The sequence below is a fragment of the Shewanella scandinavica genome, assembly GCF_031932065.1.
Taxonomy (GTDB): Bacteria; Pseudomonadota; Gammaproteobacteria; order Enterobacterales; family Shewanellaceae; genus Shewanella; species Shewanella baltica.
The window spans coordinates 1-230,686 of the sequence record NZ_JAUOES010000001.1 but is presented as its reverse complement, the minus strand read 5'-3'; the positions used below and the strand labels follow the sequence as shown (position 1 = coordinate 230,686).

The 230,686-nt window shown below is 44.9% G+C and carries 184 protein-coding genes, 1 tRNA gene, 1 other RNA gene and 2 pseudogenes (1 of these 188 cut by a window edge); 138 read left to right on the top strand and 50 right to left on the bottom strand.

Translation table 11 applies throughout. The features are described 5' to 3' along the window. Positions 1 to 14, bottom strand: partial view of a YebC/PmpR family DNA-binding transcriptional regulator gene (locus Q4Q50_RS00940; RefSeq protein WP_006085103.1) — the beginning only. Its footprint begins 709 nt before the window's first position; only the first 14 of its 723 coding nucleotides appear in the window; the start codon lies at positions 12 to 14; the stop codon falls past the left edge of the window. Positions 15 to 433: 419 nt separating this feature from the next. On the opposite strand from Q4Q50_RS00940, the gene Q4Q50_RS00935 reads away from it, so the two are divergent. After that, positions 434 to 2,002 (top strand): methyl-accepting chemotaxis protein, encoded by a 1,569-nt coding sequence (locus Q4Q50_RS00935; RefSeq protein WP_311897938.1) that lies wholly within the window; start codon positions 434 to 436, stop codon positions 2,000 to 2,002. 333 nt (positions 2,003 to 2,335) lie between these two features. Next, a complete protein-coding gene (locus Q4Q50_RS00930) occupies positions 2,336 to 2,560 on the top strand; it encodes a TIGR02922 family protein (protein ID WP_006080825.1) in 225 nt (74 codons plus the stop codon). A gap of 408 nt (positions 2,561 to 2,968) precedes the next feature. Here the strand turns inward: Q4Q50_RS00930 and Q4Q50_RS00925 are convergent, their stop codons facing one another. Next, a complete protein-coding gene (locus Q4Q50_RS00925) occupies positions 2,969 to 3,550 on the bottom strand; it encodes a TetR/AcrR family transcriptional regulator (RefSeq protein WP_311897937.1) in 582 nt (193 codons plus the stop codon). Between the two features lie 133 nt (positions 3,551 to 3,683). On the opposite strand from Q4Q50_RS00925, the gene Q4Q50_RS00920 reads away from it, so the two are divergent. Then, positions 3,684 to 4,751 carry an alkene reductase gene (locus Q4Q50_RS00920; RefSeq protein ID WP_311897936.1) on the top strand — a complete coding sequence of 356 codons (1,068 nt, stop codon included), beginning with the start codon at positions 3,684 to 3,686 and terminating at the stop codon, positions 4,749 to 4,751. A 76-nt stretch (positions 4,752 to 4,827) separates the two neighbouring features. On the opposite strand, the gene Q4Q50_RS00915 is transcribed toward Q4Q50_RS00920, so the two are convergent. Beyond that, on the bottom strand, positions 4,828 to 7,245 hold the full coding sequence (locus Q4Q50_RS00915) for a Lon protease family protein (RefSeq protein WP_311897934.1): 2,418 nt from the start codon (positions 7,243 to 7,245) through the stop codon (positions 4,828 to 4,830). 520 nt (positions 7,246 to 7,765) lie between these two features. On the opposite strand from Q4Q50_RS00915, the gene Q4Q50_RS00910 reads away from it, so the two are divergent. From Q4Q50_RS00910 to Q4Q50_RS00900, 3 genes are all read left to right on the top strand, one after another. Beyond that, positions 7,766 to 10,531, top strand: coding sequence for an EAL domain-containing protein (locus Q4Q50_RS00910; RefSeq protein ID WP_311897933.1), 2,766 nt, complete (start codon positions 7,766 to 7,768; stop codon positions 10,529 to 10,531). Between the two features lie 155 nt (positions 10,532 to 10,686). Next, entirely contained in the window at positions 10,687 to 11,922 is a 1,236-nt protein-coding gene (locus Q4Q50_RS00905) for a DEAD/DEAH box helicase (protein ID WP_311897931.1), read from the top strand. A gap of 112 nt (positions 11,923 to 12,034) precedes the next feature. After that, entirely contained in the window at positions 12,035 to 12,547 is a 513-nt protein-coding gene (locus Q4Q50_RS00900) for a hypothetical protein (RefSeq protein WP_261271868.1), read from the top strand. 248 nt (positions 12,548 to 12,795) lie between these two features. Here the strand turns inward: Q4Q50_RS00900 and ssrA are convergent. Continuing rightward, positions 12,796 to 13,151: a transfer-messenger RNA gene (ssrA, locus tag Q4Q50_RS00895) on the bottom strand. A 71-nt stretch (positions 13,152 to 13,222) separates the two neighbouring features. Then, positions 13,223 to 13,714, bottom strand: a complete 492-nt coding sequence (smpB, locus tag Q4Q50_RS00890) for an SsrA-binding protein SmpB (RefSeq protein WP_006080832.1) — start codon at positions 13,712 to 13,714, stop codon at positions 13,223 to 13,225. 278 nt (positions 13,715 to 13,992) lie between these two features. Here smpB and Q4Q50_RS00885 point away from each other — a divergent pair, with 278 nt between their 5' ends. Together Q4Q50_RS00885 and Q4Q50_RS00880 are read left to right on the top strand one after the other, a co-directional pair. Continuing rightward, positions 13,993 to 14,430 carry an SRPBCC family protein gene (locus Q4Q50_RS00885; RefSeq protein WP_006080833.1) on the top strand — a complete coding sequence of 146 codons (438 nt, stop codon included), beginning with the start codon at positions 13,993 to 13,995 and terminating at the stop codon, positions 14,428 to 14,430. Beyond that, a complete protein-coding gene (locus tag Q4Q50_RS00880; RefSeq protein WP_006080834.1) occupies positions 14,420 to 14,752 on the top strand; it encodes an RnfH family protein in 333 nt (110 codons plus the stop codon). Before Q4Q50_RS00885 ends, Q4Q50_RS00880 begins: the two co-directional genes overlap by 11 nt. 115 nt (positions 14,753 to 14,867) lie before the next feature. On the opposite strand, the gene Q4Q50_RS00875 is transcribed toward Q4Q50_RS00880, so the two are convergent. Next, positions 14,868 to 15,359, bottom strand: a complete 492-nt coding sequence (locus Q4Q50_RS00875; protein ID WP_006080835.1) for an outer membrane protein assembly factor BamE — start codon at positions 15,357 to 15,359, stop codon at positions 14,868 to 14,870. Positions 15,360 to 15,789: 430 nt separating this feature from the next. Here Q4Q50_RS00875 and Q4Q50_RS00870 point away from each other — a divergent pair, with 430 nt between their 5' ends. From Q4Q50_RS00870 to Q4Q50_RS00855, 4 genes and pseudogenes are all read left to right on the top strand, one after another. Next, entirely contained in the window at positions 15,790 to 16,581 is a 792-nt protein-coding gene (locus tag Q4Q50_RS00870) for an SAM-dependent methyltransferase (RefSeq protein ID WP_311897926.1), read from the top strand. A 58-nt stretch (positions 16,582 to 16,639) separates the two neighbouring features. Further along, positions 16,640 to 16,854, top strand: a pseudogene (locus Q4Q50_RS00865) (hypothetical protein). Positions 16,855 to 16,902: 48 nt separating this feature from the next. Then, a complete protein-coding gene (locus tag Q4Q50_RS00860) occupies positions 16,903 to 18,648 on the top strand; it encodes a GGDEF domain-containing protein (protein ID WP_311897925.1) in 1,746 nt (581 codons plus the stop codon). A gap of 341 nt (positions 18,649 to 18,989) precedes the next feature. After that, positions 18,990 to 20,759, top strand: coding sequence for a monovalent cation:proton antiporter-2 (CPA2) family protein (locus Q4Q50_RS00855; RefSeq protein ID WP_311890082.1), 1,770 nt, complete (start codon positions 18,990 to 18,992; stop codon positions 20,757 to 20,759). Positions 20,760 to 20,887: 128 nt separating this feature from the next. On the opposite strand, the gene Q4Q50_RS00850 is transcribed toward Q4Q50_RS00855, so the two are convergent. Then, positions 20,888 to 23,350 (bottom strand): TonB-dependent receptor, encoded by a 2,463-nt coding sequence (locus Q4Q50_RS00850; RefSeq protein WP_311890081.1) that lies wholly within the window; start codon positions 23,348 to 23,350, stop codon positions 20,888 to 20,890. Positions 23,351 to 24,209: 859 nt separating this feature from the next. Between Q4Q50_RS00850 and aceB the strand changes: the two genes are divergently transcribed. The 3 genes from aceB (at position 24,210) to Q4Q50_RS00835 (ending at position 28,230) form a co-directional block, all read left to right on the top strand. After that, a complete protein-coding gene (aceB, locus tag Q4Q50_RS00845) occupies positions 24,210 to 25,859 on the top strand; it encodes a malate synthase A (RefSeq protein ID WP_012588216.1) in 1,650 nt (549 codons plus the stop codon). A gap of 140 nt (positions 25,860 to 25,999) precedes the next feature. Then, positions 26,000 to 27,325, top strand: a complete 1,326-nt coding sequence (aceA, locus tag Q4Q50_RS00840; protein WP_012588215.1) for an isocitrate lyase — start codon at positions 26,000 to 26,002, stop codon at positions 27,323 to 27,325. Positions 27,326 to 27,861: 536 nt separating this feature from the next. Beyond that, positions 27,862 to 28,230, top strand: coding sequence for an acyl-CoA thioesterase (locus tag Q4Q50_RS00835; protein WP_006080843.1), 369 nt, complete (start codon positions 27,862 to 27,864; stop codon positions 28,228 to 28,230). An 80-nt stretch (positions 28,231 to 28,310) separates the two neighbouring features. On the opposite strand, the gene Q4Q50_RS00830 is transcribed toward Q4Q50_RS00835, so the two are convergent. The 3 genes from Q4Q50_RS00830 to yiaY form a co-directional block, all read right to left on the bottom strand. Beyond that, a complete protein-coding gene (locus tag Q4Q50_RS00830; RefSeq protein ID WP_006080844.1) occupies positions 28,311 to 28,517 on the bottom strand; it encodes a hypothetical protein in 207 nt (68 codons plus the stop codon). 288 nt (positions 28,518 to 28,805) lie between these two features. After that, positions 28,806 to 29,171: a hypothetical protein gene (locus tag Q4Q50_RS00825; RefSeq protein WP_006080845.1), complete on the bottom strand. Its 366-nt coding sequence runs from the start codon at positions 29,169 to 29,171 to the stop codon at positions 28,806 to 28,808. 860 nt (positions 29,172 to 30,031) lie between these two features. Continuing rightward, positions 30,032 to 31,180, bottom strand: a complete 1,149-nt coding sequence (gene yiaY, locus Q4Q50_RS00820) for an L-threonine dehydrogenase (protein ID WP_311897923.1) — start codon at positions 31,178 to 31,180, stop codon at positions 30,032 to 30,034. Positions 31,181 to 31,793: 613 nt separating this feature from the next. On the opposite strand from yiaY, the gene betI reads away from it, so the two are divergent. The 6 genes from betI to Q4Q50_RS00790 all read left to right on the top strand — a co-directional run bounded on the left by betI (position 31,794) and on the right by Q4Q50_RS00790 (position 38,430). Beyond that, the gene (gene betI, locus Q4Q50_RS00815; RefSeq protein ID WP_259510208.1) at positions 31,794 to 32,399 is read left to right on the top strand and encodes a transcriptional regulator BetI; all 606 of its coding nucleotides are present in this window, start codon (positions 31,794 to 31,796) and stop codon (positions 32,397 to 32,399) included. After that, the gene (betB, locus tag Q4Q50_RS00810; RefSeq protein WP_311897922.1) at positions 32,390 to 33,853 is read left to right on the top strand and encodes a betaine-aldehyde dehydrogenase; all 1,464 of its coding nucleotides are present in this window, start codon (positions 32,390 to 32,392) and stop codon (positions 33,851 to 33,853) included. Before betI ends, betB begins: the two co-directional genes overlap by 10 nt. Positions 33,854 to 33,862: 9 nt before the next feature. After that, complete coding sequence (betA, locus tag Q4Q50_RS00805; RefSeq protein WP_311897921.1) at positions 33,863 to 35,548, top strand: choline dehydrogenase; 1,686 nt, start codon at positions 33,863 to 33,865, stop codon at positions 35,546 to 35,548. A gap of 377 nt (positions 35,549 to 35,925) precedes the next feature. Beyond that, positions 35,926 to 37,143 (top strand): choline transporter, encoded by a 1,218-nt coding sequence (locus Q4Q50_RS00800; protein ID WP_006080850.1) that lies wholly within the window; start codon positions 35,926 to 35,928, stop codon positions 37,141 to 37,143. Positions 37,144 to 37,157: 14 nt separating this feature from the next. Further along, positions 37,158 to 37,862 (top strand): TorF family putative porin, encoded by a 705-nt coding sequence (locus Q4Q50_RS00795; protein ID WP_041411055.1) that lies wholly within the window; start codon positions 37,158 to 37,160, stop codon positions 37,860 to 37,862. A 91-nt stretch (positions 37,863 to 37,953) separates the two neighbouring features. After that, the gene (locus Q4Q50_RS00790; RefSeq protein WP_006080852.1) at positions 37,954 to 38,430 is read left to right on the top strand and encodes a MarR family winged helix-turn-helix transcriptional regulator; all 477 of its coding nucleotides are present in this window, start codon (positions 37,954 to 37,956) and stop codon (positions 38,428 to 38,430) included. 127 nt (positions 38,431 to 38,557) lie between these two features. Here Q4Q50_RS00790 and Q4Q50_RS00785 read toward each other — a convergent pair whose 3' ends face one another. Then, on the bottom strand, positions 38,558 to 39,187 hold the full coding sequence (locus Q4Q50_RS00785) for a peptidylprolyl isomerase (RefSeq protein WP_311897919.1): 630 nt from the start codon (positions 39,185 to 39,187) through the stop codon (positions 38,558 to 38,560). Between the two features lie 605 nt (positions 39,188 to 39,792). Here Q4Q50_RS00785 and malQ point away from each other — a divergent pair. The 9 genes from malQ to Q4Q50_RS00740 all read left to right on the top strand — a co-directional run bounded on the left by malQ (position 39,793) and on the right by Q4Q50_RS00740 (position 58,572). Further along, positions 39,793 to 42,219, top strand: a complete 2,427-nt coding sequence (gene malQ / locus Q4Q50_RS00780; protein WP_311897918.1) for a 4-alpha-glucanotransferase — start codon at positions 39,793 to 39,795, stop codon at positions 42,217 to 42,219. A 114-nt stretch (positions 42,220 to 42,333) separates the two neighbouring features. Continuing rightward, positions 42,334 to 44,565 carry a 1,4-alpha-glucan branching protein GlgB gene (gene glgB, locus Q4Q50_RS00775; RefSeq protein WP_311897917.1) on the top strand — a complete coding sequence of 744 codons (2,232 nt, stop codon included), beginning with the start codon at positions 42,334 to 42,336 and terminating at the stop codon, positions 44,563 to 44,565. A gap of 1 nt (position 44,566) precedes the next feature. Then, entirely contained in the window at positions 44,567 to 46,768 is a 2,202-nt protein-coding gene (gene glgX, locus Q4Q50_RS00770; protein WP_311897916.1) for a glycogen debranching protein GlgX, read from the top strand. An 11-nt stretch (positions 46,769 to 46,779) separates the two neighbouring features. Next, the gene (locus Q4Q50_RS00765; RefSeq protein WP_311897915.1) at positions 46,780 to 49,311 is read left to right on the top strand and encodes a glycogen/starch/alpha-glucan phosphorylase; all 2,532 of its coding nucleotides are present in this window, start codon (positions 46,780 to 46,782) and stop codon (positions 49,309 to 49,311) included. A 183-nt stretch (positions 49,312 to 49,494) separates the two neighbouring features. Further along, positions 49,495 to 50,757, top strand: coding sequence for a glucose-1-phosphate adenylyltransferase (gene glgC, locus Q4Q50_RS00760; RefSeq protein WP_006080859.1), 1,263 nt, complete (start codon positions 49,495 to 49,497; stop codon positions 50,755 to 50,757). Positions 50,758 to 50,942: 185 nt separating this feature from the next. Continuing rightward, positions 50,943 to 52,562 (top strand): glycogen synthase, encoded by a 1,620-nt coding sequence (locus Q4Q50_RS00755; RefSeq protein WP_311897914.1) that lies wholly within the window; start codon positions 50,943 to 50,945, stop codon positions 52,560 to 52,562. Between the two features lie 130 nt (positions 52,563 to 52,692). Further along, positions 52,693 to 55,740 carry an EAL domain-containing protein gene (locus Q4Q50_RS00750; RefSeq protein ID WP_311897913.1) on the top strand — a complete coding sequence of 1,016 codons (3,048 nt, stop codon included), beginning with the start codon at positions 52,693 to 52,695 and terminating at the stop codon, positions 55,738 to 55,740. Between the two features lie 129 nt (positions 55,741 to 55,869). Then, positions 55,870 to 57,288, top strand: a complete 1,419-nt coding sequence (locus Q4Q50_RS00745; RefSeq protein WP_011846268.1) for a DEAD/DEAH box helicase — start codon at positions 55,870 to 55,872, stop codon at positions 57,286 to 57,288. A 177-nt stretch (positions 57,289 to 57,465) separates the two neighbouring features. Then, entirely contained in the window at positions 57,466 to 58,572 is a 1,107-nt protein-coding gene (locus Q4Q50_RS00740) for a CobW family GTP-binding protein (RefSeq protein ID WP_261271850.1), read from the top strand. A 126-nt stretch (positions 58,573 to 58,698) separates the two neighbouring features. Here Q4Q50_RS00740 and Q4Q50_RS00735 read toward each other — a convergent pair whose 3' ends face one another. Beyond that, positions 58,699 to 59,460, bottom strand: a complete 762-nt coding sequence (locus tag Q4Q50_RS00735; protein WP_311897911.1) for a substrate-binding periplasmic protein — start codon at positions 59,458 to 59,460, stop codon at positions 58,699 to 58,701. 389 nt (positions 59,461 to 59,849) lie between these two features. On the opposite strand from Q4Q50_RS00735, the gene Q4Q50_RS00730 reads away from it, so the two are divergent. Beyond that, complete coding sequence (locus Q4Q50_RS00730; RefSeq protein ID WP_311897909.1) at positions 59,850 to 60,374, top strand: DUF3087 domain-containing protein; 525 nt, start codon at positions 59,850 to 59,852, stop codon at positions 60,372 to 60,374. Positions 60,375 to 60,474: 100 nt separating this feature from the next. Here the strand turns inward: Q4Q50_RS00730 and Q4Q50_RS00725 are convergent, their stop codons facing one another. Then, entirely contained in the window at positions 60,475 to 62,016 is a 1,542-nt protein-coding gene (locus Q4Q50_RS00725; protein WP_311897907.1) for an MFS transporter, read from the bottom strand. Between the two features lie 400 nt (positions 62,017 to 62,416). Between Q4Q50_RS00725 and Q4Q50_RS00720 the strand changes: the two genes are divergently transcribed. From Q4Q50_RS00720 to Q4Q50_RS00705, 4 genes are all read left to right on the top strand, one after another. Beyond that, a complete protein-coding gene (locus tag Q4Q50_RS00720) occupies positions 62,417 to 63,772 on the top strand; it encodes an MATE family efflux transporter (protein WP_012588199.1) in 1,356 nt (451 codons plus the stop codon). Between the two features lie 483 nt (positions 63,773 to 64,255). Next, a complete protein-coding gene (gene bdpA / locus Q4Q50_RS00715; protein WP_006085141.1) occupies positions 64,256 to 65,767 on the top strand; it encodes a BAR domain-like protein A BdpA in 1,512 nt (503 codons plus the stop codon). A gap of 210 nt (positions 65,768 to 65,977) precedes the next feature. After that, complete coding sequence (locus Q4Q50_RS00710) at positions 65,978 to 66,343, top strand: glyoxalase superfamily protein (RefSeq protein ID WP_006085142.1); 366 nt, start codon at positions 65,978 to 65,980, stop codon at positions 66,341 to 66,343. 87 nt (positions 66,344 to 66,430) lie between these two features. Next, entirely contained in the window at positions 66,431 to 66,940 is a 510-nt protein-coding gene (locus Q4Q50_RS00705; protein ID WP_071939135.1) for a hypothetical protein, read from the top strand. Positions 66,941 to 67,222: 282 nt separating this feature from the next. Here Q4Q50_RS00705 and Q4Q50_RS00700 read toward each other — a convergent pair whose 3' ends face one another. From Q4Q50_RS00700 to nadK, 7 genes are all read right to left on the bottom strand, one after another. Next, positions 67,223 to 68,401 (bottom strand): AAA family ATPase, encoded by a 1,179-nt coding sequence (locus tag Q4Q50_RS00700; RefSeq protein ID WP_311897904.1) that lies wholly within the window; start codon positions 68,399 to 68,401, stop codon positions 67,223 to 67,225. A gap of 348 nt (positions 68,402 to 68,749) precedes the next feature. Further along, entirely contained in the window at positions 68,750 to 69,319 is a 570-nt protein-coding gene (locus Q4Q50_RS00695; RefSeq protein ID WP_311897903.1) for a LutC/YkgG family protein, read from the bottom strand. 1 nt (position 69,320) lies between these two features. Beyond that, positions 69,321 to 70,718 carry a lactate utilization protein B gene (locus Q4Q50_RS00690; protein ID WP_006085147.1) on the bottom strand — a complete coding sequence of 466 codons (1,398 nt, stop codon included), beginning with the start codon at positions 70,716 to 70,718 and terminating at the stop codon, positions 69,321 to 69,323. A 10-nt stretch (positions 70,719 to 70,728) separates the two neighbouring features. Beyond that, positions 70,729 to 71,472, bottom strand: a complete 744-nt coding sequence (locus tag Q4Q50_RS00685) for a (Fe-S)-binding protein (protein WP_006085148.1) — start codon at positions 71,470 to 71,472, stop codon at positions 70,729 to 70,731. Positions 71,473 to 71,773: 301 nt separating this feature from the next. Further along, positions 71,774 to 74,578 carry an FAD-binding and (Fe-S)-binding domain-containing protein gene (locus tag Q4Q50_RS00680; RefSeq protein WP_311897901.1) on the bottom strand — a complete coding sequence of 935 codons (2,805 nt, stop codon included), beginning with the start codon at positions 74,576 to 74,578 and terminating at the stop codon, positions 71,774 to 71,776. Between the two features lie 76 nt (positions 74,579 to 74,654). Then, positions 74,655 to 76,298, bottom strand: a complete 1,644-nt coding sequence (locus Q4Q50_RS00675) for an L-lactate permease (protein ID WP_311897899.1) — start codon at positions 76,296 to 76,298, stop codon at positions 74,655 to 74,657. An 828-nt stretch (positions 76,299 to 77,126) separates the two neighbouring features. Then, complete coding sequence (nadK, locus tag Q4Q50_RS00670) at positions 77,127 to 78,005, bottom strand: NAD(+) kinase (RefSeq protein WP_106651138.1); 879 nt, start codon at positions 78,003 to 78,005, stop codon at positions 77,127 to 77,129. Between the two features lie 100 nt (positions 78,006 to 78,105). Between nadK and grpE the strand changes: the two genes are divergently transcribed. Continuing rightward, on the top strand, positions 78,106 to 78,726 hold the full coding sequence (grpE, locus tag Q4Q50_RS00665; protein ID WP_028760692.1) for a nucleotide exchange factor GrpE: 621 nt from the start codon (positions 78,106 to 78,108) through the stop codon (positions 78,724 to 78,726). A gap of 151 nt (positions 78,727 to 78,877) precedes the next feature. Here grpE and dxs read toward each other — a convergent pair whose 3' ends face one another. The 3 genes from dxs to xseB are packed head-to-tail and all read right to left on the bottom strand — an operon-like array spanning position 78,878 to position 81,891. Then, a complete protein-coding gene (dxs, locus tag Q4Q50_RS00660) occupies positions 78,878 to 80,746 on the bottom strand; it encodes a 1-deoxy-D-xylulose-5-phosphate synthase (protein ID WP_300477891.1) in 1,869 nt (622 codons plus the stop codon). A gap of 21 nt (positions 80,747 to 80,767) precedes the next feature. Beyond that, a complete protein-coding gene (gene ispA, locus Q4Q50_RS00655) occupies positions 80,768 to 81,649 on the bottom strand; it encodes a (2E,6E)-farnesyl diphosphate synthase (protein ID WP_106651136.1) in 882 nt (293 codons plus the stop codon). Positions 81,650 to 81,651: 2 nt separating this feature from the next. After that, on the bottom strand, positions 81,652 to 81,891 hold the full coding sequence (gene xseB, locus Q4Q50_RS00650; RefSeq protein WP_006080884.1) for an exodeoxyribonuclease VII small subunit: 240 nt from the start codon (positions 81,889 to 81,891) through the stop codon (positions 81,652 to 81,654). 314 nt (positions 81,892 to 82,205) lie between these two features. On the opposite strand from xseB, the gene pomA reads away from it, so the two are divergent. The 3 genes from pomA (at position 82,206) to thiI (ending at position 85,522) form a co-directional block, all read left to right on the top strand. Next, positions 82,206 to 82,973 (top strand): flagellar motor protein PomA, encoded by a 768-nt coding sequence (gene pomA / locus Q4Q50_RS00645; RefSeq protein ID WP_006085155.1) that lies wholly within the window; start codon positions 82,206 to 82,208, stop codon positions 82,971 to 82,973. A 3-nt stretch (positions 82,974 to 82,976) separates the two neighbouring features. Next, positions 82,977 to 83,909: a flagellar motor protein MotB gene (locus tag Q4Q50_RS00640; protein ID WP_106651134.1), complete on the top strand. Its 933-nt coding sequence runs from the start codon at positions 82,977 to 82,979 to the stop codon at positions 83,907 to 83,909. Positions 83,910 to 84,067: 158 nt separating this feature from the next. Beyond that, positions 84,068 to 85,522, top strand: a complete 1,455-nt coding sequence (gene thiI / locus Q4Q50_RS00635; protein ID WP_006080887.1) for a tRNA uracil 4-sulfurtransferase ThiI — start codon at positions 84,068 to 84,070, stop codon at positions 85,520 to 85,522. A gap of 131 nt (positions 85,523 to 85,653) precedes the next feature. Here the strand turns inward: thiI and Q4Q50_RS00630 are convergent, their stop codons facing one another. Continuing rightward, positions 85,654 to 85,896: a hypothetical protein gene (locus Q4Q50_RS00630; protein WP_006080888.1), complete on the bottom strand. Its 243-nt coding sequence runs from the start codon at positions 85,894 to 85,896 to the stop codon at positions 85,654 to 85,656. Between the two features lie 211 nt (positions 85,897 to 86,107). On the opposite strand from Q4Q50_RS00630, the gene Q4Q50_RS00625 reads away from it, so the two are divergent. The 4 genes from Q4Q50_RS00625 to rlmM all read left to right on the top strand — a co-directional run bounded on the left by Q4Q50_RS00625 (position 86,108) and on the right by rlmM (position 89,359). Next, on the top strand, positions 86,108 to 87,019 hold the full coding sequence (locus Q4Q50_RS00625; protein WP_006080889.1) for a transcriptional regulator GcvA: 912 nt from the start codon (positions 86,108 to 86,110) through the stop codon (positions 87,017 to 87,019). Beyond that, entirely contained in the window at positions 87,000 to 87,644 is a 645-nt protein-coding gene (locus Q4Q50_RS00620) for an alpha/beta family hydrolase (RefSeq protein ID WP_311897897.1), read from the top strand. Before Q4Q50_RS00625 ends, Q4Q50_RS00620 begins: the two co-directional genes overlap by 20 nt. A 58-nt stretch (positions 87,645 to 87,702) precedes the next feature. After that, positions 87,703 to 88,095 carry a DUF423 domain-containing protein gene (locus Q4Q50_RS00615; protein ID WP_006080891.1) on the top strand — a complete coding sequence of 131 codons (393 nt, stop codon included), beginning with the start codon at positions 87,703 to 87,705 and terminating at the stop codon, positions 88,093 to 88,095. Positions 88,096 to 88,273: 178 nt separating this feature from the next. Next, the gene (gene rlmM, locus Q4Q50_RS00610) at positions 88,274 to 89,359 is read left to right on the top strand and encodes a 23S rRNA (cytidine(2498)-2'-O)-methyltransferase RlmM (RefSeq protein WP_311897896.1); all 1,086 of its coding nucleotides are present in this window, start codon (positions 88,274 to 88,276) and stop codon (positions 89,357 to 89,359) included. A gap of 264 nt (positions 89,360 to 89,623) precedes the next feature. On the opposite strand, the gene Q4Q50_RS00605 is transcribed toward rlmM, so the two are convergent. Continuing rightward, positions 89,624 to 90,631 (bottom strand): isocitrate dehydrogenase, encoded by a 1,008-nt coding sequence (locus tag Q4Q50_RS00605; RefSeq protein WP_259577249.1) that lies wholly within the window; start codon positions 90,629 to 90,631, stop codon positions 89,624 to 89,626. A 254-nt stretch (positions 90,632 to 90,885) separates the two neighbouring features. On the opposite strand from Q4Q50_RS00605, the gene Q4Q50_RS00600 reads away from it, so the two are divergent. After that, positions 90,886 to 93,720 (top strand): S9 family peptidase, encoded by a 2,835-nt coding sequence (locus Q4Q50_RS00600; RefSeq protein ID WP_311897894.1) that lies wholly within the window; start codon positions 90,886 to 90,888, stop codon positions 93,718 to 93,720. Between the two features lie 131 nt (positions 93,721 to 93,851). Here Q4Q50_RS00600 and Q4Q50_RS00595 read toward each other — a convergent pair whose 3' ends face one another. The 5 genes from Q4Q50_RS00595 to Q4Q50_RS00575 all read right to left on the bottom strand — a co-directional run bounded on the left by Q4Q50_RS00595 (position 93,852) and on the right by Q4Q50_RS00575 (position 100,477). Next, the gene (locus Q4Q50_RS00595; RefSeq protein ID WP_006080896.1) at positions 93,852 to 94,274 is read right to left on the bottom strand and encodes a DUF3192 domain-containing protein; all 423 of its coding nucleotides are present in this window, start codon (positions 94,272 to 94,274) and stop codon (positions 93,852 to 93,854) included. 110 nt (positions 94,275 to 94,384) lie between these two features. Continuing rightward, on the bottom strand, positions 94,385 to 95,173 hold the full coding sequence (xni, locus tag Q4Q50_RS00590; protein WP_311897892.1) for a flap endonuclease Xni: 789 nt from the start codon (positions 95,171 to 95,173) through the stop codon (positions 94,385 to 94,387). A 21-nt stretch (positions 95,174 to 95,194) separates the two neighbouring features. Next, positions 95,195 to 96,550 (bottom strand): nucleotide 5'-monophosphate nucleosidase PpnN, encoded by a 1,356-nt coding sequence (gene ppnN / locus Q4Q50_RS00585; protein WP_012196804.1) that lies wholly within the window; start codon positions 96,548 to 96,550, stop codon positions 95,195 to 95,197. Positions 96,551 to 96,606: 56 nt separating this feature from the next. Further along, positions 96,607 to 98,163, bottom strand: coding sequence for a GGDEF domain-containing protein (locus tag Q4Q50_RS00580; RefSeq protein WP_259215347.1), 1,557 nt, complete (start codon positions 98,161 to 98,163; stop codon positions 96,607 to 96,609). Between the two features lie 151 nt (positions 98,164 to 98,314). Further along, positions 98,315 to 100,477 (bottom strand): tetratricopeptide repeat protein, encoded by a 2,163-nt coding sequence (locus Q4Q50_RS00575; RefSeq protein WP_311897890.1) that lies wholly within the window; start codon positions 100,475 to 100,477, stop codon positions 98,315 to 98,317. Between the two features lie 134 nt (positions 100,478 to 100,611). Between Q4Q50_RS00575 and Q4Q50_RS00570 the strand changes: the two genes are divergently transcribed. Continuing rightward, positions 100,612 to 102,429, top strand: coding sequence for a M61 family metallopeptidase (locus Q4Q50_RS00570; RefSeq protein WP_311897888.1), 1,818 nt, complete (start codon positions 100,612 to 100,614; stop codon positions 102,427 to 102,429). Between the two features lie 189 nt (positions 102,430 to 102,618). On the opposite strand, the gene rdgC is transcribed toward Q4Q50_RS00570, so the two are convergent. Further along, positions 102,619 to 103,533 (bottom strand): recombination-associated protein RdgC, encoded by a 915-nt coding sequence (rdgC, locus tag Q4Q50_RS00565; protein WP_006085165.1) that lies wholly within the window; start codon positions 103,531 to 103,533, stop codon positions 102,619 to 102,621. 291 nt (positions 103,534 to 103,824) lie between these two features. Here rdgC and Q4Q50_RS00560 point away from each other — a divergent pair, with 291 nt between their 5' ends. The 5 genes from Q4Q50_RS00560 to Q4Q50_RS00540 all read left to right on the top strand — a co-directional run bounded on the left by Q4Q50_RS00560 (position 103,825) and on the right by Q4Q50_RS00540 (position 110,832). Next, positions 103,825 to 104,769: a porin gene (locus Q4Q50_RS00560; RefSeq protein ID WP_012088673.1), complete on the top strand. Its 945-nt coding sequence runs from the start codon at positions 103,825 to 103,827 to the stop codon at positions 104,767 to 104,769. 186 nt (positions 104,770 to 104,955) lie between these two features. Further along, positions 104,956 to 105,645 carry a phosphate regulon transcriptional regulator PhoB gene (gene phoB / locus Q4Q50_RS00555; RefSeq protein ID WP_006080904.1) on the top strand — a complete coding sequence of 230 codons (690 nt, stop codon included), beginning with the start codon at positions 104,956 to 104,958 and terminating at the stop codon, positions 105,643 to 105,645. A gap of 80 nt (positions 105,646 to 105,725) precedes the next feature. After that, positions 105,726 to 107,024: a phosphate regulon sensor histidine kinase PhoR gene (gene phoR, locus Q4Q50_RS00550; protein WP_311897885.1), complete on the top strand. Its 1,299-nt coding sequence runs from the start codon at positions 105,726 to 105,728 to the stop codon at positions 107,022 to 107,024. Positions 107,025 to 107,251: 227 nt separating this feature from the next. After that, the gene (locus Q4Q50_RS00545; RefSeq protein ID WP_220590777.1) at positions 107,252 to 108,223 is read left to right on the top strand and encodes a PstS family phosphate ABC transporter substrate-binding protein; all 972 of its coding nucleotides are present in this window, start codon (positions 107,252 to 107,254) and stop codon (positions 108,221 to 108,223) included. Positions 108,224 to 108,960: 737 nt separating this feature from the next. Then, positions 108,961 to 110,832 (top strand): M1 family metallopeptidase, encoded by a 1,872-nt coding sequence (locus Q4Q50_RS00540; protein ID WP_311897883.1) that lies wholly within the window; start codon positions 108,961 to 108,963, stop codon positions 110,830 to 110,832. Between the two features lie 618 nt (positions 110,833 to 111,450). Here the strand turns inward: Q4Q50_RS00540 and Q4Q50_RS00535 are convergent. Next, positions 111,451 to 111,936: a glutathione peroxidase gene (locus Q4Q50_RS00535; protein WP_311897882.1), complete on the bottom strand. Its 486-nt coding sequence runs from the start codon at positions 111,934 to 111,936 to the stop codon at positions 111,451 to 111,453. 151 nt (positions 111,937 to 112,087) lie between these two features. Here Q4Q50_RS00535 and Q4Q50_RS00530 point away from each other — a divergent pair, with 151 nt between their 5' ends. The 3 genes from Q4Q50_RS00530 (at position 112,088) to Q4Q50_RS00520 (ending at position 114,822) form a co-directional block, all read left to right on the top strand. Next, positions 112,088 to 113,458, top strand: coding sequence for a magnesium transporter (locus Q4Q50_RS00530; RefSeq protein WP_011846297.1), 1,371 nt, complete (start codon positions 112,088 to 112,090; stop codon positions 113,456 to 113,458). 140 nt (positions 113,459 to 113,598) lie between these two features. Continuing rightward, a complete protein-coding gene (locus Q4Q50_RS00525; RefSeq protein WP_311897880.1) occupies positions 113,599 to 114,117 on the top strand; it encodes a GNAT family N-acetyltransferase in 519 nt (172 codons plus the stop codon). A gap of 165 nt (positions 114,118 to 114,282) precedes the next feature. Then, positions 114,283 to 114,822 (top strand): YfaZ family outer membrane protein, encoded by a 540-nt coding sequence (locus tag Q4Q50_RS00520; protein ID WP_006085173.1) that lies wholly within the window; start codon positions 114,283 to 114,285, stop codon positions 114,820 to 114,822. 60 nt (positions 114,823 to 114,882) lie between these two features. Here the strand turns inward: Q4Q50_RS00520 and Q4Q50_RS00515 are convergent, their stop codons facing one another. Continuing rightward, the gene (locus tag Q4Q50_RS00515) at positions 114,883 to 115,734 is read right to left on the bottom strand and encodes a DMT family transporter (protein WP_011846299.1); all 852 of its coding nucleotides are present in this window, start codon (positions 115,732 to 115,734) and stop codon (positions 114,883 to 114,885) included. 246 nt (positions 115,735 to 115,980) lie between these two features. On the opposite strand from Q4Q50_RS00515, the gene Q4Q50_RS00510 reads away from it, so the two are divergent. Further along, a complete protein-coding gene (locus tag Q4Q50_RS00510) occupies positions 115,981 to 117,654 on the top strand; it encodes a diguanylate cyclase (RefSeq protein WP_311897876.1) in 1,674 nt (557 codons plus the stop codon). Between the two features lie 153 nt (positions 117,655 to 117,807). On the opposite strand, the gene xseA is transcribed toward Q4Q50_RS00510, so the two are convergent. After that, positions 117,808 to 119,154, bottom strand: a complete 1,347-nt coding sequence (xseA, locus tag Q4Q50_RS00505; protein WP_259481807.1) for an exodeoxyribonuclease VII large subunit — start codon at positions 119,152 to 119,154, stop codon at positions 117,808 to 117,810. A gap of 120 nt (positions 119,155 to 119,274) precedes the next feature. Here xseA and guaB point away from each other — a divergent pair, with 120 nt between their 5' ends. From guaB to tadA, 4 genes are all read left to right on the top strand, one after another. After that, the gene (gene guaB / locus Q4Q50_RS00500; protein WP_006085677.1) at positions 119,275 to 120,741 is read left to right on the top strand and encodes an IMP dehydrogenase; all 1,467 of its coding nucleotides are present in this window, start codon (positions 119,275 to 119,277) and stop codon (positions 120,739 to 120,741) included. 120 nt (positions 120,742 to 120,861) lie between these two features. After that, positions 120,862 to 122,439 carry a glutamine-hydrolyzing GMP synthase gene (guaA, locus tag Q4Q50_RS00495; RefSeq protein ID WP_311897874.1) on the top strand — a complete coding sequence of 526 codons (1,578 nt, stop codon included), beginning with the start codon at positions 120,862 to 120,864 and terminating at the stop codon, positions 122,437 to 122,439. 370 nt (positions 122,440 to 122,809) lie between these two features. Beyond that, positions 122,810 to 126,637 carry a hypothetical protein gene (locus Q4Q50_RS00490; protein WP_311897872.1) on the top strand — a complete coding sequence of 1,276 codons (3,828 nt, stop codon included), beginning with the start codon at positions 122,810 to 122,812 and terminating at the stop codon, positions 126,635 to 126,637. 158 nt (positions 126,638 to 126,795) lie between these two features. Then, on the top strand, positions 126,796 to 127,320 hold the full coding sequence (tadA, locus tag Q4Q50_RS00485) for a tRNA adenosine(34) deaminase TadA (protein WP_371830292.1): 525 nt from the start codon (positions 126,796 to 126,798) through the stop codon (positions 127,318 to 127,320). Between the two features lie 446 nt (positions 127,321 to 127,766). Here the strand turns inward: tadA and mltF are convergent, their stop codons facing one another. Continuing rightward, positions 127,767 to 129,197 (bottom strand): membrane-bound lytic murein transglycosylase MltF, encoded by a 1,431-nt coding sequence (gene mltF / locus Q4Q50_RS00480; RefSeq protein WP_006082473.1) that lies wholly within the window; start codon positions 129,195 to 129,197, stop codon positions 127,767 to 127,769. Positions 129,198 to 129,477: 280 nt separating this feature from the next. Between mltF and purL the strand changes: the two genes are divergently transcribed. The 4 genes from purL (at position 129,478) to cydX (ending at position 137,478) form a co-directional block, all read left to right on the top strand. Then, positions 129,478 to 133,359, top strand: coding sequence for a phosphoribosylformylglycinamidine synthase (purL, locus tag Q4Q50_RS00475; protein WP_311898024.1), 3,882 nt, complete (start codon positions 129,478 to 129,480; stop codon positions 133,357 to 133,359). Positions 133,360 to 134,630: 1,271 nt separating this feature from the next. Next, a complete protein-coding gene (locus tag Q4Q50_RS00470; protein WP_311897868.1) occupies positions 134,631 to 136,187 on the top strand; it encodes a cytochrome ubiquinol oxidase subunit I in 1,557 nt (518 codons plus the stop codon). A gap of 15 nt (positions 136,188 to 136,202) precedes the next feature. Continuing rightward, a complete protein-coding gene (cydB, locus tag Q4Q50_RS00465) occupies positions 136,203 to 137,342 on the top strand; it encodes a cytochrome d ubiquinol oxidase subunit II (protein WP_300479907.1) in 1,140 nt (379 codons plus the stop codon). A gap of 19 nt (positions 137,343 to 137,361) precedes the next feature. Continuing rightward, positions 137,362 to 137,478 carry a cytochrome bd-I oxidase subunit CydX gene (cydX, locus tag Q4Q50_RS00460; RefSeq protein ID WP_006082469.1) on the top strand — a complete coding sequence of 39 codons (117 nt, stop codon included), beginning with the start codon at positions 137,362 to 137,364 and terminating at the stop codon, positions 137,476 to 137,478. 262 nt (positions 137,479 to 137,740) lie between these two features. Here cydX and Q4Q50_RS00455 read toward each other — a convergent pair whose 3' ends face one another. Further along, on the bottom strand, positions 137,741 to 139,744 hold the full coding sequence (locus tag Q4Q50_RS00455; protein WP_311897866.1) for a methyl-accepting chemotaxis protein: 2,004 nt from the start codon (positions 139,742 to 139,744) through the stop codon (positions 137,741 to 137,743). Between the two features lie 259 nt (positions 139,745 to 140,003). Here Q4Q50_RS00455 and Q4Q50_RS00450 point away from each other — a divergent pair, with 259 nt between their 5' ends. Next, positions 140,004 to 140,249, top strand: a complete 246-nt coding sequence (locus tag Q4Q50_RS00450; protein WP_006082467.1) for an HP1242/YdcH family protein — start codon at positions 140,004 to 140,006, stop codon at positions 140,247 to 140,249. On the opposite strand, the gene Q4Q50_RS00445 is transcribed toward Q4Q50_RS00450, so the two are convergent. Further along, the gene (locus Q4Q50_RS00445; protein WP_311897865.1) at positions 140,246 to 143,314 is read right to left on the bottom strand and encodes an efflux RND transporter permease subunit; all 3,069 of its coding nucleotides are present in this window, start codon (positions 143,312 to 143,314) and stop codon (positions 140,246 to 140,248) included. The genes Q4Q50_RS00450 and Q4Q50_RS00445 overlap by 4 nt on opposite strands. A 2-nt stretch (positions 143,315 to 143,316) precedes the next feature. After that, complete coding sequence (locus Q4Q50_RS00440; protein WP_311897864.1) at positions 143,317 to 144,423, bottom strand: efflux RND transporter periplasmic adaptor subunit; 1,107 nt, start codon at positions 144,421 to 144,423, stop codon at positions 143,317 to 143,319. A gap of 139 nt (positions 144,424 to 144,562) precedes the next feature. On the opposite strand from Q4Q50_RS00440, the gene Q4Q50_RS00435 reads away from it, so the two are divergent. Together Q4Q50_RS00435 and Q4Q50_RS00430 are read left to right on the top strand one after the other, a co-directional pair. Next, complete coding sequence (locus Q4Q50_RS00435; protein WP_311897862.1) at positions 144,563 to 145,189, top strand: TetR/AcrR family transcriptional regulator; 627 nt, start codon at positions 144,563 to 144,565, stop codon at positions 145,187 to 145,189. Positions 145,190 to 145,311: 122 nt separating this feature from the next. After that, the gene (locus Q4Q50_RS00430; protein WP_259565017.1) at positions 145,312 to 146,256 is read left to right on the top strand and encodes a DUF6268 family outer membrane beta-barrel protein; all 945 of its coding nucleotides are present in this window, start codon (positions 145,312 to 145,314) and stop codon (positions 146,254 to 146,256) included. A gap of 12 nt (positions 146,257 to 146,268) precedes the next feature. Here the strand turns inward: Q4Q50_RS00430 and Q4Q50_RS00425 are convergent, their stop codons facing one another. From Q4Q50_RS00425 to Q4Q50_RS00415, 3 genes are all read right to left on the bottom strand, one after another. After that, positions 146,269 to 146,829 (bottom strand): chalcone isomerase family protein, encoded by a 561-nt coding sequence (locus Q4Q50_RS00425; protein WP_259565016.1) that lies wholly within the window; start codon positions 146,827 to 146,829, stop codon positions 146,269 to 146,271. A gap of 293 nt (positions 146,830 to 147,122) precedes the next feature. Next, positions 147,123 to 147,602 (bottom strand): DUF2947 domain-containing protein, encoded by a 480-nt coding sequence (locus tag Q4Q50_RS00420; RefSeq protein WP_106651098.1) that lies wholly within the window; start codon positions 147,600 to 147,602, stop codon positions 147,123 to 147,125. Between the two features lie 90 nt (positions 147,603 to 147,692). After that, positions 147,693 to 150,194, bottom strand: a complete 2,502-nt coding sequence (locus tag Q4Q50_RS00415) for a 6-hydroxymethylpterin diphosphokinase MptE-like protein (protein WP_311897859.1) — start codon at positions 150,192 to 150,194, stop codon at positions 147,693 to 147,695. A 540-nt stretch (positions 150,195 to 150,734) separates the two neighbouring features. On the opposite strand from Q4Q50_RS00415, the gene pseB reads away from it, so the two are divergent. The 21 genes from pseB (at position 150,735) to Q4Q50_RS00310 (ending at position 173,592) form a co-directional block, all read left to right on the top strand. Continuing rightward, the gene (gene pseB, locus Q4Q50_RS00410; protein WP_311890040.1) at positions 150,735 to 151,730 is read left to right on the top strand and encodes a UDP-N-acetylglucosamine 4,6-dehydratase (inverting); all 996 of its coding nucleotides are present in this window, start codon (positions 150,735 to 150,737) and stop codon (positions 151,728 to 151,730) included. Beyond that, a complete protein-coding gene (gene pseC / locus Q4Q50_RS00405) occupies positions 151,730 to 152,875 on the top strand; it encodes a UDP-4-amino-4,6-dideoxy-N-acetyl-beta-L-altrosamine transaminase (protein ID WP_311897858.1) in 1,146 nt (381 codons plus the stop codon). The genes pseB and pseC overlap by 1 nt, the downstream gene beginning before the upstream one ends. After that, positions 152,875 to 153,573 carry a pseudaminic acid cytidylyltransferase gene (gene pseF, locus Q4Q50_RS00400; RefSeq protein WP_311897857.1) on the top strand — a complete coding sequence of 233 codons (699 nt, stop codon included), beginning with the start codon at positions 152,875 to 152,877 and terminating at the stop codon, positions 153,571 to 153,573. Before pseC ends, pseF begins: the two co-directional genes overlap by 1 nt. A 1-nt stretch (position 153,574) precedes the next feature. Next, entirely contained in the window at positions 153,575 to 155,209 is a 1,635-nt protein-coding gene (gene pseG / locus Q4Q50_RS00395; protein WP_311897856.1) for a UDP-2,4-diacetamido-2,4,6-trideoxy-beta-L-altropyranose hydrolase, read from the top strand. A gap of 5 nt (positions 155,210 to 155,214) precedes the next feature. Next, a complete protein-coding gene (locus Q4Q50_RS00390) occupies positions 155,215 to 156,336 on the top strand; it encodes a Gfo/Idh/MocA family protein (protein ID WP_311897854.1) in 1,122 nt (373 codons plus the stop codon). 13 nt (positions 156,337 to 156,349) lie between these two features. Continuing rightward, complete coding sequence (gene pseI / locus Q4Q50_RS00385; protein WP_311897852.1) at positions 156,350 to 157,399, top strand: pseudaminic acid synthase; 1,050 nt, start codon at positions 156,350 to 156,352, stop codon at positions 157,397 to 157,399. Between the two features lie 35 nt (positions 157,400 to 157,434). After that, complete coding sequence (locus Q4Q50_RS00380; protein WP_311890034.1) at positions 157,435 to 157,692, top strand: acyl carrier protein; 258 nt, start codon at positions 157,435 to 157,437, stop codon at positions 157,690 to 157,692. After that, on the top strand, positions 157,692 to 159,284 hold the full coding sequence (locus tag Q4Q50_RS00375; protein ID WP_311897850.1) for a class I adenylate-forming enzyme family protein: 1,593 nt from the start codon (positions 157,692 to 157,694) through the stop codon (positions 159,282 to 159,284). The genes Q4Q50_RS00380 and Q4Q50_RS00375 overlap by 1 nt, the downstream gene beginning before the upstream one ends. Continuing rightward, positions 159,284 to 160,387, top strand: a complete 1,104-nt coding sequence (locus Q4Q50_RS00370; protein ID WP_263196079.1) for an FkbM family methyltransferase — start codon at positions 159,284 to 159,286, stop codon at positions 160,385 to 160,387. The genes Q4Q50_RS00375 and Q4Q50_RS00370 overlap by 1 nt, the downstream gene beginning before the upstream one ends. Before the next feature lie 7 nt (positions 160,388 to 160,394). Then, positions 160,395 to 161,450, top strand: a complete 1,056-nt coding sequence (locus tag Q4Q50_RS00365; protein ID WP_311897847.1) for a putative sugar O-methyltransferase — start codon at positions 160,395 to 160,397, stop codon at positions 161,448 to 161,450. 49 nt (positions 161,451 to 161,499) lie between these two features. Beyond that, positions 161,500 to 162,270, top strand: a complete 771-nt coding sequence (gene rfbF / locus Q4Q50_RS00360; protein ID WP_263196077.1) for a glucose-1-phosphate cytidylyltransferase — start codon at positions 161,500 to 161,502, stop codon at positions 162,268 to 162,270. Further along, on the top strand, positions 162,264 to 163,343 hold the full coding sequence (gene rfbG / locus Q4Q50_RS00355) for a CDP-glucose 4,6-dehydratase (protein ID WP_311898023.1): 1,080 nt from the start codon (positions 162,264 to 162,266) through the stop codon (positions 163,341 to 163,343). The genes rfbF and rfbG overlap by 7 nt, the downstream gene beginning before the upstream one ends. A gap of 1 nt (position 163,344) precedes the next feature. Next, positions 163,345 to 164,730, top strand: coding sequence for a lipopolysaccharide biosynthesis protein RfbH (gene rfbH / locus Q4Q50_RS00350; RefSeq protein WP_263196076.1), 1,386 nt, complete (start codon positions 163,345 to 163,347; stop codon positions 164,728 to 164,730). A gap of 101 nt (positions 164,731 to 164,831) precedes the next feature. Continuing rightward, positions 164,832 to 165,617: an aldolase/citrate lyase family protein gene (locus Q4Q50_RS00345; protein ID WP_311897844.1), complete on the top strand. Its 786-nt coding sequence runs from the start codon at positions 164,832 to 164,834 to the stop codon at positions 165,615 to 165,617. Between the two features lie 4 nt (positions 165,618 to 165,621). After that, positions 165,622 to 166,287: an HAD family hydrolase gene (locus tag Q4Q50_RS00340; protein WP_263196074.1), complete on the top strand. Its 666-nt coding sequence runs from the start codon at positions 165,622 to 165,624 to the stop codon at positions 166,285 to 166,287. 9 nt (positions 166,288 to 166,296) lie between these two features. Next, positions 166,297 to 167,424 carry a radical SAM/SPASM domain-containing protein gene (locus tag Q4Q50_RS00335; RefSeq protein ID WP_311890028.1) on the top strand — a complete coding sequence of 376 codons (1,128 nt, stop codon included), beginning with the start codon at positions 166,297 to 166,299 and terminating at the stop codon, positions 167,422 to 167,424. A gap of 19 nt (positions 167,425 to 167,443) precedes the next feature. Then, a complete protein-coding gene (locus tag Q4Q50_RS00330) occupies positions 167,444 to 168,325 on the top strand; it encodes an NAD-dependent epimerase/dehydratase family protein (protein WP_311890027.1) in 882 nt (293 codons plus the stop codon). Next, entirely contained in the window at positions 168,322 to 169,602 is a 1,281-nt protein-coding gene (locus tag Q4Q50_RS00325) for a radical SAM protein (RefSeq protein ID WP_311897842.1), read from the top strand. Before Q4Q50_RS00330 ends, Q4Q50_RS00325 begins: the two co-directional genes overlap by 4 nt. A gap of 24 nt (positions 169,603 to 169,626) precedes the next feature. Next, positions 169,627 to 170,769: a class I SAM-dependent methyltransferase gene (locus Q4Q50_RS00320; RefSeq protein ID WP_311897841.1), complete on the top strand. Its 1,143-nt coding sequence runs from the start codon at positions 169,627 to 169,629 to the stop codon at positions 170,767 to 170,769. 13 nt (positions 170,770 to 170,782) lie between these two features. Beyond that, positions 170,783 to 172,585, top strand: a complete 1,803-nt coding sequence (locus Q4Q50_RS00315; RefSeq protein WP_311897839.1) for a thiamine pyrophosphate-binding protein — start codon at positions 170,783 to 170,785, stop codon at positions 172,583 to 172,585. Continuing rightward, complete coding sequence (locus tag Q4Q50_RS00310) at positions 172,585 to 173,592, top strand: glycosyltransferase (RefSeq protein WP_311897838.1); 1,008 nt, start codon at positions 172,585 to 172,587, stop codon at positions 173,590 to 173,592. Before Q4Q50_RS00315 ends, Q4Q50_RS00310 begins: the two co-directional genes overlap by 1 nt. A 13-nt stretch (positions 173,593 to 173,605) precedes the next feature. Here the strand turns inward: Q4Q50_RS00310 and Q4Q50_RS00305 are convergent, their stop codons facing one another. The 4 genes from Q4Q50_RS00305 to Q4Q50_RS00290 form a co-directional block, all read right to left on the bottom strand. Then, a complete protein-coding gene (locus Q4Q50_RS00305) occupies positions 173,606 to 173,860 on the bottom strand; it encodes a hypothetical protein (protein WP_263196067.1) in 255 nt (84 codons plus the stop codon). Then, positions 173,860 to 175,152, bottom strand: coding sequence for a motility associated factor glycosyltransferase family protein (locus Q4Q50_RS00300; RefSeq protein ID WP_311890022.1), 1,293 nt, complete (start codon positions 175,150 to 175,152; stop codon positions 173,860 to 173,862). The genes Q4Q50_RS00305 and Q4Q50_RS00300 overlap by 1 nt, the downstream gene beginning before the upstream one ends. A gap of 51 nt (positions 175,153 to 175,203) precedes the next feature. Next, positions 175,204 to 175,279, bottom strand: a tRNA-Arg gene (locus Q4Q50_RS00295). A gap of 55 nt (positions 175,280 to 175,334) precedes the next feature. Then, positions 175,335 to 176,501 carry a flagellar assembly protein FlgT gene (locus Q4Q50_RS00290; RefSeq protein ID WP_311890021.1) on the bottom strand — a complete coding sequence of 389 codons (1,167 nt, stop codon included), beginning with the start codon at positions 176,499 to 176,501 and terminating at the stop codon, positions 175,335 to 175,337. A gap of 279 nt (positions 176,502 to 176,780) precedes the next feature. Here Q4Q50_RS00290 and Q4Q50_RS00285 point away from each other — a divergent pair, with 279 nt between their 5' ends. Next, on the top strand, positions 176,781 to 177,413 hold the full coding sequence (locus tag Q4Q50_RS00285; RefSeq protein ID WP_311897837.1) for a FlgO family outer membrane protein: 633 nt from the start codon (positions 176,781 to 176,783) through the stop codon (positions 177,411 to 177,413). Continuing rightward, positions 177,410 to 177,859, top strand: a complete 450-nt coding sequence (locus Q4Q50_RS00280; protein ID WP_300477236.1) for an LPP20 family lipoprotein — start codon at positions 177,410 to 177,412, stop codon at positions 177,857 to 177,859. The genes Q4Q50_RS00285 and Q4Q50_RS00280 overlap by 4 nt, the downstream gene beginning before the upstream one ends. A gap of 142 nt (positions 177,860 to 178,001) precedes the next feature. On the opposite strand, the gene Q4Q50_RS00275 is transcribed toward Q4Q50_RS00280, so the two are convergent. The 3 genes from Q4Q50_RS00275 to flgA all read right to left on the bottom strand — a co-directional run bounded on the left by Q4Q50_RS00275 (position 178,002) and on the right by flgA (position 179,536). Further along, entirely contained in the window at positions 178,002 to 178,427 is a 426-nt protein-coding gene (locus Q4Q50_RS00275) for a flagella synthesis protein FlgN (protein WP_006082434.1), read from the bottom strand. Positions 178,428 to 178,429: 2 nt separating this feature from the next. Next, positions 178,430 to 178,753 carry a flagellar biosynthesis anti-sigma factor FlgM gene (gene flgM / locus Q4Q50_RS00270; protein ID WP_006082433.1) on the bottom strand — a complete coding sequence of 108 codons (324 nt, stop codon included), beginning with the start codon at positions 178,751 to 178,753 and terminating at the stop codon, positions 178,430 to 178,432. Between the two features lie 75 nt (positions 178,754 to 178,828). Beyond that, positions 178,829 to 179,536 (bottom strand): flagellar basal body P-ring formation chaperone FlgA, encoded by a 708-nt coding sequence (gene flgA / locus Q4Q50_RS00265; RefSeq protein WP_259503887.1) that lies wholly within the window; start codon positions 179,534 to 179,536, stop codon positions 178,829 to 178,831. Between the two features lie 205 nt (positions 179,537 to 179,741). Here flgA and Q4Q50_RS00260 point away from each other — a divergent pair, with 205 nt between their 5' ends. The 50 genes from Q4Q50_RS00260 to Q4Q50_RS00015 all read left to right on the top strand — a co-directional run bounded on the left by Q4Q50_RS00260 (position 179,742) and on the right by Q4Q50_RS00015 (position 229,003). Further along, a complete protein-coding gene (locus Q4Q50_RS00260; RefSeq protein ID WP_006082431.1) occupies positions 179,742 to 180,662 on the top strand; it encodes a chemotaxis protein CheV in 921 nt (306 codons plus the stop codon). 99 nt (positions 180,663 to 180,761) lie between these two features. After that, positions 180,762 to 181,601: a CheR family methyltransferase gene (locus Q4Q50_RS00255; protein ID WP_006082430.1), complete on the top strand. Its 840-nt coding sequence runs from the start codon at positions 180,762 to 180,764 to the stop codon at positions 181,599 to 181,601. Positions 181,602 to 181,744: 143 nt separating this feature from the next. Then, positions 181,745 to 182,149: a flagellar basal body rod protein FlgB gene (gene flgB, locus Q4Q50_RS00250; RefSeq protein ID WP_011847319.1), complete on the top strand. Its 405-nt coding sequence runs from the start codon at positions 181,745 to 181,747 to the stop codon at positions 182,147 to 182,149. A gap of 2 nt (positions 182,150 to 182,151) precedes the next feature. Beyond that, positions 182,152 to 182,568 (top strand): flagellar basal body rod protein FlgC, encoded by a 417-nt coding sequence (flgC, locus tag Q4Q50_RS00245; protein ID WP_006085646.1) that lies wholly within the window; start codon positions 182,152 to 182,154, stop codon positions 182,566 to 182,568. A gap of 24 nt (positions 182,569 to 182,592) precedes the next feature. Then, positions 182,593 to 183,363 (top strand): flagellar hook assembly protein FlgD, encoded by a 771-nt coding sequence (gene flgD, locus Q4Q50_RS00240; protein ID WP_259528076.1) that lies wholly within the window; start codon positions 182,593 to 182,595, stop codon positions 183,361 to 183,363. 81 nt (positions 183,364 to 183,444) lie between these two features. After that, positions 183,445 to 184,806: a flagellar hook protein FlgE gene (gene flgE / locus Q4Q50_RS00235; protein WP_311890017.1), complete on the top strand. Its 1,362-nt coding sequence runs from the start codon at positions 183,445 to 183,447 to the stop codon at positions 184,804 to 184,806. Positions 184,807 to 184,978: 172 nt separating this feature from the next. Continuing rightward, complete coding sequence (gene flgF, locus Q4Q50_RS00230; protein WP_126491503.1) at positions 184,979 to 185,722, top strand: flagellar basal-body rod protein FlgF; 744 nt, start codon at positions 184,979 to 184,981, stop codon at positions 185,720 to 185,722. 10 nt (positions 185,723 to 185,732) lie between these two features. Next, positions 185,733 to 186,521, top strand: a complete 789-nt coding sequence (gene flgG / locus Q4Q50_RS00225) for a flagellar basal-body rod protein FlgG (protein WP_006085642.1) — start codon at positions 185,733 to 185,735, stop codon at positions 186,519 to 186,521. A gap of 11 nt (positions 186,522 to 186,532) precedes the next feature. Beyond that, positions 186,533 to 187,207, top strand: coding sequence for a flagellar basal body L-ring protein FlgH (gene flgH / locus Q4Q50_RS00220; protein ID WP_006082421.1), 675 nt, complete (start codon positions 186,533 to 186,535; stop codon positions 187,205 to 187,207). 11 nt (positions 187,208 to 187,218) lie between these two features. Then, the gene (locus Q4Q50_RS00215) at positions 187,219 to 188,310 is read left to right on the top strand and encodes a flagellar basal body P-ring protein FlgI (RefSeq protein WP_006082420.1); all 1,092 of its coding nucleotides are present in this window, start codon (positions 187,219 to 187,221) and stop codon (positions 188,308 to 188,310) included. Positions 188,311 to 188,327: 17 nt separating this feature from the next. Beyond that, positions 188,328 to 189,470: a flagellar assembly peptidoglycan hydrolase FlgJ gene (gene flgJ / locus Q4Q50_RS00210; protein ID WP_311897834.1), complete on the top strand. Its 1,143-nt coding sequence runs from the start codon at positions 188,328 to 188,330 to the stop codon at positions 189,468 to 189,470. Between the two features lie 40 nt (positions 189,471 to 189,510). Further along, positions 189,511 to 191,436 (top strand): flagellar hook-associated protein FlgK, encoded by a 1,926-nt coding sequence (flgK, locus tag Q4Q50_RS00205; protein WP_311897833.1) that lies wholly within the window; start codon positions 189,511 to 189,513, stop codon positions 191,434 to 191,436. Between the two features lie 11 nt (positions 191,437 to 191,447). After that, positions 191,448 to 192,659, top strand: a complete 1,212-nt coding sequence (gene flgL, locus Q4Q50_RS00200; protein WP_311897832.1) for a flagellar hook-associated protein FlgL — start codon at positions 191,448 to 191,450, stop codon at positions 192,657 to 192,659. Positions 192,660 to 192,753: 94 nt separating this feature from the next. Then, a complete protein-coding gene (locus Q4Q50_RS00195) occupies positions 192,754 to 193,575 on the top strand; it encodes a flagellin N-terminal helical domain-containing protein (protein WP_311890010.1) in 822 nt (273 codons plus the stop codon). Between the two features lie 252 nt (positions 193,576 to 193,827). Then, complete coding sequence (locus Q4Q50_RS00190) at positions 193,828 to 194,646, top strand: flagellin N-terminal helical domain-containing protein (protein WP_311890008.1); 819 nt, start codon at positions 193,828 to 193,830, stop codon at positions 194,644 to 194,646. Between the two features lie 143 nt (positions 194,647 to 194,789). After that, positions 194,790 to 195,185: a flagellar protein FlaG gene (locus tag Q4Q50_RS00185; protein WP_311897831.1), complete on the top strand. Its 396-nt coding sequence runs from the start codon at positions 194,790 to 194,792 to the stop codon at positions 195,183 to 195,185. 43 nt (positions 195,186 to 195,228) lie between these two features. Continuing rightward, entirely contained in the window at positions 195,229 to 196,599 is a 1,371-nt protein-coding gene (fliD, locus tag Q4Q50_RS00180; RefSeq protein WP_311897830.1) for a flagellar filament capping protein FliD, read from the top strand. Positions 196,600 to 196,629: 30 nt separating this feature from the next. After that, positions 196,630 to 196,950, top strand: a complete 321-nt coding sequence (locus Q4Q50_RS00175) for a flagella biosynthesis chaperone for FliD, FliT (protein WP_311897828.1) — start codon at positions 196,630 to 196,632, stop codon at positions 196,948 to 196,950. A gap of 6 nt (positions 196,951 to 196,956) precedes the next feature. Continuing rightward, a complete protein-coding gene (fliS, locus tag Q4Q50_RS00170; RefSeq protein WP_006082411.1) occupies positions 196,957 to 197,367 on the top strand; it encodes a flagellar export chaperone FliS in 411 nt (136 codons plus the stop codon). Between the two features lie 286 nt (positions 197,368 to 197,653). After that, positions 197,654 to 199,087 carry a sigma-54 dependent transcriptional regulator gene (locus Q4Q50_RS00165; RefSeq protein WP_311897826.1) on the top strand — a complete coding sequence of 478 codons (1,434 nt, stop codon included), beginning with the start codon at positions 197,654 to 197,656 and terminating at the stop codon, positions 199,085 to 199,087. A gap of 109 nt (positions 199,088 to 199,196) precedes the next feature. Then, positions 199,197 to 200,279: a sensor histidine kinase gene (locus Q4Q50_RS00160; RefSeq protein ID WP_012089707.1), complete on the top strand. Its 1,083-nt coding sequence runs from the start codon at positions 199,197 to 199,199 to the stop codon at positions 200,277 to 200,279. Continuing rightward, on the top strand, positions 200,272 to 201,615 hold the full coding sequence (locus Q4Q50_RS00155; protein WP_259528083.1) for a sigma-54-dependent transcriptional regulator: 1,344 nt from the start codon (positions 200,272 to 200,274) through the stop codon (positions 201,613 to 201,615). The genes Q4Q50_RS00160 and Q4Q50_RS00155 overlap by 8 nt, the downstream gene beginning before the upstream one ends. Positions 201,616 to 201,845: 230 nt before the next feature. Further along, positions 201,846 to 202,181: a flagellar hook-basal body complex protein FliE gene (fliE, locus tag Q4Q50_RS00150; protein ID WP_311897824.1), complete on the top strand. Its 336-nt coding sequence runs from the start codon at positions 201,846 to 201,848 to the stop codon at positions 202,179 to 202,181. A gap of 45 nt (positions 202,182 to 202,226) precedes the next feature. Beyond that, positions 202,227 to 203,909, top strand: coding sequence for a flagellar basal-body MS-ring/collar protein FliF (gene fliF / locus Q4Q50_RS00145; protein WP_006082406.1), 1,683 nt, complete (start codon positions 202,227 to 202,229; stop codon positions 203,907 to 203,909). Continuing rightward, positions 203,902 to 204,954 carry a flagellar motor switch protein FliG gene (gene fliG, locus Q4Q50_RS00140; protein WP_006082405.1) on the top strand — a complete coding sequence of 351 codons (1,053 nt, stop codon included), beginning with the start codon at positions 203,902 to 203,904 and terminating at the stop codon, positions 204,952 to 204,954. Before fliF ends, fliG begins: the two co-directional genes overlap by 8 nt. Further along, complete coding sequence (fliH, locus tag Q4Q50_RS00135; RefSeq protein ID WP_311897822.1) at positions 204,941 to 205,957, top strand: flagellar assembly protein FliH; 1,017 nt, start codon at positions 204,941 to 204,943, stop codon at positions 205,955 to 205,957. The genes fliG and fliH overlap by 14 nt, the downstream gene beginning before the upstream one ends. Further along, a complete protein-coding gene (gene fliI, locus Q4Q50_RS00130) occupies positions 205,926 to 207,263 on the top strand; it encodes a flagellar protein export ATPase FliI (protein WP_311897820.1) in 1,338 nt (445 codons plus the stop codon). Before fliH ends, fliI begins: the two co-directional genes overlap by 32 nt. 29 nt (positions 207,264 to 207,292) lie before the next feature. Beyond that, on the top strand, positions 207,293 to 207,739 hold the full coding sequence (gene fliJ / locus Q4Q50_RS00125) for a flagellar export protein FliJ (protein WP_006082402.1): 447 nt from the start codon (positions 207,293 to 207,295) through the stop codon (positions 207,737 to 207,739). Positions 207,740 to 207,997: 258 nt separating this feature from the next. Next, positions 207,998 to 210,100 carry a flagellar hook-length control protein FliK gene (locus Q4Q50_RS00120; protein WP_311897818.1) on the top strand — a complete coding sequence of 701 codons (2,103 nt, stop codon included), beginning with the start codon at positions 207,998 to 208,000 and terminating at the stop codon, positions 210,098 to 210,100. Between the two features lie 88 nt (positions 210,101 to 210,188). Continuing rightward, positions 210,189 to 210,716 carry a flagellar basal body-associated protein FliL gene (gene fliL / locus Q4Q50_RS00115; RefSeq protein WP_063884841.1) on the top strand — a complete coding sequence of 176 codons (528 nt, stop codon included), beginning with the start codon at positions 210,189 to 210,191 and terminating at the stop codon, positions 210,714 to 210,716. Positions 210,717 to 210,764: 48 nt separating this feature from the next. After that, positions 210,765 to 211,796, top strand: a complete 1,032-nt coding sequence (gene fliM, locus Q4Q50_RS00110) for a flagellar motor switch protein FliM (RefSeq protein ID WP_063884842.1) — start codon at positions 210,765 to 210,767, stop codon at positions 211,794 to 211,796. A gap of 11 nt (positions 211,797 to 211,807) precedes the next feature. Beyond that, positions 211,808 to 212,188 carry a flagellar motor switch protein FliN gene (fliN, locus tag Q4Q50_RS00105; protein ID WP_028761182.1) on the top strand — a complete coding sequence of 127 codons (381 nt, stop codon included), beginning with the start codon at positions 211,808 to 211,810 and terminating at the stop codon, positions 212,186 to 212,188. Positions 212,189 to 212,217: 29 nt separating this feature from the next. Further along, positions 212,218 to 212,646, top strand: a complete 429-nt coding sequence (gene fliO, locus Q4Q50_RS00100) for a flagellar biosynthetic protein FliO (protein ID WP_063884843.1) — start codon at positions 212,218 to 212,220, stop codon at positions 212,644 to 212,646. Beyond that, positions 212,643 to 213,389, top strand: a complete 747-nt coding sequence (gene fliP / locus Q4Q50_RS00095; protein ID WP_063884844.1) for a flagellar type III secretion system pore protein FliP — start codon at positions 212,643 to 212,645, stop codon at positions 213,387 to 213,389. Before fliO ends, fliP begins: the two co-directional genes overlap by 4 nt. Positions 213,390 to 213,407: 18 nt before the next feature. Continuing rightward, positions 213,408 to 213,677 carry a flagellar biosynthesis protein FliQ gene (gene fliQ / locus Q4Q50_RS00090; RefSeq protein WP_006082394.1) on the top strand — a complete coding sequence of 90 codons (270 nt, stop codon included), beginning with the start codon at positions 213,408 to 213,410 and terminating at the stop codon, positions 213,675 to 213,677. A gap of 4 nt (positions 213,678 to 213,681) precedes the next feature. Next, positions 213,682 to 214,479 carry a flagellar biosynthetic protein FliR gene (gene fliR, locus Q4Q50_RS00085; RefSeq protein WP_220590726.1) on the top strand — a complete coding sequence of 266 codons (798 nt, stop codon included), beginning with the start codon at positions 213,682 to 213,684 and terminating at the stop codon, positions 214,477 to 214,479. 18 nt (positions 214,480 to 214,497) lie between these two features. After that, a complete protein-coding gene (flhB, locus tag Q4Q50_RS00080) occupies positions 214,498 to 215,628 on the top strand; it encodes a flagellar biosynthesis protein FlhB (RefSeq protein ID WP_220590725.1) in 1,131 nt (376 codons plus the stop codon). Positions 215,629 to 215,812: 184 nt separating this feature from the next. After that, positions 215,813 to 217,912, top strand: a complete 2,100-nt coding sequence (gene flhA / locus Q4Q50_RS00075; protein WP_311897815.1) for a flagellar biosynthesis protein FlhA — start codon at positions 215,813 to 215,815, stop codon at positions 217,910 to 217,912. Positions 217,913 to 217,923: 11 nt separating this feature from the next. Continuing rightward, the gene (flhF, locus tag Q4Q50_RS00070; RefSeq protein ID WP_300482864.1) at positions 217,924 to 219,306 is read left to right on the top strand and encodes a flagellar biosynthesis GTPase FlhF; all 1,383 of its coding nucleotides are present in this window, start codon (positions 217,924 to 217,926) and stop codon (positions 219,304 to 219,306) included. A gap of 4 nt (positions 219,307 to 219,310) precedes the next feature. Next, a complete protein-coding gene (locus Q4Q50_RS00065) occupies positions 219,311 to 220,192 on the top strand; it encodes a MinD/ParA family protein (protein ID WP_006082389.1) in 882 nt (293 codons plus the stop codon). Then, complete coding sequence (locus Q4Q50_RS00060) at positions 220,185 to 220,898, top strand: RNA polymerase sigma factor FliA (protein WP_028761175.1); 714 nt, start codon at positions 220,185 to 220,187, stop codon at positions 220,896 to 220,898. The genes Q4Q50_RS00065 and Q4Q50_RS00060 overlap by 8 nt, the downstream gene beginning before the upstream one ends. A gap of 47 nt (positions 220,899 to 220,945) precedes the next feature. After that, positions 220,946 to 221,329 (top strand): chemotaxis response regulator CheY, encoded by a 384-nt coding sequence (gene cheY / locus Q4Q50_RS00055; protein WP_007649667.1) that lies wholly within the window; start codon positions 220,946 to 220,948, stop codon positions 221,327 to 221,329. Positions 221,330 to 221,342: 13 nt separating this feature from the next. Next, positions 221,343 to 222,080 (top strand): protein phosphatase CheZ, encoded by a 738-nt coding sequence (locus Q4Q50_RS00050; RefSeq protein WP_106651064.1) that lies wholly within the window; start codon positions 221,343 to 221,345, stop codon positions 222,078 to 222,080. A 15-nt stretch (positions 222,081 to 222,095) separates the two neighbouring features. Further along, positions 222,096 to 224,324, top strand: coding sequence for a chemotaxis protein CheA (locus tag Q4Q50_RS00045; RefSeq protein ID WP_311897810.1), 2,229 nt, complete (start codon positions 222,096 to 222,098; stop codon positions 224,322 to 224,324). A 20-nt stretch (positions 224,325 to 224,344) separates the two neighbouring features. Next, positions 224,345 to 225,472: a protein-glutamate methylesterase/protein-glutamine glutaminase gene (locus tag Q4Q50_RS00040; RefSeq protein WP_311897808.1), complete on the top strand. Its 1,128-nt coding sequence runs from the start codon at positions 224,345 to 224,347 to the stop codon at positions 225,470 to 225,472. A 13-nt stretch (positions 225,473 to 225,485) separates the two neighbouring features. Continuing rightward, the gene (locus tag Q4Q50_RS00035; protein WP_311898021.1) at positions 225,486 to 226,025 is read left to right on the top strand and encodes a membrane anchored protein in chemotaxis locus; all 540 of its coding nucleotides are present in this window, start codon (positions 225,486 to 225,488) and stop codon (positions 226,023 to 226,025) included. A gap of 66 nt (positions 226,026 to 226,091) precedes the next feature. Continuing rightward, positions 226,092 to 226,883, top strand: a complete 792-nt coding sequence (locus Q4Q50_RS00030; RefSeq protein WP_106651060.1) for a ParA family protein — start codon at positions 226,092 to 226,094, stop codon at positions 226,881 to 226,883. Then, positions 226,867 to 227,874 (top strand): chemotaxis protein CheW, encoded by a 1,008-nt coding sequence (locus Q4Q50_RS00025; RefSeq protein ID WP_311897806.1) that lies wholly within the window; start codon positions 226,867 to 226,869, stop codon positions 227,872 to 227,874. Before Q4Q50_RS00030 ends, Q4Q50_RS00025 begins: the two co-directional genes overlap by 17 nt. 7 nt (positions 227,875 to 227,881) lie before the next feature. Continuing rightward, positions 227,882 to 228,376, top strand: coding sequence for a chemotaxis protein CheW (locus Q4Q50_RS00020; protein ID WP_006082380.1), 495 nt, complete (start codon positions 227,882 to 227,884; stop codon positions 228,374 to 228,376). Between the two features lie 228 nt (positions 228,377 to 228,604). Next, positions 228,605 to 229,003 (top strand): DUF2802 domain-containing protein, encoded by a 399-nt coding sequence (locus Q4Q50_RS00015; protein ID WP_006082379.1) that lies wholly within the window; start codon positions 228,605 to 228,607, stop codon positions 229,001 to 229,003. A 69-nt stretch (positions 229,004 to 229,072) separates the two neighbouring features. Here the strand turns inward: Q4Q50_RS00015 and Q4Q50_RS00010 are convergent, their stop codons facing one another. Together Q4Q50_RS00010 and Q4Q50_RS00005 are read right to left on the bottom strand one after the other, a co-directional pair. Next, positions 229,073 to 229,381: an EscU/YscU/HrcU family type III secretion system export apparatus switch protein gene (locus Q4Q50_RS00010; RefSeq protein ID WP_311897805.1), complete on the bottom strand. Its 309-nt coding sequence runs from the start codon at positions 229,379 to 229,381 to the stop codon at positions 229,073 to 229,075. A gap of 42 nt (positions 229,382 to 229,423) precedes the next feature. Beyond that, positions 229,424 to 230,686: pseudogene (locus Q4Q50_RS00005) on the bottom strand (flagellar hook-length control protein FliK); the annotation flags it as partial.

The following is a 230,686-nucleotide window of genomic DNA, read 5'->3' as shown; positions in this document are numbered from 1 at the left end:
TATGCTCTGCCCATCTTGATCTCGTTAGCTCAAAAAAATTGCGCCGATATTAGCAGTTTTCTTGGCATAAGTGCAGTCGTCCATGTGGGATTTATTACCTAGAAGGCGACGGGGCACGCATTTCAGGGCAAAGTTGGCTTTTTCATGCGAGGTTATCTTGAGAATGGACTAAGACTAAATCACGCGAAATTAATACTAATGTCTAATGCCATACACACGTGAGACTGTTGATGATAGTTGACTGCTACTTTGTTTATCTAGCGAGATAAATTATCTAGCTTATTCAGAGAAATAGACTAAAACTATAAATCTTGAGCGCTATCATAGTTAGCCCTTCTTAGTCAGCTGTAATTTATAGCTGCAGAACGAGGGCTAATGATTCGACTCTTAGCATTTCCCTTTCATTTTTACCTTGCGCAGTTACGGGAAGTATATGGAAATACAGCACAAAGTTTTAATTTTTATCAGTTTCACGCTGGTCACTCTGGGGAGTTTATTGCTTGCTGGGCTGCATCTTCCGAGCATTGTGCAGGCGCTGATCTTGGGCGCAATCACCTCTGGCTTAGTGGTGTGGGTGTGTTTGCGCGCAACTAAGGCCAAGCTCGACACCGATGAGGCAAATACTAAGGCATTAAAAGATCAAAGCCTTCCCGCCCATGATATCAGTGTGCAAACCAGTAAAATTGCTATCGGTTCGGCAGAAGTGTCGCATTTTATTGATTTACTGAATAAATCCATTGAATCAAATGGCGAGCATGCCAGCGCTATTGCCGTTGCCGCGGGGCAATTGAGTCATACCACGGCCCAACTTGGCGATAATGCCGCCGATATTTTAGGCCAGGCACAAGAGGCTGAGCGCGTTAGCGTGCAGGGGCGTAGCCAAGCCCAAAAAGGTGTGGCGGCTATTCGCTCACTGAGTACGGATATTGATACCGCCGCCGAGCAAGTACAGGCGCTTAAGTCGCGAGCCGAAGAAATCCAAAAAATCACCGAAGTGATTAACTCCGTTGCCGAACAAACGAATCTGTTGGCGTTAAATGCGGCCATCGAAGCGGCTCGTGCGGGAGAGCAGGGCCGAGGTTTTGCGGTTGTCGCAGACGAAGTTCGCAGCCTTGCGGGTAAAACCGCAGGTGCGACCCAAGATATCGGCAAGATGCTATTAGAAATCCGCAGCGAAACCGATAAAACCTCTGGGCTGATGGAAAGGGTCGTAACGCAAACCGCCGATGTGGTCGCGGCTATGGGCGAGTTAGACGCGCATTTCACTGAGATTTCGGCCTCTGTGACTCAATCGGCCCATGCGTTAGGTGATATGGAAGATTCGCTCAAGCAATATAACAACACCACTAACGACATTAGCCGCTCTGTGACTCAAATCCGTGATTCGTTAAATTCGACGGGTAAACAGAGTCATAGCGTATCTGAGCAGGCCTTTACTCTATCCTTGACCACCGAGGGCATTTTTAAAGCGCTGTCTAAATGGGATACACAAACCTTCGATCAGCAGGTTTTGCAATTGGCCAATGTGGCCGCTAAAGCGTGCGGTGACAAGTTGGCACAAGGTTTAGCTAGCGGCAGTTTTAGCGAGGCAGATTTGTTTAATCCTAAATATCAACCGATTGCTAATACTCAGCCGCAGAAATACAGCACAGCTTTCGATCGTTATACCGATCAGCATTTTCCAACGATTCAAGAACCCATTCTGGCAAAACACAGCGAAATCATTTATGCGGGAGCCGTTGATAAAAAAGGTTATTTCCCGACCCATAATAAACGCTTTAGCCAAGCGCTGACGGGCAAGGTCGAAGTCGATATGGTGCATAATCGAACCAAACGCTTGTTTAATGATCCGACGGGGATCCGCTGCGGCGCCCATACAGAACCTGTATTACTGCAAACCTACAAACGGGATACGGGCGAAGTGATGCATGACTTGTCTGTGCCCATTTTTGTGAATGGCAAACATTGGGGCGGATTTAGAGTGGGATTTAAGGCTAAGTAAATATTAGATAATCAAATTTAGGTTATTTACTCTAAAAAATGCATAAAAACGCATCTTGCTATGTGTTGTACTTGTGAACTGTAGTGGGTAATTGATTAACACAATAGAAATAGATTGGCATCTTTTTGCTGAAGTGCTTAAATAGCTCAAGGTGCACAGTTTGATACAGTATTGTACGCCATAATAAAAATATAAAATTTGAATAAGACCTTAATTAGTTGATTTAAAAATGGTTAAAATATCTTTGGGGATATTTTAAGATGTAGAGGACAAGGAGCTCTCTTGCGACGTAAATATAACGCAGCAGACGCTGCTTAATGTGAGTTAAATGTGATGCAAGCAAATCAAGCGACTGTTACTGTTTTATATTATGACGCGCCCGTAGGGTTAATTATGCACAATTCTGTGCTAGCTAATTTGCCTGTGAGTGAAGCTGGGCGTGTGATGATACCGGCAAGTTTTCGTAAGGGAAAATCGATCATTGCCGTACTTGAAGGTGAATGTAAGATACTGAACTCATTGGGCGAACGGGTATTTGCTCAGGCTAACATAGGTTGAAATTAGTTTATAATTTCAAAGGTTAGAATTTCAAAAGGTTAGCATTTCAATAGATTAACATGTCAAAAAATAGTCATCCTTGGGACGCATAATCGCCTTGTTGAATTAGCGTCCCGACTTTCTTTGCAATACTTCTTTTAATCTTTTTTATAATGTACAGAACGTATTTACTGCGCTTTATCGGCCTGAATTTAAGGAGATAGTGACGCTTATATCGACTTGAATAACACCACCTTCCATAGCATCACACCCAATAATTCGACTCTCAATAACTCGACATTCAACAATATCTGAGCAATTACCACCAATACAGCGGCATCTCGCTAAACACTATATTGTCTAAAGACTATCTACACTCTGTCGATTTTAGTCGCCCAGATATTTGTTATAGAACAGATTAAAATGCCTTTAATGGCAGACCTCAGTCAGCAATCGTTCGGCAAGATGTTGAAGGGTTTCGGCATTTGGATGGGTGTGAGCGAAGGTTCTTAAACCATAAATTCCCATCATAAAATATTGGGCTCTTTGCTCGTCGCTGCGATGACCTTCTAGCAGTCCTTGCTCGGCTGCGCTGGTAAACTGCTGCGTTAGCGCTTGCTGCCAAGATTGCAGATACTGATTGATGATATCTCTAATCTCAACATCTTGCTCAGCCACTTCATTTAATGCCTTCGTCAATAAACAAGCTTGGGCGCTATCACAACTTAGGCATTCTGCAACAATATGATCTAAATAAGTTTTTAAGTTCGTTAGTACATTTTCGCTATTAACGAACAGGCTGTTGAACTGCGTATTTCTGTCGAGTTGATATTGCTCAATGGCCGCGATTAGTAATCCGCGTTTATTGGTAAAAGCGCAGTAAATCGACCCCGGATGTAATCCCGTGGCTTGAGTTAGATCTTGCATGCTTGTTTTGGTGTAACCCTTGTGCATGAAGGCGGCCATAGCGCCACGAAGTACCTGTTCTCGGTCGAACTCTGCATTACGCATCGAATTTAATTCACTTGTATAGAAACGCTTAGGCCGAATTCTACCTAATTTTGAACGAACATTCAAAAATTAACTTGAATGATCATTCAAATAATAATATCTTGAATGCATATTCAAGAATGGGATTGAGAAAATGACCACACAAACCACGCCAAATTCCTTGGCAAATCTGTTCGAAACCTACTCGCTTAATGACACTATTACCTTAAACAATCGTTTCTTAATGGCACCTTTGACCCGTTGTATGGCCGATGCCGACTTAGTGCCAACCGATGATATGGTTGTCTATTATGCACGCCGCGCCGAAGCGGGTTTGATCATTACTGAGGCGACCATTATTCGTCCCGATGCACAAGGTTATCCAAATACTCCTGGCATTTTTACTCAAGCGCAAATTGCTGGCTGGCGTAAAGTGACCGATGCGGTACATGCCAAGGGCGGTAAGATTTTTGTGCAGTTATGGCATACGGGCCGAGTTGCTCATCCACACTTTTTTGGTGGTGGCGATGTGCTTGCGGCATCAGCCCAGAAGATTGAAGGCAGCGTGCCAAGAATGCGTGAGCTAACTTATGTTACGCCAAAACCCGCCACACTCGAGGATATTCAAGGCCTAGTGCGTGACTACGCTAAAGCGGCGGAAAATGCCATTGAAGCTGGTTTTGATGGTGTTGAAATCCACGGTGCAAATGGTTATTTAATTGATACCTTCTTACATCATGACAGCAATCGCCGCACCGATGAATACGGTGGCACGCCTGCCAATATGTCCCGCTTTGTGCTTGAAGTTGTCGACGCTGTTGTGGCTCGTATCGGCAAAGACAGAACTGGTCTACGGATTTCACCTGGGGCTTATTTCAATATGGCGGCCGATAGCCGTGACCGCGAAGTATTTGATTATTTCTTGCCAGAACTAGAGGCGCGCGATATCGCCTTTGTGCATATTGGGATTTTCGATGACAGTATGGAATTTGACTATCTTGGCGGCAGAGCTTCAAGCTATGTGCGCGCACACTATGGCAAAACCTTAGTGGGAGTTGGAAGCTACAGCGCTGAAACTGCCTGTGAAGCGATTGCAGCGAATAAGTTCGACTTGATTGCTATCGGTCGTCCATTCATTGCTAACCCTGATTATGTTGCTCGCGTGCGTGATGGCGTTGAACTCGTGCCTTACAGCGATGAAATGCTAGCAAGCTTAGTGTAATTTCACTTAATAGCTTAATAAATAAAGGGTTAGCATTAGCTAACCCTTTTTGTTTGCCTATCCCACATCCTTTAGCTTAGTCCGCTTTAACTAAGGATCTGAGTGCAGTGAGTTTTTGCTGGGCGATGCCGAAAATGCTCTCGGGAGAATATTGCCCTTGGCTAGGTGCGGCCGTTTGCGACAAACTGCCCGCGGTTTTACCAAGCAGTAACTCCATGGCTTGCGTTACATGGGTAATGGCCCAAATATGGAACTCACCTTGCGCCACGGCATCGACAATGTCTTTACGTAGCATCAGGTTAGCCATGTTCGACGCCGGAATAATCACCCCTTGCGCTGACGTACGGCCTTTGATTTTGCAAACATCGAAGAAGCCTTCGATTTTCTCATTCACGCCGCCAATGGGTTGGGCCTCACCAAACTGGTTCATCGAACCTGTGATGGCAATATCTTGCCTAATTGCTTGCTCGCTAATCGCCGAGATAATGGCGCAACATTCGGCCATAGAAGCGCTGTCACCGTCCACACCGCTGTATGATTGCTCAAAGGTGAGGTAAGTGGTGAGTGGGATCTGCGCTGTTTTACCTAAAACCGAGGCTAAATAAGCGGTTAAGATCAACACGCCCTTAGAGTGAATTCGCCCCCCTAGTTTGACTCTGTGTTCGATATCCATCACTTCACCCTTACCGAAGGCAGTGGTTGCTGTGATGCGATTAGGCATACCAAACTGATGATCTGAGGTCGAGATGACGGATAAGGCATTGATTTGCCCAACCACTTTGCCTTGAGTGCTGATCAAGGTGGTGCCGTTGGTAAAGCTCTGCATTATGTTGTCGTGCAGACGTGATACCCTTTGCTCTTGATTTCGCAGTGCTTGTTCAACATGCGGTACTAAAATGTGCAGACTGCCTGCCGATTTCGCGCAGTAGTTTGATTCCCGCAGCAGGTTGGCAATATTGGCCGAGTGTAGCGACAGTTTTTGCTGATCTTCGGCCTCCCGCGAGCTGTATTCTATGATGCGTGCTATGGCGGCGCGATCGCAGTGCAGCATGTTGTTGTCGTGGACTATGCTCGAGATAAAGCGGGCATAGTGCGCCTCTGAGGTTGCGGTTCTGTCCATTACATCTTCAAAATCGGCGGTAACGCGGAACAACTCACTAAAATCAGGATCATAGTGCTGTAACAGCTGATAAGTTTCATGATCGCCAAACAGAATGATTTTCACATCTAAGGGGATAGGCTCAGGTGCCAAGGAAATCGTACCCGATAGAGACACTTCCCGTTCGAGTGAGCTTAAATCCAGTTTGCGTGAACGCAGGGCGCGCTTTAGTCCGTCCCACACGTAAGGGCGCTCTAATACTTTAACGGCATCCATCAATAATACACCGCCATTCGCCTTGTGCAGGCTGCCGGGACGGATAAGTGAGAAGTCGGTGAACACTGTGCCTCTAAATGTGGCGTTTTCCACATAGCCAAATAGGCTGTGATAACTCGGGCTTTCTTCAACGACTATGGGGAATTTTTGAGTGCCTTGGCCGACCAAAACGTTAACTTGATAGCGGCGGGGCATTTTCTTTTCTAAGGAAGCATAGGCTAGGCCTAATTGTTCTTCACTTTCTTCTAAGAAAATATCCAGATTATCTAAGATATCCACCTGCATACCGGTTAAGAAAGTGCGCGCTTCTGGCTGATGCTTGAACTTATCTTTGAGTGGTTTAATAAAATGGATTAATACTTCTTTGGCGACTTGCTCGTCATGCTCTTGCTGCTTGTCGCTAAATTCTTCTTCCCATTCTGTGATTTGGCGAATAATACCGCGCAGTTTCACTTCTAGACCGTTGATATTGCTTTCAAATTGACTGCGCTCAGTATCGGTCAAGGCGTCGAATGAGGCTTCGTCATGGGGGTATTCTCCATTGAGCGCGACCATTTGATAGTCGCCCTGCATGGTCAAACTGAGGCTGATGCCTTTTTGTTTTGCTTCTTCGGTTAATTCTGTGAGTGCGACTTCTTGTTTCTGTGATAGCTGGCTTTTGAGCTTTTCTGTGCGGGCATAATACATTTCATTATCAAAGGCTAAAGGTAAAGCTTTGACAAGTTTTAGCATTAACTTTTCGACGGCTTTTTTGAATTCAAGCCCAGTCCCCGCGCTCAGTTTGAGCACTTTAGGGCAACGGGTATCATCGAAATTAACCACGTAACACCAGTCGTACAGCGTATGATCGCTTGGCTCGTGACGACTTAAATAACGCAGCATCATAGTGCGTTTGCCAAGGCCGTTCTGGCCGATGGCATAAATGTTATAACCCTTTTCTTTAATCCCCATCGCAAACTCTACCGCTTGCTGGGCACGTTCTTGGCCGACAATATCATCAAGTGGAGTGAGCTCGGCTGTGGACTGGCAATCTGTACTTAATTGGTCGAGTTCGCAAATGCGATACAGTTGTTTACTGTCGAGTAGGGTGGCTTGGCTTGATACGACGTCAGTGGGCATAAATATCCTTGTTTTTACAGCCTTATTATTTCCATTGTAGACAATAAGATAGCATTTTTGTCAATCAAAACTCCGTTATTGCTGATTTATGTCTTTAGGGATAGTTATCTGCAGCTAACAAAGCGCTGTGGCATTGCGAACAGGCTTAATCGGTTAAGTCTAACTAATTGTTACGCAATAAACTTATCCTAATACTGACTCGAAAATTTTGTGCTAAAGTAGCAAAGGTAATGTCAGCGGCGCTTTACTGTGCTACGGCAATTTGAGTGGTCTCGGAAAATCTATTTAACCTTGATGGTTTGACCTCTCCAGCCTTAAAAGGTGGCTATGATGGGGACGGTTTAATAGCTAAGATTGGCGCCAATTGAGATGTAGTGAATTGATGTTAAAAGTAAAATTTTATGATGTTTTACCGCTTGATTAACGCTTTCCCTTTGGGGCTAATTTGAGCATGCGTTTGGGGTCTATGGTGTTTTTTGCCGTGGGTCGATTGAGCAGTAACTAAGTATTAGTTGGCAAGATGATGATAGATGTACCTATTTCGCAGCAAGATCTTGATAACTGGTTGAAAGATTTAAACTTGGTTGCCGAGATATCGAACAGTAAAGCGATATTAATAGCATGGAATGCTGCGGGTGAACTTAGCAGTATGTTAAGTTCAGATTCTGCGGCTGACAGTGAAATCCAGGCACTACTCTGTCATTTAAGCGGCAATCACTCGGCGAAAACCCTGCCTATCGCAACATTATCAGCTACTACGTCATCAACCGCTACACAGCCCAAAGCTGCTCCATCAACAGCCACTCCATCAAAAGCGACGACATCAGAATTCACTTCCAGTCCTTCAGATGCTGTTGAAACTTCCGTTGATACCCAATTAGCCCAAGAACAGTTGGTCAGCCCAACTGAGCCGATTTCGCTATTGCCGCGATTAGGCCACCATCAAATCACCTCGTTATTATCTGTGTCAGAGTTAACTGAGCTGGTCAGTCAGTCCCAATTGATCATAGATACTCGGCAGCACTCAGATTGGCGCACTTGTAGCGCAATCGGCAGCGTGATTTGTTTATCCCTCGCTTGGCCATCTGGGGCAGATTTTGGCTTTTTATGTTTTTATCACAACGAGGCGCTCGGCGTAGATTCGAAAACGCTGCAGCTGGCAAAGCTTATCAGCGATAGCATTCAACGCCAGTTAGGCGAGATATTGAGCCAACACAGTGCGGCTGAAGCATTAAGCCGAGGTACGCCAAGGTGTGTCGATACGGTCGATTTACAAACATTTATTGATAGTTTTGAAGAACATATTTGGATGAAAAATGCCGCTGGCATTTATACACTCTGTAATCGCAGCGTCGAGAAAGCATGGGAAATGCCCCGCAGTGAGATTGTCGGTAAATCCGATGTCGAACTCTTTGGTGCTGAAATTGCGAATATTTTTCTAGAGGGGGATAGGCTCGCTATCGAGTCTGGTATGCCAATTATTGTCGCTGAGTGTTTAGACGGCAATGAAGCTAAAAATCATCTTTGGTTAGAAACGCTCAAACTCCCAACCTTAAATACCCAAGGTGAGTTTGTGGGCGTTATCGGTATGACTCGCAATATTTCCAAGCATAAAGCGGTTGAAGAACAACTGACACTGGCGACCAATGTATTTAAAAACTCGGTCGAAGGCGTGGTTGTGACCGACAGACACGGCAATATCACCGACGTAAATGGCGCATTTTTTGAGATCACAGGTTATGTGAGGGAAGAGCTGCTAGGTCAGAATCCACGGATTTTTAGCTCGGGTCGCCATGATAAAGCATTCTTCGACAAACTGTGGAATGCCCTGTTAGCTAACGGTAAGTGGAACGGTGAGATTTGGAATCGGCGTAAAAACGGCACTATTTTCCCGCAAAATATCACCATAAGTACGATTTATGATGAAGTCGGTGATGTGCGTTATTTTGTCGCTGTGTTTGCCGATATTTCTGCCCAAAAAGAGAATGAAGCGCAACTCACGCACTTAGCGTATTTCGACCCGCTAACGCATTTGCCTAATCGCATGAAGTTTATGATGCAGCTCAAACAGGAAGTGCGGCAAGCTAAGCGGCTGAATTTGCAGTTAGCGACAGTGATGATAGATGTCGATTTGTTTAAGCATATCAACGACAGTTTTGGCCATAGCATAGGTGATGAAATGCTGGTCGAGCTTGCCAAGCGTTTACGCAGCCAAGTAGGCGATCAGGATGTGTTATCGCGGATTGGTGGCGATGAGTTTGTGGCGTTAATTTCGGGGATCGATAATAACGAAGATGCCACGGTTGCCATTAATCAATTGCGCCAAGTGTTTGAACAACCTTTTATTGTGAGTACGGGCGACCACCTGCGTTTGACTGCGAGCATGGGCGTGTCTTTGTATCCAAATGATGGAACCGATGCGGACACTTTACTGCGTAACGCCGATGCGGCCATGTATCGCGCTAAAAATGATGGCCGCAATAATTATGCTTTTTATACTGAGTCCTTAACGCAACAGTCTTTTGAACATCTTAAGCTGCAAAGTGCCCTCTATGGCGCGATTGAGCAAAATGCCTTGTACTTGATGTACCAGCCAAAACTCGACTTAGTGTCTCGAAAAACCGTGGGATTTGAAGCGCTGCTGCGTTGGCACGATCCTCAACTGGGTTTGATTTCTCCCGCGGTATTTATACCCGTGGCAGAAAAAATTGGTCTTATCCATGAGATAGGTTTATGGGTGCTAGAAACCGCTTGTCGTCAGGGCATGCGTTGGCTTAGTGAAGGTAAACATTTTGGCCGCATTGCGGTGAACGTGGCCGGACAACAGTTACAGCGCAGCTCCTTTGTGGATGATGTAAAACGTGTCTTAGCTGAAACTGGCTTACCCGCCAAACACTTAGAGCTTGAAGTGACCGAAAGTGTGATGATGCAAAATCCCGATCTTGCTATCCGTGACTTAAAGTTACTTGGCGATCTGGGCATAGAATTATCGGTCGATGACTTTGGCACCGGTTATTCATCGCTGAATTATTTGAAAAAACTACCCATCCATAAGCTGAAGATTGATCAATCCTTCGTGCGGGATATTCCCTTCGACACTAACAATACCGCGATTGCTAAAGCTGTGATTGCGCTTGGACATGCGTTGAAGCTCGACATTATCGCCGAAGGAGTGGAAACCAAAGAACAAGCCGATTTTCTGCAACAGAATCAGTGCGATCAAGCCCAAGGTTATCTCTTTAGTCGTCCGCAACTACCAGAAGATCTCGACGCATTTCTATCGTGATGCTGGCGTATTGCGAGACTGACTTATGGTAAGGCTAACTATCCTGAAATTGATTTAGTTTCACCCGATAGAACCACAGGGCTAGCGCTATGGCGCTAGTCGCTTGGGTTTGTGTCTGCTAAAATTCTGGTCATTATTTTCAGTGGTTAACCGCAATGTCTTTTAGTGTCTTATCCTTAAACTCCACATTAGTGAATACCTTAGCGAGCCTTGGCTATGAGTCGCCAACGCCTATCCAGCTAGAAGCTATCCCTGCCATCTTGGCGAAACGGGATGTGATGGCTGGCGCCCAAACGGGTACAGGCAAAACCGCGGCGTTCGCCTTACCCATCTTGCATCATTTGTTGGCACTCAGCCCCGCGCAAGAGCTAACAGCGGCAAGACCCGTATGCGCATTGGTTTTAGTGCCGACACGTGAACTGGCAGTGCAGGTACAGCAGAGTTTTGTTAAGTACGCTAAAGGGACAGATATCCGTGTTGGTATCGCCTACGGCGGCGTGAGTATCGATGCGCAGGTCGCTGTGTTTAATGCAGGGATTGATGTGTTAATTGCTACGCCGGGCCGTTTACTCGACCACCTCAGACAAGGCGCATTGAGTCTTAAGCAATTGAGCGTGCTTGTGTTTGATGAAGCCGACCGTATGCTCGACATGGGTTTTATGGATGAAATTCAAGCCGTGATCAAGCAAGTTCCGAGTGACAGACAAACGCTGTTATTTTCTGCCACCTTAGATGCCGCCATTTTCAGCTTAAGTAAAACCTTACTGCGCGATCCTAAGTTGATTGAAGTTGCCAAGCGCAATACGACCGCTGCCGAAATTGAGCAAGTGGTTTATGCCGTCGACGCCGACCGTAAAACCGAACTCGTCAGCCATCTGGTGCGCAGTAAAAACTGGCATCAAGTGCTGATTTTTAGTCGCACTAAGCAAGGCGTCGATAAACTGGTTCAGCAACTCAATAAAGCCGATATTATTACTCAGGCGTTTCACGGTGACTTGTCCCAAGGTGCACGCGAGAAAGTCTTACAGGAATTTAAACAAGGCAAGATCCAAGTGCTAGTGGCCACGGATGTCGCCGCCCGAGGCCTAGATATCGTCGAGCTCAAATACGTGATTAACTTTGAGCTGCCTTTTATCGCGCAGGATTATATTCATCGTATCGGCCGCACAGGTCGAGCGGGCAGTGCAGGGCTTGCGATCACCCTTTTTAGCCAAGAGGACGCCCTATTACTGGAAGAAGTCGAAGTTGTATTAGACAAGCGTTTACCACAACAATGGTTGCCCGGTTTTGAACCCGACTTTGATAAAATGGACACTGAACCAAGGCGTAACGGCAAAGCGGCCCAAAAACAACGTGCCAAAAAGCGCGCTCTGGGCGGTAAGAAGCGTTAATTTTTTTATAGGAGTTTGTGTAGCGGTGTAAAGTTAATCATGTTTATCGTTTCACCGTCAGTTAGCGTTTTAATAGGATTCGGCCTTTTTGAATTGTTTTTTTGGGTGTTGTATGAAGCGATTGATGCTGTTTTTGGTTTTTATCTTGTCTATTCCTTCCGTGATCATCGCTGCATTTGTCTTTGAGGATATAGGAGGACATATTTTATTCTCTTGGTTCTCATTGACCCTTGGTCTCATCGGGATTGGTGGAATATTGAGATTTAGAGAGGATCAATTTTTAACATACGATATCGTTGAAGGGACTATTATTTCACTGGATGAAAATACCAGATACAGCCCAGAACATGAGCACTTCAGGTACCAACAAATTTTCATTAATCCGGTTGTAGAATATTTTTGGCAAGGAAAGCGTTATACAAGAGGAACTCTGATTAATTATGACGAACAAGCTTACACTCGGTTTGGACCTCAAATCGGTGACAAGATCAGTTTATGTGTTCCAATCAATTGCCCTGAAGAAGCGATTGAAAACAAATTCCTATCTAGATATATACATTTAATCATTGGTTTAATTTCTATTTCGATTTCAATCGCACTTGCTGTATTACTCTTCTCGTACTGATTTTTGCCGTTTTCATAGGTTTTAGTGATGGCGGAGCCAATCGTTAGCAGCAATGCGTATGTCTTAGATGGTCAAGTCCAAGCAGGTGATCTGAGTTATATCTCTCATTCTCAAACTACCCAAGCTAGAAAATCTCAAACCATCCGAGCTAGCAAAGCTTAATTGTGGAAATAAAATCTCAAACCGCGTTCCATGAGCAGAGCAAACAAAAAGGGCTTAACCTTGCGGTTAAGCCCTTCTGGTAAAATTGGTGGAGGCGGCGGGACTTGAACCCGCGTCCAGAACACCTACATCCAAGGCACTACATGCTTAGTCTCTCTTTTAATTAACCCGAATAAACTCCGAAAGACAGGATTTCATCGGGCGAGTCCGGTACTATTTCGCGGTTCACCCCCGGACGGAGTTCCCTCGCTATCAAATGTAGGATGACCATCTGTATACACTGCCCATTTGAGAGACCTGTGTCAGATGGCTAGCTAGCCTAAGCTGCTAGAGAGTAGTTAGAGTCGTTTGCAACTATAACGGTGCGGCTTTTTACGAGGCCAACCGCCCCTCGGCATGCTCCCAGGGTTTCGTGAATCCTGTCGAATCCAGAATCGCCCCCAAGAATTTGATTGTAACCCGTAGCACAATGATCACCTAGCATCATTTGCTTCAAGTTCAATCGTTTGTTCATTATCCGTGCGTTTTTTCTTTTTTCATCACGCGGGCTTTTTCAACTTCCCATTCACGCGCTTTAGTATCTTCGCGCTTATCGTGATCTTTCTTACCTTTACCTAGGCCAATCTCCACTTTCACCCATGCACCTTTACGCCAGTACATAGAAATAGGAATGATGGAGTAGCCTTGGCGCTCGACTAAGCCAGCCAGTTTATCGAGCTCTTTACGGCTGAGTAGCAGCTTTTTCAAGCGCAGGGGATCGCAGACAACGTGTGTCGATGCCGTATTCAAAGGAATAATGGTGCAGCCATGCATAAAGGCTTCGCCATTTTTCAGGAATACGTAACAGTCGGACAAGTTGACCTTACCCATACGGATAGATTTAACTTCCCATCCCATTAGGGATAGGCCGGCTTCCATTTTCTCTTCGAAACGGTATTCGAAGGTTGCGCGCTTATTACGTGCGATAGTCGCAGGCGCGGCTTTGCTTGAATTTTTCTTTACCATAGTGGCGCCATTATACGCACGGTGATTCAATTTGGTATTGATATAAGGTTTTATTTAGTTAATTTCAAGCCTCTATCGTGTTGTTGCTGGTTTTTTGAACGCCATTAGGGGGCTGAGTATCAGCTTAAGTGCACAAGGGGTGCGTTTTTTACGTATCGTGATAAAATCCGTGCAAATTTTGATTGCTTGCCTAAGTTGTTCATCGCGTGTGCGTTCTTTTCGTGCGTTTGAGTTTGCTAAGGTCGCTGTGAAGTCGTTAGTTAAGAGTGCTAAGTCCTATGCCGCAAATTTCTCGAAGTGTGTTAGTCCGTTTTAGTGCGATGCAAATGTATGACTTAGTGAATGATGTCGAGTCGTATAAGGAATTTTTACCCGGTTGTGTGGGTGGCAAAGTCTTAGAATTTGATGGTAAGACTATGCTGGCATCTGTGGATGTGAGTAAAGCGGGGATCCGTAAGACATTTACGACTCGCAACCAAGTGGTTCCCGGGAAGAGTATTGATTTAACATTGGAAAATGGGCCCTTTAAGCATTTATTGGGGCAGTGGCGTTTTACTGAGCTGACTGAAGAAGCTTGCAAGGTAGAATTCGAACTGAGTTTTGAGTTTTCAAACTCGTTAGCCGATATGGCCTTTGGTAAAGTGTTTAATGATCTTATGGTATCAATGGTGACGGCGTTTACGAGTCGCGCTAAGGTGATTTACAGTGACAAATGAGACAGATAAGTTTGTAGTTGATGTGGTTTACGCCTTGCCTACTCAGCAAAAAGTAATTTCGGTGAATGTGAATCCCGGCACGTCGGCGATTGAGGTAGTGCGTTTAAGTAACATAGTGAGCTTTTTCCCTGAGATCGATTTAGACACGGTCAAGCTCGGTGTGTTTAGTAATGTGGTTAAACATGACCAAGTGATTTTACCGGGCCAAAGGGTCGAGATTTACCGTCCTTTGATTGCCGATCCTAAGGATGTTCGCCGCCGCCGCGCAGATAAAGCCAAAGATGAAGGCCGCGCGAATAAAGTCACTGGCGGACGGGCTTAATACGGTTGGTATAACTGCTTGACGTCAGTTTGACATCATTACTCAATGAAAAAGCGCCCTTGGGCGCTTTTTTGTATTTCATCGACTGAGAAGAGCATAAGCAAAGTTTAGGATATTACTTAATTGGTTTTTGAACTTGCGCTTCTGTTTGGTTTTCTTTTACTAAAGGTTTGGCATCTGGACGCTGTGCAGGAATTTGTGGCACTAGCTCAGTTTTATTACCCGTAGGTAAACTGCTCTGCTCGAGCGGCGTATCAAATTCTTTGCTTAGCTCATAATCGCCATTCACTGCGGTGAGTTTATCACCCGTAAAGTGCAAAATGAGTTCTTTATGCGTAATGCTGGCATCGCGTCCACTCTTGTAGTGATAGACGTAGTACCAAGTATCGTCGGCGAAACTATCACGTAATACCGGACGGCCGAGAATGTATTCGGCTTGTTCTTTGGTCATGTCAATGCGCAACTTTTCAACTTGTTGCGGTTCCATGTAGTTACCCTGTGGGATGTCGGGCTTATAAATCAACCAATCGAACACACTACAAGCACTGAGCGAAACAGAGAGCGCCACAGCGCTCAGCAGGGTAAGACTTTGCTTTTTATTGATCATTGTATGCGCTACTTCTGAAAATCTGGCGGCCATAATACCCAAGCATTCACCCTCATGACAAGGGCAATCGGGTTTTGCTGCCGTCATAGATCGAATTGTGTGACTTTTCGACCCGCGATGTTGGCTTTAGTTCTCAATCTGTAAGGATATTTATTACTGTAAGTCTCGTGGCTGCTGTGGGTGTGATTTTTCAGCCTCTGAACCGTACTGGTTTACTGCTTACAGGATTGAAAAATGGAAATGGGAGTTCGATTTCTTCTTTAAAGCCAAGCAATTAGTCAGTAAGTCAATAAACAGTTTGTGTGGCGATAAACATAGTAATCTTGCTTAAATCAGATTAAAGTTACCGATATGTTTTTATTATGTTATTGTGCCGTGGCTTTTAGCTTTAAGTTCGCAGTGTTTGAAATAAAGTATTGGGATAGATGCTTTGGGGTCATTAGTTTGTGTAGGCACGGGCTTGCAGCTGGCTGGACAAATTTGTGTGATGAGTCGCAGTTATATTGAACATGCCGATGTGGTGTTTTCACTCCTGCCCGATGGTTTTTCCCAGTGTTGGATCCAGAACATTAATCCCAATGTCATCAATTTACAGTCGTTTTATGCTCAAAATGGCGAAGTGAAAAATCGCCGAGAAACCTATGAACAAATGGTTAATGCTATATTGGAGTCTGTGAGGGCTGGCAAGAAAACCGTTTGTGCGCTTTATGGTCATCCAGGAATCTTTGCCTGTGTTTCCCATATGGCGATTACGCGGGCTAGGGCAGAAGGGTTTTCAGCGAAGATGGAGCCGGGGATTTCGGCCGAGGCGTGTTTATGGGCTGATCTGGGTATTGACCCCGGCAGCTCTGGGCATCAAAGCTTTGAAGCTAGCCAGTTTATGTTTTTTAATCATGTGCCCGATCCGACAACCCATTTATTGTTATGGCAAATTGCGATTGCTGGTGAACATACCTTAACTCAGTTCCATACTACGAGTGACAGGCTGCAGATTTTGGTTGAACAACTGCATCAATGGTATCCACTGGATCATCAAGTGGTGATCTACGAGGCTGCTAATTTACCCATTCAAGCCCCTAGAATTGAGTATTTGCCATTGAGTAAGCTGCCTGAGGCAAACTTGTCTCCGATCAGTACTTTACTGATCCCTCCAGCAAAAAAACTCGAATACAACTATGCTATTTTAACTAAATTAGGCATTAGACCTGAAGACTTAGGCTAATTGCGAGTGCTGTACTTCTGAGCTGAGTTCGGGAGTCATTATATAAATAAGGAAAAGTATGTCTGCATTATCGGATTTTTTTCTCAGTTGGGTCAAGATGCACAGCTGATGGAAGCGTATCAACAGGATCCTGAGGCCGTTATGCGTGCCCATGGGTTAACTGATGAAGAAATTGCAGCCGTCATGTCGGGAGACATGGAAAAACTGAAAAGCTTGAGTGGCGATGGTGATTATCAGTCCTACTTAGTTATTTCCCATGGTAACGGTGAGTAATTGAAACTCCTGCGCGCTTTTTTGTGGTTATGTTCGGGTATATTTTGTATGCCTTTAATGGCTGCAACTATCAATTTTGATGAGGCGTTAGCAGAGCTGGAGCAACTACAACATACCGATCTACCCAGTGCTATTACTAAGCTCCATGAACTTGAAGCTGATTTCGAGCATATGACGCGTTTTCAACAAGGGCGCTTATTAGTATTTAAAGGGACTTCATTTATTTATTCAGGTCAATATCAAGAAGCCCTAGATAATTTAATTCAATCAGAAAATTTAGTTCAAAATAGCGATTATTTATTTTCTGCCTATAGCTATGAGGCAACGGCGTACATCGCCCTTAGGAACTTTAAAGATGCTTTTGTTGTAATGAGCAAAAGCCTAGGGTTAATAGACCGAATTGATAATATAGATATCAAACGTGCTGCATATCTACGTTTAGCCAGTTTGTACTCTGCAATGGGCATAAAAGAAGAGGTGGGGACCTACGCGGCTAAGGCACTATCACTTGCTGCAGCAGATAATGTAAAAGATATTTGTACTGCAAAGTTGTATTTATCAGTTTATCAGTTAGAGCTTGAAATATATGACAAGGCATTTGATGAATTCCAGAACACACACGATTTTTGTGAGTCTAATGGTTTCCCATTGATTTCGTTTATTGCATTGAAAGGAATGGGGGAGTCTAAGTTAAGGTTGCAAGAATACACCTCTGCAGTTGCTTTACTTTTGAAAGCGCTAAAGGGGTACGAGTCTTTTAACTTTCAATTAGAAATTAATAGTGTCCATTCTTTGTTAGCCGAAGCATATTTTTCACTGAAGCAATTTGCTAATGCGGTCGAGCATGCCAAGTTCGTTACGTCATTACCTAATGAACCTAGTTATACCGAGTTAAAGCATAATGTCTTTAAAGTGTTAGCTGGCTTAAATGCTGAGAATAAACAGTTTGAACAAGCCTATGAGTATTCGAAAAAAGAGCAGTATTACAATCAGCTGATGTTTGATGAAGCGAAAATGAAAACGTTAGCGTATCAGGCCGCTAAATTTAATGCCGATGAACAGGCGCGTGAGATCAATCTACTCAATAAAGAGCGAGAGCTTTATATCGCCCAGCAAACGGTAAAAGAGCGCGAATACACCAATATGCTGATGTTTATCACTATTTTAGTGGGTGGACTGTTCTTCCTCGGCATTTTGTTAGCGGTAGGCCAGATGCAGAAGCGCAAGTTTATGCGTATGGCGAGAATGGATGCATTGACAGGTATTTTGAATCGCGGGGCAGGGCAAGAGTTAGGAGAAAACCTTTTTGTGCAAGCCACGGCCCGCGGCGGGGATTTTTGTGTCATTTTATTCGATTTAGATTTCTTTAAGCGCATCAACGATTCTTTTGGCCATGGTACCGGCGATTGGGCGCTTAAAAAGGTGGTTGATTCCCTTAAATCTCATATCCGAAATGGTGATGTTTTTGCTCGTATCGGCGGTGAGGAGTTTGCGCTTTTATTACCCTATGCCGATGAAGAGAAAGGTATGGAAGTGGCAGAGCAATGTCGAGCCCGTATTGAGGCCATTGATACCCAACATTCAGGGCATAAGTTCGTCATTACGGCGAGTTTTGGCGTGAGTGGTTTAATGGCTGATGATCTGAGTTTGGATCCATTATTCCACCGAGCCGACATGGCGCTCTATGCCGCTAAGGCCAATGGTCGCAACACTGTAGTACGCTATTCTGACATATTAAAATGTGACAAGCAGGCAACAGATTTACGGCGTCATATCGCATCGTCCTCAGTGTAATGCAAGTCCTGTGAGCCATGTAGTCTCATCCAGAGTTGGCAAGCCCTTAGTAGTTTTATCCTTCCTTAGTTTATTGCTCGTTTTATATTTTGCAGCCACTCACTTACATGCAGCAACAGTCTAAGGTGTTTCTAAGTACCTAAGCTTCGTTTACTCAGCACTGTTGCTGCAGTTTACTTTCACAGTGCTTAAGTGATTTCACATCAAAAATTTCTCATTTTTAATGAATTGCCTTGACCTTGTTAATAAGTAAATGGGATATCATAGCTGTTAATTTGCCGAGCTGCGGCGAGGCAAATATATATGGAACACTGCGCATTCCTTTTTCCGTTGGAGCCTTCATGGAACAGTCGAGTTTACTCACGTCGGTGCTGCTATTTTTATTGGCGGCGGTTATTTTTGTTCCTTTAGGTAAACGTTTTGGCGCTGGCCCGATCCTTTCCTATCTAGCTGCTGGCATCATTTTAGGCCCTGGCGGCATGGCCTTAGTTTCTGATCCTGCTGCTGTATTACATTTTGCCGAGTTAGGTGTAGTGCTGATGTTGTTTGTACTTGGACTCGAATTGAATCCAAGTAAATTATGGGAACTTCGCAGTGCTATCTTTGGTTTAGGCAGTGGTCAGTTGTTGTTATCATGGGCTGCGATTGGGGGCTTGGCTTGGGGCTTTGGCTTGTCTGTTGACGCAGCTTTAGTGGTTGGCGCCGCGCTATCTTTATCATCGACAGCCTTTGCCGTGCAGTTAATGAGTGAGCATAGGTTGCTCACAACCCCACTCGGGCGTGATGCCTTTGGTGTCTTGTTAATGCAAGATCTTGCCGTTATCCCCATGTTGCTGCTGACAGCATATTTGGCGCCCAATTCGGCGCAGATTGAACATCATGCCGTGCCTTGGTACTGGACGTGTCTTGCGCTCGTTGGTTTTGTGTTAGTGGGGAAATATTTACTGCCTAAATTCCTTAAACTAGTGGCAAGCAGCGGGGTGCGTGAAGTGCTCACCGCTTTTGCATTATTGCTGGTCATGGGTAGCGCTGAGTTAATGGAGTGGTTGGGACTTTCTGCGGGCATGGGGGCATTTTTGGCGGGTATTATGCTCGCAAACTCAAGTTATCGACATCAACTTGAAACCGACATCGAACCTTTTAAAGGCTTATTGCTTGGGCTGTTTTTCATGGCGGTCGGTATGAGTATGGATTTGAAGTTATTACTATCAGATCCGTTACTTATCTTAGGTATTTTAATGGCAATGTTGCTGATTAAAACCTTTGTGCTGATGGTGCTGGGCCGCATTCGGCACCACAAATGGCGACCGAGTATTGCACTAGGGTTGATCCTTGCTGAAGGCGGTGAATTTGCCTTTGTGCTGTTATCTCAGGCACAGTTATCTGGCATTGTCGGCGATAAAATTGCGCAAGTCCTTGTGCTTGCTATTGGTTTGTCTATGGCGGTGACGCCGATATTGTTTACCCTGTTTCGCGCAACTAAAGCCAAAGTGGTGGATACTCGCTTGCCAGATACGATTAATGTCACCGAATCTGAAGTGGTGATTGCTGGTTTTGGCCGAGTAGGCCAGATAACCGGGCGTATTTTGGCCTCATCAGGTATCCCTTTTGTCGCCTTGGATAAGGATGCGAGTCATGTGGATGTGATTCGCAAATATGGCGGTGAGGTCTATTTTGGTGATGCCAGACGCTTAGACATGTTGATGTCGGCGGGGATTGCTCGCTCGCGTTTATTATTGCTTGCCGTGGACAGTGTTGAAGATTCTATTGAAATCGCTCAGCAAGTGAAAACGCATTTTCCGCATATCAACATAGTCGCGCGGGCGAGGGACCGTAACCATGCATATCGTTTGATGAGCCTTGGGGTGACAGATGTATTTCGTGAGACCTTTGGCTCGGCGCTGTCGGCCAGCGAGAAGATCCTCCAAGGTTTAGGTTTATCTCAGGTACAAGCCAACGAGCGGGTAAAAATCTTTGCTGAGCATGATAAGAAACTGGTGATTGCGAGCGCAGCTCATCAAAATGATTTAGCGACGTTAATCAATCTATCGAATAAGGGTAAGGCAGAGTTGGAATCCCTTATGCGCGGTGATAGGGAGAATGTCAGTTAATATGCTGGGTATCATTTGCCATTCTCAATTGAGGATTTAGATGTCAAAAGAGAGCATAAATGCTCTCTTTTTTGTTGGAAACATATCCACTTTCGCGCTGCAGTTTAGCGCTTAAATCTATTTAGCGCTCAAAAGCTATAGCTGTATTGCAGTTTGACGTTGCGTTCTTCACCCGGCATACCACCGAGGAACATGGCTTTACTGTAATAGTCTTTATTGAAAAGGTTATTGATGTTCAGCTGGATTTTCCAAGAATCCGCGTTGTAGCTCACCGCCGAGTCGACAACGGTATAGCTAGGCACATAACCGTCTGGAATACCAAATGAGCTAGAGTGTGTACTACGATCATCGACAAATTTAGCACCAAGGCTTAATTCGATTGGGCTTGATAAGCTAAACCAATCGGCGCCATAGGTCACCCAAGCACTGGCAGTGACATAAGGTACGCCTTTTTGTCGGCTATTATAGGTTAAAGTATTTGGATTTTGTTTATCCCTTGCATCTTGGTACATGCCGTTGAGGTTAACGCGCCATTGATCATTAAGATGGGCATTGAGATCGAGTTCAACTCCCTGAGTATCTTCGCTACCATTGTACAAATATACTGGGATGTTAGGTGTTAATATGCCATTGGTATAGTCAGGATTGTTATAGGCGACATTAGTGCGCGAGCTCTTAAAGAGCACCAATGATGCTAGCATTTGGTCGTCGAAGGCTTTAAAGCGCATACCTAAATCATTACTAACCGATTCTGAATCATCTCGGTTGGTAGCATTATCTTTTACTGCATCGAGCACACTGTAGGCGGTGCGTCCCTTTGAGTGATTGATAAAGAATGATAAATCCTCTATCGGCATGTAGGTCAAGCCTAAGTTATAGGTCATGCCGTTATCTGTGGTATCGGCCTCTGGAGTCGCTTGGGATTGGCTAATGCTGTAGCGAGGATCAAGGCCTAAGTGTTCATAACTTTGTTTTATCTCGTTAAATGCGACACCTACACGTGTGGTGAAGCCATGTCCTAAATATCCCACGTGTTGTACACCCAAACCCCAAGCGCTGACTTTTTTGTCATAGTTCGCGGTCTTGAGTGGGTCATAGTCTTCAAACTTACCTGTACCCCAGTTAGGATTACGGATGTCGTAAATATAAGGCAGGGAACCTTGATAAGTGATTTCTCCATCCTTGTTTTTATAGATTTGATCGGCATCGAAGATAGAATATTGCTGGAAACGAATATTACGGTCTTCATAGTTGGCATTGACCAATAATTCATTGTCTATGTTACCAATTTGGAAGTCATAACGTAGATCGGCAAAGTACTGCCACGACGTTTCGTCGGCATCGACTTTACGGTATTCCTGACGTCTTGCGGCAAAAGGATAAAGTACGCCATTTTCAACTAATGGCGATCTAGGCTCTTCGTTAATCACGTCGGTAAGAACGTTTTTAATCTTGATGTTACGCTTCCAATAGACGTAGTTATAGGCACCAGTTTGGCGGGCGAAACCTGACGTGTAGTCGCGATACTGCAATTGTTGATTGAGGAACAAATTGTCGGTGAAATAGATATTATGGGTCAGTTTAAATCTTAACTCTTCACCCTCATTGTCCTTCGCCATCGGCGAAATCAGCCCTGCATCACCAAACGAATAGGGTGTTAAGCCGTCTGCGCCCGACAACGAGGCCGCTAACTGCTGACGCTGTGCATCGGTGAGTTGTAGACCATTACCATTGGGATCATTGACCAGATCTTGCCACGTAACCTCGCCCGCGCTCTTACCGCCGACAGATTCTGCATTGTAAATCCGAATCGGGTGACCAATTGAATCAACGGCAATAGCATCTTTTATGTAAGCACCTGAAAGCATTAAATCTTGGCTATCACTTAATACCCATTTTAAGGCGCCATAGATTTCGTCTCTGTCTGTACCTATATCGCGATACCCATCACTGCGGCCAGATTTAGCCACTAAACGGTAGGCGACATCATCGCTCAGGCCGCCCGTGCTATCCAGAGCAAGGGAGTAGGTGTCCCATTGGCCCATTTCGGCGCTGAACTTATGCTTTGACTCAAACTGCGGTTTCTTTTCAATAAGATTGATCACGCCGCCAGCACTTCCCATGCCATAGAGTCCAGTCGCTGGGCCTTTTAATACTTCAACGGATTCAACGTTGGTTAAAGAGCGCGTAGGGTTGAAGGTATTTCCTAGGCCTGCACCGCCATACATACCGTCATAGGTGTAATTTGCGCCTAAACCACGGATGACTATGTTGTCACCAATGCCATAGTTATTTCCCGCTTGAGTTACGCCACTGATGTTACGGATCAAGTCCTGCAGATTATCTGTACCTTGGGTTTCGATCAGCTCTTGGTCAACAATCACTACAGCTGCTGGGGTTTCCATAAGAGACATGTCGGATTTAGTCGCCAGCCCTGAATTCTTCACTACTGAGTTCTGTCTGCCATAAACCGTGATGCGCTCAACGTTGGTTTCAGCATTTGCTGATGTCGAGTTGACTTCGGCGTGTGCGGTTTGTGATAAAACAGAAAGGCAGGCGAGTGCAGTTAGCGACAAACGAAATGGTTTCATTAATGGTTCCCCCAAATAAATAGGTCGCGAATAGTAATGATTTGCATTTAAGTTGGCAACAAATGTTTCAGTTCTTATTGTCAAAATGTGCAGTGCTGCCAATAAATGCTGCAAAAAGCATCTTTGTGAGCAAACCAGTAATGGGTTCTAGCAAGAGAGAAGCGTCATAAAAGGGCGGTTTTACGCTCCATCCCGTTGTAATTTCAAATTTGTTTCATTTTTTTTATAAAAAAGTGATTTATTTTTTGAGTTAACCATCACATCCCACCTTGTTGATCGGGAAACGCAACCTAGTGCTTAGCTGGTATTACACTTGGGTGTTATTTCGTTTACGTAAACGTCAAAATAAAACGGTCGTTTAAATTTGTGGTGGTGGTGGCAGTCGTTATCATTATGATTTATATGGATTTAGCTTGCTTCCCTCTAGGTTAGTTCAAAACATTGGGTATTTTCTACTTAGGTCTAATAGGATAAAAATGCTGTCTTTATATATTTACTGTTGGTAATTTAATTACGTAAATAATTACTTTGCGTGGGGGTTGGTAAAGTTGTCTGACAAGTTTCATTTAACTCAAATTACCTAATGTGATTAAAATGTTTAATGTATTTTGTATCATGATGTTAGGTTGTTTTTTGTTGCTTGGTAAGACCAATTTTAGCATGGTTTTTACTTAGGTTAATGCCCGTTTTTGTCAATCTTGGACTGTTGCAAATACAAACGTTTGTCGGTAAGTTTTAGTTCGAAACAAACATTTGATGGTTTATTGGTGGGTTTATAAGCAGCTGTGATTGGGGATGCTACTGCTTTATATGTCAGCGTTAAGCCTGTGATAGTGGAGCCTCTTGGGAGGGCATCAAGATGACGGAACACACTTTGAGTGAACAGCAATTGAATTCGACACTGGGTAAAGCTACAGCAAACGCCACGCTTAATATTGTGGGTCGTGACATTCCAGGCCAAGAAGTCATCTTTACCGAAGGGGCTGTCGCCTTACTCGAATCCCTTTGTCGTGAGTTTGCCGACGAAGTACCCGCCTTACTCGCTAAACGTAAAGATAAGCAAGCGCGTATCGATAAAGGATCATTACCCGACTTTCTGCCTGAAACCCGCGCTATTCGTGATGGTGCATGGCAAATTCGCGGTATTCCCGATGACTTGCTTGACCGCCGCGTGGAAATCACAGGTCCCGTTGAACGTAAGATGGTGATTAACGCACTCAACGCCAATGCCAAAGTGTTTATGGCCGATTTCGAAGACTCTTTAGCACCAAGCTGGGAAAAAGTCGTCGAAGGTCAAATCAATCTACGTGATGCCGTGCGTGGTGATATTGAGTACACAGCACCGGACACAGGTAAGCACTACAAATTAGGACCAAATCCGGCAGTGCTTATTTGCCGCGTTCGTGGTCTGCATCTTAAAGAAAAACACGTGCAGTTTAACGGCAAAGCGATTCCTGGCTCACTGTTTGATTTCGCACTGTATTTCTACCACAACTATCGCCAACTTTTGGCCAAGGGCAGTGGTCCATACTTTTATATTCCTAAGTTAGAAAGTCATGTTGAAGCGCGCTGGTGGGCAAAAGTATTTGCTTTTGTTGAGGAAAGGTTTTGTCTGCAAGCGGGCACGATTAAATGTACTTGCCTGATCGAGACGTTACCGGCCGTGTTCGAAATGGACGAAATCCTCTACGAGCTGCGTTCCAATATCGTCGCGCTGAACTGTGGTCGCTGGGATTACATCTTCAGCTATATCAAAACATTAAAGCGTCATAGCGACCGAGTCTTACCGGATCGCCAAGCCGTCACTATGGATACGCCTTTCTTAAGCGCTTATTCAAGACTCTTGATTAAGACCTGCCACAAACGCGGTGCGTTAGCGATGGGCGGCATGGCGGCCTTTATTCCAGCCAAAGATCCGGTTCAGAACGAAGCCGTATTGCAGCGAGTTCGTCGAGATAAAGAACTAGAGGCGCGTAACGGCCACGATGGCACTTGGGTGGCACACCCTGGTCTTGCCGATACCGCTATGGGGATTTTCAACGAATACATAGGCCAAGATCACTGTAATCAATTACATATCACCCGTGATGTAGACGCGCCAATTCTGGCTAGCGAACTGCTTAAAACCTGCGACGGTGAGCGCACTGAACAGGGGATGCGTCTGAACATTCGTATCGCACTGCAGTATTTAGAGGCGTGGATCAGCGGCAACGGTTGCGTACCTATTTACGGCTTAATGGAAGATGCAGCTACGGCTGAGATTTCTAGAGCCTCAATTTGGCAATGGATCCAACACGGTAAGTCGCTATCAAACGGCAAACTCGTGACCAAGCAACTCTTTAAAGACATGTTGGTTGAAGAGCTGTCGAACGTGAAAAAAGAAGTGGGTAGCGACAGATTCACCCATGGCAAATTCACCCAAGCGGCGGTATTGCTCGAAGACATTACCACCTCCGACGAGCTGGTCGATTTCTTAACCTTACCCGGTTACGAAATGCTGACTGCTTAGGATAAACCCATTTGCTTGAACCGTTTTATATCAATCAGATTTAGCTGTGGCGGGGCTACCGCCAACCAAACAATTTAGCAGAGTGAAACTGGGGGGCAGTTTCATGATAGCTACAACATCAAAGAGAAAGGAGCGACACTATGACTAAGGCAACGACTCAGACTTCACGTCAAGAGCAGATTGATGCAATCAAGAGAGATTGGGCAGAAAACCCACGTTGGAAAAACGTGCGTCGTCCTTACACTGCGGAAGAAGTGGTTGCACTTCGCGGTTCAATCGTGCCTGAGAATACTATCGCCAAGCGTGGTGCGGCTAAGTTATGGGAACTGGTGAATGGCGGCGCTAAAAAAGGCTATGTGAATTCGCTCGGTGCGTTAACGGGCGGTCAAGCGGTACAACAGGCGAAAGCGGGTATCGAAGCGATTTACCTTTCTGGTTGGCAAGTGGCTGCAGATGCTAACTTAGCCGGCACTATGTACCCAGATCAATCTTTATACCCAGCGAACTCAGTGCCTGCTGTGGTATCCCGTATCAATAACTCTTTCCGCCGTGCTGACCAAATTCAGTGGGGCAATGGCGTTAATCCAGAAGATGAAAAATTTGTTGATTACTTTCTGCCAATCATTGCTGATGCAGAAGCGGGTTTTGGCGGCGTATTAAATGCCTTCGAACTGATGAAGTCGATGATCGACGCGGGCGCTGCCGGTGTTCACTTTGAAGATCAGTTAGCTTCAGTGAAGAAATGTGGTCACATGGGCGGCAAAGTATTAGTGCCAACCCAAGAAGCGGTACAAAAGCTGGTTGCTGCACGTTTAGCGGCGGACGTGAGCGGTGTTGATACACTGGTTATCGCCCGTACCGATGCTAACGCGGCCGATTTGTTAACTTCAGATTGCGACCCATACGACCGTGATTTCGTGACTGGCGAGCGCACCAATGAAGGTTTCTACCGTGTTAAAGCGGGTCTTGACCAAGCGATTTCTCGCGGTCTAGCTTACGCCCCGTATGCAGATTTGATTTGGTGTGAAACCGCTAAACCGGATCTTGAAGAAGCGCGGATTTTTGCTGAAGCGATTCATGCTCAATACCCAGATCAACTGTTGGCGTATAACTGTTCGCCTTCGTTCAACTGGAAGAAAAATCTGGACGACGCCACTATCGCACGCTTCCAACAAGCATTGTCAGACATGGGCTACAAGTACCAGTTCATCACTTTAGCCGGCATTCACAACATGTGGTACAACATGTTCGACCTCGCTTACGACTATGCTCGTGGCGAAGGTATGAAGCATTATGTTGAGAAAGTTCAAGAAGTTGAGTTTGCTGCAGCGAAGAAAGGTTACACCTTCGTCGCGCATCAACAGGAAGTGGGCACTGGTTATTTCGACCAAGTGACTACGGTTATTCAAGGTGGCCATTCATCAGTGACCGCACTGACCGGTTCTACCGAAGAAGAGCAGTTTTAAGCAGTAAGCAGCGCTTAGGATGGTCCATTGTGATTGTGGATCACTCCTCTGCACGCCTTACGTTCATGTATGTGGTGAGGCGTGGTTAAAAACTCGAAATAGAGGGCAAGGGCGGACTGTGATGAGTTACCGAGCTTGCAGCCTAAATCTCGAGTCGAGTATGAAAGAGTGTTACCCGTAAGCCTGTGTTTAGCTGCTCTGCAGCTGTTGTCCCCCGTGCAGTTCGCCTACATGTGCTGTGCGGGTTTTTAAGTCAAATTTTGTGACTTAACTTCCTACCCAGTAAGTTTTTGCTTGCCTTAGCTTGGCGACTCTATGAGTCGCTATTTTTTTGCTTATTGGTTCACGATTGCGCTGATTAATATGGTGCAACTCTGATGCGACTTGGTGCAATAATCGGATTGTTTTACAGCAGCTTATTGCTATCTCATTGTTATTTAATGGCTATCAATTGTGGCCTGAAAAATGCTCTGAATACAGTGGGAAGTTATAGCGTATTAAAGCTGATTGTTGGCATTCACATTGAGGTCACCGCCATGAAATATTACAGTCGCCGTTTAGTTAAACCTGAACATTTAAATCCAGCAAATACGCTGTTTGGCGGTCAGTTGCTCAGTTGGATAGACGAGGAGGCCGCTATTTTTGCTGCCTGCCAGATGAAGAGCACCAGCCATGTGACTAAGCTGATTTCTGAAATCAACTTTATGACGCCAGCGCATCAAGGTGATGTGATTGAGTTTGGTCTGGAGCTGGTGAGCCTTGGCCACAGTTCGATTACCGTAAGCTGCCAAGTGCGCAATAAGATGACGCAGGCGCCAGTGGTGAGCATAGATAAGATGGTGTTTGTGCATGTGAATGCCCAAGGATTGCCTGTGCCCCACGGTATTCGGGCGAATGCGGCTTAGCGGGCGCGGAGCTTGAAATGCGTGACGTTTGAATAGATAAGATACTTAAAACAGACAGTGACGCCTAGGCGTCACTGTGATTAGTCTTTGGTTAAATCTTCTTTTACCGACTTGACGGCATCCCGCGAGGCATGACCTATGGCTTTGGTGGTGTCTCGAGTCGCGTGGCCTATCTCAGTGGTGACATCTTTAGTGGTTGTGCCGATGGCACGGCCTGCGTCCTTTAAATCCGCACAGGCGGATGTAGCAAGTAATAAAGGAATAATAATGAGCGTCGCTTTATTCATTGTGATGCTAATCCTCAATTTAAGTTCGTAACTCAATTTACTGGGCCTGCCATTTCTACAGTGCCAAATAACATTCGGGACAATATAACAGATCTTGAGCTGAATCACGCTATCGCACCATTATCTGCCGAGTCGCTGTCGTAATGTCTTTAGGCAAGTTTGAGCAAGAGGTGTGGAGCGGATAGTGCGAAATGACGTCGGAGTTTAAGTTTTATAAATTCAGCAAATAAAAACGCCAGTGGCGTTTTGCGCACTGGCGTCTAAGGTCGCTAAATAATACTGCAAAGATTATTCGAGTTTGGCTAAGCGTTGTTGATAGTCTTCAATCAGGTGCTGCATGATTTCTTCCGGTGCAGCATCGTCACAGCAATCATCTAAAAAGATTTTAAAGGTGACTAGGGCATGGCCGTCATTTTTGAGTCTGTCACTCTGCATTGAGAAGTAAGCATCTTCATTTTCGGCTTTACGAACCACAAACTTATTTGTTTCGAAGGACTTATCCCCAGAAAGTTCGTGCCACTTAGTGATGCGATTTAACGCGATTTCACAGGACTGGTTCATTTCAATATGATTTAACCAAGTAACGGGATGTTCAGGATCTTTGTAATGTGGACATCTAACTGTGTAGTTATATACATGGGTGATTGCAGTCATAGCGTACCTACCTGTTCGAGGATATTGTTGCCATCATAGGCATCGTTTTTGAATTCGGTCAATCATTAATTAAGTCTATTTAGCCTTGATGTTTTTTGACGGAGAAGGATAGTTACTGCATGAAAATTAACCATTTACTTAATCTGTCATGTCTCTATTTAGCATGAGTTTTATGCCAATAACTTTGTGCTAGATCTCAGTTTTGGGTGAAGTTTCGCTTTTGCTGAATTACTGATTAATAAAGCAACAACTTGGTCGTCAGTAAGTCTTATTGAGTGTAAGTGATAAAAAGAGTGAACCGCGGAGTAAATAGGTTAATCAAGCTTTGATGGGCGTAATACGATTAAGTGGCAGTATAAGTTGTCGCAGAGGAAACGCAGAAGGCAGAATGGACAGAGGCCCATTCGTTAGAACGGGCCTCTCAGCTGGCTTCATCTTTTGCAGGGAAAAAGCGAACTGGGGCCATCTTATCGGATCTGTAACAGTCTGTAACCCACAGAGATCACGTTTTTTATATCATTTTGCTATGAATATTTGAGGTTCAGATCCTTTCTTCTTGAATATGCAGATTTGTGAGTGTTTTGTCAGTGCAAAGGTGCATAGACACTGAGTTTTATGTTGGTTTTTGTTGCTCAATTTTTAAGATAGTAACTTACCTCACCATCTTGTCGATACCGGTATAAAAAAGGCCCCAATAGTGCAGCGATAATCTGCGCACTATTGGAGCCCAAAACGCACTCATTGGAGGATGAAGTCGTGTTTACGCACTAGCAGGACAATCAGTCGTTATCCAGCAAGTTAGCGCACGATTGCTGTGCGATAACTTGCGATTGATAAAGTATGGCGATTACAGCGCGCAACTACAGCGCATTAGTGAAGATCTGACAGATCTCCGCATGGGTCGCTTGTTTTGGATTGGTGAATCCACAGGCATCTTTTAACGCGTTATCCGCAAGTGTTGGAATATCTTCCGCTTTCACGCCTAACAAGGTCAGGTTTTCTGGGATCTTAACCGCAACAGACAGCTCTTTGATTGCCGCTATCGCCGCACTGGCACCTTGCTCATCGGTCATGTTGGACACATCCACACCCATAGCCTTGGCAATGTCTTTTAAGCGAGCAGGGACGACCTGGGCATTGTATTCCTGTACATGGGGCAGCAGCAGGGCGTTACACACACCGTGGGGCAGATCGTAGAAACCGCCTAATTGGTGCGCCATCGCATGCACATAACCTAAGCTGGCATTGTTAAACGCCATACCCGCTAAGAATTGGGCGTAGGCCATTTGTTCACGGGCGTTGATGTCTTGACCGTTTTCAACCGCGTTGACTAAGTTAGCCTGAATCAATTCCATGGCCTTGATCGCACAGGCGTCGGTGATCGGGTTGGCAGCAATAGACACATAGGCTTCAACCGCGTGAGTGAGTGCATCCATACCGGTTGCGGCCGTGAGGCTCGCAGGCTTTTTCAACATGAGCTCAGGGTCGTTGACCGACAGCAAAGGCGTGGTGTGTTTATCGACAATCGCCATTTTAATGTGTCGGGCTTCGTCGGTAATGATACAGAAGCGCGTCATTTCACTGGCTGTGCCTGCTGTTGTATTAATGGCCACTAACGGCAACTGAGGTTTTGCGGATTGATCTAACCCTTCGTAATCCTTAATGCTGCCGCCATTGGTGGCAACAAGGGCGATACCCTTGGCGCAATCATGGGGTGAGCCGCCGCCGAGTGAAATCACAAAGTCACACTTGTTGGCTTTTAACAGGGCTAAACCGGCTTCGACGTTGGTCACGGTTGGGTTAGGTTGTACGCCATCATAAATGGTGGAGGTAATGCCATTTTGACCGAGTTTTTCGGCCACTTCACCGACTAAGCCAATGTTGACTAAGGGTTTGTCTGTCACTATGAGTGCGTGCTTAAAGCCTAAGGTTTTGATGTCACCGATAGCGTCATCCACAGCGCCTTGGCCTAATACGTTGACAGAAGGAATAAAAAATTTAGCAGCCATAAAATCCACCTATTAATTTGCAAAGATAAATTTGTTTTCGTTTCTGGTGTTCAAGCTACCAATTTGGAGGTAGTGAAAGTGTGAGCTTGATCGAGTTCAGCGCTTATCTGGGGCCAATTTCCCACTAAAGTTGGAACCCGGTAACTAAACTTCGGACTTTTATGACGGGTATCAGTGTCGGCGTACGGTATGGTTTTTTTAGCGTTGTTAGCGCCCCTTGTGATGCATCATTTTTGATTATCTTTTACTGGTCTTTTTATCGCATTTTTGCCCCGTCTTTTAATCCAACATTTCACGGCTCAATTGTTAAATCTAACAGAGGTCAAACCTCATTAATACTCTCATTCGTAGCACTATCTTCAGCTAATTAGTTTGATGTCTAATATTAATTTGTGTGTGCTGCTGTGGTTGTGGTAGGGCCGCAAGTCAAAGAAATCTATACATTTATCTTGTTTTTACACATTAATTATTTTTTGCATAACCAACTCGTGAGCTTTGTCACTGTGCTATTTTAGGTTGATAGTTACATCACTAATCATTATCATGGTTGTTAATTGAACGTTCAATTAACGTCGTTCAGAGTATTGAGAGAGTGGTCATTCCTTGAGTATTTATGCCTAAAGCCGCAATGAAATTGATACGCAGACAGCAGCTTATCGATGCGACATTAGCATCGGTTGCCTTGCATGGATTGCAGCACACGACCATCAACAGCATTAGTCAGTTGGCGGGAATGTCGTCGGGGATCATCAGTCATTATTTCAGTGGTAAGCAGGGCTTGATCCAAGCGACGCTACGCCACTTGCTCGAGCAGTTAAAGCAGGCGTTGCTCAATCGAATCCAAGGACAAGTGTTGGCGCCAACAGAGCGCTTAATGATGATAGTTGAAGCGAATTTTACCGAGTTACAGCGCTCACGAAATGTCACTCACACTTGGCTGAGTTTTTGGGCACAGGCCGTCCACGATCCCCAGTTAGCCCGTTTGCAGAATATCAATAGTCGTCGCTTATACAGCAACTTACATTTTTCCTTTCGGCAAGTGCTGCCCAAAGAGTTTGCCCTGATGGCTGCTGAGCAAACGGCGGCGATGATCGATGGATTTTGGTTACGCAGCGCCTTAAGTGAAACCCCTGAGCAGGATTTTGTTCAGGCCGAAAAATTATGCAAAACCTTTATCCACAATGTGATAAAGCAGCATGGAGTCAATACATGTCAGTAGAAGTACAGTACAACTTTATTGCGGGTCAGTTGCTCGCTAACGACAGTGGCGAAACCTTCGACGTCGTCAATCCTGCCACTGGGCAATTGGCGTACCGAGTGCAAGTGGCCGATGACAAAATTCAGCAAGCGGCCATCGAGAGCGCCAAAAAAGGCTTTGCGATTTGGTCTGCCATGAGTGCCACCGAACGCAGTCGTATTCTATTAAACGCGGTCGCATTATTGCGCGATCGTAATGATGAACTCGCGGCAATCGAAGTGCGCGACACAGGTAAACCTTGGCAAGAAGCCTCAGTGGTTGATGTGGTCACAGGAGCAGATGCCATCGAGTTTTTCGCCCATATTGCCCCTGGGCTTGAAGGCGCGCAGCAGCAAGTCGGTGGAGATTTTTATTATACCCGCCGTGAGCCTTTAGGCATTTGTGCTGGTATTGGCGCTTGGAATTACCCATTACAAATCGCCTGTTGGAAGGCCGCTCCTGCCTTAGCCAGCGGCAATGTGATGATTTTTAAACCTTCGGAAGAAACGCCGCTTGGCGCACTGAAATTAGCGCAACTCTTAAGTGAAGCGGGTTTGCCCGATGGCGTATTTAACGTCGTGATGGGCGATGGCAAGGTTGGCGCTTGGTTAACGGGACATCCGGATATTGCCAAAGTGTCCTTCACTGGTGAAGTCGGTACTGGCAAGAAAGTCATGGCGGCGGCGGCAAGTTCATTAAAAGACGTCACTATGGAACTCGGTGGAAAATCACCGCTTATCGTGTTTGACGATGCTGATATCGACAATGCGGTTTCAGGTGCCATGCTCGGTAACTTCTACACCCAAGGTGAAGTCTGCACCAATGGGACACGAGTGTTTGTCCATGAGTCGGTTTATCAAGACTTTATTGAGAAGCTGCTCGCCCGTACCCAAGCCAATATTGTGGTGGGCGATCCTATGGCGCCAGAGACTAACTTTGGCGCGTTGATCTCCAAAGATCATCAGCAAAAAGTGCTCGATTATATTCAGCAAGGTATCGATGACGGCGCAACTCTGCTAACTGGTGGCACAGCGTTAACGCCTGAAAATGCTCCCAATGGGTACTTTGTCGCCCCAACTATTTTCACCGATTGCACCGACGATATGCGTATCTGCCAAGAAGAAATCTTTGGCCCTGTGATGTCGGTACTCACCTTTAAAGCTGAAGCCGAAGTGATTGCTCGGGCAAACAATACCGCCATGGGCTTAGCTGCTGGGGTGTTCACCCAAGATATCAGCCGTGCCCATCGGGTTATTCATCAGTTACAAGCGGGTATTTGTTGGATCAATGCCTATGGTGCATCGCCAGCCGAAATGCCGGTAGGTGGGTATAAGTTGTCGGGTATTGGCCGTGAAAACGGTAGCGAGACACTCAAGCATTACACCCAAGTTAAAGCCGTTTACGTGGGTCTACAGCCCTTAGAAAGCCCATTTTAAGGAGGCATTTTGACTCATTCACTCCAGCAAAAATATTATAACTACATCATAGTTGGCGCCGGTTCTGCAGGGTGTGTGCTTGCCAATCGCTTGTCTAAGGATCCTAAAAACGAAGTACTGTTATTAGAAACCGGTGGCAGCGATAAGAGCATCTTTATTCAGATGCCGACGGCGTTATCGATTCCGATGAACAGCCCTAAATATGCTTGGCAGTTTGAGACGCAGCCTGAGCCATATTTAGATAATCGCAAGATGCATTGTCCTCGGGGCAAAGTGCTTGGCGGTTCATCGTCGATTAACGGCATGGTGTATGTCCGTGGTCATGCCAGAGACTTTGATGAGTGGCAGGCGCAAGGGGCGACCAACTGGGATTACAGTCATTGCTTACCGTACTTTAAAAAGGCGGAAACCTGGGCCTTTGGTGGCGATGAGTATCGCGGCGAGTCTGGACCGTTAGGCGTTAATAACGGTAATCAGATGCAAAATCCCTTATACCAAGCCTTTGTGGATGCGGGCATTGCGGCGGGGTATTTATCGACCGCCGATTATAATGCGGCGCAGCAAGAAGGCTTTGGCCCTATGCATATGACGGTCAAAAAAGGTGTGCGTTGGTCTACCGCTAATGCTTATTTACGTCCGGCGATGGCCAGACGTAACCTCACTGTGTTGACCCACACCTTAGTGCATAAAGTGTTATTGGAAGGGCAAGCGGCCGTTGGCGTTCGCATTGAGCACAAAGGCAAAGTTGAAGATATTCGTTGTAATAAAGAAGTGATTTTAGCTGCTGGCTCAATAGGTTCGCCGCATTTGTTGCAATTATCAGGCATTGGCGATCCCCAAGTATTGGCCGATGCTGGGGTCGAGTTACAACATGAGTTGCCCGGTGTTGGTCAGAATTTACAGGATCATTTAGAGTTTTATTTCCAATTCAAATGCCTTAAACCGATTTCACTCAATGGCAAGTTAGATCCTTTCAGCAAGTTCTTAATCGGTGCTCGGTGGATCTTAGATAAGTCTGGTCTAGGGGCCACGAATCACTTTGAATCCTGTGGTTTTATTCGCTCAAAAGCGGGCCTCGAGTGGCCAGATTTGCAGTACCACTTTTTACCTGCGGCTATGCGCTACGATGGTAGAGAAGCCTTTGCGGGGCATGGTTTTCAGGTGCATGTAGGGCATAACAAGCCTAAAAGCCGTGGTGCCGTGACCTTAGTATCGGCAGATCCTAAAGCGCCGCCTAAGATCCAGTTCAATTATTTACAGCATCCCGATGATATTGAAGGCTTTAGAGCCTGCGTGCGTTTGACCCGTGAGATCATCAATCAAGCGCCATTCGATGAGTATCGCGGCGAGGAAATTCAACCCGGCACACAAGTGCAAACCGATGAGCAAATCGATGCCTTTGTGCGTCAATCGGTTGAGAGTGCTTATCATCCTTCTTGTTCATGCAAGATGGGCACAGATGCGATGGCGGTGGTGGATCCTGAAACCCGCGTGCATGGATTGCAGAATTTACGAGTGGTGGATTCTTCTATTTTCCCGACTATCCCAAACGGCAATTTGAATGCGCCGACCATCATGTTGGCTGAGCGCGCTGCGGATATGATTTTAGAGGCTGAGATGTTAGCGCCAGCAGATTCCACCGTTGTGCTTGCCGACGCTTGGCAAACCACACAAAGAAGCACTGCGACAAGTTAACGCCATAAGTGCACAACATGCCTGCTCGGTCCGTCTTATCGATGGGCTGGCGGCTTCAATTTTGAAGTGACTCATTAATTGATGACTCAAAACTCATTAATTGATTACTCAAAATAAGGGTCATGATTCATTTTATCTAAAGGGTCGGTCAGCCCGCAGTGAGTGTGCAAATGATCACTTTCACGACTGAACATCTATCAGGGTTTAACTATCGCAGAGCGCTTTTTAAGTAGCGATATTTAAGGCTTGAGGGCAGAGCGCTGCCTTTAAAAATGATTCAGTTTTTTATTATTAAATAAAAACATGGAGTTACATTTTATGGATTCATATCCTCATGCCTACTTATATCCAGTATCGACTGGGACGGAGTGCATCCTATGACCTGGTTATTATCCGCAGGGATACTGTTTACTTTTGCCGCGATTGCGTTTGTGATTTATCGCTGGGGTAACATTCGCTGTATCGGTGTGACGCCTGTGCGTACGTTTACCTTTATCGCGATTCTGTTCACTTCTGGGCTTGATGTCGGCTTGATCATGTTTCCGCTGACCGAGTTTGCCGGCTATGCCAATGTGGCGGCGAGTCCTGAATACGGCTTTACCAATCCGCTGGCGATTGAGTTTGGCTTTTGGGCCTTCTTAATTTGGGGTTTCTACTTTTTAACCTGCTTCTATTTTTGTGTGATTGAGCCTAGGGTAAAGTTTTTTGATATTCCTTTAGTTAAGTTCATCAACAATATTGTGATTATTGGTACCTGTGCCTTTACCGCCTATTTGTTATTAAGCAATTTGCCCTGGTACTTACCCGAATTAGGTGATGGCGAAACCATAGTCGGTAGCTTTTATTTAATCGTATTTATGGTGATTGCCGCGGCGGTATATTCCAGCACTAGCATACGTTATGTGCGTATTTTGAGCTTAGCCAGCACTTGGTTATTTTTAGGCTTGATTGCCATGATGTGGGCCAGTGCATTTTTATCGGCTGACTCGAGTGTGGGCGAGTTCTTTACGACCTTTGCCATGTTGGGCGACTACTTCGGCAATATTCAACATTTTGTGTTACCCATCAACGACTACCATGAGTTTTATCTGTTCTGGTGGTTTGCGTGGAGCATTATGATTGGTCAATTTACCTCGCGCTTTGTCGGCGGGATGAAAACCTATCAAGTGTTGCTGGCCATGATGGTGTTTCCGTCTATCCCCATCGCTATCTGGTTCACCGTGCTTTATTACTACAGCGCCAATGGGTTAGATACCTCGGGCTTCTATAATCTGGCGATGGTGATTGTAGGGGTGACCTTTGTGATTAACTCACTCGACTCACTGGTACGCCTGTATACCGACAATCTTAACCTGACGATTGAGCGTTTAGGCAAGCTTAAATATGTCAGCTTTAACTTAGTGTTGCTCTGCAGTCTGACATTACTCTTTCAATTAGACTTTCTTCAAATTCAATGGGTTGGTGCAATCGCACTGGGCCTGATCTTTAGCTGTTTTGGTTACATCATGATGACGCAATTGCAAACAGTTCGTGCCATTGAGCGCTCGCCAAAAGAGAACAAAATCGACTTTACTAAAATTGAGCTAGCTAACTAATGGAAAAATTAATAATGAAATCAAAATGTTTTTATCTTGTCGCCGGCGGATTGTTATTGATGTCGACTGCGGCGAATGCCGGATTATCGGCCACTGTGACGGCGACGTCGGATTACACTTTTAACGGTGTTAGCCAAACGGACAACGGCCCAGCACTGCAAGGCAGTTTGGATTACGGTTTTGATTCGGGCTGGTACGTGGGCGGCTTTACCTCGAACGTCGACTTTGGTGGCAGCGATGACACTTGGTTGGAGCTCGATGCCTATGCGGGTAAGTATTTTCAGCTTAACAAGCAACTGAGTCTCGATGTCGGACTGGCCTATTACACCTACCACGGGGACTCTTTCTCCGATGAGTACAACTATCCTGAGCTGTATAGCAAGCTAGGTTACGACACTTCCCTTGGCCACTCTGAAGCTAAGTTAACCTACACATGGGACTACTTTGGTTTAGGCGGCGGACATTACACTATGTTGCTCGGCCATACGATTAGCGTTGCCGAAGGCCATGATATTCGCTTCAGTGTTGACCGCTCGACGTCACTCGATGAAGACAAATGGTCATGGGATGGCGGTAAATCCTTTAATCACTTCCGCGTTGCCTATATGACCAGCTGGAGCGGCTTTGATTTCAGCCTTGCCGCTGAAGATACCAGCATGAACTTAGATACCAGTGACGAGCGCCTAGTGTTGTCGGTATCGCGCCAATTCATGTTGTAATCTAAGGGACTTTTACCATAAAAGTGCCTCCTCTTGGTGAGTTCAGTCGCGCTTTCTGGTAAGGTGCACTGGACAACTGGGACGGGACATTATGGAAAAGTACGAACAACTGCTCATTTCGCTGCGTCGAGTGATACGCGCTATCGACATTCATTCTCGCCAGCTAAACAAACACTCAGGTTTAACTGGGCCGCAATTGATGGTGATGCAGAAAATCGCCCAATTGGATGCGCCATTGGCGAAAACTGTGGCGGAAGAGATCACGCTGAGCCCTGCGACAGTGACGACCATTATCGATCGACTCGAGGGCCGTGGTTTAGTGATCCGTCTGCGCAGTGAGACTGATAAACGTAAGGTGCATTTATACCTTAGCGATGCGGGCCGAGCACTGTTACAGGACTCGCCTAAACCGCTACAGGATCATTTTATTAAGCGTTATCAGAATCTTGAAGAATGGGAACAGAGTCAATTGCTCTCTGCGGTTGAGCGTATCGCGACTATGATGGACGCCGATAAAATTGATGCGGCGCCTATGCTCTTGGTCGGAAAGATCCAAGGCGACGAGTAATCGTTTAGATCATGTTTTAAATGATTAGACGTTAAAATCGATTAGTTATTAAAATGAAAAAGCACTGAAGATTCAGTGCTTTTTTGCTTTTAACTCGATGTCGTTTAGCTGTGCATCTTTTACATACTTAAGCAGCAGGACAGCTTGTTTCAGCCACAGAGTTAATCAGAATTTCTTGTACTGGCGTGTTGGCGAAACCACCGCTACTTTTTGTTGGTACTATGCTGATTTGATCCGCCACATCCATACCGTCAACCACTTTGCCAAACACGGCATATCCATAACTACTTGCAGACGCATCCAAATGTGGATTATCTAACACATTGATAAAGAACTGTGATGTTGCAGAATTTGGATCATCCGTGCGAGCCATAGAGATAGTGCCACGTTTGTTGCTAATACCGACTGCGGCTTCATTTTTGATGGGGGCATCGCCTGGTTTGCTTTTGAGCCCTGTGGTAAAACCGCCGCCTTGGATCATAAAGTTATTAACGGTTCTATGGAATAAGGTGCCGTTATAGAAAGACTTATCAACATACTGCTTAAAGTTTTTACCTGTGATGGGCATGTTCGTTAAGTCAATGGCGAGTGTGATATCGCCTTTTGTGGTTTTCATTAAATAACACACATCCGCAGCTAAGGCTGGCGGAGTGGGATCGGGCTTCGGTGGCGTCGGCGTTAGATCACCATCTGTACTTCCTTCACAACCGGTTAAGGCTATGCAGCCGACAAACAGTAATCCTGATAACTTCTTCATTTCATATCCTTATTCTCAATCATCATTGGGGAGTTTCTGCTTTAGCGTTCCATCGAGCGAGCCTCTGGCGGATAAGCGAGGGCATATCAGGCTCCATGAATGTAATGTTGTTATTATGTTTCTACGCTGTAGCGAGATGAGATGTTGACAGAGGAGAGATAGGCTGTTCAAGTTATAAAGTGCAATTGATACAAAGTGTTGCACCGAACTCACTAGTCGATATGTTTTGGGTCTTATTCATTGGGTTTTAGTTCGAATGCTATGACATATAAATGTCTTACGCCTGTCATGTTATTTCTATGCCTTAGTTCCCTGAACAGTGCTTGTCTTTTGTAACTGCCTCTCGTTACTGCTTTTCGTCAAGGCCTTGAGAAGCATGCTTGCCCTCTTGCTGAACGCATGCCCCAAGTTGGTGCGTTCCATGTTTATTATTTCGATTGTCACTGCGCGCGAACTTAACTGAGTGCTTCTAGTAAGTTACTGATTTTTTGAAAAAGTTTTTTGTTATTTCTCTGAAATATTTATGTCATCTTCTTGTTACTTTTGGTTGGCATGGTTACTGTATATCTAAAGCTATGGATGAGCGGTCGCGGGGGCGACAAAATATGGGGCTGGAAAAGTTGCTGTATTTGCGGGGGGTTGGAGCAGAATTTACTGATTGTTTTGGCCAAGAGATCCATATTTCCGAGGTAGACAGGCAAGGTATCTTGACCTGTATGTTACAGGGAAAAAACACTGTGGCAGGGACTGCCATTGATGCTTCTGCTACAGAGGCGTTATCGAGTGATGCTGGGCTGACTAACGTCGATGCGGTATTGACCGAAGCGCTGATCGCCTCACAAATTGACTTGCTGGATGCCCGTCCTTGGACTCAGGTGTTGCCCGAATTCCATTGGTGTTTTGTGGATGAACCTTGGATAAGCCTTTGTTTACCTGAAACCTATACTTCAGATCTGAGTGTGGCGATTGAATGCGAACAGGGTGAGTCTATCGTATTTGATGTGCCGTTCTCGGCGCTTAAGTCGATTGGCGATTACCGCATTGAACAAACGCTTTATCTCCACTATCGCCTTGATCTTACGCAACTGGGATTAGCACGCCTCGATTTAGCTGAGGCCAAGACCCAAGCTTCCCCTGAACATTCAATGCCCGCTGAGACTGAGGCGGTGAATTTAGCGTCTTATTTCCTGAGCAGCCAAGAGTTCACTAACAACCCTGCCTTAATCAAAAACCAAGACTCATTTGCGCATGCAGCTGACAAAAATGCGAGTGATTTCTCTGTGTTAGGTTTGGGCTTTCATCGCATAGCCTTAAGCTTAAAACATGCTCTAGAGACAAGTGCACCAGCGCCAAGCTCAGCGCTACAGAGCAGTGTGACGGCTGAGGCTGATACCAGCACCTTGTTTTCTGGCACCTTAATGGTGGCACCGCGGGCCGCTTACCAAGGCGTACTCACGGCTGTCGCCCAAGGTAAACGCCATAAACCTTGGGGGATCAGCGTTCAACTCTACAGTTTACGCAGCGAGAGCCAATGGGGCATAGGTGACTTTGGCGATTTAGAACAACTGATCGCGCTGGTGGCGGCGCAGGGCGCGGATTTCATTCAACTCAATCCCTTGCATGCCCTCGACATTGCGGCGCCAGAGCATCCGAGTCCCTATAGTCCGTGCGATCGCCGCAGACTCAATCCTCTTTATATTCAATTACAAAGCGTTCCTGAATACCAAGCACTTACCACTGAATTTTCAAGCGCTTCTTGGCTAGAGGCTATCGCCTTACTGAATCGTGATAATTGGCTCGATTATCCTAAGGTGAGTGAGCTCAAATACCGTGCCTTTGAGCAGTTATATCGTGTTTTTTGTGACACGCATCTGGCGAACGACACGCCCAGAGCGCAAAGATTCCATGAGTTTGTGCGTGAGCAGGGCACTGCGCTGCAAGAGTTTGCTCAAGCGGAATACTTACGTAGCCCAAAAGCGTTTGTACAAGAAGAAGGTTTTTATCTTTACCTACAATTTGTGGCCGAAAACCAGTTACACCTTTGCCAGCTAAAAGCGAAAGAAGTGGGCATGGGGCTGGGATTAATCCGTGATTTGGCCGTTGGCGCAGCGCTGCAGGGCAGTGAAGTACAGGCCAATGCCGAGCAGTTTTGTTTGAATGCCAGTATCGGCGCACCGCCCGATCCCTTTGCGCCCCAAGGGCAGAATTGGGGCTTAACGCCCCTCGACCCGGTAAAGTTAAAACAACATAATTTTAGTCATTTTATCGCCTTGATCCGCGCCAATATGGAAAGCTGTGGTGCCTTGCGTATCGATCACGTGATGGGCTTACTGCGCCTCTGGTGGTGGCCACTGGATAAACAACTCGGCCAGGGTGCCTATGTGTATTATCCCGTCGAAACCTTGCTTGCCATCGTTTGCCTTGAGAGCCAACGTGCCCGCTGTGTGGTGATTGGTGAAGACTTAGGGCTAGTGCCACCGGACATTATTCATCGTCTCTACACCTCTGGCATTTACTCCAACGAATTGTTCTATTTCTGCAAAGACCATCAAGGCTTTAAATCACCGGATCAATATAAGTCCCAGAGCCTGATGATGCTGGCGAACCACGATGTGCCGACTTTAGTCGCTTGGTGGTGTGGCAGCGATTTACACCTGCGTCGACAGTTATCCCTATTTGATTCTGACGAACAATTGGGCGAGGCACTGGCTGGGCGTGAACATGAAAAGCAGCAGCTTATTTCACTGTTAGTCGCTCAAGGTCTGTTAGCCGAGGTGACGATAGCCGAACTCGATATTCAAACCTTGCTCACGGCTTGGATGACCTTAGGGGCTCGCGGCAGTAGTGCGCTGTACAGCGTACAACTGTGTGATTTATTAGCCGATCGCCATGCGGTGAACATTCCCGGCACTTGGCTCGAATATCCTAACTGGCAGCGGCGCTTACCTTTGAGTTTAACGCAAGTGTCGGCTTCGCCAGAGATATTGCAGCGATTACAAAATATCGCTGCGGCGAGACAGCTACCGAGTTAATGCTGCTGATCCAGTGCCACATTATGCCATTCCTAAAGGTTCGATAATTAGGAGGTGTTATGCGGATAAAGAGTGCCAATTTGCAAGTTTAATTGACTGATAAACGGAAGAAAAATGATGACTCAAGCCAATGCCTATTTTTACGATGGCGCCGACGTCGCCCTACTTAATGGTCAATACACTGATGTTTTTTCGCTCTTGGGTATGCACAGTGCCAACGAGGGTAAGGCATTAATTGTTCGTTGTTTTTTACGCAATGCCCTCAGTGTGGATGTGATCAGCATTAAAGATGGCCGCAAAGTAGCGAGTCTGGACAAAGTTAACGAGCAGGGATTGTTCGCCGGTACGCTGGGGCGACGCGTCAAACCGTTTCTCTATTTGCTGCGGGTAGAATACCCCCTGTGTCAGCTAGATATAGTCGACCCTTATCAGTTTGATTCACTGCTCAATAGCGACGATATTTACCTGTTTGGAGAAGGCAGCGCCGAGCGCGCGTATGAGTTTTTAGGCGCCAACTGGCGTCAAACCCAAGGCGTTGAAGGTGTGCATTTTTGTGTGTGGGCACCCAATGCCAAACGGGTTTCTGTGGTGGGGGATTTCAACCATTGGGACGATACTCGCCATGTGATGCGCCAACATCTTGCCAATGGTTTATGGGAGCTATTTTTACCCAATGTGGCCGAAGGCGCCCACTATAAGTTTGATTTGGTTTATCAAAATGGTGAGCGACATGCCAAGTCCGACCCCATGGCGACTCAAATGGAATGCGCGCCCAATAATGCTTCTATCGTGCCTAAAAAAGCCCATCACAGCTGGAATGATACCGCTTGGATGAGTAAACGCGCGGCGACTGCTTGGCATAAAGCGCCCATGTCGGCCTACGAAGTGCACTTAGGTTCGTGGCGTCGCAAGGGAGAGCAAGGTGAGCAATATCTTGATTATCAAGACTTGATTGAGCAGTTGATTCCCTATGTGAAGGAGCAAGGTTTTACCCACATTGAACTGATGCCGATCAGCGAGTTTCCCTTCGATGGTTCGTGGGGATATCAGCCCGTGGGTCTCTATGCACCGACCCACAGATTTGGCGATGCCAATGGGTTAAAAGCCTTTGTGGATGCCTGCCATCAGGCGGGAATTGGTATTATCCTCGATTGGGTGTCGGCGCATTTTCCTAAGGATCCCCACGGCTTAGTGCGTTTCGATGGCACTTGTCTGTATGAGCATGAAGATCCTCGCAAGGGCACACATCCCGATTGGGATACCTTGATTTATAACTATGATCGCGGTGAAGTGCGCAGTTTCTTGTTGAGTAATGCCTGTTACTGGCTGCGGGAGTTTCATTTCGATGGCCTGCGTCTCGATGCCGTATCTTCTATGTTGTACCTCGATTACAGCCGCGAGCCGGGCCAATGGCTGCCCAATGCCTATGGTGGACGGGAGAATCTCGAGGCCATTAGTTTCTTACAAATTTTGAATCAACGCCTGTACCAAGCTTTCCCCGGCATTTGCATGATTGCCGAAGAGTCCACCGCTTTTGCGGGGGTGACTAAGCCGACGGATCAGCAAGGTCTCGGCTTTGGCTTTAAATGGAACATGGGCTGGATGAATGACAGCTTAAGCTACTTAGGCCGCGATCCGCTTTACCGCCAATTCCACCATCATCAATTGACCTTCAGTTTGATGTACGCCTATACCGAGCAATTTATGTTGTCCGTGAGTCACGATGAAGTGGTCCACGGCAAGGGCTCGTTGCTGCATAAAATTCCCGGAGATGATTGGCAGAAATTTGCGACCCTGCGTGCCTATTACGGTTTTATGTGGGGGCATCCCGGGAAGAAATTACTCTTTATGGGCTGCGAGTTTGGTCAGCGAAATGAGTGGAACCATAACCAGAGTTTAGATTGGCACTTATTGGCTTATGAACCGCATCAAGGTGTGCAACGTTGGCTTAAAGATCTCAATCACTTATATCAAGCCATGCCAGCCTTATCGGTTCAGGATTACGAGGGGGCAGGATTCAGTTGGCTAGATTGTGAAAATAGCCGCGATAGCATCTTTACCTTTGTGCGTTACGGGTTAGCGGGTGATGCGCCGTTAGTGTTTGTCATCAATATGACACCCCAATTGCACACTGGATTCCGTATTGGTTTGCCCTTGGCGGGGGATTACCGCGAATACCTGAATAGCGATAGCCAGATTTATGGTGGCAGTAACCAAGGTAATGCGGGCACTGTCGTTGCTGAGTCGCTGCCGTGGCAGGGTATGGCGCAGAGCGCGCTGATCACTGTGCCGCCCTTGGGTTGCCTAGTGATAGGGCCTGCAACTGGATTGGCTGAGGCGAACTAGCATGCAAAAGCCCACAGCTGATGATATCAAGCTCAACCCTGACGCTAAACATAACCCTTCTCAAAATGAGAAATGGTCCTTGGGGGCAGGTGAGCCTTTTCCGCTCGGTGCGAGTGTTGAGGGTGATGGCGTCAACTTTGCGTTATTTTCAGCTAACGCGACAGCGGTCGAGTTATGCCTATTTGACGACAATGGCGAGCAAGAAATCGCGCGGATTGCGTTAACTGAGCAAACCCAGCAAATCTGGCATGTGTTTGTGCATGGGCTCAAGGCGAGGCAACTCTACGGCTATCGCGTTTATGGCCCCTATGAGCCTCAGCTTGGCCACAGATTTAACCCCAATAAGTTATTGCTCGACCCCTATGCCCGCCAGCTGGTCGGTGAGTATAGCGACCATGAGTCTAACTATGGTTACGAGCTGAATCACAAGGATGAAGACTTATCTTTCAGTAAGTTAGATAACGCTGCCTATGTGCCAAAATGTAAGGTTGTGGACATTCGTCCATTAATCGACATCGCCGCTAAGCAGTCGATTCAGCCCGTAGCGACGAGGTTTCAGCCCAAACCTCTAGAGCGCAGTATCATTTATGAGATGCACGTTAAAGGCTTTACGGCGGCGCATCCTGAGATTGAACCTAATAAACGCGCCACCTTTGCGGGCTTAGCGACTCAGCCTGCTATCGATTATTTGGCCGAACTTGGGGTGACGTGCGTCGAGTTACTTCCTGTACAGGCCTTTTTCACTGAACCATTTTTGCTTGAGAAAAAGCTTACTAATTATTGGGGTTACAACAGTATTGGCTTTTTTGCCCCCGAGCCGAGTTATCTGTCATCCGACGATATTGGTGAGTTTCGCGCTATGGTGGATGCACTCCACGGTGCGGGTATCGAAGTGATCCTCGATGTGGTCTATAACCACAGCGCCGAGGGCAGTCGACTTGGGCCAACCTTTAGTTTTCGTGGCATAGATAATCTCAGTTATTACCGCCTACATCCGAATGATAAGCGTTTTTACATTAACGATACGGGTTGCGGAAACACCTTAAATATCAACCATCCACGCATGTTGCAGCTCGTGTTAGATTCGCTGCGTTACTGGGTAGAAATCATGGGCGTCGATGGATTTCGCTTCGACTTAGCGGCCTGCCTAGGTCGCGAGGCCTATGGTTTTGATCCCGGCTCAGGTTTCTTCGATGCGCTGTTGCAAGACCCTGTGTTGTGCCGAGTGAAATTGATTGCTGAGCCTTGGGATATCGGCCCTGGCGGTTATCAATTGGGTAATTTTCCCGTGGCCTTTAGCGAGTGGAATGACAGATACAGAGACACTATGCGCCGTTTCTGGCGCGGCGATCACAGCATGTTGCCCGAATTTGCTAGGCGATTTCACGGCTCGGGGGATTTCTTCGAGCATGGCGGCCGTCCGCCTGCGACCAGTCTTAATTTTCTAACCAGCCACGACGGTTTTACCCTCAAAGATTTAGTGAGTTATACCCAGCGCCACAATTTGGCGAATGGGGAAGATAATCGCGACGGTCACCAAGAAAACTTCAGTCATCATTATGGGATTGAAGGGGAAACCGAAGATAGCGCAATTCTGGCACTTCGCAGTCGTCAACAACGTAACTTATTGACTACGCTATTTTTATCCCAAGGAGTGCCTATGTTGTTGAGCGGCGATGAAACGGGCCGCACCCAGCAAGGTAACAATAATGCCTATTGCCAAGACAATGAACTGAACTGGTTTGATTGGTCGGAAAAGGGCATGGACACTGAGCTGTTAGCCTTTACTCAGCAGCTTATCGCCCTGCGCAAACGTTTCCCGTTGTTATGCGCTAAACGCTTCATTCATGAACAGTTATTGGCCGAATCTTTAGCCGATACCGGTGCTCGCTTAGATTGGTTTAGTCGTCAAGGTGAGCAAATGACCAAGAGCCTGTGGACTGAATCTATGTGCCGCAGTTTATCTGTAGTGCTTTCGGGTGACCTAGAAGGCCAAGGTAAGCAGCAAGCTCTGCTGTTGATGGTCAACGCCGACGATAATCCTTTGGCATTTACGCCGCCGACCTTTGAGCACTTGAGTCCGTGGCAATGCCTGATCCACACCCAAACTGAGCCGCTGGATGCTCAGATCTCTACGACGCGATACTTGCTGCAAGATCGCAGTCTCATGCTTTTTCATGCTGATTTGATTTTCAAGAAATGAAGGAATTAACTATGACTGACGAAAGCGAACTGAGCCCAAATACCAGCGAAAAACCCGTATCATCCTCGCCAAAAGCGGCGAGTAAGAAGGCGCCAGCTAAGCGTCAGGCCAAGCCTAAAGCCGTTGAACCCTGTGAGCCCTGCGATGCCTTACCCGCTTCCTTTGAGCGCCATTTACGTTATGGACTCAGCCGTGGCGAAGGTGTGAGCTGCGAATTATTTCAAGCGTTGGCCTATAGCGTCAAAGAGCAGATGCTAGACAATTGGCGTCAAACCCGCATGGATGACAGCCATTTTCAGCGTAAGCAAGTGGCGTATTTATCCCTTGAGTTCTTGATGGGCAGGGCGCTGGGCAATGCCCTGCTGAGTTTAGATTTGCAACAAGATAGCCGTGATGCCTTGAGCAACTATGCGGTATCGCTAGAAGAGTTAGAAGAAGCTGAACATGATGCAGGTTTAGGTAACGGCGGCTTAGGCCGATTGGCGGCGTGTTTTCTCGATAGCTGCGCCAGCATGGATTTATCAGTGACAGGTTATGGCATACGTTACGAATATGGCATGTTCGCCCAGAAGATAGTCGACGGTTATCAGGTTGAGCGTCCCGACCGTTGGCTGCGCGAAGGCAATCCGTGGGAAGTGCGCGTACCCACCCACAACGTGACAGTGCCGTTTTTTGGCCACACAGAATCCTATGTCGATAAACAGGGTCGCAGGCACATTATTTGGGTTGAAACCCAAGATGTGCTCGCTGTCGCCTATGACATGCCAGTTCCCGGTTATCGTAATGGACGGGTAAATACCCTGAGATTGTGGAAGGCCGAAGCGACCGATGATTTTGATTTAGCTGAGTTTAACCAAGGCGACTACACAGAAGCCGTGGCCCGTAAAAACTTGGCCGAGCAGATCACTATGGTGCTCTATCCCAATGATGCCAGCGAGAACGGCAAAGAGCTGCGATTACGTCAGCAATACTTTTTATCCTCCGCCAGTTTGCAGGATTTACTCAAACGTTGGGTGAGTCGCCATGGCCATGATTTCACCCAGTTTGCCGCTAAAAATGTGATGCAGCTGAACGACACTCACCCCAGTATTGCCGTGCCTGAGTTGATGCGGTTATTGATCGACGAATACGGTTTGGAATGGGACAGTGCGTGGGCGATTACCAGCCAGACCATGGCGTACACTAACCATACCCTATTGCCAGAAGCACTAGAGCGTTGGCCCGTGCGCATGATGGCGCAGATGCTGCCACGCATTTTAGAAATCATTTATGAAATCAACGCCCGCTACTTAGATTTAGTCGCCCACCATTGGCCGGGGGACGCTAGCAAACTGGCGAGTATGTCGATTATTCAAGATGGCCCCCATCCCCATGTGCGTATGGCGTATCTGGCGATTGTGGCGAGTTTTTCGGTCAACGGCGTCGCGGGTTTACACACGCAACTGCTTAAATCTGGGTTGTTTAAGGATTTCTATGAGTTGTGGCCGCACAAGTTTAATAACCGCACCAATGGCGTGACCCCAAGGCGTTGGCTTGCCCATTGTAATCCTGCCTTAGCTAAGTTATTGACCGCCCATTTAGGTAAAGAGTGGGTGACAGATTTAAGCCAGTTAACGGCGCTCAATGCCCTCACACAGGACACGGCATTTATCCAAAAATGGCGTGATGTGAAGCAAGCCAACAAGTCTTTGCTGGCTAAGATGATTGCTAAAGAATGTGGCGTCGAGTTCGATCCATCTATGTTGTTTGACGTGCAAGTGAAGCGTATTCACGAATATAAACGTCAGCTACTCAATATCTTACATGTGGTCCATCTCTATCATCAGATCCAACAAGGCCACACAGAAAACATGGTGCCGCGCTGCGTGTTGATCGGCGGTAAAGCGGCGCCCGGTTACTTTATGGCTAAGTTGATCATCAAGCTCGCCAGCAATGTCGCCCATATGGTCAATTCCGATCCTTTAGTCACGCCTTATCTACGTTTTGCTTTCTTACCCAATTACAACGTCAGCGCCATGGAAAAAATCTGTCCGGGGACTGACTTATCCGAGCAAATTTCGACCGCGGGTAAAGAAGCATCGGGCACGGGCAATATGAAGTTCATGATGAACGGCGCACTGACGATTGGCACTATGGATGGCGCCAATATCGAGATGTTAGAGGAAGTAGGCTCAGAGAACTTCTTCCTGTTTGGACTCAATGCGGAGCAGGTCTCAGAGGTACGTAACCACTATCATCCACGCAGCATTATTGACGATTCACCGGCGTTATCTGAGGTGATGAAGTTACTCAAGAGTGGTCATTTCAATCTGCTGGAGCCGGGGATTTTCGATCCTATTATTGCCGCCATCGAAAGTAGCGACGATCAATGGATGACGGCCGCCGACTTTGACAGTTACCGAATTGTGCAAGAAGCCGTGGCGCGGGCCTATAAAGATCCGCAGGTTTGGACGCAGATGAGTATTCGCAATACCGCAGCCAGCGGGCGTTTTTCGAGTGATGTGACGATCGCGGGTTATCGCGATGAAATTTGGAAACTGTAAGGGCTGGGCTCTGGGTTATAAGTCTTGTTATAGCGGTTGAGTATAAGTGTTTGAAAGGAAAGCAACAATCAATGGAAGGAATGGGGAATGCAAGTGAGAAATACTCAGGGGAATACGGCAGTTTCTGCCGTATCGAGAAGCCATTTATGGGCAATCAGTTTGCCGATTTCGGAGTAAGAGCCTATGTCTAATGTTCGTTATATCAGTAATTTAACTCGTGAAACCTATGCGTTGATTTTAGCTGGTGGGCGCGGGTCTCGCTTGCATGAACTCACGGATTGGCGTGCTAAACCGGCGCTGTATTTCGGTGGTAAGTTTCGTATTATCGATTTTCCGCTGTCTAACTGCATTAACTCAGGTATTCGCCGTGTGGGTGTGGTCACTCAGTACAAGTCGCATTCCTTGATCCGCCATGTGATGCGCGGTTGGGGCCATTTTAAAAAGGAGCTCGGCGAGTCGGTGGAGATTTTACCCGCCTCACAACGCTATTCGGAAAACTGGTATCAAGGCACCGCCGATGCGGTATTCCAAAACATCGACATCATTCGCCATGAACTGCCTAAATACGTGATGGTGTTGTCGGGTGATCACGTGTATCGCATGGATTATGCGGGGTTATTAGCCGCCCATGCCGAGTCGGGTGCAGATATGACAGTCTCATGCCTTGAGGTGCCAATTGCCGAAGCTGCGGGTTCGTTTGGGGTGATGGAAGTCGACGACGAGATGCGCATTTTAGGCTTTGAAGAAAAGCCGCTGCAGCCTAAACATTCTCCGGGCAATCCTGAAATGTGTTTAGCATCTATGGGCAACTATGTGTTTAACACTGAGTTTTTGTTTGACCAGCTCAAGAAAGATGCCTTAAACGAAAGCTCAGATCGGGATTTTGGTAAGGATATTATTCCTGCGATCATCGAAAAACATAATGTGTTCGCCTATCCATTTAAGAGCGCTTTCCCGAACGAGCAAGCCTATTGGCGCGATGTGGGGACGTTAGACTCTTTCTGGCAAGCGAATATGGAGCTGTTATCGCCCACGCCAGCACTGAATTTGTACGATGCCAAATGGCCAATTTGGACCTTCCAAGAACAATTGCCACCGGCTAAATTTGTGTTTGATGACGACGACAGACGCGGCATGGCGCTGGACTCGATTGTCTCGGGCGGTTGTATTATTTCGGGTGCGACCGTGCGCCGTAGCGTATTGTTTAACGAAGTACGTGTCTGTTCTTATTCGTTGGTTGAAGATTCTGTGGTGCTACCCGATGTGGTCGTGCTGCGCCATTGCAAAATCAAGAATGCCATACTCGACCGTGGCTGCATTATTCCCGAAGGCATGGTGATAGGTTATAACCATGATCACGACCGAGCCAAAGGTTTTAGGGTGTCGGAAAAAGGCGTCACCTTAGTGACCCGTGACATGCTAGGTTTACCTGTGGGTTATGAATAGCGGTTGCAATTCATCCTTTGAGTCGAGAAGCATAACGAGTACAAACGGCTTAGAAACGGGCTTATGCACAAGCTTTAACTACGGGCATTAAGCTAAGTGCAAGATTAAGCCCTTAGATTTAGCGCTTAGGTACAGTCAGCTTATTAATAAGCCGCTGAAATGAAGTAGCGGGAGTATCCAATTAATTGAAACAACGCATTTTAATGGTCGCGGCTGAAAACGGTGCCCTTGCGGGCGCCAAGGTTGGCGGTATGGCGGATGTGATCCGTGACTTACCCGACGCTTTGGCGGGTGTGGATTTGTGCGCCGATGTGATTATGCCAAGCTATGGCTTTTTGACAGCGGTCGCGAATCAACCCCAAGATCTGGGTGAGTTAACCGTGGCCTTTGGCGGCCGATTGGAGCGGGTGCACGTGTTTGCCATGCCCCATCCTCAAGTGCCTGAGGCGATGATTTATCTGCTTGAACATGCCTTTTGGCAATCCGTTCCTGGGCAAATTTATAGCCAAGGCAGCGCCGAGCGTCCTTTTGCCGACGATGCAACTAAGTTTGCTTTCCTTTGCGCGAGTGTCGCCACGGCATTAGCCACGGGTCGAGTGCCAATGCCGGCTGTGCTGCATTTACATGATTGGCATGCGGGCTGCTTAGCTATGCTAAGGGCGTTTGTGCCTGAGTTCAGCGCACTTAAACAGATTGAGTGCGTGTTCTCCATCCACAATTTGGCTCTGCAGGGGATACGTCCCCTAAGCCAAGACTCGTCCTCGTTTGCGGCTTGGTTTCCCGAGTTATTTGCGTCTTTAACGCAGGGGCAAAAACAGCTGATCACAGATCCGCGTTATCCCCACTGCGTTAACCCAATGCGCATGGGGATAGTGCTGAGCGATAAAGTGCATTTAGTCTCACCCAGTTACGCCAAAGAAGTGTTGCAGCCGTCCAAACTTGAAGCGGGATTCTTTGGGGGCGAAGGGCTAGAGCATGACTTACAGCTCAAGGCTAATGATGGCAAAGTGGTGGGGATTTTAAATGGCTGTGTATATTCATCGGCAGCCGATGTAAACCCTAAGCCAAAGGCGCGTATTCAAGGGGCTGAGTTCAAACAACTGCTCAGTGCGATTGAGACTGCGTTAGTGCAATGGCAGGGACATCAAACCCAAGTGAGCGGCGTAGATATGATTGCCTTTGCGCGCACGCAAGCCCATTGGCGCCAAGCGATGGCAGAGCAAGTACCGAGCCTGTTACTCACTTCGGTAGGCCGTTTGACCGATCAAAAAGTCTTACTGCTGCGCCATCAATTGCCCTCGGGTTTATCTGTGCTTGAGACCTTACTTAAAGCATTGAAGCAAACAAAACCGACGGCGCTGCTGATTTTACTCGGCAGTGGCGATGCATCGATTGCTAAGTCTTTCCAAACGTTAGGGGCTAAATACGATAACCTATTATTTTTGCAAGGATACAACGAGGCGTTATCCGAAGCGCTGTATCAGCATGGCGATCTATTTTTGATGCCAAGCTCTTTTGAGCCCTGTGGCATCAGTCAAATGCTCGCGATGCGCGCGGGACAGCCATGTTTAGTGCATAGTGTGGGCGGTTTAAAGGATACCGTTGAGGATGGCGTTAATGGTTTTGCTTTTAGCGGCAATAGCTTAAATGAGCAAGCCGAAGCGTTTTTGCAAAGGTTGATGCAAGCCATTGCTTGTTTCGATGGGAAAACATGGTCACAAGTGCGTGCTGCGGCCATGGCGCAGCGTTTTGACTGGCATTCCATTGCTGAACAATATCGTCAACAACTCTATTGCAAAGTGTGATGCAGCAGATACAAAGTGTGATGTGGCAAAAGGAATTAACGCATGATTTCTAAGTGATTCTGCTACACTAGTGAGGGGAATGTTAAAATTGTATCAAGCCCCCTCATTTATTGGAGTCGCTCCCTGAGTCATGGATAAAGGTATTCTCTTTCCGTTAGTGCAAAATGCGGCTTTGCTGCTGGCGTTGGTCTTTTTGTACGACGTGATCCCTAAAAAGCATCAGCGGCAGTATTTCTTGCTGTGGCGCATCATTATTGGGATGCTCATCGGTGGTATTGGTATCACCATCATGAGCACGCCTTGGATATACCAACCGGGCGTTTTCTTCGATACTCGCTCGGTTATCCTCTGTATTTCTGGCCTCTTTTTCGGTGGTTTGCCCACCTTAGTCGCTGTCGTGATGACGGCGCTATATCGCATCAGTATTGGTGGCGCTGGGATGTGGATTGGCGTCGGCGTCATAGTGTCATCCGGTTTAATCGGGGTGATCTGGCGTCAATATCGTAAGTCTCTGTTAGCCAATATTTCAGGTGGAGAAATTTTTCTCTTTGCCTATACCGTTCATATCGTGATGTTGTTGTGGTTCGTATTTTTACCCAATGGCATCGGAATGCCCTTACTAGAACAAGTCACCCTACCTGTGCTCACCATTTTCCCCATTGCGACTTGGCTATTGAGCCGCTTGTTATCGCGACGTTTTGAATTAGAGCGTGATGAACAAATTCGCTTGCAGGATGATTTTCTTTTTAGGAGCCAATTTAACGCGGGCAATATTGGTATTGCAATAACGGGAATAGATAAAAAGTGGATAAAGGTGAATCCACGTTTATGTCAAATGCTCAAATATTCAGAAGCTGAATTGCTACGGATGACGTGGACGCAAATTACCCATCCCGATGATTTAGAAGCGGATGCGTCGAAATTTGAGCTTATGCTGCGGGGGGATATCGATAATTACGAGATGGATAAACGTTTTATCGTTAAAGACGGTAGCGTGGTTTACACCCATATGACAGTCGCCTGTAAGCGCGGTGGTAATCATGCCGTGCAGTTGGTGATTGCCGGATTTATTGATATCACCTCACAGGCCAGAGCTGATCAAGAGGTGCTCGCTAGCCGTGAACAACTCGAACTGGTGTTAAGCAGTAGCGATCTTGGGGTGTGGGATTGGGATATTCGTCATGATCGTATCGAACGTAACGCCCGCAGCGCCGATATTCTTGGCTGCGATGTTGATATGCTCAACGCTAATAGTCGCCAATGGATGGATGCGATAGTCGCCGAAGACAGACCTAAAGTGCTGCATTCGATTGAGGCCCATATTCGTGGCGAAACGGCGCAACATAAGATGGAATACCGCTTAAATACCGTAAACCGTAAGGTGCGGTGGATCCTTGATACAGGTAAAGTCGTGAGCAGAGATGCAAACAACAATGCCCTGCGGATGTGCGGAACCTATACCGATATTACCGACGCAAAACTTATCGAAGAATCCTTAAAATTGTCGGCACTGGTTTACGATAACAGCTCTGAAGCCATGAGTGTCCTCGATGAAAAGGGCGTGATTATTACCGTCAACGCCGCCTTTAGTGTGATGACGGGCTATCGTGAATTTGAAGTGCGGGACCAACATGTTCGGCTGCTTTATTGTGACCTCAATGGCCGTGATTTTTACACCAAAATGAACAATGATATCCGCGAGAAAGGCCAATGGCAGGGGGAAATGTGGCAGCGGCGCAAAAATGGCGAGGAATATGTCATCTGGTTAACCATCAATACCATTAATGACAAAGAAGGCCATCCCTATCGACGTGTTGCACTGTTCTCAGACATTACCGATAAGAAGCAAAATGAACATCTGATTTGGAAACAGGCTAACTACGATACGCTGACGGGGTTGCCTAATCGGCGCATGTTATTGGAGTATTTAAGCAGTGAAGTGAAAAATGCCGACCGCAATCGTAATCACTTTGCCTTATTGTTTTTAGACTTAGATTTCTTTAAAGAAGTGAATGACACCTTAGGCCATGCCATGGGCGATTTACTATTGATAGAAACTGCCAGCCGCCTAAAATCCTGCGTGCGTGATGCCGACGTCGTGGCGCGCCTTGGCGGTGATGAATTTACTGTAGTGTTAAGTTCGATGGACGATCATAAGGGCATTGAGCGCGTTGCCGAGAATATTCTGCGGCGAATTGCTGAGCCCTATGTGCTGGGGGAAGAAACGGCTTACATCAGCGCCAGTATTGGAATAACTTTGTATCCCGATGATTCGACTAGTATTGAAGGCTTACTTAAGCATGCAGATCAGGCTATGTATGCGGCGAAAGATCAAGGCCGCAATCGCTTCAACTATTTCACCCCGTCGATGCAGGAATACGCCAAATACCGCATGCGCTTGATCCAAGATTTACGTCAAGCGGTCGTGAATAAAGAATTTGAACTGCATTATCAACCGATTGTTGCCTTAGCAACGGGGGATGTGACTAAGGCCGAGGCCTTGATCCGTTGGCAGCATGTAGAGCGTGGTGCAGTATCACCTGCCGAGTTTATTCCGGTGGCGGAAGACACGGGCTTGATTGTCGATATCGGCAATTGGGTGTTCGAGCAAGCCGCGCGTCAAAGTGCGGCGTGGCGTCACGAGTTAGGGGTTGAAATCCAAATCAGCGTCAATAAATCCCCAATCCAATTTCGCGATGAAGGCACGCTGCTTAATGATTGGCTGAAGTTATTGCAAGATCTCAATATCACAGGCGCGGGCGTGTGCGTTGAAATTACCGAGGGCTTGCTATTGGACGCCAGTATGGGGGTGACCGAAAAACTACTGGCCTACCGTGATGCGGGCGTGCAAGTGTCGCTGGACGATTTTGGTACTGGCTACTCGTCACTCGCCTATCTGAAAAAGTTTGATATCGACTATCTTAAAATTGATCAATCTTTTACCCGCCATATTGATACCGATTCAAACGATCAAATTCTCTGTGAGGCGATAATAGTAATGGCCCACAAGCTGGGGATGAAGGTGATTGCCGAAGGTGTCGAAACCGAGGCGCAGCGCCAAGTGTTGTTGGCAGCAGGTTGTGACTACGGCCAAGGTTACTTGTTCTCAAGACCTGTGCCTGCCGCTGAATTCACCCAAAAATACCTGCAAGCTTCGCCTTTAGTTTCCCGTGTCTAAGAGGATATTGACCGCGGGATGATAATTGCCTATAAAAACGCCGCGGATTTTGCTAGACTCCGCGGCCCCGCGTTGGGGCATTGAGTATCACCTCGCATCAAAGTTTTACTACTTAGCTAAAGAGTCCCTATGAAATTTGAAACACTCGGTTTATCTTCTCCTATTTTGAATGCGATAACTGAGTGTGGCTATCAGCAACTCACTCAAGTGCAAGAGAAAGTGATCCCGCTTGCCTTTGAAGGCAAAGACATTATGGCCTGCGCCCAAACGGGTACAGGTAAGACGGCTTCCTTTGCTCTGCCTGTACTTGAAAAGCTGGCGGCTGAGTCTTTAACAAGCGACAGCAATGATAAACCGATTTTACGTGCGTTGGTGATGACTCCCACCCGCGAACTCGCGATCCAAGTCTGCGAAAACATCCAGAAATACAGCCAGTTCCTGCCACTGAAAACCTTAGCTGTTTACGGCGGCGCCAACATGAATCCCCAGCGTAAAGGGGTAGAGCAGGGCGTTGATATTTTGGTGGCAACCCCAGGTCGTTTATTCGATATTATCGGCCAATTCCAGTTAGATTTATCGAGCGTCACGACCTTAGTGATCGACGAAGCCGACCGCATGTTAGACATGGGCTTTGTGCGCGACATTGAAAAAGTGAAACGCTTAATTGCGCCGCAGCATCAAACCATGTTGTTTTCAGCGACCTATAGCGATGCGGTGAAACAACTCGCCGAGAAAATGCTGAATGAACCTCAGTGGGTGAATGTTGCCGATACGACAACGGCATCTACAGTAGTGCAGGAAGTGTATCGCGTTGATAAACGTCGCAAAGCCGAGCTGTTGTCAGAACTCGTTGGCCGCAACAATTGGCGTCAAGTGTTGGTTTTTGCCAGCACGAAAGAAAGCGCCGAGCATTTATTGCAAGAATTAAAGCTTGATGGCATAGCCGCAGGCGTGTTCCATGGTGATAAAACTCAAGGTGCCCGTAATAGGGTGTTAGAAGAGTTTAAAGCCAGTAAATTACGGGTGCTGGTGGCAACCGATGTGGCTGCACGTGGGTTAGACATTCAAGCCTTGCCTATGGTGATCAACCTTGAATTGCCTTTCCTTGCCGAAGATTATATCCATCGTATTGGTCGTACAGGCCGTGCAGGATTAACCGGCCGCGCGATTTCGTTCGTGTCACCTTCAGACGATGAAATGCTCGCTGAAATTGAAGCCTTGATTGAGCAAAAACTGCCCGTGTCGGTACAACCGGGTTATGAAGAAGGCTCGCCTTTACCTGCCCGCTACCGTGATGCGCCTGCCGCACCGATTAAGCCGATTGGAAAGTGGAGCCATAAGGCGCCGCAGGATCGCACTATTGGTCAGTCTCGTCAGGGTAAGTACGCTAAAGGTAAAGCGCAGGACAGCAAAGCAGGTGGCGATAAATCCTCTAGCCGTGCTAAGCCTGCGTCAGGCTCAAGTAAGCCGTTTAATGCGACTAAACCTAAGTCGAATTTGGTGAGCAATAAGTCAGGTTTTGGTTCTCGCACCAATAAGTCTAAATAAGTTAAGCCAAAATAAGCGCCAAGCGCCTGTTAGCCTCGCTGTTTGACGGTTGCCTGGTTTGTTAAATAGCCCGTCGCCATTCTAAAAGCGCATCCTCACCGATGCGCTTTTTGTTGAGCTTCAAAGCCAATACTTCTACACTCGAGCGCCAAGCTTTCTATTCGAGCGAGTTTCCTTATGATTATCAAAGCGATTCCCACCAATATCATCACAGGTTTTTTAGGCGTAGGTAAAACCTCTCTGATTAAACAATTGCTGGCGACTAAACCCGCGGATGAGACTTGGGCAGTGCTGGTCAATGAGTTTGGTGAGGTTGGCATTGATGCGGGGTTACTGAATTCTTCCGATAACGGCATACAAATTCGTGAGGTGGCGGGTGGCTGTATGTGCTGCGCCGCGGGCGTGCCGACGCAAGTGGCGATCAATCAGTTGATTGCGAAAGCAAAACCTGATCGCTTATTGATTGAACCGACTGGGCTTGGGCATCCTAATGAAATCATTAAAGTATTGAGTGCACCCCATTATCAGAATGTGATTTCACTGCGCAGTACTTTATGTTTGGTGGACGCGCGTAAAATCCACGATCCTCGCTATCGCGAACATGCAAACTTCATCCAACAGCTGCAAGTGGCCGATGTGATTATCGCGACTAAGTCAGATTTATATGACGCTGAAAATACTAAGTTACTCTATGAGTTACAGACCTATTTAAGTCATATCGAACGTACTGATATTCCTGTGGTGAGCCACACTAACCAGCAACCTTTACCTAGCGCGCTGCTGGATTATTTAAACCAACCAAGGCGCGTGTCACTCAATATAAATGGGCATGCTAGCGTGGGCTTAAAGCTGGGCAGCCTACCGACGACAGCGCCAAGCCTGTTCCGCACGGGTGGTTCGCGTTTGAGTGAGCTAAGCCTTTTTGCCGAAGGCGCAATCGAAGTCGCTCTCGAATTCGATGCACGTGGCATAGTACGCAAGCAGAATCAAGGCGAAGGCTGTTTTAGCTGCGGCTGGGTGTTTGAACCAAGACAAGAGTTTGATTTCGATAAATTAATGGCGTTAATTCAGCGTTACACTCAGTCATCAGACGTCGGGCAAGTCTTGCTGAGGTTAAAGGCTGTAATGATCACCTCTGAGGGGATCGCTGGATTTAACTGGATTGATCATGAGTTTACTGTGGTTGAACTCGATGACACCTTAGATTCCAGACTTGAGATGATTACAGTGAATGACGTCGATTGGGACGAGATTGAGCTGCAGTTGCTCGCCTGTCTTTGTTAACGATTAACTGCTCACTGACTTTCCCATCGCCCTTTATTACACATGTGAGCATAGGTTAGGCGGGTGCTAATAAAGTTGCAGCGGTCGTACATGAAGGAACAGTCGTGCATGATCAGTCGCGCCGGCTCAGTAAGGCAAGGTTACGCGATATTTTTGGCCGAGTGTCGTAAAGGTGCCATTTTGGATCATCTCATCGAAAAAGCTGTCAAACCTATGTCTTAAGGGATCAAATTTCGCCTGTTTAGGAAATGCCATAAAACCATCTTGGACATCGATTATCGGCGTGATTGGGGTAATTGCCTTAGGGATTTTGATTTGGGCGAGCACAGCATCGGTATTACGGCTGTTTGTGGCGAGTAAATCTAAATCACCCCGAGAGAGGCGTTCTATCCCGCTTTTAATATCGACAAATTCATTGATGTTCAATGACTTAGTTTGTTCATTAAACGTCGGGCCATAACTCCAACCCTGCATCTTACCAATCCGTTGACCTTTAATGCTGGCATAGTCGCCATTCCACACTATTTCATTGTCTGCCCGAGCATAAAACACCATATCATCGCGGTAAAACGCTTTCGTCGCAAAAGCCAAGTTTGCTTCACGCTCTGGGGTATCGTAGGGACCAATAAGAATATCCGCTTGGCCACGTTCGACCATAGAAATGGCGCGGCGCCAAGGGGTAATTTGATAGTGAATGTTCACACTTTGCTGCTGGGCGAAGCGATTTAAAATATCGACACCTAAGCCGGTATATTCGCCATTAGGCTGTAGTTCGAAAATTTGGCTGAAGCTTGTACCCACGGCCAGCAGGTCTTTGGCCTGCGCAGTCAAGCAAAGGCTGCTGAGCACCAAAAGGATGACTTGTGCAAAGGCTTTGCTGGGTATCATGGCATTCCTTGTGTGGTATGAATGCGGGAGCTTAAGGCTAGGTATCTCGCAAAGGTGGCGATACCATGATGAAATTCACTGAGATTAAGGTTAGCAAATTTTACCTTGATTGGGGCGCACGTTAACATTTTTATGTTTTGAGATAAACGTGAGATTAGTGAGAATCGTAAGGGTATTAAGCCGTTGATCTTCAATTGATACATCACCCTATCCCTCAGACCGTTTAATGATACCTAAAGGTGTCAATTTGTATCGCTTGCGGGTGAGGATGAAAATGTATTTTAGCTATGCGTTTAAATCAGTTAAGGCCGAATAAATGGGATTGCGGTATGCTCTGCCACTAATTGATTGATTCGCCAACGCTAGGCGGCCTATTTGAGCGGGATGTTATGAAGCTGCAGGAAATAGATAAAACCTTGTACCGTAAAAACATGAATTTATTCATCGTAATTTTAGTTGTTAGCTTAGTCGTGCTGTCACTGATTTTTGGAGCTGGGTTGATTGCGCTGTTTGGTGCGACGCCTGTGCCGGGTGAGCCAACAGGTAATTTCCATTTGAATCTCTTAGGGGTGATTTTCAGTCTGGGTCTGTGTAGCGCAGTGATTTATAACTTGAAGGACAAACCCTTCTTCAGCGAAATTTATTATGTGTGGCAATTAAAGCAGCTCCATAATCGTATCTATCGCAAGTTGATAAAGATTAAAGCCGCTGCGGCGCAAAATGATGTGAATGCTTTGATTATACTGCTGTTTTATTACACGAGTTTAAGGCAAGTGTATGAACTCGATGACAATACCCTGACCTTGCCTGCGCTGACTCAAGATCTCAATCGGTTAAATGCACAAATCGAGAACTTAGGTTTATTGCTGTCGCCTGAACAATTTACGCCTGAGCTGCTGACGCGTCCTTTCTGATACTGATAAGGCAAGATGAAGATCGCTCCTCACCTTGCCTTTATTTAGGCCTTATCTTGTCTTTATCGCCCTTACCTCGAATGAGGTTAGCGAGTCCCGCTTAGGCGGCTTGCTGGGCTCTTTGCAGTGTGAGTAACCACTTACCATAGATAAAAATCCCCACCGCTGAGATAGTCCCTATGGCGGCGATGATGTACCACGCCATGCCAATGTTATGGCTGTGGTACAGCAGTTGGGTGAGTTCCTGGGCGCTTTCACCTGTGTAGCTCACCAAGGTAGTAAAGGCTTCACCTTGGGGAATGGCGCTAACCTCAGTGCCGTTCATGCCGCGCTCTAACAATAAATCCCGCGAAAACAATTCTTTCGATGCATAAATTTCATAGAGTTTAGGGCCAAAGTAGCCTTCTAATCCCCAGCCGATCCCTTGGGGTAACATCACAAAGCCCAAGTACATGGCTTTTTTACCTTCGGGCGCTATGTTGCCCATAAACTCATTTTTCTTCGGGCTAATCATCATTTCGCCAATGGAGAACATAGCGATCGCGAGCACGATAAACCAAGCCGCATGGAAGGCGCCGATAAACACAAAGGCCAAAATACTCAGCAAACAACCAACAAACATAGCAGTTGTGATGCGGTATTTAGCCGTCAGTGCGGCGACGATAAAACAGCTGGTCATGATCATGCCGGCATTAAGGTTGAGCATGCCTTCTGGCATCACCTTAGTGCCTTCGTTATTGAGGCCAAGCCAAAATTGCAGAATGCCGTTACTGGTGCCTTCGCTGCCAAAAAGGGATGTGACGATTACGCTGGTATCGACCCATTCGGAAATATGGATAGGCAACACATCGAATAGGGCATTGTACAAGAACCAAAAGCCTGCAAATACCAACATGTAGTAGATCACAATCGGCTTTTTCAGCTCACGCCAAGCATCACGCCACAGGGCTTCTTGTTTGACTTCACCTGACTTGATTTGTTTATTACGCTCTAGTCGCTCGGCTTTGCCTGGTTCTGTATAGGTCAGTAAAAATAAGAAGTTGAGTGAGATAATCGCGGCGCAGGCGAAAAACACATTGTCCCACGACAATTGGCGCATATGTACGGCCACTAACGGCCCGAGGAAACCGCCAATGTTGACGACTTGGTAAAAAATGCCCCAAGCCATAGAGGTATTATTGCGATTAGTGGACAGCACTAAGGTGCCTTGAATGCCCGGTTTAAATATCCCAGTACCGATGGCGAGGAGTAATGCGCCAGCAAGAAAGCCCCAAAAACTGGGGAAGAATGCCATCACCAGATAGCCAAAGATTTTAATGATGGTGGAGCCAAAGATGGTTTCTTTGTAGCCGACGCGGTCAGAAATGCCACCGGTGAATACAGGCACAAAAGTTTGCATGATCGCCCAGAGGGAAATAATAATGCCGTAGTCGCTTAGGCTGATCCCAAGCCCGCCCGCAGACTCAGGCGCTTTAGCGTACAGTCCTGCACTGGCTTTGACGCCGTAGTAAGCGATACGCTCGACTAACTCCATCCCGCCGACCAGCCAAAACACATAACCTAAGCTAGTAATGGACGCCCACATACCGAGCTGTTTGACTTCCCGCAGGTCGTTGCCTGCATTTGGACTATTCTGACTCATGTCCTTCCCTTATTATTGTTATTGAATTTATTATTAATTAAGCCATTAATTATCAATATCTTAAATTTTTATAGTTAATCATTTCATCTTGCTAAAATACGCGAATAGGCTTGCTTGAGCTGATACTTTACCTAATTCGGCCTTAAACACCAAAAAAGTAGCAAAAAATGATGAGTTAGCCTACATCTGTTATTGGACTGTGCTCGGTTTGTCATTTGACTGAAATTGGACTGTGTAGGCTTAAGTTATTGTGATGATTAATCTTTGTGGTTACATCTTCATACTTAACTTGCTTTGAGTTACGGCTGATTTTAGGTACAATCCATTGTCGCATTTTTGTTCACCCGATCATTTTTCTAAATAGATACGACTCTTGCCCCCTTTTTTGTGAGAAACGCTAATGACAGCAATAACATCTAATCATGCTCCTGCGGATATGAGCTTGCTCGAGGAGCCGATTGCGAAGCTTTTTTGGCGCTATACCATACCCACCATCGCCTCTATGTTGGTGACGGGCGTCTATGTGACGATTGATGGCATCTTCGTTGGCCACTATTTGGGTGAAACTGGGCTGGCGGGGATGATGTTAGCCTATCCAGTCGGCGCTATTTTGTATGCGATTGGCGCCATGATAGGCATGGGCAGCGCGGCATTAGTGTCGATCAATCTTGGTCAAGGCAATGTGGCTAAGGCCCGTAAATTGCTCGGTAATGCCTTTAGTTTGTGTTTATTGGCGGGAGCCATTTTTGCCCTCATTGGTGGGATATTCTCGCGGGATATTTTGATCGCCCTCGGGGCGCAGGGGGATATTCTCGAAAACGCCAACGAATACCTGTTCTGGTATTTCGCTCTGTGTCATTTCCCCATTATTTCAATGACCTTCACCACACTGCTGCGTAATGATGGTAGGCCATCTATGGTGACTTGGGTGTTGATCTTGGGCGGCGTATTAAACACTTTCTTAGATTGGCTGTTTATTGTGGTCTTCCCCTTTGGTTTAGCGGGCGCTGCGATTGCGACCATGATGTCGCAGGCGGTGACTGGGCTTTTGTGTTTGCAGCACTTTTTCAGTCCTCGCACTCAGTTAAGGATAGACCTTGAGCAGATGAAGCTTAAGCTCGACAATTGCTTGAACATAGCCCGAGTGGGTTTACCCAGCTTTTTGATGAACCTTTATTTGTCGATAGTGTTAACCCTGCATAACACAGCTTTTTTGTGGGTGGGCGGCCCCTTACACGTGGCAGCCTATGGCGTAGTCAGTTACACAGAAGCATTCTTCTATTTGATTTTCGAAGGTATTGCCCTCGGCACGCAGCCAATTTATAGCTTTAATGCGGGCGCTGGGCGTTTCGATAGGGTTAAGCAAGCACGTAATATTGCCTTTGGCATGACGCTGCTCACCGCAGCCTTGGGCTTAGCGCTGATTTATTCTCGCCCTGAATGGCTAGTGTATTTGTTTGCCGGCGATAATCAGAACCTAACGCCCGTGGCGATTGAAGGTATGCGCTGGTATTTCTGGGGCTTACCGATGGAAGGCTTAATCTTAGTCGGTGCGAGTTTCTTCCAAGCGATTAATTGCTCGAAACAAGCCTCTATGCTGACCGGCGCGAAACTTATCCTGATCGCTGCGATTATCTACTGCTTCGCTTGGATGTTTGGCGTGATTGGTGTGTGGGTATCGCTCGCAACCTGTAGCACTATTCTGACGATATGGATGTTCTACGCCATGAAGCGAGTCGAGGCGCGGCTGCAATAACTCTGTTTTGCTTGGGTCTTGGTTTTGCCAGCTTTTTTGCGTGCGCTGATGATGAGGGAAGAGGGCAAAAGAAGGCGAAAGACGCGGCCAGACAAGCGGTAAGAATAGATATATGAACAGCGGACATAAGTAGTTAGTTTTCCCTGAGTTTCATAATCGATTTTACAATTGATTTCACCATTAATTTCACGATTGTTTTCAGTATCGGGGCGATTCATGGCCCCGATTGACATTCAACGACTATCTTTCTGCGCCAAACATGACTTAGGGCTAGCGTGGGATGATGGCCTCTGATACATTTCGCTGGTTTAATCTGCTATCAAAAATGACGCCGTCAAGCGGGCGGTTTTTTCGAGGTCATAACCCTCAGAAAACCGGCTAGATTCGCTTTGAAACTCGGGTCAGTTGATCGTCGATATAACTGGGTATTGAGCCGAATGACTCGCTCGTTGATTTTAGTAACTTATGTTTTATGAGGCCCTTATGCGCACCACTGCAGTCATTTCTATGCTGTTGCTTGGCGTGTTAACCACTGTTAATGCCAGTGCCAAAGAGAATGAGTTAGTGTTTGCCAGCGACTTTGAAGGCAATCGTTTATCTCAACCTTGGTCGTGGATCATGGGTTGTCAATTTGAAGGCGCAGAACCCCACAGTGGTGAAAGTGCGCTGTTATGTGCCGAAGGTAATAGCAGCATAGTCAGCAAGTACCCCATTTCTGAAGCGGGTCTATTGGAGTTTTGGGTTAAAACCCAAAATACTCAAACCCAGTATCGAATCAATGTATTAACCTCACCAGTATTAAAACTCGATGCCCAGTGGCAGCATGTTGCCTTAATCGATATCACTCCGGGTGCGAACGAGTATTTAGCACACAGAGTCTCTATCGACGATCCGAGCCGCCAGTATATTCGCCTCGACATTGAGTCCATTAATGGCCCCATCAGTCTGGATGATTTGAGCTTAGATAAAATTCGCCTCGATATGGCCCTGCAAAAAAATGAGCAGAAAATTATCGGTGGCATCTTAGATAAGCTTAAAGCTGACAAGAACTACGAAGTGCAGTCTGAGTCGTTCCGCACCTTAGGTAAAAATTACGCCGCCCAGCTTGAGAGCCAAAGACAATACCTAGAATACTCGAATGCCATCTATTCCAGTATCACCTTTGTGTTGGCGACCTCTGAGCGCAACAAGATGTCTAACCCTATGGGATATAACACCTTTAGGTCGGTGCTATCCGACACTAAACGTGTGGCATCACCTATCCAGCAGGCACGCTTGGGTTCTATGGTGAAACCCTTTGGCGATTTAGCCACCGCGACCTTAAATGTGGTCAGTGCCGGTGCTTATTCCGCCTTTGCCGAACCTTTTAAATCATTCTTGGCCGCGACCTTCGATCGCTCCAACTATGACAACAGCGACTTGAGCCGTAGCGATAAAAAGTTTGCCGAAGAAAATGGTCTGAAAATTTATCAGCAGGCCGAACGCTTTATGTCTGAAATCGAAAAAGAGCTGCAACAAGTCACGGCACTAGATAATGACTTAGTTAGCATGCAGAAGAACTTAGATACGTTCCGTAAGGATCTCGATAAGCATCTACGCGGCTATTTACAGCATGCAGGCATTGCTCGCACGCCTGAAAACTACAGCCGAGTGATGAGTAAAGACGAGCAGACTCGAGCACTTGTGATTACTGAGGCGAGTGCCAATATCAGCGCTAAAGCAGAAGCCTTACTAGCTTCGAATAGCAATGCTGAACTGGTGCAGTACATGATTAAAACCACTGAGAAGATTGATGAATTTCAAGAGTTTAAGGAGCGTTTTAACCAGATCACCTCGGCCATGCTAACCTTCTACGACAAATTTGAGCGCTCAATTGCCACTGAACAAAACCCCTTCACCGACCCAAGCGATCGCGCCGTATGGGAGCAACACGCCCAAAGTGCTCGTAACTATATTCGCCAGTCGAAGGAAGCGTTCACTAAAGCCTTTATGTAACGGATTGTTGTGAAAACATCGACTGAGCCTTTTTCATCGAAATGGCAGCGCAAATCTTTTTCGCTGCCATTTTTTATATCCTCATTTTGCCAAAGCGCTCGTTTAATAAGCCATTTTAATCTGAGCGTGTTGTGGGTAATCCTAAAGTGCATTATGTTGTCGATCTAGAATAGTTAGTTGTTTGGTTTTATCAGTGATGGAGTTGTTGACATGGAGTTTCAGGCTATCCCAATTATGCGGATTTTTGATGAAGATAAAGCCAAAGAGTTTTATCTTGGTTTTCTTGGCATGGAGTTAGATTGGGAACATCGTTTTGAAGAGGGTTACCCTATTTATATGCAAGTGTCGCTTGGCGATTTTGTTCTACACCTAAGTGAACATTCCGGTGACTGCACGCCTGGCAGTAAGGTTTTCGTTAATGTCAGCAACCTAGATAAACTTTTTACACAAATTACTGCAATGCCATACAAATATAATAAGCCAAGCATTGAAGAGGCAACTTGGGGGGCGAGGTGTTTCACTGTGACAGATCCATTTTCAAATAAGATATTGTTTAATGAATCATCGGATACATAACAAACAAATGTTGTCGCCAGCAAAAAGTGCCGGCTGCAACGTCAACCCGCCGCGCAGCTTTTCGTGCTAAATCTGGGCGTTAAATGTATGCATATCGAACGCACATTTTTCTATTACGAAAGAAGCCGTAAACAACAAGCCAAAGTGCTCGTTTTCAATATGCTATTTTTGCCGCTTATCCTTTGGCTTATTTGGATGTTGATTTCAAAAAATGAGCCTTTTTATGACGAATTCTTGTTTTATATAAAATATATTGTTGTTGGGTCAGAGCTTGTACTATTGTTGCTAGCAGCATGGTTACTTACTCATCCGGCAAAATTTTATATCAAGCTTACAAATTCTGAGTTGAGCTCATTTCATCCTACTTTTAAAGAATGGACGTTCAGCGTCAATCCGCAAGACATTATTGAAATTGAACACAGTACAGATATAGGCGCAAACGCTAGCCTCATTTCAGTGAAAATGAATAATGGTTCATCAGTTTTATTGAGTCCCAACTATCCATATAAGCGAAGCGAACTATACGATGCATTGCGATTGGTTAATCCAAATATAAAAACGCCCAAGAACACTTGGTCGTTCCCTTATAAAAAGTAAAAAATCAATTATTGACTGGCCTAGCTTAAAAATGGGATGTCATGTCCTGCAACTCACTGTAACCTTGCTTATCCAAATCAATCACTGCCCATTTGTTTTATTGGGTGGGCATGTCTTAAATACATCAATTTTTTAATGAGTTAGCTCATCTTTATGCATCAACTTTAGCCCTTCAACTTTTAATGACTCTAATTTAAGCAATTTTTGCTCGTACAAGTTGTAGACAAACCAAAAGTGCATTATGTTGTTGATCTAAAATGGATGGTCAGATTTTTGCTGAAATCACACAGAATTATGGACACTACCATATCTTAAGTTCGCTCTACGATGGAGTTCATAGACTTCACAACCTAACAATGGCTCAGTTCTATTAAGCACTGCGCCAAAACGTTCAAAGTAGTCTTCATTAACTTGTTTTGCACTGATAAGTGGTACTTCAATACTGACATCTACACGACCTTTACGTATCAACGCAGGGTCAAGATGATCAAGATGATTTGTAGTCATTATGACAAGGCAGTCATCAAGAGGAATGACGCCGTCTAACGCGTTTAGTACGCCACCTAAAGTGAGTGGTGGGTTGTCTACATTGCTTTCAGCTGTACGTGATACCGTAGCCTTTACACAATCACAGTCCTCTATTAACAACATAGCTCCGGGCGCTACCTTTCTAATCGCCTTATGAATAGTGGCATCATTGACAGTCGATAGATTCAATATGTATAGATCGCGATGATACTCAACCGCTAAGGCCCTCGCTATGCCCGTCTTACCCGTGCCCGTTTTTCCATGTAGCAGTATGGTTAGCTTACTGACAACCGATTTTCCCCGACTGGCGAAGTTATCAACTTCCCTCATCAACTCCTGCTTAAACCCTTGATCTAGCACCAATTCACTAAAACCCGATGATTTCAATGTGCCGTAGCGACACCATTCGGTTTCCTCGAAGATATTCACTTTTGGCTCAGTAGAGATGTCCCCACGAGTGTCTTCTAAAAAACGATGTAGTTTATCTTTTGCCCACCAGGGTGCACTTACAGTAATCGAATCGTATGCCATAGTACTATCGACCTTAGTACGGCTAGCCAACATGAAACAACCAGCGTATTTAAACAGGTGCATACCGTAGCCAATAGACTTAACACTGACACGCCCGTCGTAACTCGCACTATAGTCAAAGTACACAGCCTCAGAGATAGAGCGTGAAAAAAACGGAATAGTAGTATTACTGATCAAAAAGGACAGTTTATTGAATACCTCTGTGCGCGCCTGATGGCTATCGTCGATAGTGAGCCGCAAAAACAGTAGGCAACTGAGCCAACTTAACAGTTTCGCGGGGACATCTTTTAGCATGTAGCCTACTAGCCCAATTAACGTAAATGTTAATACTCCAACAATGACAGCCGTCAACAAAAGATCGCCATTGGTGAGCGCCTTTATTTGTAGTAATACCTCGTTCATTTACTCACCTTTACTATAAATGCCAAATAGATATAGTCGAGAATACGACCAGCCGCGTAGAGGATACTCGCAAGGCATCCTCAGTATTGCGCTATCGCACTTGGTTAAAGCGACTTGATAAAGATCCCTTACTTATCACTAGCTATTGCTTTGGCTGCGGCGCTTATCAAAGAGCAGGACGGCGCGGTCTTGCATCCACTGATTGACTTGCACAGCATCCGTGTTTAACAGCCCGTTCGCCATCTGATGCTAACGTTTAAATAAGAAAGCCGCCAATAAAGGTCGGCTTTCGTGTTTCGATTGTCCCGTAACCTTTGTGTTTTCTTGGTTACATTAAATCTTGAGGTATTACAGCAAATATACGTTCAAGCTGCAGGCGCCGTGAGCACCGACGACGAGGGCTTGTTCGATATCGGCGGTTTTTGAGGGACCCGCGATAAACACCCCGAACTCACCTGAGGCTAGCGTGATTTCTTTTGCCGCTTGATGCATGTTCGGCACAATTTTATCGGTTGGTAGGGCTAAGATCAGGTTTTCGCAGATAAAAGGTGTCACTCTGTGGCCTAGATTCTTATTGTTCACCCAGATGGCGCCGTTTTCGGCAACGCCAATTTCACCTGGAATTACCGCATAATCTATGTCTCTTAGCTCATGGGCGGTGGGTGGAACTTCGCGGTTTGCCGTCACGCCATCAACTAAAGAGATCACCTGCAACCCTTGGGCGATGAGTTCATCGACTTTGGCTTGTAGGGCTTGGACGCCACCATCTTTATGCAACGTACCCGCGACCGTATTGAGGTTGGTCTCGAACTGGCCGACGAGATTTTCGACTCTTGGCGTCACATCTATGCTTGGCATAGGATGATTGGTTAAGGCCGACAGTTTGAGCGCATTGAGAATTTCAAGTTTACTAGACATCTTATAGGCTCCTGTGTTTCTTAAACCAAGCTTCGAAGCTGGAGTTCGGGGCGACGGGCAGCTCACGGTATTTACCCCATGCACCGCTAAAGGGTTTTAACAGACTGCCCGGTAGAATGCGCAGCGCGGTTCTCGCCACACTCATAGAGCAATTCAGCATGGTTTCACTTGCCATAAATTTACCCACTAATGGCATATAACTATTTTTGCCATAAGGGAGTTTTCCGGCTTCGGCTTTAAGGCGTCTGTGGTGGAAAATAATCTTATCGAGCGGCACTTTTGTTGGGCAGACATAGGTACAGCTGCCACACAAGGTACAGGCCCAGGCAATCGAGTTAGTGTCATCAATCTTAGCGCCTACTGCGATACCAATGGGGCCTGGAATGGTGTAGTTGTAGCTGTAACCGCCGGAGCGACGATACACAGGGCAGGTATTGAGGCAACCACCACAACGGATACACTTCAATGATTCTGCAAGGATTTTATCCTTAAGCATCTCAGTGCGACCATTGTCGACAATAATAATATGCATCTCGCCAGCAGGCTGTGGACCACGGTAAAAGGCGCTATAAGTCGTAACAGGTTGACCCGTAGCGTTACGTGCTAAGGTACGCAGCAAAACGGCGGCACTGTCCACATCGGGCACCACTTTGTCGATCCCCATTGAATGCAACTGCAGTTTAGGCAAGTTAGCCCCCATGTCGGCGTTGCCTTCGTTGGTACAAACCACCACGGCGCCTTTGTCAGCAATCGCCATGTTCACGCCTGTCATCGCTGCATCGGCAGTAAGGAATTTTTCTCGTAAATGTGCGCGGGCGGCACGGGTTAAATACAAGGGATCGGCTGCCCCTGCTTTAGTGCCGAGTTTCTCATGGAAGAGGTCGCCAACTTCTTCTTTTTTCATGTGAATAGCGGGCACCACTATGTGTGATGGCGGCATTTTGGCGAGCTGAATAATCCGCTCGCCCAAGTCAGTATCTATGACTTCAATACCACGTTGTTCTAAGTACGGATTGAGGTGACATTCCTCGGTCAGCATTGACTTAGACTTCACTAATTTTTTGACATTATGGCGCGATAAAATGTCATGCACGATACGATTATGTTCGGCGCCATCTTTTGCCCAATGGACTTGTATGCCGTTGGCGATACAGTTTTGCTCAAAGGTTTCGAGGTATTGGGCAAGATTTGTGAGCGTATGGAGCTTAATTTCTGAGCCTAACTGACGCAGCTGTTCCCACTCTGGGATACTACCCGCGGCGCGGTCGCGTTTTTCTCTGAGCATCCACAGCGCTTTTGAATGCCAGTCGACACGGGTTTCGTCGCGGCAGAAAATATCGGCTTTATGGGCATGGACCTGTGAGCCTTGACTAGCATCGTGATTATGATTGTAAGCCATGGTGAGTCTCCTAAAGCGCGGCGTTCAGCACTTGCGCTATGTGGCGAATTTCAATCGGCAATTGCTGTCTGCGGATCATGCCATCGAGGTGCAACAGGCATGAAGGATCAAAACCTACGACATACTCTGCACCCGTTGCCGCGTGGGCTTGGGCCTTGTCTTTGCCCATTTTGGCTGACACTGCGCCCTCATCGACGGCGAACGTACCGCCAAAGCCACAGCATTCGTCACGACGGTCGGGATAGACTATGTCTATACCCGCAATATTGGCGAGCACGGCTTCGACTTTGTTAAATCTTGGCCCCATCTGCTCGCTTGGTGTCGCAAGGCTTAACATGCGAATACCATGGCAACTCAGTTGCAGGCTTACCTTGTGCGCGAAGGGCTTGGTAAAGGCGGGGATCGGCGCGATATCGTGCAAAAATTCTGTCAGTTCATAGAGCTTGTTGATCACAGCTTGCGCTTCAGGGCTGCTATCAAACTCGTGGAAGTTTTCTTTGGCGGCCACTAAGCAAGAGGCGGCTGGGCAAACAATAGCGTCGCATTCCACTCCCTTAAAGGCGTTGAGCAATTTAAGGGTGGTACTGCGCGCTGCATCGAAGCAACCCGAGTTTGTCATCGGCTGGCCACAACATGTTTGACCCGCGGGTAGAATCACTTGGTGCCCAAGTTTCTCTAATAATTCCAAGGTGGCAATAGCAACCTCTGGCATCATTTGATTGACTAGACACGGGATGAAAAGGGCGATTTTCATTGTGTTTTCTCTTTCTTGTTAGTGAACGACATTGCCTTGCATTGTGCCCCCAAAGTCCACACAAATGCTAAGGTAGTTGATCAAATATAGGCCTATCTAAAGTAAATAAGTAGCCCTAATTTAGTAAATGAGCTTGTAGATTTTTGCAAAAATGAGAATATTTTAAGTTTATGATTTTAATTGCTTTATTATGGTTTGATTTTGTAATTTAGCTACAAGTTGAAGCGTGTCGGCCGATAAATGAGAATAGTTGTATTCTAAAGAAAAACGGGGCTACTTTGAGCCCCGTTTAGTCAGTGTTTTAGCGGCTGCACTCTTCGAGTAGATAAGCCAAATGGCGATAGGAAATGCCACTGTGTTGAGTCAAACCGACCTCACACATACGGTTGGCGTAATAGCCTTCCTTAATCTCGACAGGAATGAGCTTTTTGATATTACGCAGTGCACTGGCGTTGATTTCTGGTTTATACAAGCCTTTTTCACCCGCGTAACCACAGCAGTCAATTCCCGCAGGTTTAAGCACTTGGGCTGAGCACGCATCGGCAATCGCCTGCATCTTAGGCTCAAGTTTCATCTTGCGGGCGCTACAACCTAAGTGCAGTGCTAAATTGACTTTTTTGCTGATGTTGAGCTTAGTTAGCAAGTTGTCGTGCATAAACTCAACTAAGTCGATAATTTGTACTTTGGGGTTACCCGTGAGGGTGCGATAGGTACAAGACAGTGCATCGACGACCACAGGCAACTTGCCGCCGTTGGTCATTTTGCTCACCGCATCGATAAGCTCCTGGCGTTTGGCATCGGCATTTTTAAAGTCGCCCTTAGACTCCCACATTTGACCACAGCACAAATCGCGGGTCTTTTCAGGGGTAATCACGTTATAACCTGCGCGTTCCAGCAGGGTGACGACGACTTCGGGCAGAGTGCGGTTATCGGGATCTTTTGGCGTTGGGCCAAAGGTTCTGCCGCCACAAGCAGGGAAGTAGACCACAGTTTCTTGGCCCACTTTTGCAGGGGAGGGGTTTGGCAGTTTGCCGCCTTTGGGGAAATCCGGATTCCAATAGGGCACTTCTTTTGAAATCAAACGGCCGGTTTTCATTAGCGCATTGGTGATGCCATCGCCAGTGATTTTATGGATAACCCCGAGCATGTCAAAACCTGAGCTGATCACTTGGTTGACCGCGCCAAAATGTTTGGCTTGGAAATCTAAGACTTTTTGCTCAGTGGTCGTGATGTATGGCGTGCGCAACTTACGCACCAATTGGCCCATGCTGTTGTCAACCGGGCAGGCAATAGTACAAAGCTGACAGGCGGCGCAGGTATCAACCACATCGTACTTAGCGGCGGCGCGCATTTCGGCTGCGGCGGCTTTATCACCGGATTGCTCTAAGCGTTCGATTTCACGCAAAGTGGCGATACGCTGGCGCGGCGAGAAGTTCAGCGCCGATGTTGGACAGGTTTTTTCGCAGAAACCACATTCGATGCACTTATCGACAAAATCATCGACCACAGGGCAGGGCTTGATGTTTTTAACGTGGACATTGCTATCATCGTTGAGGATAACACCTGGGTTTAAGATACCATTAGGATCAAACACTTGCTTGATACTTTTCATCAGGGTGTAGGCATCTTGCCCCCATTCTTTTTCGACAAACGGCGCCACAGCACGGCCAGTGCCATGCTCGGCTTTCATTGAACCGTCGTACTTATTAATCACCATATCGGCAATATCGTTCATAAAGGCATGGAAGCGGTCGATATCGGCTTGGGTAGAGAAAGTCGGCGTAATAATAAAGTGGAAGTTACCCGCTAGGGCATGGCCATAGATACAGCCTTCAGGGTAACCATGTTTATGGAAAAGCTCAGTAATATCGTGTGCTGCTGCCGCTAGATGCTCGAGTTCGAAGGCTACGTCTTCGATAATGACCGAGGTGCCCTTTGGCCGCTCGCCACCCACAATGGGGAATAAGCCTTTACGCATTGCCCAATACTTGTCACAAACTGCTGGGTTAGTACTAAATTCCATTGGGCGAATAAAGTCAAAGCCGGCGAGTTTCGCGGTGACATCTTGGGTATAAGCCTCGAGGGTTTGCGCGTCATCGGCACGGGATTCGATAAGCAAAATAGCGGATAATGCGGGCAATTCCGATAACCAGTCCGGCATACCAGGCTTACCCGTTACCGCTTTGATAGATGGCCAGTCTAGGAGCTCAGCCGCTGCAACGCTCTCACCGTTGATCAATGGAATCGCGCGGGCGGCATCTTCCATATTGTGGAATACGGCCATGGCCGAGGCTTTAAATTTAGCCTCATTGACTGTGTTGTAGGTGACTTCGTTAATGAAGGCTAAAGTACCTTCCATACCCACCATTAAATGATTAATGATGTCGAAGGGATCGGTAAAATCGAGTAACGAGTTGATACCATAGCCAGTGGTATTCTTGATCGAATATTTTTTACGAATACGGTCCGCCAATACCGCATTATGGCGAGTCATATGTGACAGTTCTTTAATCGCATCGAGTAGTTTGCCGTGGGTTTTAGCAAATTCAGCCTTTGATTTCTCACAGCCAGTATCTAGCTCTGTACCATCGACAAAAAGCAGCTTTGCAGAGGCGATCGTTTGGTAACTGTTTTGGGCAGTGCCGCAGCACATACCTGAAGCATTATTGGCAACAATACCGCCAATCTTAGCCGAGGCAATGGTCGCAGGATCGGGGCCAATTTTGCGGTTAAGTGGCGCCAATACGGCATTGGCATCGGAACCAATGACAGCGGCACCTAAGGTAATTTGTTTGGCATCGCTACTGACTTCAATCTTTCTAAAACCATCATGACCAAGAATGAGCAGTATGCCCTCACCGATAGCTTGGCCCGATAAACTGGTGCCTGCTGCTCTAAAAGTCACGGGCGCATTATGCTTCCTGGCTACCGCTAAGGTCTGTTTAACTTGCTCTAGGGTCTCGGCATGGACTACGACTTCTGGGACGATTCTGAAGTAACTCGCATCGGTGGACCAAGCAAAACGACGGACGGGATCATCCGTGACAGGGTGGTCGCCTAATTGCACTCTTAGATCATCGATGACCAATTTGTAGTTAATCGACATTGCATTGCTCTCTTTGTAAACTGACAGAAGTCGAAGTCATAGGTAGTGACTTCGACTGCTCAATTAAATCAATGAATTAGAAACCACCCCATAGGGTTGCAATGGTTCCTGCCAATAGGGCATAACCGATGGCAACTGGCATAGTCTTACGGATAATTTCTGATTCTCTACCCGCCATACCCACCACAGTGGCAGCGGCTACTACGTTCATTACGCACATCATGTTACCGGCGTTCGCACCTATACCTTGTAGTGCCAAAACCAATGTGTGATTCATGCCAACATTGTCAGCCACACTGTATTGCAGACTGGAGAACATCATGTTCGAGAAAGTGGCTGAACCTGATAAGAAGGCACCAAAAATCCCTACTATAGGCGCCACCCATGCCCAAACCGCCCCCATTGACTGGCCCAGCATATCGGCTAGGGCAACTGGCATAGAGGCAAGACCTGCACCATTAGCACCTGAGTTTAAGAAGATTTTCACCATAGGCACCGAAGCACCTAATGAAATAATGGTGGGTAACATGGACTTACATGACACACCGACCGTTTGCTTAATCGCAGGACTTTTCATTTTGAACAGGAAGAAACCGAGAATACACACGGCGACGAAGAAGGCGCCTGGGGCGTATAGCGTCGCGAAGCTGGCCTTAAGTTCGGTGCCCATTAAACCTGTCCAGCTGATATTGAAGCTTGATAACCAGGCTTTAAGCGGCATAACTGTACGAGATAACACTAACAGCGCAGCCATGATGATATAGGGCGTCCAAGCGGCTATTTGTGAGAATTTGGCTGTGGCTTCAACCTTGACTCCCTCTTGACTGTCATTTTCGGCAAAATCATTCCAAGGGGTTTTAGGAAGCAAATAACCTTTGCGCGCAACAGGGATCACCAGTGCCATACCGATTAATGCACCGATAACCGCTGGGAATTCAGGGCCTGCGAGGTAGTTGATGATCCATGCGGGGACAGTAAACGAAAGGCCTGCAAAAATCGCAAATTTCCAAATCGCTAAGCCTTCCTTAAAGGATTTATTACGACCAAAGAATCCGGTCAGCATAGTCACCATGACCAGCGGGATTAATGAACCTGTGATTAAGTCGATAGTGATCATATGCATGACGATATATTGCGCGTAACCAGCATAGTTACCGCCATGTGCCGCAAATTGCTCCGCAGCCATGCTTACGCCACCTTGGATCAGACCCTGTTCCATCCCAAAGAGCACTGGTAAGCCTATCGCTCCAAATGATACGCAGGCTGAGTCGGCAATCAAAGCAACAACCGCAGCGGCAACCGGTGGTACGCCCAGCAGTACAAGCAGCGGTGCGCCAATCGCGGCGGGTGTACCAAAGCCTGCACTGCCTTCGATAAAGGCGCCAAATAACCAACAAATGATGATCACTTGCACCCGGGCATCGGCACTGATGTTAGTAAAGCCAGCGCGGATAGTGTCCATTGCACCTGAGTATTTCAGGGTATTGAGCAGAAATACCGCACCGAAGATGATGGTTAATGGAGTGATGGCTGATAGCAGTCCCTCGAGGACCGATGCCGCCAGTAATGTGGTATCCATTTGCCAAATAAACACAGCGGCGAGCGCAGTGACTACCATGGATATGGGCATAGCCTTTGATGCAGGCATTCTGAGTAACACTAAAAATAGCATTACGCTGAGCACTGGCGTCAAGCTGGCGAGGAGTTGAAGTATTGTCATGCTTGCCTCTTCATAAAGTGGTCTGTCTTATTATTGATATTAGGATTTTTCATCTGCCTTCATGTCGACTTCCCAGACCAATAAATCAGCAGTTAATACTGCAAGTACTTACGGTCTCGACATTCTGTGTTGTGTACTAGACGCTATTGTGGGCTTGACTAATATGATCTAGATCATCTTGGCTGCTATATGAAATGCTAATTTACAGTGCTGCGGGGTGCTTCTCTCAGGGGATTTTCTTATATGTGACAATGATCACTTAGACTCTTGGATGTATATCTACTTTGGTTATATAAAATTGAGTTTGTTGTTTTTCTGGTTATTAAAAGTAGAGCTATCACTCATATTTATCGTCATTATTGCAATTAACTGATCCATTTATTTCATTAATAGACTCTTAATGTTTTTTTAAGACATTTTTAAGGTGTGATTAAGATCACGTAAGGCGACGCCGTTGAATTAGAAAAATTGTACTGAAGTTTATCAAGTAATTATTTTTATTGATTAAATTTATGGTTAGCTGATGTTTTTTTTATAGTGATGCAGATCACCTTTTTTAAAGTCGAAATTTTATTGTGATGTAAGTCACTTAATTAAATTTACTTTAATTTGAAATTAAATAACCGTTATTTAAGTCACTTTCAGTTTTTTGAACAGCGGGATACTTCTCTTTCTACGAACTCAAAGAGAACTTCTCGTCTTTAGTCGCCATTTTTATGGGAATATTTACAAAATAAAAAAGAGACGGAATACGTCTCTTTAATAGGGTAATTGGGTAAGTTATAGAAATAGGACCCATTATGGGAAATAGGACAAATAAGCGCTGGCTTAAAACAACTTGCTGCCCCAGCCTAATTTTGTTCGCAGCACGTGGAAATAATTGTGACCTTTAGGATGAATAAGCCGTAAACGTTCAGAGCTGCGGCGCACTATGATTTCATCGCCCGGTAACACGGCTAAATGCACATGGCCATCACAGCTGACTTCGAGGTTTTCGCCATTTTCGGGTGACACAACCATTTTTATCGTGCTGCAGGCATCGACGACAATCGGGCGACACGACAAAGTGTGCGGGAACATAGGCACTAAGATCAGGGCCTGTAAATTAGGCGTCAGGATAGCGCCGCCAGCGGAGAGGGCATAAGCCGTTGAACCGGTAGGCGTTGACACTATCATGCCGTCGGCACGCTGGCTGTACATGAACTGATCGTCAATATAGACCTCAAACTCAATCATGTGGGCAATTTTACCCGGATGGAGTACGGCTTCGTTGACGGCGGTATTGCTCGCCTTGAGCATACCGTGGCGATAGACTTCGGCTTCGAGTAAGAATCTGTGCTCGGTATCGAACTCACCGTCGAGTACCTTAGCGAGCGCTTCTTCAAAGGCATCGGGCGGCAGGTCGGTTAAGAAGCCTAAATTGCCGCGGTTAACGCCAATCACGCCTAAATCGAAGCGGGCTAATACCCTAGCTGCGCCAAGCATGTTACCGTCACCACCGACGACTATGGCTAAGTCGCAGCGCGCGCCAATTTCTAGCAAATCGACCGCCTCGATATTGGGCCCTAGTTCGGTAGCAACACGCTCTTCCACTAAGACTTCAAAGCCTTGCATTGTCAGCCAATGATGCAGACGTTTTAAGGTTTGGTTGGTCCCTTGGTGATGAGGTTTGCCGATAAGGCCGATAGTATGAAACTTTGTGGTCATATTTATGCTAGATCTGGCCTTAGGCCTTGAAACGTCAAAATTGATCCCCATAATATGCCCAGAGTATTTCAGAAACAAAGCATTTTTAGCTGGAGTGAAAATGAGCAACGAATCGATTAAAGCAGAACAGGATCTGATCCAAGAGGGTGTAGAGTCTGAAGTATCTACCGCAGAAGCAAGTCTGATCGATGAGCTTACCCAGGCCAATTTCCGTATTGAAGAGCTGGAACAGTTACTCGCTGAAGCTTTGGCGAAAGTTGAAGAGCAGAAGGATTCAGTTATCCGCGCCGCAGCCGAAGTCGACAATATTCGTCGTCGTGCTGCAATGGATGTGGAAAAGGCGAACAAGTTTGCCTTGGAAAAGTTCGCCAATGAACTTTTGCCAGTACTTGATAACATGGAGCGCGCATTGATGGGGACTAACCCTGAAGATGAAGCGACGAAAGCGATTTATCAAGGTGTTGAGTTAACTCAAAAAAGCTTACTCACTGCGGTGGCTAAATTTGGTGTTAAGCAGATTGATCCACAAGGTCAGTCATTTAACCCTGATCAACATCAAGCTATTGGTATGCAGCCAAGTGCCGAGTTCCCTGCGAACACTGTGATGTTGGTGATGCAAAAGGGTTATGAGCTGAACAGTCGCTTGCTGCGCCCTGCTATGGTAATGGTGTCACAGGGTGGCCCTAACCAAGAAAGTGCAACGATAGATATCGAAGCTTAAGCTTTATTGGAACAGCCGCTGTTCTAACAGACAGCAACAAAAAAGGACTGCAATTGCAGTCCTTTTTTTATGGGCGAAATCTGAATCGGCAAACAGAATCGGTCAGCAGTACTTGACCGAGTTCTCGCTCTTACGCCATCTATTGAATCACTTATTGCGCTAGATAAGCATTGATTTGCGCAAGTATGCCTTCGGCATCCAGTTGCAAGTCATGGGTAACTTCCTCGGGTGAGCCATGTTTGATAAATTCATCAGGCAAACCAATCTGAAGCACGTCCTTGGGCATTCGCAGCTTTTGAAGCTGTTCAAGTACGCCAGTACCTGCGCCGCCCATGATGGCATTTTCCTCCACAGTGACGAGCACTTCGTGGGTTTGCGCCATCTCTTTGACTAAATCAACATCGAGCGGTTTTACAAAGCGCATATCGACAACCGTTGCATCTAAGCTTTCGGCAGCGGTTAACGCCGAGGCTAACAAGGTGCCAAAGTTGAGAATGGCAATGCGTTTGCCCACACGTTTGATCACGCCTTTACCAATCGGTAATGCCGTCATCGCTTCGACTTGCATCGCTCCCGTGGCGCTGCCCCTTGGATAACGCACTGCACTTGGACCCGCATCATAGCAATAGCCAGTGTAGAGCATTTGACGACATTCATTTTCGTCCGACGGCGCCATGATCACCATGTTGGGGATGCAACGCATAAAGCTTAAATCGAATGCACCTTGGTGAGTTGGACCATCGGCACCGACAATACCGCCGCGATCGATAGCGAACAATACCGGTAATTGCTGTAGCGCCACATCATGAATAAGTTGATCGTAGGCGCGTTGCAGGAAGGTCGAGTAAATCGCCACCACAGGCTTAAAGCCTTCACAGGCAAAACCTGCGGCTAAAGTCACTGCATGCTGCTCGGCAATCGCCGCATCGAAATATTGTTTCGGGAAACGCTGGGAAAACTCCACCATGCCCGAGCCTTCGCGCATCGCAGGCGTAATCGCTAACACTTTCTCATCTTGCTCGGCTATGTCGCATAACCATTTACCAAAGACTTGAGAAAAGGTCGGCAAACCGGGTTTGGTGGCCGGCTTTTTAAACAGCGACGGATCAAACTTAGGTACGGCATGCCAACCGATAGGATCTTTTTCAGCAGGTTCATAACCACGACCTTTCTTCGTCATGATGTGCAGCACCTGTGGACCTTTCAGATTGCGCATATTACGCATGGTCTCGACCAGAGCATCAACATCGTGGCCGTCGATAGGACCGATATAGTTGAAACCTAACTCCTCAAATAGCGTGCCAGGAACGACCATGCCCTTGAGGTGTTCCTCAGTGCGTTTGGCCATTTCTTTGATAACGGGCATGCCTTTCAATACTTTCTTGCCGCCTTCGCGCAGCGTAGTGTAGAAACGGCCTGACATCAGTTGGGCTAAATGGTTATTGAGGGCGCCGACATTTTCAGAGATCGACATTTCGTTGTCGTTCAATACCACGAGCATGTCATTGTGCAAGTCGCCAGCGTGGTTCATGGCTTCAAACACCATGCCGCCTGTCATGGCGCCATCGCCGATCACGGCAACGACTTTACGACCCGCTTGCTCTTTCTCTGCGGCAATCGCCATCGCCAGCGCGGCGCTGATAGACGTGCCTGAATGCCCAACGCTGAAAGTGTCGTATTCACTTTCTTCACGCCATGGGAAAGGATGCAAGCCATCTTTTTGCCTAATGGTGTGCATCTTGTCACGACGACCCGTGAGAATTTTGTGGGGATAAGCCTGATGGCCCACATCCCAAATCAGCCGATCAAAAGGGGTGTTGTAGACATAGTGCAACGCAACAGTGAGTTCCACTGTGCCGAGCCCAGAGGCAAAATGTCCGCTGGACATGCCAACAGACTTAAGAAGGAACTCGCGCAGTTCGTCGGCTACTTGTGGTAAAAGTGCCTGAGGAAGCTGGCGGAGTTCATTGGGGGTGTTGGCCTGCGCCAACACGGGAAACTGAGAAATGTCCAAACTCATAGCGAGATACTTCGACTCTTATTATATTCTTCGCTCAATGATATAGCGGGCGAAGTCTGCAATTAACTGGCTATTGTATGGCAATTTAGCCAGCGCTGATAGTGCCTCTTGGATCAGTTGTTTGGCGGTGTCTTGTGCACCTTGTAGTCCAAGTAGTTGTGGAAACGTACTCTTATTCGATTCAGTATCAGAGCCTTGCGGCTTACCGAGTTCTTCGGTGGTGGCTACTATGTCAAGGATATCGTCTTGTACTTGGAAGGCGAGTCCGACCGCACGGGCAAAATCCATCATAGCAGCATACTGATCTTTTGGCGCGTTTGCGGCGATTAATGCTAACTCAACGGCGCAACTGATAAGGGCGCCAGTTTTCATATTATGTAGCTGAGTTAATGCTTTAAGATCAATATGTTTATCGGTTGAGGCTAAGTCTATCGCTTGGCCGCCACACATGCCACGATAACCTGAGGCTTTTGCTAGTACTCTGACCATAGCGATATGTTGCTCGCTGCTGATCCCAGCTACCGCTTCGGTGACAATTTCAAAGGCTAAGGTCTGCAGTGCATCCCCCGCTAAAATGGCGGTCGCTTCATCAAAGGCGATATGCACAGTGGGCTGACCACGGCGCAGCTCATCATCATCCATGGCGGGTAAATCATCGTGGATCAATGAATAAGCATGGATACATTCAATGGCTGCGGCGCAGGCATCTAATTTTTCGAGCTCGACCCCAAACATGCGTCCGACACTGTATACGAGGAAAGGTCGAATGCGTTTGCCACCCAATAATGCGCCGTAAGTCATGGCGGCTTTTAATTGGGGAGCGGTATCTTCAAGCGTACTAAAACGCTGTTTTAATTGATTATCAACCCGTTGTTGATATTCTTGAATGGCACTGACTAACACGCTTATTCGCCCTCAACGGCATAGGGGGATAGGGGCGCATTTTCATCTTGTTTCAGTAAAATGGCCACTTTTTGTTGGGCTTGTTCGAGTTTTGCTTGGCTATTTCGAACCAGATTGATGCCACGTTCAAATTGTTTTAACGCGTCATCGAGGGAGATATCGCCTTGTTCTAGATCGGCAACAATGCGCTCAAGTTCGCCAAGGGATTCTTCAAAACTGAGATTTTCGGGTTTCTTCGCCACGTTTATGCTTCCTTTGATTTAGCGGACACAAGGTATATCAGGGCGGCTTTAGGGTCAAATTCAGACTAAAGATATTTGCTCAATAGCACGCTTTGTTACTGAAATTTTTTCAGAAAATATAAATTGTCGCTAAACTTGCTTAGTGTGTGTCCGATAACTGACAATAGTATCATCATTTGTATGGTAATTTTTAACTTGATAGACAAGGCTCGCATGTGTGTCGGTGGGATTATCTTATTCAGTGGAACAACTGAGTGTTATTGCTTACCTAGGGTAAGTATTATGTCGTTTATTACGAAAATTGAGGAGCCGTTGTGGATTTAGCAACAGTAATTGGAATTGTGGGTGCCTTTGGTTTTATCCTCGGGGCAATGGCCACCAGCGGCGGTTTAATGATTTTCGTTGATGTACCCTCGATTCTTATTGTTTTCGGTGGGTCCTTCTTCGTGGTGATGATGAAGTTCAATCTTAAACAGTTTTTTAGTGCGGTAAAAATCGCCGCCAAAGCGTTTATTTTTAAGATTGATAAGCCAGAAGATTTGATTGAACAGTCCGTGACTATGGCTGATGCCGCCCGTAAAGGCGGTTTTTTAGCTTTAGAAGAAGCGCAAATTACCAACAGCTTTATGCAAAAAGCCGTCGACATGCTCGTTGATGGTCACGATGGTGAAGTGGTGCGCGCTGCCTTAGAGAAGGATATCGCCCTGACCGAAGAGCGCCATCGTACTGGGATCGGCATTTTTAGAGCCTTCGGTGACGTAGGTCCTGCAATGGGCATGATAGGTACGCTGGTGGGTCTTGTGGCCATGCTGTCAAACATGTCAGATCCTAAATCCATCGGCCCTTCAATGGCGGTGGCCTTGTTAACCACCTTATACGGCGCTATGGTCGCCAACATGGTTTGTCTTCCTATCGCGGATAAGTTAACGCTTAGGATGGGTGAAGAAATGCTGAACCGTAACTTGATTATGGATGCGGTATTGGCGATTCAAGACGGACAAAACCCTCGGGTGATTGAAGGCTTCTTGAAAAATTATCTGGCTGAGAAAAATCGCAAAATAGATACAACGGACGGAGAGTAGCCCATGGCTAAGGCTAAGTGCAACTGTCCACCGGCCGGAGCACCGATGTGGTTGGCGACCTTTGCTGACTTGATGTCGCTGTTGATGTGTTTCTTCGTGTTGTTATTGTCATTTTCCGAAATGGACGTAATGAAGTTTAAGCAGATCGCGGGCTCAATGAAGTATGCCTTTGGTGTGCAAAATAAGGTGGAAGTCAAAGATATCCCGAAGGGGACGTCAGTGATTGCCTTAGAATTTAGACCAGGACGTCCCGATCCCACCCCGATTGAAATAATCAACCAACAAACCAATGAAATGACGGAACCTGTATTGGATTACCAAGCGGGTGAAGACGACAGTGCGGGCGGCGTGCAGCAGCAAAGTGGTTCCCAGCGTGGCGGCGAAGCCACTGCAACAGCGCAGGAAGTGGCTGATGCGGTTAAGGCCGAAGCGGCAGCGGCGCAGGATAAGATCAATCAAGAAGTGAAGAAGATGGCGCAGGAACTCAATAAAGAAATCACCGATGGTGCGATAGAAATTGAGTCCTTAGGTCAGCAGATTATTATCCGTATCCGTGAGAAGGGCTCATTTGCCTCTGGTTCTGGCTTCCTTCAGCCTCGATTTAAACCTGTGGTGCGCTCTGTTGGCGAACTGCTAAAAGATGTGCCAGGGATTATTACGGTATCGGGTTACACGGATGATATGCAAATCAGCGATGAGCTTTATAGCTCTAACTGGGATTTATCCAGTAAACGTGCTGTGGCTGTGGCCCACGAGTTAGTACAAGTTAAAGGCTTTGATTCTAAAAGGATGAAAGTGGTTGGCATGGCGTCTAACAATCCGATAGTGCCAAATGATTCACCGGAGAATCGTGCCCGTAACCGCAGGGTGGAAATTGCCATTGAGCAAGGTAAAGCCAAGGAATCTGATGAAATTCAGGTTGGCAATTCGCCTTAGATAGGCTCAATACGCGCTGTATCTAAAGCCGCAATTCTGTTGCGGCTTTTTTTATTGGACTAATGCAGACTTTTCCCTTTTTAGGTCGCTTGGGTATATAATCCTCCGATTATTCTTTTAACCAATTTTGCTGTTTTAAAATTGCCCGCGGAAATCCCATGAAGTTTATTGTAAAGCTGTACCCAGAAATCATGATGAAGAGCAAGCCTGTACGCATGCGCTTCACCAAAATGCTCGAAACCAACATACGTAATGTGCTCAAAAAAGTCGACGAAGACGCTAAAGTTCAACGTCAGTGGGACCGCATTATGGTGATGGTACCAAAGGATAAGCCAGAATTGGCCCAAGCCTTCGGTGAGCGTTTGGCGTGTATTCCTGGCATTGCTCACGTAGTGCAAGTGGATGAGTACAGCTTTGAATCTGTGGACGATATTTATCAGCAAGTCTTGCCTGTTTACCGTGACCAACTTGCGGGTAAAACCTTTTGCGTGCGAGTGAAGCGCACTGGCGATCACGATTTTAATTCTATCGAAGTGGAGCGTTACGTCGGCGGCGGTTTAAATCAGTTTACCGATGCTTTAGGTGTGCGTTTAAAGAATCCCGATATTACCGTTAACCTTGAAATTGAACGCGATAATCTTTACATGGTCACTAAGCGCATTGAAGGCTTAGGCGGTTTCCCTATGGCGACACAGGAAGATGTGTTGTCCTTGATTTCTGGTGGTTTTGACTCTGGTGTGTCTAGCTATCAATTTATCAAAAAGGGGGCGCGTACCCATTATTGCTTCTTTAATCTGGGCGGCGCGCAGCATGAAATTGGCGTAAAACAAGTGGCTTACCATTTGTGGAAAACCTACGGCGAATCCCACAAGGTTAAGTTTATCTCTGTGCCTTTTGAGCCTGTGGTCGCTGAGATTTTAGAGCGTATCGATAATGGCCAAATGGGCGTTGTGCTCAAGCGTATGATGATGCGCACTGCGGCGCGTATTGCCGACCGTATGGGCATTCAAGCCTTAGTAACCGGTGAAAGTTTAGGCCAAGTATCGAGCCAAACGCTGACCAACTTAAACGTGATTGACCGCTGTACTGAGCTGTTGATTTTACGTCCGCTGATCGCCATGGATAAACAAGACATTATCAACGAGAGCCGTAAAATCGGCACCGAAGATTTTGCCAAGTCTATGCCTGAATATTGTGGCGTGATTTCGCAAAAGCCAACGGTTAAAGCGGTATTAGCGAAAGTTGAAGCGGAAGAGAAGAAGTTCTCTGAAGATTTGATCGATCAAATCATTGCCCAGTCTGTCACTATTGATATCAGGGAGATCGCAGAACAAATGGATACTCGGATTACTGAGACTGAAACGGTCGCCAGTATTGATACCAACCAAGTGGTCATTGATATTCGCGCCCCTGAAGAAGAGGAAAGCAAACCGTTGCAAATTGAAGGCATCGAGATTAAACGTATCCCATTCTTCAAGTTAGCGACTCAATTTGCCGATCTCGATAAGCAAAAAACCTATTTGCTGTATTGTGAGCGTGGGGTGATGAGTAAATTGCAGGCATTGTATTTAATCGAGCAAGGCTACACTAACGTCAAAGTGTATCGCCCATAAATCCATGCAAACTTGCCCACTGACATGTCTTGTCAGTGGGAAGTGCCCATAGAGATTGAATACAAAAAAGCCGCATATCAATGCGGCTTTTTCTTTTGGTCTTCGAGGTGAAAACCTAAATTGGTGTTGTCTTATAAGCTGTTAGGCTTAACGACTTGCTGATTTGATGCGACATCATCTGCGGCAATCAATAGCGTGGCTTCTTGCAGCACTTCTTGGTGCATTTTATTCATTGCAGCAGTTAAGTCTGCAGTGATACTAGCTTGTAAGTCGCTAGTATCGATGACGATTTCGTCAACGAGTACATTAGCACTGGCATTTAAGCTGAGTGCTGAAATTATCGCTAACGCAAACGCTGATTTTAAATTAAACATAGTCGCCTCCGGGCTGACAAATTAAAGCTGTCAGACATTCCCATCACCAACTTTGAGATTGTCCAACTAGGGTGTTTCATAGATATAAGTGTTTCGTGGATACCGCTGTTTCAATGGCGCAAAATTTAACCAAAATCACTGGCCTTTACAAACGATTAAATGTAACAATACGGATTAGAAAAACTAATTAAAAAATGAGACTGAGATCACTATGTCCAGACGATTACCACCGCTTAATGCGGTTAAAGCATTTGAGGCAGCCGCGCGGCATTTGAGCTTTACGCGCGCAGCAGAAGAATTGTTTGTTACGCAGGCTGCGGTGAGCCATCAAATAAAGGCATTAGAAGATTTCCTCGGATTAAAATTATTTCGCCGAAAGAACCGTTCTTTGCTTTTAACCGAAGAAGGACAGAGCTACTTCCTCGACATCAAAGACATCTTTATTCAACTCGCCGATGCTACCGACCGATTACTCGCCCGCAGTGCGATTGGTTCTCTGACGGTCAGTATGTCGCCCAGTTTTGCAATTCAATGGTTAGTGCCGCGTTTGGCAAAGTTCAGTGAGAAAAATCCCGATATCGACGTGCGTATTAAAGCCGTCGATACCGAAGCGAGCTCATTAACCGATGATGTGGATGTCGCGATTTATTATGGTCTAGGCAATTGGCCTGGTCTGCGCGCCGATAAGCTCAGAAACGAAGTGCTCATTCCTGTGTGTTCGCCCATGTTACTCAATGGTCCTAAGCCGCTGTCAAAACCGAGCGATTTAAAATATCACACACTATTACATGATATGAATCGTCACGATTGGCAGGCGTGGTTTAGACAATGTGGGATTAACGATATTAATGTGAACCAAGGCCCCATTTTCAGTCATTCGTCCTTGGTATTGCAGGCGGCGGCCCATGGTCAAGGCGTGGCTTTAGGTTACAGCGTACTGGCGCGTCCCGATATAAAAGCGGGGCGTCTCGTGTGCCCATTCCAAGAAGTCTTGGTCAGTAAAGATGCTTACTACTTGGTTTGCCAGCAGAATCACGCTGAACTTGGTAAGGTCGTCGCGTTTCGCGAATGGATGTTAGATATGTTTGCTGAGGAGTCGCGTAGTGAGTTGTTGCCCGGATAAGCCAAGTTTTGTATTTGAGGGTGAGCCTGCGAGCACAATGATTTTATTGGCCCACGGCGCGGGCGCTAACATGGACTCTGAGTTTATGCAGGCCATGTCGGCGGGGCTTGTGGCTAAGGGCTACCAAGTGATGCGCTTTAATTTTCCCTATATGCAGGCCAATGCCGTCGATGGCAAACGGCGTCCACCGGACCGCACGCCTAAATTGCTCGCGTGTTTTACACAGATGCTCGATACCGCCTATTCACAACCTAAGGTCGAGCGTGTCGTACTGATGGGCAAATCAATGGGCGGACGTATGGCAGCGTTATTAGCCTGCGATCCCGCATTAGCGGCGCGCATCGATAGAGTCATTTGTTTAGGTTACCCCTTTGTGCCACTTAAAGGCGGCGAGCCTAGATTGGAACCTTTGAATGAATGCCAAGTCCCAGTATTAGTCGTACAGGGCGAGCGGGATAAGTTTGGTGGCAAAGAGCAGATCCCAAATTGGCCCTTGAAGGCAGAGATAGGATTGGCTTGGATAACCGACGGTGATCATAGTTTTGTCCCAAGAAAGTCGTCAGGCACCACTGAAGCGGCTAACCTTGCACGTGCCATTGATTTATCTAGCGATTTTATTGGTTAGCTTAATGTTGAGCGAATGAATGTTGAATGAGTTAAGCCCATTCCAGCAGGAGAGTTAAATGCGTAAAGGTCTATTGTTACTCGCCGCCGTGAGCGGATTTTTAGCCGTCGCCTTAGGGGCTTTTGGTGCCCATGGTTTAAAAGCAGTCGCACCACCGGATTTGATTGACGTGTTTAATCTTGGGGTGCAATACCATTTCTACCATACCTTCGCCTTAATCATGGTTGCCTTTTCGGGCCAATGGTTAACCTCACGTTTATTGGATTGGTCGGCGTATTTGTTTATTGCAGGCATAGTGTTGTTTTCTGGCTCGTTATACGGACTGGCATTGTTCGGCACTAAGTGGCTTGGCCCTGTCACGCCGATGGGCGGTGGGTGTTTCTTACTCGGCTGGTTATTATTTGCTGCCGCGGTATGGCGCCATAAAGTCATTGACGGTCACGAGTCTTAATCTCGAACGTTAAGTGTGAGTAAACAGGCTTAGGGCGCACCTAAGCCTTTTTTATTTCTCCAATCGTAATTCAAGGTTCCGCTGTAGGCAAATAGGGCATTTGTGGATTGAAATTGGTATACTGACGCCCAAATTGATAGTCAGCCAATGCTTTGGCTTGGATTTCTCAGGGATCCCCATGAAAAACCTATTTTTATTTTGCCGCGCAGGCTTTGAAAAAGAATGCGCTGCAGAAATCCAACAGCGAGCCGGTGAGCTCAATGTGGGTGGCTTTGTTAAGGCCAACAATAACGACGCCTATGTCGTGTACCAATGTTTTGAAGATGACGCCGCAGATACGTTAGTGAAACAACTGCCTTTAGATTCGCTCATTTTCGCTCGCCAGATGTTTGCTGCCAGCGACTTATTAGTCGACTTGCCTGAAAATGACAGAATAAGCCCAATCTTGGCGGCACTCAGTGACGTCAGCAAAGCGGGTGAAGTGCGGGTTGAAACGCCAGACACTAACGAAGCGAAAGAGCTATCGGCTTTTTGCCGTAAGTTCACTGTGCCTTTACGCCAGCATTTGAAAAAATCTGGCAGTTTGCTCGCGCAGGAAAATCCAAAACGTCCGATTATCCACGTGTGTTTTATCGGACCCGGCCGTGCCTATGTGGGTTATTCCTACAGCAATAACAGCTCGCCACACTTTATGGGTATTCCACGTCTGAAAATGGCGGCGGATGCTCCGAGTCGTTCTAGCCTGAAACTCGATGAAGCCTTTGGCCAATTCGTGCCTAAGGAAGAGCAAGAAGAGCGTATTCGCAGTGGTATGAACTCAGTGGATTTGGGCGCTTGCCCAGGTGGCTGGACTTATCAACTGGTGCGTCGCGGCATGTTTGTCTCGGCTGTCGATAATGGTCCCATGGATGAGAAACTCATGGAAACGGGCCAAGTGAAACATTACCGTGAAGACGGTTTCCGTTTCGAACCACAGCGCAAAAATATCTATTGGCTAGTGTGCGACATGGTTGAAAAACCAGCGCGCGTTGCCGAACTGATTGAAGCTTGGGCGATTAACGGTTGGTTTAAGGAAGCGATTTTCAACCTTAAATTACCGATGAAGAGCCGCTATAAAGAAGTCACTGCCATTCTTGAGACCATGCAGACCATTCTTAAAGAGAATGGCGTGACCGATTTTAAAGTGCAGTGTAAGCATCTTTATCACGATCGTGATGAAGTGACAGTGCATTTATGGCTGCGTCCTAATACCGCGTGGAATTAATTCCTGCGATAACTCTGCAGTGATATTGCCGTCGTTACTCGCGTACGTTACTTAGGTACGCTAATACGGTAATCGTCAGGCGGGTTTAAAAGCCACGCAGTTTTAAAGCCATGCAGGTTTAAAAGCCAGATAACAAAAAGCCCCAAAGGAAACTTTGGGGCTTTTTCGTGTTTACTCATTTGAGTTTCAAGCGCTTACTTCTTATGAAGCTTAAGCTTGAACAAGCGCGTTATAGACTCGTCTTAAACGCGCTCAGTATTGAGATCACAGACGCTCAAGTACCGCTTGAGTGAAGTCAGTCGTGCCGTGAGTGCCGCCTAAATCGCGAGTGGTACGGTCGCCTTCTTCGATCACTGCAGATACCGCTTTACGGATTTGCTCAGCTTTGTCAGCCATACCTAAATATTCCAGCATCTGGATAGAGGCTAAAATTACTGAGGTTGGGTTCGCGAGGTTTTTACCAGCGATATCCGGTGCACTACCGTGAACGGCTTCGAAAATCGCAGCATCACGGCCAATGTTTGCGCCTGGTGCCATACCTAAACCACCGACTAAACCGGCACATAGATCCGATAAAATGTCACCGAACAGGTTGGTCGTCACGATCACATCGAAGTTTTCTGGGTTCATTACTAGCTTCATGCACGTTGCATCGACGATCATTTCTTCTGTCTTGATGTCTGGGTAACGTAGGCTCACTTCACGGGCCACTTTTAGGAACAGGCCTGATGTTGACTTCATGATGTTGGCTTTGTGTACGATAGTGACTTTTTTACGGTTTTCTTTGCGGGCCAGTTCGTAGGCGAAAGTGGCGATTTGCTCGGCACCTTGGCGAGTCACGATACTGGTCGCTTCTGCCGTTAAACCATCGTCAGATACTTTTTGGCCATAGCCAGAATACATGCCTTCGGTGTTTTCACGTACTGTGATGATGTCGATGTTCTCGTAACGAGCTTGAGTGCCTTTGAACGAAATCACTGGGCGTACGTTAGCGTACAGGCCGAATTTTTTACGTAAAGTCACGTTGATAGAGGTAAAGCCTTCACCTACTGGCGTCGTCAGTGGACCTTTCAGTGTGATACGGTTTTTTTCGATTAATTCTAAGGTGCGCGGTGGCAGTAACTCGCCTTGCTTTTCGAGTGCAGTCAGGCCGGCATCGGCAAATTCATATTCAAAATCACAGCCCGCTTTATCGAGAATTTTTAAGGCTGAATCAATAATACTTGGGCCAATTCCATCACCTGGAATTACGGTTATCGTTCTTTTTGACATGGAGAAGTCCTTCCACGGTTCGTCGTTACTGCAATTGTCTGCCCCAGCGTTAACTGGATAGCAGGACTATGAATTTGGTATTTTTTCTGTCTATTATTTTAACCATCTTTGGTCAAACTTCACAGGAAATAGTGAGCAATATCACGATTTTTTATGTGGTATAACTTGTAAAAATACTGGGTTCTCACCATGATGGAGAGCCAATGGTTAAAAAAGTCTACTTTAGTCTAACAAATATATAAAAGAGGAAGACATTGAAGTTAATCCCTATCACATCTCTGGTGCTGTTATCCCTTGGAATATTGCCAGCAGTGCAGGCTGAAACCAGCACTAAACCGCTCACCCTCACAGACATCATGCACTTTGAATCCCTTGAAAAGCCGGTTATCGCAGATAAGGGCCAAGTCATCGCGATCGAGTCTGCGCCCGATCGCGGGGATAGTCACGTCATTGTGAAAAATGTGCTGTTGCAGCAAAGTTATCAAATTGCGGGTGGGTCAGATCCTTTAGTGAGTCACGATGGCCGCTTTGTGGCTGTGGTGGTCAAACCGAGTTTGCTCACGCGTGAAACGAGTGATGCCAAGGCGAAGAAAAAACTCAAATCTGACATGGTATTACTCGATACCCAAACGGGCACGCAAACCCGCTTTGAGCGCGTGAAGGAATTCGTGTTCAGTGATGACGGTAAGCATTTGGCAATGTGGTTTGAGGCCGATGAAGAGTCTAAAAAAGATGCTGAGCCTAAAGCCATCGAAAAACTCGCTGAAGCAGGCACACAAACTCCTGCTAAAGCGGATAAGCCAAAGGTTGATAAGTTTGACCAAGGCCGCCGTTTTACTTTGATCAGTTTAGACGGTCAAGCCCAGCGCATCGATGTTGAGCAAGTGACTGGTTATGTGTTTGATAAGGCGAGCCGCCGACTTGCGCTAGCGGTGAATGATATCGCCAATAAACAGCATCAATTGCAGTTAGTGGATTTACTTACCCACCAAAAAACCGTCGCTTTTGATTCGCCTAGCCAACAGGTTGGTGCGTTAGCGCTGGCTAAAAATGGTCGTTGGCTGGCGTTTACGCAGGGCAAAGATAGCGAGTTACCCTATGGTCGCAGCTATCAGTTATCGTTGGTCGATTTGCAATCGGGTAAAATCAGCAAAACCCCTGAGTCACCTGAGTGGAAACTTAATCGCTACACAAGTTTAAGCTTCTCATTGGACAGCGAACGGCTGTTCTTCGGCCGCGTGCCAGAGGTGAGCCAGCAGCTTAGTTTGCAGAAAATCACCGAAGAAAAAGACCTGTTCGATGCCGATATTGTTACTGGGCAGCGCGGGCTTAAGGTGTGGCATGGTGACGACCCACGGATTAAACCCCACGAAATCAAGCAATATGAGGATGAGCAAAAGCGCACTTACCTTGCGGTATTACATTTAGGCTCAAATAACGTGGTGCAGCTTGGCGATAAAACTGTTCCAGATGTGACGATGTCACAACATAAGCGCTTTATGTTGGCGAGTTCAGATTTGCCCTATCGTAAGATGGCGACGTGGGCGGGCTTCTATCAAGACTATTATCTGGTCGACATTAACACTGGCAGTAAGGTGCCTTTTTTGACTCAGCAGCCGAGCGATGCCGAGCCAAGTTTGTCGGGTAACGGCAAGTATGTGGCTTATTATCAGCAAGGTAATGTGTATCTTTATGATATTGCTGAGGCTCGTCGTACTAATCTCACAAAATCCCTGAAGGTCAGCTTTGCTGATGAAGACCATGATTATCCTTCGAGCGCGCCGGGATACGGTTTTGGTCCTTGGCTTAAAGATGACGCAGGGTTCTTAGTTTACGATAAATACGATGTCTGGCAGTTTAATACTGAGTCTAAGGCAGGTTTTGCGCTAACCGCAGGCAAAGGGCGCACCCAGAAAATCCAATATCGTCTCGAGGGCTTAGTCGATAATCCCGATGAGCCGACTGAACTTGCCTATAACGCCACTGTGTTACTCCACGGTTATAGCGATAAAACTAAGGGTGATGGCTTCTACCAAGCGACGCTAGGCGCAGCGGGCGTGAAGACGCTGATGCAAGGCGAGTATAAATTGACTGTGTTAGGCCGCAGCAAAGACGCTGATACCATTGTGTTTTCTAAGGAGCGTTTCGATTTATTCCCTGACTTGTATACGGCTAACTATAGCGCACCGCAAAATGCAGTTAAGCAAACGGATTTAGATAAGCAACGCCAAGCGTTTAACTGGAGCAAAGCCGAGTTAGTTCACTGGACGAATGGCGATGGTAAGCCGTTAGATGGTGTGCTGATCAAGCCGACCAATTATCAAGTGGGTCAGCGCGTTCCTGTGTTGGTTTATTACTATCGCTTTATGACGGATAGACTGCACGCCTTCCCGCAGATGAACATTAACCACAGACCTAATTTTGCTTGGTATATCAACAATGGCTATGCGGTGTTCCTACCGGATATTCGCTTTGAAATTGGTTACCCCGGCGCAAGTTCTGTGCAAGCGCTCACCTCTGGCGTGCAAAAGCTGATTGAGATGGGTATTGCCGATCCCGATGCTATTGGACTGCAAGGTCATTCTTGGAGTGGTTATCAAACGGCGTTTGCCATCACTCAAACTAAGATGTTTAAGGCGGCGGTCGCGGGTGCGCCGGTATCGAACATGACCAGCGCCTACAGCGGTATTCGCCACGGCACGGGTATTGCGCGTCAGTTCCAGTATGAAACTGGACAGAGCCGCATTGGTGCGAGTTTGTTTGCCGCGCCACAAAAATACATTGAAAACTCGCCAGTATTCTACGCTGACCGAATTCAAACGCCTTTGATGATCATGTTTGGTGATAAGGACGATGCGGTGCCTTGGGAACAAGGTGTTGAAATGTACTTGGCCATGCGCCGTGCGGGTAAAGATGTGGTGTTCTTACAATATGAGGATGAGCCGCATCACTTGAAAAAGTACCCGAATAAGCTCGATTACAGCATTCGCATGATGCAGTATTTCGATCATTATCTGAAGGGTAAACCCGCGCCAGAATGGCTCAGCAAAGGCGAAGCCTATGTCGAGTACAAGGCTGATGATGAATAAGTGACTGATTTAGCTTATTGCTATCGCACTGAGTGACCTAGGTATTCTGTCACTAAGACGTTCAGTTGGTTAATTATGAAAATAAAAACGCCACCGATTAGGTGGCGTTTTTATTTAGATGTCAGTCGTATTTATTTACTGCTCAATGTCTCGTGGGCGGAAGTGAGCACAGTGTCTGTGCCCGCATCGAGGTATTGCTTATAGGTATCTTGGCCCCAAGCAATCAACTTATCATTTTCAAAAATAAGCGGGGTACATTCCTCTTTGGTCGTCACACCGTCTGATTTCTCATGGTGAGTGCGATAAAAGAGCACCTGTAACTTGGCTTCCTTGACGGCTTTTGCCTCAGAAAAGTCGGCCTTACCGAGCAATTCTTTTACTGAACCGATATTTTGCCCTAAGGTTAAATCGTTCATCTTCTGGCTGTTATAGGCCTGTCGGTCCTCCCAATTCATGTCTTCTGGCGTTGGTTCATAAACCAGTACAACCACAGCGACAAAGGCGACGTAGGCGGCAAAAATACTACCAATAATTACTGAAACTTTTGATTTCATTTATAGTTATTCCTTTACCTCATTAAATGAGTCACTTGAGCACGTCCATAAAATACGCTTTTGTTGCGCTAAGGTAAATGCGTTAATTGCAACTTTGTGTTAACAGAAGTTTAGTCTTGATTGATGGTTTTTTCTGGTGGGGAGTCAATCACGCGAAAGTCTTTCAAGTTGATATTGAGTGGTAGGTCCGTTTGTAACTGCGCCAGCTTATAACTCAGCCTCGCCATCTCTTTGCCCTCGGCGAGCTTCTTCGCTTGCTTAGCGCCTAGGTTAGATAAGGATGAGAACAAGGTCGGTAAGCTTCTAAAGGTTTTCAATAACTCGGCGGCCGACTTAGGGCCTATGCCCGCAATACCAGGAATTTTATTACCGCTGTCGCCTGCTAATGCCATCAAGTCGAGAAATTGGCTGCGCTCAACGCCAAGTTTCTGTTCCAGTGCCGCAATATCGAGGTACTGCTGATTAAAGTGATCCCATTGACTGATATGGCGATGATTAAGCTGACTAAAACCTTTGTCGGTGGACACAATAATGGCTTCACCTTGCGCTTTGGCGGTTTTTATCGCCAGTGTCGCAATCACATCATCGGCCTCGGCGGCGGCATAAATAGAGCCAATGTGTATTGCGGTTAAATGGTCTTGCAGCGCAACTAAACCCTGCGCCAGTGGTTCTGGCATAGGTTTACGACCTTTTTTGTAATCGGGATAAAGCTGTTTACGCCATGAGATTTCATCACCGTCCCAAACGATAGCCACATGGGTAGGGCGATGCACCCGCAGCAGTTTAGTGCACGCCGAACTGACGCGCTCTGTGAGGCTTTGCATATCTGTTTCATCGGGGATCGCCGCGTAAATGCGGCGAACCAAGTTGAGACCATCGATGATTAAAAACTTGTTCATGGGGTGTCGTTGTTTCGCTCTCTATTTCACTATTTGGTAGCAAGGAATATAAGCGCTTCCGGGAAGCTTCATTCTCTGCTGTTGCACAAATGCACTCAAGAGCTTATCCATCATATCCATGAGTTTAGGATCGCCCTTCAATTGGAAGGGACCATCGCGCTCTATGTGCTTGATTGTTTCCGACTTGACGTTACCCGCCACTATACCCGAAAACGCTTTGCGCAGGTTGGCGGCAAGCTCGGCTTTATTGGTTTGGAAGTGCAAGTCCAAGTTTGCCATCACCTCGTGGCTCGGGACAAAAGGTAACTGGAATTCAGATTCAATCTTCAGTGCCCACTGATACTGGTAAGCATCACCCGTTGAGCGGCGATAGGCTTTCACTTGCTCCATGCTTTTCTTCATTATACGCGCCACTTCAGTGGGATTATCTATGATGATTTGATACTTTTTCTGAGCTTCAGGGCCCAAGGTTGAGGCAATAAACTCATCAATTTTGATGAAGTAATCGGCGCTTTCCGTGGGGCCTGTGAGGATCAGCGGGAAAGGGGTTTCTTGGTTTTCTTCGTTGAGTAAGATACCTAAGATATAGAGCAACTCTTCCGCCGTGCCAGCACCACCTGGGAAGATAATAATGCCGTGACCTAAACGCACGAAGGCTTCGAGGCGTTTTTCTATATCGGGTAAGATCACCAGCTCATTGACGATTTGATTCGGTGGCTCGGCGGCAATAATACTTGGCTCAGTCAAACCAATATAGCGGGCATTTTTGATCCTTTGTTTGGCATGGCCTATAGCCGCGCCTTTCATCGGGCCTTCCATCGCGCCAGGACCACAGCCAGTGCAAATATCTAATTCCCTCAGGCCTAGTTGATAACCTACCTCGCGGGTATACTGGTATTCGATGGCATTGATGCTGTGTCCGCCCCAACAGACGATGACGTTAGGGTCTTTCATGGGGGCAATCGCCCGCGCGTTACGCAAAATATCAAACACCACATTGGTGATATGGTGGGCGTTGGTCAGATTAATGTGTTTGAGTGAGTCGTATCTGTCGCTGATATAGAGGATGTCGCGTAAAACTGAGAACAGATGTTCTTGAATGCCGGTGATAATCTGGCCATCGACAAAGGCTTGTTCAGGAGGATTGACCAGTTCTAATTTAACTCCGCGTTCACGTTGTAGGACGTGGATATCAAAATCATGGTATTGCTCGAATAGGGCTTTAGAGTTGTCGGTTTTTAAACCCGCAGCAAGTACTGCTAAAGAGCAGTTGCGGTACAGTTGATATAGTGCGCTTTTGGCACTTTTTTTGAGACGATCAACTTCAAGTTGCGAAAGCTGATCCATGCTGCCTTTAGGGCTGACTTTTACTATCATTTATCACTCCTTCGTCATGACAGGAGTGATTAGAGGAGACGTATAGTGGGGCTCAATTATACGTCAATCACAACCCTGTCTCTGCTTTCGTGTTTTGCTTTATAGAGTGCTGCATCGGCGCGTTCGAAGGTCTCATGTATGAGCTCACTTCCCATAACTTGCGCAGCCCCTATAGATACTGTAACTGTAATTCTCTGATTTTTAAATTTAAATGGAATATTTTTTACTTTCTCGCGCACTCTGTTTAAAAGTTGAGCGATATCAGCAGGTGCGACATCAGGTAATAACAGGACAAATTCTTCGCCGCCATAACGGGCCACAAATTCGGTATCTCGTAGTGAGTTTTTCAATGCCATTGCAATCACCTGCAAGGTTTTGTCGCCCGTGCTGTGACCAAAGCTGTCGTTGATAGTTTTGAAGTGGTCGATATCGGCAACCGCCACCCACAGGGGAGATTTATGCCGTTGATAGTTACGGTATTCAAGATCCATGCGCTCTTCTAATGCGGCACGGTTAGGTAACTGAGTTAAGCTGTCGAGCAAGTTAAGTTTTTGCTGTTCGAACAAACGCTCTTTGTAGGTGTTCGCCTCGTTACTTAATTCATTAAGCTCTTTGCGCATTGTTTCCATTGATTTACGCAGTAAGGCTTGTTCTCTTTGCTCTAAGGCTTCTTTACGGGCCAATGCTGAACGAATGGAGTTAAGTTGCTCAGTCAATTGGGCTTTAAGATCGACAATATCTTCTACATCGATAATGATTTCACCGGCGTTATCGACGCGGGTGTTGATCTCACGATTCAACTGGGTCTTGAGTTGGAAGCTGCGTTGATTGTGGTTGTAAGATTCACTGACCACTTCACGCACTGCGGCTAATGCATCATTGAGGGCAAACAAAAATTCTTGCGATGCCGATTTCTCGCGGGCGATGTTATCAAGTAATAACGCTAAAATGGTTTGGTAGGCTTCGAGCAAGCTATCAACTTCAATCTCAGAAGAGAGCACTTCTTTGATCACTAAGACTTGGTCTCGCTGATCTTTACGAAACTCGATTTCCGAAATCATCTGCGCCAGCTCATGGGCTAGCTGCCTGTGTTTTGGCAAGACATCGAGTTTTTCAGATTCGTTAAATTGTAGCTGTAATATGGTTTCGTAGAAGCCGATGATTTGCTTAACTTTAGGAATATATTCCCAAACTGTGTGGAAAGGTTTAGCCAGATCTTGTTTGAAGTAATTGACTTCTTTTTTGAGTTTTTCAGGTGCAGAGTTCACGCGTTGGATTTGACGGATCACCTGTGACAAACCCGTACGGCTCTCTTCGAGCTGTACCATCACATGGTGATATTGGCCTTTTAGTAGGCGCTCGACATCGACTAATTCTGGCAACGCCTCATCGACTCGCTCAAACGTATTTAAGTTATGGCGAAGTTTGGCGAGTTTATTATCTAGCTCAAGATTTTGCCCTTTACAGGCGAGGCTTAAGTGACCAATAAATTGCAGTAATGTCTGTAACTTTGCGTTTCTGTCTTCATTGACTTCATCGAGGGCAAGTTTGGCCGAATGAAGTTTCTGTTGCAGCAAGGCAAGTTGTGAAACGGTAGCGCTCGAATCCTTCATCCTGAGTGTTGTCCTAACTCTGCAAGGCTAAAAAACATGACGATCCTATGTCCAGATTAGCTGTTAACTCATATGATACTAATGTTATAACACTGGGCGTAGAGTGCAAATGCGATTTACCTATGACTCTGTGATTAATTGCTGATATTGATCAAATATTTTCCAGTAATTGCCTATCTTGGTTGTTTTCCCAGCAAGGCCAGCGAATATCTTCTTTATTACCGTTGGTTTCTAATCTGATTAATCCACGCTCAATGCCTTTTTCAAGGTGTAAAAATAGTGGACTGGCAAACAAGCTCAGAGGGACAAAATCGAGCGCTCTAAGGGCAACATAATAATCGTTACTTCCCTCTAAACTGCGGGCACAGGCGAGCGCCATCTGCACGGTTTCAAACTTTAATTTCGCGGCCATTTTAATTTCAGATTTCGCCAGCAGTGGCAAGTTGGCAAAACCAAGGCGGAAATGATGGACTATGTGCTGTTGGTCGAGTTTCTGGCGTATTTGGCTGATCACGCTTGTTGGCTCAACGGCTTGGGTGAAGCGCACTGCAAATACCCCTTGGCGTATCACATAGACAGGGGATGCGAGCGCATCGGTTAGATGCGTGGCCAGTTGCGCGGTTACTGCATCACTAAAATATTGGCCATAATCTAGATCGGTCGATAGCTGGGCGGGGAAGGCGATAATCCCTAAAGCTGTTGTAGACGCTTGATGTTGATTATGGCCCAAGTGGGCTAATAGTGCCGCATAGCCTAAGTTATGGGTGAAGGGCTCCTGTACGCTCAATTGGGTTAATGCGGCGTTTTTTGCCATGATTTTACGGCGATGATGCAGCATATATGCAATCACTAGCAGCAAGAGTCCAGCAATCAAGCTGCAGATGAGCAGTTGGGTGCGAGTGTTGTTACTTTCCTTAACTGTCTCGGCAAGTTTTCCCTGTACCATGTTGAGCTCAAGTTTGAGCTGCTGCTCCGCAAGGGCCGAGGCCGATACTGGGGAGTCTTTCTCTTTTTCTGAAAGTGTGTTGCTTAGCGCTATGATGCGGGTTTGGGCGTCGATGGTTTTGGTTAATTCACCGAGTTTTTGTGACGCCGTGGCAATCAGTGTGAGCGCGGCTTTTTGTTCATTGACCAGTTTTAAGTCGATAGCCAATGCCAATGCGATATCGGCATGGGTCATCATTAGCGGCCAATCTTGGTTGGTTTGTGCGATTTCGCCAATTAAGAGTTCGTTATAAACCTGATAATGATGGCTTTGTTTTTCTTTGAATATTTGATTTGCCATCAGTAAATATTTTAGGGCGTTAACATTGTCATTAATATTTGAGTAGGCTTGACCAAGATTGTGGAAATTAAGACCTTGGGCAATATAGTTACCGCGTTTGGCATCTAATTGCTGGGCATTAAGGTAGTAATCAATCGCTTTATTCCAATCCCCTTGTTCGCCATAGACCATGGCGATCACTGTCATACAACTTGAAAGATAGGTGTCATTGCCCATTTTTTTAAAGCCTGCCGCGGCTTCATGAGCGTTTTTAAGCGCTTCATCCCATTGCTTTAAGTCACGGTATACCTTAGATAGTTGCAATTGCAGATTGGTTTTCATTGACGGGTAATTAGAGCGATTGGAGATCCGAATTGCTTCACTGTAATGCTGTAAAGATTTGGTCAGCTGCTGATTAAAATTGTAATAAAAGCCAAGTCTAGCTTCTGCCGCCGCGATTAAATAATCGTTTCTGAGCTTATAGGCAATGTCGCGGTACGTGTGGAAGTGCATCAGGGCTGGCACTTCTTGGCGGATTAATAAATGTAAGCCGCCTAAGTGCTCATGAATATTGTGTTTAAGAATCAATGCTTCGATGTCATAACTGTCGTTGATGCGGGTGAGCGCTTCATTATACAGGCCAATCGCTTCTTGATATTTTTGCTCGGTACGGCCAAGGTAACGCCCATTCAACATGGCGACCATTGCAAGTTCATAGGGGGATTGCGCCGCAGTGGATAAAACTGCAATCAAGCTTTTTGCGTCTTGAAAACCGACTTTGGTTTTCACGTTCGGCTCCATATTCAGTCGAGTCAGCAGATACAAAATCTGTTCAAATTCGGTTGGACTGTAGCCTTGCTCTTGGGCTGCACGCTCAAATTGGTCACGGTTTTGGAACGCAAGGGGGAAGGAAATGGATTTGTTGAGCACATCATACATTTGCTGTGGAGATTCTCTTAACTCCACCTCATCAGCTTCGAGATCTCGGCTTTGAACGCTAAAAGGCAGTGACAGCAACAAAGTAAATAAAATAACCGTGAGTTTTTGCATTTGAACTGTGATTCCTCATTCCTTAAGTCAAGGAACTTATTTTGTTAGCTTTTGTTAGCGCCTAATGAGGATGCTACATCGACTTGTTATACTTGGAAAAATCATAAGAAGCATAATAACAGAAGGAAGCAAGAGTGAAACCCAACAGACTATCAATCTTGATATTAAGTGTATTATTTTCGGGCCAAGTATTGGCCGATGTGAAATATCAAATCGACCTCGTTAAACCTGAGCATCATATCGCCCAAGTGAGTGTGACTTTTCCTGAAGTGAAGACCAGCGATTTTACGGTCAATCTGCCAGTGTGGCGCACGGGTAAATATCAAGTATTGCCTTTGGCCGATGGCGTGCGTTTATTTAGCGCCAAAGACAATCAAGGTCATGAACTTCCATGGAAACGTACGGCGAGCGGTGAATGGCAAGTCGCGCTCACGCAGCCAACCAGCGTAACGGTTAGTTATCAGTTGTATGCCAATGAATTAGGCCAAAGGGTTCGCCATATTGATGCGAGCCACGCGTATTTAGATGCCAGCGGCGTGTTCATGTATAGCCCGCAATTTCGCTATGAGCCGGTGTCGGTTCAATTGAACGTTCCTGAAGCGTGGCAAAGTTACTCGGGCATGGCATCAGGCGCACCAGTGCATTCTTTCATCGCACCGAATTACGATGTGTTAATTGATTCCCCTATCGAAACCGGTGTCAGCACCCATAAGCCATTCAGTGCTAATGGCAAAAGTTATGAGTTGGTATTTTGGGGTGAAGGTAACTATGACGCCGATAAAGTCGTTAAGGATTTAACGGCATTAAGTGGTCAAGCAAAGGCTATTTGGGATGATTATCCCTTTGATCGTTATGTGTATATGGTGCACGCCACTAGCGGCGCCAGTGGCGCGACAGAACATGTAAATTCTACGGTTATCCAACTGCCGCGTTTTAGTTTCCGTGAACGCAAGGATTACCTACGCTTTATTAGCACAGCATCCCATGAGTTTATCCATACCTGGAACGTAAAGGCCTATCGTCCTGCGGGACTTGTGCCCTATGATTATCAGCATGAAAACATGACGGAATTACTGTGGATGGCCGAAGGCTCTACCAGTTATTTTCAAGGCCAGTTACTGCTGCGTGCTGAGGTGATGACGCCTAAAGAATTCCTCGAAGACTTAGCTAAACGCGTGGAGAAAAACCAGCTTACTCCAGGGCGTGAAACCCAATCAGTCGCCGAGGCGAGTGCTGGAGAGTGGAGCAGTACGGGCGGCGATTATGCGATTAATCACAGTGTGAATATTTATTCTGAGGGTTATTTAACCTCTTTGGCGTTAGATTTCTCGCTGCTGCAGGATACGAAACTTAAGCATTCATATCGCGATGTGCATCGCCGTTTATATCAAGATCACCGTGTGCCAAAGGGCTATGGTGTTAGCGATGTGCAGCATATCCTCAAAGACTTATCCGGCAAAGATTATGCGCCTTGGTGGCATGCAAACGTGAATAGCCCGATGAGTTTAGATTTCCCTGAGTTGTTATCGCAGGCTGGGTTAGTTTTGTCCTATGGTAAAGATTCAAAAGCCCAGGCATTTGCCGGCATGACGTTAAGCAGCTTCCATGGCTCTTTAGTGTTAGACCAAGTGCTGCGTAATGGCCCTGCATGGCAAGCGGGGATTGTTGCGGGGGATGAAGTATTAGCGATTAATGGTCTTAAGGTGACGGCTGCAGGTTTTGATAAGCGCATAAACGACTTTAAGGCTGGCGATAGCATTGAAGTAACATTATTCAGCAACGATAAAATCAAGCAAGTTAAGCTCCCCCTTAGTGAACAGCAAAGCGGTAAGCTAGTGCTTAAGGGCGATACGAAAGCGACTAAACAGCAAAAAGCCTTCTTCAAGGCTTGGTTAGGCATTGATTGGCCGTTTGATAATAAAGGTGGGTTAGTGTCTAAAACCAATGACTAAATCAAATGGCATTCAGCTTGCGATTAGGCCGAATGCCTTAAATTTAGGCGTTTAACTGTCATAAAAAAGGCGCACCCTCATTTAGACGGTGCGCTTTTTGTTATTTTGTATTTCAAGTTATTCATATAAGAAGAATACGAGTGAGTCGCTAACTTAAGTTTACCTAACTCACGTTAAATTTAATTCAGCTTAAACTTGTGCTTCTTCGAGTCCACCTAGTGCTGCCACGAGTGCATGCATCAAGGCGACCAATTCGCTGCCCATTAAGGCAAAGTCTGCATCTAAACGTGCCATAGGGTCATCAGTGCCCACTTCATCGTTACCCGCTCTAAATTCTTCTGAGAATTTAAGGCGTTTAACGCTGGCATCCGATTGCAATAATAGTGCAATCGATTGGCCGAAATGCAGTGCTAACTTGTGGACTTGCTTGCCTGTTGCGAGGTGAGCTAATACTTCGTCTTCTTTTAAATCCTGCTGCTTGAAACGCACAATACCACCTTCATCCGCTTCGGATTTAAGTTCAGCTTCATCTTGCATTTCAAAAGGTAATGGCGCGCTGCCAAGTTTTAACCATTCGGTTAAATTGGATTCGACTGGCGCTTTAAAGCTCAATGGGATCACTGGCAGACTACCGAGTGCTTTGCGTAGGAGTGCTAACAACTCTTCGGCCTTAGTGGCGCTTGAACTGTCGACAAGGATCATTTCCAGTTCTGGCAATATCAGTGCGTGAGTCTGGCTGCGGCGTGAGAAAGCGCGTGGCAGTAAACTTGTGATGATTTCATCTTTTAGCGCATCTTTTTCTTTTTTCGCCATCTTACGATTTTCTTCATCTTCAATGAGGGCGACTTTTTCTTCTAGGGCTTCTTTGACGACTTGGCCTGGGAGGATTTTCTCTTCTTTAGTCACACAGATCAGATGGCGATTGTCGGCGCTGTGTACCAAAGAACTGCCTTTTTTGCCTAACGCATTTGAGAAACCAAATTTACTGACATCTTGGCTTGAGCACGGGGAGAAAGTGAAATCGGCCAACGCAGTTTCTAGCGCTTCGGTTTCGACGGCAAAAGGTTTATTGAAACGATAAAGAGTAAGATTTTTAAACCACATAAGAGGCGCTCATTGAAAATTAAAGTGGCAGTTTACGGCATAGTTTGGGCGGGGTAAACCTGTGTTCGACAGCTAATTTCTAGTGGCTAATCAGAATTCATTAAACTGTAACATAAGAATTAACTCGGCTGTAGGCCCCATCTTTACTGGGTTTAGCACCAAGCTTAGCGTCAGCTTTTTTACCTTGCGCACTAAACAGTCACAATTGAAATAAAACTGAAACACATTCATTGCACACTTTCGGTCGTTCCAAACCAATAACCAAGACGAACATAACGTCGAAAGGATTAAATGATGAACGTTTTTTGTAAAACTCTACTTGCTTCTGCGCTAGCTTCTGCAACTCTGGCTTCAGCTTATGCCGCTGAGCCACTGACTGTTTATGGTAAGTTGAATGTCACCGCTCAATCAAATGATGAGAAAGGTGATGCTACAACAACTATTCAAAGTAATGCTTCTCGTTTTGGTGTGAAGGGTAATTTCGAACTGTCTAGCTCGCTGGAAGCGTTCTACACAGTTGAATACGAAGTTGATACAGGTGCTGCGACTAGCGACAACTTTAAAGCTCGTAACCAATTTGTTGGCCTAAAAGGCGCATTCGGTTCGTTCTCAGTTGGTCGTAACGACACGCTGTTAAAAATCTCTCAAGGTAACGTTGACCAATTCAACGATTTATCTGGCGACTTAAAAAGCCTGTTCAAAGGCGACAACCGTTTAGGTCAAACTGCGACTTACTTATCTCCATCAATCAGCGGTTTTGTATTCGGTGCGACTTATGCTGCTGAAGGTGATGCTGACCAACAGGGTCAAGATGGTTTCAGCTTAGCCGCTATGTACGGTGACGCTAAACTGAAAAAATCACCTATCTATGCTGCTATAGCTTATGACTCAGATGTGAAAGGTTATGAAATCCTGCGTGCATCGGTTCAAGGTAAAATCGCTAATTTAACTTTAGGCGGTATGTACCAACAACAGGAAGAAACTTATAAAAACGCGCTGCCTGTAACGACCGATAGCGTTAATGGTTACCTGTTCAGTGCCGCTTACGATATCGATGCTGTTACTTTGAAAGCACAATATCAAGACATGGAAGACAAAGGTGATTCATGGTCAGTAGGTGCTGATTATGCACTGGCTAAACCTACTAAAGTCTTCGCTTTCTACACCAATCGTTCGTTAGAAGCGTCTACTGATGATGACAAATATATCGGTGTTGGCTTAGAACACAAATTCTAAATCCAGTATTAAGATTCAATTAAGGAGGCATATTGCCTCCTTTTTTATTGCTATAAACAAACAGTTATATAAACTTATTATGACAAATATTACTACTATATGGCTCAAACGGCGTGCTAATTCATAAATCTGTAATAAAAATGACTAATAATAGCCGTGTTGACATTCACTGACAGAAAATCACTTATGACTGCAAGGATATTGATAGTAGAAGACGAGTTAGCCATCCGCGAGATGCTGACTTTTGTAATGGAACAGCATGGGTTTACGACCTCTGCGGCGGAAGATTTTGATTCGGCCATTGCGCTGCTAAAGGAGCCTTACCCCGATCTGATTTTATTGGATTGGATGTTTCCTGGCGGAAGTGGTATTCAATTGGCGAAACGCTTGAAGCAAGATGAGTTCACGCGTCAAATTCCGATCATCATGTTAACTGCCCGCGGTGAAGAGGAAGATAAAGTCAAAGGTCTCGAAGTCGGCGCCGATGATTACATCACTAAACCTTTCTCCCCTAAAGAACTTGTCGCACGTATTAAGGCCGTATTGCGTCGCAGTGCACCGACTCGTTTAGAAGAAACCATTGATGTGCAGGGCTTAATGCTCGATCCTGTGAGCCACAGGGTGAGCGTAGGTGATACTGTATTAGATATGGGCCCAACCGAATTTCGTTTATTACACTTTTTCATGACCCACCCAGAACGTGTCTACAGCCGCGAACAGCTGCTCGACAATGTGTGGGGAACCAATGTGTATGTTGAAGACAGAACCGTTGACGTGCATATCAGACGCCTTCGTAAAGCCGTTGAAGAGTCTGGTCACGACCGCTTGATCCAAACGGTTCGTGGCGCAGGTTATCGTTTCTCTACACGCATTTAGTGCCGAATAAGTGTTAGGCACAAGTTAGCTTTTAGGCTATCTTGTGCTCCTCTTATTTAGCCTGATGTTTGGGTTTATTTATGTCTGACTCTTATTCAGGGTACCGGTTGTTTACGCGCTTAGCCTTATATCTACTGCTTTGTGCGCTAATAGGTTTATTGGTAGGGAAACTTCTCTGGATACTCTTTATCGGCATGCTAGGGCTGGTTTGCTGGCATTACCGACAATTATCACGGCTTAACTTTTGGTTATGGCGCGATAGGAAACTCACACCGCCGCAGGGCAGTGGGAGTTGGGAAGGGGTGTTTAATGGCATTTATCGCCTTCAAGGGAAAAATCGTCGACGTGTCGGTCAATTAGCCGCATTGTTGGCGCGATTCCGCCAAGGTGCTGAGGCGTTACCCGATGCAGCTGTGGTGCTCGATTCAGAGCATAATATTTTATGGTGCAACAAGTTAGCGCAACTTATTCTCGGTTTTGTTTGGCCGCAGGATAATGGCCAACGTATTGATAACTTGATCCGCCATCCTGATTTTTCCGCTTATATTAAATCCGCACAATACAAAGAGCCGCTGGAGTTACCTTCGCCAGTATCGGATAGGCGTTTGCTTGAGATCCGTATCATGGCCTACGGTGATAGGCAGCTACTGTTAATTGCGCGGGATATCACTCGTATACGTCAGCTTGAGGGCATGCGTAAAGAGTTTGTCGCGAATGTGTCACATGAGCTGAAAACGCCGCTCACTGTGCTACAGGGTTACCTCGAAATGATGCAAAGCATGGCGGAACCCGATTCGATGAACGTGAAGCCGCTGGCCTTAATGCAGCAGCAGACGCGGCGAATGCAGTCCATGGTCGAACAGCTATTGATATTATCGCGGATTGAAGATGCGGCCGATATCAACCTCGAACATACAGTGAACATGACGCAACTGATGGAGGTGCTGAAGGAAGAAGCTAAAGCGCTGGCACAAGATAGATACGAGTTGAGCTTCTATTGCGAACCAGGGCTTGATTCCCATGGGAATGAATTGCAGCTTCGAAGCGCTTGTTCTAATTTGATTTCTAATGCGATTCGTTACACTGAACCCGGCGGCAAAATCACAGTGCAGTGGCGCAGTATGGCCACGGGAGCCATCTTTAGCGTAACGGATACGGGCGAAGGCATTGCGCCCCAGCACATAGGTCGATTAACTGAACGTTTTTATCGGGTAGACAGTGCGCGTTCAAGGCAAACCGGTGGCAGTGGTTTAGGTCTTGCGATTGTAAAGCATGCACTTAACCATCATCACAGTGAGCTTAAAATCAGCAGTGAATTGGGTAAAGGCAGTACCTTTAGCTTTGTTATTCCGTTGCATCTTATCGAGCGTAAGAAATAAATTGCTTGATTGAAATATTCGCAATTAATAATAAAAACAGGTCACTATGGCCTGTTTTTTATTTCTAGGGCTACTGAGTTCATTATTAATGACAGAAAAAATCGATATAACGCATTGTCATCTAAGTGTCACATTACGGACATAGAATTGTCATTGTAGCGATTGATACTGGCTGCGTCTGAAGAAACTTAAGTTACAAATTAGTTAGCTTACTACTGGAGCACATAATGAAACTGAAAAAGCTTGTCGGCGCGATTACCCTAACAGCCGCTGGTGTATTCTCTGCAACTGCGATGGCATCGATTGATCAATCTCTGCCAACCTATGAAAAAGCAAGTGGCGTGTCAGGCAACTTATCATCTGTAGGTTCAGATACGTTAGCCAACATGATGACACTTTGGGCTGAAGAATTTAAACAAATGTACCCTAACGTCAACATTCAGATCCAAGCGGCAGGTTCTTCTACTGCGCCACCAGCGTTGACTGAAGGCACTTCACAATTCGGCCCAATGAGCCGCAAGATGAAGCCTAACGAAATCGAAGCGTTTGAAAAACATTATGGTTATAAGCCAACTGAAATTCGCGTAGCTATCGATGCTTTAGCTGTATTCGTACACAAAGATAACCCAATCAAAGGTTTAAGCGTTGAACAGGTTGATGGTATTTTCTCTTCTACTCACAAATGTGGTAGCAGCGATATCCAACGTTGGGGTGAGTTGGGTTTAGACGGTAACTGGTCTGCTAAAGACGTACAACTTTACGGTCGTAACTCTGTATCAGGTACTTATGGTTACTTTAAAGAGCACGCACTGTGTAAAGGTGACTTTAAAGCTAACGTGAACGAGCAACCTGGTTCTGCATCTGTTGTGCAATCAGTTTCTCAATCTCTAAACGCGATTGGTTACTCAGGTATTGGCTACAAAACCGCTGGTGTTAAAGCAGTGGCAATTGCTAAAAAAGGTAATGAGTTTATCGAAGCAACGGCAGAAAACGCAGCTAACGGTACTTATCCATTATCACGTTACCTATATGTTTACGTGAACAAGCAACCAAATAAAGACTTAGCACCAATGGAAAAAGAATTTATCCGTTACGTGTTGTCTAAGCAAGGCCAGCAAGTAGTTGAAAAAGATGGTTATGTTACTATTCCGAAAAGTGTTGTAGCCAAAGATTTAGAAAAAGTGGGTATCCGCTTGTAAGTTAAACGGCTTGTGACTCAAGGACCTCCTCGGAGGTCCTTTTTGTTTTTTGGGTTTTATCTGAACTGTGTTGTTTGGTCATTTTGTCTGGTAAATGCCAAATCAAAGACATAAAAAAAGCAACCTAAATAGGTTGCTGTAAATTCCAAATCGGAATCTTGGGACGGTCGCGCTAGAAACCATCTAAAGGAGAATGATGATGAACGAAGAAACTCATTGCAAAGATTCGGTTCATAATATCTGACTCAACATCTTTAAATTAGTTCAGAGAAAGTGCGAAATATTTTAAATAATTTTGCATTTGTTTTTATAAGAAGTGCGAGCCTCTATTTTTTCTCAGTTTCTTCAGTTTGCTCGTCGCTATTGGCGCTGTTGGCCGCCGCAACGGGCAAATCTTGCATCACGAAAGAAAACCGATTGCAGTTCTGTGATCGCCGCCAAAGATGAACTGTTACAAAAAACTCGCCTATAACGTGCCGATAAGCTGACTTAAAGCTCAGTTACGATTTGCCTCTGTGCAAATGTGCAGTCGATAATAACGCCTAACAATCCGTGATGAGTTATGACAGTGGCAAGTTATGACTGTGTAGTTATAACAGTGACAAGTCATGAAGCGCTGCACCACAGCTGCGCGGTATACAACTCACGATTAAGTATTCAAACTTTACCCTATACATTAAGAGCCAGAGCTTAGAGGGCTAGCGCCCAGAGCCCAGAACTTGAATATCGAGGCGACAGTGTTACAAACAACTAAGAATAAGTTAGCGGATGCAACGACTTGGGATTTCACCCGAGATTACCATTCTTTTGCTAATACCGAACAAGTGCAAGTGAGACATGTCTCTTTGGATTTAGTGGTGGATATTGACGCGCAGCGTCTTTTCGGTAAAGCGACGCTGTCCTTGGATTACCTTGAGCCCGATGTAACAGAGCTTTGGCTCGATAGCCGCGATCTAACCATACTCGCGGTTACTGCTGTGAATGATTCAGATAGCGTCAATGCCACTGATACAGTGAGTGTTCTAACAACAGAAAATGAGGAGCCGCTCGATTTTGTGCTGAGTGAAACCAATTCCATTCTCGGGCAAAAATTATGTATCAGTTTACCAACGTCACCTTGCAAACAGGTTTGTATTCACTATCACACCTCTCCCGCCGCCCAAGGATTACAGTGGCTAGCACCTGAGCAAACTGCGGGTAAACAGTTACCTTATCTCTTCAGTCAATCGCAACCGATCAATGCCCGCAGCTGGATCCCACTACAGGACACGCCTAAGGCGAGAGTGACCTTTGATGCTAAAGTGCAAGTGCCCAAAGGCATGCGCGCGGTTATGAGTGCGATGAATCATCCCGACACGCCGCTTAATGGTGTGTTTCACTTTGAGATGGAACGACCTATTCCGACTCATTTGATGGCGCTGGCCGTCGGTGATATTGCCTTTCAAGCGATAGGCCCAAGATGCGGGGTGTATACTGAGCCAAGTATGTTGGCGGCCGCCGCAAAAGAGTTTGAAGACACCGAACATATGCTCGAGGTTGCCGAGTCATTGTTAGGTCCTTATGTGTGGGACCGTTACGACATGATTATCCTGCCGCCGAGTTTCCCCTTTGGCGGGATGGAAAATCCACGTTTAGCCTTTCTAACGCCTACACTTATCGCCGGCGATAAAAGCTTAGTGTCAACCGTTGCCCATGAGTTAGCGCATTCGTGGACGGGCAATTTAGTCAGTAATGCAACCTGGCGAGATCTCTGGTTAAACGAAGGTTTTACGACTTACTTTACTAACCGTATTGTGGAAGCGGTTTACGGCAAAGAACAAGCAGAGTTGGAGTGGGTGATAGAGTTTGGTCGCTTAACAGAAGAAATGGCGTCTTTGCCTAAGGATAAACAAACCTTGCCCGCCAATGTGCAGCAGGGCGATCCCAACCTTGCCTTTAATCGTTTTACCTATGATAAAGCTTCGATGTTTGTCCATGATCTCGAGCGCAGACTAGGGCGAGTGGCGTTTGATAAATTTTTACGCAACTATGTGGACCATTTTGCCTTTAAGGCGATTACCACCGAAGTGTTTGTAGAATACGCGCAGCAAATCTTACTGCCATTTCACTCAGATAAGATCTCTGAAGCCGAGCTGTTAACGTGGATTTATGGCAAAGGTTTGCCCGAGGGATATTGCGGACCAACATCCATGAGTTTAGATAAAGTCGATGATGCGCTGGCGAGTTTTTTACAGGGAACGGCCGCGAGCCAATTAAGCGTGAAAGATTGGCGAGTACATCATTGGCAGTATTTTCTGACCCAATTACCTGAAGTCGTCAGCCAAGTGCAACTGATGGATCTGGACGAAACGTTCCGATTCACTCAATCGACTAATGCGGAAATTGCCTGTGATTGGTTTAGGGTGGCGATTCGCAATCATTACGACCCTGTGTTGCCGGCTTTAAGTGCTTATTTAGTGCGTATTGGACGCGGTAAATTTGTGCGGCCACTTTATGCTGAGCTGCAAATCGCGGGATATCATTCTGAGTTAAAAGATATCTATACAAAGGCTCGCGCAGGTTATCACCCTTCAATTCAAGTTCAATTAGACAAGTCGCTAATATTATAGATATTTAGGCGATTATAGAGATTTAGGTGCGTATAGAAATTTAAGTAAAAAAAATGGCAACCTAAGGTTGCCACAAGGAAATCAGTGCGGGATACAAGTAGAATTCAGTGCGCTAGCGTGTTTTCTATTGTGTCCCAAAAGGGAGATGATGATGAACGACCAACTAATTAGACTCAATGCGATAGAACAGAAACTGTGTCATTTGAGTAGATGAAACTGCGACTTCACATATTTCATTCCCAAGCTGCATTTAATCTTATCCGTTAATCCTTACCTATACTCAGAGTCGCCATTTTTAATTAAGTTCATCGATATCGCAAAAAAACACCAAAAAGTTTAAAAAAGAATTTCTGAGAGATAAAAAGCAGTTGAAATGAAGCATTACATTTATTTGACATATAAATCATTGGGATAAAAAAAGGCAACCCAATGGTTGCCTAGTGACCTATTCCTAGGTCAAGGGGGCCGCGCTAGAAGCCCCAGGGAGATGATGAACATGAAAAAGACATTCACTGTTCAATACATTTGAGGGGGCTTGTACGGTTAAAGTTCCATAAAAAAGTTAAAATAAATCTAAATTTTTATAAAACGTAAAATTTCAAATAGATAGCGAGTAAATTATTTTAGCAAAGCGGCAATTTTACTTTCTAACGCTTCGGGTTTCGTGGTCGATGCAAATCGTTCAATCGCTTCGCCTTGGCGATTAACTAAAAATTTGGTGAAATTCCATTTGATACCTTGAGTACCTAATACACCGGGAGCGGCTTTCTTAAGGTATTGATAAAGTGGATGGGTATGTTCGCCATTCACATCTATTTTAGAAAATAGCGGAAACGTCACGCCAAAATTCAATTCACAAAAGGCTTGAATACCTTGCTCATCGGCTTTTTCTTGGGCGCCAAATTGATTGCAAGGAAAGCCCAAAATCACTAATCCTTGATCTTTGTATTCTTGATATAACGCTTCTAATCCCTTGTATTGCGGTGTAAATCCACATTCACTGGCGGTGTTGACGATCAAGAGTACTTTGCCTCGATACTGCTCTAAACTTACTGTGTTGCCTTGAATGTCTGTCGCTGATTGGCTGTATATATTCGTAGTCATGTTCACCTCCATAGGATCTTAGTCAAACAGCATAAACCTAAAAATAATTTTCAGCAATATAGTTGTGCGCAATTCATTTTATGAGTTTGCTAATTTACTTAATTATCAATATAGTTACAGCAATTTTGTAGCTAAAGAAAAGGGCATCTGTGTGACAGAAAATGACGCAGAATACGAAACAAACATGCAAGCGGACGTGGGGCAGGTTGTTCAACAACTCACTGAAGTTGAAGGCGAAGAACAAGCTGAAGTGTTTAGCGAAATTTTGAATGACTCAGAACCTGGAACCATAGCCTTAGCGCTTGAATCCTTGCCCTTGGATGAGCGTTACGAGCGTTGGCAGCAAGTTGAATTTGCTGACCGAGTGACAGTGTTGAGTTTAATGCGTGCCGATCCGCGCATGGGGATCCTTAAACGGATGCCCGACAATGAAGTGGACTTGCTATTTGCCCAGTTAAGCCCAGAAGATTTAATTGAGTGGAGTGATTATCTCCCTGAAAGTTTTACCGATCGCGCCTTGGCCCAGATGGGCGAGCGTCAGCGACAACGATTCGAACTCTACGATCAGTACTCTGAGAATGAAATCGGGCGCTATACCGATCATCAAATGTTGGTGCTCAGTGATAAGGCGAGCGTTGCTCAGGCACAGCGCTTTTTCCGCCGTATCGAACTCGATTGTAACGACAATTTGTTTATCGTTGATGATCAGGATAAGTATCAAGGCACAGTGCGTCGGTATGACATTTTTAAACATAATCCCGATGAATTATTGATTTCACTCTTGTCCGAGGATAGCCGTGCGTTATCCGCTGACACGAGTTTATTGGAAGCGGCCGAAGCGATAGAGCACAGCCGCGAAATCGAATTGCCTGTGATCGATGAGTCTGGCGAGTTAATTGGTCGCGTGACGCTGCGAACTGCGACCGCTTTAGTGCGTGAACATTATGAAGCGCAATTGATGGCAACTGCGGGTATGGATGAGTCCGACGACTTGTTCGCGCCGATTATGAAAGGCGCCCAGCGCCGCGCTGTGTGGCTCGGGATCAATTTACTGACGGCTTTCCTCGCTTCGGCGACGATTGGCTTATTTGAAAATGTGTTATCCCAAGTGGTCGCGTTAGCAGTGTTAATGCCGATTGTGGCTTCTATGGGCGGCATTGCGGGTAGTCAGTCGTTGACGCTGATGATCCGCGGTATGGCCATGGGACAGATTTCAGCGGGTAACTTGTTTTCGTTAATGAAGAACGAACTCGGTATTGGCATAGTTAACGGATTTTTGTGGGCGATAGTTATAGGTTTAGTCGCGGGCTGGTGGTTCGGTGAAGCGACCATAGGCATAGTGATTGGCTGCGCAATTTTGATTAACATGGCCGTGGCAGCAATTGCTGGTGTGGTCGTGCCTATGGTGCTGCAGAAGTTTAACCAAGATGCGGCGCTGTCGGGTTCAGTGATCTTAACCACAGTGACAGATGTGGTTGGCTTCTTTACTTTCTTAGGTATGGCGACCCTCTTGTATCTGTAGTGCATTGGTATATAAACAGTTATATCAATAGTGCTCTGTTAGATTTGTAGTGTGAGAGTGATAGCGAAGTGGGATATGAGTGCACAGCTAAGTGGCGTGCATTCCCCGTATGTTGGCAACATTAACGGTTTAATCTGGATATGAGTGACATTCAGTTTGTAATAAGTGAACAGTTAGAGGAATTAGCGCTGGCGGCACAATTGATTGATGGGCGTGATGATAACGCCCATCCGCTGGACCATCAGGTATTTTTCGATTCTCGTGCGGTGATCTTAGCGAAAACCCTTGAGGGCGAGATAGTCGGTTGCGCTGCGATAAAAGCCGGTAAAGGCACTGTCGATAAAGGCACTGTCGGTGAATTGGGTTATCTGGTGGTGTCGCCCTATTATCGACGTCAGGGCATAGCTCAAGGTTTAACGCAAAAACGTATCGAAGTGGCGAAGGCTTTAGGGATCTCGATTTTATACGCCACTATTCGCGCCGAGAACACCTCGAGCCAAGCCAATTTGTTGAAGGCGGGCTTTCAATTTTGGCGTGATTATTTGAGTATCCGCGGCACGGGCAACACTGTGGGTTGGTATTATTTAGCCTTAAGTGCCAATGTCGACGCTGAAGCGATAATGCTGTCTTTAGTGGGTGATCGCATTCAAGCAGTATAATTGTGCTGTAAGTGAAAAGACTTAGATCTTCAGCTGTTTCAAGTTTGTTTTGCATTTGTATATCCCTCGCAAATTATCCCCATTTATACGCAAATAGGCTGATTTTCTTTATTTATTCGGTATGATCCGCGGCTATTACCCACAGTCATTTATTGAGGTGTTTTTATGGCTAAGTTCAGAGTAGCAAGTGTTTTATTATTGAGTGCGGCAGCGCTGCAAGTGAATGCGTCAGAATTTAATCTTGGGTTGAACAACGATGTGGTTTCTACTGAGTTAGAACTGCAATTGAGCAAAGATACTAACGCAGTGTTAGGTTATATCTATGCTGACGAGGGCGGCCATATTGCCCAAGGTGCAATGCACATGACCCATGATGTGGGTGTGCATCACTTTGAAGTTGGCGCTAAGTTAAGTCAGCTTTGGTCTGACTATTCTCCAAATGGTAGCGCCATTTCTGTTGGTGGCCGTTATGCGCTATCTATGGGACCTAATATTTCATTACACGCCGCCGCTTACTACGCACCGTCAGTCTTATCGTTTGGTAATGTTGATGGTCAATATGAGCTCGATTCAAAAGTGCAATACCGCGTAACGCCAAACATGGCGTTTTATGTTGGTTATCGCAAGATTGCCTATGAGTACGATAATGCGCGCGATTTCACTTTCGAAGATGGCGTGTATATTGGCGGTAAATTCCGCTTCTAAAACAAATCGTTTTGATCTCGCTGCGTTAACTTAGCAGTCGATGTAAAGAGCCGGCCGAGGTCAACTTCGCCGGCTTTTCCATTTTGCTTTTAGCTCGCTGTAGCTGGGCAATATGGATGAGAAAATGACTAATCCGATACCGATCAACATCACTAGGCTGAGTTCTTCATCGAGTATCCACCAGCCGAACAAGGCCGCAAAAATCAATCCGGTATATTCTACAGGCGCCATTTGGCTCGCATCGGCACGTCGATAGGCGTGAATGATGAGATAGGTCATGCCAATATAAAATAGTCCTAACGTTAATCCCACCTGCGCCACTGGCAAACTAAAATCAGCGCCTTCGTATAAGGTCGCCGGTATCAGAAATATCATCGCAAAGGCATTAGACCAAAAGAGCATAGAGAAAGGATGTTCATGGGTCGAATAGGCCTTTAAAATCAAACTATTCAATGCCGACGTCATGGCACCGAAAAAGGCTAAACCTATATACAGGTTAAACTCTGTTGGTTGGCTGATAAGTAAAATGCCAGTAAAACCAATGATCCCCGCAACTGAGCGTCGATAGCCTATGCGTTCATGCAAAAATAACGCAGAAAGCACGAGGAGTAACAAAGGTGAGGTATAAATCACGGCGGTTACCGTTGCGAGGGGTAGATGCAAAATGGCAAGCATAAAAATGGCATTGCCGAGTCCAATCAATAGGGCGCGGGCAAGATGCACTTTGTAATAAGGGCTCAGTTTGAGATTACCCTGCAAGCGCCACACAAAAGGCAGCACTAGCAAGGTGGCAAAGAGTTGTCTGTAGAGCACCAGTTGGAACACGGGTGCATCATTTTCAAGCAACTTGACCAAGAGGTTGCCACTGGCAATTAGGAGTTGTGCGGCTAAAATCATCAATAGAGGCTGCATAGGATCCCAGCAAAAAATAAGTCAGTATTAAGTTGTATTTTGGATTTCAGGCCACGGTTTGGACTTTGAGACTAAAATAGCTCCATACGGCATGGGATATTCGACTAATTTAGCCTAACTGATTGTAAAAAACTAAATGTGGCCATAAAGTTAACCTACAATTCCAACTATCGACTAAGATTGACAGCATTAGCATTTACTTCATAGCTGTATAAATGATCTATGGCCCTTTAACTTAATAAGCCGATGAACAAACTTAAACAAACCCTATTTTGGTGTTTTTTACTTTTTATATGGACATTAAGTCCCTCTGTATTAAGCGCTGAAATTGCGTTGGACTCGCCGTATTTGTTCCATGCTCAAGCGGATCAACAGCCCCCAAAACAGTTTGATGCCGTGCCCCATTGGATGGGCCAACTCGACGAAGCTAACTCTGTGAGTTTAACCGGCGGTGACTATTGGATGATCACGCCTGTGATGGTCAATCAACGTCAGTCGAATTGGGTAGTGGATGCGAGTAATTCGATTATCGAATCTGTAGATTATTGGATACTCGGTAGTGATGGCAGTTCACAGCATGCCCACAGCGGCTACAGTGCCCCCTACGAATTTTTATTCGATTATGGCCGTAAGGTCACCTTGAATATGGGCACGGATTATTGGCTATTGGTTAAGCTTAGTAGCCGTTATTACTCATCTCCTCCCGAGATTGCCCTGCAAAGCGTGACGGATCATCAGTTGATGTCTGATCGCCTCGCCATGGCAGTGCTGCTGTGCTTAGGCGGCTTATTGTTTATCGCCTTATATAATCTTCTGATTTATATCTCTATTCTCGATAAAGCTTTTCTTTATTATGGCCTTTATGTCTTCGCGTATTTTGCTGGCTGGGCACTGACCTTCCATTTGCCGGCGCACTTGTTTAATTTCCATTACCTTGAGTTGCACCATCTGTTTTTTATCAGTTTGCCGATTTTTAATATCATGTTTTACAAGCACTTCTTGCAGCTGCCTAGCTACTCACCACGATTGTGGCGCCTTAGTCAGTATTTGATGTTTGCTTGTATTGTTGCTTTGCCGACCAGTATTTGGTTGTTGCCCTATACGGCGATTATTGCCTCAGTGCTGATCATGCTGTGGATTGCCTTAGCGATTACCTGCGGTAATGTGTGCTTGATGAAAGGCTTTGCCCCAGCGCGTTATTTTATTCTCGCCTTTACTTGTTTACTCTTGCCTGCGGTGATTATTTTGCCCGGGAATATGGGGCTAACACCTGATTTTATCGAACATGCGGAGCTGGCGACGCTGATGGGCGGCACGGCTGATGCGCTGCTATTGTCCTTAGCGTTAGCGAATAAGCTTAAGTTACTCGCAGAGGAACGTAAGGCGCATATTGAAGAGCTTGCGATTGCGTGGGAAAAGGCCCGCTTAGATGGGTTGACCCGAGTCGGTAATCGTTATGCTTTTGATGAATATATGAATTCGCAATTAGGCTTCGCCGATAAAGTGGTGCAGCCTATGGCTTTAGCGCTATTGAATATCGATAGCCTGAAAAGTGTTAATGAAACGCTCGGCCATCAAGAGGGCGATAGATTACTGCAAGTGGTAGTGCAGTTATTGCAAGCAACGGACTTAGCGCATTTAAAGCTTTATCGTATTAGTGGTGATGAGTTTGTGGTTGTGACGTCTTCGGCAGGGATCCCACTATTGCTGAGTTTGTTAAATGGGTTAGGTGAACAATTAGCTAGCCAAGGCTTTAAGGATTGTCAGTGCAGTTTTGGGATATCGTTAAACTCTGAGGTGGCCGATCCCCATGAATGGCTGCGTTCGGCAGACACTAACTTGTACCAATCGCGAATGGATAAGCGCCGCCAAGAGTATGCCGATACGCGTGGGGTCGATGTGAGACTGCATTTAAGCTAGCCAATTCAGCATTCAATAAAACCATTTGCATGGGATGCTAGAACAAAACTAGACAACATAGAAAGGCGCAGATAAATTCTGCGCCTTATTGTTTTCACCTTAAGTATAAAATTGCTTATCTAAGCTATAAATATCAGTATTCTAACTATCAACTTATTCAAGCAGCTTTATCTGTGTGACGGTTGATATCACTTGCCCGTGGCGTAAGCGGGTTTGCAGGCTATCACCGATTGTCAGCTTATCCGTGGAGTCGACCACTTGATTGTGGATGTCAGTGGTGATGCTGTAGCCACGGCTCAAGGTAGCAAGCGGGCTGACGGTTTCAAGTTGATGGGCCGCGTATTTTATCCGTTGCTCACTTTGACTTAGTTTGTCCTGCAATGCATCCTGTAAGCGACTCGCAAGATAACTTAGGCGGTTACCCTCAATGGCGAGCTTATGCTTGGGAGATTGCTGTTCAAGGCGACTTGCGAGCAACTGCTGACGGCGGCTGAGTATGTGCAAGCGATTCGACAACGCCGACTCCAGTCTTAATTGCATCTCATCGAATCTTTGCTCGAACTGTTGCAAGGTGCGTTTGGGATCTTGGCGCTGTAGTCTGTGCTCAAGCAAACTGAGCCGTCTTTCTTGTTTAAGCTGATAATGTTTCGCGCTTTGTTGCAGGCGCGATAAGGCTGTTGCGAGTTTTTGCGCCTTATTGTCGCTATCTTGGGATAACAACTCTGCACCTGCAGACGGTGTTGGGGCGCGAATATCAGCAACGTAATCACTGATGGTGGTGTCGACTTCATGGCCGACAGCGCTGACCACGGGCAGGGCGCTGTTATAAATTGTGTGGGCGAGAGCTTCGCTGTTAAAACACCACAAATCCTCAAGCGAACCGCCGCCACGGGTAAGCAGTAATACGTCGACTTCTAAACGCTGGTTGGCGATATTGATTGCTTGACAAATACTCTGCGCTGCAGTTTCGCCTTGAACCTGAGTCGGATAGATAATGACTTCAATCGAAGGGTCGCGCCTTGCGAGTACGTGTAAGACATCGCGAATCGCCGCGCCGGTTGGCGAAGTAATAACGCCAATGCGTTGGATATTTTTCGGCAATGGTCTTTTGGTGTCGGCGGCGAATAATCCTTCGGCGGCGAGCTTCATTTTGAGTGCATCGAACTGCTGGGCGAGTAATCCATCCCCTGCAGGCAGCATGGACTCAATTAATAATTGATAGTCGCCTCTGGGTTCATACACGCTGATCGCGCCTTTGACTAACACCTGCTGACCATTGATGGGCTTAAAGCTGACCGTTTGGTTACGGCCTTTAAACATGGCGCAACGGATCTGGGAAGAGTGGTCTTTTAAGGTGAGATACCAATGACCTGAGCTGGGGGAGGAAAAGTTGGATATTTCGCCATTGAGCCAAATTTTACCCAGTTGTCCCTCGAGAATTTGTCTGACTTCACCATTGAGCCGCGAGACAGTATAAATATTGTTTTTGGTGCCTTGCATCGAATTACTCAATTAAATGGGGATATTTGCTATTTTCCATTTACCAGTGCCGATATGCAAGGTATAATCCCGCCGCAATATTTCACCTCTAAATCCTACTCAACTGGGGAGATGTTGCATATGCTACGTTTAATTAAAGAAGCGCTTACTTTTGACGATGTGTTGCTTGTTCCTGCGCATTCGACTGTACTCCCAAATACCGCCATTCTTAAAACTCGCCTGACCAATACCATTGAATTGAATATCCCACTTGTGTCTGCCGCTATGGACACAGTTACCGAAGCTCGTCTTGCGATCGCTATGGCGCAGGAAGGCGGCTTAGGCTTTATTCATAAAAACATGAGCATTGAAAAACAAGCCGAAGAAGTTCGTAAAGTAAAAATTTATGAAGCGGGCGTGGTTCAACAACCTGTAACTGTGACGCCATCAACGACCTTAGCCGATCTGAAAGTGTTAACACTGAAGAATGGTTTTGCGGGTTATCCCGTGGTTAACGAAGCCAACGAGCTGGTCGGTATCATTACTGGCCGTGACGTACGTTTCGTGACGGATTGGAGCAAAACGGTAGAGGAAGTGATGACGCCTAAAGCGCGTTTAGTCACTGTTGCCGAAGGCACTAAATTAGATGAAGTGCAAAAGTTGATGCACTCACACCGTATCGAAAAAGTGCTTGTGGTTGATGATAACTATAAGCTGAAAGGCCTCATCACAGTTAAAGACTTCGAGAAAGCCGAACGTAAACCTAACGCCTGTAAAGATGAGTTAGGCCGTTTACGTGTTGGCGCTGCAGTTGGTGCGGGCGCAGGTAACGAGGAGCGTGTTGACGCACTCGTTAAAGCTGGCGTTGACGTATTACTTATCGATTCTTCCCACGGACATTCAGAAGGCGTTTTACAACGCATTCGTGAAACTCGCGCTAAACATCCTGATTTGCAAATTATCGGTGGTAACGTTGCCACGGCTGAAGGCGCATTAGCGCTGGTCGAAGCAGGCGTTAACGCAGTTAAAGTCGGTATTGGCCCTGGTTCTATCTGTACGACTCGTATCGTCACTGGTGTTGGCGTGCCACAAATCACAGCCGTTTCAGATGCTGCCGCAGCCATGAAGAGCTTAGGTATTCCTGTTATTGCCGATGGTGGCATTCGTTTCTCTGGTGACTTAGCCAAAGCATTAGCTGCGGGTGCATCTTGCATAATGGCGGGCTCAATGTTTGCGGGGACTGAGGAAGCGCCAGGCGAAACTGAACTTTATCAAGGCCGTGCATACAAGTCATATCGCGGCATGGGTTCTTTAGGCGCTATGTCTCAAGGCTCTTCTGACCGTTATTTCCAATCAGATAATGCTGCCGACAAGTTAGTTCCAGAAGGTGTTGAAGCGCGCGTGCCTTACAAAGGCAAGTTGAAGGAAATCATCCATCAACATATGGGCGGTCTGCGTTCATGCATGGGCTTAACGGGTTGTGCCACCATTCTAGAACTGAATGAAAAAGCCCAATTTGTGAAAGTGACTTCAGCAGGCATGGGCGAGTCTCACGTGCACGATGTGACTATCACTAAAGAAGCGCCGAACTACCGTTCAGGTTCTTAATCGTTTGATAAGAGGGGCGGCGCTAGGCCGCCCCCTTTGTAAAGCGTGTGATCCAATACTCAAGGCTGGCTCTCGCCGCGTTGAGCAATGTTAAAACAATAGATGAGATAAAGGTTACCCATGAGCGATATTCATGAGCACAAGATACTAATCCTCGATTTTGGATCTCAGTACACTCAACTGATTGCCCGTCGTATCCGTGAAATCGGTGTGTACTGTGAATTATGGGCTTGGGATGTAACAGAAGCCCAAATCCGCGAATTTGCCCCGAACGGTATTATTCTTGCTGGCGGACCTGAAAGTGTAACGGCTGAAAACTCGCCGCGTGCGCCTGAATACGTATTTACCGCGGGCGTGCCTGTACTGGGCATTTGCTACGGCATGCAAACCATGTCTGAGCAGCTGGGCGGTAAAGTGATCCAAGGTGTGGGTGAAGGTGAATTTGGCTACGCTCAAATTGAAATGCTGACAGATTCTTTACTATTCAAAGGCATCGAAGACGCAGTTAATAGCGAAGGCAAACCCTTACTCGACGTATGGATGAGCCACGGCGATAAAGTGTCGGCCATTCCTGAAGGGTTTGTGGCGGTCGCTAAAACGGATACTTGCCCATTTGCTGCTATGGCAAACGAAGAGAAGCAATTCTTCGGCGTACAGTTCCACCCTGAAGTGACCCACACTCGCCAAGGCATGCGGATGTTATCGCACTTTGCCTTAGACATTTGTGGTTGTGCGGCTAACTGGAAACCTTCCTCTATCATCGAAGATGCGATTGAGCGCTTGAAGAAGCAAATCGGCGATGATGAGGTGATTTTAGGGCTATCGGGCGGTGTCGATTCTTCGGTTGTGGCTATGTTGCTGCACCGCGCTATCGGCAAAAAACTGACCTGCGTATTCGTTGATAACGGTTTATTACGTTTGAACGAAGCCGAGCAAGTGATGGAAATGTTTGGCGATCATTTCGGCCTGAATATCATTCACGTTGATGCGGAAAACCGTTTCCTCGACGCGATGAAAGGCGAAGCCGATCCAGAAGCTAAGCGTAAGATCATCGGCCGCGTATTCGTGGAAATTTTCGATGAAGAATCGAAAAAATGCGCCAATGCCAAATGGTTAGCGCAAGGCACGATTTATCCAGACGTGATTGAATCTGCTGGCAGTGCCACAGGCAAAGCACATGTGATTAAATCTCACCATAACGTTGGCGGTTTGCCAGCCGATATGGAACTGGGTTTAGTTGAGCCACTGCGCGAATTGTTCAAAGATGAAGTGCGCAAAATTGGTCTTGAGTTAGGTCTGCCATACAACATGCTTTATCGTCACCCGTTCCCAGGACCAGGTCTTGGAGTGCGTGTTTTAGGTGAAGTGAAGAAAGAATACTGTGACTTATTGCGCCGCGCCGATGCTATCTTCATTGAAGAACTGCATAAAGCCGACCTGTACAATAAAGTCAGCCAAGCCTTTACCGTGTTCTTACCTGTACGCTCAGTCGGTGTTATGGGTGATGGCCGTAAATATGATTGGGTTGTGTCACTTCGCGCCGTTGAAACCGTTGATTTTATGACGGCCCATTGGGCACATCTGCCCTATGATTTCTTAGGTCGTGTGTCTAACCGCATCATCAACGAAGTCGATGGTATTTCCCGTGTGGTTTACGATATTTCTGGCAAGCCGCCAGCAACGATCGAATGGGAATAGCCCAAATATAAATAGCTAATAAAATACTATTTATGGTTTATCTCAATGCCAGTCATTTTATTGACTGGCATTTTTATTGGGGTAACGATATTGACTCAAAAAACAAGGTGATCCACAAATCTGAAGCAGTCAGTATCGCTTTGTACTCAAACAGCAGTCCTTTGATGGAGTAATTATATAAGGCTGCACTTTATTACCATTGCAGGATTGTGTACCGCTATGTGGGTTAACATATCTAATTTGCAAGGTTTTCCTCCTTAAACTTCTTTTTAATCATTATGCTAAGAGCTGTTATTATCGAATTATTGATTATCCAATAAAATTATCTTGCTCTCGATAGAGTTAACAAGATGTTCAGCTGAGGATTACCGTGGCAATTTTTGATATTGAGAAAGACGAATTACTCCGACTCTCCGATACTCTGCTCGAAGAGTTGATTGCTCGTCTTGCCGAGGCTGAAATAGCTGCGCAGGGACATAGCCCTGCATATGTAAACTGGTCAGGCTCAATTAATGCTCCTGATGGTGGCATTGATATTCACGTTCAAGTCCCCGTCGAACAGCTGAGCACAGGTTTTCTTGAAAGACCCAACACAATTCTTCAGGCCAAAAAGCATTCAATGCCGAGGGCTGCGATCATCAAGGAAATGGTCACCGCTGGGAAACTGTCACCGACCATCTCTGAACATGCCAAAAGAGGTGGGAGCTATATCATTGTCAGCTTAGGTGATGATTGCTCTCCTCCTATGAAGAGGGACCGCCTCAAAGCAATGCGAGATGCCGTAGCGGATGATCCTAATAGTGACAATCTTTACTTGGACTTCTACGACCGTTCTAAATTGGCTCAATGGGTACGGCAACATCCGTCAGTCATGCTCTGGGTAAAAAGAAGGCTTGGCCAGGGATACTCAGGTTGGCAGCCATACGGCGCATGGAGCAATCCACCAGAGGGGACGCCTGACACCTTGATTTCAGCCTCGGGAGTCACAGTGACTCTGCCGTCAGGCAAGGGGCAACAGTGCAGCATTAATGACGCTATCGCACCGATGCGGGACCTTATTCGCTCTACTAAGAAGGCGGTTCGCATCACTGGGTTATCTGGCGTTGGAAAGACCAGAATTGTGCAGGCACTTTTTGATGAGACAGTCGGCACAGATGCGCTTGACCGGACTATCGCAGTCTATGTCGATACAGGTGAAAGTCCGGAGCCTTCTGCTACAGCAATGCTAGACAGGCTGATTGCAGAGGGTAAACGGGTCATCATGATCCTCGATAATTGCCCTTCAGATTTACACTCTTCGCTTGCAAGCAAGGTATCGGCCGTAGGCACAATGGTCAGCCTTATCACTGTTGAATATGACATCAGAGACGATAAGCCTCAGACCACAGAGGTCATCCATGTAGAAGCGGTTGGGCCTGAGGTGGCTGAACAGCTTCTGCTGCGCCGTTTCCCTAAAATCAGCCAGAATAACGCCCGCCGAATTGCCGAGTTTGCTGATGGTAATGCGAGGGTATCCCTAGCTATCGCCGAGCGGGTTGAAGAAGGTGAGAGTTTGGCTCAGCTTTCTGATGCTCAGTTGTTTGATCGCTTGTTTGAGCAGCGCAAAGGCCCAGATGATAGCCTGCGTGAGTACGCTGAAGTACTGTCTCTGGTCTATTCGTTCTCGGTAGCAACTGTTGAGAAAGGCCAAAACGAACTTGAGGTATTGGGTTCGAACTTTGGGTATTCCGCAAGTCAGTTGTCTCGGTCAGTCAACAAGTTGTCAGACCGCCATATTGTACAGAAGAGGGCTTTTTGGAGAGCTATTTTGCCCCATGTCATTGCCAATAAGTTGGCGACATCGGCACTGAATAATTTACCCGTTGCTCAACTTAGAGAAACCTTTGAAGCCCCCGGACGTCAACGCTTACTCATGTCTTTCGCACATAGGCTCGGGTTGTTGCATGATCATCCTGTGGCGAAAGAGATCGTTGAAACTTGGCTTCAACCCGATGGGTTGCTGGGGCGGATAACCGAATTAAACGATATATCGGCACGAATGCTGGATTATATCGCACCAGTAACGCCAGAAGTTCTGCTCGACAGGATTGAAGCGATACTTATCACCTCTGATTTTAAAGGCATGAAACCAGGTTATAAGTCTCGACGAACGTCAATTATCAATCTTCTGCTATTGCTGGCGTATGAACCGATCGCCTTTGAGCGGTGCATTAGGCTCCTCATCCATTTAGCGGACTTCGAAGAGGAAAGCAACAACAATGCTTCTGCGCGAAATCAGATAACGAAGTTCTTCCAAGCATATCTGTCCGGCACACACGCTACTTTAGAACAACGCATTGCGATCATGAATGAATGTCTTTCATCAAGCGTGACTGTAAGGAGGTCATTAGGTTTAAGGATGCTCTCTACAGCCTTAGAGGCGCGGTGGAGTGGGTCAGGGGTAAACGAGTTTGGTGCTCGCCCAAGAGACTATGGATTTCAACCCAATCACGATCAGCTTGTGCAGTGGCGTAGCGCCTTTATCGAAGTTGCTGTCAAACTGGGAACCTCCGGTGATTCGACTCTTGAAGATCTTGCAAGACAGACGCTGGCGAAAGCATTTAGAGGAATGTGGCGACAAGTTGCAATGAGGGAAAAGCTAATTGACGCTGCTGGCAAATTACATGCACATCGCCCTTGGGGAGATGGTTGGAAAGCCGTCCGAACAACTATCTATTTCGACCATACCAAGCGCAAAGATGGGGATGATGTTGAGCCTCTGCCGGACAACCTTGCCGTATTGGAGAGGGAGTTGGAGCCCCATGACTTGATTCCGGCAATTCTGACTTATGTGTTGAGCAATAGGCCGGATTATTGGGCATTGGATGCTAATTTTGATCATGAAAAAATCCACAAATATGATGAAGCTAGGCAACGACTTGAAACTAAGGCGCTCCGGTTAGGTGAGGAATTTGCGTTATCGGACCATAAGCTCGACGAGCTGGGTCCACATCTTTTTTCCAGCGATTCGATGCCTTATCGCACCGCATTCGGGAGAGGCTTGGCAAAAGGGGCGCATGATTTACGAGTCAGCTGGCAGCTACTCGTCGAACAGCTGGGGCTGCAGTCCGAAGTCTGCCGAGATATTGCTGTCTTTGGTGGTTTCATCAAAGAGGTTGACTCTATCGATTCAGTTCTAGCTCAAGAGCTACTCGAACAGTGCACGCAGCATCCTAAGCTTCGACAGGCCTTGGTTAATTTGCACCCTTGTGGAAAATTTACAGAAACCGACCTAGATCGTTGTATGGCAATTCTGGATGACCCAGAAATTCACCCTAGCATGTTTGAACCAATCCTCTGGCGGGACGACTATGCGCATTTGCCTAAAGGCCGTATTATCAATCTCGCTCAACGGCTCCTGAGTAAACCGAATGGTGATGATGTGGTGCTAGAGGCGCTAAGCATGAGGTTAGATGGTACAGTTGATACACTTGGTCCCGACTTTCGACAAATAGGTTTAAGAGCTGCGATCTTGAGTCTCTCAAAAAATCATGACGATTATAGTGGTGGCAGGGATTACCGAATGGAGCGTGTGATCAGTGCTGCGTTACGCTTTAATTGCAATGAGGCCGCAAAGCAAGAGTGGTTGGATACCATATTTACTGTTGTCGATGACAACTATGGTTACATTTATTCATGCGAAAACACCATTGCGTCGACTGCGGCATTAATGCCTGCAGCATTCCTGAATCGTGTTTTTGAGGGCACTGAAGAGCAACAACATCTGCGACAGTTCTTTATTCTGCATAGCGGATTGGACCAGTCAATTCTCGCCAAAATCGATGTGGACGTGTTGATTGAATGGTGCAGAGCCAGAAACGATACCAAAGTGTGGGCGATTGTAGCGGCGGGTATTAGTCTCTGGGAACAGGATGGAAATCAGGGTGCAGTTATTATGTCAGAGTCAGCACTCAGACTGATGGAAGCATCTCCTGAACCTGAAGCTGTTCTGGAGGCATTTGCTGAACGTGTTACTTCTGGTAGCCGAGCAAACGCAATGCAACCTGGAACGGATGCTATTAGAAAGTTGGTTGAACATGAAAGATCAGATATTGCGGCCGCAGCTAAAACACTCTCTGTAAACTTGGTTCAACTAATCGAGCGTCAGAAAGAGCGAGAACAGCGGGAGGATATGGAGCACGAGCAACGGTTTGAATAAAGGCTACTCTATCCGAACTTTACAGGTTCAATACCTAGAGAGATGAAAGCCTATTATCTACTCAAACAACAATCGAGAAGGCTTAATCCTTATTCAGTGAAAAGGCGCCAAGTGCGCCTTTTTTATTGGTTATCGGTATAATTGCCGTATTTTTAAAGATGAGTGACAGCCTAGTGGACCAAATGAAGTTAGATGAACATTGGATGCAAGTCGCGATGCTGATGGCCGAGAAAGCCGAAGCTGAGGGTGAAGTGCCTGTGGGTGCGGTTCTAGTCAAAGACGGTCAGCAAATTGCAACGGGTTACAATTTATCCATTAGCCAACACGATCCTAGCGCCCATGCGGAAATTTTATGTTTGCGGGAAGCGGGGCGTTTGGTCGAAAACTATCGCCTGTTAGACGCGACTTTATATGTCACGCTTGAACCTTGCGCTATGTGTGCAGGTGCTATGGTGCACAGCCGGATCGCGCGGGTGGTTTTTGGTGCTCGGGATGAAAAAACCGGTGCAGCGGGGACTGTAGTGAATTTACTGCAACACCCGGCATTTAATCATCAAGTTGAAGTGACATCGGGTGTATTGGCCGACGCCTGTAGCGCGCAATTGAGTCGTTTTTTTAAACGGCGTAGAGAGGAGAAAAAAGCCCTGAAACAGGCTCAAAAGGCGCTGCAAGCAATTGAGTAAACAGTGATAAAAGCGACAGGATTAATCCTGAGACTGAATAAAAGTAAAGAAAAGTTTCTGACGATTCAAAATACGACGATGGCGAACTTTGAGTAAAGTACGACGACGCGCGACAGTATTGCTGATGGTTTTTCTTCTCATATTGACCCCATTCATTGTTATTATTGATGCCCTGCAGAGATGTAGCGCAGGTCATAACCCCAAGACAGTAGCAGTTGCACTTGAGTGCAGCAATAGCACTGGTCAGATAAGCTGAACTAAGTGATGTTTTAATCGTAAACCTGAGTTGGATCCAGCCCAGTTAAGCCAGCTTGGATCTAGTTTTGACTCTAGCTCTAGCTTCTAAACCTAAGCTCACTGAGATCACTGAGCTTAGGTTTAGAAGCTCGGCTCTTGACCTAAGTGTCTAGAAACCTAGCTCTAACGCTTGGCTCCGGCGATTCAAATTACTTAGGTTGTTCTGGGCTTAATGTTCCAGCGGGAATGGCGGGTTCTTCCGACGCAAGATCGCTCGGTTCTTCCTCGGGGTTTTGCTGTTTCGATTGATTATCTACCCAGACTAACGTGTCGTAGTAGCGGCGAATACTGTCGACGTAATGGACGGCTTCACTGCCACGGGCATAGCCGTAGCGGGTTTTTTGATAGTATTTACGCTTTTGCAGCAGTGGCAGCACTTTCTTTAAATCTCGCCACGCATTGGGATTTAACTCCATCGATTCAGCCAGCTTTCGCGCATCTTCAACATGGGCATACCCTATGTTGTAGGACGCCAGTGCAAACCACATACGTTGACTCTCGGGAATGGATTCCGGCAGACGATTGATCATATCGTTCAAATAAGCCGCGCCGCCGCGGATACTTTCTTCCGCATCCAAACGGTTGGTGATGCCAATTTCTTTTGCCGTAGGCTGAGTCAACATCATCATGCCACGTACCCCCGTTGCCGAGCGGGCATGGGGATTCCAATGGGACTCTTGATAGCTAGTCGCCGCAAGTTTTCGCCAATCTAAATTACCCGCATGGGTTTCGAATAACTGACGATAGCGGGGCAAAACGGTTTCGATGGCGCGAATAAATGCCCGAGTATCGACATAATCGAAGCGTTTCACATGGCCAAAGTATTTCTCGTTGAGATGATCGAGCGTGCCGGCCAGTTTTTCTTGGTGCCAAAAGGCCAGTAACTGACTCATGAGTTCATCACTGCGGGTCGGCGGCAATAGCCAGACCACATCGAGCTTTTCTTCAAGTACGGGGCCTGAACGCAGATCGGGCAAGTAGCGGCGGTTGATTTGTACGCTGCTGGAGTCGGCGATAGTGTAGTCAATTTCTTTATTCGCGATCATGGCCAGCAATTCTTCACTGTCTTTGTCGGTAATTTGATCCCACACCAGCGTCGGATAATGCTTTTGCAATTGAGTTAATGTCTCGACGAAGGAAGAGTCGGCGATGACAGTGATCTTACCTTTTAAGTCGCTGATGTCTTTGGGTGCTGGCATGCCTTCGCGATAAACCAATACTTGATTAACTCGGTACAACGGCGGCCCTAGGCGGAACTGTTCACGCCTTGCGGGTGTTTCTGTCATGCCTGCAGCAATCAGGTCGATTTCATTCTTTTTAAGGGCTTCGTACAGCTCGGTGCGGTTAGTGTAGGGCACCATTTTTAACGGCACATCTAAGTATTCCGCGAACAATACCGCCATATCGTAATCGAAACCGCTATCACCTTGGCCCGATGTCATATAAATCTGTGGGCCGTAGAGTGTGCCGACTCTTAACTCAGTTAATTTTTTCGGCACGAATTCTGTTTCGTCCACGGTCACCTGCTGACAGGCAGTCAGTAAGAAACCTAAGATAAGAGCGAACAGGAATCGAGTCATTAAATGTGCTTATAGTAAATAAAATCAATATTATAGATAGCGAGTTAACAGTGGGGCATGTGTGATGAACTGGCCGACATTGGTGGGATTATATCCGTTTGTCTGCGATAACGTAAAAAAATCATTCGTGGGGGAAAATGGCGACTTAAAATGGTCGCGTTTTTTATATCACAGGAAACACTGTTTTGCGTAAGGTCACAGGTGATTTGTGGCAGACATTTCCTTATAATAGCGCCACCTCTGACCCCTGCAATAATAAATAATAAGGTGAATAGACGTGATGGAGATCATCCGCGGAGCCCCTGCACTCTCGACGTTTAGGGTGCAAAAGCTGATGGAGGCCTGCGAAAACGCTGCGCTTCCGGTACGCCAAATCTATGCTGAGTATGTCCATTTAGCGGATTTGAGCGAGTTGCTCGATACAAATGAACGCCAGCAACTTGAAAAAATTCTCACCTATGGACCTGCGATAGAAGCTCATATCCCCCAAGGTTCACTCCTGTTTGTCACTCCTCGCCCCGGTACTATTTCTCCTTGGTCTTCAAAAGCCACTGACATCGCGCACAATTGTGGCCTTGGTAAAGTGAAGCGTTTGGAGCGAGGCGTTGCGTATTATGTCGAGTCAGATGCACTGACAGTAGCGCAGCAACAAGCCTTAAATGCGCTGTTGCACGATCGCATGGTTGAAATCATGCTTGATGATTTTGCCAAAGCCGATGTGTTATTCAAACGCACTGAGCCTGCGCCGTTTAAAAGCGTCAATATTCTTGCCGAAGGTCGCCGCGCACTTGAAGTGGCTAACACAGCATTGGGCCTTGCCTTAGCTGAAGATGAAATCGACTATTTAGTCGAAAACTTCGTCCGTTTAGGCCGTAATCCCCATGACATCGAATTGATGATGTTTGCTCAGGCGAATTCTGAGCATTGTCGTCATAAGATTTTTAACGCAGATTGGACAATTGACGGTGAAGTTCAGCCTAAGTCATTGTTCAAAATGATCAAGAACACCTTTGAATCCACACCAGATCACGTGTTATCTGCCTACAAAGATAATGCCGCTGTGATGGAAGGCTCGGTTGCCGGTCGTTTCTTCCCCGATCCTGATGGGGTGTACAACTATCACACTGAACCTATGCACATCCTGATGAAAGTGGAAACCCACAACCATCCAACCGCCATCAGCCCCTATCCTGGCGCTGCAACTGGTTCAGGTGGTGAAATCCGTGATGAAGGCGCAACGGGTCGTGGTTCTAAACCTAAAGCCGGTTTAACGGGCTTTAGCGTATCAAATTTAAAAATCCCAGGTTTTGTTCAACCATGGGAAGGTAACTACGGTAAACCAGATCGTATCGTTAGCGCGCTCGATATCATGACCGAAGGCCCACTGGGCGGCGCGGCATTTAACAACGAGTTTGGTCGTCCTGCACTGGTCGGTTATTTCCGTACCTACGAGCAGGAAGTCAGCAGCCATAACGGTGTTGAAGTGCGTGGTTACCACAAGCCCATTATGTTAGCCGGTGGTTTAGGTAACATTCGCGAAGAACATGTACAGAAGGGCGAAATCACCGTTGGCGCTAAGCTGATTGTGCTGGGCGGCCCTGCGATGAACATTGGTTTGGGTGGCGGCGCCGCTTCATCAATGGCATCGGGTCAATCGAGTGAAGATCTCGACTTTGCTTCTGTGCAACGTGAAAACCCAGAAATGGAACGTCGTTGTCAGGAAGTGATTGACCGCTGTTGGCAGCTTGGCGATAAAAACCCTATCCAATTTATCCACGATGTGGGCGCGGGCGGTTTGTCGAACGCTTTCCCAGAACTGGTGAATGACGGCGAGCGCGGCGGTTTATTTAATCTGCGTAACGTGCCTTCGGATGAGCCTGGCATGAGCCCGCTGGAAATCTGGTGTAATGAATCACAAGAACGTTATGTGATGTCAGTTGCTCCTGAAAACCTCGCACTATTTACTGCCATCTGTGAGCGTGAGCGCGCACCGTTTGCGGTTGTGGGTGAAGCAACAGCGGAGAAGCATCTGACGCTTAGCGACAGCCATTTCGACAATAATCCTATCGATTTACCGCTCGAAGTTTTATTAGGCAAAGCACCTAAGATGAGCCGCGATGTGGTATCAGCCAAAGCGGTATCGCCAGCGCTCGAACAAAACAAGATTGATGTTACAGAAGCGGTTAAACGCGTACTGAGCTTGCCTACAGTCGCAGATAAAACCTTCCTTATCACCATTGGCGACCGCACAGTTACGGGTTTAGTTAACCGTGACCAAATGGTCGGTCCATGGCAAGTGCCTGTGGCCGATTGCGCGGTCACTGCGGCAAGCTTTGATACCTACGCCGGTGAAGCAATGTCACTGGGCGAGCGTACACCGCTGGCACTGCTTGATTTTGGCGCATCTGCCCGTATGGCAGTAGCTGAATCAATCATGAACATCGCTGGTACCGATATCGGTTCATTTAAGCGTATCAAGCTTTCTGCTAACTGGATGTCTGCTGCGGGTCACCCCGGTGAAGATGCGGGTCTTTATGAAGCGGTGAAAGCCGTAGGTGAAGAACTGTGTCCAGAGCTGAGCCTGACTATTCCGGTCGGTAAAGACTCTATGTCGATGAAGACCGCATGGCAGCAAGATGGCGCGGATAAAACCGTGACGTCGCCCATGTCATTGGTCATCACTGCTTTTGGCGTGGTGCAAGATATTCGCAATACAGTGACGCCAGAGCTGCGCACAGATAAGGGCGAAACGTCTTTGCTGTTAGTGGATCTCGGTGCGGGTAAAAATCGTTTAGGCGGTTCTTGTTTAGCCCAAGTCTTTGGCGAGTTGGGTGATATTGCGCCGGATCTTGACGATGCTGCACTGCTGCGTGGTTTCTTCGAAACCATGCAAAATCTAGTGGCTAAGAAATCCGTTATCGCTTACCACGACCGAAGCGACGGTGGCTTATTTACCACCTTAGTGGAAATGGCCTTTGCGGGTAATACTGGCTTAGACATAGATGTAGAAGATTTGCAGGGCACGGATTTAGAGCGACTCTTTAATGAAGAGCTCGGCGCTGTGCTGCAAGTGAGCCGCGACAACGCTGCGAAAATTGCCGCTCAGTTTGCTATCGCGGGTGTTCCTTGCCATGTGATTGGGACTCTCGCTGACGATCAACGCATCACCATTAAAGATGGCGCGCGTGAAATTTTCAGTGATAGCCGTGTTGCGCTGCGTACTGTGTGGTCAGAAACCACCTATCGTATGCAAGCCATGCGTGATAACCCAGCGTGTGCGCTTGAAGAGTTCAAACTTAAGCAAGACGAAAGCGATTTAGGCTTAACGGTTAACTTAAGTTTCGATCCAAGCACTGACGTTGCCGCGCCTTATATCCTAAAAGGCGCTGCGCCTAAAATGGCGATTTTGCGTGAGCAGGGCGTTAACTCCCACGTGGAAATGGCTGCTGCCTTTGATCGCGCTGGATTTGAAAGCCGCGACGTGCACATGTCTGACATTTTATCTGGCCGTATCAGCCTAGAGGATTTCCAAGGTCTAGTGGCCTGTGGTGGTTTCTCTTATGGTGACGTATTAGGCGCTGGTGAAGGTTGGGCTAAGTCGATTCTGTTTAATGACCGTGCTCGCGATGAGTTTTCACGTTTCTTTGAACGTGACTCAAGCTTTGCCCTCGGCGTGTGTAACGGCTGTCAAATGCTGTCAAACCTGAAAGAAATCATTCCAGGAAGCGAGCATTGGCCACGTTTTGTGCGTAACCGCTCAGAGCGTTTTGAAGCGCGTTTCAGCTTAGTTGAAGTGCAACAGAGCCCGTCGTTATTCTTCCAAGGTATGGCAGGTTCGCGTATGCCTATCGCCGTATCACACGGTGAAGGTTTGGCTGAGTTTGCCAGCCCTGAAGCGTTGGCGATTGCCGAAGCGTCAGGCACGATTGCGCTGCGTTTTGTCAATGGTAAGGGGGATATCGCGACTCAGTATCCACAAAACCCGAACGGCTCGCCAAATGGCTTGACGGGGATTTGTACGACTGATGGCCGCGTAACCTTGATGATGCCGCACCCAGAACGTGTGTTCAGGACTGTAGCGAACTCTTGGCATCCGGATGCTTGGGGTGAAGATAGCCCTTGGATGCGTATGTTCCGTAATGCGCGAGTGACCTTAGGTTAAGCGAGTAAACTCAGCGGCTTTTACCAGTTTTGAAGGGTAAAAACGGGTTTAGTTAATCGTAAAAAAGGAGCGATAATTTCGCTCCTTTTTTTATATTTAAAATGCACTTTTATGAAATATCTTGCATTTCAAATCATTAATACTTGTTGCAAATAATCTAATGGACCAAAGTGATAAAACAGCATCTTTTTACGGTAAATACCTATTAATAGGTATGTTGCGTACTTGATACTGAGAGTGACGTTTTATGGGGTTCTAGAGTTGAAGGCAGATTTTGTGGCTTTAGAATAGAAAAAGCCCCCACTCTCAAGGAGAGGGGGGCTCGTTTTGCGCTAACAAAACTTTAAATTAAGGCAATAAATTTCACAAGTAATTCGGGGAATTATTTCAGCTCATTAGCTGTATAAAGTTCAACAAAAACACGCTTGTAGCTGTTAACCATACGTTCAAATAATTTAGTCATATCAATATCTCCACACCAAAAGTTAATACCTATGTGCGCGAAGTTGGCATTGACTGGGCTACGACACCAGTTCTACCAAATTGTCTCCTTAACACAGGACATATATTAAACAACTCAGGTTAGCTTCTCAAACGAGAAAAAATACAATTATTCATTATTAAAACTAATGAATTTTAATGCTGTTTTTATATCGCCATTTCAATATATTGATTTAACTGTTGATTTTAAAGGTTTTAAATTGATTTTCGCTGAAAATATTTTTATATTTTTTTAGTTAATTTGTTGCAACATTATTTGTTTGTTAGTTTTTTGGTAGCTGGAGCTGATTTGTGGCAGCTAATCAACAAAAGTAGGGGTTTACATTAATTAACGCTTGCTCACTACTCCTGTTTTATGTGGTTGTCAATCCCTCTCAATGGGGAAGTGTGTGCCTCACCGCAAAACCCACCTAAACCACTGAGTTTGATTGATTTGCATCAAAGCGAGGTGGTATAAAATAGCCACAAATGAAAACGAATAAATATCTTAACTATCTGATATTTATATCGATGAGATCATTTGATTGATTAAGTGGTAAGGTGTCGGTCTCAGTTACTTGCGATAGTGTGACTCGCGTCTCAATATGCGACGGATATTGGTACTTTTTAGCCCTTGCTGCTTCGAACTAATGCAAAAGATTAAATTTAACGGTTTATACTGATGTTCAGATATAAACACAAAATGAAAACTCACTATCCTACAAAGGCACTTGCTGTGATTGACGCGGGTTTTATCATAGCAATTGGACGCACCAAGTAAGGAGTCACCGATGATTGTTGAAGAGGTTGTTGAGCTATCGCGGTTGCAGTTTGCGCTGACAGCCATGTATCACTTCCTGTTTGTTCCCTTGACGTTGGGGTTGGCATTTTTGCTGGCTATCATGGAATCACTGTATGTGATGACGGATAAACAAATTTATAAAGATATGACTAAGTTCTGGGGTAAGTTATTTGGTATTAACTTTGCCTTGGGGGTTACCACAGGTTTGGCAATGGAATTCCAGTTTGGTACTAACTGGTCTTACTATTCGCATTACGTAGGGGACATCTTTGGTGCGCCTCTGGCTATTGAAGGTTTAATGGCCTTCTTCCTCGAATCTACCTTCGTTGGTATGTTCTTCTTCGGTTGGGATCGTTTCACTAAACGTCAACATTTAGTGGTGACTTGGTTAGTGGCCTTTGGCTCTAACATGTCGGCATTGTGGATTTTAGTGGCAAACGGTTGGATGCAAAACCCTGTGGGTTCAGTGTTCAATTACGAAACCATGCGCATGGAAATGACCAGCTTCGCCGAAGTGGTGTTTAACCCTGTGGCGCAGGTGAAGTTTGTTCACACTGTGGCTTCGGGTTATGTCGCGGGTGCCATGTTTGTACTGGCAATCAGTGCTTATTACATCCTCAAGAAACGTGACTTACCTTTTGCCCGTCGCTCATTCGCGATTGCGGCAAGCTTTGGTATGGCGGCAATTCTATCGGTTATCGTATTAGGTGATGAATCTGGCTATAAAGTCGGTGAAGCACAGCGTGTTAAGTTAGCGGCGATTGAAGCTGAATGGCACACTGAACCTGCTCCTGCGGCATTTACTGCGGTTGGTTTCCCAAATCAAGAAACCATGCAAACAGATTATGCGATCAAAATTCCTTATGCTATGGGTATTGTGGCAACACGCTCATTGGATGAAGAAGTCACGGGTATCCATGACTTGATTGCTGAGCATGAAGTGCGCATCCGTAACGGTATGAAAGCCTACGCCATGTTAGTGAAGCTGCGTGCGGGTGAAGAAACACCTGAACTGCGTGCGGCCTTCGAAGAAGCAAAAGTCGACTTAGGCTATGGTTTCTTGCTGAAACGCTACACAGATAAAGTGGTCGATGCCACTGAAGAGCAAATTAAAGCCGCTGCTAAAGATTCTATTCCTAACGTAGCACCGATTTTCTGGAGCTTCCGTGTGATGGTGGGTCTAGGCTTTATCATGTTATTCGTATTTGCTGCGGCATTCTGGCAAAGCACACGTCATCAAATCGTCGAGAAGAAATGGGTACTTAAAGCTGCACTTTATAGCTTGCCATTGCCTTGGATTGCGATTGAGTGTGGTTGGTTTGTGGCTGAGTATGGTCGTCAACCTTGGACGATTTCTGAGGTATTACCGACCTTTATGTCTGCCTCAAGCTTAACGACTGGCGACTTATGGTTCAGTATCCTTTCTATCACCCTGTTCTACACTGTGCTGCTGGTGATTGAGATGTTCTTGATGTTTAAGTTTGCCCGCATTGGTCCGAGCAGTTTAAAAACTGGTCGTTATCATTTCGAGAAACTAGAAGCCTAAGCAGAGGATTTCATTATGTTTGATTATGAAATATTAAGAGTTATCTGGTGGGCTCTGATCGGCGTGCTGTTCATCGGATTTGCGGTTACTGACGGTTTTGACATGGGGGTCGGTGCGTTACTGCCAATCATAGGCAAAGACGATACTGAGCGCCGTATCATGGTCAACACTATTGCTCCCCATTGGGACGGCAACCAAGTGTGGTTAATCACAGCAGGTGGTGCGTTATTTGCCGCTTGGCCTATGGTGTATGCAGTGTCTTTCTCTGGCTTCTATGTCGCCATGATGTTAGTGCTGTTTGCCCTCTATATGCGTCCAGTCGGATTCGATTACCGTTCTAAAATCGAAAATCCAAAGTGGCGTAAGTCATGGGATTGGGCTTTGTTTGCCGGTGGTTTTGTGCCTCCGCTGATCATAGGCGTAGCCTTTGGTAACTTGTTACAAGGCGTACCGTTTGAATTCGACGAGTTCCTACGTGCGACTTACCACGGCGGTCTATTCGGTCTGTTGAATCCTTTCGGTCTACTGGCAGGTCTTGTGAGCGTGAGCATGTTTATGATGCAAGGCGCTTCTTGGCTACAAATGAAGACTGATAGCGAGCTGCGAGTTCGTGCTGCGAAAGCCACGCAATTCTTCGCACTATTAGTGGCTGTGTTGTTTGCAGCAGCAGGCGTGTGGTTAGCCAATGGTATTGATGGTTATGTCGTGACATCAGTCCTTGACCATAATGCGGTGTCTAACCCAGCAATGAAAACAGTCGCGATTGAAGCGGGTGCTTGGCTTGCCAACTATGACAAATACCCCATCACTATGCTATTCCCTATCTTAGGTGTGGTATTGCCGCTGTTAGTGATCCTGGTGAGCCGCTTTAACCGTTCAGGTTTTGCGTTCCTATTCAGTTCGCTGACTGTGGCTATGGTGATTTTGACGTGCGGTGCGGCTATGTTCCCATTCGTTATGCCATCATCACTAGACCCTAACGTAAGTTTGACTATGTGGGATGCAACAGCTAGTAAAACTACCTTAGGGGTGATGACTGCTGCCGCTGCGATTTTCGTCCCTATAGTATTGAGCTACACTGTTTGGACTTATTTCAAAATGTTTGGCCGTATCGGCCGTAAACATATTGAAGATAACAAAGCCTCACTCTATTAGGCATTAAGGAGCATCTGCTATGTGGTATTTTACGTGGATATTAGGGGTTTTGTTGGCCTGTTCTTTCGGGATTATCAATGCCCTGTGGCTTGAGAATACTGAGAACATGGACAGATCGGCTGATGATGCCGAGTAACGTCTAAACTCGATTTAAAAAACCTCGCACTAGCGGGGTTTTTTATTGGGATTTATTTGCTGGATTAGGCAAGGTTAACCTGTGTTGGGTTCATCTAAAAGCTATCCTCAATAATGTTATCCTATCACTTTCTTAAATAATGCCTCAAAACTCCCGTGCCTCGCTCCCATAAAAAATGCCACCCTGTGTGGGTGGCATTTGATACATAACTCATTAGACATTTGAGCTAGTGGTGTTAATTGAACCTGTCGAGCGAGTCTATCTAGGCCTTAAATTGGCTTATTTGGCGTTTTAAAGCCGCGGCTAAGGAAGACAGTTCATTGGCTGACTGCACGGTTTCAGTGGCACGGTGCTCGCCCTCATTTGCTAGTTCACTGATCTGATGCAAATTGTGGGTGATTTCCTCTGCAACACTGCTTTGCTGCTCAGTGGCGGAGGCGATATTACGTGAACTAATGGCGAGTTCACCAATCCGACGGGTGATTTCCTTAAGCTGCTCGCCGGTTGATTCGCCCTGTGCTGCTGATTCCATGCCTAATTGATGACTCTGACCCATTTGCTCTGTGGTGCTTTTCACTTGGGTTTGCAGCTTTCCAATTGTTTGGCCAATTTCTAAAATGGATGATTGGGTACGCTGAGCTAAGATTCTCACCTCATCTGCAACGACCGCAAAGCCTCGACCTTGATCGCCTGCGCGCGCCGCTTCAATCGCCGCATTGAGTGCCAGTAAGTTTGTCTGCTCGGCAATGCTGTTAATCACTTCGGTGACTTTACTGATGGCTTCACTTTCGTGACTGACTTTTTCAACCGACTGATGACTGTTACTGAGCTGTTCACTGAGCTTGAGTAAATCTTGCACTACTTTAACTTGTTGATCTTGTCCTTCTTTCGCCGCAGCATCCACTTGCTGACTCTGAACTGCGCCATCTTGGGCATGATTCGCCACATCACGGATCGAGGTCGACATTTCTTCAATGGCAGTAGCAATTTGATCCGTTTGTAGCATTAAAGCCTGAGCTTCTTCGCCATTCTGTTTGGCGATACTTTGTGCCTTAGAGGCCTGCTGCTCTAAACTCATCACCGAATCCTGCAGGGCAATGATCAACTGCCTTAACTCTGAGGACATGGTCGATACGCTGGTGGTGATGCGATCAACTTCGTTTTGACTCTGTGGTTCTGATGGCGCTAAGTGATGACTGAAATCGCCACTGCCTAGCCTTTCCATATGCACTTGTAGGGCATGTAACGGTTTAAGTGCACGGATTAATACTACTGAAAGCAGTGCCGTGATCAGCGCAATCCCTGTGAGGGCAACGATAGCGTTGATAGTGAGTAACTGCATACTTTCTTCATTGAGCTCACTCGCCTTAACTTGGCCTACCAACATCCAATTCCAGCCGGTTACGGTTTGGCTATAGGCAAACATAGGCTCATTTTTACTATTGATATAACTGTACTCAGAATCATCTTTCGTGGCCTCAGCCACACTTAACCCATCGAGCATACTTTCGGTGATAACGTCGCCCGCATTAAATTTAGGATGCGCGACAAGTACATTGTCCGCTTTACGGACTAACAGAAAATAACCGCTTTCTTCTAGGGTGAGTCTGTTTACAGCATCTTGTAATTGTTTTAACGAGCTGGTGATGTCAAAGCCAATATATAAGATACCAATGACTTTCCCTTGGACGTCCTTAACTGGGCGATAGACTGTCATATAGTCTTTGCCGAAGAGTTTGGCGTAGCCTTCGTATTCTTGGCCGCTGATCAGCGCTTGATAGCCTGGATGTGTTTTACCAAGGAAGGTGCCTAGTGCACGGCTACCATCGGCTTTTTTGAGTGAGGTCGACACCCGCATAAAATCATCGCCATCACGCACGAATACCGTTGCCGTGCCGCCTGTCAGGTTAGCAAAACGATCGACTTTACTTTTTGAGGAGTTAATTTGTTCTTGTTCGTGCATGAGGGCGGGGGAGCTGACTCCCATCACATTGACGGTTTTATTTGGTTTACTAAATTGCCCTGGATACATTTCCTTAAACACATCGGCGTTGCGCCTTGCAAGCTGCAAAAGGCTATCGTATTGCAGTTCTAACATGTCTGAAACGGCACGCATTTCTGACTTCATGGCACTCATGCCTTTATCTTCTAATACATTTGAAGCGGCTTTGTAGGAAACGGTACTGAGTATGCCGAAAATGGTGAGTGTGAGAATAAACGCGAGGGCACCTATTTGTTTTGCAATAGGCCAATTTTTATAATTCATCGTACGATCCTATAGGTAACGGTTACATCAATGTAGCCTAAGTCTCACTCCATGGTCTTGATATGGGTCTAGTATTTAAGCAATTGTATAGTCAATTCTTTGATATTTTACCCGTTTTAGACTTGAGTTAATGGATTCATTCCACAGACATGTCGGCAGATAAAAAGTCCTGCTAACTGGCCGTATTGTGATGGCATGGACTAAGCTGCTTAAGGTGAATGGAGTTCATTGAGTCAGAACCATTATAGGGGAAGTGTATATGCTAGGTGAGAATCATGCGTTAGTTTATGAGTTTCCTGATTTTGTCGATCAAATTAAGCATCTAAAAGTCAATAATAGCGCCTTTGCGACTATGGCCAGTCGTTACCATGAGCTCGATAATAAAATTAGGGCGCTGGAGTTAACTAAAGTGCCCACCGCCGATGAGCACTTTTTAGCGTTAAAATTAGAGCGGTTAAACCTCAAAGATAAACTGTATCAATACCTAGTCCACGATGCGATTTAAGCTGGAATGGCGGACTGATTGTTCGCCTTACGGGTTTTCATCAACAGCAAATACATAGTCGGTACCCAAACCAGAGAGAGCAAAGTCGTTAGCAGCGTGCCGCCCGCGATAGCAATGGCAAAGGGAGGCCAAAATCCGCCGCCAGCAATGATAAGTGGGATAAATCCGCCCACTGTGGTGATGGTTGTTGAGCTGATATGGCGGCCACAACTGCTGACGGTTGAGACTATGGTTTCCATATCGCCGAGTCTGGCACTCGGCATATCCTCAAGTTCGGCCAAGATCACTATGGCTGCGTTAATGGCCAGTCCCATCAAGCCTAGCAAACCTATGATGACAGGGAATCCAAAGGGATAGCCGAACACAAACACGGCTAATAGGCCAAGTCCCGCTGATTGTATCGCGCTCAACAAAATGATGGCCGTGAGCCTAAAGGAGTTGAACGACAGCACCACAGTGGCCAATAACAAGGTGACGACTAACATCACATTGGACAGTAAATTGCCGACCGCTTCGTTACGCTTCGCGCTTTCACCGCCGATTTCAATGCGATAACCCGATGGCAGTGCGAGTTGAGCCACTTTATCTTTGACATCGTTCAGCACTTGGGCGGGTAACACACCACTGACAATATAGGCTTCTATGGTATTCACCCTTTGGCCGTTACGTCTTGGAATGGCGCCGCGGCTCACTTGCACTTCGTTGTGGGCGAGGGCAGAGAGCGCGACCGACTCACCCGAAGGGGTCACTAATTGAATTTCTGAAAGGCGGGTGACTTGTTCGCGACTGCCATCACCGAGTCGCACTCGAACGGGTAATGACTCCGTTTGCTCAAGCACGCTGCCACCGATAACGCCCGTGGTCGACATTTGGATCTGCTTGGCAATATCCGTCAGACTTAAACCACTCATCAGGCTGGCATCTTCATTCACTTGCAGCCACAGCTTAGGCGCACCGGCACTTAAAGTGGCTCGGGTATGGAGTACGTCCGGCGTTTGCGCGAGGATATTGCGAACTTCGTCGCCCAGCGATCGCAACGTATCGAGATTCGGACCGAAGATCATCAACTCTACCGGCGCATTAAAGGGCGGACCTTGCTCGAGTTTGCGTACTAGCACTTGTGCTTCGGGGAAAGCACTGTCGAACTGCTGTTGTAATTCGGGGATCAGCTCATTGGCACGTTCAAAGTCGGTCACTTTCACCATGGCCTGCGCATAGTTAGTCGCGCCCTGTTGGCGTTGCGTCAGGTTGTAATAAAATGAGGGCGTATTGCCGCCCACCACCCAATCGACTTGGGTTATCCCATTGACTGTATGGAGCTTTTTATCCATCAGCTGCACTTGGTTTAAGGTGTTTTCTAAACTCACATGGGGCGCAAGATAGACTTCAATTTGGAACATGTCCCTGTCCGAAGGCGGAAAGAATTGCTCTGTCATCTTGCCCGATGCGTAAAAGCCTAATACTGGCGTAATGCCGATAAGCAGCGCACTGAGAATAGGACGCTTAAGGGCGATTCTGAGGCTGGTTTGAAAATATTGGCTCACTAGCGGGAGATTGATCCCGTGTTGATACCAGACATCATGTTTGCCTTCATGGCTAAATCGTCCCGCGAGTCCCGCAATTATCGTGTGGGAAATCAGGTAAGAGCCGAGCAGCGCAAACATCACTGACATGGCAATGCCACCGACAAACTCTCCTGCGGCACCGGGCATCAGCACTATGGGCGCAAAGGCTAGAATCGTGGTAATCGTTGAACCTGCTAAGGGTAACCAAAGGTGGTGTATGGTTTCACTCACTGCGGCTAGGCGGCTCATCCCTTGTTGGCGCCGTTGTGAGATGGCATCGACAATCACAATCGCATTATCCACCATGATCCCAAGGGCGACGACGAGTCCAGTCACCGACATTTGATGTATGGGCAGGCCGATATATTTCATGCAGGCCAAGGTAAACAGTGCCGTGAGGGGCAATGAAATCGCTACTATGATGGCGTTTCGTAGTCCGAGGGTGAGTAGCAATACCAGCAAGATGATCACAAATCCTTGCAGCAGGTTAACCACGAGTCCGCCAAGGCGATCGCTGGTGTAACTGTTTTGCTCGAATAGCCATTGGATCTGGATATTGGCGGGCACTTCGCGATTAAGTTCATCGACGACGCTATTCACTTGTGCTTGCCAGAGATCGACACGGCTATTGTTAAGCATGCGCGCGGCGACAAAAACGCCTTGTTCACCATCGACTAAGGCTATGCTGTCCGCGGGCGTTTTGGCTTGGCGCGTGATAGTGGCAATATCTCCAAGGCGAATAATTTGGCCTTGGTTATCAATTTTGAGTGGCACTTGGCGAATGCGGGTTAAGGAGTCGAGTTCGCCCGAGACTTCGACTAAGGCGCGAAACTCACGATTGTTGATTTCACCCGCAGCAATTTTACTGTCGGCGCCGCTGAGAATATGGGCGATGGAAGCGGGAGTGAGTTGTAACTGGCTCATCTTGTTGCCATCGAGCTGCACTAACATTTCTTCGGTCGGTGCGCCGTAGAGTTTGACAAAATCCGTGCCTGACAACAGCCTGAGCCTGCTCTGTAATTCCTTCGCGTAGCGGTTGAGCATATCGACTCGAACGGGCGTATTGCTATTCCACACTAAGCTTAAAATGGCGGTGTAGGCATAACCAATTTGATCATCGAGTGTCGGGGATGGTATGCCCTCGGGCAGATTGATTTTCGCATCGGCTAATAAATCCCGCGCCCGAGACCACACGGGATCTGTCTCCATGACTGTGTCTTTCAATTCTAACTGTATGACTGAAATCCCCGGCCGAGAGGTCGATTGGATCAGCTTGATTTCTTCTAAGCGTCTGAGCTGATTTTCGAGCACTTCAGTGACTAAGGCTTCGACCCGCTCGGCCGAAGCACCGGGATACGGGGTGATCACAGAGGCGAAACGGTTGGTTATGTGTGGATCTTCAGTGCGCGGCAGACTCGAGATCGCGCCAAAGCCCGCGACCAGTAATAGTGCAATAACGAGGCTGACTAAGCGGCCGTTTTCAACAAAGGCTTTAATCATAACTACCTCGTGGCTGCGGCAATAGGAGACACAGCTTGGCCTACGACCAGCTTATGGAGTCCTTGGCTGACATAGATTTCATTGGGCTGAATCGCGCCTTGAATGTAGGCCATGTCTTGGGTGGTGTAGAGAATTTCCACATCTCGGCGCTCTATGATGGATTGCTGTTCATAGTTTGCGATGACATACAGATTCCATAATCCGCGAATGCCATCCGTCAGCGCTGAAATTGGCACCCAATACCCAGCTTGCTCAATTTGCTGCTGTTGATGCAGATACGCAATTTCACCGTTAATCACACGCGCATCTTGGGGCAGGCTGATCCTAAGTTGTAGGGTGCGACTGATGGGATTCACTTCGGCGCTGATACCGGCAATTTCGGCGGTAAAAGTTTGATCTTGCACGCTGACTTGCACTTGCTGTCCGGCGTGAAATTGCTCCGCTAACGCCACAGGTACGCCAATGTAGGCTTCAGGATTGATATTGCCCACTAAGGTGAAAATGGGGCTACCCGCAGCAATCACTTCGCCTAAGTTATGCAGTCTTTGGCTGATGGTGCCGTCAAAGGGCGCCACTAAGATGGATTTATCGAGCTTAAGTTGATTGGCATGCTGTGAGGCAAGTAGGCGGTTTTTCGCCGCGGCTAAGCTATTTAATTGTGAGCGGTTTTCATCTAATAGCTGCTCAGAGACATAGCCCGATTTTTTCAATTCTTGATTACGTTTTAGAGTGCTGGTGGCCAGATCAACATCGGCTTGGGTTTGCGCCAGACTCGCTTGGATTTCCTGGCGCTCGGCTTCGAGTAGTCGGGTATCGAGGATTGCCAGTATTTGGCCTTGCTTCACTTTGATGCCGGAATCGGCCTGTAGTTCGTTTAACTTACCAGCCAGTTCAAAGCCGACGCCAGTTGTGTTGCCCGCACGGATAGTCCCCGTGAAGGTCTGCTCGTGCTGATAGCTTGGGGTCAGGATCAACGCTTGGCTCGTGACTGTGGGCAGTACGGTTGTCGTGGCGTGTTCAGTAACTTCCTTTTGACAGGCGGATAATGTGACTAAAGCAAACACGCAGACGCTGATAGTGCGCCAAGAACGTCGGGCAGTTCGATCCATTTTAAGTGCTTCCGCTGTAAGTTAAACGTTAATGCAATGTAACTAGACTTGCTAGTCTAGTTGTGCAGAACTAGACTGTCTAGTCTATTTTGTGCTTAACTAATGCCAATTTATTATGTCTATCTATTCGAGAGTCGATATGACGCATTCCTCTGAGACGCAGTTACCTCTGAGCCGTAGCGAACAAAAACGTCAGCAAGTGCTTGTGGCTGCTATTGATTTATTTTGTCGTCAAGGGTTTCCCCATACCAGTATGGATGAGGTTGCCAAGCTTGCGGGCGTGTCGAAACAAACCGTCTATTCCCATTACGGCAGCAAAGATGAATTATTTGTTGCGGCAATCGAATCTAAATGTGTTGGCCATAATCTTAATGATGATTTGTTAAGCGATCCCACTAAGCCTGAATCGGCATTGACTCAGTTTGCCCTACAATTTGGGGAGATGATTGTCAGCCCTGAAGCTATTACGGTATTCAAAGCCTGTGTGGCACAATCCGAAAGCCATCCCGAAGTGTCGCAGTTGTTCTTCGACGCGGGCCCGAAACATATAGTGGGATTATTGGCGGATTATTTAGTGACAGTAGAAGCGCTAGGGCAATATCGCTTCGGTAATGCGCACCATAGTGCGGTGCGTTTATGTTTAATGTTGTTTGGTGAGCTAAAACTCAAATTAGAATTGGGCTTGGCGGCCGATGAACTCGTTGGCGATAGAAATGAGTATATTTTGGGTTGTGCAGACATGTTCCTGAAGGCACATAGGGCTTAATAAAACTTGCACAATATAAAAGTATCATTTTGTATCTCAATATTGAAAGCATGAACCTTTTAGCTTGATAGCGCGTATTATGCGCAAAAATCTGTTAATCATTTTAAATGCAAGGAGCTGACGTGGCTAATCGAGAACTCTCACCATCGAGCGCAAAACTGCGCCTGCTGAAAAGCGCTGTATTACTGTTGCCGTTAATGAGCTGTGCTGCTATTGCAGCGGATAAACCTTCGCAGGAATACAAGCCTTTTAGATTAAGTGTCGCGCAGATCAGCACCCAGAGTGCCGAGGTTGCCAATGGTAATACTGAGCTACAAAGGGACAGTTTATTACTGAGTGCAGGGATGAATGTTCCGTTAAATCAGCAATGGTCTTTGGGCTTTCGTGTGGGTTACGACAGGCTGGATTATGATTGGCGCAATATCACCCTCACTGGTGCTAACAATGTCGCCCCGCTTTTTGGTACCGACGGGCAGAATTGGGATCATATCAATCGCTATCGTGCCGGAGTGTCGTTAAATTATCGCATGGATAAACATTGGGCCTTCTTTTTAGCTCCGCAGATCCAATATGCCTACGCCGACACTGCATCGGCCAGCGAAGCCCAGAGTTACGGTATTGTGGCGTCTGCCATGTATGCATTTGATTCGGGGAATATGATTGGCTTTGGCGTCGCGTATCTCAATGATATCGATGAAGTTCGCACTGTGCCTTATCTCGCTATGCGCTGGCAGATAGATGAACATTGGGCACTCGCCAATCCTTTCCAAGCCGGTTTTAGCGGTCCCGCTGGATTAGAGCTGAGTTATCGATTTAATTCCGATTGGAATGTCGGCTTTGGTAGTTCGCGTCGTACTGAGCGATTCCTTATCGAAGATGATGACACTGTGGTAGAAACGAACGAATGGGTGAGTTATTTACGTGGAGGTTGGCAAGCAACCCCAGCATTAACAGTGAATCTTTACGCCGGTTATTACTTTGATGGTGAGTTAGAAGTGACCGACCAAGCCGCACTTGAAATGGATAGCCAAGGCGCTGCCGCCTTGGATATCGAATTCAAATTCTAACGTTAATGTCAGTTATTTGCCCAGCATGGCCTCTTTGAGGCTTTTCTGGGCAGGTTTATCACCTAGCCAAATTTTTAACAGTGCTTGACGGAACATTTCACCTTCGATGGTGGCTTGTTCCTGACCATTTTTATAGGCCGTCACGCCGCGGGCTTTATTGGCGACTAAGGTAAATTGGTCACCTTCTTTAATTTCTTCGTTAAACAGCGCCATAAAGGCATCGATTTGCGGTTGAATATCGGCGGTGTTTTCTGCGGTCGCGTGCTCAAAACCTTCAGTGATCGCATCGCGCATTTTTTCTGAGGTGATCATGCCAGAGGTAATATTAAGGCGGATTGCCGCAATCGGAGCATCGATAACCGCTGCAGTGCTACTCAAGGCTGCTGGCAAATACAGACTGCCCACATATAAATCCATAAAGAACTTACTGCGAACGCCCGCGCCATTGAGCTGCAATGCTTGGCTATTTAACGTCACAGTATCGGCGACTTGCACACCTGATACTTCTTTGGCCATTAATGTGTGGGGTAATAACAGCGCGCTTGCTAGGGTAAGCGTGGAGAGTAACTTCATAATACACCTCATTTTTCTATTTTAATTATCGGGTTTTAAGTAAAGCTTTATGAGTATTTACAGCAGAAAGTTGACCCCAACTTCTCAAATACTCGGCATCGGAAATGGATGTTAATCTAAAGAAGAGGGGAGAGATAGGCTAATTGTGCTTAAGTATCTTTCGAGTATGGCATACTCATCATTAAGTATGGGCATGCCAACAAGATGACTCATCGCGTTAAAATACTGACGTAAAAGTATTGCTGTAAAACTATTGGCGGGTAAATTATCAGCGTTAAGCAATCTGGTATAAATTATCCGCGAGTGCCCAGCTTGTACTGTCCACTCTGTTCGAACATCACAGCTTGTTTCTGTTTTGGTGAGATCAAAATTGGACCGTCGTCGAAGAAGAGAAAACACTTCCAATTACGGACGAACACATCCCAACGAGTTTCAATAATCTGATATTTTTCATAGCAAAAATACACCGGCGTCTCATCTGGCCATTGTATAAACTCGGCTAACATGGCGGGTAAACTGCTCTCTTCACTATCCCAAGCACTCTGCCAATGATCTGTTTCCACCCAAGCATCAGCCTTCGCCGCCCAATCTCCCTTAGTGAATTGCTCCGCACGACTACTCTTGTTGCTAATCCATTGGTTCCAGATTTCCATCGCACTTTTATCTGTTAACGGCAGGATATGCGCCTTGTCCTCGTCAGTGACAGGCAAGTCTTTGTGGTTGAAAATCCACTTACGGCGGTATTGATCTAGCGGTATATAAGTGTTGGCCACATTAGCTCTTTATTACATAGTAAATTATGCCCGATTATACCTAAGGTTCGCGGGCTTGTGGATCTTAAGCTTACATAATTTGTCAATTTGTCAATTTGACTTCAGTTCTAAATTACGATAAAGCTTTTGTAAATGCATTTGTGCTGCAAAGTTGTTCGGATCTAAGGTTAATATTTCTGTTAATACGCTTACGGCTTGTTCGGGTTGGCCTATATCCTTCCAAAAAAGCCCAAATTTGAGAAGCACCGGAATATCAGTTGGGTATTTTTCTAAATAGTTTAGATAATAGTCTAACGCTTGTTGGTACTTACCTTGAAGCTTAAGTATTTGAGCATAGTGAGGTAAGTAATCGTCACTAAATACAATAATTTTACTATAAGTATTTTCAGCCAGCGTAATATCCTTGAGTTTCAGGGAGAGTAATATAATTTGTTTTAGTTCAGTTTCCGTACGATACTCTTCTGAGATATTAAGTATAGACTCTAGTGCTGCGGACTCTTCGTGCAGAAGTAAAAATTGGTAACTCGAGGCTAAATAATATAAACGGGTTAACTCTGGGTTATCTGTGATAAATGGACTGATGTATTGAATCATTTTGCTGATCCCGAGTAAGTGCTGATTTTGCATTAAGATCGCCAGCTTTTTAAATGCATCTTCCACATTATTGACAGTAGCCTCTTTTGCACTAGTACTGTGACTCTGTTGGCTAAGATATTGTAAGTATTCTTGTTCAATCTCGTCGAGTAGAGCTATATCTGCATCATTCAACTTCTGATGGTCGGGCATATAGTTTTGTTTCCAAATTAATGCTCGGCCTAGCTGATTATCCTGCCGCCACTGTCTAGCAATCGCCGGTATATCTGTTGGCACAGTGAGTTCAGCTAATCTTATTTCCACTCTGGATGCGGCATCATTGATTAAGACGCTAAGTTCAGTGGCTATGTTTAAATATGCCTTATAGTAAATGTTATTATTTGTACTGAGATCTAATTGTGACCAATGTTCGCTCTGTTTTGTCGATAGGAAATGTGAGAATTCGTAGTAGCCGTAAAATTTAATTAAGCTTCCAAAATGGTGGTATTTTTGATTGAGTGTTTTTTCAATCTTGTCTATTTTTCTGTGTAGTTCAACAACGGTGTGTGTGGTACCCTCTATTTTTAGCATGGTATTTGAATAATGCAGGGCCTTTTTGAGCAATTTTATTAAGGCATTAAAAGTGTTTGAGGTTAAAGAGAGATCAGTTAGGGTATTTGCTAATAGCTTACGTCTTTGTTCGATAGATAGTTTGTGCTTACTTGGTTGAAGTATAGCTCTATCTTCAGGTGTAATTGTTGCTAGCACCAGTTGTTCTGGTGAAAGCTGTTGTATACCCTCAATTCTTGCAGCGTTTGCTGATAAATTGATACACTTTGCATGGTAACAAATCACTTCTTCTTGTAAAGATTGCATGGCTTGAAGGAGTTGTATTGGAGTTTCTGCCATTTCACCTGAATAGGTTTCTACCCACTCGAACATGACTCCTAAATTAGGGCCAATATCTGCACCGAATGTATTCTTTGCATGGGTTGCACCAGACTGAGAATGACAAAAATCAGAGCCACAAAGTAATATTTGTTCAAATCCCATTTCTTCGGCAATTTGCACAGCGGCATTAGTTACGGTAGGGCCTTTTGGCAAAATATTATCGCTATCTCGAGAATCCCAAGGTATTCGTGGACCTGTGTATAGCACGCTGCCAGCCCACTGTCCGAGTAATAGTGGACTAACATGATATGAGCAAATAAATAGACTGTTTTCGTACAAGGCCATCATTTCTTTATTTACTGTCAACGCATGATCTTGGGGGTCGACCGAAACTATGATGTCTACAGGAATCCCTGCAATAGTCAGTTTATACGCTACTCTCGATACAGCGAAAATAACTAACTGTTCTCGATGGCTTTTTATCCAGTCGATATGCTCATCTAAAGAAGGGCCTCCGCCTAAAACTATGCAGGTTTTACCCATGAATTTTTGTTTTAGTATGGATGCGGGCTGAAGAGTTTCACTTAAATTAATTAGTTGCTTTTTAATAAATATTTTCTGGGAAAATCCGATATTGCTTTCGAAGTGCTCGTGTTCTATTTTTTTTTCAACGAAATAATTTAATTGTGCATATTCATCAATGTAGTTCCCTGAAACTGCAATTGAACGATGAACTTTAAATTGATTTTTAGCAATAAAAATATTATTACGAGTTTCTTTTAATAATGCATCAAACATCTCAGGCGAACATATTTCAATTGATTCAGATAGTTCGTCTGGGACTTCAATTGTTAGTAAGTTCAGCACTGCATTAAAGTCTACAAAAATAAATTTACTGCCATCGGGAATAGCTAGCTCCATGACATAGTTAGCAAGTAAACCAGAATCCAGACCTATGACTATGTGTAGGGTATCTTTATGGGAAAACTTGGCCTTATACCTATTATTAAATAGCGTTTTCGAGTCGCATTGCTCAAAGGTGTTGCGATTAATGCTCGGTAGATAGTACTCATTAAATTGACTAACCGAGAAAACAGCGGAGAGAATGGGTTCGTTTACTGTCATCATCTGTTGTGCACCTTGTTATCTCGTTAGAGTCAAATTTTTGGCAAACATTGAATATGTGTGGACAATTTTCGCATATTTTCATGCTGATAACATAATGAAATCAAATTGATTTTGTAAACTTTAGCACGATTGCCTCACAAATAGTTATTGTATCTCTGGGACTTAATATCAAAGTTTGTATAAAAAACGCTCGTTTTTTGCTTTTGATGGTTTTGCTAATTTAGGGGAAATAAGTCAAATTGCTCTGGATTAGACTTTTACTGTAGTCATATTGATGATTAAAACCACAGTTTGGAATAGATTGTCGTAAAAATTCTAAAAACGGTCGACAATTCAAATTAAGTTACTAAAATTATATAAATTTATGCATGGTTGTGGTTTAGTAGCTTTCATGTTTTTACCTATGGTAATCATCGTTTTGGCCTTACCGTCAGTGAATTTTGGTATGTTTTTTGCTTTATAACTAATGTTCCAACCTTAGTAGGTTGTGATATACCTAGTCAGATAGTGTTGGCACTACAGTGATCATTCGGAGCGTATATGTTTGACAATAAATCGATTCTCATAACAGGTGGAACAGGTTCTTTTGGTCAAAAATATACCAAAATGATATTGGCGAAATATAAACCAAAACGGTTGATTATTTTTTCACGTGATGAGCTAAAACAATACGAAATGCAGCAAGTTTATAACGCGTCTTGTATGCGTTATTTCATAGGTGATGTACGTGATGCTGATAGACTTGTCCAAGCGTTGAAAGATGTTGATTACGTGATTCATGCCGCTGCGTTAAAACAAGTACCTGCCGCCGAGTACAATCCTATGGAGTGTATTAAAACCAACATTCATGGTGCTGAGAATGTGATCAAAGCAGCAATCGCGAATAAAGTCAGGCGGGTTATTGCATTATCAACAGATAAAGCTGCGAATCCGATCAATTTATATGGAGCGACTAAGTTGGCTTCTGACAAATTGTTTGTTGCTGGAAATAATATTGTGGGTGAAGGTAATACCCGGTTTTCAGTGGTGCGATACGGTAATGTTGTTGGTTCTCGTGGTTCAGTAGTACCTTTTTTCAAATCATTAGTGAATAACGGTGCCGTTTCTTTACCTATCACTCATCCCGATATGACTCGCTTTTGGATTACCTTGCAAGATGGGGTGGACTTTGTGCTTAAGAATTTTTCCCGGATGCAAGGTGGTGAGATTTTTGTCCCTAAAATTCCGTCAGTTCGCATCACTGACTTAGCTGATGCCTATGGTGCAGGATTAAAGCGTGAAATTGTAGGTATACGCCCAGGTGAGAAAATGCATGAAATTATGTGTCCTGGGGATGATTCGCATCATACACTTGAGTTCGATGACCATTTTGTTATTACACCGAGCATTTCATTTTTTGGTAAGAATAATAACTATTCTACTAATATGTTAGGTGAAACAGGCACCTTAGTCGAACAAGGATTTGAGTATCATTCGGGTAATAATCCTCATTTCTTATCAATTGAGCAAATAAAGTTACTCGATGAGGAAGCATAATGATTCCTTATGGACATCAATCAATAAGTCAATCAGACATCGATGCAGTTACGGCTGTTTTGACTTCTGACTATCTGACCCAAGGTTCCCAGGTGCCTATGTTCGAATCGGCAGTTGCAACTGTAACTCGGGCAGAGTATGCCGTAGCGGGTAACAGTGCGACCTCTATGTTACATGTGGCCTGTTTAGCACTGGGTGTTTTACAACAAGATATCGTTTGGACTTCTCCGATTACTTTTGTAGCATCAGCTAATTGTGCTCTCTATTGTGGTGCGAAGGTTGATTTTGTTGATGTTGATCCCCTCACGGGTAACATGTGTGCAATTGCTCTCGCTAACAAACTACAAGAATCCAAAAAGCAAGGTTGTCTTCCTAAGGTTATAATACCCGTTCATTTATGTGGCCATAGTTGCAACATGGATGTGATAGGAGCGCTTGCAAAGCAGTATGGTGTAAGGGTTATAGAAGATGCCTCACATGCTATAGGTGGGCAATATCAGGATCAATATATTGGTCAGTGTCAGTATAGTGACATTACGGTATTTAGTTTTCATCCTGTTAAAATTATTACTACTGCTGAAGGAGGTGTCGCGACAACTAATTGTGCAGAACTTGCTAAGGCGATGGTTTTATATCGCAGCCACGGTGTGACACGGGATAAAGATATGATGCTAAGACCTGATGAAGGGGATTGGTATTATGAGCAGCATTTTTTGGGCTTCAATTATCGTATGACGGACTTACAAGCTGCGTTAGGAAATAGCCAAATTATGCGTCTAGATGAGTTTGTAGCTAAACGTAATCAATTAGCTCGTCGATATCATTTCCTATTGAAAGACACTGGGGTTGAATTTGTCTCTCCGTTAGATAATACACTTAGTGCTTACCATCTTATGATGATTTTATTGCCTGAGAATATCGCCCGTAAAGTGGTTTTTGATGCGATGAGAGCGGCAGGTATTTGTGTGCATGTTCATTATTTCCCTGTGCATTTACAACCGTATTATTTAAATCTAGGTTTTGCTGAGCATGATTTCCCTCAAGCTGAGCACTTTTATCGCCATTGCTTAACTTTGCCGCTTTATCCCGATCTTAGTGACGAACAGTTAGTTTTTATTACTGAAACATTAAAAGGATTATTGTAGTGAACATAGCAATAATTCCCGCCCGTGGTGGCAGTAAACGTATACCGAGAAAAAATATTAAGGCATTTAATGGCAAACCCATTATTGCTTATACAATTGAAGCTGCATTAATTAGCGGTTGTTTCGATCGTGTTATAGTATCAACTGACGATGATGAAATTGCCGCGGTTGCGCTGCAATATGGTGCAGAAGTTCCCTTTGTCCGTCCCTTAGCATTAGCCGATGATTTTGCGACGACAGGTGTGGTGGTGACGCATGCGCTTAACTGGTTAATAGAGTCTAACTCTAAGCCTTCGTTTGCTTGCGTTATGTATGCCACGGCCCCCTTTATTCGAGCGGAAATATTAAAAGACGCATTTGCGACATTAAAGCAAAACAAGCATAAAAAGTTTTGCTTTGGCGTAGCAGAATTTCCCTCTTCAATTCAACGTGCCTTTAAAATAACGACTCACGGAGATGTTGAGATGTTTCAACCAGAGTATTTTAATACTCGCTCTCAAGATCTTGAAAAAGCTTACCACGATGCAGGTCAGTTCTATTGGGGCACGACAGAAGGCTTCTTGGAGAGTAAGGGGATGTTTTCGAGTGATTCTATACCTTATCCATTACCTCGCCACCAAGTTCAAGATATTGACACTCCAGAAGATTGGGCAAGAGCCGAGGCACTATATCAAGTGATGCTCAAGCAAAGTGCCTAAGATGAAGAGGATCGTTTTTAGAGTCAATGCTGGGCAGGGGATAGGGATTGGTCACTTAGTCCGTTGTGCTGTGCTTGCAAGAGAATTGATTCAACAAGGTCATAAATGCCTTTTGGTATTGGGAGCTGTCGAGCAGGAGTTATCCGCATTTGTTGAAGGACTCGATTATATTTCACTCAATTTAGTATCGCCAACTTACCAAGATGAGTCACATGATGCTGCGTTATTTCTGAGCGTAGCGAATAACTTTTACGCAGACTGGGTTGTCGTGGATGACTATTATTTGGGTCGAGATTGGGAGTTATTGATTAAAGCACATGGCTATCAAGTATTGTCTATTGATGATCTTTGTCGCCCCCATGAGTGTGACATCTTGTTAGATGTACGTTGGCGTGGGGACAATACGTCTCTTTATTACCAAGATAAATTGCCTTCACACTGTATGGCCTTACTTGGCCCAGAGTTTGTGCTGTTATCTGAACATTATGAACAAGCTGTTATACATTCGCAGCCTGCGGAACAGCCTTTTACTCTCTTAGTAGGTCTTGGTGGTGGCGGAGATATTGTTACTATTCGTAAGTTAGTGGCGAATTTAGAACCTTTAGCGAAACGAAATCAGATAAAGATTCAGGTTATCCTTGGGCCCCTGTTTGATGACTCTCTAACTTTTATCGCTGAATGTGCGGACACTCCTTGGGTTGAGCCGCTCATTGGTATTAAAGAATTGTACCCTCATCTAAAGGCGTGCGATTTATATATAGGTGCAGCAGGCGGAATTTTATATCAATTGCTTGCGCTCAATAAACCAGCATTGACCTTTTCAACGGCAGAAAACCAAGTCACGCCAATAGAGCAGTTAGAAGATATCGGCCACTTCTTCCATGTTGACCAATGGTGTGAGCAAGATGTTGCTTGTCTTCCTGAATTTGTGGATGCGGTTATAAGGCATAATGGCCGAGTCCAAGGTTTACTTAATTCATCTCGATTTCATTTAGATGGGCTAGGGGCCCAAAGAGTCGTCAAAGCCATGATGGGTGAATTTACACCTGAGGAGAAAGTGAAACATTCTGCACAGTGTATTGAGTTGATCCTCTCGAAACATCATAGTTTACGTCCTGTTAGCGATCGAGATATTAATCATTACCTTGATAGCCGTAACTTAGCAGCTAATGCGCAAAATATGATTAATGTGCAGCCCATTCCGCGTTTAGCGCACTATGCATGGTGGTTCAACACACAACGTGAGTCTTATTTACTGTCAAAAAACGGACAAGCCTGCTTGTATATTTGGCATCAAGTGAGACAAGTTGCACAACTGCATTTTTTAATTGGCGGTTGGTTTGTTTGTGACGATGACACGGGATTCCAAGATGCGCTACTTGCACTTAATTGGCAGTTAACTCATTGTGATAAAAAGTATTCTGGTATTCCTTGGATTGCGGTTATTCATCGTGAGAACAAGTATGTGAAGCTGATGAATGATTATCTTGGCTTTGAGACAATAGACGAAACGCATCCCTATGCTTCAGCCATTGGCACGGTATTTGCTGATGCACATTATAGTCAGTTTTTCTTTGTAACTCGGACGACTAAGCCAGATCCGCAGCTACACAATATACAGGTGGTGGCAAAATGATCGCTATGGAAGTAACCCCACAACCGTTGAAGTTGGGATTTATTGGCGGTTCTTATACTTCGGCCGTGGGTTACGCCCATGGTGCAGCTAGTCAGTTGGACGGGCGTTGGCAATTAGTTTCTGGATGCTTTTCACGCGATATAGATACCAGTTTAAAAACGGGCGCGACATGGCATCTTCCTGCAGATCGTGTGTATTCCGATTGGCAGCAATATATTGCCAAAGAGGCGGCGTTGCTCGATGCCGTTGTCGTGCTAACTCCAACACCAAGTCACGTTGATGTCGTATGTGCCTTGCTGCAAGCAGGAGTCGCTGTTATATGTGAAAAAGCAATGGCGGCGGATTTACAGCAATCGATAGCGATCCAAAAAGCCCTCGATGAGACTAAAGGATTCCTCGCTGTGACCTTTAACTACAGCGGTTATCCTATGGTGCGAGTGTTACGCAGGCATGTACAAGAAGGCACTTTTGGGGAGCTTAAACAGATCCAAATTGAGTTTCACTCAGATGGTTTTATTCAAGCACCAGAAAAAATGCATCCTCAAGCTTGGCGTTTGGTGGATGGTGCAATCCCTACGATTTTATTAGATCTTGCCGTGCATGTGCAGCATCTGAGTGAGTTTATTACTGGACAAATTCCCTTGAGCGTAAATGCCGATTTTCATCATTTCTCGATTTTTGATGGCATAGTCGATGACGCCTATTTGTGGGCAAAATTTGAAAAGGGGATGCGGGCTTCCTATTGGGTTAGTAAGACAGCTTTAGGCCATCGTAATGGGCTTAGAGTCAGATTATTTGGTGAACAGGCGAGTGCAGAGTGGTATCAGGAGGAGCCGGAGCGTCTGCATATCTACGGTAAAGACTCTGTGCGGATGACCTATGATAGAGGCAATTGTCATTTTAAAGAGGAAGTCCGCGAACGCTTTAAACCTGGACATCCCGCTGGCTTTGTTGAAGCTTTTGCTAATCTTTATAACGATATTGCCGATGCACTAGTTATGTTCCGTAAAAAGGGGCAATTTCAGTCGCCTTATGTATTTGGTTGGCAGCATGCCCATGATGGTCTCGTTATGTTAGACGCTGCTGTACAGTCAAATAAAACTGAGACATGGGTTGAGATAAATTAAAGGTTATGTGCAAATGAAGATTAATATTGGTGAGCGCGCGATTGGTGGTGAAGAGCCCTGTTATGTGATTGCTGAGTTATCGGGAAATCATGGCGGAGATATCCGTAAAGCAGTCGCCTTACTTAAAGCCGCTGCCGATGCGGGGGCCGATGCCATTAAACTGCAAGTATATCGTCCTGATACTATTACGCTAAATGTGGATCATGGTGATTTTGCTATCCCAATGGATAACGCATGGGCAGCTTATAAAAACCTTTATGAATTATATGAATATGCTCATACTCCTTGGGAATGGCTTCCTGAATTATTTGCCGAGGCCGCGAAACTTGGGGTTGAGTTATTTGGTTCTGTCTTCGACGAGACGTCAGTCGACGAGCTAGAAAAATTTGCTGTAAAGGCTTATAAAATAGCGTCTCCCGAAATTGTCGATCTAGCATTGCTAGAAAAAGTCGCCAAGACAGGTAAGCCAGTCATAGTCTCTACTGGGCTGGCAAGCTTAGAAGATATTTGCCGCGCGGTAACTTGTCTTAAGCAACACGGTTGTGAGCAAATAATTTTACTCAAATGCACAACAGCTTATCCCACACCTCCAGCAGAAGTTAACCTAAAAACGATACAGCATTTAAAAGACACATTCCAATGTCCTGCAGGACTTTCGGACCATACAGTTGGTATAGGCGTATCGATTGCAGCTGTTGCGTTAGGCGCAAATGTAATTGAAAAACATATAAAATTAGATGATGGAGAAGAAACTGTCGATAGCTTCTTTTCACTCACAGTCGCTGAATTTCAAACGATGCTGGCAGAGATCCGTCGAGCGGAATTGGCGGTTGGCAAAGTAGATTACAGCTTAACGCCCGGTGCGAATAAGAATCGAAATGGACGACGCTCACTGTATATTTCGGCACCGATGCAGCAGGGCGATATTTTTACTGAGCTGAATGTTAAATCTGTGCGGCCAGGTTTCGGTCTTGACCCACAATATAAGTCACTAATTTTGGGGCGCAAAGCGGGTAAAGATCTCATCGCTGGCGACAGATTAAGCTGGGATGTTATTCAATAGTCTGAAATGTTTCATTTAAAAATGGGTGAGTAGTAATGACAATAAATGACGTGACAAATTTTATCATCGATTATGTGCGGCAACATTTAGAAGATGACAGTCAGATTATTGATGAAAATTGCAATTTTGTTTCAACTGGCTACTTAGACTCATTTGCTATTTTGAGTCTTATCATGACATTAGAAAGTCAATACGAGATTAAGTTCGCGCCAAGTGAACTCGCAGAGTCTGAGCTCCAAGTCATAGGTAATTTAGCGCAAGTGGTGGTGAATAAAATTGCGGGTAGAGACTGATGTCTTGCTTATATGAGAGATTTAGGCTGGTTGCCCAGCAGTTTCATGATAAAACTGCGTTGATCGATGGCGATGAGTGTTATACCTATGGCCAGCTGTTGTCACTCATTGAATTATGGTGCAAGCAGATTGTACTGATTTGCCAAACTCAAAGACCGCGAGTAGCGCTGTTAACTGACTCTCTATTACATTCTTTTACTGTCTCTGTTGCGATCGCAAAATTAGATGGTGCATGTATACCTACGAATGCTCAAATGCTGGCACCACAGTTGTTGGCCGGATGGAACGCGACAGATGTTAATCTTGTGGTTTACGATCGTAGTGTTAGCGCAAAAGTGCATTCTTTAGCCTTGCCGTTTGGTATTATAGCCACTGATGCATTGGCGATACCTACGGGGAATATTCCTGCCAATCACAATACTTACGCTAATAATATTGAATTTACTCAAGATGATTGCCATGCGTCAGAAGCGCTTAGCTCGTTGGTCCAAGAAGCCATAGATAACGACTTTTTGATCACCCTTTCATCTGGCTCAACCGGTGATCCTAAACCTATTGTGGTGTCACAAAGTGTCAAACTTGCAAGAGCGCAACAGACTTGGGATCTGTATCATTTAACGTCTGACGATGTAGTGCTATGTGCTTCACCATTTTTTCATTCTTTAGGTCAGCGACTTAGTTTTGTACCCTTATTATTGGGAGCCACTTTAGTGAGATTGGCCCCCTTTACGCCAAAACAGTGGTTAGTGTTAGTTGAGCAACATGCGGTGAGTTTTGTGATCAGTGTCTCGTCGCACCTGTATGCCTTAAAAGATGAACTACTCGATAACGCGATAGCATTAAAGTCACTGAAAACTATAGTGACGTCATCAGCTCCTATAGATGCGGCTTTTAAAGAGAAAATTTTTGACGCAATTGGCTGTGATTTTCACGAAATTTATGGCGCGACAGAAATTGCCGTCGCAACCAATTTAGCCCCCTGTGATGCAAAATTTAAATTTAATACTGTCGGCTACCCATGTGAAGCGATCGATGTTCAAATACTCAATTCAAATCTATGCGTCTGTGGGATCAATGAGGTTGGGGAAATAGCAGTAAGGTCTCCACTAGCGTTTAGCGGTTATTACCATAAACCTGAATTAACATTGGCTGCGTGGCATGGAGATTATTTTCTAACTGGCGATCTCGGTAAACTCGATAGCGAAGGTTTTTTAACTTACGTTGGTCGCAAAAAAGACGTTATTATTTCGGGGGGGATCAATATATATCCGAAGGATATTGAGGCTGTACTCTCCACGCATGAAAGAGTGTTAGAAGTGGCTGTTATCGGTGTAGATGATCAGTTGCTAGGTGAAGTTATCGTCGCCATCTGTATTGTAAAAGATGCAGATCGTTTAGAGCCTCAGCTTCGAGCCTTAACGAACCGTTCATTAGCGCCTTTTCAGCGTCCTCTAAAATATTTTTTCCCAGAAAAATTGCCATTAACGGCAACGGGAAAAGTGTCTAAGAAATTGTTGAGGGAACAGTATAATTCCTTAAATAATGGTTGGACAGCCGTACTTGAAACGATGTTGTACGGGAGGAAAGGCTAATGAGTGAAAGGTATATTTTTGGTGCAGGCATTCAAGGTGAAATTTTTTTCCAAAGTTTTCAATTGTCATCGATCACACTTGATGGTTTTATTGATGCCTATAGTCAACAGACTCATCTATATGACTTGCCGATAATACGCCAAGAAGATATCGAGAACAAAGACGCCGAAATATATATATCAGTAGGGTTATTAAGTCGACGTATCAAGTCTGAACTTGTGGCACAGGGCTTTACTAGAGTATATGACTTTACAGAGTCCATTTTTGCTTGTCCTGCTATTATCCAACAATTAATTCCCCACAGTCTTTGGTATTCAGCCGTGATTGATGAAATGGTGGAACTCGAGCAATTGGCAAAAGTAAGGGGTCTGTTATTTGATGATAAGAGTCGGCAATTATTAGATCAAATAGTTCGTTTTCGTCAACATCATCGAGTTGAAGATTATCCAATCCCCGATCCTCATATTCAATATTTTGCTGAAGATATACCTGTTTTTAACCATTTGTCAGCACTGCGTTTTATTGATGCGGGTGCATACAATGGCGATACGTTAACCTCATTATTTACCGCTGCGCAATTACATGCACTACCGGTGGAATACTGCGCTAGTTTTGAGCCTGACCCCAGTAATCTATATAAATTAAACTGTAGAGTTAAAGCCTTGGGGTTTGAACATCAGGGGCGAGTATTTATTTACCCTGCTGGCGTATGGAGTAAGTGCTGTTTGTTAGCTTTTGATGCTGAACACAGTACTTCAAGCCGATTAACCGGAACCACGGGATCACAAGATAATTTGGTGAGTTGTGTGGCACTCGATGACGTGGTTTTTGGAGGATCACCCAACTTTATCAAAATGGACATAGAAGGGGCTGAAAAGGCGGCTCTTTTAGGGGCAAAGAATATTATTCAAACATATCGCCCTGTTTTGGCAATTTGTCTCTATCACAATCCTAGCGATTTATGGGATATTCCTTTGATGATCAACGATATGGTTCCAGACTATGACATGTACATTAGAGTCTATGGTGATATGTTATTGGAAACTGTGCTGTATTGTATCCCAAAAAAACGCAGTGAAAATGTTGGACCCGATAAGGAATAATAAATATATGTGGAAAGAGCAAGTTAACGCCATGATATCAGACATGCGTAATGCGGATCCCAGTTATCAGCCAAGTCACTTCTGGCAACATGGTGCAAAGAGCTTGCAGCAGGATCTAGCCGATTACGGGATTGAAAATTTTCGAACGCTAAATAGCGCCCTAGGCTATTTCGTTCCAACATATTTATTTCATGGCTGGGTTTTACAGCCAGAACGTTATCAAAATATGTTAACTGTTTGTGATAGCGCCCTTCAAAATGACCGGCGCGCCATGATGTCAATGACGGAGTTTTTATCGGGTGAAACTCATGCTAAAAGTGACTATCGAGTGTATAAAGCGAGTGAGCAGTTACGTGCCCCGTTTACACAAAATTTCAGTGAAAGCCATGTAGGTAACCCATTAGAACAGTTTGAGTTTGATGGACATTTTTATAGTCGCTCTAGTTTAAATTATCTACTAGGATTAAATTTTCTTAAGCAACATATACAAGATATTTCGGTCAAAACTGTCTTAGAAATCGGTGGTGGTTTCGGTTCACTCGGTGAGATTCTACTAAGTGATAGCAGAAATGAGACTTTTTATATAAACGTAGATATTCCTCCGACCTGTCTCTTTTCCAGTTATTATTTAAAACAGGTATTGGGTGCACATCTTGTGGCAGATTATGCCCAGTTACAAATTTACCCAGATTTGAATATTGATACACTACGTACTGAGTTTAGTGCCGTAGTCATGTGTCCTTGGCAGTTACCTGAACTCACTGGCGAAATTGATCTTTTTGTGAATTTTATCTCCTTCCAAGAAATGGAGCCTGAAATAGTACAAAATTATCTGCAACATGTAACACGGTTAAAAAGTAAATACGTGCTATTGCGTAATCTTCGCGAAGGAAAACAGGTCGCAAAAGACCACTCTCATGTTGGTGTTAAAGTGCCTATCTTGGGAGATGATTATGATAAATTCCTACCTGAGTACGAGCTTATTGCCACAAACGTATTACCTTTTGGTTTTCAAACAATTGATAAATTTCATTCAGAATTACGACTTTACAAAAGAAGTTAATATACATAAGCCTTGTCAAAATTAGGTTAGTGAAATAAGGAATTAAGTTATGAAAGCGGTTATTTTGGCTGGTGGATATGGAACACGTATTTCTGAAGAAACTTTGTTCAAACCAAAACCGATGATTGAAATTGGTGGTAAACCGATTTTATGGCATATAATGAAGCTATATTCCGCTTATGGTATTAATGACTTTATAATTTGTTGTGGGTACAAGGGATATGTAATTAAAGAGTATTTTGCAAATTATTTTCTTCATATGTCCGATGTGACCTTTGATATGCGAAATAATAAGATGGAAGTACATCATCAGATGGTTGAGCCTTGGAGGGTAACCTTAGTCGATACAGGTCAAGAGACTATGACTGGAGGACGATTAAAACGAGTAGCCGAATATATTGAAGGAGAATCAGCTTTTTGTTTTACATATGGTGATGGGCTCTGCGATGTTAATATCCAGAATGTAATTGATTTTCATATGGCTAAAAAAGTGAAAGCGACTTTAACTGCAACTCAAGCCCCAGGCCGTTTTGGAGCGCTCAATATTTCTGGTGACCTTGTAACGACCTTTAAAGAAAAACCAAAGGATGATAGTTCTCTGATTAATGGTGGTTTTTTTGTTTTATCTCCTGAAGTATTAAATTATATTGAGGGTGATAACACTAGTTGGGAAGAGGGACCTGTACAAATGCTTGCAGAGGAAAATAATCTCGCAGTGTTTAAACATAATGGTTTCTGGCAACCCATGGACACACTTAGAGATCAGAAATACCTTCAGGAAATGTGGCAGAATAATCAGGCACCGTGGAAGATATGGTAACAAATCAGCAATTTTTTAAGGGAAAAAAAATCTTAATCACAGGACATACTGGGTTTAAGGGGAGTTGGCTTTGTTGTCTGCTTAAACATTATGGTGCAGAAGTCATTGGTTTCTCTCTTGCCCCTTTAACCCAGCCTAATATGTTTACCTTGTTAAATATCAATGCGAATATTGAGTCTATTATTGGTGACATCCGAGACTTTGATATTATAAAAAGAGTGTTAATCGATCATCAACCTGAGATTGTCATTCACATGGCAGCGCAAGCATTAGTTCGTCATAGTTATGACCATCCTGTTGAAACTTATAGCACTAATGTAATGGGTCTTATTAATGTTTTTGAAGCAATACGATTAACAGAGAGTGTTAAATGTGTCCTCAATGTAACTTCCGATAAGTGCTATCAAAACAGGGAATGGCATTGGGGATATCGAGAAAGTGATTCCCTTGGTGGATTAGATCCTTACAGTAGTAGCAAAGCATGTTCAGAGTTAGTTACCAGTTGTTACCGTAATTCTTATTTAAGTCAATCTGGAGTGATCGTGGCTTCAGCAAGAGCGGGAAACGTTATTGGTGGTGGTGATTGGTCTGAAGATCGATTAGTGCCAGATCTAGTTCAAGCTTTCAGTTTACAACAGATAGCAAGTATTCGAAATCCGAGTGCTATCCGTCCGTGGCAACATGTTTTGGAACCTTTATCTGGTTACTTAGAACTGATCAATTACCTTTTGAGTCGTGATGGGAATCCTGATGAAACTTCTTACGCTTGGAATTTTGGTCCAGCAGAAACCGATGCAAAAACTGTTGAATGGGTAGCGCAACAGCTAGCAAAAAACTGGGGAGATGGTGCATATGTCAAAAGTGAACCTCAAATTAATGCTCCACACGAAGCTCATTTTCTTAAGTTAGATACATCTAAGTCACGCAGTATTTTAAATTGGCAATCTAAGTGGGAAATTGAACTGGCCATTGAGAAAACGATAGAGTGGTACAGTGGGTTTTATCAAGGTAAGAATATGGCATCAATAACCCAAACACAGATTCATGAATATTTGAATGATAAAGGTGATTAGCTTGACTGATACTTCTAAAAAATTGACAAAAATTAGAAAAGATATCGCTGATTTGGTCAAAGAGTATGCTGCAATTAAAGCCATACCCCAAAAATTTTATGGTGGTGATACGCCTATTCCACCTTCTGGAAAGCTTATTGGGGTTGATGAATACTCCAACATGGTTGAAGCATCACTTGATGGATGGTTAACAACAGGCAGATTTAATGACACTTTTGAAACTGATTTGTCATCAATATTAGATATAAAAAATGTCTTAACGACTAATTCAGGTTCTTCAGCAAATTTATTAGCGTTAGCAGCATTAACTTCATCACGCTTAGGTGACAGAGCATTATTACCTGGTGATGAAGTTATTACAGTTGCTGCAGGCTTTCCTACAACGGTTAATCCATTAATTCAATATGGATTAATACCAGTGTTCGTTGATGTTATGCTGCCAACATATAATATTAATCCTGATTTAATCGAAGAAGCTATCAGTAAAAAAACCAAAGCCATTATGTTAGCTCATACTTTAGGTAATCCATTTGATATTGATGTGATTATGCATTTGGCTAAAAAATATAATCTATGGGTAATTGAAGATTGCTGCGATGCATTAGGATCGACTTATCAACCATCATTGGCTTATTCTAAAGGACGTAATACACGTATTGAATCTGGCGTGGAGCGTTTGGTTGGCACTTTTGGTGATTTGGGGACATTGAGTTTTTATCCTGCACATCATATTACAATGGGTGAAGGTGGGGCTGTATTTACGGATAGTGCGCTTCTAAAGAGTACTGTAGAGTCATTTCGCGATTGGGGACGGGATTGTTATTGTGCTCCAGGAAAAGATAATACCTGCAATAAACGTTACTGTTGGAAGCTAGGGAGTTTACCTCAAGGTTATGACCACAAGTATATTTATAGCCACGTAGGTTACAACCTAAAGATTACTGATATGCAAGCGGCCTGTGGTTTAGCACAATTAGGTCATTTAGCTGAGTTTATTATGGCTAGAAAACGCAATTTTGAGTATCTAAAGACGGGCTTAAAATCTTGTGAAGAATACCTTATCTTACCTGAAGCAACGCCGAAGTCATCACCCTCTTGGTTTGGTTTTCCATTAACATTAAAACGTGATAAGGGCATCGAACGCTTAACATTACTTCAGTTTTTGGAATCTCGCCGAATAGGTACCAGACTTTTATTTGCTGGCAATGTAACTCGTCAGCCCTACATGAAAGATAAAAAATATCGAGTCTCAGGTCGTCTTAATACGACTGATTTAGTGATGGAAAGCTCATTTTGGATTGGTGTCCAACCAGCGTTAACAACGGAAATGCTAGATTATGTAATTGAATCTTTTGAAGATTTTTTCTTAAAAGAAAAAAGACTTTAGTTTTTTTGTAACCAGGTCGATACAAGTGTGTTAATGCTTGCGTGCTGATTTATAGGGTAGCTTGAGAAAGGAGAAGGACTATTAATACTTTAGAAAGAGAAATGCTTAATATTCTTAAGCAACTCAAAGATAACCATGGTGTCGTTGCCGTTAAAGCAGAATTTGAGGCAGAAGGTACTCGAAGTGATGAGTTTTTACGTTTGTTAGAGATCACTCGCAGATCAGGCTTAGATGTAGCACTAAAAATTGGTGGCGCTGAGGCAATTCGCGATTTATTTGAAGCAAAACAATTCGGAGCTGATTACGTTGTTGCGCCTATGGTTGAAACGCCTTATGCATTAAGCAAATATATAGGAGCATATGAAACTGCGTTTACAAAGGACGAACTCGAGGATACTTCATTCTTATTCAATGTTGAGACAAAGACAACATTTAACAACCTAGCGCAAATTATTGATGTGATAGTTTCATCTGCGACTAAACCTGGAATTGTCTTTGGCCGTGTTGATTTTACTCAATCAAATGGAATGAAGCGTGGTGATGTTAATTCTGACAAAATTCTTAAATATTGTCTCGAGGTTGCTCGACAATGTAAGTTAGCAGGTATTGAGTTTGTAGTTGGTGGTGGTGTGTCATTAGATGCAATCGATTTTTTGCAAGCTCTAAAGGCAACGTATCTAACTCGTTTTGAAACAAGGAAAATCATTTTCAATGCAGATGCTTTGTCCATGGCTAAGCTCAGAAAGGGGTTGCTATTAGCTGTTGAGTTTGAACTGCTATGGCTTCAGAATAAGCATAATTACTATGCATGTATTGCTAAAGAAGATGAAACTCGGCTGGAATTGCTATCTACTCGAGTATTACAACTTCGGCAAGAAGTTGGCTAATTAGATGTCTATTCAGTTAGTTATTTTCGATCTTGATGGAACTTTGGTTGATAGTGCCAGAGAAGTGACGCAAGTTATTAATGAAATGCGTCGAGTTCGTGATCTTAAGCCTTTAAACCAAGATAGTCTATTGCAGGAGATGGGTCATGGAGCCGATAGGATTTTATCCTTGGCACTTCCTCAGTCAATTGAACCCGTTACATGCCTTGTTGCAGAGTTTCGGGACCGTTATAAATTGATATCAACACCGAAATCTTCTCTCTATCCAAATGTAGAAGCAACACTCAAGTTTTTGAAAAAAATTGGTTTTAAGTTAGCTGTATGTACAAATAAACCTTCAGCGCTCTGTGATAAAGTTTTACTTGAAACTGAAATTGCAGAGTATTTTGACGTTGTTATATCAGGTAGGCCTGATCATATAGCGAAACCGAATGCTGAACCTGTCTTAAGAGTGTTACAACAACTTGGCCTAGAACCTGCTAGTGCATTATTAGTTGGGGATACCACCATTGATCAAAAAGCGGCTAAGGCGGCCAATGTGCCCTTTATTTTTTTCAGCTCGGGCTATGATGATGGTGTAGCAAGAGGAGATATATATTGTGATATCAATGATATGTCGCAGCTCTTAGCTATGCGTCCGTTTAGCTTTAAAACTATTTCGTGTATATAGGACCCAACTATGACTAACGATGAGATTGTCGCCAAAGTACAACCGCGAATATATTCAGCGGTAAAAGTACCCATTGAAGATAGAGTACCTTTAAAAACACCATTTTCAGTTCATATAGATGTGTCAAGTATTTGCAATTACCGCTGTAGTTTTTGTTTTCAAGCCGACAATAGAGCAATGAAAAAGGTTGACTTGAAGCGTGGGAAAATGAGCGTGGAAATGTTCAAGAAGATTGTTAATGATCTTGCTGAATTCCCTGAAAAGATTAAAAAAATTAAAATTGGTAATCATGGGGAACCTACATTACACCAAGATCTTCCTGAAATGATTAAGTATGCTAAAGAAAAAAATGTTGCAGAAATTATCGAAGTTTTTACTAATGGTTCGAAGTTAACACCTGAGTTAAACCGTGCACTAGTGGATGCTGGATTACAACGTATTAATGTATCAATTGAAGGTTTAAGTGATGAAAGATACATGCAGGTTGCCGGTGTAAAGCAGAATTTTAATGAGATAGTTGAAGGTGTAAGACATCTTCATAGCATTAAAGGGCCTGAACTTACTATTTATGTGAAAATCGCGGACCAAACAAGTGCTCTTGATAAAGGTAATAACACAACATTCATTCTAGATGAAACAGAACGTCAATATTTTTTTGATACTTTTGGTGGTATTTGCGATGAAATTTTCATAGAGAAAATAGTACCTCAATGGGCCGAAACACAACTCGATAAGCAAAATGAAGTTGCTAAAACAGGGATGTATAATCAAAAAATAAAAAAATATAAAGATATTTGTCCGTTCACATTCATGTATTTGCATTTTAATTGTGATGGTCAAACTAGTCCTTGCACTTTGGATTGGCCAAGAAAGGTTGTCATTGGCAATGTAAATGAACAAAGTGTAAAAGAAATATGGGAAGGAAAGTCTCTGCATCAATTACGAGTTGCTATGCTAAAAGGACGAAGAGAGCAGATTAATTTTTGTAATAACTGTTCTGCTCCTATGGTTTGTGTTGATGAGGATCTTGATCCACATAAGGAAAAAGTTTTAGCAGCGTTAAATGCATTAGATGAATCACTTGATGATAATGAGTGGATACAGTCTAATGAGTGGAAAATAAAAGAAATATTATAATTAACTATAGGTGAGTGAAATGTCTGTTGGTATAAAATTACTGGTGTTGGGATCCAATGGTTTTATTGGTAAAAACGCAGTGGAATATTATTCTGCGAAAGGTTATGAAGTATACTCACCAAAAAGACATGAGTTGAATTTACTTGATACGTGTGCTGTAGAAAAATATCTAGCGAATTTATGCCCAGATGTTGTCTTAATGAGTGCTGTAAATATCAACTCATTAAATGAAAATTTGATTTTATATTTTAATTTAGCCCGATGTTCACATCTTTTTGGTCGGATGATTACAATAGGTTCAGGTGCAGAATATGATATGAAAAATTACGAACCTATGATGAGTGAGGAATATTTTGGTAAGCATATCCCATCAGATACATATGGGTTGTCAAAATTTGTTATTTCAAATGATGTTGAAAAGTTTTCTAATAACATTGTTAATTTGCGAGTGTTTGGAATATTTGGTAAGTATGAGGATTATTCTCGTAGGTTTATTTCTAACAATATCTGTAGAATACTTTCTGGATTAGAAGTTTCTATTAATCAAGATATGTTTTTTGATTATCTTTATGTAGATGATTTTTTGTTGGCTGCTGAAATATTTTTTAAATCAGAATTTGTTTATAGGAATTATAATATATGTAGCGGTTATTCGATATCTTTGTTTAAGCTCGCCGAAATCATTAATGAAGTCGGTAATACAGATTCTGCAGTATTTGTAAAGCAGGAGGGGAGCAGAGGTGAATATTCAGGAAACAACTCACGTTATGTGAGTGAATTTGGCCCCTTAAAAATTACTCCATTTAAAGATTCAATTTCAAACCTTTATAAATGGTATGAAAAGCATCCTCAAAAAAATCAAATTTGTCAAAAAATCATCGAGATGGAACAGCTCAAATGATAAAATCAAAAGTGAGTTTACTGGTTCAGTTAGAAAAACGTCCAATCGTGATATGGGGCGCTAGAATGACGGGTATGGGGTTCTTACGTTTTTCTCTTGCAAACTCACTTAATATTGTCCGGTTTATTGACTCAGATCTTGCATTGCAGAATAAATTAGTCAATGACGTATTAGTTAGCTCACCAGATGTTTTGGCTACGATGAAAAAAGAGTATGAAAATTTAGCTATTGTTATTGCTGTATCATTAAAAGAGTCTGAAATTATTTCAATGCTAATGGATATGGGATTTTCTGCCCATGATTACATTTTGTATTCTGATTATTGCGAGTCTTTCTATACCATTGATATTATGGGGTCGTGTAATCTTAAGTGTCCATCTTGCGCACATAGTATAGATGGCGACAAAACGCCAATTGGTCGCATGTCATTGAAGAACCTTGAAAAAGTGGTTGATAAGATTATTGGTGAGAACGAAATCGTAACTCACGTTAGCTTGTATAGCTGGGGTGAGCCATTTTTACATAAAAATTTACCTGAAATTATTTCATATTTACATGTAAACGGCATAGCTGTAGCACTATCCAGTAATTTATCTATCGACTCAGATGAATTATTGGGTAACGTTATTCGACAGTCACCTGAATATCTCAAAGTATCGTTGTCTGGTTATTATCCAGACACATATGAAAAAACTCATACGGGTGGAAATATTGATTTAGTAAAATCAAATATGTATCGTTTGAGATATTATTTAGATAAGTTTAAATCTAAAACCTTTGTTGATGTAAATTATCATTTGTACAATGATAATAATGGATTAAATTTAGAAAAAATGCGGATGCTTTGTGAAGAGTTAAAATTCTCTCTTTCAACTACTTACTCACTTGTTATGCCTCTTGAGCGTTGCTTAGACTATCTAGATGGAATTCATGACCCACAGACAGAAAAATTGAATTCAATGCTATTAGTAAATATTGAAGAGGGATTAGAGGCAAGTTCTATGTATCGTTCTAAAATTTGTCCATTTAAAGAAAATCAGATAAATATTAACTGGGATTTAAAGGTACCAGTTTGCTGTACTGTTTTTAATCTAGATGGCATTACTGTTTCTGATAACTATCTTGAATCTACATTGGAGCAAATTAACTCAAATAAAAATAGTGCTAAGATTTGTGGTAAATGCATTAAATATGGTTTGCCTGCCTATAATATGGGTTTGAATCAGCAAAAATGGAAAGAAATTGCATCGACTAAGATTAGTCTTGACCATCAATAGCTAGATATTTGATAGGACTAAGTTATGACGTATTTTGAACAAATAGAACACTGTCGTTTGTGTCGCGCAGAGCTTCCAGGTAATGCGTTAATTACCCTTTTCCCATTTCCAAAAGCCGCGCAGCATTTTTTAACTAGCAAGCAGTTAGATAACGAATCGCCAATCGAACTTGCAGTTTTTCAATGTAATAAATGTGATTTAGTACAGCTTAAAGCTGCTCCAGTGAGTTATTTCAGAGAAGTTATTACTGCTGCTGTTTTGTCACCGCATTCTAGAACTACGCGGTTAAATGAAATTACAACTTTTGTTAAGAAATACAATTTACTAGGAAAAACTGCGCTTGAAATAGGTTGCGGTAAAGGTGGCATGTTAGATGTTATAGTTGATGCTGGTCTTCGTGCTGAAGGTATAGAATATTCAGAGAGTTCCGTAGAAGAGGGTGTTCTTTTTGAGAGAAGTATGATTTGTGGTTATCTACCAGATCAGAAAATAACTAAGAAAGCAGAAGTATTTTTCTCATTTAACTATTTGGAACATCAACCAGACATAAAACAATTTATAGATTCGATTTACACTAACTCAACAGATAATGCTGTAGGATATATTACAGTACCTAATTTGTCATACCTTCTCGAATCAAAGTGTCTATATGAGTTCGTTGCTGATCATTTAGTATACTTTACAGTTAGTACTTTACGTAGAGCATTTGAATTTAATGGGTTCGATGTGCTCGAGTGTCAGGAAATTAATAATAGTAATGATATTTTAGCAATTGTAAGAAAACGAAGTTCATTAAGATTAGACTCGTATATGGAAGAAGTAAATTCTTTAAGTGCCGAATTAAATACACTAGTCGATAAATATGTCTCTGTTGGGAAAAAAGTTGCTGTCTGGGGAGCTGGGCACAGAACATTAGCTTTACTTGCTATTAGTAAGTTGAATAATATTGAGTTTATTATTGATTCAGCTCCATTTAAGCAAGGGCTATTCAGTCCTGTTATGTTGACTAAAATAGTTTCACCAGAGACATTAGAATATTCAGATGTAGATGCAGTGATTGTAATGGTGCCGGGAATTTACCCTCAAGAAGTTTTAAACATCGTAAAGAATTTCAAGCGAAAATTTAACACTTATCTTCTCGAAGGAAATAAAATAGTCGCTTACTAAAGAGTTTATATAAATGAATATCAAATTATCGGACTATATTGCACAGCGATTAGTTGAATTAGGAGTCGAGCAGGTTTTTATGGTGACTGGTGGAGGTGCTATGCACCTTAATCAATCACTTGGTAGGCATAATGGTTTGAACTGTATCTTTAATCATCATGAACAAGCCTGCGCTATGGCTGCAGAGTCATATAGTCGCTTAACTCATCGCCCAGCCCTTGTTAATGTGACTACTGGTCCTGGTGGAACAAATGCAATTACTGGTGTTCATGGTGCTTGGACAGACTCTCTGAGTATGTTAGTCATATCAGGGCAAGTTAAGTATCAAACAACGATTCAAAGTACTGGGATGTCATTGCGACAATATGGTGATCAAGAGATTGATATTTGTAAGATAGTGCACTCTATTACTAAATACTCACAGATGATTAGCGATCCATCTTCAATTCGCTATCACCTTGAAAAGGCATTTTATCTTGCAACGCATGGACGTCCTGGCCCTTGTTGGTTAGATGTTCCGATTGATGTTCAAAGCTCATTCATTAATCCAGATGAACTTGTAGGATTTAATCCGGAAGAATTAGAGCACCCATGGCTTAGTTTGGATTTGTTAAGTGAGTCAGCAGAAATTATTAGTGCAATCGAATTGTCTGAAAGGCCTGTTATTTTAGCCGGTTCTGGAGTTAGGATTAGCCGCTCATACGAGCCATTTCTTCAGTTAATCGATAGATTTCAAGTCCCAGTAGTTACAGGTTGGAACGCTCATGATTTATTACCCGACGAACATTCTTTATATGTAGGTAGACCAGGAACAGTTGGAAATCGCTCAGGTAATTTTGTCATTCAAAATGCAGATTTAATTCTTATATTAGGGTGCCGATTAAATATTCGGCAAATTAGTTATAATTGGACTGCATTTGCACCTAAAGCTTATAAGATTATGGTTGATATTGATGAGTTGGAAATGCAAAAGCCAAGTTTAATTATCGATAAACCTATACAAGCAGACCTAGCTGATCTGATACCATTTCTTTTACAGCAGAATATTGCTGCCCAACCTAAACATCGAGTTTGGTTAGATTGGTGTAAAGATAGATTGAAGCGATATCCTGTTGTATTAAAAGAGTATTGGAATTCATCTAAAGTGAATCCATATTGCTTTATGGATACGTTTTTCAAGATGCTATCTGATGACCAAATAGTCGTTGCCGCAAATGGGTCTGCTTGCGTGATTGGCTTCCAAGCTGCAGTAATTAAATCTAAAACTCGTTTATGGACAAATTCTGGCTCCGCATCTATGGGGTACGAGTTACCAGCTGCAATAGGAGCCTCTTATGGGGCTCCAGCTATGCCTATTGTCTGTTTTGCTGGCGATGGTAGTATTATGATGAATCTCCAAGAACTTGAAACTATCGTTGGTAATAAATTGCCAATTAAGATATTCATTTTAAATAATGCAGGTTACTCATCAATTTATCAAACACAAAAGAACTTTTTTGATGGTGTTGAAGTTGGTGCGAGTAGAAACTCTGGTGTTACATTTCCAAAATTTGAGTCATTGAGTAAGGGTTTCGGTTTACCTTATTTTAAATGTGATAATCATGCTTCTATGGAGAGTACTATTAAACAAGTGATGGTTCATTCTGGTCCAGTTATCTGTGAGCTTATTCTTGATGATACTCAGGCTTTCTCTCCTAAGTTAGCGTCAAAACAGCTTTCAGATGGAAGTATAGTATCGCCATCACTAGAAGATATGTCTCCTTTTTTATCTCAAAATGAAATGGCTGAAAATATTTGGAAAATTTCTGAGAAATAATGAAAATGCATCCAGGTTTAAATACAACGTTGGCTATTGTTATGCCAACTTATAATAGGGCTGAGTTTGTAGATTTTTTTTTAAAAAAACATATTGAACGACTTAAGTTATTTAACATAGGGCTTTATATTTCTAATAATGCATCTACAGATAATACGCTTGAGGTAATTGCTTATTGGAAAAGTAAATACGAATTTATTTTTGTTAAATCTCTGACTAAAACTGTGACCTCAGATGAGAATATTGAAAATGCAGTTTTTATGCCGAATTCAAAATATATTTGGATACTAGGTGATTCTTATGAAATATTACCATCAGTTTTAGATGGAATTTTAGGAACATTAGTTGGGTCTAACGAGTACGACTTTATCTTAACTAACTTGGTTGGACGTTATAGACATAATACTGAAATTGTTTATAATAATAAAAATTTAGTAATTGATGAATTGACACCAATCATTGCGTGTATTAGTTGCAACATTATTAATAGGAAGTTGATTTCTCATCCTAGATTTGAAAAGTATAGGGGGACTGATTTTGGTATTGTCGGCTTTGTGCTTGATTATATTGCAAGTAATCATTTTAGTTTACTTTTTTGTAGAGATTTAAGTGTAGTAACTCTTAAAACGCCAGTCAGAAAAGTTGGATGGCCCTCAAGATTTTTTGAAATAATGTTTTATAATTGGCCATCTTTCGTTGCTAATTTACCGGATGTATATTCGGATAGAAGTAAAGATATTGCAAAAAAATTATTAGTAACTCACTCTGGTTTATTAAGCTGGAGAAGTTTGTTACACATTCGAGGGGCAAATGGGTTAAACTTTAAATTGTTGGGGGAAAATAAAAATAGTGTTTTAAAACTTTGCGGTAAAGTTATTTTTTGTTATATGTTTTTTTTGTGCTTAATTCCTTCAGTTATCTGCAAAGTTTTTGCAGGAGCGATTGAGTGGATTAGGCGAAAGAGGTATCAATTAATTAGGTTGATTAATCCAAAGTTAGATATATAAAAATAAAGTGATTTTAGTTGTTTAGAATATAAGCTAATTCATACTCTAAATAATCTGCAAGTCCAAGCCAGTCTTGTCGTTCTTGAGCGGCTAACATTAATGGTATTATGTTAGAAATGGCTGATGTATCCTTTAATTTTTTCAGTTCTGACTCAAGTAAATCTATGCAATTTCTTAATCTTTTAGAGGCTTCGGCCTCTTTTCCCAAACGGAATTGTTGCGCTGTATTAATTAGTTGAACGTCTAAGGCTTGATTATTATGCAGCATTATTTGCAATCCTTGAATTGAGTTCCTTTGATTTTCGCACCAGATAGGTTTGATTGATAAAACTTTATACGAGGTTTAGTTGCTATATAATGTTCCAAGTTTCTAAGGTAGGCTCTAAAGTTAAGATCAGTTGCAACTCGCTCGCCTCTACCATTGATTATCCAGTGTTTTGCATTCCCCGCCTTAGGCCCAATTTCACCATCCTTCCAAAATGCATGGGTTTTATTATTTGGATAGCTAAAATCACATCCGAATAATGTAATTTCCCAGATATTTAAGTGTACTGCAAGATCTATGGCTGGATGAATCACGCTGCCATTAGTAAATAAACGTAATTTTGGATATGTTTTATGAAGCTGATCGTAAATTTTCCCTTTTGAATACGCATTAAAACGAGGACCAGGCCAAGAACTAATTACTTTCGCGGGTATTCTAGGGAAATAGACTAGCGTTACTGTTTCAGGAATACTTTCTGGTAGATGCTCTTGTGTAATATTATGCTCGATACTAACGAGAATATCAGGAATAATACCTTGTCCCATTAATGCTTTGAACGATGTATCTACTGCTATCAGCAATGGCCTATCATTGCTAGGCCGCTCACGCTGTGATTTTAGATAACCGTAATGTTCCTCGAGTGTAGGGCCAGATCCTATGACAAAAGCTGTGTGCTGCTTGTGTATTAATTTTAACATTGCGGCATCAGGATCTAATTTGAGAAAAGAGAGATTCTCTGAGAATCTTGCTTTAATTACAGGGTCATCTAATTTATGTTTGCTATTCACAAATTCTATATTATTTTCGTAAACCAGCAAATCACGTAAACTGGCATTTTCATTTGAGACTAAACTTAAGTCTGGGGTGATGGCAATATAGACCGGATCAAGGCGATTTTGTTTTTGGGGCTCGAGTAGTTGAACTTTGGGATGACTAAGCCATTCTGATTGATCTGTATAGGTGATCAATAATGAGAATAGTGATGTATTAAGCAAGCAGACTTTAATCGTATTAATCGAGTTTTTTTCAATTAATAGTGTCGGAACATCTCCCATACCCACACCATAAACTGTCACACTATTTACATCTTTTGGAAGGGTATTGATGTACAGCTTGGCTTCTGCAATACGATCGTGTCGGCTGCTTAATTGAATACCATTAACACTGATTGTTTGATTACTTCCAATAACTAAGTGAGCTTTAAGGTGATCAAATGGACTTGATTTTATTGCAGCTGCTACGATAGGCCAACGCTTGACGATAATATTGAGATTAGACGCAAATAGCTCAGTCATTCCGTTTCTCCGGAAGATTTCTGGGAGTTTGATATCACCAAGGTCACTATCTGGTCTCTCCACAGGGACTCGAACCCCGATCGGCCGCTTAGGAGGCGGCTGCTCTATCCTGTTGAGCTATAGAGAGACGACAGTGATTATACTGGTTTTATCTCTGATTAAAAGGCTTATGATTTAGTTGCTTAAATCTTAAGCGCTATGTCGTTTATCTGCACATTGTAGGCCGCATTTTGGTCAACAAGTACTGCTGTTGAGCTTTCTTCACTCACTTGTTCAATTTTTACCGTGGCTCGACTTTTGGTTGCGACTGCGCGCATTTCATTGAGTCTATCCGGTAGGTTTTGCTGTAATACGACTTGGAATTTATCCCCAACACGAATGCCATGTTTACGGCCGAGATTTAAAATGATCCTGTCCGCTTGGCGGCTTACGACTTGGCCGAGTAAGGGTCTGCAATTGAGTGTGCTGTCTAAATCATGGGTAGCCTGTTGCATTAACTTAGTAATATTTTTGCCATAGGATGATCGCCAGAATCTGTCCGTATTCGGGGCAATAATGGCTTGTTCTTCAAATTCCCATGGCGCCGATGTGCTGTAGCTTTTACTCCAAACTTCTTCGCCACTGATCCCATGATAGAGGCTAAGTTTGAACTGGAATTGCCTGAGTGGAGCTTCATCCCAAAATCCTAGGAAGGTTGCCTGCACTGGCTCCATTGAGATATCCATAATTTGTGGTTGGAGGATATATTGGCTGTCGGTAATTTCACTGAGCCAGCTTGGGAGTCGATAACCGCGAATATCTACTAGGTCTTGTTTAATATCGAGCAGTTCTTTAGCGTGAGTGTGGCTAAAGCCTGTGGCGGAGTAATCGTCTATAACACTACCAAGTTTTTCTGAAATAACTTCTTCAAAACCTGAAAGCTGCCCATATCTGAGCTGAGTACGATCTTTGATTTGTGCTTGAGGGATTAGAATCGCGGCCTTTAATTGTCCATTTGGACACTGCTGCGTAGGATCATCATTTAGATCGAGTCGTAGGGACACATAAATTTTGTTTCCCTGGATTCGTTCGCTAACGAGTTGGATGCTGATAGCTTGGGCGTTGCGATTTATCGCAAAATTATTTTGTGTAAGGTTTCCGTTAGAGGTTTGTTGTTCACTGGATATTTGAATGCCTGTGCTTAATGTAGCATAGCTAACGGCTTGATTAATCGCTTCTTCCCTTGCTTGAGCCGTATTACCATTGATAATAGTCGCTTCACCACTGGCTTCTATCCATTCGGCCCGAGTAGGCAAAGACAGCAGTGCAAGGCTCAAAATGATGAGCGAAGCTGAACGTGGTATGTGCATCAATACAATCCTTATCGCTAAGCTATTGGCGAGCTTGCTAATCGAGCCAGTTTCCTGACACTTAATCTAATATACCGGCAAAGCAAATTTCATGCCTGAGTAACGAGAGTTTTCGATAAAGTTTCCATTGGCGCAGTCGATATACAGCGTATGAGCATAATATTGTCGGGCTGGAGCAATTTTGGTCTGAAGATTGCTGGCTTTTGTTACTCACAAAAATGAAACGCATAGAGTGTGAGTTATTTAATTGCCAGTACACCCACAAATGAGGTAAATCCAATGCTAAAGCGTGTAATTATTCCCTTAACATTGATTATGTTAGGTGGATGCGTGGCTAAATCGGTTACACCGCCCAAGCCGAGTTTAGTGGATGGCAATGGGTTGCCGCCAACGGCAGTGATCAACCATTTAGCACAGCGAATTGTGACAGAGCTCGTTAAGCAAAATGATGCTTTGCGTTCAGATCAGCCTATTGTGGTCACAACCCCTGTATTAGTGGGTGACATGAATGGCACAAATGCGTTGGCGCAGCAGTTACAGCAAGGATTAATGACGTCGCTCCATAGCTTTCAGTTTAATGTGGTTGATTTAAATTTAGCAGATGGCTTGAGAGTGACGGCTAATGGGGATTTTATTTTGACGCGAGATTGGCAACAATTGTCGAAAAATCTTCCCGTTGAGCATCTTGTCGTTTCGACTATGAGCCCAGTTACCAATGGTATGGCGATCAATACTCGGATTGTGAATATAAGTAACAATCGCGTGGTATCGGCCTCTCAAACGTTTGTGACTCAAAAAGAGTTGGCAAACTACATGCAGCCATCGGAGCAAATTGTGTCACAAAATGGCGTCTTATATCGTCAGGCGAGTCCAGGCATGAATGAAGTGCGTGTTTTAGGAGATGGAAAATGAAACGCTACCTGTTATTTATTGCGGCGCTAATGCTAACTGGCTGCGCGGCTAAAGATAGATATGTGCAATGGGAAGATGTGCCGCCGCCGAGTTTTCCTAAGTTAACGGCCATAGGATATGCGCCCTTAGCGACTCAACCGGCTAAAGAGCAATCACAAAGAGTGTTGATGGCCATGCAAGCATCAAAAATTGTGGCCTATCGTGAATTAGCAGAACAAGTTTATGGGCAGAAAATAACGGCAAACAGTAGTGTCAGTGATTGGATGTTGACGGACGATAATGTTAAAGCGTCGGTTTCTGGCGTGATCCGTGGGGCGCGGGTCGTTAAGAGTTATCCGGCTGGTGATCATTATGTCACTGAGTTAGAACTGGATTTTTCACAGGTATGGGCGCTGTATCAACAACAGAGTCGTCCACAGCGAGTGAAAGAAGTCACGTATTTCTAGTCATTTCTACATGACTCTATTGAGCCGCGTACTATGCGAGTAGTTATGCGGCTTTTCTTTTTCTGCACAAGTATCAAAGTCTAATCTTTAATCAGAGCAGAGCTTAGAAGCGGGAAATACAGAGTGGGAATTGATGCGCCTGTTAGGCCTTTAAATCATTACCTAAACTTGAGATAGTTGAGGTCTTGCCTTTATCGTTATACGTAAGGCTGGAGGCGTTTCTGCTGGCTTGTAAAGCTTGAGCGAAGCGATTGAGACTGGCTAAATTCATCTCAATTAAACTGGCATTTTGATCGTTCAGTTCTTTGCATTCAGTTAATGCGTCTTTGACTACGGCCATTTTATGCACGAGTTCACTTTGCTGAGTGAGTTGAGACTTATCAGTGTGGTTTGCCAGAATATCGTCATTAGTCTTGAGTTCTTTCAGACATTGTGATTTTTCGTTAGCAAGAGAAAGCAGTAAATCGGCGTTTTGGTCAACCAAAGCGCCTTTTTCCTTGAGTATGATTTGCTTAAGAACAGCCAAATGGGCGTGTTGTAGATCTACCAGTTTAGCTATTTCAGTCATAGTTACTCTTTATTCAAGTCATTAAGTTCGGCTTCAAAACTTGCAATATTGGCAGCCAACTTTTCTGGGTCAATTTTATAGCGGCCTTCGGCGATAGCCTGTTTAATTTCGGCCACTTTCTTTTGATCAACTTCAGGAAGGCTCGCCATTTTAGTCTGAGCTCCTTGAAGTTGTTGTGCTTGCGCTGTAATCACCACTGAGTCGCTTCTTTGTGGTGTTGTCGATTTTGTGGCAACTTGAGCAGATTGATCGCTGCTAGTTTTAGTTGCACCTGAACGAACTTGTGTGGTCGTTGCAGTGTTGAGTTTGCTAATATCAATTGCCATTTTCGGCTCCAGCGTCGTGTGTACGGGATTTCTTAACTGGGGTATCGGCAGCTTATAAAAAAGCTTTAGAATATTTTACATTCTTACTTCAACTTCGCCAATGCCCGTGACTATAGCATCTAGTTCTTTGTTTGAACTGCTATTTTTGACTCTGATCCGATCGCCTTTATTGCCATCTTGTAGGGCTTCGCCCGCAGTTTTAAGTTCGAATGAGTTAGAGCGAACATAAATAGATACCGAGTCGTTTTTACACACGAAGCATAAGTTATTGCTCAATATAGGATTATCCTTCGAGACGCGTCGTTTGACTCGCACACCAGCTAATTTACTTGGGTCATCAAATTCAGCGCCCCGTAAACTATTTTGCTCAATGTAACGGATTTCAACTTGGCTAGGGGAGATGAGTTCGCCAGGCGCTAAGGTTTCAGTTGTGACAACAACGGGGAATAAAATATCCACTCTAACCGAGATATAAATCTGCCAAGGGTAAGCAAGCTCTTGCGTATTGCAGCTGACTTTTAGGGTGTTATTACGGCTAATTTCCCTGTCACTAGCCAATTCAACCTTAATCGGCGACGAACATTGTGACGGCAGCATTCTTGCGTCAACTATTTGCGGCGAAATATCGACTTTGGCATTCGCTGGCACGGATATCTTTTCTGAAATAAGCGCTTTAGCTAATTCTGAGATGGCCGATACGGTGGGAACAATAGGCTCTGCACTCGCAAAAGCGGGCATGAAGAGGGCGAAAACACTAAAAAAACAGACTAAATTTACTTTCATAATGAAGAGACTAGCTTGTAACGCCAGAATGCACCTATACTTTTATCAAGTTCGAAGCTGACCACTGTAATAATATTTTGCATCACTGTCAGAAGATTGACTCAGTTTCGACTATGTTTATCGATAGATAAGACGTAAGCAATTAATATGCCTATACTCAAACGAGTCATAGGGCCGTACATAAACAGAACAACAAGGCAGAGTTATGTCGAGTATTCTTGATTCAGTCAACAAACGAACCCAGCTCGTTGGTCAAAACCGTTTAGAATTGCTGCTTTTTAAATTAAACGGTCGTCAACGGTTTGGGATTAACGTGTTTAAGGTGAAAGAAGTACTGCAGTGCCCGCCACTGACAACTTTGCCTAAACTTAATCCTTATGTTAAAGGTGTCGCGCATATTCGCGGTACGACTATTTCAGTTATTGATCTGAGTGCGGCAACAGGTGGTAGACCTTTAGCGAGTACTGAAAACTGTTTCATCATTATTTCTGAATATAACCGTAGCGTTCAAGGCTTCTTGGTCAGTTCTGTTGAGCGGATTATCAACATGAATTGGGAAGCGATTATGCCTCCGCCGCAAGGTGCCGGTCGTTATTCTTATCTGACGGCTGTAACTGAGATTGAAGGTGAATTGGTTGAAATTCTCGATGTAGAAAAAATCTTAGATGAGATTTCACCGGTTAAAACCGCTATCAGTGAAGAAGCCAATGAAAAGCTGACCCTCGACAGAACCCAGCATTACCATATTATGGTTATCGATGATTCTGCCGTGGCGCGTAAGCAAATTATTCGTTCACTCGAGTCATTGAACTTACAAATTGATACCGCAAAAGATGGTCGAGAAGCGTTAGATAAGCTTAAAGAAATCGCCAAAGAAATGGACAATGTTGCCGATGAAATCCCTCTCATTATCTCAGACATTGAGATGCCTGAAATGGATGGCTATACCTTGACCGCTGAGATCCGAGACGATCCTAAGCTCAAGCATATTAAAGTGGTACTGCATACGTCATTAAGTGGTGTATTCAATCAGGCAATGGTTCAAAAAGTGGGGGCCAATGACTTTATCGCTAAGTTTAATCCCGACGAACTGGCTGCTGCCGTGAATAAACACTTAAGTTTGTAAGTGCAGTAGTTAGTACCTAGATACGCTTTACGCTATAATCTCGACTTTATAACATGATGGTTTCGCACTGATTTTGGTGCTTGCAATAGGATTTAGGATGTGAATGTGCCAAATAAATCACTCGCTGAGGCTGAATATAATCAATTTAGGTTGTTCTTAGAGCAACACAGCGGCATCGTACTGGGTGAAAATAAGCAATATCTGGTGCGCAGTCGTCTTGCTCCTTTAATGGGGAAATATAACCTGCCATCCTTATCCGATGTGGTTAAGCATTCGATGAAGCCAACGGAACGTGCGCTTCGGGCAGAAGTGATTGATGCTATGACGACCAATGAAACCCTGTGGTTCCGTGATCGTTATCCATTTGAGTTATTGCATAACGTTTTGTTACCTGAGTATAGTCGTTTGGGTCGTCCACTTAAAATTTGGTCGGCCGCGTGTTCGTCTGGGCAAGAACCCTATTCACTGGCGATGACGATTCTTGAGTATCAACAAAAGAAGCCTGGTGCACTTGCTGGTAGTGCTTCGATTCAAGCTACGGATTTATCGCCTTCCATGTTAGAACGCTGCAAAAATGCTGAGTACGATAGCTTGGCATTAGCACGCGGTTTATCCGAAGAGCGTAAGCGTCAGTTTTTTGATGCTTTGCCTTCAGGCAATATGAAGTTAAAGGATAATGTTAAGCGTTTAGTGAACTTTAGAGCACATAATCTGCTTGAAAGTTATAGCTTACTTGGTAAGTTCGACATTATTTTTTGCCGCAATGTGCTGATTTATTTTGCGCCTGAGGCAAAGGCAAAAATTTTGCGGCAATTCGCTGCCGCTCTTAATCCAAAAGGTATTCTATTTCTTGGTGCTTCCGAATCTATAGCTGGTTTAACGGACGAGTTTGATATGGTCCGTTGTAACCCAGGGATTTATTACCAGAAAAAGACTTAAGTCTACAGCTTTAAAGAAAATTACCGACACTTGTCGGTAATTTTTTACCCATCACTAGCATACCCTAATTGTTATTTTCATTGTCTCCTGATGTTGGCACATGAATTGCTTTGTTTTCGTGAGTAACACGAGGAGGCAATTTTATGGCGATCAATTTTGATAATGCACTGGGTGTGCATCAGTACACTCTCGGTATTAGAGCGCAGCGAGCTGAAGTCATTTCGAGCAATATCGCTAACGCCGATACGCCACATTATAAAGCCCGCGATGTTGATTTTTCTGCGGCAATGCAGGCCGCCCGTGGCCAACAACAGCAGCGTAATAGTCTTGAAATGCAAGAGACAGACAAGCATTTTGGACTTGCTGAGTTGACGGGGCAATTTGTTAAGTTCCGCGTGCCAAATCAACCCGATACCGGTGATGGCAATACCGTTGATATCCAACAGGAACAATCGGCATTCATGCAAAATGCCCTTGAATATCAAATGTCATTAGGTTTTTTAGACAGTAAGTTTAGTGGCATGAAGAAAGCGCTGAGAGGGGATTAATCATGAGTTTATTTAGCATATTTGATGTTGCTGGCTCGGGAATGTCGGCTCAATCGGTCAGGTTGAACACCACTGCGAGTAACATAGCTAACGCTGATTCCGTCTCGAGTAGCGTAGATAAGACCTATCGTTCCCGTCATCCTATTTTCGAAGCTGAAATGGCCAAAGCGCAAAGTCAGCAACAAGCCTCTCAAGGTGTGGCGGTAAAAGGCATTGTTGAAAGTGATAAACCACTACTAAAAGAATACTCGCCCGATCATCCGATGGCGGATGCGGACGGCTTTATTTATAAACCGAATGTTAATGTCATGGAAGAAATGGCAGATATGATTTCTGCTTCGCGCTCATATCAAATGAATGTTCAAGTCGCTGAAGCAGCTAAGTCTATGCTGCAACAAACACTTGGGATGGGTAAATAACATGTGTTACTTAGGAGGTAAGCTGTGAGCCTCATTAATCAAATTAACCAAGCATCGGCGCAGACGGCTCAAAATAAGAGTCAATCAAATGCTGTGACGACCAACTCATCAACCAGTTCAACGGGTAATCCGTTTCTTGATGGCATACGACTGCCAAAAGATTCGATAGTACCGGAAGCGAAAAGCCAACAATTAACTCAAGATGACTTTTTCTCGTTATTAAGCCAACAGTTATCGATGCAGGACCCTTTTAAGCCCGTCGACAACGACCAAATGATTGCGCAGATGGCATCATTCTCGACGGTTGATGGTATTACTAAGTTGAATAATGAAATCGTTAATTTAAACGGTGTTATGACGTCGAGCCAAGCATTGCAGGCATCAGGACTTGTTGGTCGTAAGGTATTGATCCCAACCGATACAGGTAACATTTCAGCTGAAAGCCCAACAATAAAAGGTGTGATTAGCACGCCAGCTAAAATTCCTGAAATTACTGTACGTGTTGAGGATGATAAAGGCCAAGTTGTGACCACCTTTAAAGTTGATGGCAGTAAGGGGGGCAATGTCGATGTGAACTGGGATGGTTTAGATAAAGATGGAAAACCTGTGACCGCAGGCAACTATACGATTAAGGCGAGTGGGTTAGTGGATGGAAAATCCCAAGAACTGCCTGTTTCAACTTATGCCCATGTGACCAGTGTCTCTCTTGGTACGGCCAGTACTGGCGCCATTCTCAACTTGAGAGGCGGTATGGGGATCAAGTTAACCGATGTGTTAGCTGTGTCTGAAACTTAAATTTATACAAGATAATTTTTTAGAATCCGAATTGGGCGTTAGTTGTCCGCAATTGAATAGAGTCAAAAGTAGAGGTGAATTATGTCGTTTAACATTGCATTGAGTGGCATTTCTGCCGCACAGAAAGATTTAAACACCACGGCGAACAACATTGCGAATGCGAATACCATTGGCTTTAAAGAGTCGCGTGCTGAATTTGCGGATGTTTACGCTAATTCTATCTTTTCAAATTCTAAAACTGCTGTCGGTGGTGGTGTTGCAACGAGTCAAGTGGCCCAGCAATTCCATCAAGGCAGCTTACAGTTGACAAGTAATTCACTCGATATGGCAATTAAAGGTGGTGGTTTTTTTGTCACTGCTTCTGAAATAGGCAGTCTTGACCATTCATTTACTCGAGCAGGGGCATTTAAAGTCGATTCAAATAACTACATGGTTGATTCTGCTGGTAATTTTTTGCAGACATTCCCTGTGGATAAAGATGGTAATTCGACATCGGTAAGTTTGACTACAGCGAAACCAGTGCAGATCCCTGATACTGCAGGTAGCCCAGTAAAAACTGAAAATGTCAGTTTACAAATGAATCTAAATGCTAAGGAAAGTACCCTTGACCCTGCTGCATTCGATCCTCTAGACCCTAAGACATACAATAACGTTACTTCAATGACAATGTATGACTCACTCGGTGAGCCACATATCATGACAACCTATTTTGTTAAGCCTAATGATGCCTCTTATAATGGAGAGAGCAATTGGGTGGCTTATTACGCTATTGATGGTAAACAAGTCGATCTAGCTGGTGCTGCTGGTACTTATCAAACGGATACTACGGGCGATGGTAACCCTGACTCAACCGGTACAGCGCAAACAACCGGCGGTTGGAAGGGCTCTGTACTTAAGTTCAATTCTGTTGGTGTCTATACCGGTAGTGATCCAGCGGTCGTTAAGACTGAGACTTTAGGTGTGGGTGGTGCAGGCGTTTTAGGTGCTGGAGCGGATGGAACTCAAGACTTAACAATTAAGTTTAATGCACCAACGCAATATGCTGCTCCTTTTGCGGCAACAGAGTTAACACAAGACGGTACGACGGTTGGTCGTTTAACTAACGTTGAAATTGGTGCTGATGGTTTAATTACTGCAAGTTACTCGAACGGTTCAACTGTGCCTTTAGCACGGGTTGCCTTGGTTCGATTTGCTAACGAACAAGGTTTAACACAAGTGGGTAATACGTCGTGGAAAGCCAGTTTGAATTCTGGCCCTGCTCTTGCTGGTGAGGCAAACAGTGGTACTTTTGGTAGCATAAGTTCATCGGCGTTAGAGCAATCGAATATCGATTTGACCACTGAACTGGTCGATTTGATTTCGGCGCAGCGTAACTTCCAAGCGAACTCTCGTACCCTTGAAGTGAACAACACACTGCAACAAACCGTATTACAAATCCGCTAATCATTACATTGTTTGACTAAGTGTTGCCGCCAGTGGCAACACTTAGCCTTTATCCTGCTATCAATTCACTTCATTTCCTTATTCTTCAATTCTATCAGTAAATTAAACGTCAACTTTATTGGCACGATGCTTGCTTTGCTATTGTCATGTAGAAAATTTGACGGAGCAGTCTGTGGACAAATTCCTTTATGTCGCCATGAGTGGCGCCAAGCAAAATATGAATGAGCTGGCGCTCCGTGCGAACAACTTAGCCAATGCTAATACCGACGGTTTTAAATCCGATATGGCACAAGCTCGCTCAATGCAAGCCTTCGGTGAAGGGTTGCCTTCCAGGGTATTTGCGATGACAGAATCTCCGTCAGCTAATTTTCGCTCTGGTCCCATAAAAACCACTGGACGAGATCTCGATGTTGCCATTAAAGGCGACGGCTGGTTTGCCGTGCAGGCAAAAGATGGCAGTGAAGCCTATACCCGCTCAGGCAGTTTAAGTTTCGACTCTACGGGTTTACTACACAATGACAGGGGAAATCCTGTTATGGGAGATGCGGGCCCCATAGTGTTGCCGCTCCCTATTGAGAAGGTTTCAATTTCTCAGGATGGCATTATTTCTGTGCGACCTCAGGGCGCTACCGCTGAAGTGGTGGAAGAAGTTGGTCGCTTGAAACTCGTTAATCCCGGTAATGCGCAGATGATGCGTGGTGAAGATGGATTATTTCGACAAATGTCAGGAGAACCAGCACCAGCTGATCCTTTCGTCGCAGTTGAAAGTGGCGCAGTGGAAGGCAGTAACGTTAACCCTGTCGATGAAATGGTGTCTTTGATTGACCTTCAGCGTCAGTTTGAATTGCAAGTCAAGATGATGAAAACCGCGGAAGAGAATGATCGCGCTTCATCTTCATTAATGCGTATTAGTTAGGAGATAGATTATGCATCCGGCGTTATGGATTAGTAAAACTGGCTTAGACGCACAGCAAACTGACATTGCGGTGATCTCGAACAACGTGGCGAACGCCAGCACTGTGGGCTACAAGAAAAGTCGCGCAGTATTTGAAGATTTGCTTTACCAAACAGTTAACCAAGCGGGCGGTGTCAGCGCTTCTAACACTAAGTTACCTAATGGGTTAAACATAGGTGCGGGTACCAAAGTCGTCGCCACGCAGAAAATGTTTACCCAAGGCAACATGCTGACTACGGATAACTCATTAGATCTGATGATTGAAGGCCCCGGCTTTTTTGAAATCCAGCTACCTGATGGTACTGCAGCCTATACCCGAAATGGTCAGTTTACCTTAGACGATACGGGCCAGATTGTGACGCCAGGTTCTGGCTACTTGTTGCAACCCGCGATCACGATTCCTGACAATGCGACCAGTATTACCGTTTCCGCTGAGGGTGAAGTTTCAGTGAAAACCCCTGGTACTGCAGAGAACCAAGTTGTGGGTCAGTTGACAATGACGGATTTTATTAATCCATCGGGTCTGGATCCTATGGGGCAAAACTTATACACGGAAACCGGTGCGAGTGGCACGCCAATTCAAGGTACTGCTTCGTTAGATGGCATGGGAGCTATTCGCCAAGGCGCCTTAGAAACCTCTAACGTTAACGTGACCGAAGAACTGGTGAACCTTATCGAAAGTCAGCGCATTTACGAGATGAACTCCAAAGTGATTTCAGCGGTAGATCAGATGCTGTCTTACGTGACTCAGAATTTATAGAGGCAAACATCATGGCTAGATATCTTGTGTTGGCCGTCGCGTTATTGCTTGCAGCCTGTAGCTCGACGCAAAAGAAACCCCTTGCGGATGATCCCTTTTATGCGCCGGTATACCCAGAGGCACCGCCGACAAAAATTGCCGCGACTGGCTCTATTTATCAAGACAGTCAAGCATCTAGCTTGTATTCGGATATACGTGCTCACAAAGTTGGCGACATTATCACTATCGTTTTGAAAGAGTCGACTCAAGCGAAGAAAAGTGCAGGCAATCAGATCAAAAAAGGTTCTGACATGAGCTTAGATCCTATCTTCGCTGGTGGCAGTAATGTATCCATTGGCGGAGTGCCAATTGATTTACGTTATAAAGATAGCATGAACACTAAGCGTGAATCGGATGCGGATCAGAGCAATAGTTTAGATGGCAGCATCTCGGCAAACGTTATGCAAGTGCTGAACAACGGCAGCTTAGTGATCCGCGGCGAAAAATGGATCTCAATTAACAACGGTGATGAGTTTATTCGCGTCACAGGTCTGGTTCGCTCGCAGGACATTAAACCCGATAACACTATCGATTCAACGCGAATGGCCAATGCCCGTATTCAATACAGTGGCACAGGTACTTTCGCAGATGCTCAAAAAGTGGGCTGGTTAAGCCAGTTCTTTATGAGCGACTGGTGGCCCTTCTAAGGAGTCGTATCATGAAATATAAACTGGTGTTAGCCGTTGCCGTACTAGTGTTTTCTCTACCTAGTCAGGCTGAACGAATTAAAGATATTGCCAATGTGCAGGGCGTACGCAGTAACCAGTTGATCGGTTATGGCTTAGTGGTTGGTTTGCCGGGAACGGGTGAGAAAACCAGTTATACCGAACAGACCTTTATGACCATGTTGAAAAATTTCGGCATTAATCTTCCTGACAACGTCAAACCAAAGATTAAAAACGTTGCTGTGGTTGCCGTACATGCGGACATGCCTGCCTTTATAAAACCGGGTCAAGATCTTGACGTCACCGTATCTAGCTTAGGCGAAGCCAAAAGTTTACGCGGTGGCACCTTATTGCAAACCTTTTTGAAAGGTGTTGACGGAAATGTGTATGCGATAGCGCAAGGCAGCTTAGTAGTCAGTGGTTTTAGTGCCGATGGTTTAGATGGTTCAAAGGTCATTCAAAATACCCCAACAGTTGGCCGTATACCCAATGGCGCGATTGTTGAGCGCAGTGTGGCAACCCCGTTTTCAACCGGCGATTATTTGACGTTTAACCTACGTCGTTCTGATTTTTCTACCGCACAACGGATGGCCGATGCGATTAATGAGCTATTAGGCCCTGATATGGCCCGTCCTTTAGACGCAACATCTGTGCAGGTCAGTGCTCCGCGTGATGTATCACAACGGGTGTCTTTTTTAGCTACGCTTGAAAACCTCGATGTTATTCCCGCAGAAGAATCTGCCAAAGTGATTGTTAACTCGCGTACTGGAACCATAGTGGTTGGGCAAAACGTGCGTTTACTCCCTGCGGCGATTACCCATGGCGGCATGACAGTCACGATTGCTGAGGCAACCCAGGTTTCACAGCCAAACGCCTTGGCCAATGGTCAAACAACTGTCACGAGCAATAGTACGATTACAGCGACAGAAAGTGACCGCCGTATGTTTATGTTTAATCCAGGCACTACGCTGGATGAGCTGGTTAGAGCGGTTAACTTGGTCGGTGCAGCCCCCTCTGATGTGTTAGCAATACTGGAAGCGTTAAAAGTGGCAGGAGCTTTGCATGGTGAACTTATCATCATCTAATTTCTGTCGGGAAAATCATGGAAAAGCTTTCAAGTTCATCACATTTTCTTGATCTGGGCGGCTTAGATTCACTCCGCGCCCAGGCACAGAAGGATGAGAAGGGCGCCTTGAAAAAGGTCGCCCAACAATTTGAAGGTATTTTCGTGCAAATGCTGATGAAAAGTATGCGCGATGCCAATGCGGTTTTTAAGTCTGATAGTCCTCTCAATAGCCAATACACTCAGTTTTACGAGCAGATGCGCGATCAGCAGTTATCGGTCGATTTATCTGACAAAGGGGTATTGGGCCTTGCCGATATGATGGTGCAGCAACTCTCCCCAGAAACCAGTCATTTCACGCCAGCATCGGTATTACGCGACGATGGCGGTATGAAAATGCTCCATGATGCTAAAGCCCTTAACGTGCCAATGCAGAGTGCAGTGGCGCCAGCGGTTGAACCCACAGTTGTTAACCATGGTGTCCCCGCTGCAATTGCTCGACCAGCATTTGAGCCCGATAGAGCCATGGATGCAAACTCATCAATGGACATTGATACGCCTAATCGTTTACTGGCGATTGATACACCTAAGCCAAGCTGGAGCGAACAGTCACTTTCTGTCGTCGACCCTGTGATTAGCGGCCAAGTTTTGCCTACGGCAGCCTTTAGGGAAACCCAGAAGATAGTCCGTTTCGGTAGCCGAGAAGAGTTTTTGGCGACCTTATACCCACACGCTGAAAAAGCGGCAAAAGCATTAGGTACCCAACCAGAAGTATTGTTGGCGCAATCGGCACTTGAAACCGGCTGGGGACAAAAAATTGTTCGTGGCAATAATGGCGCACCGAGCCATAACCTATTCAATATTAAAGCTGATCGCCGTTGGCAGGGCGATAAAGCGAACGTCAGCACCTTAGAATTCGAACACGGTGTGGCAGTGCAGCAAAAAGCTGACTTCCGTGTTTACAGTGACTTTGAGCATAGCTTCAACGATTTTGTGTCCTTCATTGCCGAAGGCGAACGTTATCAAGATGCGAAGAAAGTGGCAGCGTCCCCAACTCAGTTCATTCGAGCTTTACAGGATGCGGGTTATGCCACAGATCCTCGATATGCTGAAAAAGTCATTAAAGTGATGCAGTCCATCAGTGAAGAGCTGAAATCAATTCTGCCAGGAGAAGACAAATGATGAACCTTACAACCTTGTTTGTTCATAGGAGTGTCAACTAATGGCCGTTGATCTGCTGAATATTGCGCGAACTGGGGTGCTTGCCTCCCAGTCGCAACTGGGTGTCACCAGTAATAACATTGCTAACGCCAATACCGCGGGTTACCACAGACAAGTGGCAACTCAGTCGACTCTAGAATCACAGCGTTTAGGCAATAGCTTCTATGGCACAGGAACTTACGTAAATGACGTTAAGCGAATCTACAATGACTATGCCGCAAGAGAGTTGCGCATTGGCCAAACAACGCTCAGTGCCGCCGAAGCCAGCTATGGTAAATTGAGCGAACTCGATCAACTGTTTTCTCAGATAGGCAAAGTGGTGCCACAAAGCTTAAATAGCCTGTTTGCAGGGCTGAATAGCGTGGCGGACTTACCCGCCGATTTGGGCATCCGCAGCTCAACCATAACGAATGCGCAGCAAGTTGCCAGCAGCCTGAATCAGATGCAGTCTTATTTGAATGGCCAGCTCGATCAGACTAATGACCAGATAACTGGCATGACTAAACGTATTAATGAGATAGGTACAGAACTCGCCAATTTAAATCTAGAGCTGATGAAGTCGCCGAATCAAGATGCGCAGTTGCTCGATAAGCAAGATGCACTCGTTCAAGAGCTGAGCCAGTACGCCCAAGTGAATGTCATCCCGCAAGAAAATGGCGCGAAGAGTATTATGCTCGGTGGCTCTGTGATGCTGGTTGCCGGTGAGATTGCCATGAGTATGGGGACTCAAGCGGGTAACCCATTTCCCAAAGAGTTACAGCTTAACTCAAGTATTGGCTCGCAAAGCGTTACAGTTGACCCAAGTAAACTTGGCGGTCAGCTAGGAGCCATGTTTGATTATCGTGATCAGACGTTAATTCCCGCGGGTCATGAGCTTGATCAATTAGCGTTGGGCGTGGCGGATAACTTCAACAAAATGCAAGCGCAAGGCATTGACCTCAATGGGCAAGTCGGTGCCAATATCTTTAAAGATATCAACGATCCTATGATGTCCTTGGGCCGTGTGGCAGGTTTTTCTGATAATGCGGGTAATGCAACGTTAGGCGTTACCATAGATGACACCAGTTTATTAACTGGCGGTGCCTACGAGCTGTCATTTACCGCACCTGCAACTTATGAGTTGAGAGATACGGAAACGGGGGGGATAACACCGCTGACGTTAACTGGCTCGACGTTATCGGGTGGTGCTGGATTTTCAATCGACATAAAAGCAGGCGCAATGGCGTCGGGGGATCGTTTTGCCATTCGCCCAACAGCGGGCGCCTCAAATGGCATTGAAGTGGTCATGAAAGACCCTAAAGGCATTGCCGCCGCATCCCCAAAGATTACCGCTGATGCCGCTAACTCGGGTAATACTCAAGTTAAGTTGACTCAAATTGGCAATCGCAATGCCGCAAATTTCCCTGTGACGGGCAGTGAGTTGACGATAAAGCTCGACACTACTGCTGTACCTCCAACCTATGAAGCATTCGATGCCGCAGGAACATCACTTGGGGCTGCTACAACTTATACCCCACCGAGTATCAGCGCCTTTGGTTTTACCTTTGAAGTTGACAGCACAGCTGCAGCGGGTAATGACAGATTTACCTTCGATTTATCCTTCGCCGAGGGCGATAACTCCAATGCTGTCGCTATGGCCAAATTGAGCGAAAGTAAAGTGATGAATAATGGTAAATCGACCTTAGCGGATGTGTTCGAGAACACTAAGCTTGACATCGGCAGTAAAACGAAAGCGGCCGAAGTGCGTACAGGTTCGGCAGAGGCCGTGTATCAGCAAGCTTATGCGCGAGTAGAGAGTGAGTCGGGCGTGAATTTAGATGAAGAAGCCGCAAATTTAATGCGTTTTCAACAAGCTTATCAAGCCTCTGCGCGGATCATGACGACCGCACAGCAGATTTTTGACACCTTATTATCCTCAGTGCGTTAGGAGATTTAACTATGCGATTATCATCCGCGCAGCTCTTTAATCAAAGCATTACCAGTGTGCTGCAAAAGCAAACGGCGACCAGCAAAATTCTTGACCAATTGAGTAGTGGTAAGAAAGTCAACACTGCTGGTGACGATCCTGTGGCGTCACAGGGTATCGATAATCTGAATCAGAAAAATGCACTCGTCGATCAGTTCATTAAGAACATTGATTATGCAACGAATCGTCTTGCCGTTACGGAAAGTAAACTCGGTAGTGCTGAAGATTTAACCGGCTCGATGCGTGAGCAAGTTATGCGCGCGATAAACGGCACACTATCTGAAACTGAGCGGCAAATGATTGCCGATGAGATGAAAGGCAGCTTGGAAGAGTTGCTTTCTATTGCGAATAGTAAGGATGAATCTGGCAATTATATGTTCTCCGGTTTCAGTACCGATAAAGAACCTTTTGCTTTTGATAACTCGACGCCGCCTAAAATTGTGTATAGCGGTGATTCTGGCGTCAGAAATAGTTTAGTGCAAACCGGTGTGGCCATGGGGACAAACATCCCTGGCGATAGCGCGTTTATGAAAGCCCCCAATGGACTTGGTGATTATAGCGTCAATTATTTGGCCAGCCAGCAGGGTGAGTTTAGCGTTAAAACGGCAAAAATTGCTGATGCAGCAACTTATGTGGCTGATTCATATACGTTTAACTTCACTGATAATGGTGCCGGTGGTACTAACTTACAAGTGCTCGATTCTGCCAATAATCCCGTCGCAAACGTTGCTAATTTTGATGCAACCAATCCCGTTAGTTTTAATGGTATAGACGTTAAAATTGATGGAAAACCCAGCGCTGGCGATAGTTTCACCATGGAGCCGCAGGCCGAAGTCAGTATTTTCGATACGATCAGTAGTGCGATTGCATTAATTGAAGATCCTAATTCTGCCAACACTCCCCAAGGGCGAGCGCAGTTGGCACAGATATTGAATAACGTTGATAGTGGCGTCAATCAAATTAGTTCTGCCAGAAGTGTGGCGGGGAATAATCTGAAAGTTGTCGAAAGTTACACAGAGACTCATACCGAGGAGAAAGTGGTGAACACTTCAGCACTATCACTCTTGGAAGATCTCGATTATGCATCAGCGATTACGGAATTTGAAAAGCAGCAGCTTGCATTGAACGCAGTCTCTAACGTGTTTAGTAAGGTGGGTTCTGTTTCCCTGTTCGACTTTATTTAACAGAAAGCAAGTACCTATCCATCTGTAAGATAAATTGTTAAAAATTTAGCCAAGCTCCAAGCCTTGGCGGTATAACTAGGAAGAGGAACTCAACATGGCTATTACAGTTAATACCAACGTGACTTCGATGAAGGCACAAAAGAATTTAAATACTTCTAGTAGCGGTTTAGCGACCTCGATGGAACGTCTATCAAGTGGTTTGCGCATTAACAGCGCTAAAGACGACGCTGCGGGTCTAGCTATTTCTAACCGCTTGAACAGCCAAGTACGCGGTCTAGAAGTGGGGATGCGAAATGCAAATGATGCGATTTCAATTGCTCAAATCGCCGAAGGTGCGATGCAAGAACAAACGAACATGTTACAACGTATGCGTGATTTGACGATTCAGTCTGAAAATGGTGCAAACAGTTCAGCGGACTTAACAGCGTTGAAAGCTGAGATGGATCAGCTGGCGACAGAAATTGATGAAATTGGTAAAGCGACTGCTTTTGGTACCACGAAACTGTTAACTGGCTCTTTTTCAGCAGGCAAAACATTCCAAGTAGGCTCTCAAGATGGTGAAGATATTAAAGTTACTGTAAAAGCGAGTAATAAAACTTCATTGTCTGTAGCAAGTTTAACGAACGCAACATCTGCTAATCGAGCCTCATCCTTGGCTAAAATTGATGCCGCAATTAAAACTATTGATGCGCAACGTGCAGATTTGGGTGCTGTTCAAAACCGTTTAGCGCATAACATTAGTAATAGCGCAAATACTCAGGCAAACGTTGCTGACGCTAAGAGCCGTATCGTAGATGTCGATTTTGCAAAGGAAACCTCACAAATGACGAAGAATCAAGTATTACAACAAACGGGTTCTGCAATGCTTGCACAGGCTAATCAGTTACCTCAAGTTGCACTATCTCTCCTTGGTTAATGCCATTAATGTGAAATGGTATTGAAGTGCTTTTGCCTACTTGTTCTAGAATCTTCTAGGAAAGTAGGCAAAGCTTTTATTAGAGATAGTTATCTATATGAAAAAAAAGATTATTTTAAAAAGTTATTATTTTTTTAAAATAATCCTAAAGATAAAAAAGGTGCTGCCGTTAAATATACTGTAACCACTAAGACCCGCCTGGCTTAAGTAGACAGGCAAGTTCACAAGCCAGGTATAAAGAGGAAACGAATCATGGCCATTACAGTAAACACAAACGTCACATCATTAAAAGCTCAAAAGAATTTAAACACATCTGCAGGCGGTTTGGCCACTTCAATGGAACGTTTATCCAGTGGTCTACGTATTAACAGCGCAAAAGACGACGCTGCAGGTTTAGCAATTTCGAACCGTCTAAACAGCCAAGTGCGTGGTTTGGATGTAGGTATGCGCAACGCCAACGATGCAATTTCAATCGCCCAAATTTCTGAAGGTGCGATGCAAGAACAAACTAACATGCTACAACGCATGCGTGATTTAACGGTTCAGTCTGAAAACGGTGCAAACAGTTCTGCCGATTTAGATGCTCTTAAAAAAGAAATGGATCAGTTGGCGACTGAAATCGATGAGATTGGTAAAACAACTGCTTTTGGTACTACTAAGCTATTAGCAGGTGGGTTTTCAGCTGGTAAGAGTTTCCAAGTGGGCGCACAAGACGGTGAAGACATTAAAGTTACTGTAAAAGCGAGTAATAAAACGTCATTATCAGTTGGTTCATTAACGAATGCTACTTCAGCTAACCGTGCATCTTCATTAGCAAAAATTGATGCAGCGATTAAGACTATTGACGCACAACGCGCTGATTTGGGTGCTATTCAAAACCGTTTAGCACATAACATTAGCAACAGCGCAAATACACAAGCAAACGTTGCTGATGCTAAGAGCCGTATTGTAGATGTTGACTTTGCGAAAGAAACATCACAAATGACCAAGAACCAAGTGTTGCAACAAACAGGTTCTGCAATGTTGGCACAAGCTAACCAATTACCTCAAGTGGCCTTATCACTACTGTAATATAAAGTAGTAAAGTCGATAAGTGATAAGGGAGGTTCGGCGACGGATCTCCCTTTGCCACATTAAAAGGTTAATTAAGCTTTATAGTGTATTTGTTTTTTAAGTTTAATTAAAACAATTACTTAATTTGCTGAGGTATGGCTATGGATATCAATATAGCAAGTTCACCTTCTATGATTCACAATAAGGTTGAATTAGCTCAAGTGCCGCTAAAAGCATCTGCTTCAGATGTGGATTTAAAGCGGGATACTGCGGTGTCGGCTATTGAACAAACTGTAGAACAAGATGCGGCTGATAATGAACTGAATCCGAGTAAGTTGACTCAGGTTGCCACAGAGTTGTCTGATATGATGTCTATGATGTCTATGATGCGTAAGGGCTTAGCATTTAAAGTTGATGAAAATTCAGGGCAAGCTGTTGTTACTGTACTCGACCGAGATACTGGTGATGTTATTAGGCAAATGCCAAGTGAAGAAGCATTAGCTCTAGCTGAGAAATTATCTGAAGTCACTGGGCTTTTGATGAAAACAGAGGCCTAGATATACATTACTTGTAGTAATCGTTGAAGAGTGAGAGGTTTATATGGCATTAACAGCTATGGGTATCGGTTCTGGTTTGGATATTGGCAACATTGTTAAAGTGTTAGTCGATGCTGAAAAAACACCCAAAGAAGCGATGTTCAATAAAACTGAAGATAGCATCAAAGCAAAAGTTTCTGCCATGGGAACCTTAAAAAGCGCATTGTCTACATTTCAAGATGCCCTAAAAAAACTTCAAACTGGTGATGCTCTCAATCAACGTAAAACGTCTGTTAGTAATGAAACTTATTTATCTGCAACGACAGACAAGACCGCTCAAGCGGGTAGCTATGTTATTAAAGTTGAGCAACTTGCGGTAAATCATAAAATTGCTGGAAAAAACGTTGTAGATCCTGCATTGCCTGTTGGCGAAGGAAGCTTAGCTTTTGGCATCAATGGCAAGAGCTTTTCTGTTGATATTGCTGCAACCGACTCATTATCTGACATTGCTAAGAAAGTTAATGAATCATCAGATAATACAGGTGTGACGGCGACAGTCATTACCAGTGATGCTGGTAGCCGGTTGATTTTTAGCTCTAATAAATCGGGTGAAGATAATCAAATCAGCATTACAGCTAATGACACGACTGGAACTGGACTCAATGATATGTTCGGTGCTGGAAATATCTCCACGCTTCAAGATGCTAAAAATGCAATTATTTATATTGATAACCAGAAGGTTACCTCACAAACTAATGAAGTTAAAAATGCTATTGCAGGGGTGACGTTAAACTTAGCTGATGCTGATGTTTCTAAGACGACTACGTTAAAAATTGAACAAGATGATGATGCAGTAAAGACAAATGTGAAAGCTTTTGTCGATGCCTACAATAGTTTAGCGACAGCAGTTGATAAAATGTCGTCCTATGATAAAGAGAAAAAAACAGCAGCTGCATTACAGGGCGACTCAATGATCCGTTCTATAGAATCGCAACTCCGAAGTATATCGAGTGAACGAGTGCCAACTGATAGCGGCAGTTCGATAGCATTATATGATATTGGTATAAAAACAGATAGATATGGTAAGTTATCTGTCGATGACACTAAACTTAATAAAGTCATCTCTGAAGATATGGCCAGTGTTGAGGCATTATTCTCGACACCCGATAAAGGGCTTGCTAATCGTTTTAATGATCTTGCTGATAATTATGTTAAGTCACGTGGCCTAATTGATTCTCGTCAAACTGGATATACTAATCAGCAAAGCCAAATTACAGATCAAAGAGAAGCCTTTAAGCTTAAAATGGATCAGTTAACCGCGCGTTTAACTAAGCAATTTAATGCGATGGATCTTGTTGTTGGCCAACTCAATCAGCAGAGCAGTGGTCTTGTTGATCGTTTGAATTCGCTTCCTGGAGCTGTTAAAAAACGATAGTTAAATTATAAATGAGTAAGGGGAGTATAAGTGAAACAACTCGATGAGCTTAATTTCCTTTTGAGTGAAATTTTAAATAAACTGACTCAGCTTCCTGCTGAAGAGCCTCAATCTGACGAGTTGGTGTCGAACTTGCAAGTACTGGTTGGAGAGCGTCAACTTTTACTCAATGTATTAGTGGCTGATGCGAATATGACGGATGTTGAGTATCTTCAACATCAACTTGACCTTACTCAAGAGTACACGAGTAAAGCAAGTGTTGTAATGGCAGATAGGCAAGCATTATTACATGCAGGCAGTAAGAATAAACGCCAGATTAGTGTTTATAAGACTATAGATTCAAATAGGTAGGTGTTTATGAGAGGTTCACTGCAATCATACCGTAAGGTTTCATTAGAAAGTGAAATTACCGTTGCTTCACCACATCGTATTATTCAGCTTATGTTCGCGGGAGCACTGCAACGTCTAGCGCAGAGTCGTCTTGCGATTGAACAAAATGATCTGTCTAATAAAGGTATGTATATTGGCAAGGCTATTGGGATTATTACTGGGTTAAACAATAGCTTAGATATGGATGCTGGTGGACAGATAGCAAGGAATTTGAGTGATCTTTATGATTTCATGTTGCGTAAAATTTCTGAAGCTAACATCAATAATGATGTGAAAGCGATTGATGATGTATGTGAGGTTTTACGTACCATCAAAGAAGGTTGGGATGCGATTCCTGCAGATAAACATAATATTTCTGCGCATTCTGAAGCGGGTTAATATCTTATTTGGTGATTAAAAATAGACGCACTGGTTGCGTCTTTTTTTTGGCTTAAAGTCAAATGTTTGACGTTTTTAACTAGAATCATGGCATAAATGAACTAAAATCAATTCAGTTTGGCATAAACCTCATCTGAGGCTTGCTTCTCGTCTGCTGATAATACAATATTCATTACAGTAGTGATGGTGGCACAGATTGTTACATTGAATTTGTTAAGCTTTTACAGCAACTAATCATAAATAATTAATGCGAATTAATACATATTAGAGCTTTACGGCCTACTGAATGATGCAAACAGATCAACGAATTTTACTTATCGGCCCCCCATCAGAGCGATTAAATCGCCTGTGTTGCATTTTTGATTTTTTAGGTGAGCAAATTGCACAAATTGACGCCGAAAAATTAAGTGCTAGCCTCCAAGATACTCGTTTTCGAGCTTTAGTTATCCTAACTGATGTTATGGATGCAGAGATGCTTAAAAACATCGCGGGTCAACATCCATGGCAACCTATGCTGTTGCTTGGTAACGTTGACGATCTGCAAGTGTCTAACATTCTAGGAAATATTGAGGAACCTTTAACCTATCCTCAACTCACTGAATTATTACACTTCTGCCAAGTATTTGGCCAAGTTAAGCGTCCTCAAGTACCCACAAGTGCGAATCAAACTAAGTTATTCCGAAGCTTGGTGGGGCGCAGCGATGGTATTGCTAATGTTAGGCATTTGATTAATCAAGTAGCGACATCTGAGGCAACCGTGCTTGTACTGGGTCAATCGGGTACAGGTAAAGAAGTGGTCGCCCGTAATATCCATTATTTGTCTGAGCGCCGTGATGGCCCTTTTATCCCAGTGAATTGTGGTGCTATACCACCAGAGTTGTTAGAGAGTGAACTTTTTGGTCATGAGAAGGGATCATTTACTGGGGCAATTTGTTCTCGTAAGGGCCGTTTCGAATTGGCGGAAGGTGGCACACTATTTCTCGATGAAATTGGTGACATGCCATTGCAGATGCAAGTTAAATTGCTTCGTGTACTGCAAGAACGGGTATTTGAGCGTGTTGGTGGCACTAAGACCATCAATGCCGATGTGCGCGTTGTAGCAGCGACACATAGAGATTTAGAAACCATGATCAGCGTGAATGAGTTCCGCGAGGATCTCTATTACCGCCTAAACGTATTCCCGATTGAAATGCCTGCGCTATGTGATCGCAAGGACGATGTGCCTTTGCTATTACAAGAGTTGGTGAGCCGAGTCTATAACGAAGGCCGTGGCAAGGTGCGTTTTACGCAGCGTGCGATAGAGTCGTTAAAAGAACATGCTTGGTCGGGTAACGTGCGTGAGCTGTCTAATTTAGTCGAACGCCTCACCATTTTATATCCGGGTGGACTGGTTGATGTTAACGACTTACCCGTTAAGTATCGCCATATCGATGTGCCCGAATATTGTGTAGAGATGAGCGAAGAGCAACAGGAACGTGATGCTTTGGCTTCTATCTTTAGTGATGAAGAGCCGGTTGAAATCCCTGAGACGCGTTTTCCTAGTGAGCTACCACCTGAAGGCGTGAACCTTAAGGATTTATTAGCAGAACTAGAAATCGACATGATACGTCAGGCACTAGAGCTGCAAGATAACGTTGTTGCTCGCGCTGCTGAGATGTTAGGAATTCGTCGTACAACGCTAGTAGAAAAAATGCGTAAGTACGGAATGACCAAAGATTAGTTTTCTATTTTATTGTTATATAAGTCGTTTTAACCTCTAAAGTTCAATTTCTAATTTGGCATAGATACTGCAGTCACTCCGTCATAAGCATTTTTTTGACGGAGTGACTATGTCAGCCAACCCACTAGCGCAAATTGAGTCATTCAAGCACACTAGCAAACAATGGAACCAACTGCGTGAGGCCGCAAATATGTCCAATCGAATGGAGCATATTTTACAGGCTATGCCATCCGGCGTGGTGATTATCAATGGCGACGGTATAGTCACGGATGCCAATCCGGTTGCAGTTGAATTACTTGAGCGCTCCTTGTGTGGCGTTCGCTGGATTGATGTGATCCACAGTGCCTTTGCGCCACAGGATGATGATGGTCACGAAGTGTCACTGCGTAATGGCCGCCGCGTTAAATTAGCAATTACGCCACTTACGCCAGAGCCTGGACAATTAATTGTGTTAACTGATCTGACTGAAACTCGATTATTACAGAAAAATCTATCCCATCTACAACGCTTATCTGCACTGGGTAAAATGGTCGCGACCTTGGCACATCAAGTGCGCACGCCTTTATCCGCCGCTTTGCTATATGCCTCTAATCTTGCGAGTCCTAAGTTATCCGATGCCGCTAAAGCTAAATTCCAGCAAAAGCTTGTTGATAGGCTTAATGAACTGGAGCGTCAGGTTAACGACATGCTATTGATGGCGAAAGGCCGTCAGGATGAACTGGGAGATTTGATTACACTGGCTGAGGTTATCGACAATGTATTGGCAAATTGTGAGCCGATAGCGGCTAAGCAAGGTTGTGACTTGTCATTTGATGATGCATCAAGCAGTTCGATGTTAGCCAATTCAAATGCATTAAGCTCGGCAATCAACAATTTAGTGATGAACAGCATAGAAGCTGGAGCAACTGAGATTCGTATTCAGGCGAAAGAAGAGGGCGATCAGTTACTACTGAATGTCATCGACAATGGCAAAGGCTTAGATGCCAATATGCAGCAGAAGGTACTTGAACCTTTCTTTACGACTAAGTCGCAGGGAACTGGGCTCGGGTTAGCGGTTGTGCAATCTGTGGTGCGTAATCATGGAGGACAACTGCAATTAAGTTGCTTACCGAATAAAGGCTGTACTGTGTCTTTAGTCTTCCCAAGAGCTAAATCTGCGGTGATATTACCTTTGGAGATTACCCATGTCTGAAGCAAAGTTATTGCTCGTTGAAGATGATGCCTCATTGCGTGAAGCCTTGTTGGATACCTTAATGTTGGCTCAGTATGAGTGCATTGATGTTGCCTCCGGTGAAGACGCTATTTTAGCCTTGAAACAACATCAATTTGATTTAGTCATTAGTGATGTGCAGATGCAAGGCATTGGTGGGTTAGGATTATTAAACTTCCTACAGCAACATCATCCTAAGTTGCCAGTATTGTTGATGACAGCTTATGCCACGATTGGTAGTGCGGTGGATGCCATTAAATTGGGCGCTGTCGATTACTTAGCGAAACCTTTTGCGCCAGAAGTCTTGCTCAATCAAGTTTCCCGCTATTTGCCGTTAAAACAAAATGTGGATCAGCCAGTAGTTGCCGATGAGAAGAGTTTAGCTTTATTGGCACTGGCTCAGCGGGTTGCTGCATCCGATGCTTCGGTCATGATCTTAGGCCCAAGCGGCTCGGGTAAAGAAGTCTTGGCCCGTTATATTCATCAACACAGTAGCCGTGCCGATCAAGCTTTTGTGGCCATTAACTGTGCTGCAATTCCCGAGAATATGCTTGAAGCTACCCTTTTTGGTTATGAAAAGGGCGCATTTACTGGCGCCTATCAAGCGTGTCCTGGGAAATTTGAGCAGGCTCAAGGTGGCACTTTGCTGCTAGATGAAATATCTGAGATGGATTTAGGCTTACAAGCTAAGTTATTGCGAGTATTGCAAGAGCGTGAAGTTGAGCGTTTAGGCGGCCGTAAAACTATTAAGCTCGATGTGCGCGTGCTTGCCACATCCAATCGAGACCTAAAAACCGTGGTGGCGGCAGGTGGCTTTAGGGAAGATCTCTACTATCGAATCAACGTGTTCCCATTAGCTTGGCCCGCATTAAGTCAACGTCCAGCGGATATTTTACCCCTTGCACGCCATTTATTGGTTAAGCATGCCAAGGCATTGAATGTCGCCGATGTGCCTGAGTTGGATGAAAATGCACGTCGACGTTTATTGAGTCATCGCTGGCCGGGGAACGTACGTGAACTCGATAATGTGATCCAGCGGGCTTTGATATTAAGAGCCGGTCAAGTGATCACCGCCAATGACATTATTATCGATACGCAGGATGTGGTTTTAGGCGGTGAAGACCTAGATCAATTTGCTGCCGAGCCAGACGGTTTAGGCGAAGAACTTAAAGCGCAGGAGCATGTGATTATTCTAGAAACTCTTAATCAATGCCAAGGAAGCCGCAAACTGGTCGCTGAAAAACTGGGGATAAGCGCCCGAACCCTAAGATACAAGATGGCAAGGATGCGTGATATGGGCATTCAATTACCAAATTAGTCTTTAAATTCAAGCTATGATATTGCAGCCTCCATATTGATTGTGAGGCTGCATTTTTTGAAATATACCAGCATAAAAGTGACCTATTTTATCCAGAATCCTTAGTTTTAACGTCTTCTTATCCCGTCAATTTGTTATCAATCACGACCATTTGAAAACTTGGCCGTTATTTTGCATTGTCCCGTTATAGGTATTTTGATCGTCAAGAACTCGACGACTGGGAGCTCAGCATGCAAATAGGCGCAAATTCATTCCTGCAAGAAATGCAGAAACTCCAAGGCGAAATTACGCCGTCTTTTGGCATTCAGCCAAATATCATGCAGCAAGTTAATAACACCAGTGGTGCGGACTTCGGTCAGTTACTCTCGCAAGCCGTCGGCAATGTCAGCGGTTTACAGTCAACATCATCAAACCTCGCGACGCGCTTAGAAATGGGAGATACTACCGTCACTTTGTCGGATACTGTTATCGCCCGTGAGAAAGCCAGCGTCGCCTTCGAGGCAACGGTACAAGTGCGTAATAAGCTTGTCGAAGCCTATAAAGAAATAATGAGCATGCCTGTCTAGGCCAGTGAATAACCCAATTAGCAGGTACGAATCGTGAGCACAGAAATGATTGTCGGATCCAATTCCGACTTAGCTGACCAAGGTGTCCAGCAAGAACATAAGTCAGGAATGATGGGAAACCTTGGCGGTGTCGATATGATGCGTCAAGTAACTATGATTTTAGCCTTGGCGATTTGTTTGGCCTTAGCCGTATTTGTCATGCTGTGGGCACAGGAGCCTGAGTATCGTCCATTGGGTAAAATGGAAACTCAGGAAATGGTTCAAGTATTAGATGTGCTTGATAAAAATAAAGTTAAGTATCAAATAGACGTGGACGTGATTAAAGTCCCCGAAGATAAATATCAAGAAGTGAAAATGATGCTGAGCCGCGCAGGCGTTGACAGCCCTGCGGCTAGTCAAGACTTTCTGAATCAAGACAGCGGCTTTGGTGTCAGCCAACGAATGGAGCAAGCCCGTCTTAAGCACAGCCAAGAAGAAAACCTAGCCCGTGCGATTGAGCAACTACAAAGTGTTAGCCGCGCCAAAGTGATCCTCGCGTTACCTAAAGAAAACGTCTTTGCTCGCAATGCCTCAAAACCAAGTGCGACTGTGGTCATCAATACCCGCCGTGGCGGTTTAGGCCAAGGTGAAGTCGACGCTATCGTTGATATCGTTGCCTCTGCTGTGCAAGGTTTAGAGCCATCACGGGTGACTGTGACCGACTCTAACGGCCGTTTATTAAACTCCGGCAGCCAAGATGGCGCGTCTGCGACAGCCCGTCGCGAGCTTGAATTAGTACAGCAAAAAGAAGCCGAGTATCGCACTAAGATTGAATCGATTTTGGTACCTATCTTAGGTCCTGATAATTTCACCTCTCAAGTCGATGTCAGCATGGACTTCACTGCGGTCGAGCAAACCTCTAAGCGTTATAACCCCGATTTACCGTCTTTACGCAGCGAAATGACCGTTGAAAATAATACCACTGGCGGCTCTTCAGGTGGGATCCCTGGCGCACTATCGAATCAACCGCCAATGGAATCGAACATTCCGCAAGATGCGACTAAAGCTACCGAGTCTGCCACTGCAGGTAATTCGCACCGTGAAGCGACCCGTAATTTTGAGTTAGATACCACTATTAGCCATACTCGTCAGCAAGTTGGCGCCGTTCGCCGCATTAGTGTGTCGGTTGCGGTGGACTTTAAACCCGGTGCTGCCGGAGAAAATGGTCAAGTGGCGCGTGTTGCCCGTACCGAACAAGAACTGACCAATATCCGTCGTTTACTCGAAGGTGCGGTAGGTTTTAGCTCGCAACGGGGTGATGTGTTAGAAGTGGTAACGGTTCCCTTTATGGATCAATTGGTTGAAGACTTGCCAGCACTAGAACTGTGGGAACAACCTTGGTTCTGGCGTGCGATTAAGCTCGGTATTGGTGCGCTAGTGATTCTGGTACTGATTTTAGCTGTGGTACGGCCTATGCTGAAACGCTTAATCTATCCTGACAGTGTGAATATGCCTGAGGATGGCAGATTAGGTAACGAATTGGCCGAAATTGAGGACCAGTACGCGGCAGATACGCTAGGGATGCTCAATACCCAAGAGGCGGAATACAGTTATGCCGATGATGGTTCAATTCATATCCCTAATTTGCACAAAGATGATGATATGATTAAAGCTATCCGTGCGCTCGTGGCTAATGAGCCTGAGCTCTCTACTCAAGTCGTGAAAAACTGGTTACAAGACAATGGCTGAGAATAAAACGAAAGAAGTGGCTCCAGCGGCCCCACCTGCCTTTAATATTAAGGATATTAGCGGTGTCGAAAAGACCGCGATCTTACTCCTCAGTTTGAGTGAGGCCGATGCTGCATCCATTTTAAAACACTTGGAGCCGAAGCAAGTGCAAAAAGTGGGCATGGCGATGGCGGCAATGGATGAGTTTGGTCAAGAAAAAGTCATTGGGGTACATAAGCTGTTTCTCGATGACATACAAAAGTATTCTTCTATTGGTTTCAACAGCGAAGAGTTCGTTCGTAAAGCCTTAACCGCCGCGCTGGGTGAAGATAAAGCGGGTAATCTGATTGAACAGATTATCATGGGCAGCGGTGCTAAAGGTTTGGATTCGTTGAAATGGATGGATGCACGCCAAGTAGCGACCATTATTCAAAACGAACATCCTCAGATCCAAACGATCGTGTTGTCCTATTTAGAACCCGATCAGGCGGCGGAAATTTTTGGTCAATTCCCTGAGAATACTCGCTTAGACTTGATGATGCGGATTGCCAATCTTGAAGAAGTTCAGCCCGCTGCACTGCAAGAGCTGAACGACATCATGGAGAAACAGTTTGCCGGTCAAGGTGGCGCACAGGCCGCGAAAATGGGCGGCCTAAAAGCGGCTGCCAACATCATGAACTATTTAGATACGGGTATCGAAAGTCAGTTGATGGAAACCATGCGCGAGTCTGATGAAGAAATGGCGCAGCAAATCCAAGACTTGATGTTCGTATTTGAAAACTTAATCGATGTTGATGACCGTGGTATTCAAGCCCTATTGCGTGAAGTGCAGCAAGATGTACTGATGAAGGCGCTTAAAGGCACTGATGATCAGCTGAAAGAAAAAATCTTGGGTAACATGTCAAAACGTGCCGCAGAATTGCTGCGTGACGATCTTGAGGCCATGGGCCCAATCCGTATCAGTGAAGTGGAAGTCGCCCAAAAAGAAATCCTGTCTATTGCCCGTCGCTTAAGTGACAGCGGCGAAATTATGTTAGGCGGCGGTGGTGGCGATGAGTTCCTCTAATCCGAGCGACAATAAACCGTCAAATAAGGTCTTGAGCGACGGTGATATTGAGTTTAGTCACTGGGCACTGCCAGATGTGACTGAAGCCGATGACGATTCTATCTCGAATTTGTTCGGCCATTCGAATCATCAAGCCGCTAAGCCGACGACGGTTGAGAGTGTTTCTCCGCCGACGATGGCCGAGATTGAAGACATTCGGGCCCAAGCTGAAGAAGAAGGGTTTGCCGAAGGTAAACTACAAGGTTACGAGCAAGGGCTAGAAAAAGGTCGCTTAGAAGGCTTAGAGCAAGGCCATACCGAAGGGCTCGCCCAAGGGCATGAGCAAGGATTAGAAACCGGTTTAGCTCAAGCCAAAGTTTTACTTTCGCGGTTTGAAGCCTTATTAACTCAATTTGAAAAGCCATTGCAATTACTCGATGGTGATATTGAGCTCTCCCTACTGAACTTGAGTATGACATTAGCTAAATCTGTCATAGGCCACGAATTAAAAACCCATCCAGAACAAGTGCTTTCGGCATTACGCTTAGGCATAGAGTCGCTACCCATCAAGGAGCAAGCGGTTACTATTCGGCTGCACCCTGATGATGTGATCCTTGTCGAACAACTTTATTCCACCGCCCAACTGACCCGCAGTAAATGGGAACTTGAAATCGATCCGACGTTAAGTGCAGGCGATTGTATTCTGAGCAGTCACCGCTCATTAGTCGATTTAACGCTTTCATCGCGTATCGATACAGTGTTTGAGTCATTACGAAATCAACATGCGCATTTGAGTGATAAACAGCATCAACTGCAAGAGACGATTGAAGCTGAAGATACTGCCAAACAAGTTGCTGTGGCGCTTGAGTCTGAGCTTGATGATCAAACGGCGGATGACCAAGCTGTCGATACGGTTAACCAAGACACTGAGGACATGCAATCTGCCTCAAATACAGGTGAGCACTTAGATACCCAATCGGATGCCAGAACAGATGCAAAATCGCCAACACCAACTGCTGAATAGGCTTAATCACCATCAGGAAAAAGTGCCGCCATTTCGAGCTGTGGCCAGTGGTCAACTCGTGCGTGTTGTTGGCTTAACCTTAGAGGCGAGCGGTTGCCGTGCGCCAGTGGGCAGCTTATGTTCCATCGAAACCATGGCGGGCGAGTTAATTGCAGAAGTCGTCGGCTTTGATGGCGAACTCCTGTATTTAATGCCTATCGAAGAATTACGTGGGGTATTACCCGGTGCCCGAGTGGTGCCTTTAGGAGAACAAACTGGACTCAATGTCGGCTTGTCCCTGTTAGGACGCGTGCTCGATGGCAACGGTGTGCCTTTAGATGGTTTAGGTGCGTTGCAGACAGATCAACAAGCGCCAAGACATAGCGCCGCCATTAATCCCTTATCTCGCCGTGCTATTACCGAGCCGCTGGACGTCGGTGTGCGCGCCATTAATGCCATGCTGACAGTGGGCAAAGGCCAACGTATGGGCTTGTTTGCTGGTTCAGGTGTGGGTAAGAGTGTGCTCTTAGGTATGATGACTCGCGGTACCACTGCCGACATTATTGTGGTTGGGCTGGTGGGCGAGCGTGGCCGTGAAGTAAAAGAGTTCATTGAAGAAATTCTTGGGGACAAAGGTCGAGCGCGTTCTGTTGTTGTTGCCGCCCCTGCAGATACCTCGCCGCTGATGCGCCTGCGCGCCTGTGAAACCTCGACTCGCATTGCCGAATACTTTCGCGATTTAGGCTATAACGTCTTGTTATTAATGGATAGTTTGACGCGTTACGCCCAGGCGCAGCGGGAAATTGCTTTGGCTGTGGGTGAGCCGCCAGCCACCAAAGGCTATCCGCCTTCAGTATTTGCCAAGCTGCCGCGTTTAGTTGAGCGTGCTGGCAACGGTGGTCCAGGTCAAGGTTCAATTACGGCATTTTATACTGTGTTGACGGAAGGGGACGATCAACAGGATCCCATTGCCGATGCATCGCGGGCGATTCTTGATGGTCACATAGTCTTGTCACGTTCGCTTGCGGACTCTGGGCATTATCCTGCGATTGATATTGAAGCCTCCATTAGCCGGGTAGCACCTATGGTGATCTCCAATGAACACTTGGAAGCGATGCGCCGCGTGAAACAAACCTATTCCTTGTATCAGCAAAATCGGGATTTGATTTCAATTGGTGCTTATGCCCAAGGCAGCGATCCTCGAATCGATAACGCGATACGATTACAGCCGGCGATGAATGCTTTTTTACGCCAAACCATGCGTGATGCATTCAGTTTTGCCGATAGCCAAGTCATGCTCGGGCAACTTGCCGCACAGTGCAAATAATGGCGTCATCGAATTAATCGAGGTCTAGTATGGCTAACGCCGATCCCTTGTTGTTAGTGTTAAAGCTCGCCAATGATGCCGAAGAACAAGCGGCGTTATTGTTAAAGTCGGCGCAGTTAGAGTGTCAAAAACGGCTGAATCAACTCAGTGCACTCAATAACTATCGCTTAGAATACATGAAGCAAATGCAATCCCAGCAAGGCCAAGCCATTAGTGCCAGTCACTATCACCAGTTTCATCGCTTTATTCGTCAGATTGATGATGCTATTACTCAGCAAAATCGCGTTGTGGCCGACGGTGAAAAACAAAAAGAATATCGACAACAGCATTGGTTGGAAAAACAGAAAAAACGTAAGGCAGTGGAATTACTGTTAGCGAGTAAAGAGAAGAAGCGCCAAGTTGTTGAACAAAAACGAGAGCAGAAAATGACCGATGAATTTGCTTCTCAGCAGTTTTATCGCCGTCATCAGCGTTAGTGTAATGGTGCGTTAAATGATCGGTATCTTTGCCATTTACTAACTCGTATGAGTTCAGTTTTCTGTTGCCGCTTATGGTGCAGAACATTTGTTCGACTTCTTTCCCTGAGTTTTATTCTTTTCAATATGCTGCAGTAAAAACTGAAGTTTTGGCATCTTATTTGCTTTGATTTAGTCCATGACCCTGCAACCGCAGTGTTTAATTGACGTTTCTACCTAGCCATTTTCTTTTCTGCTGGGTGATGTTTGGGAGCACTTATGCAACAAATGACCAATATCCTGTTGAGTAAAACAGGCAACTCTGCGGCCAATTCCGCTAAGACATCTTCCCAAGAGTCTAATAATGAAGACTTTTCATCTACACTTGCGTCTGTCTCCGCTAGCTCATTTTCTATTTCCGCGCCTAAAAAGGCTACAGCGAATACTGACGATAAAGTGCAGATCGCCTCTACTGATAAAGTAAAAGATAAAGACATATCAACGGATGACGCTGACGTAAATCTCATCTTCGCCCAGATCAGCATGGCAAATGATATGAAGAAAACGGCATCAGAGGGAGAGAGTTTGCCGTCTGACTCTTCCCAAGGGGAAAATAATGAGTCTGCTGACCCTTTATTGAAAAGTGATGCATTCAGTACCGTTGAGCTGTCGGGTGTACAAGCTTCAATGAAAGCGATTAACACTGAGCTTCCAGTTGTCGACATCTCAGGCTCAGCGCAAGGTAAGGCTGATATTTTAACGTCAAGTGAAGTTAACTTGGCAACTGAGAAAAATCATAGCAAGTCCTCAAACGGCGATCTATTGAGTCTCCAAAAGGTATTGGATACTGATACTTCCTTTTCATCAGAACTCAAAAAGTTAACCGAGCAGCTCCAACTAAATGCAGGGGCTTTAAATGAGACTGATGTCACTAATAAAGTCTCTGCTGATAAAAAATCAGCAGATGAACTACCCGTTGAAGCAATCCAGGGTAAGAAAGTATTGCTTGATGACGCTGTTGAGGTATTGAAGTCACAGTTATCAACGGATAAAAGCGCTGAATCTCATTCTGCCTTTTTAAAGGGACAAGTCATTCCGCCGAACAGTAAAACATCTGAAAATTTGGATTTATCTGAATTTGTAGATACAGCAGAAACCGCGGCAAAGACATCATCAAAAAATCTAGAAAGCGTGATATTGAAAGACGCTGATGTGACTGAACTTAAAGACGATAAGTCATTTTCAACTGATAAATATGCGAATCAAGTTGCGAGTGTAAACGTTGAACTGCGGGGAGCAAGGTTGGATCTTAATTCTGAGGCACTGCGAACTTCTGACGACGTAGATGAATCAATGTTGAAGTTTAGCCCTGCGAGTCAAACTTTGCAGTCTGAAACCCTAGCGCCATCGACTACTAAGAATGAAATGGCTGCAACATCTTTAATCGCTGATGAAATAGTTGATACATTGGACTTGGCAAGCTCCAAGCTGATTGATACTTCTAGCACGGACGAGGTCGATACTGTTTCTGTAGAGAGTAATAAACCAACAGTTCGCAATGTTGAGATTACGATACCCCAGCAAGTAAGCCGAAATGCTAATGTCGATATCGCGGTTAGCAAAGTAGAAGTTCAGCCTATAGTTACAACACTGGATACACAGAATATCTTAGGTAACGCAGTTGATCCGAAGGATAGCGCAATGACTGATACCGAGATCAATGTTGATGTTTCAAAAGTAGCAATGGATGCGGGTACTTTGCTAAAGGATGCGAAATACAGTGTGACACTCGATGCTCAAAGAGACGTTAAGCCATTCATTATGGGAGATGAAGACAAGGTATCAACGACTGACATTAAGTCATTTTCTGCTTTAGCTCAGTCATCGACGCCACTACAAGTCAATCGTCAGGAAACGATGCAAGTTCAGTTGTCATTACGCCAAGGTGTCGAACAACAAAACCAAATGCAAGAGATGATCCAACGGTTTTCACCTGTGATGAAGCAACAGTTGATCACTATGGTGAGTCAAGGTATTCAACATGCTGAAATTAGGCTCGATCCCCCTGAGCTTGGACATATGCTGGTAAAAATTCAAGTGCATGGCGATCAGACCCAAGTACAGTTCCATGTCACTCAGACACAGACGCGTGATTTAGTTGAACAAGCTATGCCAAGATTACGCGAGTTACTGCAGGAGCAAGGGATGCAATTAGCGGATAGCCATGTGTCTCAAGGTGGCCAAGGTGAACGTCGAGAGGGAAGTTTTGGCGACGGTGGCGGTTCAAGTGGGGCTGATGTGGATGAAATCTCGGCAGAAGAGCTACATTTAGGTTTAAATCAAGCTTCTAGTGTAAATTCAGGTATAGATTATTACGCTTAAGTAGGTAACCTATAGCGATGACTTATATAGTTACGTTTTCATATTAATAAAACGTAAGAGTTTCTGCCTAAATTAAAGAGAATAGTGAATGGCTAAGGAAGAATCGTTAGAACTTGAGAACACCGAAGCTCCCAAAAGTAAAAAAAAGCTCTTTATTTTTATTGGAGTGGGGGTTTTAGTTGCACTGCTTATTGCCGGTGCCCTATGGTTTTTCCTTGGTAGTAGTTCTGAGGACGCCACGACGTCAACTGACGGAGCCGTACAAACAGAAACTCCTGCTGAAAGTGGTGCGCTGACTACCGCATCCTATGTGCCTATGCCACGTCCTTTTTTGTTTAACCTGCCTGGCCCTGATCGCGCTCGTTTAGTTGAGATTAAAGTACAGTTAATGGTACGTGGCACAGATGATGATGTGCTGACACAAAAACACATTCCGCTGATTGAAGATGCGCTTTTAACGACTTTCAGTGGCGCAGATGTGCAAAAACTCAGTACGCAAGCGGGTAAAGATGAATTACGCCAGTTAGCACTCTTAAGTGTGCAAAATACCCTGCAGTCGGTCACTGGCCGTAAAGTTGTCGAGAAAGTGCTGTTTACTGGTTTTGTGATGCAATAACCCTTTACTGATAGTGGGTAAGTAATCTAAAGAGGCGAAGGCAATATAGTGAGTGATTTATTAAGCCAAGACGAGATTGATGCACTCTTGCACGGGGTTGATGACGTCGATGATGATGACGAAATTGATTCCGCTGGTCATGATGCGCGTTCCTACGATTTCTCTTCCCAAGATCGCATCGTTCGTGGGCGTATGCCGACGCTGGAAATTGTGAATGAGCGTTTTGCACGTCATTTGCGGATCAGTATGTTTAATATGATGCGTCGCGCTGCTGAAGTGTCGATCAACGGTGTACAGATGCTCAAGTTTGGAGAGTATGTACATACGCTATTCGTTCCTACTAGTTTGAATATGGTACGTTTTAGTCCGCTCAAAGGTACAGCGTTGATCACAATGGAAGCCAGATTGGTGTTCATCCTAGTGGATAACTTCTTTGGGGGAGATGGCCGTTTCCATGCCAAGATCGAAGGGAGGGAATTTACGCCTACTGAGAGACGTATCGTACAGCTATTGCTTAAAATAATTTTTGAAGATTATAAAGATGCGTGGGCACCGGTGATGGATGTGGAGTTCGATTATTTGGACTCAGAAGTTAATCCTGCAATGGCCAACATTGTCAGTCCTACTGAAGTTGTCGTGATTAACTCATTCCATATTGAAGTTGATGGTGGTGGCGGTGATTTCCATATCACTATGCCGTATTCCATGATTGAGCCGATTCGCGAGTTGCTCGATGCGGGTGTTCAAAGTGATAAGCAAGATACTGACATGCGTTGGTCGCAGGCATTGCATGATGAAATCATGGATGTGAAGGTCGGGTTCGATGCCAACATTGTGGAACATGAATTAACGCTCAAAGATGTGATGAATTTTAAAGCGGGCGATATTATTCCGATTGAGTTACCGGAATATATTATGATGAAAATCGAGGATTTACCGACATATCGTTGTAAAATGGGCCGTTCTAGAGATAACCTAGCACTTAAAATATATGAAAAGATCCCTCGGCCAGAAACCGTTAAATCCGAGCTACAATTAGTGACGCGCAAGGGTAAATCTCGCGATATATCAGAATTATAAGGTGAAGTAAGATGAGCACAGACGATACGGATGATTGGGCTGCAGCAATGGCAGAACAAGCTTTAGAAGAAGCTAACGCGATTGAGCTCGATGAATTAGTTGATGATTCGAGACCTATCTCTAAAGCAGAAGCGGCGAAATTAGACACTATTTTAGATATCCCCGTCACTATCTCTATGGAAGTGGGCCGTAGCTATATCAGTATTCGTAACTTGTTGCAGTTAAACCAAGGTTCTGTGGTTGAGCTCGACAGAGTTGCGGGTGAACCTTTAGATGTGATGGTTAACGGTACGCTGATTGCGCATGGTGAGGTTGTGGTTGTAAACGATAAATTCGGTATTCGTTTAACCGATGTGATCAGTCAAACCGAGCGAATTAAAAAGCTTAAATAATTGTCTCATCAACGAAAGTTGGAACCAGAATGACCATATCGGTAATACTCAGTTTAGCTGCAGTATCTCAAGCAAAAACTGAGAGTCTTGTAGGCGATAGTACTCAAGGCGTAACAGCTGTGACATCTTCGGCCGCAAAAATGGCTGAACCTTCTCAAGTCGCAACCCTAGCGAGTATGTTAGGTGGCTTAATTCTGGTTTTACTCTTAATTTTTGCGTTAGCTTATTTATTAAGACGGTTCAATTTAGTTCCTACGACCAACGGTGTTTTAAAAACCATAGCCGTGACTTCGCTCGGTCAGAAAGAGCGTTTAGTCTTAGTGCAGGTGGGGGAGCAGCAATATTTACTTGGCGTTAGCTCGCAGCAGGTGAGTTTGATTGATAAGTTAGTTGAACCTATTCATATAGAGTCTGATTCCTTTGCGAGTCGGCTACGTCAGGCGAAATTAAAACAATGACAACACGTATCCTCGCGTTAGTTGGCTTAGTTATTCTGTTATGCATGCCGTCGGCATGGGCCGCTGATGGTGTTTTGCCTGCAGTGACTGTAACAACAGGACCAGACGGCTCCACAGAATACTCAGTCACAATGCAGATTTTACTGCTGATGACATCGCTGAGTTTTTTACCTGCGATGCTCATCATGTTGACCTCTTTCACGCGGATCATCATTGTTCTGTCTATATTACGTCAAGCTATTGGCTTACAACAAACACCTTCCAATCAAGTATTAATTGGCATGAGTTTATTCATGACCTTTTTTATTATGGCGCCGGTATTTGACCGGATTTATGACGAAGGGGTTAAGCCTTACATTGAGGAGCAGTTAACCCTGCAGCAAGCGTTCGAAAAAGGTAAAGAACCAATAAGAAGCTTTATGTTAGGTCAAGTTAGGACCACAGACTTAAAAACTTTTATCGAAATTTCAGGCTACAAAAACATTAAGTCGCCCGAAGAAGCCCCGATGAGCGTGCTGATACCCGCCTTTATTACCAGCGAGCTAAAAACAGCTTTTCAAATTGGTTTTATGTTGTTCGTGCCGTTTTTAGTGTTAGATCTAGTGGTGGCCAGTATCTTAATGGCCATGGGTATGATGATGTTATCCCCTATGATAGTGTCGCTACCATTTAAGATCATGCTGTTTGTGCTCGTCGATGGTTGGAGCTTAGTCCTAGGGACATTAGCGAATAGTTTCGGGTAGCCAAGGGAGAATATGCAAATGAGTCCAGAGGCGCTAATTGATATTTTTCGTGAGGCTCTCGCTGTTATTGTCATGATGGTGTCTGCAATTGTATTACCTGGGCTGGGTATTGGTTTGATTGTCGCCGTGTTTCAAGCCGCGACTTCGATTAACGAGCAAACTTTAAGTTTTCTACCGCGATTGTTAGTGACACTTTTCGGTTTGATGTTCATGGGACATTGGTTAGTTGAAACCCTAATGGACTTTTTTGTCGAGATGGTTAATCGCATCCCGCAAGTAATAGGCTAATCCAATGGAGCTGCTGCTCGATACGTTAATGCAGACCATTGCCGCTTATATGTGGCCACTGTTTCGGGTTGCTAGCATGTTAATGGTGATGGTGGTATTTGGGGCCGCAACCACTCCAACTCGTGTGCGCTTACTATTAGCCATGGCGATTACCTTTGCGATAGCACCAGTCCTTCCTCCTGTTCAAAATGCCGATCTATTTTCACTCAGTGCAGTATTTATTACTGCGCAGCAAATCATTATTGGTGTTGCCATGGGGTTTGTGACTCAAATGGTGATGCAAGTTTTCGTATTAACCGGCCAGATTATTGGTATGCAAACCAGTCTCGGGTTTGCTTCTATGGTTGATCCTGGTTCGGGTCAGCAAACACCCGTTATTGGTAACTTTTTTCTATTATTGGCGACATTAATCTTCTTAGCCGTCGATGGACATCTATTGATGATCCGTATGTTGGTGGCGAGTTTTGAGACCCTACCCATTTCTAATCAAGGATTAACCCTCACTAGCTACCGTGCTTTAGCAGATTGGGGCTCGTATATGTTTGGTGCGGCATTAACTATGTCGATATCCGCGATTATTGCCTTGTTATTAGTGAACTTGTCCTTCGGTGTGATGACCCGCGCCGCGCCGCAATTAAATATTTTCTCTATTGGTTTTCCGATCACTATGATTGGCGGATTGTTTATTCTCTGGTTAACCTTAACACCTGTTATGGCCCATTTTGATGAAGTGTGGACTGCGGCTCAAGTGCTGCTTTGCGATATGTTAGCGCTTCAATGTAACGCCGATGGTTTGATATGACGGTATTAGGAGCAGCCCATGGCTGAAGAGTCAAGCGGTGAACGCAGTGAGGAACCCACTGGCAGACGTCTCGAACAGGCGCGGGAAAAAGGACAAATTGCGCGTTCGAAAGAACTCGGTACAGCAGCGGTATTAATTTCCGCTGCATGTGGCTTTTATATGTTAGGTCCAAGTCTAGCCACAAGTTTAACTCGGGTATTTGAGACTGTTTTCACCATGGACAGGGCGCAAATTTTTGATACTGAAGAAATGTTTAATGTATGGGGCGTTGTCGCGAGCGAAATCGCCTGGCCCATGGCAAAAATTATGCTGTTAATTGTGGTTGTCGCTTTCATTGGCAATATATCCCTTGGCGGGATGAATTTCTCTACCCAAGCCATGATGCCTAAGGCCAGTAAAATGAGCCCAGTCGCAGGTTTGAAGCGCATGTTCGGTGTGCAGGCGTTAGTTGAGCTGACGAAGGGGATTGCCAAGTTTTCTGTGGTGGCATTTTCTGCGTATTTATTACTGAGCTTTTACTTCAATGATATTATGTTGCTATCTAGTGATCATCTTCCTGGTAATATTTACCACGCATTAGATTTACTTGTGTGGATGTTTATCCTGTTGTGTTCCTCTATTTTATTGATTGTCGTCATCGACGTGCCGTTCCAAATTTGGAATCACAACAAGCAACTTAAGATGACCAAACAAGAAGTAAAGGATGAATATAAAGACACTGAAGGGAAGCCTGAAGTGAAATCGCGAGTAAGGCAGATGCAGCATGAGTTGGCTCAGCGCAGAATGATGGCTGAAGTACCCAATGCCGATGTCATCGTTGTTAACCCTGAGCATTTTGCAGTAGCGATTAAATACGATGTAAAGCGCTCCGCTGCACCCTTTGTCATAGCTAAAGGCGTTGATGACGTCGCATTTAAAATTCGTGAGATTGCCCGCGCCCATGATGTAGCCATTGTATCTGCACCACCGCTTGCGAGAGCAATATACCATACGACTAAGTTGGATCAACAAATCCCCGAAGGATTGTTTACTGCTGTGGCACAGATTTTGGCCTATGTATTCCAGTTACGCCAATATCAGAAAGGACGCGGTCGTAAACCTATTCCAGTTCCGCTTAATCAGCCCATTCCTGATGAATTGAAATATTAAGTTTGCAGCATCTGACACTTGTGAGTGATACACAAGATGATGTCACTTTATATGAATGTTCCAATATTATTTCTTCTTTATATCAATGAGTCATAGGTATAATTCTCCTTAATTAGTCAGGTTGATTTTGTTGGCGTGTTTTTTGCTTTTCGCTTCTTACACGTCAAAATTTAGGTTATAGCGAATGGATGTTAAAGCGACTCTTGGTCAAGTAAAACAAATGCGGCTGAGCTCACTCAAAGGCATTGGTACGCCTATGGTTGTGCTTGCTGCATTGGCCATGATTGTTTTACCTATTCCTCCATTCTTATTAGATATACTTTTCTCATTCAACATAGCCTTAGCGCTCATCGTATTGTTAGTCGCAATTTATACCGATAGGCCGTTAGATTTTGCCGCCTTTCCAACGGTATTACTTGTGGCGACATTACTTCGCCTTGCACTGAACGTTGCATCAACTCGTGTGGTATTACTCGAGGGCCATAATGGTGGCGATGCGGCAGGTAAGGTGATTGAAGCCTTCGGTTCAGTGGTGATTGGCGGTAACTATGCCGTTGGCTTGGTTGTCTTTATCATTTTGATTATTATCAATTTTGCGGTGGTGACGAAAGGTGCTGGTCGTATTGCTGAAGTGAGTGCCCGCTTTACCTTAGATGCTATGCCTGGTAAGCAAATGGCAATTGATGCCGACCTAAATGCCGGGACTTTGAATCAAGAACAAGCAAGATTACGTCGAGCAGAAGTGACACGTGAAGCGGATTTCTATGGTGCGATGGACGGTGCTTCAAAATTTGTAAAAGGTGATGCCGTTGCGGGTATCATGATTCTAGTGATCAACATCTTAGGTGGTTTCATCATAGGTATTGTTCAGCATGGCTTAAGTTTTTCTGAAGCGGTTGAAATTTATACCTTGCTGACTATCGGTGATGGTCTGGTGGCGCAGATCCCTGGGTTATTATTGTCAATCGCAGCAGCATTGATGGTGACCCGTCAAAATGAATCCGGTGATATGGGCCAAATGATGATGAGTCAGATGTTTGACAGTCCTAAGTCATTGGGTATCGCTGCTGGAGTCCTATTTGTCATGGGAATCGTTCCTGGCATGCCGCATATGGCGTTCTTAAGTTTTGCTTTTATGACGGCAGGTGCCGCCTATTTTGTCTATAAGCGTAATGAATCAAAACGCATTAAAGCCCTAGAGCAAGTTAAGTCTGGCCCTGTAGAGAGGCAAGATAAGGAGCCTAAAGAGTTGGGCTGGGATGATGTGCATCATGTTGATACTATTGGGCTTGAGGTGGGATATCGTTTAATTCCGCTGGTCGATAAAGGTCAAGGTGGCGAGTTATTAAGCCGTATCAAAGGCGTACGTAAAAAGTTATCCCAAGAACTGGGCTTCTTAGTGCCAGCAGTGCATATTCGCGATAATTTAGATTTGTCGCCCAATGCCTATCGCATTTCATTAATGGGCGTAGTTGTTGGTGAGGCGGATATTCGTCACGACTGCGAATTGGCGATCAACCCTGGTCAAGTCTATGGCAAGCTCGATGGTATTGAAACGCGTGACCCAGCTTTTGGTCTGGAGGCGGTATGGATTGCCCCTGAATTACGTGAACACGCGCAAACATTAGGGTATACGGTTGTTGATGCCGCCACGGTTGTGGCAACCCATATTAGCCAATTGCTGACCAATAATGCTGCTAAGTTGTTAGGTTACGAAGAAGTGCAACAACTGATGGATATGCTTGCGAAACACTCGCCTAAACTGGTGGATGGCTTTATTCCTGATGTCATGCCACTCGGACATGTCGTAAAAGTGATGCAGAACCTTTTAAATGAAGGGGTTTCAGTCAGAGACTTGCGTACAATAGTGCAAACTTTGTTAGAATACGGCACTAAGAGTAATGACACTGAAGTTTTGACCGCTGCGGTGCGTATTGCATTGAAACGTATGATAGTCCAAGAGATCTCTGGTCCAGAGTTAGAAATCCCCGTCATTACATTGGCGCCAGAGTTGGAACAGATGTTGCATCAATCAATGCAAGCAACCGGTGGTGATGGTCCAAATATTGAACCCGGTCTTGCAGAACGCATGCAGCAGTCCCTTGCCGATGCGGCTCAGAAGCAAGAAATGGTCGGACAACCCGCCATATTGTTGACGTCAGGTATGTTACGCGCGACGCTGTCACGCTTTGTTAAACATACTATTCCTAATCTCAGAGTCATTTCGTATCAAGAAATACCTGATGAGAAGCAAATACGTATTGTATCTGCAGTCGGCCAGTAGAGGACGCATAAGTGAAGATTAAACGATTTTTTGCCAAAGACATGCGCGCCGCACTGGCCCAAGTGAAAGAAACACTCGGCTCAGATGCCGTCATTATGTCAAATAAGAAAGTGAATGGTGGCATCGAAATTGTCGCTGCCGTTGACTATGATGAGCCTAAAGCAAAAACCGCAGCTACTGCGCCAGCGCCAACCTTTATGGACGTGAGTGACGACCTCGTATCCCTAGGGGCTAAGCAGCCTATACGAGTAGAAACCCGTGCAAAGCCTGCGGCACCTGCTGACTCATTACAAGCCTTGTTAGAGAAGCAGCAAAGTCGTTTGAATCAACAGATGTCGCATCAGCAAGTTGATGCAGATTTACCTGCATGGGCTAAGGGCTTACAAGCGCCGGCTACTGCCAAAGTAGAGCGTCGCGAAGCGCCTGCCGCTTTTGATAAGAAGCCACAAACATCACAGAAACAAAATGCCGATATTGAGGCAATGCGTGATGAGCTAGCTTCATTGCGTAATTTGTTAACACATCAAGTGTCCTCTTTGATGACAGAACATAAAAAACGTATCGACCCTGTCGGAGCTATGCTCGAAGCCAAGTTACTTGAGGCTGAATTTTCCCCTGCGGTTGCCAATAAATTAGCGGCGCTGAGCCAACATTATACGCCTGCAGAATTAGTCAGAGCCTTACCTCAAAGTTTAGCTAATATGCTTGATAATCAAGGTGATGATATTGTTAAACAGGGCGGGGTGGTTGCATTGGTGGGGCCAACGGGTGTGGGTAAAACCACGTCGTTAGCGAAACTAGCAGCCCGTTTTGCTGCCCATCATGGTGCTGAGCATGTGGCTTTGATAACGACAGATCATTATCGCATCGGAGCCTATGAGCAATTAGCAACTTATGGGAAAATAATGGGCTGCCCAGTAAAGCAAGCTCATGATCTGAATGAATTAGAGCAAATTCTCTATCAGTTTAGAAATCGCAAGCTAGTATTGATAGATACGGCTGGCATGGGACAGCGAGATATGCGTCTTTACCAGCAACTTGATAATTTAACTGCAAATAGCAGGATACCTATCCGCAGTTATCTGGTACTGTCTGCGACAGGACAGCGCCGTGTGCTGCAAGATGCAGTCAATCATTTTAAACGCATTCCCCTATCTGGTGTCGTTCTCACAAAACTCGATGAATCTGTGTCGTTAGCAGGGGCATTAAGTGTGTTGATCCAAAACGGATTACCATTAAGTTATGTTACTGATGGACAAAGAGTTCCTGAAGATATGAAAGTTGCGGATACCTTAGATTTAGCCCAGCAGGCACTCGCAGCGTTAGATAGTACAGAACAACAATCATTACAAGACACAGCGTGGTCAGATAATATGGCCTGTGCATTTGAGTAGATTTATGACCCTGGATCAAGCAAGTGGTTTACGTATGATGAATCAACCCTATAACGAAAAAGTGAAAGTAATCGCGGTCACAGGTGGTAAAGGTGGCGTTGGTAAAACCAGCGTTTCCATTAATACAGCTGTGGCATTAGCCGAAAAAGGCAAGCGTGTCTTGGTACTTGATGCTGACCTTGGCTTAGCAAACGTCGATGTCATGCTGGGTATTCGTGCCGAGCGTAACCTATCCCATGTTCTCTCTGGTGATGCAGAGCTTGACGATATTATCGTTCGTGGCCCTAAAGGGATTGGCATAGTGCCAGCCACTTCAGGAACACAAGGGATGGTGGAATTAAGCCCAGCGCAACATGCCGGGTTAATTCGCGCATTTAGTGAGATGCGGACTCAGTTTGATATTCTAGTCGTAGATACTGCTGCTGGGATTTCAGATATGGTGCTCAGTTTCTCACGTGCATCGCAGGATGTGCTGGTCGTTGTTTGTGATGAACCCACATCAATTACCGATGCCTATGCCCTGATAAAAATCCTCAGCCGTGAGCATGGCGTGTTCCGTTTTAAAATAGTTGCCAATATGGTGCGTAGTTTACGCGAAGGTATGGAATTATTTGCTAAACTCAGTAAAGTGACCGACAGATTTTTGGATGTCGCCCTTGAATTGGTTGCAACAATCCCATTTGACGAAAACTTACGTAAATCAGTTCGTAAACAAAAATTGGTGGTTGAAGCGTATCCTAAATCACCAGCAGCGATTGCGTATCAAGGGTTGGCAAATAAAATTCTAAGCTGGCCTGTACCGCAGCAACCTGGTGGGCATTTGGAGTTTTTCGTTGAGCGTTTAGTTCAACGACCAGATTTTCAAGAGGAAAAAACGAGTGAATAAAGCCGCTGCGTATACTTGTTTAGACAATAAATCGTCGATCGTTGAACAGTATGCTCCGTTGGTTAAAAGAATTGCGCATCATTTACTCGCCAGACTACCTGCCTCAGTGCAGCTAGATGATTTACTCCAAGCTGGGATGATGGGTTTATTAGAAGCATCATCCAAGTTTGATGGTGGCAAGGGTGCGAAATTTGAAACCTTCGCCGGCATACGTATACGAGGGGCGATGTTAGATGAAATTCGCCGTGGTGATTGGGTGCCTCGTTCCGTTCATCGTAATAACCGCAAGGTTGCACATGCTATTGATGAGTTAGAGCAAGAACTGGGCCGTGATGCACGCGACACAGAAATTGCAGAAAAACTTGATATGACGCTCGATGAGTACCATCATATTCTTAACGATGTTTCTGTCGGAAAAATCATAGGGATAGAAGACTTAGGCGTATCTCAGGATATACTTACAGTGAGTGATCGGTCCGATGATGACTCATTTGAAGCATTAGCTGAGAACCAATTTCATTCTGCGCTGGTTGAGGCAATTAAATTATTGCCTGAAAGAGATGCATTAGTGTTATCCCTGTACTACGATGAAGCATTGAATTTAAAAGAGATTGGCGCCATTCTTGAGGTCAGTGAATCGCGTGTTAGCCAGATATTAAGTCAGGCAATGTTGCGATTGAAAGCTAAACTCAAGCACTGGACATAAGTATAATTATTAATCGAGCACAGAATGTCAGCTCACCGGAGGAAACCTTGGACAAGAATATGAAGATTCTCATTGTTGACGATTTTTCGACAATGAGGCGTATCATCAAGAACTTGTTGCGAGACTTGGGGTTTAACAATACCCAAGAAGCAGACGATGGCTCAACAGCCCTGCCGATGTTGCAAAAGGGGGATTTTGATTTTGTTGTTACAGATTGGAATATGCCCGGTATGCAAGGCATCGATCTGTTAAAAGCAATTCGCGCAGATGATTCGCTAAAGCATTTACCCGTATTAATGGTGACAGCTGAAGCAAAACGTGAACAGATTATCGCTGCCGCTCAAGCGGGAGTGAATGGATATGTGGTTAAGCCTTTTACCGCTGCAACGCTGAAAGAGAAGCTAGATAAAATATTCGAACGACTCGCTTGAGCAAGGATGAGCTATGAAGTCACAAACATCAGGGCTCATCACGCTCGAACAAGCTCAGCACTTGGTTGAATTATTAAGTGTCGGTGAGCAACGTCAGGCAGATGATTTATTTCGGGAGCTTGCTGCTCCACTGCAACGAGAATTATTTGAAGAGGTAGGGAAATTAACTCGGCAACTTCATAGCGCTTTAATGGATTTTCAAGTTGATAATCGTCTAGCTGAATTAGCCAATACAGAAATTCCCGATGCCAAACAACGTTTAAATTACGTTATTGACATGACTGAACAAGCGGCAAATAAAACCATGGATGCGGTAGAAGAATGTTTACCTTTGGCCAATGCCGTAACGGTAAATATTCAAAAAGTCATGCCATCTTGGGACAAATTAATGCGCCGAGAAATAGAACTCAGCGAGTTTAAGGTTCTTTGCCACGATGTCCAAGATCTTATGTCCCGTAGTTCAAATGACTCGACTCGACTGCGTGAATTGTTAAATCAAATATTGATGGCGCAAGATTTTCAAGACTTAACAGGACAAATGATACGTCGTGTTATTGATCTGGTTATGGAAGTAGAAAGTAATCTGGTTTCTATGCTGACGGTATTTGGTGAGCAGCCTATGATTGAAAGTCAGATTGCTCAGAAAAATAATATTGAAGCGGAAGGGCCGATAATGAATGCCGAGCTTCGTCAAGATGTAGTAACGGGTCAAGACGAAGTGGATGATCTTCTATCGAGTCTGGGTTTCTAACTGGGAGTCAATTTGATGGCCTTTGATGTAGATGAAGAGATACTCCAGGACTTTTTAATCGAAGCCGGTGAAATTTTAGAGCTTCTGCAAGAGCAACTCGTTGCGCTTGAAAATAATCCTGATGACACTAACTTGCTAAACGCCATTTTTAGAGGGTTCCACACCGTTAAAGGTGGCGCAGGCTTTCTTAGCTTAACTCCCATGGTCGATGTGTGTCATGAGGCTGAAAATACCTTCGATTTATTACGGACTGGCAAACGTAGCGTCAATGCAGAGCTGATGGACATTATTTTGCAGGCTGTTGATGCAATTAATACCATGTTTGCTCAAACGCAGCAGGGCGAGCAGCAAGATCCTGCCGATTCGGGTTTGTTGGCTAGGCTTAAAATGCTGAGTTCAGGTGCGCCATTGCCATCTGAAGTTGCGTCTGCAGAGGTGGTCGAAATTGTCGAACCTGAGCCTGTCGTTGAAACCATTGTTGAAACTCCCGTCCCACAAGACATCCCTATAGAGATAAGTCATAGCTCATCTTCAAGTATTGATGATATCAACGACGCTGAATTTGAAGCTTTATTAGATGCGCTTCATGGCTCAGGAAAAGGTCCTGCGGCTACCGCCGTGGTCCCTGAACCTGTTGTCGCTAAGCCTGCGGCACAGGTTAAAGCGTCTCCTGCATCGGGCGACGACATCACTGATGATGAGTTTGAAGCATTGCTTGATGAACTTCACGGTTCTGGCAAGTTTAAAGTCGAGGCAGAAGTGCCGGCTAAACCAAAGGTTGTCGCTGCACCTACGCCTCAACCTATAGTCGATGCCGATGAAATTACTGATGATGAGTTTGAAAGATTACTTGATGAACTCCATGGTAAAGGTGGAGCACCTGCGAAAGCTGACGTAAAAGCGTCGCCAGTGACGCCAGCTGTGACAGCCGCACCTAAAGCCGCAGTGACTCCTGAGCCTGCGAAAGTTGCAGCACCAGCCCCCGTTGTTGCCGCAAAACCGAAAATAGACATCGCGGTTGTAGAGAAAGCGCCTGCTAAAGCAAGTTCAGCAAATGTGCCTCAAGGTGAAACCACGGTTCGTGTTGATACTGCACGACTCGACCAAATCATGAATATGGTCGGTGAGTTAGTATTAGTGCGTAATCGATTAGTGAGCTTAGGCATCAGTCGTGATGATGAGGAAATGTCTAAAGCCCTTGCGAATTTAGATCTCGTAACAGCTGATTTACAGGGCGCTGTGATGAAAACCCGTATGCAACCGATCAAAAAAGTGTTTGGTCGTTTCCCTCGGGTAGTCCGTGATCTTGCGCGTACACTCAATAAAGAAATTGATTTGATTATGGTCGGTGAAGAAACTGACCTAGATAAAAACTTAGTTGAAGCGCTTGCCGATCCACTCGTCCACTTAGTGCGTAACTCGGTGGATCACGGTATTGAAATGCCAAATGAGCGTGAAGCCAGTGGCAAGCCGAGAACGGGTACAATTACCTTATCTGCAAGTCAGGAAGGTGACCATATACTGCTGAAAATCGAAGACGATGGCGCTGGTATGGACCCTGAAAAACTGAAAAAAATCGCGATAACACGTGGTGTACTTGATGAAGATTCAGCTTCGCGGATGACTGACAGCGAAGCTTATAATTTAATTTTTGCGCCAGGTTTTTCAACTAAGGTCGAAATTTCAGATATTTCTGGTCGTGGCGTTGGGATGGACGTGGTAAAAACCCGTATCACCCAACTTAACGGCACAGTGCATATTGATTCTATGAAAGGTAAGGGCACGATACTTGAGATTAAAGTACCGTTAACGTTAGCAATTATGCCAACCTTAATGGTCGATGTCGCTAAACAAGTGTTTGCATTACCTTTGTCTAGTGTGAATGAGATATTCCATCTCGATCTCACTAAGACCAATATTGTCGATGGACAACTCACTGTCATAGTGCGTAACAAGGCAGTACCTCTGTTTTATTTGGAGCACTGGCTACATAGAAATAAAACGACCTTTAGACATGGCGATAAAAAGCATGGTCATGTAGTGATTGTGCAATTAGGTATGATGCAAATTGGTTTTGTTGTGGATGCCTTAATAGGTCAAGAAGAGGTAGTGATTAAACCCCTTGGCGCTATGTTACATGGCACTCCTGGGATGGCTGGCGCGACGATTACATCGGATGGTGGTATCGCACTGATTTTAGATGTCCCTGGATTGTTAAAGCATTATGCGAAAAGTAAGAATTAGTTTCCAAGCTAAGGAATGGAATGGCCATTAAAGTATTAGTCGTTGATGACTCAAGTTTTTTCAGACGACGTGTTAGTGAAATAGTCAATCAAGATCCTGAACTGGAAGTTATCGCGACGGCCTCAAATGGGGCCGAAGCGGTGAAGATGGCTGCTGAACTTAATCCTCAAGTTATCACTATGGATATTGAGATGCCCGTGATGGATGGTATTACTGCCGTCCGTGAAATCATGGCTAAATGTCCGACGCCGATCTTGATGTTTTCTTCTTTAACCCATGATGGCGCTAAAGCTACGCTAGACGCTTTAGATGCTGGTGCGTTAGATTTTCTACCTAAACGTTTTGAAGACATTGCTACCAATAAAGATGATGCTATTTTATTGTTGCAGCAAAGGGTGAAGGCATTGGGACGCCGCAGAATGTTTCGTCCTATTGCACGTCCTGTCGTCACTTCAACATCTAGTGTGCGCCCAACAAGTAGCGTTTTAGGGACAACGAGTATAGCGTCGCATACTCCAGCCACGGCTCCTGTGAGGACCTCAACAGCAGCGTCGATTCGTGCAAGTGGTAAGCAGTATAAAATACTGCTGATCGGCACATCTACTGGTGGTCCAGTTGCCTTGCAAAAAATTCTTACCCAATTCCCGGCAAACTATCCGCATCCGATTTTATTAATCCAGCATATGCCAGCAGCTTTTACGCCAGCATTTGCAAGTCGTTTGAATGGTTTATGTAAGATTGAAGTAAAAGAAGCCGCGAATGGCGATCTTCTTAGACCTGGCTGTGCGTATTTAGCGCCAGGCGGAATGCAAATGATGGTTGAACGTACTGGCGCAAGTGGCCGATTAAAGGTCATTGCTGGCAGTGCAGACATGAACTATAAGCCTTGCGTTGATATCACCTTTGCTTCTGCATCCAAAGCCTTTAGCGGTGACGTGCTTGCCGTTGTGCTAACTGGTATGGGCGCGGATGGCAGAGAAGGTGCCCGCATGTTGAAAGCAGTCGGTGCGACCATTTGGGCGCAGGATGAAGCCAGTTGTGTGGTTTATGGTATGCCTCAGGCTGTCGCTAGTGCTGGTATTGCCACTCAGTCGATTGCGTTAGACAACATGGCTGAATGCATTTTAAAAGAGTCTGTTCGTGTCTAAGAGTCTGCATCCGATGGGCACGAATAGTGTGCTCATCATCTTGCTTATGGCGATTGCTATTTTATGTCTTGGCGCCTTGAGTCTCGATTATCGGCATAAAAATAGTTTGTTGAGAGAAGAGATAAAACGTTTGGAATCGACTCAGGTACTGTTAATGGTCCCTGACGAACAAGCTGAAGCAATTGCTGCTTGGTTAGCGTCTCATCCTGATCAAACTAAAGCTATGTTGCAATTGGCTACTCCAGGTGAACAAAAGGCTGTGACAATTGGTCCTGAATCTACCCAGATTAGTGTTCCGCCTTTGCTGAATAAGCAGAATTCTGGGGTGGATACGACGAAGGATAACGCTAATCAGCAACCTTTAGTTCCTACGCTGCTCCAGACGCCAAAAAAGGATGTCGAGACTGCGACTTCGCCTATTGAACCTAATCAGTCAATTGAACCGAAAAATGCACAGATGCTGCCAGTGGTGATTTCTGAAAATGCCGATGGAGTTAAAGTGATTAGTTTACCCAATGGTGGTATCCGAGTTACGACGAGAGAAGAGCAATAACCTTTGGAATGCGTGTTAAATATTCTCATTTATTAGCATTGAATCAATTTATGTGGGGGTCACTTCTTGAAAGTCTGGACCATAGCGAATCAAAAAGGTGGTGTAGGCAAAACCACGACGGTTGCGAGTTTAGCGGGAACCTTAGCTAAGCGTGGCAAGCGTGTACTTATGATTGACACCGATCCACACGCTTCGCTAGGTTATTATTTAGGCATTGATTCTGAAGAGGTTCCTGGCTCTTTATTTGATGTGTTTCTGGCCCATAAAAGCCTCTCTAAAGAACTCGTTTTATCCCATGTCGTACCAACCTTAGTCGATGGTCTCGACTTGTTGCCGGCCACTATGGCATTGGCAACATTAGACCGAGCCTTAGGTCATCAAGAGGGGATGGGGTTAGTTTTACGTAATTTATTAGCGTTAGTTGCTGATGAATATGATGTGGCTATCGTTGATTGTCCACCCGTACTTGGTGTTTTAATGGTCAATGCCCTTGCGGCAAGTCAGCATATTATTATTCCCGTGCAGACTGAGTTTCTTGCCATTAAAGGGCTAGAGCGGATGATAAAAACGATGGAGTTGATGGGGCGATCTAAAAAGACGCGTTACAGCTATACTGTCGTGCCAACCATGTACGATAAACGTACTAAGGCATCACCCGCTGCTTTGCAAGTGCTGGGCACAGAATACACTGAAACCCTATGGAAGGACGTGATTCCAGTCGATACTAAGTTTAGAGATGCCAGTTTGGCACATTTACCTGCATCGCATTATGCGAGTGGATGTCGTGGTGTAAAAGCCTATGAAAGATTATTAGATTTTTTATTAGTTGGGGAGTTTGGCCATGTCAAAATCGGTTGATGAAACTGTTTTTGATTTTTTCGCATTATTGCTGCAGGAAGACGACGCTCCAAGTCAGGCAGTTTCTCCTCAAAGCATAGTAAAAGCTGACTCAAATCAAAATGTTGCCACTAATCAAACGGAGGCGGCATTACTTGATGCAGCAATCTTGGCTGAAAATGGTCGTACGGCTGCATCACAAGCTCATGAGAGGGCGATAACGCCAACGGTACAGCTACAACCAAAAGCGACGCCAAGACAACATGAGTTTGTTGCACCTGTAAGTAAGATTGCTTCTCAAGTGGATAAGCAAGCGCTAGAAAAATTGCTGGCGCCTGTACTTAAGGCTAAAACAGTAGAACCGACACCATCTTTTGTCGAAGTTACGCCTGCTGTTGATGTTCAACCCGTGGTGGAAGTACCACAAGCACAGCCTGCTATTGAAGAGCCAGTTAATGATGAAATAATTGCTGAAGAAGTCGTTGAGCCAGTGGTTGTGCCAGAAACACAAGTCGGTATTACGCCTCCTAGTGTGACAAAAGATTTGCAAGAAGTGCTCGATGATGAGTTTCAGGTACTATTCTTTAAAGTAGCAGGGCTGACATTGGCTGTGCCTTTGGTCAGTTTAGGCGGAATAGTTAAAATTGAGCGGATAAACCATATCTTTGGCAGACCCGCATGGTTTCTCGGTGTACAAACGCATAGGGAAGAGCAATTAAATATTGTCGACACTTGTGCGTGGGTTATGCCAGAAAAATATTCAGATAAACTGGCGCAATCGGTAAATTATCAATATCTTGTACTACTAGAAGGCAGTAACTGGGGATTAACTTGTGAGTCCTTAGTCAATGCGGTAAAAATTAATAAATCGCAAGTCAACTGGCGTAGTCAAGCGGGTAAACGCCCTTGGTTAGCGGGTGTAGTGAAAGAGCAGATGTGTGGCATTTTGCACGTACAAGCCTTAGTTGAAATGCTTAATGCGGGTTTAGGTTGTCAGGACTCAATTGGTTGAGGTAAACATGAAAGATACAAGAAATGTAGCAGCAGTCGCTGCAAGTAAAGATGATGCAGTATTACAATGGGTTACCTTTAAGTTAGACCATGAAACTTACGGCATCAACGTAATGCAAGTGCAGGAAGTATTGCGTTACACTGAAATCGCTCCCGTGCCCGGTGCGCCTTATTACGTATTAGGCATCATTAACTTACGTGGTAACGTTGTCACAGTTATTGATACCCGCTCACGTTTTGGATTGCAGTCTGCCGAAGTTGATGACTCAACTCGAATCGTTATCATCGAAGCTGAAAAGCAAGTCATTGGCATCTTAGTTGATAGTGTTGCCGAAGTGGTTTATTTACGCCGCTCAGAAATCGACAATGCACCAAATGTCGGAACGGAAGAGAGTGCTAAATTCATTCAAGGTGTGAGTAATCGCGACAATGAATTACTCATCTTAGTCGATCTCGACAAGTTATTATCCGATGAAGAATGGGCCGAATTGACTCAGATTTAATCAATTAGCGAGATAAGGCTGAATGATATTAATTCATTCAGCTATTTTGTGTATTTGCGAATAAATCGATGATTCTAAGTCTTTACGATTTATGGATAGATAAAGTATTTTATCGCGGTTTGAACAATGGCTAATGATATTGAGTCATTTATGTACAGCACTTTGGAATAGATAACTCAGTTGGAATGCCTGCTAATTTATGGCTATGAGTGAGTATAAGGATTTTTAATGGGCGATGAATTTTTGATCGCAGCGTTAGTCTATGTCATCGCATGCTTAGGATTAGTACTCTTTTTACAAAAACAATTGAGCAAACTAAGAAGCAAGGTCGAAGCGTTAACCGTCTTAGTCAAAGAAGGTGATCGTCAGCGAGAGTCATTTAAGCGTGAGTTGCAAGAGTTGCGCAGTGGCACTATCGGAGTCGGTCGGCGTGTGATTGAGTTAGAAAAACGCCTACTTCAACAGTCGGAACGGATAGAAGAGACAACTCAACAGGACCCACAGGCAAAGCTTTATACTCGAGCCATGAAAATGGTGGCGCTTGGCGCTGGTGTGGATGAGTTGATTAAAGAATGCGAACTACCCAAAGCGGAAGCCGAGTTATTGATCCGACTTCATCGCAAGTGATCGCAAAAGATTGATAGTTATTGCCTATTGAACACTAAAAGCTAATTTCTTTAAATTGGCTTTTTTATTTTATGCCTTCTCAACAATTTTTTGATGCATATTATTCCATTGCTCGGGAAACTTACCGTCGAGCATATACACAAATGCGATCAGTTCGGCGATAAGCAGATAAAGCTCCTTAGGAATTTCCTCTCCTAGCTCTAACAACTGTAGAAAATGGCTTAGATGGGGATCTTGATGGATATACACACCGTTAGCCTTGGCTAAAGCAATAATCTCTTCTGCGATAAGCCCTTCACCTGTTGCCACAATTTTAGGCGCGTTATGACCATCATAGCTCAGCGCGACAGCTTGTTTAGGTTCTCTCTCTTCGCTCATTGGGTTATTCCTAAAGTATTCAAATTTAGTATCCTACCCTAGCTAAGCCTTCGTCTTGACGAGGAAATGATCACCAGGTAATAAGGTTGCTGGTACTTGCGCTATTTGTGTCGTGATCTCGCCTGGCGTAAACCCAAGCTGTGATAGTTTTTGGCTTAAGGGCGTTAAAAAGTTATTGACCTTATTGAGTAGCATTTGGCTATTGCCTTTAAACTGGATATCTAACTGTTGATTGTGCTGCTGAGCTGCAATCAGCAGTGGACCTTGTGCTAAATTAAACTTGAGCTGTAAACGCCATCCCGCTTTTTTCTCTGGATCATCTGAATCAACTTCTTGCTCAAATTTACCTTCCAATTGCTCGTGGCGTTGATTAATGCCATAGGGCAGGGCAAAGAACCAGACTAAATTGCCTGCATTCTCATTGCTTGCCTGTTGGTACAAATGTAAGTTTGAGGCCAATTTCCCCATGCTATCAAGACCGCCAGCTTTACTTAGTTGGCCAAGTTGTTTAGTGGAAAAGCCGACTTTGGCTTGCAGTTGCTCAAGATAATCGGCCAATTTCTTACTCATTGAATTCGAACTATTATTAGCCTTAAAGCCTAGTAGTAGTTGAAATAGTGAGGTAATCGCACTGGCATTCATGAACATTGAGGCTTGATTTGACAGAGGTGTGGCAAGGTTAAGACTCGTTAGCCCGAGGATATTGGCCTTGAGCTCATCTAAATCATTTAACTGACTGAGTGGCGGTAATCCTATATGCGGTAAGTGCTTTAACAACTCTGATGCTAAATTTGAGCTGTTGTTAGAACGGGACAACTCAATAGGAAGTGCCCCCGCTTTATTAAACGCTTTTTGCAAAACATCAGCCACCTTCATAGGGTTGTCGGTTTTTGTGTCATTGCCATGTAGATCATTTTTTTGCGTATTGAGCCCTAAAATATTTTTTTGACTCACAGTAGGCACTACTTCCACCGCTTCAGCACTTTGAGCACCAATATTAGTACTAGTGATTACATTGGCAAGCGTAGGCGTTGGAGCCAACCTCTTAGGGTTTTGTATTATCTGGTTATTATTCGTTTTAGGGTCTTGATGCGAGGTATCAGCCGATTTCTTTACAAGTCCAGCATCCAATGAGGATGAATTCCTTGTTATTTGCTCGAAAGTCGCAGTCGAAGAGCTAGGTTGAATTGCTTGTGATGGCGATGAATGACTCAGAACGGATGGCGTAGCGAGTACCTGACTTGAATCTCGGGTGCTCAGTATCGTTGACATTGTTACTTTGACAGGCATTGCATCTGTTGTTTT

Excerpts from the sequence above, each read along its gene's own strand:
- Q4Q50_RS00935 (WP_311897938.1), top strand. The coding sequence starts at position 434 with ATGGAAATACAGCACAAAGTTTTAATTTTTATCAGTTTCACGCTGGTC.
- Q4Q50_RS00930 (WP_006080825.1), top strand. The coding sequence starts at position 2,336 with ATGCAAGCAAATCAAGCGACTGTTACTGTTTTATATTATGACGCGCCC.
- Q4Q50_RS00925 (WP_311897937.1), bottom strand. The coding sequence starts at position 3,550 with ATGCGTAATGCAGAGTTCGACCGAGAACAGGTACTTCGTGGCGCTATG.
- Q4Q50_RS00920 (WP_311897936.1), top strand. The coding sequence starts at position 3,684 with ATGACCACACAAACCACGCCAAATTCCTTGGCAAATCTGTTCGAAACC.
- Q4Q50_RS00915 (WP_311897934.1), bottom strand. The coding sequence starts at position 7,245 with ATGCCCACTGACGTCGTATCAAGCCAAGCCACCCTACTCGACAGTAAA.
- Q4Q50_RS00910 (WP_311897933.1), top strand. The coding sequence starts at position 7,766 with ATGATGATAGATGTACCTATTTCGCAGCAAGATCTTGATAACTGGTTG.
- Q4Q50_RS00905 (WP_311897931.1), top strand. The coding sequence starts at position 10,687 with ATGTCTTTTAGTGTCTTATCCTTAAACTCCACATTAGTGAATACCTTA.
- Q4Q50_RS00900 (WP_261271868.1), top strand. The coding sequence starts at position 12,035 with ATGAAGCGATTGATGCTGTTTTTGGTTTTTATCTTGTCTATTCCTTCC.
- smpB (WP_006080832.1), bottom strand. The coding sequence starts at position 13,714 with ATGGTAAAGAAAAATTCAAGCAAAGCCGCGCCTGCGACTATCGCACGT.
- Q4Q50_RS00885 (WP_006080833.1), top strand. The coding sequence starts at position 13,993 with ATGCCGCAAATTTCTCGAAGTGTGTTAGTCCGTTTTAGTGCGATGCAA.
- Q4Q50_RS00875 (WP_006080835.1), bottom strand. The coding sequence starts at position 15,359 with ATGATCAATAAAAAGCAAAGTCTTACCCTGCTGAGCGCTGTGGCGCTC.
- Q4Q50_RS00860 (WP_311897925.1), top strand. The coding sequence starts at position 16,903 with ATGCCTTTAATGGCTGCAACTATCAATTTTGATGAGGCGTTAGCAGAG.
- Q4Q50_RS00855 (WP_311890082.1), top strand. The coding sequence starts at position 18,990 with ATGGAACAGTCGAGTTTACTCACGTCGGTGCTGCTATTTTTATTGGCG.
- Q4Q50_RS00850 (WP_311890081.1), bottom strand. The coding sequence starts at position 23,350 with ATGAAACCATTTCGTTTGTCGCTAACTGCACTCGCCTGCCTTTCTGTT.
- aceB (WP_012588216.1), top strand. The coding sequence starts at position 24,210 with ATGACGGAACACACTTTGAGTGAACAGCAATTGAATTCGACACTGGGT.
- aceA (WP_012588215.1), top strand. The coding sequence starts at position 26,000 with ATGACTAAGGCAACGACTCAGACTTCACGTCAAGAGCAGATTGATGCA.
- Q4Q50_RS00835 (WP_006080843.1), top strand. The coding sequence starts at position 27,862 with ATGAAATATTACAGTCGCCGTTTAGTTAAACCTGAACATTTAAATCCA.
- Q4Q50_RS00830 (WP_006080844.1), bottom strand. The coding sequence starts at position 28,517 with ATGAATAAAGCGACGCTCATTATTATTCCTTTATTACTTGCTACATCC.
- Q4Q50_RS00825 (WP_006080845.1), bottom strand. The coding sequence starts at position 29,171 with ATGACTGCAATCACCCATGTATATAACTACACAGTTAGATGTCCACAT.
- yiaY (WP_311897923.1), bottom strand. The coding sequence starts at position 31,180 with ATGGCTGCTAAATTTTTTATTCCTTCTGTCAACGTATTAGGCCAAGGC.
- betI (WP_259510208.1), top strand. The coding sequence starts at position 31,794 with ATGCCTAAAGCCGCAATGAAATTGATACGCAGACAGCAGCTTATCGAT.
- betB (WP_311897922.1), top strand. The coding sequence starts at position 32,390 with ATGTCAGTAGAAGTACAGTACAACTTTATTGCGGGTCAGTTGCTCGCT.
- Q4Q50_RS00800 (WP_006080850.1), top strand. The coding sequence starts at position 35,926 with ATGACCTGGTTATTATCCGCAGGGATACTGTTTACTTTTGCCGCGATT.
- Q4Q50_RS00795 (WP_041411055.1), top strand. The coding sequence starts at position 37,158 with ATGAAATCAAAATGTTTTTATCTTGTCGCCGGCGGATTGTTATTGATG.
- Q4Q50_RS00790 (WP_006080852.1), top strand. The coding sequence starts at position 37,954 with ATGGAAAAGTACGAACAACTGCTCATTTCGCTGCGTCGAGTGATACGC.
- Q4Q50_RS00785 (WP_311897919.1), bottom strand. The coding sequence starts at position 39,187 with ATGAAGAAGTTATCAGGATTACTGTTTGTCGGCTGCATAGCCTTAACC.
- malQ (WP_311897918.1), top strand. The coding sequence starts at position 39,793 with ATGGGGCTGGAAAAGTTGCTGTATTTGCGGGGGGTTGGAGCAGAATTT.
- glgB (WP_311897917.1), top strand. The coding sequence starts at position 42,334 with ATGATGACTCAAGCCAATGCCTATTTTTACGATGGCGCCGACGTCGCC.
- glgX (WP_311897916.1), top strand. The coding sequence starts at position 44,567 with ATGCAAAAGCCCACAGCTGATGATATCAAGCTCAACCCTGACGCTAAA.
- Q4Q50_RS00765 (WP_311897915.1), top strand. The coding sequence starts at position 46,780 with ATGACTGACGAAAGCGAACTGAGCCCAAATACCAGCGAAAAACCCGTA.
- glgC (WP_006080859.1), top strand. The coding sequence starts at position 49,495 with ATGTCTAATGTTCGTTATATCAGTAATTTAACTCGTGAAACCTATGCG.
- Q4Q50_RS00750 (WP_311897913.1), top strand. The coding sequence starts at position 52,693 with ATGGATAAAGGTATTCTCTTTCCGTTAGTGCAAAATGCGGCTTTGCTG.
- Q4Q50_RS00745 (WP_011846268.1), top strand. The coding sequence starts at position 55,870 with ATGAAATTTGAAACACTCGGTTTATCTTCTCCTATTTTGAATGCGATA.
- Q4Q50_RS00740 (WP_261271850.1), top strand. The coding sequence starts at position 57,466 with ATGATTATCAAAGCGATTCCCACCAATATCATCACAGGTTTTTTAGGC.
- Q4Q50_RS00735 (WP_311897911.1), bottom strand. The coding sequence starts at position 59,460 with ATGATACCCAGCAAAGCCTTTGCACAAGTCATCCTTTTGGTGCTCAGC.
- Q4Q50_RS00730 (WP_311897909.1), top strand. The coding sequence starts at position 59,850 with ATGAAGCTGCAGGAAATAGATAAAACCTTGTACCGTAAAAACATGAAT.
- Q4Q50_RS00725 (WP_311897907.1), bottom strand. The coding sequence starts at position 62,016 with ATGAGTCAGAATAGTCCAAATGCAGGCAACGACCTGCGGGAAGTCAAA.
- Q4Q50_RS00720 (WP_012588199.1), top strand. The coding sequence starts at position 62,417 with ATGACAGCAATAACATCTAATCATGCTCCTGCGGATATGAGCTTGCTC.
- bdpA (WP_006085141.1), top strand. The coding sequence starts at position 64,256 with ATGCGCACCACTGCAGTCATTTCTATGCTGTTGCTTGGCGTGTTAACC.
- Q4Q50_RS00710 (WP_006085142.1), top strand. The coding sequence starts at position 65,978 with ATGGAGTTTCAGGCTATCCCAATTATGCGGATTTTTGATGAAGATAAA.
- Q4Q50_RS00705 (WP_071939135.1), top strand. The coding sequence starts at position 66,431 with ATGCATATCGAACGCACATTTTTCTATTACGAAAGAAGCCGTAAACAA.
- Q4Q50_RS00700 (WP_311897904.1), bottom strand. The coding sequence starts at position 68,401 with ATGAACGAGGTATTACTACAAATAAAGGCGCTCACCAATGGCGATCTT.
- Q4Q50_RS00695 (WP_311897903.1), bottom strand. The coding sequence starts at position 69,319 with ATGTCTAGTAAACTTGAAATTCTCAATGCGCTCAAACTGTCGGCCTTA.
- Q4Q50_RS00690 (WP_006085147.1), bottom strand. The coding sequence starts at position 70,718 with ATGGCTTACAATCATAATCACGATGCTAGTCAAGGCTCACAGGTCCAT.
- Q4Q50_RS00685 (WP_006085148.1), bottom strand. The coding sequence starts at position 71,472 with ATGAAAATCGCCCTTTTCATCCCGTGTCTAGTCAATCAAATGATGCCA.
- Q4Q50_RS00680 (WP_311897901.1), bottom strand. The coding sequence starts at position 74,578 with ATGTCGATTAACTACAAATTGGTCATCGATGATCTAAGAGTGCAATTA.
- Q4Q50_RS00675 (WP_311897899.1), bottom strand. The coding sequence starts at position 76,298 with ATGACAATACTTCAACTCCTCGCCAGCTTGACGCCAGTGCTCAGCGTA.
- nadK (WP_106651138.1), bottom strand. The coding sequence starts at position 78,005 with ATGACCACAAAGTTTCATACTATCGGCCTTATCGGCAAACCTCATCAC.
- grpE (WP_028760692.1), top strand. The coding sequence starts at position 78,106 with ATGAGCAACGAATCGATTAAAGCAGAACAGGATCTGATCCAAGAGGGT.
- dxs (WP_300477891.1), bottom strand. The coding sequence starts at position 80,746 with ATGAGTTTGGACATTTCTCAGTTTCCCGTGTTGGCGCAGGCCAACACC.
- Q4Q50_RS00640 (WP_106651134.1), top strand. The coding sequence starts at position 82,977 with ATGGCTAAGGCTAAGTGCAACTGTCCACCGGCCGGAGCACCGATGTGG.
- thiI (WP_006080887.1), top strand. The coding sequence starts at position 84,068 with ATGAAGTTTATTGTAAAGCTGTACCCAGAAATCATGATGAAGAGCAAG.
- Q4Q50_RS00630 (WP_006080888.1), bottom strand. The coding sequence starts at position 85,896 with ATGTTTAATTTAAAATCAGCGTTTGCGTTAGCGATAATTTCAGCACTC.
- Q4Q50_RS00625 (WP_006080889.1), top strand. The coding sequence starts at position 86,108 with ATGTCCAGACGATTACCACCGCTTAATGCGGTTAAAGCATTTGAGGCA.
- Q4Q50_RS00615 (WP_006080891.1), top strand. The coding sequence starts at position 87,703 with ATGCGTAAAGGTCTATTGTTACTCGCCGCCGTGAGCGGATTTTTAGCC.
- rlmM (WP_311897896.1), top strand. The coding sequence starts at position 88,274 with ATGAAAAACCTATTTTTATTTTGCCGCGCAGGCTTTGAAAAAGAATGC.
- Q4Q50_RS00605 (WP_259577249.1), bottom strand. The coding sequence starts at position 90,631 with ATGTCAAAAAGAACGATAACCGTAATTCCAGGTGATGGAATTGGCCCA.
- Q4Q50_RS00595 (WP_006080896.1), bottom strand. The coding sequence starts at position 94,274 with ATGAAATCAAAAGTTTCAGTAATTATTGGTAGTATTTTTGCCGCCTAC.
- xni (WP_311897892.1), bottom strand. The coding sequence starts at position 95,173 with ATGAACAAGTTTTTAATCATCGATGGTCTCAACTTGGTTCGCCGCATT.
- ppnN (WP_012196804.1), bottom strand. The coding sequence starts at position 96,550 with ATGATAGTAAAAGTCAGCCCTAAAGGCAGCATGGATCAGCTTTCGCAA.
- Q4Q50_RS00580 (WP_259215347.1), bottom strand. The coding sequence starts at position 98,163 with ATGAAGGATTCGAGCGCTACCGTTTCACAACTTGCCTTGCTGCAACAG.
- Q4Q50_RS00575 (WP_311897890.1), bottom strand. The coding sequence starts at position 100,477 with ATGCAAAAACTCACGGTTATTTTATTTACTTTGTTGCTGTCACTGCCT.
- rdgC (WP_006085165.1), bottom strand. The coding sequence starts at position 103,533 with ATGTGGTTTAAAAATCTTACTCTTTATCGTTTCAATAAACCTTTTGCC.
- Q4Q50_RS00560 (WP_012088673.1), top strand. The coding sequence starts at position 103,825 with ATGATGAACGTTTTTTGTAAAACTCTACTTGCTTCTGCGCTAGCTTCT.
- phoB (WP_006080904.1), top strand. The coding sequence starts at position 104,956 with ATGACTGCAAGGATATTGATAGTAGAAGACGAGTTAGCCATCCGCGAG.
- phoR (WP_311897885.1), top strand. The coding sequence starts at position 105,726 with ATGTCTGACTCTTATTCAGGGTACCGGTTGTTTACGCGCTTAGCCTTA.
- Q4Q50_RS00545 (WP_220590777.1), top strand. The coding sequence starts at position 107,252 with ATGAAACTGAAAAAGCTTGTCGGCGCGATTACCCTAACAGCCGCTGGT.
- Q4Q50_RS00535 (WP_311897882.1), bottom strand. The coding sequence starts at position 111,936 with ATGACTACGAATATATACAGCCAATCAGCGACAGACATTCAAGGCAAC.
- Q4Q50_RS00525 (WP_311897880.1), top strand. The coding sequence starts at position 113,599 with ATGAGTGACATTCAGTTTGTAATAAGTGAACAGTTAGAGGAATTAGCG.
- Q4Q50_RS00520 (WP_006085173.1), top strand. The coding sequence starts at position 114,283 with ATGGCTAAGTTCAGAGTAGCAAGTGTTTTATTATTGAGTGCGGCAGCG.
- Q4Q50_RS00515 (WP_011846299.1), bottom strand. The coding sequence starts at position 115,734 with ATGCAGCCTCTATTGATGATTTTAGCCGCACAACTCCTAATTGCCAGT.
- Q4Q50_RS00510 (WP_311897876.1), top strand. The coding sequence starts at position 115,981 with ATGAACAAACTTAAACAAACCCTATTTTGGTGTTTTTTACTTTTTATA.
- xseA (WP_259481807.1), bottom strand. The coding sequence starts at position 119,154 with ATGCAAGGCACCAAAAACAATATTTATACTGTCTCGCGGCTCAATGGT.
- guaB (WP_006085677.1), top strand. The coding sequence starts at position 119,275 with ATGCTACGTTTAATTAAAGAAGCGCTTACTTTTGACGATGTGTTGCTT.
- guaA (WP_311897874.1), top strand. The coding sequence starts at position 120,862 with ATGAGCGATATTCATGAGCACAAGATACTAATCCTCGATTTTGGATCT.
- tadA (WP_371830292.1), top strand. The coding sequence starts at position 126,796 with ATGAGTGACAGCCTAGTGGACCAAATGAAGTTAGATGAACATTGGATG.
- mltF (WP_006082473.1), bottom strand. The coding sequence starts at position 129,197 with ATGACTCGATTCCTGTTCGCTCTTATCTTAGGTTTCTTACTGACTGCC.
- purL (WP_311898024.1), top strand. The coding sequence starts at position 129,478 with ATGGAGATCATCCGCGGAGCCCCTGCACTCTCGACGTTTAGGGTGCAA.
- Q4Q50_RS00470 (WP_311897868.1), top strand. The coding sequence starts at position 134,631 with ATGATTGTTGAAGAGGTTGTTGAGCTATCGCGGTTGCAGTTTGCGCTG.
- cydB (WP_300479907.1), top strand. The coding sequence starts at position 136,203 with ATGTTTGATTATGAAATATTAAGAGTTATCTGGTGGGCTCTGATCGGC.
- cydX (WP_006082469.1), top strand. The coding sequence starts at position 137,362 with ATGTGGTATTTTACGTGGATATTAGGGGTTTTGTTGGCCTGTTCTTTC.
- Q4Q50_RS00455 (WP_311897866.1), bottom strand. The coding sequence starts at position 139,744 with ATGAATTATAAAAATTGGCCTATTGCAAAACAAATAGGTGCCCTCGCG.
- Q4Q50_RS00450 (WP_006082467.1), top strand. The coding sequence starts at position 140,004 with ATGCTAGGTGAGAATCATGCGTTAGTTTATGAGTTTCCTGATTTTGTC.
- Q4Q50_RS00445 (WP_311897865.1), bottom strand. The coding sequence starts at position 143,314 with ATGATTAAAGCCTTTGTTGAAAACGGCCGCTTAGTCAGCCTCGTTATT.
- Q4Q50_RS00440 (WP_311897864.1), bottom strand. The coding sequence starts at position 144,423 with ATGGATCGAACTGCCCGACGTTCTTGGCGCACTATCAGCGTCTGCGTG.
- Q4Q50_RS00435 (WP_311897862.1), top strand. The coding sequence starts at position 144,563 with ATGACGCATTCCTCTGAGACGCAGTTACCTCTGAGCCGTAGCGAACAA.
- Q4Q50_RS00425 (WP_259565016.1), bottom strand. The coding sequence starts at position 146,829 with ATGAAGTTACTCTCCACGCTTACCCTAGCAAGCGCGCTGTTATTACCC.
- Q4Q50_RS00415 (WP_311897859.1), bottom strand. The coding sequence starts at position 150,194 with ATGATGACAGTAAACGAACCCATTCTCTCCGCTGTTTTCTCGGTTAGT.
- pseB (WP_311890040.1), top strand. The coding sequence starts at position 150,735 with ATGTTTGACAATAAATCGATTCTCATAACAGGTGGAACAGGTTCTTTT.
- pseC (WP_311897858.1), top strand. The coding sequence starts at position 151,730 with ATGATTCCTTATGGACATCAATCAATAAGTCAATCAGACATCGATGCA.
- pseG (WP_311897856.1), top strand. The coding sequence starts at position 153,575 with ATGAAGAGGATCGTTTTTAGAGTCAATGCTGGGCAGGGGATAGGGATT.
- Q4Q50_RS00390 (WP_311897854.1), top strand. The coding sequence starts at position 155,215 with ATGGAAGTAACCCCACAACCGTTGAAGTTGGGATTTATTGGCGGTTCT.
- pseI (WP_311897852.1), top strand. The coding sequence starts at position 156,350 with ATGAAGATTAATATTGGTGAGCGCGCGATTGGTGGTGAAGAGCCCTGT.
- Q4Q50_RS00380 (WP_311890034.1), top strand. The coding sequence starts at position 157,435 with ATGACAATAAATGACGTGACAAATTTTATCATCGATTATGTGCGGCAA.
- Q4Q50_RS00375 (WP_311897850.1), top strand. The coding sequence starts at position 157,692 with ATGTCTTGCTTATATGAGAGATTTAGGCTGGTTGCCCAGCAGTTTCAT.
- Q4Q50_RS00370 (WP_263196079.1), top strand. The coding sequence starts at position 159,284 with ATGAGTGAAAGGTATATTTTTGGTGCAGGCATTCAAGGTGAAATTTTT.
- Q4Q50_RS00365 (WP_311897847.1), top strand. The coding sequence starts at position 160,395 with ATGTGGAAAGAGCAAGTTAACGCCATGATATCAGACATGCGTAATGCG.
- rfbF (WP_263196077.1), top strand. The coding sequence starts at position 161,500 with ATGAAAGCGGTTATTTTGGCTGGTGGATATGGAACACGTATTTCTGAA.
- rfbG (WP_311898023.1), top strand. The coding sequence starts at position 162,264 with ATGGTAACAAATCAGCAATTTTTTAAGGGAAAAAAAATCTTAATCACA.
- Q4Q50_RS00345 (WP_311897844.1), top strand. The coding sequence starts at position 164,832 with ATGCTTAATATTCTTAAGCAACTCAAAGATAACCATGGTGTCGTTGCC.
- Q4Q50_RS00340 (WP_263196074.1), top strand. The coding sequence starts at position 165,622 with ATGTCTATTCAGTTAGTTATTTTCGATCTTGATGGAACTTTGGTTGAT.
- Q4Q50_RS00335 (WP_311890028.1), top strand. The coding sequence starts at position 166,297 with ATGACTAACGATGAGATTGTCGCCAAAGTACAACCGCGAATATATTCA.
- Q4Q50_RS00330 (WP_311890027.1), top strand. The coding sequence starts at position 167,444 with ATGTCTGTTGGTATAAAATTACTGGTGTTGGGATCCAATGGTTTTATT.
- Q4Q50_RS00325 (WP_311897842.1), top strand. The coding sequence starts at position 168,322 with ATGATAAAATCAAAAGTGAGTTTACTGGTTCAGTTAGAAAAACGTCCA.
- Q4Q50_RS00320 (WP_311897841.1), top strand. The coding sequence starts at position 169,627 with ATGACGTATTTTGAACAAATAGAACACTGTCGTTTGTGTCGCGCAGAG.
- Q4Q50_RS00315 (WP_311897839.1), top strand. The coding sequence starts at position 170,783 with ATGAATATCAAATTATCGGACTATATTGCACAGCGATTAGTTGAATTA.
- Q4Q50_RS00310 (WP_311897838.1), top strand. The coding sequence starts at position 172,585 with ATGAAAATGCATCCAGGTTTAAATACAACGTTGGCTATTGTTATGCCA.
- Q4Q50_RS00305 (WP_263196067.1), bottom strand. The coding sequence starts at position 173,860 with ATGCTGCATAATAATCAAGCCTTAGACGTTCAACTAATTAATACAGCG.
- Q4Q50_RS00300 (WP_311890022.1), bottom strand. The coding sequence starts at position 175,152 with ATGACTGAGCTATTTGCGTCTAATCTCAATATTATCGTCAAGCGTTGG.
- Q4Q50_RS00290 (WP_311890021.1), bottom strand. The coding sequence starts at position 176,501 with ATGCACATACCACGTTCAGCTTCGCTCATCATTTTGAGCCTTGCACTG.
- Q4Q50_RS00285 (WP_311897837.1), top strand. The coding sequence starts at position 176,781 with ATGCTAAAGCGTGTAATTATTCCCTTAACATTGATTATGTTAGGTGGA.
- Q4Q50_RS00280 (WP_300477236.1), top strand. The coding sequence starts at position 177,410 with ATGAAACGCTACCTGTTATTTATTGCGGCGCTAATGCTAACTGGCTGC.
- Q4Q50_RS00275 (WP_006082434.1), bottom strand. The coding sequence starts at position 178,427 with ATGACTGAAATAGCTAAACTGGTAGATCTACAACACGCCCATTTGGCT.
- flgM (WP_006082433.1), bottom strand. The coding sequence starts at position 178,753 with ATGGCAATTGATATTAGCAAACTCAACACTGCAACGACCACACAAGTT.
- flgA (WP_259503887.1), bottom strand. The coding sequence starts at position 179,536 with ATGAAAGTAAATTTAGTCTGTTTTTTTAGTGTTTTCGCCCTCTTCATG.
- Q4Q50_RS00260 (WP_006082431.1), top strand. The coding sequence starts at position 179,742 with ATGTCGAGTATTCTTGATTCAGTCAACAAACGAACCCAGCTCGTTGGT.
- flgB (WP_011847319.1), top strand. The coding sequence starts at position 181,745 with ATGGCGATCAATTTTGATAATGCACTGGGTGTGCATCAGTACACTCTC.
- flgC (WP_006085646.1), top strand. The coding sequence starts at position 182,152 with ATGAGTTTATTTAGCATATTTGATGTTGCTGGCTCGGGAATGTCGGCT.
- flgE (WP_311890017.1), top strand. The coding sequence starts at position 183,445 with ATGTCGTTTAACATTGCATTGAGTGGCATTTCTGCCGCACAGAAAGAT.
- flgG (WP_006085642.1), top strand. The coding sequence starts at position 185,733 with ATGCATCCGGCGTTATGGATTAGTAAAACTGGCTTAGACGCACAGCAA.
- flgH (WP_006082421.1), top strand. The coding sequence starts at position 186,533 with ATGGCTAGATATCTTGTGTTGGCCGTCGCGTTATTGCTTGCAGCCTGT.
- Q4Q50_RS00215 (WP_006082420.1), top strand. The coding sequence starts at position 187,219 with ATGAAATATAAACTGGTGTTAGCCGTTGCCGTACTAGTGTTTTCTCTA.
- flgJ (WP_311897834.1), top strand. The coding sequence starts at position 188,328 with ATGGAAAAGCTTTCAAGTTCATCACATTTTCTTGATCTGGGCGGCTTA.
- flgK (WP_311897833.1), top strand. The coding sequence starts at position 189,511 with ATGGCCGTTGATCTGCTGAATATTGCGCGAACTGGGGTGCTTGCCTCC.
- flgL (WP_311897832.1), top strand. The coding sequence starts at position 191,448 with ATGCGATTATCATCCGCGCAGCTCTTTAATCAAAGCATTACCAGTGTG.
- Q4Q50_RS00195 (WP_311890010.1), top strand. The coding sequence starts at position 192,754 with ATGGCTATTACAGTTAATACCAACGTGACTTCGATGAAGGCACAAAAG.
- Q4Q50_RS00190 (WP_311890008.1), top strand. The coding sequence starts at position 193,828 with ATGGCCATTACAGTAAACACAAACGTCACATCATTAAAAGCTCAAAAG.
- Q4Q50_RS00185 (WP_311897831.1), top strand. The coding sequence starts at position 194,790 with ATGGATATCAATATAGCAAGTTCACCTTCTATGATTCACAATAAGGTT.
- fliD (WP_311897830.1), top strand. The coding sequence starts at position 195,229 with ATGGCATTAACAGCTATGGGTATCGGTTCTGGTTTGGATATTGGCAAC.
- fliS (WP_006082411.1), top strand. The coding sequence starts at position 196,957 with ATGAGAGGTTCACTGCAATCATACCGTAAGGTTTCATTAGAAAGTGAA.
- Q4Q50_RS00165 (WP_311897826.1), top strand. The coding sequence starts at position 197,654 with ATGATGCAAACAGATCAACGAATTTTACTTATCGGCCCCCCATCAGAG.
- Q4Q50_RS00160 (WP_012089707.1), top strand. The coding sequence starts at position 199,197 with ATGTCAGCCAACCCACTAGCGCAAATTGAGTCATTCAAGCACACTAGC.
- Q4Q50_RS00155 (WP_259528083.1), top strand. The coding sequence starts at position 200,272 with ATGTCTGAAGCAAAGTTATTGCTCGTTGAAGATGATGCCTCATTGCGT.
- fliE (WP_311897824.1), top strand. The coding sequence starts at position 201,846 with ATGCAAATAGGCGCAAATTCATTCCTGCAAGAAATGCAGAAACTCCAA.
- fliF (WP_006082406.1), top strand. The coding sequence starts at position 202,227 with ATGATTGTCGGATCCAATTCCGACTTAGCTGACCAAGGTGTCCAGCAA.
- fliG (WP_006082405.1), top strand. The coding sequence starts at position 203,902 with ATGGCTGAGAATAAAACGAAAGAAGTGGCTCCAGCGGCCCCACCTGCC.
- fliH (WP_311897822.1), top strand. The coding sequence starts at position 204,941 with ATGAGTTCCTCTAATCCGAGCGACAATAAACCGTCAAATAAGGTCTTG.
- fliI (WP_311897820.1), top strand. The coding sequence starts at position 205,926 with ATGCAAAATCGCCAACACCAACTGCTGAATAGGCTTAATCACCATCAG.
- fliJ (WP_006082402.1), top strand. The coding sequence starts at position 207,293 with ATGGCTAACGCCGATCCCTTGTTGTTAGTGTTAAAGCTCGCCAATGAT.
- Q4Q50_RS00120 (WP_311897818.1), top strand. The coding sequence starts at position 207,998 with ATGCAACAAATGACCAATATCCTGTTGAGTAAAACAGGCAACTCTGCG.
- fliL (WP_063884841.1), top strand. The coding sequence starts at position 210,189 with ATGGCTAAGGAAGAATCGTTAGAACTTGAGAACACCGAAGCTCCCAAA.
- fliN (WP_028761182.1), top strand. The coding sequence starts at position 211,808 with ATGAGCACAGACGATACGGATGATTGGGCTGCAGCAATGGCAGAACAA.
- fliO (WP_063884843.1), top strand. The coding sequence starts at position 212,218 with ATGACCATATCGGTAATACTCAGTTTAGCTGCAGTATCTCAAGCAAAA.
- fliP (WP_063884844.1), top strand. The coding sequence starts at position 212,643 with ATGACAACACGTATCCTCGCGTTAGTTGGCTTAGTTATTCTGTTATGC.
- fliQ (WP_006082394.1), top strand. The coding sequence starts at position 213,408 with ATGAGTCCAGAGGCGCTAATTGATATTTTTCGTGAGGCTCTCGCTGTT.
- fliR (WP_220590726.1), top strand. The coding sequence starts at position 213,682 with ATGGAGCTGCTGCTCGATACGTTAATGCAGACCATTGCCGCTTATATG.
- flhB (WP_220590725.1), top strand. The coding sequence starts at position 214,498 with ATGGCTGAAGAGTCAAGCGGTGAACGCAGTGAGGAACCCACTGGCAGA.
- flhA (WP_311897815.1), top strand. The coding sequence starts at position 215,813 with ATGGATGTTAAAGCGACTCTTGGTCAAGTAAAACAAATGCGGCTGAGC.
- Q4Q50_RS00065 (WP_006082389.1), top strand. The coding sequence starts at position 219,311 with ATGACCCTGGATCAAGCAAGTGGTTTACGTATGATGAATCAACCCTAT.
- Q4Q50_RS00050 (WP_106651064.1), top strand. The coding sequence starts at position 221,343 with ATGAAGTCACAAACATCAGGGCTCATCACGCTCGAACAAGCTCAGCAC.
- Q4Q50_RS00045 (WP_311897810.1), top strand. The coding sequence starts at position 222,096 with ATGGCCTTTGATGTAGATGAAGAGATACTCCAGGACTTTTTAATCGAA.
- Q4Q50_RS00040 (WP_311897808.1), top strand. The coding sequence starts at position 224,345 with ATGGCCATTAAAGTATTAGTCGTTGATGACTCAAGTTTTTTCAGACGA.
- Q4Q50_RS00035 (WP_311898021.1), top strand. The coding sequence starts at position 225,486 with ATGGGCACGAATAGTGTGCTCATCATCTTGCTTATGGCGATTGCTATT.
- Q4Q50_RS00025 (WP_311897806.1), top strand. The coding sequence starts at position 226,867 with ATGTCAAAATCGGTTGATGAAACTGTTTTTGATTTTTTCGCATTATTG.
- Q4Q50_RS00020 (WP_006082380.1), top strand. The coding sequence starts at position 227,882 with ATGAAAGATACAAGAAATGTAGCAGCAGTCGCTGCAAGTAAAGATGAT.
- Q4Q50_RS00015 (WP_006082379.1), top strand. The coding sequence starts at position 228,605 with ATGGGCGATGAATTTTTGATCGCAGCGTTAGTCTATGTCATCGCATGC.
- Q4Q50_RS00010 (WP_311897805.1), bottom strand. The coding sequence starts at position 229,381 with ATGAGCGAAGAGAGAGAACCTAAACAAGCTGTCGCGCTGAGCTATGAT.